General features: G+C 67.7%; 200 protein-coding genes, 1 tRNA gene and 2 pseudogenes (1 of these 203 cut by a window edge). 87 read left to right on the top strand and 116 right to left on the bottom strand.

Features of this window, described 5'->3' with window-relative positions:
* Positions 1-246 precede the first annotated feature (246 nt).
* Positions 247-1,197 (top strand): DMT family transporter, encoded by a 951-nt coding sequence (locus tag BCR55_RS24420; RefSeq protein ID WP_083211898.1) that lies wholly within the window; start codon positions 247-249, stop codon positions 1,195-1,197.
* Between the two features lie 195 nt (positions 1,198-1,392).
* Positions 1,393-1,968 (top strand): permease, encoded by a 576-nt coding sequence (locus BCR55_RS24415; protein ID WP_065496261.1) that lies wholly within the window; start codon positions 1,393-1,395, stop codon positions 1,966-1,968.
* A gap of 93 nt (positions 1,969-2,061) precedes the next feature.
* Here the strand turns inward: BCR55_RS24415 and BCR55_RS24410 are convergent, their stop codons facing one another.
* Positions 2,062-2,196 (bottom strand): entericidin A/B family lipoprotein, encoded by a 135-nt coding sequence (locus BCR55_RS24410; protein WP_006396654.1) that lies wholly within the window; start codon positions 2,194-2,196, stop codon positions 2,062-2,064.
* Positions 2,197-2,428: 232 nt separating this feature from the next.
* Here BCR55_RS24410 and BCR55_RS24405 point away from each other — a divergent pair, with 232 nt between their 5' ends.
* Positions 2,429-3,724: an aspartate carbamoyltransferase gene (locus BCR55_RS24405; protein ID WP_035487510.1), complete on the top strand. Its 1,296-nt coding sequence runs from the start codon at positions 2,429-2,431 to the stop codon at positions 3,722-3,724.
* 96 nt (positions 3,725-3,820) lie between these two features.
* Here the strand turns inward: BCR55_RS24405 and BCR55_RS24400 are convergent, their stop codons facing one another.
* The gene (locus BCR55_RS24400; RefSeq protein ID WP_065496260.1) at positions 3,821-4,276 is read right to left on the bottom strand and encodes a type II toxin-antitoxin system VapC family toxin; all 456 of its coding nucleotides are present in this window, start codon (positions 4,274-4,276) and stop codon (positions 3,821-3,823) included.
* Positions 4,273-4,512 carry an Arc family DNA-binding protein gene (locus tag BCR55_RS24395; protein WP_065496259.1) on the bottom strand — a complete coding sequence of 80 codons (240 nt, stop codon included), beginning with the start codon at positions 4,510-4,512 and terminating at the stop codon, positions 4,273-4,275. Before BCR55_RS24395 ends, BCR55_RS24400 begins: the two co-directional genes overlap by 4 nt.
* A 304-nt stretch (positions 4,513-4,816) precedes the next feature.
* On the opposite strand from BCR55_RS24395, the gene BCR55_RS24390 reads away from it, so the two are divergent.
* Genes BCR55_RS24390 through BCR55_RS24380 form a run of 3 tightly spaced genes read left to right on the top strand, consistent with a single transcriptional unit; the run spans position 4,817 to position 8,502 of the window.
* On the top strand, positions 4,817-7,063 hold the full coding sequence (locus tag BCR55_RS24390) for a TonB-dependent siderophore receptor (protein ID WP_006403070.1): 2,247 nt from the start codon (positions 4,817-4,819) through the stop codon (positions 7,061-7,063).
* Between the two features lie 3 nt (positions 7,064-7,066).
* Entirely contained in the window at positions 7,067-7,822 is a 756-nt protein-coding gene (locus BCR55_RS24385; RefSeq protein ID WP_006403069.1) for a tetratricopeptide repeat protein, read from the top strand.
* Positions 7,819-8,502, top strand: coding sequence for a Fe2+-dependent dioxygenase (locus BCR55_RS24380; protein WP_006409924.1), 684 nt, complete (start codon positions 7,819-7,821; stop codon positions 8,500-8,502). Before BCR55_RS24385 ends, BCR55_RS24380 begins: the two co-directional genes overlap by 4 nt.
* Before the next feature lie 13 nt (positions 8,503-8,515).
* Here the strand turns inward: BCR55_RS24380 and BCR55_RS24375 are convergent, their stop codons facing one another.
* Positions 8,516-8,719, bottom strand: a complete 204-nt coding sequence (locus BCR55_RS24375; RefSeq protein WP_006403067.1) for a hypothetical protein — start codon at positions 8,717-8,719, stop codon at positions 8,516-8,518.
* Between the two features lie 588 nt (positions 8,720-9,307).
* On the opposite strand from BCR55_RS24375, the gene BCR55_RS33180 reads away from it, so the two are divergent.
* The 4 genes from BCR55_RS33180 to BCR55_RS33175 all read left to right on the top strand — a co-directional run bounded on the left by BCR55_RS33180 (position 9,308) and on the right by BCR55_RS33175 (position 12,755).
* The gene (locus BCR55_RS33180; protein WP_006409932.1) at positions 9,308-9,451 is read left to right on the top strand and encodes a hypothetical protein; all 144 of its coding nucleotides are present in this window, start codon (positions 9,308-9,310) and stop codon (positions 9,449-9,451) included.
* A gap of 93 nt (positions 9,452-9,544) precedes the next feature.
* Positions 9,545-11,572, top strand: a complete 2,028-nt coding sequence (locus BCR55_RS24365) for a S9 family peptidase (protein WP_053298360.1) — start codon at positions 9,545-9,547, stop codon at positions 11,570-11,572.
* Positions 11,573-11,812: 240 nt separating this feature from the next.
* Positions 11,813-12,397, top strand: a complete 585-nt coding sequence (locus BCR55_RS24360; protein ID WP_053298359.1) for an NTP transferase domain-containing protein — start codon at positions 11,813-11,815, stop codon at positions 12,395-12,397.
* Positions 12,398-12,608: 211 nt separating this feature from the next.
* Positions 12,609-12,755 (top strand): hypothetical protein, encoded by a 147-nt coding sequence (locus BCR55_RS33175; protein WP_012468001.1) that lies wholly within the window; start codon positions 12,609-12,611, stop codon positions 12,753-12,755.
* A gap of 80 nt (positions 12,756-12,835) precedes the next feature.
* On the opposite strand, the gene BCR55_RS24350 is transcribed toward BCR55_RS33175, so the two are convergent.
* From BCR55_RS24350 to panE, 8 genes are all read right to left on the bottom strand, one after another.
* Positions 12,836-13,582 carry an SDR family oxidoreductase gene (locus tag BCR55_RS24350; protein ID WP_053298358.1) on the bottom strand — a complete coding sequence of 249 codons (747 nt, stop codon included), beginning with the start codon at positions 13,580-13,582 and terminating at the stop codon, positions 12,836-12,838.
* On the bottom strand, positions 13,579-15,126 hold the full coding sequence (locus tag BCR55_RS24345; protein ID WP_053298357.1) for an FGGY-family carbohydrate kinase: 1,548 nt from the start codon (positions 15,124-15,126) through the stop codon (positions 13,579-13,581). The genes BCR55_RS24350 and BCR55_RS24345 overlap by 4 nt, the downstream gene beginning before the upstream one ends.
* Positions 15,127-15,153: 27 nt before the next feature.
* Positions 15,154-16,242, bottom strand: a complete 1,089-nt coding sequence (locus tag BCR55_RS24340) for an erythritol/L-threitol dehydrogenase (protein WP_006403058.1) — start codon at positions 16,240-16,242, stop codon at positions 15,154-15,156.
* A gap of 55 nt (positions 16,243-16,297) precedes the next feature.
* Complete coding sequence (locus BCR55_RS24335) at positions 16,298-17,311, bottom strand: ABC transporter permease (protein ID WP_006408908.1); 1,014 nt, start codon at positions 17,309-17,311, stop codon at positions 16,298-16,300.
* Positions 17,298-18,818: a sugar ABC transporter ATP-binding protein gene (locus tag BCR55_RS24330; protein WP_053298356.1), complete on the bottom strand. Its 1,521-nt coding sequence runs from the start codon at positions 18,816-18,818 to the stop codon at positions 17,298-17,300. The genes BCR55_RS24335 and BCR55_RS24330 overlap by 14 nt, the downstream gene beginning before the upstream one ends.
* Before the next feature lie 50 nt (positions 18,819-18,868).
* On the bottom strand, positions 18,869-19,810 hold the full coding sequence (locus BCR55_RS24325; protein WP_035487502.1) for an ABC transporter substrate-binding protein: 942 nt from the start codon (positions 19,808-19,810) through the stop codon (positions 18,869-18,871).
* 177 nt (positions 19,811-19,987) lie between these two features.
* On the bottom strand, positions 19,988-20,947 hold the full coding sequence (locus BCR55_RS24320; protein WP_006403053.1) for an AraC family transcriptional regulator: 960 nt from the start codon (positions 20,945-20,947) through the stop codon (positions 19,988-19,990).
* A gap of 352 nt (positions 20,948-21,299) precedes the next feature.
* A complete protein-coding gene (panE, locus tag BCR55_RS24315) occupies positions 21,300-22,238 on the bottom strand; it encodes a 2-dehydropantoate 2-reductase (RefSeq protein WP_006408904.1) in 939 nt (312 codons plus the stop codon).
* Positions 22,239-22,482: 244 nt separating this feature from the next.
* On the opposite strand from panE, the gene BCR55_RS24310 reads away from it, so the two are divergent.
* Positions 22,483-24,036, top strand: a complete 1,554-nt coding sequence (locus tag BCR55_RS24310; protein ID WP_053298354.1) for a methyl-accepting chemotaxis protein — start codon at positions 22,483-22,485, stop codon at positions 24,034-24,036.
* 115 nt (positions 24,037-24,151) lie between these two features.
* On the opposite strand, the gene BCR55_RS24305 is transcribed toward BCR55_RS24310, so the two are convergent.
* Positions 24,152-24,847, bottom strand: coding sequence for a response regulator transcription factor (locus BCR55_RS24305; RefSeq protein WP_006403050.1), 696 nt, complete (start codon positions 24,845-24,847; stop codon positions 24,152-24,154).
* 367 nt (positions 24,848-25,214) lie between these two features.
* Between BCR55_RS24305 and BCR55_RS24300 the strand changes: the two genes are divergently transcribed.
* Positions 25,215-25,703 carry a hypothetical protein gene (locus BCR55_RS24300; protein ID WP_045593421.1) on the top strand — a complete coding sequence of 163 codons (489 nt, stop codon included), beginning with the start codon at positions 25,215-25,217 and terminating at the stop codon, positions 25,701-25,703.
* A 103-nt stretch (positions 25,704-25,806) separates the two neighbouring features.
* Here BCR55_RS24300 and BCR55_RS24295 read toward each other — a convergent pair whose 3' ends face one another.
* From BCR55_RS24295 to BCR55_RS33600, 7 genes are all read right to left on the bottom strand, one after another.
* Entirely contained in the window at positions 25,807-27,228 is a 1,422-nt protein-coding gene (locus BCR55_RS24295) for a sigma-54 dependent transcriptional regulator (protein ID WP_065496750.1), read from the bottom strand.
* Positions 27,229-27,330: 102 nt separating this feature from the next.
* Entirely contained in the window at positions 27,331-27,915 is a 585-nt protein-coding gene (locus BCR55_RS24290) for a hypothetical protein (RefSeq protein ID WP_053298352.1), read from the bottom strand.
* Between the two features lie 147 nt (positions 27,916-28,062).
* Complete coding sequence (locus tag BCR55_RS24285; RefSeq protein WP_053298351.1) at positions 28,063-29,553, bottom strand: hypothetical protein; 1,491 nt, start codon at positions 29,551-29,553, stop codon at positions 28,063-28,065.
* Positions 29,554-29,597: 44 nt separating this feature from the next.
* Positions 29,598-29,879, bottom strand: a complete 282-nt coding sequence (locus BCR55_RS24280; protein ID WP_006396624.1) for a hypothetical protein — start codon at positions 29,877-29,879, stop codon at positions 29,598-29,600.
* Between the two features lie 80 nt (positions 29,880-29,959).
* Positions 29,960-30,547: a hypothetical protein gene (locus tag BCR55_RS24275; protein WP_006396623.1), complete on the bottom strand. Its 588-nt coding sequence runs from the start codon at positions 30,545-30,547 to the stop codon at positions 29,960-29,962.
* 110 nt (positions 30,548-30,657) lie between these two features.
* Positions 30,658-30,984, bottom strand: coding sequence for a hypothetical protein (locus BCR55_RS24270; RefSeq protein ID WP_006396622.1), 327 nt, complete (start codon positions 30,982-30,984; stop codon positions 30,658-30,660).
* Between the two features lie 1,325 nt (positions 30,985-32,309).
* Positions 32,310-32,978 carry a hypothetical protein gene (locus tag BCR55_RS33600; RefSeq protein WP_244104660.1) on the bottom strand — a complete coding sequence of 223 codons (669 nt, stop codon included), beginning with the start codon at positions 32,976-32,978 and terminating at the stop codon, positions 32,310-32,312.
* A gap of 136 nt (positions 32,979-33,114) precedes the next feature.
* Between BCR55_RS33600 and BCR55_RS24260 the strand changes: the two genes are divergently transcribed.
* Genes BCR55_RS24260 through BCR55_RS24245 form a run of 4 tightly spaced genes read left to right on the top strand, consistent with a single transcriptional unit; the run spans position 33,115 to position 39,240 of the window.
* Positions 33,115-34,122, top strand: a complete 1,008-nt coding sequence (locus tag BCR55_RS24260) for a UDP-glucuronic acid decarboxylase family protein (RefSeq protein ID WP_065496748.1) — start codon at positions 33,115-33,117, stop codon at positions 34,120-34,122.
* On the top strand, positions 34,119-35,108 hold the full coding sequence (gene galE, locus BCR55_RS24255) for a UDP-glucose 4-epimerase GalE (RefSeq protein ID WP_059785137.1): 990 nt from the start codon (positions 34,119-34,121) through the stop codon (positions 35,106-35,108). The genes BCR55_RS24260 and galE overlap by 4 nt, the downstream gene beginning before the upstream one ends.
* Before the next feature lie 35 nt (positions 35,109-35,143).
* Complete coding sequence (locus BCR55_RS24250) at positions 35,144-36,565, top strand: UDP-glucose/GDP-mannose dehydrogenase family protein (protein ID WP_065496255.1); 1,422 nt, start codon at positions 35,144-35,146, stop codon at positions 36,563-36,565.
* 32 nt (positions 36,566-36,597) lie between these two features.
* Positions 36,598-39,240, top strand: a complete 2,643-nt coding sequence (locus BCR55_RS24245) for a glycosyltransferase (protein ID WP_065496251.1) — start codon at positions 36,598-36,600, stop codon at positions 39,238-39,240.
* A gap of 67 nt (positions 39,241-39,307) precedes the next feature.
* Here BCR55_RS24245 and BCR55_RS24240 read toward each other — a convergent pair whose 3' ends face one another.
* Positions 39,308-40,231 carry an AraC family transcriptional regulator gene (locus BCR55_RS24240; RefSeq protein ID WP_006411469.1) on the bottom strand — a complete coding sequence of 308 codons (924 nt, stop codon included), beginning with the start codon at positions 40,229-40,231 and terminating at the stop codon, positions 39,308-39,310.
* Between the two features lie 181 nt (positions 40,232-40,412).
* On the opposite strand from BCR55_RS24240, the gene BCR55_RS24235 reads away from it, so the two are divergent.
* The 7 genes from BCR55_RS24235 to BCR55_RS24205 all read left to right on the top strand — a co-directional run bounded on the left by BCR55_RS24235 (position 40,413) and on the right by BCR55_RS24205 (position 59,205).
* Positions 40,413-40,874, top strand: coding sequence for a (2Fe-2S)-binding protein (locus tag BCR55_RS24235; protein WP_006396610.1), 462 nt, complete (start codon positions 40,413-40,415; stop codon positions 40,872-40,874).
* Positions 40,875-40,876: 2 nt separating this feature from the next.
* Positions 40,877-43,093, top strand: coding sequence for a xanthine dehydrogenase family protein molybdopterin-binding subunit (locus BCR55_RS24230; protein WP_065496250.1), 2,217 nt, complete (start codon positions 40,877-40,879; stop codon positions 43,091-43,093).
* A 629-nt stretch (positions 43,094-43,722) separates the two neighbouring features.
* Positions 43,723-44,121: a winged helix-turn-helix domain-containing protein gene (locus BCR55_RS24225; RefSeq protein WP_006396607.1), complete on the top strand. Its 399-nt coding sequence runs from the start codon at positions 43,723-43,725 to the stop codon at positions 44,119-44,121.
* A gap of 347 nt (positions 44,122-44,468) precedes the next feature.
* Positions 44,469-45,620 (top strand): type III secretion system cytoplasmic ring protein SctQ, encoded by a 1,152-nt coding sequence (gene sctQ, locus BCR55_RS24220; protein WP_065496247.1) that lies wholly within the window; start codon positions 44,469-44,471, stop codon positions 45,618-45,620.
* Positions 45,621-45,623: 3 nt separating this feature from the next.
* Entirely contained in the window at positions 45,624-46,298 is a 675-nt protein-coding gene (gene sctR, locus BCR55_RS24215) for a type III secretion system export apparatus subunit SctR (protein WP_065496245.1), read from the top strand.
* Positions 46,295-47,098 carry a lytic transglycosylase domain-containing protein gene (locus tag BCR55_RS24210; RefSeq protein WP_065496236.1) on the top strand — a complete coding sequence of 268 codons (804 nt, stop codon included), beginning with the start codon at positions 46,295-46,297 and terminating at the stop codon, positions 47,096-47,098. The genes sctR and BCR55_RS24210 overlap by 4 nt, the downstream gene beginning before the upstream one ends.
* 200 nt (positions 47,099-47,298) lie before the next feature.
* On the top strand, positions 47,299-59,205 hold the full coding sequence (locus tag BCR55_RS24205; RefSeq protein ID WP_065496234.1) for an LWXIA domain-containing protein: 11,907 nt from the start codon (positions 47,299-47,301) through the stop codon (positions 59,203-59,205).
* A gap of 21 nt (positions 59,206-59,226) precedes the next feature.
* Here the strand turns inward: BCR55_RS24205 and asnB are convergent, their stop codons facing one another.
* The 15 genes from asnB to BCR55_RS24130 form a co-directional block, all read right to left on the bottom strand.
* The gene (asnB, locus tag BCR55_RS24200; protein WP_065496230.1) at positions 59,227-61,194 is read right to left on the bottom strand and encodes an asparagine synthase (glutamine-hydrolyzing); all 1,968 of its coding nucleotides are present in this window, start codon (positions 61,192-61,194) and stop codon (positions 59,227-59,229) included.
* A gap of 213 nt (positions 61,195-61,407) precedes the next feature.
* Entirely contained in the window at positions 61,408-62,439 is a 1,032-nt protein-coding gene (locus BCR55_RS24195) for an EscU/YscU/HrcU family type III secretion system export apparatus switch protein (protein ID WP_053298341.1), read from the bottom strand.
* A gap of 25 nt (positions 62,440-62,464) precedes the next feature.
* Positions 62,465-63,277 (bottom strand): type III secretion system export apparatus subunit SctT, encoded by an 813-nt coding sequence (sctT, locus tag BCR55_RS24190; protein ID WP_039217166.1) that lies wholly within the window; start codon positions 63,275-63,277, stop codon positions 62,465-62,467.
* Positions 63,271-63,978, bottom strand: coding sequence for a hypothetical protein (locus BCR55_RS24185; RefSeq protein ID WP_065496228.1), 708 nt, complete (start codon positions 63,976-63,978; stop codon positions 63,271-63,273). Before BCR55_RS24185 ends, sctT begins: the two co-directional genes overlap by 7 nt.
* Positions 63,971-65,350, bottom strand: a complete 1,380-nt coding sequence (gene sctN / locus BCR55_RS24180; protein WP_006408405.1) for a type III secretion system ATPase SctN — start codon at positions 65,348-65,350, stop codon at positions 63,971-63,973. The genes BCR55_RS24185 and sctN overlap by 8 nt, the downstream gene beginning before the upstream one ends.
* Positions 65,347-65,976, bottom strand: coding sequence for a type III secretion system stator protein SctL (gene sctL, locus BCR55_RS24175; RefSeq protein ID WP_006409966.1), 630 nt, complete (start codon positions 65,974-65,976; stop codon positions 65,347-65,349). The genes sctN and sctL overlap by 4 nt, the downstream gene beginning before the upstream one ends.
* The gene (locus BCR55_RS24170; protein ID WP_065496746.1) at positions 65,958-66,689 is read right to left on the bottom strand and encodes a SctK family type III secretion system sorting platform protein; all 732 of its coding nucleotides are present in this window, start codon (positions 66,687-66,689) and stop codon (positions 65,958-65,960) included. Before BCR55_RS24170 ends, sctL begins: the two co-directional genes overlap by 19 nt.
* 10 nt (positions 66,690-66,699) lie before the next feature.
* A complete protein-coding gene (gene sctJ / locus BCR55_RS24165) occupies positions 66,700-67,581 on the bottom strand; it encodes a type III secretion system inner membrane ring lipoprotein SctJ (protein ID WP_053298337.1) in 882 nt (293 codons plus the stop codon).
* Positions 67,582-67,636: 55 nt separating this feature from the next.
* Positions 67,637-68,110 carry a hypothetical protein gene (locus BCR55_RS24160; RefSeq protein WP_065496225.1) on the bottom strand — a complete coding sequence of 158 codons (474 nt, stop codon included), beginning with the start codon at positions 68,108-68,110 and terminating at the stop codon, positions 67,637-67,639.
* 139 nt (positions 68,111-68,249) lie between these two features.
* Positions 68,250-68,462: a hypothetical protein gene (locus tag BCR55_RS24155; protein WP_006396586.1), complete on the bottom strand. Its 213-nt coding sequence runs from the start codon at positions 68,460-68,462 to the stop codon at positions 68,250-68,252.
* A gap of 143 nt (positions 68,463-68,605) precedes the next feature.
* A complete protein-coding gene (gene sctD, locus BCR55_RS24150; protein WP_065496222.1) occupies positions 68,606-69,940 on the bottom strand; it encodes a type III secretion system inner membrane ring subunit SctD in 1,335 nt (444 codons plus the stop codon).
* Positions 69,921-71,957: a type III secretion system outer membrane ring subunit SctC gene (gene sctC / locus BCR55_RS24145; protein ID WP_065496218.1), complete on the bottom strand. Its 2,037-nt coding sequence runs from the start codon at positions 71,955-71,957 to the stop codon at positions 69,921-69,923. Before sctC ends, sctD begins: the two co-directional genes overlap by 20 nt.
* On the bottom strand, positions 71,957-72,235 hold the full coding sequence (gene sctS / locus BCR55_RS24140) for a type III secretion system export apparatus subunit SctS (protein ID WP_006396581.1): 279 nt from the start codon (positions 72,233-72,235) through the stop codon (positions 71,957-71,959). Before sctS ends, sctC begins: the two co-directional genes overlap by 1 nt.
* Complete coding sequence (gene sctV / locus BCR55_RS24135; RefSeq protein WP_065496212.1) at positions 72,232-74,421, bottom strand: type III secretion system export apparatus subunit SctV; 2,190 nt, start codon at positions 74,419-74,421, stop codon at positions 72,232-72,234. Before sctV ends, sctS begins: the two co-directional genes overlap by 4 nt.
* Positions 74,422-74,694: 273 nt before the next feature.
* Positions 74,695-75,528 (bottom strand): autoinducer binding domain-containing protein, encoded by an 834-nt coding sequence (locus BCR55_RS24130; protein ID WP_006406216.1) that lies wholly within the window; start codon positions 75,526-75,528, stop codon positions 74,695-74,697.
* Positions 75,529-75,819: 291 nt separating this feature from the next.
* Between BCR55_RS24130 and BCR55_RS24125 the strand changes: the two genes are divergently transcribed.
* Positions 75,820-76,716, top strand: coding sequence for a LuxR family transcriptional regulator (locus tag BCR55_RS24125; RefSeq protein WP_006406215.1), 897 nt, complete (start codon positions 75,820-75,822; stop codon positions 76,714-76,716).
* A gap of 80 nt (positions 76,717-76,796) precedes the next feature.
* On the opposite strand, the gene BCR55_RS24120 is transcribed toward BCR55_RS24125, so the two are convergent.
* The 3 genes from BCR55_RS24120 to treA form a co-directional block, all read right to left on the bottom strand.
* Entirely contained in the window at positions 76,797-78,443 is a 1,647-nt protein-coding gene (locus BCR55_RS24120) for an NRAMP family divalent metal transporter (protein ID WP_065496208.1), read from the bottom strand.
* Positions 78,444-78,559: 116 nt separating this feature from the next.
* Positions 78,560-78,697 (bottom strand): hypothetical protein, encoded by a 138-nt coding sequence (locus tag BCR55_RS33170; protein WP_006406213.1) that lies wholly within the window; start codon positions 78,695-78,697, stop codon positions 78,560-78,562.
* A gap of 696 nt (positions 78,698-79,393) precedes the next feature.
* Positions 79,394-81,112 carry an alpha,alpha-trehalase TreA gene (gene treA, locus BCR55_RS24115; protein ID WP_059938882.1) on the bottom strand — a complete coding sequence of 573 codons (1,719 nt, stop codon included), beginning with the start codon at positions 81,110-81,112 and terminating at the stop codon, positions 79,394-79,396.
* A 295-nt stretch (positions 81,113-81,407) separates the two neighbouring features.
* On the opposite strand from treA, the gene BCR55_RS24110 reads away from it, so the two are divergent.
* Both BCR55_RS24110 and BCR55_RS24105 read left to right on the top strand, forming a co-directional pair.
* The gene (locus BCR55_RS24110; protein ID WP_044582764.1) at positions 81,408-82,796 is read left to right on the top strand and encodes an MFS transporter; all 1,389 of its coding nucleotides are present in this window, start codon (positions 81,408-81,410) and stop codon (positions 82,794-82,796) included.
* Positions 82,797-83,243: 447 nt separating this feature from the next.
* The gene (locus BCR55_RS24105; protein WP_053298335.1) at positions 83,244-84,455 is read left to right on the top strand and encodes a winged helix-turn-helix domain-containing protein; all 1,212 of its coding nucleotides are present in this window, start codon (positions 83,244-83,246) and stop codon (positions 84,453-84,455) included.
* Positions 84,456-84,479: 24 nt separating this feature from the next.
* Here BCR55_RS24105 and BCR55_RS24100 read toward each other — a convergent pair whose 3' ends face one another.
* Both BCR55_RS24100 and BCR55_RS24095 read right to left on the bottom strand, forming a co-directional pair.
* A complete protein-coding gene (locus tag BCR55_RS24100; protein ID WP_006406207.1) occupies positions 84,480-84,698 on the bottom strand; it encodes a DUF1653 domain-containing protein in 219 nt (72 codons plus the stop codon).
* A gap of 57 nt (positions 84,699-84,755) precedes the next feature.
* Positions 84,756-85,199 (bottom strand): GNAT family N-acetyltransferase, encoded by a 444-nt coding sequence (locus BCR55_RS24095; RefSeq protein WP_006406206.1) that lies wholly within the window; start codon positions 85,197-85,199, stop codon positions 84,756-84,758.
* A 228-nt stretch (positions 85,200-85,427) separates the two neighbouring features.
* Here BCR55_RS24095 and BCR55_RS24090 point away from each other — a divergent pair, with 228 nt between their 5' ends.
* The gene (locus BCR55_RS24090) at positions 85,428-86,051 is read left to right on the top strand and encodes an HAD hydrolase-like protein (protein ID WP_006409312.1); all 624 of its coding nucleotides are present in this window, start codon (positions 85,428-85,430) and stop codon (positions 86,049-86,051) included.
* 370 nt (positions 86,052-86,421) lie between these two features.
* A complete protein-coding gene (locus tag BCR55_RS24085) occupies positions 86,422-86,991 on the top strand; it encodes a DUF4142 domain-containing protein (RefSeq protein ID WP_006396565.1) in 570 nt (189 codons plus the stop codon).
* Positions 86,992-87,051: 60 nt separating this feature from the next.
* Here BCR55_RS24085 and BCR55_RS24080 read toward each other — a convergent pair whose 3' ends face one another.
* Positions 87,052-87,651 carry a GNAT family N-acetyltransferase gene (locus tag BCR55_RS24080; RefSeq protein WP_006406203.1) on the bottom strand — a complete coding sequence of 200 codons (600 nt, stop codon included), beginning with the start codon at positions 87,649-87,651 and terminating at the stop codon, positions 87,052-87,054.
* An 87-nt stretch (positions 87,652-87,738) separates the two neighbouring features.
* The gene (locus tag BCR55_RS24075; protein ID WP_006409318.1) at positions 87,739-88,686 is read right to left on the bottom strand and encodes a LysR family transcriptional regulator; all 948 of its coding nucleotides are present in this window, start codon (positions 88,684-88,686) and stop codon (positions 87,739-87,741) included.
* A gap of 102 nt (positions 88,687-88,788) precedes the next feature.
* Between BCR55_RS24075 and lysA the strand changes: the two genes are divergently transcribed.
* Positions 88,789-90,027 carry a diaminopimelate decarboxylase gene (lysA, locus tag BCR55_RS24070; RefSeq protein WP_065496204.1) on the top strand — a complete coding sequence of 413 codons (1,239 nt, stop codon included), beginning with the start codon at positions 88,789-88,791 and terminating at the stop codon, positions 90,025-90,027.
* A 103-nt stretch (positions 90,028-90,130) separates the two neighbouring features.
* Here the strand turns inward: lysA and BCR55_RS24065 are convergent, their stop codons facing one another.
* Positions 90,131-91,018 carry a DMT family transporter gene (locus tag BCR55_RS24065; RefSeq protein WP_006406200.1) on the bottom strand — a complete coding sequence of 296 codons (888 nt, stop codon included), beginning with the start codon at positions 91,016-91,018 and terminating at the stop codon, positions 90,131-90,133.
* A gap of 126 nt (positions 91,019-91,144) precedes the next feature.
* On the opposite strand from BCR55_RS24065, the gene BCR55_RS24060 reads away from it, so the two are divergent.
* Both BCR55_RS24060 and BCR55_RS24055 read left to right on the top strand, forming a co-directional pair.
* Positions 91,145-92,608 carry a PLP-dependent aminotransferase family protein gene (locus tag BCR55_RS24060; protein ID WP_065496203.1) on the top strand — a complete coding sequence of 488 codons (1,464 nt, stop codon included), beginning with the start codon at positions 91,145-91,147 and terminating at the stop codon, positions 92,606-92,608.
* A 140-nt stretch (positions 92,609-92,748) separates the two neighbouring features.
* Complete coding sequence (locus BCR55_RS24055; RefSeq protein WP_065496199.1) at positions 92,749-93,207, top strand: SRPBCC family protein; 459 nt, start codon at positions 92,749-92,751, stop codon at positions 93,205-93,207.
* Between the two features lie 409 nt (positions 93,208-93,616).
* Here BCR55_RS24055 and BCR55_RS24045 read toward each other — a convergent pair whose 3' ends face one another.
* Positions 93,617-94,108, bottom strand: a complete 492-nt coding sequence (locus BCR55_RS24045) for a MarR family winged helix-turn-helix transcriptional regulator (RefSeq protein WP_223852637.1) — start codon at positions 94,106-94,108, stop codon at positions 93,617-93,619.
* Between the two features lie 180 nt (positions 94,109-94,288).
* On the opposite strand from BCR55_RS24045, the gene BCR55_RS24040 reads away from it, so the two are divergent.
* From BCR55_RS24040 to BCR55_RS24030, 3 genes are all read left to right on the top strand, one after another.
* Positions 94,289-95,725, top strand: coding sequence for an MFS transporter (locus BCR55_RS24040; protein WP_244104659.1), 1,437 nt, complete (start codon positions 94,289-94,291; stop codon positions 95,723-95,725).
* Between the two features lie 41 nt (positions 95,726-95,766).
* Positions 95,767-96,705 (top strand): alpha/beta hydrolase, encoded by a 939-nt coding sequence (locus BCR55_RS24035; RefSeq protein ID WP_065496193.1) that lies wholly within the window; start codon positions 95,767-95,769, stop codon positions 96,703-96,705.
* Between the two features lie 84 nt (positions 96,706-96,789).
* Entirely contained in the window at positions 96,790-97,866 is a 1,077-nt protein-coding gene (locus BCR55_RS24030; protein WP_006409306.1) for a porin, read from the top strand.
* A gap of 29 nt (positions 97,867-97,895) precedes the next feature.
* Here the strand turns inward: BCR55_RS24030 and BCR55_RS24025 are convergent, their stop codons facing one another.
* The 10 genes from BCR55_RS24025 to BCR55_RS23980 form a co-directional block, all read right to left on the bottom strand.
* Positions 97,896-98,828 (bottom strand): amidohydrolase, encoded by a 933-nt coding sequence (locus tag BCR55_RS24025; RefSeq protein WP_065496192.1) that lies wholly within the window; start codon positions 98,826-98,828, stop codon positions 97,896-97,898.
* Positions 98,829-98,830: 2 nt separating this feature from the next.
* A complete protein-coding gene (locus tag BCR55_RS24020; protein WP_065496188.1) occupies positions 98,831-100,153 on the bottom strand; it encodes an MFS transporter in 1,323 nt (440 codons plus the stop codon).
* Between the two features lie 11 nt (positions 100,154-100,164).
* Entirely contained in the window at positions 100,165-101,403 is a 1,239-nt protein-coding gene (locus tag BCR55_RS24015) for an MFS transporter (protein ID WP_035946080.1), read from the bottom strand.
* Entirely contained in the window at positions 101,400-102,680 is a 1,281-nt protein-coding gene (locus tag BCR55_RS24010) for an MFS transporter (RefSeq protein ID WP_065496187.1), read from the bottom strand. The genes BCR55_RS24015 and BCR55_RS24010 overlap by 4 nt, the downstream gene beginning before the upstream one ends.
* Positions 102,677-103,723, bottom strand: a complete 1,047-nt coding sequence (locus BCR55_RS24005) for an amidohydrolase (protein WP_065496186.1) — start codon at positions 103,721-103,723, stop codon at positions 102,677-102,679. The genes BCR55_RS24010 and BCR55_RS24005 overlap by 4 nt, the downstream gene beginning before the upstream one ends.
* 10 nt (positions 103,724-103,733) lie before the next feature.
* The gene (locus BCR55_RS24000) at positions 103,734-104,885 is read right to left on the bottom strand and encodes a porin (protein ID WP_065496185.1); all 1,152 of its coding nucleotides are present in this window, start codon (positions 104,883-104,885) and stop codon (positions 103,734-103,736) included.
* Between the two features lie 43 nt (positions 104,886-104,928).
* A complete protein-coding gene (locus tag BCR55_RS23995; RefSeq protein ID WP_065496183.1) occupies positions 104,929-106,308 on the bottom strand; it encodes an MFS transporter in 1,380 nt (459 codons plus the stop codon).
* A gap of 87 nt (positions 106,309-106,395) precedes the next feature.
* Positions 106,396-107,325 (bottom strand): SMP-30/gluconolactonase/LRE family protein, encoded by a 930-nt coding sequence (locus BCR55_RS23990; protein ID WP_059938855.1) that lies wholly within the window; start codon positions 107,323-107,325, stop codon positions 106,396-106,398.
* A gap of 22 nt (positions 107,326-107,347) precedes the next feature.
* Complete coding sequence (locus BCR55_RS23985; protein ID WP_065496181.1) at positions 107,348-108,295, bottom strand: NAD(P)-dependent oxidoreductase; 948 nt, start codon at positions 108,293-108,295, stop codon at positions 107,348-107,350.
* On the bottom strand, positions 108,295-108,993 hold the full coding sequence (locus BCR55_RS23980; RefSeq protein WP_006406182.1) for a diguanylate cyclase: 699 nt from the start codon (positions 108,991-108,993) through the stop codon (positions 108,295-108,297). The genes BCR55_RS23985 and BCR55_RS23980 overlap by 1 nt, the downstream gene beginning before the upstream one ends.
* A gap of 165 nt (positions 108,994-109,158) precedes the next feature.
* Between BCR55_RS23980 and BCR55_RS23975 the strand changes: the two genes are divergently transcribed.
* Positions 109,159-109,872, top strand: a complete 714-nt coding sequence (locus tag BCR55_RS23975) for an IclR family transcriptional regulator (RefSeq protein ID WP_006406181.1) — start codon at positions 109,159-109,161, stop codon at positions 109,870-109,872.
* Positions 109,873-110,012: 140 nt separating this feature from the next.
* Positions 110,013-110,768 carry a YoaK family protein gene (locus BCR55_RS23970; RefSeq protein WP_006406180.1) on the top strand — a complete coding sequence of 252 codons (756 nt, stop codon included), beginning with the start codon at positions 110,013-110,015 and terminating at the stop codon, positions 110,766-110,768.
* A 65-nt stretch (positions 110,769-110,833) separates the two neighbouring features.
* Here BCR55_RS23970 and BCR55_RS31645 read toward each other — a convergent pair whose 3' ends face one another.
* On the bottom strand, positions 110,834-111,268 hold the full coding sequence (locus tag BCR55_RS31645) for a hypothetical protein (protein ID WP_230938058.1): 435 nt from the start codon (positions 111,266-111,268) through the stop codon (positions 110,834-110,836).
* Between the two features lie 562 nt (positions 111,269-111,830).
* On the opposite strand from BCR55_RS31645, the gene BCR55_RS23960 reads away from it, so the two are divergent.
* Complete coding sequence (locus BCR55_RS23960) at positions 111,831-113,615, top strand: hybrid sensor histidine kinase/response regulator (protein ID WP_065496179.1); 1,785 nt, start codon at positions 111,831-111,833, stop codon at positions 113,613-113,615.
* Positions 113,616-113,944: 329 nt separating this feature from the next.
* Complete coding sequence (locus BCR55_RS23955) at positions 113,945-114,574, top strand: response regulator transcription factor (RefSeq protein ID WP_065496178.1); 630 nt, start codon at positions 113,945-113,947, stop codon at positions 114,572-114,574.
* A gap of 66 nt (positions 114,575-114,640) precedes the next feature.
* Here the strand turns inward: BCR55_RS23955 and BCR55_RS23950 are convergent, their stop codons facing one another.
* Positions 114,641-115,969, bottom strand: coding sequence for a nitrous oxide reductase family maturation protein NosD (locus tag BCR55_RS23950; RefSeq protein WP_065496177.1), 1,329 nt, complete (start codon positions 115,967-115,969; stop codon positions 114,641-114,643).
* On the opposite strand from BCR55_RS23950, the gene BCR55_RS23945 reads away from it, so the two are divergent.
* The 3 genes from BCR55_RS23945 to BCR55_RS23935 all read left to right on the top strand — a co-directional run bounded on the left by BCR55_RS23945 (position 115,968) and on the right by BCR55_RS23935 (position 117,309).
* Positions 115,968-116,366 (top strand): hypothetical protein, encoded by a 399-nt coding sequence (locus tag BCR55_RS23945; protein WP_065496176.1) that lies wholly within the window; start codon positions 115,968-115,970, stop codon positions 116,364-116,366. The two genes, BCR55_RS23950 and BCR55_RS23945, sit on opposite strands and share 2 nt — an antisense overlap.
* Positions 116,367-116,527: 161 nt before the next feature.
* Positions 116,528-116,755, top strand: coding sequence for a DUF2945 domain-containing protein (locus tag BCR55_RS23940; protein WP_006396550.1), 228 nt, complete (start codon positions 116,528-116,530; stop codon positions 116,753-116,755).
* The gene (locus BCR55_RS23935; protein WP_059938845.1) at positions 116,752-117,309 is read left to right on the top strand and encodes a DUF488 family protein; all 558 of its coding nucleotides are present in this window, start codon (positions 116,752-116,754) and stop codon (positions 117,307-117,309) included. The genes BCR55_RS23940 and BCR55_RS23935 overlap by 4 nt, the downstream gene beginning before the upstream one ends.
* Positions 117,310-117,368: 59 nt before the next feature.
* On the opposite strand, the gene BCR55_RS23930 is transcribed toward BCR55_RS23935, so the two are convergent.
* The 4 genes from BCR55_RS23930 to BCR55_RS23915 all read right to left on the bottom strand — a co-directional run bounded on the left by BCR55_RS23930 (position 117,369) and on the right by BCR55_RS23915 (position 129,571).
* Complete coding sequence (locus BCR55_RS23930) at positions 117,369-118,541, bottom strand: HlyD family efflux transporter periplasmic adaptor subunit (RefSeq protein ID WP_065496174.1); 1,173 nt, start codon at positions 118,539-118,541, stop codon at positions 117,369-117,371.
* Positions 118,538-120,766 carry a type I secretion system permease/ATPase gene (locus tag BCR55_RS23925; protein WP_065496172.1) on the bottom strand — a complete coding sequence of 743 codons (2,229 nt, stop codon included), beginning with the start codon at positions 120,764-120,766 and terminating at the stop codon, positions 118,538-118,540. The genes BCR55_RS23930 and BCR55_RS23925 overlap by 4 nt, the downstream gene beginning before the upstream one ends.
* Positions 120,759-122,366, bottom strand: a complete 1,608-nt coding sequence (locus tag BCR55_RS23920; RefSeq protein ID WP_065496170.1) for a TolC family protein — start codon at positions 122,364-122,366, stop codon at positions 120,759-120,761. The genes BCR55_RS23925 and BCR55_RS23920 overlap by 8 nt, the downstream gene beginning before the upstream one ends.
* Before the next feature lie 224 nt (positions 122,367-122,590).
* Positions 122,591-129,571, bottom strand: coding sequence for an Ig-like domain-containing protein (locus tag BCR55_RS23915; RefSeq protein ID WP_065496168.1), 6,981 nt, complete (start codon positions 129,569-129,571; stop codon positions 122,591-122,593).
* On the opposite strand from BCR55_RS23915, the gene BCR55_RS32740 reads away from it, so the two are divergent.
* Positions 129,546-130,061 (top strand): hypothetical protein, encoded by a 516-nt coding sequence (locus BCR55_RS32740; RefSeq protein ID WP_139094081.1) that lies wholly within the window; start codon positions 129,546-129,548, stop codon positions 130,059-130,061. The genes BCR55_RS23915 and BCR55_RS32740 overlap by 26 nt on opposite strands.
* Before the next feature lie 811 nt (positions 130,062-130,872).
* Complete coding sequence (locus tag BCR55_RS23910) at positions 130,873-131,610, top strand: sulfite exporter TauE/SafE family protein (protein ID WP_006410604.1); 738 nt, start codon at positions 130,873-130,875, stop codon at positions 131,608-131,610.
* A gap of 100 nt (positions 131,611-131,710) precedes the next feature.
* Here BCR55_RS23910 and BCR55_RS23905 read toward each other — a convergent pair whose 3' ends face one another.
* The 5 genes and pseudogenes from BCR55_RS23905 to ftrA all read right to left on the bottom strand — a co-directional run bounded on the left by BCR55_RS23905 (position 131,711) and on the right by ftrA (position 136,734).
* Complete coding sequence (locus tag BCR55_RS23905) at positions 131,711-132,289, bottom strand: NnrU family protein (protein ID WP_053298303.1); 579 nt, start codon at positions 132,287-132,289, stop codon at positions 131,711-131,713.
* Positions 132,290-132,569: 280 nt separating this feature from the next.
* Positions 132,570-132,968: pseudogene (locus BCR55_RS23900) on the bottom strand (TfoX/Sxy family protein); the annotation flags it as partial.
* A gap of 13 nt (positions 132,969-132,981) precedes the next feature.
* Positions 132,982-134,091 carry a malate/lactate/ureidoglycolate dehydrogenase gene (locus BCR55_RS23895; RefSeq protein WP_065496166.1) on the bottom strand — a complete coding sequence of 370 codons (1,110 nt, stop codon included), beginning with the start codon at positions 134,089-134,091 and terminating at the stop codon, positions 132,982-132,984.
* Positions 134,092-134,178: 87 nt separating this feature from the next.
* Positions 134,179-135,633: a M20 family metallopeptidase gene (locus BCR55_RS23890; RefSeq protein WP_006406157.1), complete on the bottom strand. Its 1,455-nt coding sequence runs from the start codon at positions 135,631-135,633 to the stop codon at positions 134,179-134,181.
* Positions 135,634-135,759: 126 nt separating this feature from the next.
* On the bottom strand, positions 135,760-136,734 hold the full coding sequence (gene ftrA / locus BCR55_RS23885) for a transcriptional regulator FtrA (RefSeq protein WP_006406156.1): 975 nt from the start codon (positions 136,732-136,734) through the stop codon (positions 135,760-135,762).
* A 110-nt stretch (positions 136,735-136,844) separates the two neighbouring features.
* Between ftrA and BCR55_RS23880 the strand changes: the two genes are divergently transcribed.
* Positions 136,845-137,270, top strand: a complete 426-nt coding sequence (locus BCR55_RS23880; protein WP_006396529.1) for a rhodanese-like domain-containing protein — start codon at positions 136,845-136,847, stop codon at positions 137,268-137,270.
* Positions 137,271-137,354: 84 nt separating this feature from the next.
* Positions 137,355-137,681: a superinfection immunity protein gene (locus BCR55_RS23875; RefSeq protein WP_006396528.1), complete on the top strand. Its 327-nt coding sequence runs from the start codon at positions 137,355-137,357 to the stop codon at positions 137,679-137,681.
* 12 nt (positions 137,682-137,693) lie between these two features.
* On the opposite strand, the gene BCR55_RS23870 is transcribed toward BCR55_RS23875, so the two are convergent.
* Positions 137,694-138,872, bottom strand: coding sequence for a cytochrome P450 (locus BCR55_RS23870; protein ID WP_065496164.1), 1,179 nt, complete (start codon positions 138,870-138,872; stop codon positions 137,694-137,696).
* A 99-nt stretch (positions 138,873-138,971) separates the two neighbouring features.
* Positions 138,972-139,238: a YodC family protein gene (locus tag BCR55_RS23865; protein ID WP_006396526.1), complete on the bottom strand. Its 267-nt coding sequence runs from the start codon at positions 139,236-139,238 to the stop codon at positions 138,972-138,974.
* A gap of 41 nt (positions 139,239-139,279) precedes the next feature.
* Between BCR55_RS23865 and BCR55_RS31625 the strand changes: the two genes are divergently transcribed.
* Positions 139,280-139,519, top strand: coding sequence for a sugar transporter (locus BCR55_RS31625; protein ID WP_083211878.1), 240 nt, complete (start codon positions 139,280-139,282; stop codon positions 139,517-139,519).
* Here the strand turns inward: BCR55_RS31625 and BCR55_RS23860 are convergent.
* The 3 genes from BCR55_RS23860 to BCR55_RS23850 all read right to left on the bottom strand — a co-directional run bounded on the left by BCR55_RS23860 (position 139,516) and on the right by BCR55_RS23850 (position 141,760).
* A complete protein-coding gene (locus tag BCR55_RS23860) occupies positions 139,516-140,376 on the bottom strand; it encodes an oxaloacetate decarboxylase (protein ID WP_065496744.1) in 861 nt (286 codons plus the stop codon). The genes BCR55_RS31625 and BCR55_RS23860 overlap by 4 nt on opposite strands.
* Before the next feature lie 116 nt (positions 140,377-140,492).
* Positions 140,493-141,353 carry a MurR/RpiR family transcriptional regulator gene (locus BCR55_RS23855; protein ID WP_006410616.1) on the bottom strand — a complete coding sequence of 287 codons (861 nt, stop codon included), beginning with the start codon at positions 141,351-141,353 and terminating at the stop codon, positions 140,493-140,495.
* Positions 141,354-141,406: 53 nt separating this feature from the next.
* Complete coding sequence (locus BCR55_RS23850; RefSeq protein WP_006410600.1) at positions 141,407-141,760, bottom strand: NirD/YgiW/YdeI family stress tolerance protein; 354 nt, start codon at positions 141,758-141,760, stop codon at positions 141,407-141,409.
* A gap of 236 nt (positions 141,761-141,996) precedes the next feature.
* Here BCR55_RS23850 and BCR55_RS23845 point away from each other — a divergent pair, with 236 nt between their 5' ends.
* The 3 genes from BCR55_RS23845 (at position 141,997) to BCR55_RS31620 (ending at position 144,545) form a co-directional block, all read left to right on the top strand.
* Positions 141,997-142,659, top strand: coding sequence for a response regulator (locus BCR55_RS23845; RefSeq protein ID WP_006410590.1), 663 nt, complete (start codon positions 141,997-141,999; stop codon positions 142,657-142,659).
* Positions 142,656-144,026, top strand: a complete 1,371-nt coding sequence (locus tag BCR55_RS23840) for an ATP-binding protein (RefSeq protein ID WP_065496162.1) — start codon at positions 142,656-142,658, stop codon at positions 144,024-144,026. Before BCR55_RS23845 ends, BCR55_RS23840 begins: the two co-directional genes overlap by 4 nt.
* A gap of 90 nt (positions 144,027-144,116) precedes the next feature.
* Positions 144,117-144,545, top strand: a complete 429-nt coding sequence (locus BCR55_RS31620) for a hypothetical protein (RefSeq protein ID WP_244104658.1) — start codon at positions 144,117-144,119, stop codon at positions 144,543-144,545.
* Between the two features lie 94 nt (positions 144,546-144,639).
* Here the strand turns inward: BCR55_RS31620 and blaPEN-A are convergent, their stop codons facing one another.
* Positions 144,640-145,548, bottom strand: a complete 909-nt coding sequence (gene blaPEN-A / locus BCR55_RS23835) for a PEN-A family class A beta-lactamase (protein ID WP_065496160.1) — start codon at positions 145,546-145,548, stop codon at positions 144,640-144,642.
* Positions 145,549-145,675: 127 nt separating this feature from the next.
* On the opposite strand from blaPEN-A, the gene penR reads away from it, so the two are divergent.
* On the top strand, positions 145,676-146,578 hold the full coding sequence (penR, locus tag BCR55_RS23830; protein ID WP_065496159.1) for a beta-lactamase transcriptional regulator PenR: 903 nt from the start codon (positions 145,676-145,678) through the stop codon (positions 146,576-146,578).
* Between the two features lie 469 nt (positions 146,579-147,047).
* Here the strand turns inward: penR and BCR55_RS23825 are convergent, their stop codons facing one another.
* The 3 genes from BCR55_RS23825 to BCR55_RS23815 all read right to left on the bottom strand — a co-directional run bounded on the left by BCR55_RS23825 (position 147,048) and on the right by BCR55_RS23815 (position 150,832).
* On the bottom strand, positions 147,048-147,299 hold the full coding sequence (locus tag BCR55_RS23825; RefSeq protein WP_006406141.1) for a hypothetical protein: 252 nt from the start codon (positions 147,297-147,299) through the stop codon (positions 147,048-147,050).
* 95 nt (positions 147,300-147,394) lie between these two features.
* Positions 147,395-149,617 (bottom strand): amylo-alpha-1,6-glucosidase, encoded by a 2,223-nt coding sequence (locus BCR55_RS23820; protein WP_065496158.1) that lies wholly within the window; start codon positions 149,615-149,617, stop codon positions 147,395-147,397.
* Between the two features lie 180 nt (positions 149,618-149,797).
* A complete protein-coding gene (locus BCR55_RS23815; RefSeq protein WP_065496157.1) occupies positions 149,798-150,832 on the bottom strand; it encodes a rod shape-determining protein in 1,035 nt (344 codons plus the stop codon).
* Positions 150,833-151,088: 256 nt separating this feature from the next.
* Here BCR55_RS23815 and BCR55_RS23810 point away from each other — a divergent pair, with 256 nt between their 5' ends.
* Positions 151,089-153,497, top strand: coding sequence for a patatin-like phospholipase family protein (locus tag BCR55_RS23810; RefSeq protein ID WP_045593436.1), 2,409 nt, complete (start codon positions 151,089-151,091; stop codon positions 153,495-153,497).
* A 13-nt stretch (positions 153,498-153,510) separates the two neighbouring features.
* Here the strand turns inward: BCR55_RS23810 and BCR55_RS23805 are convergent, their stop codons facing one another.
* Both BCR55_RS23805 and BCR55_RS23800 read right to left on the bottom strand, forming a co-directional pair.
* Positions 153,511-154,641 (bottom strand): ATP-binding protein, encoded by a 1,131-nt coding sequence (locus BCR55_RS23805; protein ID WP_006406137.1) that lies wholly within the window; start codon positions 154,639-154,641, stop codon positions 153,511-153,513.
* A 70-nt stretch (positions 154,642-154,711) separates the two neighbouring features.
* Entirely contained in the window at positions 154,712-155,419 is a 708-nt protein-coding gene (locus BCR55_RS23800; protein ID WP_006406136.1) for a response regulator, read from the bottom strand.
* On the opposite strand from BCR55_RS23800, the gene BCR55_RS23795 reads away from it, so the two are divergent.
* Complete coding sequence (locus tag BCR55_RS23795) at positions 155,418-155,642, top strand: hypothetical protein (protein WP_035489042.1); 225 nt, start codon at positions 155,418-155,420, stop codon at positions 155,640-155,642. The genes BCR55_RS23800 and BCR55_RS23795 overlap by 2 nt on opposite strands.
* A gap of 4 nt (positions 155,643-155,646) precedes the next feature.
* Positions 155,647-156,561, top strand: coding sequence for a glutaminase (locus BCR55_RS23790; RefSeq protein WP_006406135.1), 915 nt, complete (start codon positions 155,647-155,649; stop codon positions 156,559-156,561).
* 267 nt (positions 156,562-156,828) lie between these two features.
* On the opposite strand, the gene BCR55_RS23785 is transcribed toward BCR55_RS23790, so the two are convergent.
* Positions 156,829-157,785 (bottom strand): LysR family transcriptional regulator, encoded by a 957-nt coding sequence (locus BCR55_RS23785; RefSeq protein WP_006406134.1) that lies wholly within the window; start codon positions 157,783-157,785, stop codon positions 156,829-156,831.
* A gap of 158 nt (positions 157,786-157,943) precedes the next feature.
* On the opposite strand from BCR55_RS23785, the gene BCR55_RS23780 reads away from it, so the two are divergent.
* The 5 genes from BCR55_RS23780 to BCR55_RS23760 all read left to right on the top strand — a co-directional run bounded on the left by BCR55_RS23780 (position 157,944) and on the right by BCR55_RS23760 (position 161,713).
* Positions 157,944-158,504 (top strand): flavodoxin family protein, encoded by a 561-nt coding sequence (locus BCR55_RS23780; protein ID WP_065496155.1) that lies wholly within the window; start codon positions 157,944-157,946, stop codon positions 158,502-158,504.
* Positions 158,501-158,800 (top strand): hypothetical protein, encoded by a 300-nt coding sequence (locus BCR55_RS23775; protein WP_006406132.1) that lies wholly within the window; start codon positions 158,501-158,503, stop codon positions 158,798-158,800. Before BCR55_RS23780 ends, BCR55_RS23775 begins: the two co-directional genes overlap by 4 nt.
* 133 nt (positions 158,801-158,933) lie before the next feature.
* Positions 158,934-159,959 (top strand): aldo/keto reductase, encoded by a 1,026-nt coding sequence (locus tag BCR55_RS23770; protein ID WP_006406131.1) that lies wholly within the window; start codon positions 158,934-158,936, stop codon positions 159,957-159,959.
* 24 nt (positions 159,960-159,983) lie between these two features.
* Positions 159,984-160,502 carry a putative quinol monooxygenase gene (locus BCR55_RS33595; protein ID WP_227747530.1) on the top strand — a complete coding sequence of 173 codons (519 nt, stop codon included), beginning with the start codon at positions 159,984-159,986 and terminating at the stop codon, positions 160,500-160,502.
* A gap of 590 nt (positions 160,503-161,092) precedes the next feature.
* Positions 161,093-161,713, top strand: a complete 621-nt coding sequence (locus BCR55_RS23760) for an isochorismatase family cysteine hydrolase (RefSeq protein ID WP_065496153.1) — start codon at positions 161,093-161,095, stop codon at positions 161,711-161,713.
* A 10-nt stretch (positions 161,714-161,723) separates the two neighbouring features.
* Here the strand turns inward: BCR55_RS23760 and BCR55_RS23755 are convergent, their stop codons facing one another.
* On the bottom strand, positions 161,724-163,127 hold the full coding sequence (locus BCR55_RS23755; protein ID WP_006406128.1) for an HdeD family acid-resistance protein: 1,404 nt from the start codon (positions 163,125-163,127) through the stop codon (positions 161,724-161,726).
* Between the two features lie 512 nt (positions 163,128-163,639).
* Here BCR55_RS23755 and BCR55_RS23750 point away from each other — a divergent pair.
* Positions 163,640-164,197 (top strand): helix-turn-helix transcriptional regulator, encoded by a 558-nt coding sequence (locus tag BCR55_RS23750; protein ID WP_006406126.1) that lies wholly within the window; start codon positions 163,640-163,642, stop codon positions 164,195-164,197.
* Between the two features lie 134 nt (positions 164,198-164,331).
* A complete protein-coding gene (locus tag BCR55_RS23745; RefSeq protein ID WP_065496152.1) occupies positions 164,332-164,910 on the top strand; it encodes an HD domain-containing protein in 579 nt (192 codons plus the stop codon).
* Positions 164,911-165,010: 100 nt separating this feature from the next.
* Here BCR55_RS23745 and BCR55_RS23740 read toward each other — a convergent pair whose 3' ends face one another.
* Positions 165,011-166,549 (bottom strand): MFS transporter, encoded by a 1,539-nt coding sequence (locus BCR55_RS23740; RefSeq protein WP_006410596.1) that lies wholly within the window; start codon positions 166,547-166,549, stop codon positions 165,011-165,013.
* A gap of 178 nt (positions 166,550-166,727) precedes the next feature.
* Here BCR55_RS23740 and BCR55_RS23735 point away from each other — a divergent pair, with 178 nt between their 5' ends.
* A complete protein-coding gene (locus tag BCR55_RS23735) occupies positions 166,728-167,648 on the top strand; it encodes a LysR family transcriptional regulator (protein WP_065496151.1) in 921 nt (306 codons plus the stop codon).
* A gap of 46 nt (positions 167,649-167,694) precedes the next feature.
* On the opposite strand, the gene BCR55_RS23730 is transcribed toward BCR55_RS23735, so the two are convergent.
* The 6 genes from BCR55_RS23730 to BCR55_RS23705 all read right to left on the bottom strand — a co-directional run bounded on the left by BCR55_RS23730 (position 167,695) and on the right by BCR55_RS23705 (position 175,237).
* A complete protein-coding gene (locus BCR55_RS23730; protein WP_065496150.1) occupies positions 167,695-168,834 on the bottom strand; it encodes an enoyl-CoA hydratase/isomerase family protein in 1,140 nt (379 codons plus the stop codon).
* Entirely contained in the window at positions 168,831-169,622 is a 792-nt protein-coding gene (locus BCR55_RS23725) for an enoyl-CoA hydratase (RefSeq protein ID WP_065496148.1), read from the bottom strand. Before BCR55_RS23725 ends, BCR55_RS23730 begins: the two co-directional genes overlap by 4 nt.
* Positions 169,622-170,521 carry a 3-hydroxyisobutyrate dehydrogenase gene (gene mmsB, locus BCR55_RS23720; RefSeq protein WP_065496146.1) on the bottom strand — a complete coding sequence of 300 codons (900 nt, stop codon included), beginning with the start codon at positions 170,519-170,521 and terminating at the stop codon, positions 169,622-169,624. Before mmsB ends, BCR55_RS23725 begins: the two co-directional genes overlap by 1 nt.
* A gap of 73 nt (positions 170,522-170,594) precedes the next feature.
* On the bottom strand, positions 170,595-172,124 hold the full coding sequence (locus BCR55_RS23715) for a CoA-acylating methylmalonate-semialdehyde dehydrogenase (RefSeq protein WP_006406119.1): 1,530 nt from the start codon (positions 172,122-172,124) through the stop codon (positions 170,595-170,597).
* Positions 172,125-172,222: 98 nt separating this feature from the next.
* Positions 172,223-173,929 (bottom strand): AMP-binding protein, encoded by a 1,707-nt coding sequence (locus tag BCR55_RS23710; RefSeq protein WP_065496144.1) that lies wholly within the window; start codon positions 173,927-173,929, stop codon positions 172,223-172,225.
* Between the two features lie 174 nt (positions 173,930-174,103).
* Complete coding sequence (locus BCR55_RS23705; protein ID WP_065496140.1) at positions 174,104-175,237, bottom strand: acyl-CoA dehydrogenase family protein; 1,134 nt, start codon at positions 175,235-175,237, stop codon at positions 174,104-174,106.
* 136 nt (positions 175,238-175,373) lie between these two features.
* Here BCR55_RS23705 and BCR55_RS23700 point away from each other — a divergent pair, with 136 nt between their 5' ends.
* From BCR55_RS23700 to BCR55_RS23690, 3 genes are all read left to right on the top strand, one after another.
* Positions 175,374-176,411: an AraC family transcriptional regulator gene (locus BCR55_RS23700; protein WP_006406116.1), complete on the top strand. Its 1,038-nt coding sequence runs from the start codon at positions 175,374-175,376 to the stop codon at positions 176,409-176,411.
* A gap of 115 nt (positions 176,412-176,526) precedes the next feature.
* Complete coding sequence (locus BCR55_RS23695; RefSeq protein ID WP_059939893.1) at positions 176,527-178,092, top strand: nodulation protein NfeD; 1,566 nt, start codon at positions 176,527-176,529, stop codon at positions 178,090-178,092.
* A complete protein-coding gene (locus BCR55_RS23690; protein ID WP_006406114.1) occupies positions 178,089-178,862 on the top strand; it encodes a slipin family protein in 774 nt (257 codons plus the stop codon). Before BCR55_RS23695 ends, BCR55_RS23690 begins: the two co-directional genes overlap by 4 nt.
* A 230-nt stretch (positions 178,863-179,092) precedes the next feature.
* On the opposite strand, the gene BCR55_RS23685 is transcribed toward BCR55_RS23690, so the two are convergent.
* Positions 179,093-180,127, bottom strand: coding sequence for an IS481 family transposase (locus tag BCR55_RS23685; protein ID WP_059938068.1), 1,035 nt, complete (start codon positions 180,125-180,127; stop codon positions 179,093-179,095).
* 115 nt (positions 180,128-180,242) lie between these two features.
* On the opposite strand from BCR55_RS23685, the gene BCR55_RS23680 reads away from it, so the two are divergent.
* The 4 genes and pseudogenes from BCR55_RS23680 to BCR55_RS23665 all read left to right on the top strand — a co-directional run bounded on the left by BCR55_RS23680 (position 180,243) and on the right by BCR55_RS23665 (position 182,876).
* The gene (locus BCR55_RS23680) at positions 180,243-181,109 is read left to right on the top strand and encodes an Abi family protein (protein WP_244104650.1); all 867 of its coding nucleotides are present in this window, start codon (positions 180,243-180,245) and stop codon (positions 181,107-181,109) included.
* Between the two features lie 250 nt (positions 181,110-181,359).
* Positions 181,360-181,871, top strand: a pseudogene (locus tag BCR55_RS23675) (metal-dependent hydrolase); the annotation flags it as partial.
* 68 nt (positions 181,872-181,939) lie between these two features.
* Positions 181,940-182,227 (top strand): hypothetical protein, encoded by a 288-nt coding sequence (locus BCR55_RS23670; protein ID WP_006396466.1) that lies wholly within the window; start codon positions 181,940-181,942, stop codon positions 182,225-182,227.
* 253 nt (positions 182,228-182,480) lie between these two features.
* The gene (locus tag BCR55_RS23665; RefSeq protein WP_006406110.1) at positions 182,481-182,876 is read left to right on the top strand and encodes a DUF2917 domain-containing protein; all 396 of its coding nucleotides are present in this window, start codon (positions 182,481-182,483) and stop codon (positions 182,874-182,876) included.
* A gap of 163 nt (positions 182,877-183,039) precedes the next feature.
* Here BCR55_RS23665 and BCR55_RS23660 read toward each other — a convergent pair whose 3' ends face one another.
* A complete protein-coding gene (locus tag BCR55_RS23660) occupies positions 183,040-183,321 on the bottom strand; it encodes a hypothetical protein (protein WP_006406109.1) in 282 nt (93 codons plus the stop codon).
* A gap of 454 nt (positions 183,322-183,775) precedes the next feature.
* Between BCR55_RS23660 and BCR55_RS31600 the strand changes: the two genes are divergently transcribed.
* Complete coding sequence (locus BCR55_RS31600; protein WP_244104651.1) at positions 183,776-184,180, top strand: hypothetical protein; 405 nt, start codon at positions 183,776-183,778, stop codon at positions 184,178-184,180.
* Between the two features lie 98 nt (positions 184,181-184,278).
* The gene (locus tag BCR55_RS23655; protein ID WP_006406107.1) at positions 184,279-185,580 is read left to right on the top strand and encodes an NCS2 family permease; all 1,302 of its coding nucleotides are present in this window, start codon (positions 184,279-184,281) and stop codon (positions 185,578-185,580) included.
* Between the two features lie 124 nt (positions 185,581-185,704).
* On the opposite strand, the gene BCR55_RS23650 is transcribed toward BCR55_RS23655, so the two are convergent.
* Entirely contained in the window at positions 185,705-186,013 is a 309-nt protein-coding gene (locus tag BCR55_RS23650) for a DUF1488 domain-containing protein (RefSeq protein ID WP_006396460.1), read from the bottom strand.
* 244 nt (positions 186,014-186,257) lie between these two features.
* Entirely contained in the window at positions 186,258-186,533 is a 276-nt protein-coding gene (locus tag BCR55_RS23645; RefSeq protein WP_006396459.1) for a DUF2964 family protein, read from the bottom strand.
* 325 nt (positions 186,534-186,858) lie between these two features.
* Here BCR55_RS23645 and BCR55_RS23640 point away from each other — a divergent pair, with 325 nt between their 5' ends.
* From BCR55_RS23640 to BCR55_RS23630, 3 genes are all read left to right on the top strand, one after another.
* Positions 186,859-188,778 carry a sigma-54-dependent Fis family transcriptional regulator gene (locus tag BCR55_RS23640; protein WP_065496136.1) on the top strand — a complete coding sequence of 640 codons (1,920 nt, stop codon included), beginning with the start codon at positions 186,859-186,861 and terminating at the stop codon, positions 188,776-188,778.
* Between the two features lie 68 nt (positions 188,779-188,846).
* Positions 188,847-189,149: a 2Fe-2S iron-sulfur cluster-binding protein gene (locus BCR55_RS23635; protein ID WP_006396457.1), complete on the top strand. Its 303-nt coding sequence runs from the start codon at positions 188,847-188,849 to the stop codon at positions 189,147-189,149.
* 92 nt (positions 189,150-189,241) lie between these two features.
* Positions 189,242-189,736: an SRPBCC family protein gene (locus BCR55_RS23630; protein ID WP_053298283.1), complete on the top strand. Its 495-nt coding sequence runs from the start codon at positions 189,242-189,244 to the stop codon at positions 189,734-189,736.
* A 71-nt stretch (positions 189,737-189,807) separates the two neighbouring features.
* On the opposite strand, the gene BCR55_RS23625 is transcribed toward BCR55_RS23630, so the two are convergent.
* Positions 189,808-191,136, bottom strand: coding sequence for a leucine-rich repeat-containing protein kinase family protein (locus BCR55_RS23625; protein WP_065496134.1), 1,329 nt, complete (start codon positions 191,134-191,136; stop codon positions 189,808-189,810).
* Positions 191,137-191,271: 135 nt separating this feature from the next.
* Between BCR55_RS23625 and BCR55_RS23620 the strand changes: the two genes are divergently transcribed.
* A tRNA-Leu gene (locus BCR55_RS23620) sits at positions 191,272-191,356 on the top strand.
* 236 nt (positions 191,357-191,592) lie between these two features.
* Here BCR55_RS23620 and BCR55_RS23615 read toward each other — a convergent pair.
* Genes BCR55_RS23615 through BCR55_RS23605 form a run of 3 tightly spaced genes read right to left on the bottom strand, consistent with a single transcriptional unit; the run spans position 191,593 to position 194,569 of the window.
* Positions 191,593-191,931 (bottom strand): hypothetical protein, encoded by a 339-nt coding sequence (locus BCR55_RS23615; protein WP_053298280.1) that lies wholly within the window; start codon positions 191,929-191,931, stop codon positions 191,593-191,595.
* Entirely contained in the window at positions 191,928-193,133 is a 1,206-nt protein-coding gene (locus BCR55_RS23610) for a hypothetical protein (protein ID WP_065496132.1), read from the bottom strand. Before BCR55_RS23610 ends, BCR55_RS23615 begins: the two co-directional genes overlap by 4 nt.
* On the bottom strand, positions 193,130-194,569 hold the full coding sequence (locus tag BCR55_RS23605) for a UbiA family prenyltransferase (RefSeq protein WP_065496130.1): 1,440 nt from the start codon (positions 194,567-194,569) through the stop codon (positions 193,130-193,132). The genes BCR55_RS23610 and BCR55_RS23605 overlap by 4 nt, the downstream gene beginning before the upstream one ends.
* A gap of 672 nt (positions 194,570-195,241) precedes the next feature.
* On the opposite strand from BCR55_RS23605, the gene BCR55_RS23600 reads away from it, so the two are divergent.
* Together BCR55_RS23600 and BCR55_RS23595 are read left to right on the top strand one after the other, a co-directional pair.
* Positions 195,242-196,099 (top strand): AraC family transcriptional regulator, encoded by an 858-nt coding sequence (locus tag BCR55_RS23600; RefSeq protein ID WP_065496128.1) that lies wholly within the window; start codon positions 195,242-195,244, stop codon positions 196,097-196,099.
* A gap of 44 nt (positions 196,100-196,143) precedes the next feature.
* A complete protein-coding gene (locus BCR55_RS23595) occupies positions 196,144-196,551 on the top strand; it encodes a DUF2000 domain-containing protein (RefSeq protein ID WP_006396447.1) in 408 nt (135 codons plus the stop codon).
* Between the two features lie 39 nt (positions 196,552-196,590).
* On the opposite strand, the gene BCR55_RS23590 is transcribed toward BCR55_RS23595, so the two are convergent.
* The 7 genes from BCR55_RS23590 to BCR55_RS33815 form a co-directional block, all read right to left on the bottom strand.
* Complete coding sequence (locus tag BCR55_RS23590) at positions 196,591-196,941, bottom strand: VOC family protein (RefSeq protein WP_006406098.1); 351 nt, start codon at positions 196,939-196,941, stop codon at positions 196,591-196,593.
* A gap of 195 nt (positions 196,942-197,136) precedes the next feature.
* Positions 197,137-197,838 carry an ABC transporter ATP-binding protein gene (locus BCR55_RS23585; protein ID WP_006396443.1) on the bottom strand — a complete coding sequence of 234 codons (702 nt, stop codon included), beginning with the start codon at positions 197,836-197,838 and terminating at the stop codon, positions 197,137-197,139.
* Positions 197,838-198,611 (bottom strand): high-affinity branched-chain amino acid ABC transporter ATP-binding protein LivG, encoded by a 774-nt coding sequence (gene livG / locus BCR55_RS23580; RefSeq protein ID WP_006406097.1) that lies wholly within the window; start codon positions 198,609-198,611, stop codon positions 197,838-197,840. Before livG ends, BCR55_RS23585 begins: the two co-directional genes overlap by 1 nt.
* Positions 198,608-199,879: a high-affinity branched-chain amino acid ABC transporter permease LivM gene (locus BCR55_RS23575; protein ID WP_006413862.1), complete on the bottom strand. Its 1,272-nt coding sequence runs from the start codon at positions 199,877-199,879 to the stop codon at positions 198,608-198,610. The genes livG and BCR55_RS23575 overlap by 4 nt, the downstream gene beginning before the upstream one ends.
* Positions 199,880-199,890: 11 nt before the next feature.
* Complete coding sequence (gene livH, locus BCR55_RS23570; RefSeq protein WP_006396440.1) at positions 199,891-200,817, bottom strand: high-affinity branched-chain amino acid ABC transporter permease LivH; 927 nt, start codon at positions 200,815-200,817, stop codon at positions 199,891-199,893.
* A 184-nt stretch (positions 200,818-201,001) separates the two neighbouring features.
* Positions 201,002-202,120: a branched-chain amino acid ABC transporter substrate-binding protein gene (locus BCR55_RS23565; RefSeq protein ID WP_006396439.1), complete on the bottom strand. Its 1,119-nt coding sequence runs from the start codon at positions 202,118-202,120 to the stop codon at positions 201,002-201,004.
* Positions 202,121-202,772: 652 nt separating this feature from the next.
* Positions 202,773-202,898, bottom strand: a complete 126-nt coding sequence (locus BCR55_RS33815) for a hypothetical protein (RefSeq protein ID WP_254914523.1) — start codon at positions 202,896-202,898, stop codon at positions 202,773-202,775.
* A 26-nt stretch (positions 202,899-202,924) separates the two neighbouring features.
* Here BCR55_RS33815 and BCR55_RS23560 point away from each other — a divergent pair, with 26 nt between their 5' ends.
* Positions 202,925-203,536 (top strand): hypothetical protein, encoded by a 612-nt coding sequence (locus tag BCR55_RS23560; RefSeq protein ID WP_035948274.1) that lies wholly within the window; start codon positions 202,925-202,927, stop codon positions 203,534-203,536.
* A 152-nt stretch (positions 203,537-203,688) separates the two neighbouring features.
* The gene (locus BCR55_RS23555; protein ID WP_053298275.1) at positions 203,689-204,816 is read left to right on the top strand and encodes an aminotransferase class V-fold PLP-dependent enzyme; all 1,128 of its coding nucleotides are present in this window, start codon (positions 203,689-203,691) and stop codon (positions 204,814-204,816) included.
* Between the two features lie 106 nt (positions 204,817-204,922).
* Here the strand turns inward: BCR55_RS23555 and BCR55_RS23550 are convergent, their stop codons facing one another.
* The 7 genes from BCR55_RS23550 to BCR55_RS23520 form a co-directional block, all read right to left on the bottom strand.
* Positions 204,923-205,207, bottom strand: coding sequence for a PAAR domain-containing protein (locus tag BCR55_RS23550; RefSeq protein WP_035489028.1), 285 nt, complete (start codon positions 205,205-205,207; stop codon positions 204,923-204,925).
* Positions 205,204-206,226, bottom strand: coding sequence for a hypothetical protein (locus BCR55_RS23545; protein WP_310675631.1), 1,023 nt, complete (start codon positions 206,224-206,226; stop codon positions 205,204-205,206). Before BCR55_RS23545 ends, BCR55_RS23550 begins: the two co-directional genes overlap by 4 nt.
* Before the next feature lie 400 nt (positions 206,227-206,626).
* The gene (locus BCR55_RS23540; RefSeq protein ID WP_035489071.1) at positions 206,627-207,139 is read right to left on the bottom strand and encodes an OmpA family protein; all 513 of its coding nucleotides are present in this window, start codon (positions 207,137-207,139) and stop codon (positions 206,627-206,629) included.
* A gap of 44 nt (positions 207,140-207,183) precedes the next feature.
* Positions 207,184-208,452, bottom strand: coding sequence for a diguanylate cyclase domain-containing protein (locus tag BCR55_RS23535; protein ID WP_065496124.1), 1,269 nt, complete (start codon positions 208,450-208,452; stop codon positions 207,184-207,186).
* Positions 208,449-209,159, bottom strand: coding sequence for a YfiR family protein (locus BCR55_RS23530; protein WP_065496122.1), 711 nt, complete (start codon positions 209,157-209,159; stop codon positions 208,449-208,451). The genes BCR55_RS23535 and BCR55_RS23530 overlap by 4 nt, the downstream gene beginning before the upstream one ends.
* 294 nt (positions 209,160-209,453) lie before the next feature.
* The gene (locus BCR55_RS23525) at positions 209,454-211,703 is read right to left on the bottom strand and encodes a xanthine dehydrogenase family protein molybdopterin-binding subunit (protein ID WP_065496119.1); all 2,250 of its coding nucleotides are present in this window, start codon (positions 211,701-211,703) and stop codon (positions 209,454-209,456) included.
* 1 nt (position 211,704) lies between these two features.
* On the bottom strand, positions 211,705-212,199 hold the full coding sequence (locus BCR55_RS23520) for a (2Fe-2S)-binding protein (protein ID WP_065496118.1): 495 nt from the start codon (positions 212,197-212,199) through the stop codon (positions 211,705-211,707).
* A 123-nt stretch (positions 212,200-212,322) separates the two neighbouring features.
* On the opposite strand from BCR55_RS23520, the gene BCR55_RS23515 reads away from it, so the two are divergent.
* Positions 212,323-213,216: a LysR substrate-binding domain-containing protein gene (locus tag BCR55_RS23515; protein WP_006406085.1), complete on the top strand. Its 894-nt coding sequence runs from the start codon at positions 212,323-212,325 to the stop codon at positions 213,214-213,216.
* Between the two features lies 1 nt (position 213,217).
* Here BCR55_RS23515 and BCR55_RS23510 read toward each other — a convergent pair whose 3' ends face one another.
* Positions 213,218-214,108 (bottom strand): LysR substrate-binding domain-containing protein, encoded by an 891-nt coding sequence (locus tag BCR55_RS23510; protein WP_006406084.1) that lies wholly within the window; start codon positions 214,106-214,108, stop codon positions 213,218-213,220.
* Between the two features lie 242 nt (positions 214,109-214,350).
* Between BCR55_RS23510 and BCR55_RS23505 the strand changes: the two genes are divergently transcribed.
* The 8 genes from BCR55_RS23505 (at position 214,351) to BCR55_RS23470 (ending at position 223,832) form a co-directional block, all read left to right on the top strand.
* Positions 214,351-215,253 carry an amidohydrolase family protein gene (locus tag BCR55_RS23505; protein ID WP_006406083.1) on the top strand — a complete coding sequence of 301 codons (903 nt, stop codon included), beginning with the start codon at positions 214,351-214,353 and terminating at the stop codon, positions 215,251-215,253.
* A 34-nt stretch (positions 215,254-215,287) separates the two neighbouring features.
* Positions 215,288-216,193 carry an amidohydrolase family protein gene (locus BCR55_RS23500; RefSeq protein WP_006406082.1) on the top strand — a complete coding sequence of 302 codons (906 nt, stop codon included), beginning with the start codon at positions 215,288-215,290 and terminating at the stop codon, positions 216,191-216,193.
* 77 nt (positions 216,194-216,270) lie between these two features.
* A complete protein-coding gene (locus BCR55_RS23495; RefSeq protein WP_065496117.1) occupies positions 216,271-217,665 on the top strand; it encodes a UbiD family decarboxylase in 1,395 nt (464 codons plus the stop codon).
* Positions 217,662-218,264 carry a UbiX family flavin prenyltransferase gene (locus BCR55_RS23490; RefSeq protein WP_006406080.1) on the top strand — a complete coding sequence of 201 codons (603 nt, stop codon included), beginning with the start codon at positions 217,662-217,664 and terminating at the stop codon, positions 218,262-218,264. Before BCR55_RS23495 ends, BCR55_RS23490 begins: the two co-directional genes overlap by 4 nt.
* The gene (locus BCR55_RS23485; protein WP_065496116.1) at positions 218,261-219,397 is read left to right on the top strand and encodes a GTP-binding protein; all 1,137 of its coding nucleotides are present in this window, start codon (positions 218,261-218,263) and stop codon (positions 219,395-219,397) included. Before BCR55_RS23490 ends, BCR55_RS23485 begins: the two co-directional genes overlap by 4 nt.
* Before the next feature lie 60 nt (positions 219,398-219,457).
* Complete coding sequence (locus BCR55_RS23480) at positions 219,458-220,831, top strand: nucleobase:cation symporter-2 family protein (RefSeq protein WP_053298270.1); 1,374 nt, start codon at positions 219,458-219,460, stop codon at positions 220,829-220,831.
* An 88-nt stretch (positions 220,832-220,919) separates the two neighbouring features.
* Positions 220,920-222,302 (top strand): amidohydrolase family protein, encoded by a 1,383-nt coding sequence (locus BCR55_RS23475; protein WP_065496114.1) that lies wholly within the window; start codon positions 220,920-220,922, stop codon positions 222,300-222,302.
* Positions 222,303-222,590: 288 nt separating this feature from the next.
* Positions 222,591-223,832 carry an FAD-binding oxidoreductase gene (locus tag BCR55_RS23470; RefSeq protein WP_065496112.1) on the top strand — a complete coding sequence of 414 codons (1,242 nt, stop codon included), beginning with the start codon at positions 222,591-222,593 and terminating at the stop codon, positions 223,830-223,832.
* Positions 223,833-223,858: 26 nt separating this feature from the next.
* On the opposite strand, the gene BCR55_RS23465 is transcribed toward BCR55_RS23470, so the two are convergent.
* The 7 genes from BCR55_RS23465 to BCR55_RS23435 form a co-directional block, all read right to left on the bottom strand.
* Entirely contained in the window at positions 223,859-224,620 is a 762-nt protein-coding gene (locus tag BCR55_RS23465; protein ID WP_065496110.1) for a FadR/GntR family transcriptional regulator, read from the bottom strand.
* A 68-nt stretch (positions 224,621-224,688) separates the two neighbouring features.
* Positions 224,689-225,579: an amidohydrolase gene (locus tag BCR55_RS23460; protein WP_065496109.1), complete on the bottom strand. Its 891-nt coding sequence runs from the start codon at positions 225,577-225,579 to the stop codon at positions 224,689-224,691.
* 73 nt (positions 225,580-225,652) lie between these two features.
* Positions 225,653-226,594, bottom strand: a complete 942-nt coding sequence (locus tag BCR55_RS23455) for an ABC transporter substrate-binding protein (RefSeq protein ID WP_006406073.1) — start codon at positions 226,592-226,594, stop codon at positions 225,653-225,655.
* Between the two features lie 68 nt (positions 226,595-226,662).
* Positions 226,663-227,700, bottom strand: a complete 1,038-nt coding sequence (locus tag BCR55_RS23450) for an ABC transporter permease (protein WP_006406072.1) — start codon at positions 227,698-227,700, stop codon at positions 226,663-226,665.
* Between the two features lie 21 nt (positions 227,701-227,721).
* Positions 227,722-229,260, bottom strand: a complete 1,539-nt coding sequence (locus BCR55_RS23445; protein WP_065496107.1) for a sugar ABC transporter ATP-binding protein — start codon at positions 229,258-229,260, stop codon at positions 227,722-227,724.
* 18 nt (positions 229,261-229,278) lie between these two features.
* Complete coding sequence (locus BCR55_RS23440; RefSeq protein WP_065496105.1) at positions 229,279-230,055, bottom strand: SDR family oxidoreductase; 777 nt, start codon at positions 230,053-230,055, stop codon at positions 229,279-229,281.
* A gap of 58 nt (positions 230,056-230,113) precedes the next feature.
* On the bottom strand, positions 230,114-230,686 hold the final stretch of the coding sequence (locus BCR55_RS23435; protein WP_006406069.1) for an L-fuconate dehydratase. The gene runs 705 nt beyond the window's last position; 573 of the gene's 1,278 nt are visible here — the last part of the coding sequence; its start codon lies beyond the right edge, outside the window; it ends in the stop codon at positions 230,114-230,116.

Raw genomic sequence — 230,686 nt, 5'->3', positions numbered from 1 at the left:
CCGCTGGCCCTTTGCTTGGCCTTTGCTTGGCCTTTGCTTGGCTCTTGCTTGGCTCTTGCTTGGCCTTGCTTGGCCTTGCTTGGCCTTGCTTGGCCGCTGCATCGCCGCTTCATCGCCTCTGCGTCCCCTCCGCATCGCCTCCGCATAGCCGCCCCATCGCCACCGCATCGCGCCCACATCACCGCTCCTTCACCGCTGCAATTTCGTTCAAGACGCCGCACCGCGCCACACGCGACGATGCGGCCCATGAAGACACGACTGATCGGCTATCTCTATCTCGCCGCCGCAATGGCAGGCGTCGGCAGCACCGTCATCGCGAGCCGCGTGGCGGCCGGCGGCCTTCCGCCGTTCGCGGCGACCGCGCTGCGTTTCCTGATCGCGACGCCGTTGCTGATCGCGCTGATGCGCATGCGGCGGCTTCGCTGGACGCGGCCGTCCACGCGCGATGCCGTGCTGCTCGTGATCCAGGCGGCCGCCGGCGGCGTCGGCTATACGGTGCTGCTGATCTGCGGCACGAAGCTCGCGTCGCCGATCGACGCAGGCGTGATGTTGGGCACGCTGCCCGCGATGTCGACGCTGATCGCGGCCGTCGTACTGCGCGAGCGGCAGACGCGGCGCGACTGGGTCGCCGCGGCGCTCGCCACGTCGGGCGTGCTGTTCGTCACGTTCGCACCCGGCCATGCGATGCCGTCGCTGCGCGCGCTCGTCGGCGATGCGCTCGTGCTCGCCGCGGTCGCGTGCGAAGCGGTGTTCATTCTGCTGAACCGGCGGCTGACCGCACCGCTGCCGCCGCTGACGCTGTCCGCCGCGATGTCGGCGCTCGGCTTCGTGCTCGCGCTGATACCGGCCGCGTTCGAATGGCGGGCCGTCGTGTCGGGCTGGACGTTTGGCGCAGTGTCGGCGATCGCCTATTACGCACTCGTGCCGACCGTACTCGGCTACGTATGCTGGTATGCGGGCTCGGCGCGCACGAGCGGCACCGAGGCCGCGCTGTTCACGGCGATCGCGCCGGTGTCGGCCGTGCTGTTCGCGGTCGTGCTGTTCGGCGACGCATTGACCGCGACGCGCGTCGCCGGCATCGCGCTCGTCGTGGCGGGCGTGCTGGTCGGCGCGACGCGGCGGCGCGATTCGTCGACGAACGCGGACGCGCAGTGCCATGCCGACCCCGCGCCGCCAGCGCGCGCCGCCGCGGAATGACGCGCCGTCGCCCTGCACGAAGCACGCGACGCTGCGGTGCTCGCGCGTCGCGCGATGCGCCGATGCGCCGATGCGCGTTCACCACGACTGTAGGAATGTTTCCGCGCGCCGCAAAACCGTTGCGTCGCCTCGCGCGAGGTGCAATATTCGCGTGGCCGGGCCTTTTGACCACTGTCGACAACCATCCGTCACGCAATGAACAAGAAGGAAGCGAAAGCAAAAATCGCGGCGCTGCTCGCCGGGGGAACGAGGAAAGCCGAGGTGCTCGCGAACCTGTCCGGGCACGGTCTCAAGGATCGCGTGCTCGCCCGGCTGATTGCATCACGGCCCGATCCGGAACGATGCCGACGCAACAAGGTGCACGTCCGGATCCTGATCGGCATCGCGGTCGTGCAGTTGCTGATCAGTCTCGATATCGCCTATTCCCTGTTCGAACTCGCCGGCCGCCTCGGCTCGTCGCGCGGGAGCGGCCAGAGCGTCACGCTGCTCTTTGTCGCGCTGACCGTGCCGCTGGCGCTGCTGTTTATCTGGGGATTCGCGACACACCGCGTCGGCGCGTATCACGCGTTCATCGCGCTATCGCTGCTGCAGCTGCCGAAGACCATCGCGGACCTGACGCACGATCCGTCGACCGCGCTGCCGACCCTCGCGGTCACGGCCGTGCTGATCGGCTACGTATGGTTCGTCCGCAACCGGATGTTCCCCGACTACGGCTGGTTCACGCCGCGCAAGGTCGACGGCCGCTATGCGTTCGTCGATCGCGCGTCGTAACGGCGCCGCGCATTTCGTACGCACAAACAAAAGCGCCGTGCCGCCCGCGATCGCGGGACGGCACGGCGCTTTTGCGTTCGACCGGCAGCCGGCTTACTTCGCCTTTTCGGCCGTGTTGCTGATTGCCTGACCGCCCTTCGAAATGTCCTCGCCCACGCCGGCGACCGTGTTGCAGCCGGCCAGTGCGGCAGTCATCACCAGCAGCATCGCAGCAATCGTACGCGTCATTCTCGTTCTCCTTGTAATCAGTGCACCCGAGCGGGCAAACGGTTTGCGGCATGGCGCCCTGCACGATGCAGGACACGGGGCCTGACCTGATTATACGGAGACGTCCGCCGCACGCCAGTACGAACGCGCACCGTATCGCGCGCGCGACACGGTCCGGCGCGAGATTTTCCTTGACTTCGGCTCATGCGCGACTAATATACGCACCGCGTATATTTTTCATCAGGTGCCGCCGATGCCCGTTCCTCAGCAAGCCTTCCTCCGCGACGCGATGCGCCGCCTCAACATGACGCGCGAAGCGTTCGCGAACCGCATCGGCGTGAGCCGCCGTGCGCTCGATACGTGGCTGCTGCCCGACGATTCGCAGGAATCGCGCGGGATGCCGGAGATCGTCGAGCGGTTCGTGTCGGAGATCGTCGAGCGCGCGGCGCCGGAAGGCGAAATCTATACGCAACGCGTAGATAACCAGGGGCTCGCGAAGCAGTTCCTGTTCGAAGGCAAGCCCCAACTACTATCGGTCGACCAGTTCTCGCGCGAGTCGGTCGAGGCGCTGTTCCGCGTCGCCGACGTCATGCAGCCTATCGCGCGCCGCCACAAGATTTCGCGCGTGCTCGAAGGCGCGGTGCTCGGCAACCTGTTCTTCGAAGCCAGCACGCGCACGCGCGTGTCGTTCGGCGCGGCGTTCTGCCGGCTCGGCGGTTCCGTCTGCGATACGACCGGGTTCACGTTCTCGTCGATGGCGAAAGGCGAGTCGATCTACGACACGAGCCGCGTGATGGCCGGCTACGTCGACGCGCTCGTGATCCGCCATCCGGAGAAAGGCTCGGTCGCCGAATTCGCGCGCGCGACCAATCTGCCGGTGATCAACGGCGGCGACGGCCCGGGCGAGCATCCGAGCCAGGCGCTGCTCGATCTCTATACGATCCAGCGCGAGTTCTCGCGGCTCGGCAAGATCGTCGACGGCGCGCACATCGCGCTCGTCGGCGACCTCAAATACGGCCGCACCGTGCATTCGCTCGTCAAGCTGCTCGCGCTCTACCGCGGGCTCAAGTTCACGCTGGTGTCGCCGCCGACGCTCGAAATGCCCGCCTACATCATCGATCAGATCGCGACGAACGGGCACGTGATCGAGCAGACGAACGACCTCGCGGCGGGGCTGCGCGGCGCCGACGTCGTCTATGCGACGCGAATCCAGAAGGAGCGCTTCACCGACGAGTCGTTCGAAGGCTATACGCCCGATTTCCAGATCAATCAGGCGCTCGTCGACACGGTCTGCAAACCCGACACGCTGATCATGCATCCGCTGCCGCGCGACAGCCGGCCCGGCGCCAACGATCTGTCGACGGACCTGAACCGCGATCCGCGTCTCGCGATCTTCCGGCAGACCGACAACGGCATTCCGGTGCGCATGGCGATCTTCGCGGTGCTGCTCGGCGTCGAAAACCTCGTGCAGCATTCGATGCGCGACGCGACGTGGCGACCGCCGGCATACCTGGGGCCGGAGGATGCCGTGTTTCACGGGATCGACTGATATCGGGCGATTCGCCCGGCCGGCGCGCGATTGCGTCGGGCCGGCGTGCCGCGCACCGCATCATGAACAGCGCGCCGGACAACCGGCGCGCTGTTTTCATTTCGACGCGATGCCCTGGCGCACCGGCGCGCCCTGCGACGCCCACGGATCGATCACGCGCAGGCCCGCGGCCTCGAACGGCGCGACGTCGCGCGTCGCGACGATCAGGCCGTTCGCCTCGGCCGTCGCGGCAATGTAGCCATCGGCGGGCGCGATCGCGTTGCCGCCGGCACGGGCGTGCGCGCGAATGCGCGCATAGGCCTTGCTCGCGGCATCGTCGAACGGCAGGATCCGGCCGCGAAACACCGGCACGACACGATGCTCGATGCTTTGCGCCAGCCAGTCCCGCCGGCGCCCTTCCGGCAGCGCCGCGACACCGAAGCGCATTTCGGCGAGGCTGATCGCGGCCAGGAACAGCGTCTCGACGTTCTGTGCGTCGAGCCATTCGATCACGGCCGCGCTCGGCTCGCGCCGCAGCGGTTCGGAAATGACGTTCGTATCAACAAGGATCATTCGAAGCTCATCGGATCGGTTGGCGTCTTGTCACGCTGAATGTCGAAATCGACACCGCCTGCCTCCCGTCCGATTTCCGCCAGCAAGGTTCCCAGCTTCACACGCCCTTCCGACAACACGGCCTGCTCGAGGATGTCGCGCACCTCTGCCTCGGTACTGCGCCCGTGCAGCGCCGCGCGGACCCGAAGGGCGCGATGCACTTCATCCGGCAAGTTTCGAACGGTAATCACAGGCATAATGCACTCCATCGATATGCTTTCAATGCAGTCATCTTATCACTTTGCTGTCGCGATGGACGACATCACGTTGCGGATACTCTAGCCCGCACCGCCGCACCATCCCAGTCGGCCGTTTGGCCGCCGCGCGTCGCCCGCGTTTGTTGCAACGCATGCTTTCCTTACAAACGATAACAAGAACGCTTCTCATTTAATAGAAAATTACATAGAATGCGCGCTGAAAAGAATTCGTAATAATTCCCGGCGGCATGCAGGATCCTGCAGCACTTCGCCTCCGGGGCACACAGCGAGGTCGAAGCGCATCATGAAGTCCCGTTCCGACGAGTCGAAGCTCGGAAAATTCACCACCCTGTGCAGCGTGCTCGCCGCCAGTCCCGCGTTTGCCGCCGACGGCGCACCGCCGCCCGCGCCCGCGGACGCCGAAGGCCATCTCGCGCCGATCGAGATCAAGGGCCGCGCCGAGCACAGCTACAAGGCCGATTTTTCCGCGTCGGCCAAATTCACCGCGCCGCTCGTCGACACGCCGAAATCGGTCACCGTGATTCCGCAGGAGTTGATTCAGACCAGCGGCGCGTCGACGCTGACCGAAGCACTGCGCACCGTGCCCGGCATCACGTTCGGCGCCGGCGAAGGCGGCAACCCGCTCGGCGACCGCCCGTTCATCCGCGGCTACGACACGCAGGGCAGCATGTTCGTCGACGGCATGCGCGACACCGGCGCGACCACGCGCGAAATCTTCAACACCGAACGCGTCGAGATCACGAAAGGCTCGGACGGCGCGTACGGCGGGCGCGGCGGCGCGGGCGGCAGCATCAACCTGATCACGAAGGCGCCGCACCTCGGCACGACGGCCGCCGCGAGCGCCGGGCTCGGCACCGATCGCTACCGTCGCTTCACCGCCGACGGCAACTGGCAGTTCGCCGATCACGCGGCGTTCCGGCTGAACCTGATGAGCCACAACAACGACGTGGCGGGCCGCGACGCCGTGAACAACGAACGCTGGGGCGTCGCACCGTCGATCGCGTTCGGCCTCGGCACGCCGACGCGCGTGACCGCGAGCTACTACCATCTGTCGACGGACGACCTGCCCGACAGCGGCATTCCGTACTTCTACACGACGACGAACAAGCCCGCAAACGTCGACACGATCTATCCGGCGCCGGTCGACCGCCACAACTTCTACGGCCTGATCGACCGCGACTTCCGCAAGACGACGTCGGACATCAGCACGCTGCGCATCGAGCACGACATCACGCCGGCGCTGACCGTGCGCAACACGACGCGCTACACCGAATCGACGCAGGACTACATCTGGACGCAGCCCGACGACAGCCAGGGCAACGTGATCAACGGCAAGGTCTGGCGCCGCAACAACAACCGCAACAGTTCGATCAACAGCATCGCGAACCAGACCGAGCTGTTCGGCGAGTTTCGCACCGGCCCGTTCAAGCACAGCTTCACGACCGGCATCGAGCTGTCGCGCGAATGGGGCAAGCGCGACACGTACAAGGTCGCGACCGGCACCGGCGCGATCTGCAACAACGGCATCGGCGCACCGTCCGGCTACAACTGCACGAGCCTGTGGTCGCCGAACCCGGCCGATCCGTGGGCCGGTTCGATCTCGCGCAACAACGACTATGCGCATGCGCGCACCACGACGAAGTCGATCTACGGCTTCGACACGATCGAGCTGACGCCACGCTGGCAGCTCAATGCCGGCGTGCGCGTCGACGATTATTCGACGCGCTTCACCGATACGAAGGCGAACGGCGGCAAGACCTACACGCGCGACGACACGCTGTTCAACTGGCAGCTCGGCGCGGTGTTCAAGCCCGCGCAGAACGGCAGCATCTATGCGTCGTACGCGACGTCGTCGACGCCGGCCGGGATGCTGCTCGGCGAAGGCAGCGAGACGCAATCGCTCACGCCGGGCCGCGGCGGCGTCGGTTCGAACGCCGATCAGCTGTCGCCCGAGAAGAACCGCAGCATCGAGGTCGGCACGAAGTGGAACGTGCTGAACGACAAGCTGTCGCTGACGGCCGCGCTGTTCCAGATCGACACGACGAACGCGCGCGTGACGCTGCCGAACAACCAGTACGCGATGGTGGGCAACAAGCGCGTGCAGGGCCTCGAGCTCGGCGTCGCGGGCCAGCTCACGAAACAGTGGCAGGTGTTCGGCGGCTACACGTACATGAAGAGCGAACTGCGCGACAACGGCAAGGACACCGCGAACAACGGCCATCGCTTCCCGAATACGCCGAAGCACAGCTTCACGATGTGGACGAACTACGACGTCACGCCGAAGTTCACGGTCGGCGGCGGCGCGTTCTACATGTCGGAAGTGTTCGGCGATCCGGCTAACCTGCGCGCGGTGCCGTCGTACTGGCGCTTCGATGCGATGGCGCAGTACCGCATCAACAAGAAGCTCGACCTGCAGCTGAACGTGAACAACCTGTTCAACCGCACGTACTTCGATCAGGCGTATCCGGCGCACTACGCGTCGATCGCGCCGGGCCGCTCCGCGTTCGTCACGCTGAACGCACGCTACTGATCGATGGAAGCCGTATCGCTGAAGGCGCTCGCATCGGTCTCGCCGCGCGAGTTCGCCGCGATTCTGGCCGGGCCGCCCGAGCGCGCGGCCGCGTGGGTCGCGGCGGCCGCCGACAACGGCATCGTCGAGGCGCAGGCCGTCTACGGGCAGTACCTGCTCGACGGCCGCGGCGTGCCGCGCGATCCGGCCGCCGCGTTCCGCTGGTTTGCGCACGCGGCGCGGGCCGGTCATCCGATGGCGATGAACATGCTCGGGCGCTGCTACGAATTCGGCTGGGGCACGGCCGCGTGCGCGCCCGTTGCCGTGTACTGGTATCGCCTCGCCGCGCAAGCGGGGCTCGACTGGGGCATGTACAACTACGCGACCGCGCTCGCGCTCGGCAACGGCATCGACGAGAACCGCGCGGAAGCGCTCGACTGGTTCCGGCGCGCGGCCGCGCTCGGACACGCGAAATCGATCAATCTGATCGGCGGCTTCTATGAAGACGGCTGGGTCGTCGACGTCGACCGCGACGCCGCGTTCGACCACTATCGCCGCGCCGCCGAAGCAGGCGATTTTCGCGGGCAATTCAACTATGCGCGGCTGCTCGGCGAGCGCGGGCGCATCGACGAAGCGCTCGCGTGGCTCGCGCGCGTGCCCGCCACCGCCACGCCCGCGTTCGTCGCGAAGATGCGCGCCTATCTCGCGTCGTCGCCGCTCGACGCATTTCGCGCGGCAGCCATGCAGCTGTCGTCGCACGACATGGAGTCCGCCACATGATGCTGCACGTTCCGGGCGTGCTGACCCAAGCGCAGGTTGCACGCTGTCGAGAGATGCTCGATGCGGCCGAATGGATCGACGGCAATGCGACGTCGGGTGCGCAGTCCGCGCTCGCGAAGCGCAACCGGCAGCTGCCCGAAGGCTCGCCGGTCGCGCGCGCGGTCGGCGATGCGATTCAGGACGCGCTCGCGCGCCATCCGCTGTTCTTTTCCGCTGCGCTGCCGCTTAAGGTGTTTCCGCCGCTGTTCAATCGCTATGCGGGCGGCGAGGCGTTCGGCACGCACGTCGACAATGCGATCCGGCTGTTGCGCGGCACCGATTTCCGCGTGCGCAGCGATCTGTCGGCCACACTATTTCTCGCCGAGCCCGACACGTACGACGGCGGCGAGCTCTGCGTGGAAGACACGTACGGCGTGCATCGTGCGAAGCTGCCGGCCGGCGATCTCGTGCTGTATCCGGCGTCGAGCCTGCATCACGTGACACCCGTGACGCGCGGCGAGCGCGTCGCGTCGTTCTTCTGGATTCAGAGCATGGTGCGCGACGACGGCGACCGCACGCTGCTGTTCCAGCTCGACACGCAGATTCAGACGCTGTCCGCCGAAAAAGGCGCGAAGGATCCGACGGTGATCGCACTGACCGGCATCTATCACAATCTGTTGCGCAAGTGGGCCGACGCCTAGCGCGGCGCAGCGCTCACTCGCCCGGTTTGCGGCCCGCCGTATTACCCTGCCTCCACTGCGCCTTGCCGGCTTCCGACAGTTCTCCGCTGCTATGTGTCGCGTCGGGCATCGTGCCCGGCACGGCCATGTCGCCGCCCGGCTGCTCCTGCGCGGCGACGGGCTTGCCCTTGCGCGCCGCGACGCGTTCGTCCTGAGACTTCCCGGCGTAATCTTCCATTCGCTCTCTCCATGAAGGGTCCGGTCGTCACGCAACGGCCGCGGCGTTCAATAACGCGATCCGGTTGCGTCGACGATGCTGACAACGCACGCAGCAGCGATGCCGTGTGCCGACAATGATTCGTGCCGAGAGCGTACGGCGGGCATCCGCGGCAAGCGGCGTGTGTCCCTTTCGCGATGCGCGCCGGCACGTCGCGCACGCGGATCGCGCCCTTTCGAGAACACGAACTCGAACACAAACACGCGTACGCTCGCGCGCACACCTGCACGTTTCCGATCACGGCCTACGGTGTCGAGCATCGCCCATACCCACAGTGCCGCGATGCCGGCGTGGTCGGACGGTCACCCGATTCCCGCGCAAAAGGCGTATCGGAACGCCAACCGATGCAAATTCTGCAATACGAAATGTAATGCGGGCGGCACGCGATCATGGGTTTCCCTTGTTCCGCTTCACTTGGATTCACGTACACGGTCGATTCACGTCGCGCATGCAGATTCGCCCGTCGGCTTCGACATCGCCGCTCGGCGGCACGCGCGATGCTCTATCCGTTCCGCGTCCATCGACGCGCTCAACCACTGGAGAAGGATCATGGCGAATCAGGAACACCAGCACAGCGAGCGGAAAGAACGCAGCGAGCATCACGAAAAGGAGCGCAACGAGAAACAGGAGAATCGTAACGAGAAGCGCAGCGAAAACCGTCAGGAAGAACAGCGTCGCAACGAAAAGAAGTGACGTTATGCGGTCGCCGCTAGAACAGCAACAAGCCCCCCGCGCGCTGCGGGGGGCGACTCGCCTGTCGGGCCCACTTCGCCGGAGATCACGACCATGCCGCAACCATTCGAGCCCGACGATCTCTATCTCTACCGCGACATCGTCGATTTGCAGTGCCGCTTCGAGGGCGATCTGGCCGTCTGCGAACTGTCGACGCCCGATCGCGATGCCGACGACTACCGCAGCGCGCTATGGCTCGTTGATATCGACGGCGGCCGGCCGCCTCGACAACTCACGTTCGGCAACGCCGATTCGCATCCGCGCTGGTGTCCCGGCGAACAGGCGCTGGCATTCCTGTCGGACCGCGGCAGCGGCCGCCAGATCCACGCGATCCGGACCGACGGCGGCGAAGCGCGACGCGTAACCGATCTGCCGTCGGGCGTGATGTCGTTCGAATGGTCGCCGGACGGCAAGCAGCTGCTCGCGTTGTGCACGATCGCGGCGGACCCCGAGCAACGCGGCAACACGCACGGCGATAGCGACGAAGCCGCCGACCGCCCGGCCGACGCGCCGCGCGTCGTATGGCGGCTGCCTTACAAGCTGGACGGCGTCGGCTACACGCTCGACACCGAGATCCACCTCCATACGATCGACGCGCAAACCGGCGCATCGCGCCGGCTGACGCGAGGATCGTTCGAAGTGAGCGAGGCCGACTGGTCTCCCGACGGCCAACGCATCGCGTTCACGCGCACGCGCGACGGACGCTTCGCGCATCGCACGGACGTGTGGGTCGTCGACGCGGACGGCGGCAATGCGCGGCAGCTGACGTCGACGATCGCATCGGCCGCCTTTCCGCGCTGGTCCCCCGACGGCCGCTTCATCGCGCTGATCGGCAGCGAACACGACGGCGACGCGCAGATGCGTCTGTGGCTGCACGACGTGCGCACAGGCGACACGCGCGCGCTCGGCGACGACGACATCGAGATCGTATCGGGCCGCACGGTCTTCTGGTCGCACGATTCCACGCGCCTGTACTTCGTGCTCGCGCACCACGGACGACAGGAAGTCGCGACGATCGCCGTGGCCGACGGCACACTTCGGCGCGTCATAACCGGCGACCGCCAGGTCGGCCACTTCGCACTCGGCGCGAACGGTCTGCTCTACACGTCCGACGACGCGCGCACGCCGGCCGACATCTGGACCGCCGCGCTCGACGGCAGCGGCGAGCGACGCCTGACCGACTTCAATCCATGGTGGCGCGACAGGACGATGCCGGACGTCACGATGCGCCGGTTCGACGTGCCTGATGAACGCGGCGGCACCGAGCGTGTCGACGGATGGTGGCTGACCGCGCCCGGCGCGAAAGGTGCGCGGCCGGTTCTCGTCGACGTGCACGGCGGCCCCGCGAGCTACGCGTTGCTGAGCTTCAACTGGCATGTCTACTGGCCGATCCTGATTTCGCGCGGATGGGCGGTGCTCGCGTTGAATCCGGTCGGCTCGAGCAGCTACGGACGCGACTTCAGTTCGCGCGCGCGCAAGAAGTGGGGCAAGTGCGACCTCGATCAGCAGCTCGCGGCCGTCGACGCGCTGCGCAACGAAGGCTGCGCCGACGAACGCGTCGCGATCGCCGGTAAATCGTACGGCGGCTTCCTCGGCGCATGGGCAGTCGGCAATACGACGGCATTTCGCGCGGCGGTCGTCTGCGCGCCGGTCGCCGACATCGAGTCGCACTTCGCGGTATCGGACAGCGGCTACTACTCCGACTGCTACTCGATGTACGGCGAGCTGAGCGTCAAACGCGACGCGATGCGCGACCTGTCGCCGCTCAGCTACGTCGAGCACGTGCGCACGCCGACGCTGATCCTGCAGGGCGAGCGCGACGAACGCTGCCCGGTGTCGCAGGCCGAGGAGCTGTTTACCGGCATCATGAGTGCGACCGCCACGCCGGTCGAACTCGTCACCTATCCGGGCGGCAGCCATCACTTCTTCGAGTCCGGGCGGCCGTCGCATCGCAAGGACATGCTCGAGCGCCTGATCGGCTGGCTCGAAAAATGGATCGACCGGCCGCTGCATCCCGACGGCGAACACGGCAGTGCCGCGCAGGCGGAAGCGTCCGGTCGAACGACGTCGCGCGCGTCGTAGCGGAAACGCCGATCGCGGAAATCCGCGTTTTCATGCGACGAAACCGTCACGCACGATTGCGCAACCGTGCGACACATTGCGACGGACGCGTGAGCGCGCATCGGCTATCGACCGCGCACCGCCGATCGAAACGCGCGCCGACATTCTTTCCGCCGGTCACACCCGATCGGTAACATCGGCACTTGCCGATCGCGGCCCGCTCCCGCACAATCGGGCCACCTTCTCCCGCCCCCTCCCGCGATGTCCTATGCGTCACTCGCCACCGGCGTGCTGCTCGCCGGCGGTCTCGGCCAACGTTTCGATCCGAGCGGTCTGCAGAGCAAGCTGCTCGCGCCGCTGCCCGACGGCACGCCGGTCGCGGTGGCCGCCGCGCGGCGCCTTGCGGCGGCGACGGCCGACGTCGTCGCGGTCGTGCGTCCCGGCGCGGAACAACTCGCGATGCTGCTGAACGATGCCGGCTGCCAGGTCGTCTATGCGCCCGACGCGCTGCGCGGCATGGGCGCAAGCCTCGCGGCCGGCGTCCGCGCGTGCGCGGACGCGCCCGGCTGGCTCGTCGCGCTCGGCGACATGCCGTGGATCGCGGCATCGACCTACGAAGCACTGACGCGCGCGCTCGACGCCGACGACGCCTCGATCGTCGCGCCGTCCCATCGCGGCGTGCGCGGCCATCCGGTCGGCTTTGCCGCTCACCATTACGATGCACTCGCGGCGCTCGACGGCGATACGGGCGCCCGCGCGCTGTTCAAGACGGCGCCGGTCAGACTTCTGGACGTCGACGATCCGGGCGTCCTGCGCGACGTCGATACGCCCGCCGACCTGCGCTGAGCGCGCGCCGCGGCCCGCCGGGCCGTGCGACGCGCATGCCGGCCTGCAGCGGACACCGGCGGCACGACGGCACGACACCGTCCGCCGCACGCGACTCGCGCCAACCGTTCGACGAATCGCACTGCAAACGCGCGCGCGATTGCCTATAACGAAGAACGAAGACGAGGCGCGGCCGCCGCGCCGCCGCCGTTACGAATCGCACGAGCGCGCCATGACCGACCACACCACTCCAATGCCCGAGCCCCCGGCGGACCCGAACCGGGATCCGGAAGACGATCCGCTGTCGCCGCCGTCTCCGGGCCATCATCACGACAATCCGCAGCAGCCGGACGGGCCGCCGAGCAAGGATCCCGTTTAGCCGCGCGCGGGTCCAAGCGGTTTTGCGGGCATGGGCGATGCACCGATGTCGCGGCGCCGCACGATCGCGCGCGAGCGCCGCTACCGCGCCGTATAGCCGCCGTCGATCGCGAGCGACACGCCGCTGATCATCGACGCCGCGCCGCTCAACAGAAACATCACCGGCGCGACGACTTCATCGGGCTGCGCAAACCGCCCGAGCGGAATTGCGGCGAGCATCGGCGCGCTTTTCGCCGGATCGCTCCACGCGAACTGCGCCATCGGCGTCAGCGTCACGGTCGGATTCACGCTGTTCACGCGGATCCCGTGCGGGCCGAGCTCGATGCAGAGCACCCGTGTGATCGCATCCATCGCGGCCTTCGACGCGCAGTAGCTCAGATGCGCGGGCAGCCCGACGAGCGCGGCCTGACTCGACACGTTGACGATGCTGCCGCCGCGCGCGGAGCCCTGCTCGATCATCCGGCGCGCGACCGCGCGGGCGACGAGCGCGGCGCCGCGCGCATTGACGGCCATCACGCGATCGAAGCTGGCCGCGCCGACGTCGAGCGCCGATTCGAGCGAGGCGACGCCCGCGCAGTTCACGAGCCCGTCGAACGCCGCGAACCGCGCGAGCGCGGCATCGATCGCCTGCTCGTCGCGGCCGACGTCGAGGCGTACCGTGTCGCAGCCCGTTTCGCCGGCGAGCGCCTCGAGCGCCGCCATGTCGCGCGCGGCCGCGACGACGTGCGCGCCCGCCTGGGCGAGCGCCACCGCACAGGCGCGGCCGATCCCGCTCGATGCGCCGGTGACGAGCACGCGCGCACCGCTGAAGTCGAATTGCGTGTTCATGATGCGGATTGCAGCGCGTGCATGATTGGCTTGAGCGCCGGGTACAGCGCCGTGTAGAGCGCGAAGCGCGCCGCATATGCGGCCGCGCGCGCGGGATCGGGACGCGCACGCTCGACGAGCGAGACCCAGCCGCCCTGCGCGTCGTCGTGCGACACGATGCCGACGCCGAACGCGGCGAGCAGCGCCGCGCCCATCGCGGCTTCGACGTCCTGCTCGATGGTCCAGACCGGAAAGCCGGTGACGTCCGCGACGATCTGCATCCACAGGGCCGAATGCGCGGCGCCGCCGACGACGATCAGCTTGTCGTCGAGCGTCGCGGCCCCGCGGCGACCGGCATCGATGTTGTGCCGCAGCGCGAACGCGACGCCTTCGAGCACCGCGCGATACAGGTGCGCGCGCGTATGCGCGAGACTGAGCCCGACGAACGCGCCGCTCGCCTTCGCGTCCCATACCGGGCTGCGCTCGCCCATCAGGTATGGCAGGAACAGCACGCCGTCGGCGCCGGCCGGCACGCGCGCGGCCGCTTCCTCGAGCAGCACGTGCGGATCGCCGTGCGGCAACGCGCGCGCGGCCTCGCACTCCGCGTGGCAGAACTGGTCGCGAAACCACGCAACCGACGCACCGGCCGTGATCGCTCCGCCGAACACGTACAGATCGCGCTGTCCGTCGAACACATGCGGCATGCTGACCAGCCCGTGCCGCGCATCCGCGTGCTGCGTCACGTAACCCCAGCACATGCTGGTGCCGATCATCGCGACATGCTGGCCCGCACGCGTCGCGCCGGCCGCGAACGTCGCGACGGCCGCATCGACGCCGCCCGCGACGAGCGGCGTGCCCGCGCGCAGCCCGAGCCGCTCGGTCCATTGCGACAGCAGCCCGCCGACGATCTCCGTCGACTCGACGAGCCGCTCCGGCATCATCGTCGCCGGAATGCCGAGCATGTCGAGCGCTTCGTCCGACCATTCGCGGCGCGCGATGTCGTACACGCCGCCGATGTTGCCGGCCGAACTGTGGTCGACCGCGATTTCGCCCGTCAGCAGATAGATCACGTACGCGTTCGGCGGCAGGAAGTAGCGCACGTTCGCCCAGACCTCCGGCCGCTGTTCGCGCAGCCACAGCATTTTCGTGAACCCGTAATAGCTGTCGATGCCGTTGCCCGTGATCGCGCGCAGCCGCTCGACGTCGACGTCGGCGTTCACGCGCTCGACTTCCGCGGTCGCGCGCCGGTCCATCCAGATCAGGCAGGGATGAATCGGCCGCATGTCGCGGTCGACCGGAATGCCGGAGCCGCCGTAGAGGCTGCTCACACATACCGCGCGGATCGCATCGGCCCGCACGCCGCGCGTGCGCGCCTCGTCGACGCAGCCCGCGATGCAGTCGAGCACCGCGTCGAACCAGACCTGCGGCCACTGCTCGGCCCACAGCGGCTTCGGCGTATCGGGCCGATAGCCTGCCGCGCGCTGCGCGACGATCGTACCGTGCCGGTCGACGAGCAGCGCCTTGGTGCTCTGCGTGCCGATGTCGACGCCAATCACGTATTCCATGATGCCTCCCGTCATGCGCGCGATCGCTCAGCGCGCGGGCTTCAACAGCACCTTGATCGATTCCGGCGATTTCGCGATGCGGATCGCCTCGTCCCAGTCCTCGAGCGCGAAGCCGTGCGTGACGATGCCCTTCGACGTGACGAGCCCGCGCGCGAGCAGATCGATCGCGATCGGATAGCAGTATGGGCCGAGATGCGCGCCGCGCACGTCGAGTTCCTTGCGATCGCCGATGATCGACCAGTCGACCGTCGCATCCTCGCCGAACACGCTGAACTCGACGAAGCGCCCGAGCTTGCGGATCAGCTCGAGCCCCTGATTCACGCCGACCGGCGCGCCGGTCGTTTCGATATAGACGTCGCAGCCGTAGCCGTCGGTCAGCGCCCGCACGATCTCGCGCACATCGTCGCGCCGCGGGTTGATCGTCACGTCCGCGCCGTACTGCCGCGCAAGCTCGAGCCGCTCGTCGATCAGGTCGATCACGACGAGCTTCTTCGGCGTCTTCAGATGCGCGACCTGCGTCATCATCAGCCCGAGCGGGCCCGCGCCGGCGATCACGACGACGTCGTCGAGCTGGATATCGCCGCGATTCACGGTATGGATCGCGCACGACAGCGGCTCGATGATCGCCGCGTCCTCGAGCGACACGCCGAGCGGAATCCGGTGCACGATCGCGGTCGGCGGAATGCGCATGTACTCAGCCATTCCGCCGTCGGCCACCTCGCGCTGGAAGCCGAAGATGTTGTGCACCTCGCACATCCAGTACTGGCCCGACTTGCAGTAGCGGCACTTGCCGCACGGCACGATCTGCTCGGCGATCACGCGATCGCCGAGCGCGACGCCGAAGTGCTCGGCCGCGCCGTCGCCGAGCGCTTCGACGTAGCCGAAGAATTCGTGGCCGGGAATCACGGGCGCCTTCACCCACGGGTTCGGGCCGCCCCAGAACATCTTCGCGCCCGTATAGCATTTGCAGTCGCTCGCGCAGATGCCGCAGGCGGCGATCCGGATCACGAGTTCGTTCGCGCCCGCGCGCGGCTTTGCGACTTGTTCGACGCGATAGTCCTCGGGGCCGTGGCAGACGACCGCGGTCATCCGCGGCTGGGCTTCGGGTGTCGTCATGAGTTGTCTCGTTTCGGTCAAGGAGAAAGGTTGGAGGGCCGACGAAGCGCCCGCGTCACCGCGAACGTTCGCGGCTGATGTAGATCGCGAGCAGGATGATTCCGCCCTTGATCACGTTCTGCACGTAAGGGTTCACGCCGATCATGTTGAGCCCGTTGTTCAGCACGCCGAGCAGCAGCGCGCCCACCAGCGTGCCGAGGATCGCGCCGCGTCCGCCGGAGATCGACGTGCCGCCCATCACGACCGCGGCGATCGCATCGAGCTCGAAGCCGACGCCTGCGTTCGGTTGTCCGCTCATCAGCCGCCCGGTCAGCACGATCGCCGCGAGCGCGGACGTGACGCCGGCCAGCGTGTAGACGATCAGCTTCACGCGCGCGACGCGCACGCCGGTGAGCCGCGTCGCCTGCTCGTTGCCGCCGATCGCGTACACGTAGCGGCCGAACGGCATGCGCTCGAGCAGCAGCCACGCGATCGCATAGACGACCAGCATGATCAGCACGGGCGCCTGGATGCCGAACACCTTGCCGCTGCCGAAGAACGCGACCCAGTCGGGCAGCCCGTCGATCGGATAGCCGCCCGTATAGATCAGCGCGAGGCCGCGCGCGATGCCCATCGTCGCGAGCGTGACGATGATCGGCGGCATCCCCGCGAACGCGACGAACACGCCGTTCAAAAAGCCGAAACCGAAGCCGACCGCGATCCCGATCGCGAGCGCGGCGACCGCGTTCAACCCCGCGACCATCAGCCCGGCCGCGAGCGTGCCCGACAGCGCCATGACCGAGCCGACCGACAGATCGATCCCGCCCGTCAGGATCACGCAGGTCATCCCGACCGCGATGATCGCGTTGATCGACACCTGGCGCAGCACGTTCTCGAGGTTCGCCGCGGACAGGAAGCTCGGGCTCGCGATCATCATCGCGATGCAGACGACGATCAGCCCGACGAGCGGATAGAACAGCGTCGAGCGCCGCAGCTGCGCCCACTTCGCGCGCGGCGGCGGCAGGGCGTCGGCCGCCGTGCCGGCGAGCGTCGTCGAAGGCGTGGAAGAAGAGGAATCAGGCAGGTTCATGGGTCGCTCCTCGCGTGCCGGCCGTGGCATAGGTCATGACCGTGTCGGGATCGATCTCGTCGCCTTCGAGCGTCGCCTCGATGCGGCCCTGCCGGAACACGGCGACGCGATCGCACATGCCGACGATCTCCGGCAGCTCGGACGAGATCATGATGATGGCGTAGCCGCGCGCGGTCAGTTCGCGCATCAGCCCGTAGATTTCCGCTTTCGCGCCGACGTCGATGCCGCGCGTCGGCTCGTCGAAGATCAGCACCGTCGCGTGATGGTTCAACCAGCGCGCGATCACGACCTTCTGCTGGTTGCCGCCGGACAGCGTCGCGACTTCCGCGTGGATCGACGGCGCCTTCACGCCGACGCGGCGCATCACGTCCTCGGTCGTGCGCGCCTCGCCGCGCCGGTCGATCAGCCAGCGCAGCGACCGGTACTTGCCGAGGTTGTTGAGCGAGATGTTGTCGCGAATCGAGAACGACGTGACGAGCCCTTCCGTCTTGCGGCTTTCCGGCAGGATGCCGATGCCGGCACGCAGCGCATCGGCCGGATCGACCAGCTTCGCGGGCGCGCCGTGCACGCGCACCGTCTTGCGGTAGGCGCGCGTCGCGCCGATCACCGCGAGTGCGGTTTCGGTGCGGCCCGAGCCGACGAGCCCCGCGAACCCGAGGATCTCGCCCGCGTGCAGCGCGAAGCGGTTCACGGGGCCGCCGCGCTCGAGCTGCAGCGCGTCGACCTCGAGCACCGCCGGCGCGTCGGCGCGTCGCGCGGGCTTCGGCGGAAAGCTGCTCTCGATCCGCCGTCCGACCATCATCCGCACGAGCTGCTCGACGTCGGTGTGCGCAACCTCCGTCGTCGCGACGTACTGGCCGTCGCGCAGCACGGTGATGCGATCGCACACCGCGAAGATCTCGTCGAGGTGATGCGAGATGAAGATCATCGCGACGCCCTGGCGCTTCAGCTCGCGCATGATCGCGAACAGATGCTCGGCCTCGGCCGGCGTCAGCGTCGCGGTCGGCTCGTCGAGAATCAGGATCCGCGCGTCGAGCGACAGCGCCTTGCCGATCTCGACGAACTGTTGCTGCGCGACCGAGAGCGTACGGATCGGCGCATCGAGATCGATCGACACGCCGAGCCGCGCGAAAATGCCGGCCGCCGTACGACGCATCCGCGCGCGGTCGCGCACGCCCCAGCGGCCGCGCAGCTCGCGGCCCAGAAACAGGTTGTCGACCGCATCGAGATGCGGGATCAGGCTGAATTCCTGGAACACGATCCCGACGCCGGCGGCGACCGCGTCGTGATAGTTCGCGAAATGGCGCTCGACGCCGTCGATTTCGATCGTGCCCGCGTCGGGCTGATGGATCCCGCACAGGATCTTCATCAGCGTCGACTTGCCGGCGCCGTTCTCGCCGAGCAGCGCATGAATCTCGCCGCGCGCGATCTGCAGATCGATGCCGGACAGCGCCTTGACGCCCGGAAAGCTTTTCGTGATCTGGCTGAGCCTCAGTATCGTATCCATCGGCTTCTCCGCGCGAAGGGCGCACGCGCCCCTCGCATCGCGTCGCACGTTCACCAGCTGAAGCCCTTCGCGTTGCCGCGGTCGACGACCTTCACGTCGACCGGAATCGCCTTCGGCACCGTCGCGCCCCACTTGCGCGCGATCGCGATGCCGAGCGCGATGCGCACCTGGTCGGCCGGGAACTGCGCGGTCGTCTCGATGAACTTCGAGTTCGGCTTCTGGATCGCGGCGATGGCCTCCGGTGCACCGTCGACGCTCGTCAGCTTGATGTCCTTGCCGGAACTCTCGATCGCGGCAAGCGCGCCCATCGAACCGCCGTCGTTCACGCTGAAGATGCCCTTCAGCTTCGGATGCGCGGAGATCATGTTCTCGGTCACCGATAGCGCGGTGGCGCGCTCCTGCTTGCCGTTCTGCGTGTCGACGAGCTTCACGTTCGGATATTTCGCGAGCCCGGCCTTGCAGCCGCGCACGCGCTCGAGGATCGGCACGACCGGAATCCCGTCGAGGATTGCAACCTCGCCGCTGCCGCCGATCGCTTTCGCGAGGTAGTCGCACGACATCACGCCGGCGTCGTAGTTCTTCGAGCCGACGAACGAATCGACGGGGCCGTTCGCATTCGCGTCGACGGCCACGACGACCGCACCGGCCTTCTTCGCCTGCGTGATCGCGGACTGGATGCCGGTCGAATCGGTCGGATTGACGAGCAGGATGTCGATCTTCTTCTGCAGCATGTCCTCGACGTCGCTGACCTGCTTGGTCACGTCGTGGTGCGCGTCCGTGACGACGACCTGCGCGCCGATCGACGCCGCCGCCTCGTTCAGCGCCTTTTGCATCGTCACGAAGTACGGGTTGTTCAACTCCTGGAAGGTCATGCCGATCCGCAGCGGCGCCGCATGCGCGGCGGCGGGCAGCACGGCCGCGACGGCGAGCGCCGCGACAGCCGCGACGCGAACGGTGCGGCCGAACGGTGAAGCAAACGAGGGTTGCATCATGACGGTGTCTCCTGGGTCTTCGATATCGGCCGGAATCGGCGCGGGCGCGCGTGCTCCGGTCTCGTGCAAAACCGCGACGTCGATTGTTCGCGGACAAGCGAACCCCGCGCGTCGATCGTCGACGCGAACGGTTCGGTAAAACGGCGGAAAAGCGTCAGGCGGGCGCCGGCGCGGCGATCACCCGGGGTGCGCGGCGAAACCGGGCGCGCCCGGAGTGACGACGCGCGGCGGCATCGGATTGCCGGTCGGCGCCGCATGCAGCGCGAGTTCGCGGCTGCGCGCGTTCAGCCGCTGCAGCGCGCGGAATTCGGACGGCGCCATCCCCTTCACCGCGCGGAACTGGCGGTTGAAGTTCGACACGTTGTTGAAGCCGGCCTGGAAGCAGATGTCGGTGATGTTCGCGCGCTCGTCGAGCAGCATCTGGCACGCGGCCTCGATCCGCAGCCGGTTCACGTACTGGACGAACGGCATGCCGGTGTGGCGATGGAACGCGCGCGAGAACGCGCTGACGCTCTGCCCGGTCAGCTGGGCGAGATCGGATTCGCGCAGGTCCGACGCGAGGTTCTTGCCGATATACGACAGCGCGTGGCTCAGGCGCGTCGGCGTCACGTGCGTCTGGTCGTAGGCGGGGCTCGCGAGCAGCGTGCGCTCGGCCGCCGCGCAGAGCCGCTCGAGGATCGTCATGAACAGCGCGATGCGGCGCATTCCGCGCGCGCCCAGCAGTTCGTCGAACAGCGGCGCGATCGCGGCGCTCGTCGCCTCGTCGAAGCCGACGCCGCGCCGCGCTTCGTCGAGCAGCGTCTGCGCGTCGCGGCATTCGGGAAACGCGTTCATGCAGCGGTCCACGAACGACTGGTCGAACTGGATCACCAGATTGCGGCGCTCGACGGTTTCGCCTTCGGCCATGTCGCTGACCCAGTTGTGCGGCAGGTTCGGGCCGAGCAGCACGAGATGACCGGGCTCGAAGGAGCCGATGTGATCGCCGACGAAATACTTGCCGCGCGTCGCGACGATCAGGTGCAGTTCGAATTCGGGATGGAAATGCCAGCGGATCGTGCGATACGGATAACCGTGCGACCACACCTTGAACGACTCGTCGCGTCGCACGTCGACCACTTCCAGATCGGGGTGCATCATCTTGGCGTCTCCATTCCCATGTCTCGTCGACCGGCCTGCCGGCAGCGCGTTCGTCTGCCGTCCGTCTCGCGCGGCGCGCCGACCGGTCGCATGGGAAGCAATGTAGGTCGATCGCGCACGCGGCTCCACCAACTTTACGCCCGATTTTCGATACTTTTTTGCGCTTTCGGACCGTAAACGGCGCCATTGCGCAAATTTGTGCAGCGCGGAACGGCGTGCGCGGGCCGGCGCGCACGGCTCAGCGTGAGTGGGCCTGCGCGAAGGCCAAGCCGGAGACAGCGCGACTCGGGCCGGACGCGCCGACACGGTCCGCGCAGGGCGCCGCCGCCGAGCCCGCGCCCGGCCGCCGCCGTTACGCGGCTGCCCGCTCGCGCGCGACGCGCGCCTCGTAGGTCTTCAGATGGTTGTATGCGATCCGCAGCAGCGACAGCGCATCGCCCGCGTCCGGATCGCGGCGCGCGAGCAGATCGCCGATCACGTGGTCGGCCTCGACGCGCGCGCGGTTCTCGATGTCGCGCAGCATCGATGCGGTGAGCGGCGACGGCGTCAGCACCATCTGCTGCATCCGCGCGATCGCGGCCGGCTCCGGCCGATAGCCGTTGTGCGCCGCGATCGCACTGCATTCGTCGAGCATCGTTTCGAGCAGACGGCGGCCGTCGGGCGCCGAGAGGATGTCGCCGACCGAGCCGCGGAACAGCGACGTGCTCGCGGCCAGCGTCGCGAGGAACACCCACTTGTCCCACATCCGCGCGACGATGTCGTCGCTGAGCGTCGCGTCGAAGCCGGCGTTGCCGAGCACGTCGGCCAGCGCCCGCATGCGCGGCGAATCGCCGCCGCCCGGCTCGCCGAACGACAGCCCGTGCGTATCGTTCAGATGCACGATGTGCTGCTCGCGATCGAGCGTCGCCGCGATCACGCACAGCCCGCCGAGCACGCGCGCCGCGCCGAACCGCTCGCGCAGCACGTCGAGATGACGCATCCCGTTGAGCATCGGCAGGATCAGCGTCGACGGTCCGACGAACGGCGCGAACGACGCGATCGCATCGTCGAGGCTGTACGCCTTGCAGCTGAGCAGCACCAGATCGAACGGCGCGGCGCTGTCGCCTGCGCGCACGGTCTGCACGTCGCGCAGCGTCAGGTCGCCGCGCGGGCTGCGGATCACGAGCCCGTCGCGCGCGAGCGCGGCCGCGCGGCCGTCGCGCACGAGAAACGTCACGTCGCGCCCCGCCGCCGCGAGCCGGCCGCCGAAATATCCGCCGACCGCGCCGGCCCCTACCACCAGAATTCGCATCGCTGCCTCCTTTCGGCTTCATTCGGCGCCGCGCCGCCGCCCGCCCGGGCCGCCCGCACGACGCCATCGCCCGACAGTATAGCGACGCACCTTATGTATATGCATAGATGCCCGCACCGCCGGTGCCGGCTTCCGTCGCTCTAAGGGATTTCCCGCCTACGCCGGCCGCCGCCGCGCGCCGTCAAAAGACTCATCCCGTCACGCCGTTGCGGCACGCCCCGTTCGACCGACCGACTCAACCACCATGCGCACTCTCACCCTCAATCAGAAACTGGCTTCGATGATCGTCATTCTGTGGCTCGGCCTGCTCGTCATCGCCGGGATCGGCGCGTGGCAGACGCGCGCCTCGATGATCGACGACCGCCGCGACCAGCTCGCGTCGCTCGTCGCGCAGGCGACGAGCGTTGCCGATCACTACTACAAGCTGTCGCAGCAGAACGCGATGCCGGAAGCCGATGCGAAGCAGAAGGCGCTCGAAGCGATCGCCGCGATGCGCTACGGCAGCGACGGCTACATTTCGATCAACGATTCGAAGCCGGTGATCGTCATGCATCCGATCAAGACCGAGCTGAACGGCAAGGACGTGTCGAACTTCGCCGATCCGAACGGCAAGCACCTGTTCGTCGAGATCGTGAAGGTCGGCAATGCGGCCGGCGGCAAAGGCTTCGTCGAATACCTGTGGCCGAAACCGGGCGCCGACAAGCCGCAGGACAAGACGAGCGCCGTCCAGCGTTTCGCGCCGTGGGACTGGTATCTCGTGACCGGCATGTACATGGACGACGTGCGCTCGGCCGTGCTCGCGAGTATCGGGCGCTGGTTCGGGATGACGGCCGTGCTCGGCGCGATCGCGACCACGGTGATGGTGCTCGTGCTGCGCAGCGTGCGCGCGAACCTCGGCGGCGAGCTCGAAGTGGCGGTCGACACCGCACGCCGCATCGCGCAGGGCGATCTGACCGCGCACGTCGACGTGAAGCGCGACGATCGCGGCAGCCTGCTGCACGCGCTGCATACGATGCAAAGCGGGCTGATCGACATGGTGTCGCGCGTGCGCGCCGGCACCGAGAACATCAACGTCGGCGCGAGCGAAATCGCGTCGGGCAACACGGACCTGTCGCAGCGCACCGAGGAACAGGCGGCCGCGCTCGTGCAGACCGCGTCGAGCATGGACCAGATGACGGCCAACGTGAAGCAGAACGCGGAAAGCGCCGCGCAGGCCGCGTCGCTCGCGGATCAAGCCGCGCAGGTTGCGACGCGCGGCAGTGCAGTGGTCGACGACGTCGTGCGCACGATGAACGAAATCACCGACCGCTCGCACAAGATCGGCGACATCATCGGCGTGATCGACGGCATCGCGTTCCAGACCAACATCCTCGCGCTGAACGCGGCGGTCGAAGCCGCGCGTGCCGGCGAACAGGGACGCGGGTTCGCGGTGGTCGCCGCCGAAGTGCGCTCGCTCGCGCAGCGCTCGGCGACGGCCGCGAAGGAAATCAAGTCGCTGATCGTGTCGTCGAACGAGACGGTCGAGCAAGGCGCGACGCTCGTCACGCACGCGGGCGAGACGATGGCCGAGATCGTGCAGTCGGTGCGCCGCGTGAACGAGATTCTCGACGAGATCAGCCACGCGTCGCGCGAACAGAGCGCGGGCATCGAGCAGGTCAATCGCGCGGTCGGCGAAATGGACCAGGTCACGCAACAGAACGCGGCGCTCGTCGAACAGGCGGCGGCCGCCGCGCACTCGCTGCGCGATCAGGCCGAAGCGCTGCGCGACGCCGTCACGCGTTTTGCGCTGCCGGCCTGATCGGGGAGCAGCGCCGCGGGCGCGCGATCGTCACGGCGAGCTCGACGACCGCGTGCCGGCCGATTCCGCGCGTCGCGCATCGTGCGAACCGCCGTGTACGCGCCCGCGCCCGGCGTCAATCGTCGGCGCGCGCCGCGCCGCGCACGCGCGGCACGGTGGCGTCGAACGTCGTGCCGCCGAGCCCGAGCCCAGCCGCATAGCGGATCAGCTCGACGTCGTTATGCGCGCCGAGCTTCTTCATCGCGCTGATCTTCTGCGCGCTGACCGTCTGCTTGCCCTTGTTCAGCCGCTGCGCGATCGCCTTGATCGGAATGCCGCTCAGATAGAGCCGGATCACCTCGACCTCGCGCGACGACAGCTTCGCCGGCGCGGGCTCGCTGCCGCTCGCGTCGAGCGCGCGCCGCACGAGCGGCGACAGATAGCGCCCGCCGCTGTAGGCGGAATGGACCGCGGTGACGATGTGCCCGACGTCGTCGCCCTTGCTGACGACGCTCGTCGCGCCGTGCGCGAGAATCGAACGCAGGATCACCGGACTCTCGTTGCGCACGAGCGCGACGATCCCGACCTCGGGCCGCACGCGCGTCAGCCGTTCGAGCAGCGCGAGCCCTTCGATGCGCCCGTCGCCGCGCAGCGAATAGTCGACGAGCAGCACATGACAGTCGACGGTGTCGAACGCCGCGACGAGTTCGGCCGCCGTCGGATAGGCGGCGACCAGGTCGATCGCGCAGCCGGCGGCCACTACATGCTCCATCCCGACGAGCGCCAGTGGCCAGTCGTATGCGAAAACGGTGCGAACGCTGAATTTCCTCATGCCCTTTCCATCTGGTTCGCCGGCCGGACGGATCGACCGCGCGGCCGGCCGGATTGCCGGTGAATGTCGGTTCAGGCGATATTTAGCCTGAAGACATTCTATGAAGCGGTATCCGCATCCGGAATCGGACAGTCACTCGAACGGCGCGCCGAAACGTAATACGAGTTTGAAATCCGCGACGAAACGCTCGGACTGCGATCGCGCGCATTGGCCGGACGGCCGACGTCGCGCGCTTCGCCGGGCGAGCCGGCGGATCGGCGGGTAAAATTGCGGCCTTTGCATACGCTCTGCGATTCCGGGCAGCGGCGGCACGCGACGGCGCATGCGCCGCTCGCCCGCCGCACCGCCCGTTCATGCCGCCCGACCCATGACCGATTCCGATTTCCCCACCGACGACACCCGCATCCACGAAGACGGCCTCTGGCGCGACAACGGCTGGACGGCCCGCATCATCAAGAACGAAGACGACGACGGCTGGGCCGTCGAAATGATCAAGGACGGCGAGGCCGAGCCTGCGCTCGTCGGCCCGTGGACGATGGGCCGCGACAAGAAGAATCCGAAGCCGATGGACGCGGCCGCGTTCCGCACGCTCGTGAAGACGGCGACCGAAGTGCTGATGCGGCACGAACAGCAGCGGCGCGCGATGCTGCACAAGCAGGTGACGGTCTGGGCCGGCGACAGCGAGGTGTCGGTCACGCTCGACATCGTGCCGGACGAGCTCGAGCCGTATGCGGAACTGAAGGCGTTCGATCCGTACGGCGAACTGCTCGCCGACGCGAAGGTGTCGGCCGCGTTCCAGCTGAACAAGGCAAGCGCGACGCGCTGGGTCGAATCGGGATACGCGCGGCCGGCGTGACGCGCGGCACGGCGGCCGCGCGCCGGGCGCGCCGGGCGCGTTGGGCGCGTTGGGCGCGTTGGGCGCGTTGGACACGGCGCGCGCCGCCCTGCGCAAGCGCGCGTTACGCGTGCAGCCCGTGCGCGGTCATCAGCCGGTACAACGTCGCACGCGACACGCCGAGCGCCGCGGCGACGTCCGCATGCTGGTGGCGATGGCGCATCAGCGTCTCCTCGATCGCGCGCCGCTCGGCCTGCCGGCGCGCTTCGGCCAGCGTCGGCGGCCGTTGCGACGTATAGGCGCCGAGCTCGAGATCGGCTGCCGTGATCGTCGAGCCGTTCGTCATCACGATCGCGAAGCGGATCCGGTTGATCAGCTCGCGCACGTTGCCGGGCCACCCATAGTTGTAGATTGCCTCCACCGCGCACGGCGCGAAGCCGCGGATCCGGTGCGCGCAGTCGCCGCGAAACCGCTGCAGCATGCGCTCGGCGAGCAGCATGATGTCGCGGCCGCGCGCGCGCAGCGGCGGCTCGTCGATCCGCATCACGCACAGCCGGTAGTAGAGGTCCGCGCGGAACCGCCCGTCCTGCATCGCCGCTTCGAGATCGACGTGCGTCGCCGACACGATCCGCACGTCGACCGGAATCGACGCATGGCCGCCGAGACGTTCGATCGTCCCCTGCTGCAGAAAGCGCAGCAGGCTCGCCTGGCTCTCGAACGGCATGTCGCCGATCTCGTCGAGAAACAGCGTGCCGCCGTGCGCGGCCTCGATGCGGCCGATCTTGCGCTGATGCGCGCCCGTAAACGCGCCGCGCTCGTAGCCGAACAGTTCGGCCTGCAGCAGCGTCGGCGGAATCGCCGCGCAGTTGACGGGCACGAACGGCCCGTGCGCGCGCGCCGACTGCTGGTGGATCGCGGCGGCCGTCAGCTCCTTGCCGGTGCCCGACTCGCCGGCGACGAACACCGCCGCATCGGTGTTCGCGACCTTGCGGATCGTCGCGAACAGCCGGCGCATCGCGTCGCATGCGCCGATCATCGTGCCGCCCGGCGCGTCGGTCTGCCGGTCCGGAGCGGCTTCCGCGAGCTTCAGCATGCCGTACGCATGGCCGACGAGATAGCCGATCGTCGTATACGCGCTCGCGTTGCGCACGTAGTCGAAGCAGCACTGGCGAATCAGCCGGCACAGCGCGACGTCCTTCAGCCGCTCGTCGCCGGCCAGCGCGACCCAGCCCACGCGCGGATCGCGCAGCACCGCCTCGAACGCGGCGACGTCGAGCGCGGCGAATCCGTCGAAATCGACGATGCCCGCATACAGCCGATTTCCGCGCAGGTAATTGAGTGCGTCCGCAACGGTCTTCGCGTGCCACACGTCCCATCCGTTCGACGCGAGACAGTCGACGAGCGCGGCGTCGGGGCGCGGCGACAAATAGACGAGCGGCCGCGCCGGCACCACGCGGTTGCGCCGGAGCGCCGCGAACGACGGCGGGCACACGAGCGGCTCGCTGTGCTGCGAGGCGGAGAAACTGATCGGGCAACGGTTGTTCACGGTGGCCTCGCCGCAAGGCGGAATCGGCTGCGCCGGTGCGGTACGGCGCGCTGTCGCGCCGCCGCGTCGCGCAATACCGGCGTGCGCCGGGATCAAGGGGCGTTATCGGCAGAAGATCACGCGCTGCGTGTAAATCTGCGGCTCGACGACGGGCGGTGCGGTACGGTTCAGATCGTCGCGGTACGCGCGATAGGTCTTGCCGTTGACGATCACCTCCGACGCGCGCGCGGTTTCGATCCTGTTCAGCTTGCTGCTCTGCCATTCGCTGACCGTGCTCGACGCGGTCACGCTCGCGTCGCCGGCGATCTTCTGCGTGATCGCACTGCTGTCCTCCCACGGCTGCGTCTGCATGTCCTGCGCATGCTGCATCGCGCCGACCGTCTTGCCCGTCGGTACCGGCCCGCGCTGCGCGTCGAACGGCACGCCGCGCTCGTACGACGGCGATTGCCACGACGGCGCATGACCGGCCTCGGGCACCATGTACACCACCTGCGGATCGCCGACCATCATCATCGGCACGCAGGCCGTGTTGTCGGGCCGGCCGAGCGTCGTCAGCGCCTGCTGCACGCTGGCCGCATTCGCGAGCGTCTGTTCGCTGAGAATCACGAAGACCGCGGGGTTCTGAAATACCGCCTGTGCGGCGGCCTGCACGCTGTACAGCAGCAGAGCGACCAAAAAGATCCTCATGATTGAGGCCTCCTTGCATCCTCGTCAGGCAAAAAGAGGTGTTGACCTCGGGGATGGGACCAACACCCGTCAAACCGCAGCGATCGTCGTGTCGCGCGCCCGGTCCCGCGCGGCCGGCGTACCGGTCGCACGGGGCCGGGCCGCCGTTCACGACGACGTGCTAGTCGACACCACCGTCGGCATCGGCGCGGCCGGCGCCGCCGGAGCGGCCTGGTCGATCGCGGCCGGCACGGCGTCCTTCGCCGGCTCGGCGAGCGCCGGGACATCGGCGGCGTGCGGCGCCGGTACGGCAGCCGGTTCGGTGGCCGGTTCGGCGGCGACCGGCGTATCGGCGGCCGCAGGCTGCTGCGCGGCTTCCGGCATCGGTTCCGCCGGTGCGGCAGCGGTCGCCTGCGGGGCGGCGGCCGGCTCGGCTGCCGGCTGCGCCGCGGCATCGGCCTTCGCATCGACCGCCGGTGCGGCGGCTTGCGCGGCCGGTGCGGCAACGACTGCGGCGGCCGGCGTCGTGTCGGCTGCAGCCTGCGCGGCTTCCGGCGCCTTCGTGTCGACGGCCGGCGCGGCCGCCGCTTGCGCGGCCTTGTCGGTCGCGGCCGGCACGGGCTCGGGCGCCTTCGTCTCGGCAACCGGCGCAGCCTTCTCGACAACGGCCGGTGCGGCGACGACCGCGGCCGCCGGCACTGCGCTCGCCGCCGATTGCGCAGCGGACGGCACCGCGGCCGCAGCCGGTGCGACGGCAGCCGGGATCGCCGCCGCGGCCTGCGCCGCCTTCGCGACGGCGGGTGCCGGCGCGGGCATCGACAGCGGCGCACTCTGCACGGCGCTCGTCGCGATCGGGCGCGTCGCCGCCGCTGCCGGCACGGCCGCGTCGAGCGGCGGCAGGCCGAGGCGGCTGCGCACGAGCGGATCGCGGTACTTGATGTCGTCGGCGACGGTCGCTTCCGCCGACGGCGCGACGTTCGAGCGCGCGAGCGGTGCGGTCGTGCCCGGGCACAGATGGCCGGTGGCTTCGACCGCGCGCCGGTTCGCATCGCTCTGGCAGAGCAGCGCGAGTGCGACGTCGGTCAGGCCCATCGCACGGAATTCGCGCGCATCGAGACGACGCACGCAGGCCTGGTCGACGAGCGTCGTGCCGCCCGTCGCGCCGAATCCCGGGAACGACACGCCGACGCTCACCGAACCCATGCAGGTGTCGGACAGCGTGGTCGTGAGGCCCGGTGCCTGGATCGCCGGGTTGGTCTTGATCGTCTGCGTGCCGGAATAATTGACGTTTTCGGTCGTCTGCGTGTTGTACGGACTCGTGCCCGGTGCGCCGGCCGACGCGAGCGTATTGACGCCCTGCGGCTGATTCAGGCCGCCGCTCGCCGCGGACGGCATCGTCACGTTCACCTGCACGTTCGAATTGCCGCTGCCCCGAACCCCGCTCGTGCTGGTGGCATTGCCGCCGCGCGAAGTCGACGTGGTCGTGTTGTTGTTCGTGTTGTTGTTCGTGCTGATGCTCGAGCCGCCACCCAGGCTGACTGCCGTTGCCGTGCTCGACGACTGCGAACCCGAGTTCGAGTCGGCCGTTTGCGCGTGGGTACCGATCGTGGTCATCGCGAACAACGCCGCACATGCCACCTTGATCTTGTTGCTGTTCATTTCACTCTCCGGACGAGGATTGACCTCCCACCCAGGCAACCGTGCTAATTCCCCTGAATGACTTCAGCTTTTCCCGCTTCCCCGAACTGTTTCCAGCCGCTGCCGAGCTGGGACCACGAGCCGTCCGCCATCCCCTGCCACTGCTGGGGATTCGGTCCGCCGATGGCACCGCCCGCCGAAAGCGTTTGTTGTTCTGACGGTTTGGTTGTCTGGGCAAGGTCGTTTGACGTCTGCATATTCGATTGCACGTCCTCGGCAGCACGGTCAGCGCCATACGCCGTCAAAGACGCGAGCATCAGAGCGGCGGCAATCAGTTTGTGCTTCATGCCAACTCCTTACCTAACGTGACAACAATGCGGGAAAAGAGACCAGCGTCACTGCGAAACTGGTCCCCCCACATCTCCTGCTAATGACTGCCTGCGTTCGCGCCTGAACCTGCCTGACTGCCGCCCGAGGCGGACGGCGAGCCGGCCGGGCCGGTACTCCACACGGTCGACGAGTTGAAGTGATTCGAGCCCGCGATCGTGCCCGAGCCGCCGGGACCGGAAACGGCCCCCGCCCACCCGTTCGCGTTGCCCTGATCGTTCGCCCCCGTTGCCGTGTAGTGGTTTGCGCCGAGAACGATCGTGGCGGTCACCCCTCCCGACAATGCATTCGCGTTCACATTCGTGCTGCTGTTTCCGCCGTACGAGCCTGCGGCACCGATACCGCCGCCTGCCGCAAACGCGCCCCCGTTCGTGCCCGAACCGCTGGCCGTCGAGGTCGAGTTGTGAAAGGCGGATGCCGTGCCGGCGGAACCGGCGGGTGTCACGGTGCTTCCTGCGTTCGCGCCCGCTACCGAATTCGAGTTGCTCGTATAGCTGCCGGAGCCGACCAGTACCGATCCGGACACGCCCGCCGCGACAGACTGTGTCTGATTGGTCGTCGAACCGGCCGCCCATACGACCGATGAAATGGCGGTGAGCGCTGTCGCTAAAATGACGTTGGCTTTCATAGCAATTCCTTGCTGTGAGGAAGTTTGGCGGTAGCGGGCCGGCCCCGCCCGCATCGGGCGAAACCGGCACTCGCTGCCACCAGCCAATGACGAACGCTACGCGCCGCGACTTAGTGGTGGAACGTCGTCCAGCCGATCGAGCCAGCATTCGCGCCGCTTTGGCCGCCGGCCTGTGCGCCGCCGAAGCCGTAGCCGCCGACCGTCGACGTATTCGTATGGTTCGTGTACGAGATCGAGCTGCTGCCGCCATAGCCGGCGGTTGCGCCGGCTGCGCCGAGCGCCGAGCCCGAATCGGTCGCGGTGAAGTGGCCGAACCCGACGACGCCGGCCGACGTGCCGCCGACGCTCGACGAGCTGCTGCTCGAAACCGTGCCGCCACCTGCGAACGCTGCACCCGAAACCGCCAGAACTGCTGCTGCAATCAGAAGCTTCTTCATGGTCGACTCCATAACGGCGTGGACGGAACAGGCAGGGAAGGTCGCACGCCGACAACCGTCCCTGCTTCAAGCAATCCCTTCGAACAGGATTACTTTTTAATTAACCGTATTCACATTCCTTTAAATCGATTTGCTTATCTATTTTTGGTCAGCCGAAGTGTAGTTTCACGTTGTTCAGTTGTCCAAATATTGTTGTTAGGTGTTTTCGATTAGTTTGCTGAACATTAAAACCAATTCGAAAACACCTTGATTCATACCGCCTTTAATCGCGCGCACTGCCCCATTCCGCCTTTTTCGAATATCGTCCGGGCGACTGCCTGAATACGACAGTGCGATACGAATCGAAAACGGGCGAAACAGAATCGGTACGATGAAATCCGGCCGTGCCGGAACGCGCTGTTCAGCCGGGCGCGCGCGGTCCTCCATTGCGATCAGGCGGCATGGTTTCTCCCTGAGCGATCGACGGAACGGGTTCCGGAAAAGCGTGCGACGGTACGCGGCCTAGTCGGGCCGACGCCGGCATGCGGGCGGCGCGCTTGGTATCGCGCGGCACGGTCGAACACGGAACGGTATCGGGCCGTTCGGAATGAACGGGCCGGCGCTGCGGAGCGAGCGGAATGGAGCGCGACACCGGATGCGCTCGAGCGCCGCCGCGAACGGCAAGCCCTCCAGGAGCCGGAGCACGCGGATGCCGTCGAATCGGCGAGCAGAGACCCGCGAAGCTGGCACCGCGTCGCGAGCAATACCCCGATTCTTTCGACTTCCCCACTGTTGCGCGTGAATCGCGCGGATCAAGCTACTGCTGTTGGTCTTCATCGCCGTTTCCCCGACTGGCTTATTGACGAGTTGGTCGCCCCACATCTTTGTCGCGTCGCGTCGACCGCTCGCCGGTGCGTCCCATACCGCAAACCGCGTGCCATGCGTTGTGCCATCGGACGCTGCGCGCGGCCTCTCGCCGCAACGCGCGGGCGCGCCGTCGGGAATGGCGCTTTTTGTTTCAGGAATGTATCGCAATAACGGCCGCGCGCCGCCGGCGATCGTCAAGCGCGGCGAAGCAATGGCGGGAAAAGGCTGAGAAATCGGCTGGCGCGACGCGCGCACGCCGTCGTCGGAACAAGTGTTTCAAACTTGAGATGCGCACGCCTGCGTCGCTCGCGCGGTACGCCGCGCGCGGCAAGCCAATCGGTCGCCGCGCGCGCACGACGTCGCGCTTGCGTGCACACGAATGAAAGCCGGAGGCGGACGGCCGGACCGAAAACCGCCGCGTCGCCGGCCTCGGCGTGCGAACGACGCACGCACATCGCGCCACGCCGCGCGCATTTGATTCATTCGTGAAAACACGGCGCGGTCGAATCGAGAAAATCGATCGAAACAAATCGGCGCAAAACCGAAATTCGCACATCGATCAGCGCGCTTTCCCACATAACGGCGACTCCAATGAATTGACGTAGATCAATTCGGATCGAATCGTCGCGTGGGCGACTTTCCGTATCGATCGATGATGCATCGTCGATCTCGAATCGCAGATCCCGCGTTGCATCCAATGAACACTTTCCGTGCTCCAGCGCGGTTCGAATCTCAACTTTGAAACATCCGCATTCGGCACGCGTGGCGTCGCATGTCGTGCTGCGCGCCTTGGCGCGGCGCATGCCGAATGGTGCCGGTTCGCCCGAATGCGCGCATCGCGCCGCACGCCCATCCTGTCCCCACGATACACGCATGAAACAAGCGCGCGTGCCGCGCCGCCCGCTGCGCGCGCAACGACACGTCGGCGCAGGCACGGCGACGGCCGGACCGCAGCCGCATCGCGGTTGGCATGCGGCTTGCCTCATGTCCGGTTCAGGCAGGCGGCCTGCACGACCTGAAAAACGGGCGGCAGCCGCCCGCTCATAAGCCACGTCGGGGAAGCGGCAATGAAGACCATCAGCGAACGGGCGACGCGTGCGTCGGCCCAGCATCAACGGGGAAGTCTGCGCAATCGAAGCGCCGTTCATGGCGCTTCGTCGACATCAGCGGAGCAGCAACGGCACGTGCCGGCACGGCGTCCCTGCGGCGACGCAGGCATCGTGCGCGCGTGCGCCGCAGCGCTCGCTGTCCGGCTCCCGGCGATGTGCGACGAAGGAGAAGACCATGAATGACCGGGTAGCGATCGAGACGCGCGTCGGCCAGCGCGTGCTCGTGACGGGCGGCGCCGGATTTCTCGGCAGCTATGTATGCGAGCGCCTCGTCGTCGAGGGCGCGCACGTCGTCTGCGTCGACAGTCTGCTGACGGGACGCAAGCTGAACGTCGCCGACCTGAAGGCGTCGGGTCGTTTCGAGTTCCTCAAAGCCGACGTCACGCTCGGCCTGCCGCAGCTGCAGGTCGACGAGATCTGGAATCTCGCCTGCGCGGCATCGCCGCCGACATATCAGCACGATCCGGTCCACACGATGATGACGAACGTGCTCGGGATGAACCACTGTCTCGCGCTCGCCCGCAAGACCGGCGCGCGCGTATTCCAGGCCTCGACGAGCGAGATCTACGGCGACCCGAGCGTGCATCCGCAGATGGAAACGTATCGCGGCAACGTCAACACGATCGGCCCGCGCGCGTGCTACGACGAAGGCAAGCGCGCCGCCGAGGCGCTCTGCTACGACTACTACCGCACGTACGGCGTGGACGTGCGCGTCGCACGCATCTTCAATACGTACGGGCCGCGAATGTCGCCGCGCGACGGCCGCGTCGTGTCGAACTTCATCGTCGGCGCATTGAACGGCGAGCCGCTCGAGATCTACGGCGACGGCCTGCAGACGCGCTCGTTCTGTTTCGTCAGCGATCTGATCGACGGCTTCTTCTGCCTGATGGGCGCCGAGCGCAACGTCGGGATGCCGGTCAACATCGGCAATCCGGTCGAATTCACGATGATCGAGCTCGCGCAGAAGGTCCTCGCGCTGACCGGCTCGCCATCCGAGATCGTGTTCCGCCCGCTGCCGATCGACGACCCGCATCAGCGTCGCCCCGACATCTCGGTCGCCGCGACCGAGCTCGGCTGGCGGCCGTGCGTCGATCTCGACGAAGGGTTGCGCCGCACCGTCGACTACTTCGCCCGCGAACTGTGGATCGCGCCGATGCTGCAGATGACCGGAGCGACCGCATGAAAGTGTTCGTCACAGGCGGCGCCGGCTATATCGGCAGCCATACGTGCAAGGCGCTCGCGGAGGCCGGGCATACGCCGGTCGCGTACGACGATCTGTCGACGGGCCATCGCGACGCGGTGCGCTGGGGGCCGCTCGTCGTCGGCGACATCCTCGACCGCGACGCACTCGGCCGCGCGCTCGCCGCGCATCGGCCCGACATCGTGATTCATTTCGCGGCGCTCGCGTACGTCGGCGAGTCGGTGCTCGCGCCCGATCGCTACTACGCGACGAACGTAACGGGCACCTGCACGCTGCTGAACGCGATGCGGGCGGCCGGCGTCGGCCGGATCGTGCTGTCGTCGTCGTGCGCGACCTACGGGATTCCCGATGCGCTGCCGATCTGCGAACACACGCCGCAGCATCCGATCAACCCGTACGGCTTCACGAAGTACGCGATGGAGCGGATGGCGGCCGACTTCGAGCGCGCCTACGGCATGAAGTGGGTCGCGCTGCGCTACTTCAATGCAGCCGGCGCGGACCCGGACGGCCTGCTCGGCGAAAACCACGAACCCGAAACGCATGCGCTGCCGCTCGCGATCCGTGCGGCGCTCGGCACCGGCCGCCCGTTCACGGTGATGGGCACCGACTATCCGACACCCGACGGCTCGGCCGTGCGCGACTACGTACACGTGAGCGATCTCGCCGATGCGCACGTCAAGGCCACCGCGTATCTGTGCCGCGGTGGCAACAGCGTCGCGCTGAATCTCGGTACGGGCACGGGCACGTCGGTGCTCGAGCTCGTACGCGCAGTCGAAACGGTGACCGGATCGCGCGTGCCGACCGTCATGGCCGCGCGCCGCCCCGGCGATCCGCCGGCCCTGTATGCGGACGCAACGAAAGCCGCGCTCGTGCTCGGCTGGCGCCCGCGCTTCGCCGGGATCGAGCCGATGGTCGAGCATGCGGCGCGGTGGTTCCGTCAGGACCTGCCGCTCGTGTCGAACAAGTAACACCAGGCGTCGTTCAACCAACCACGGGGATAACCATGAATGTGCGGATCGCCATCGTCGGCACCGGCTATGTCGGGCTCGTCAGCGGCGCGTGTCTGGCGGAGCTCGGACACGACGTCGTCTGCATCGACAACAATCGCGGCAAGATCGACGCGCTGAATCAAGGCTGCATGCCGATCTACGAGCCGGGCCTCGACGCCTTCGTCGCGCGCAACGTCGGACGCGGGACGCTGCGTTTCAGCAGCGATCTCGCCGCGAGCGTGCGCGACCGCGACGCGGTGTTCATCGCGGTCGGCACGCCTACGCTGCCGGGCACCGATCGCGCGGACCTGCAGTACGTCGAAGCCGCCGCGCGCGACATCGCATCGAACCTGAACGGCTTCACGGTCGTCGTCACGAAGTCGACGGTGCCGGTCGGCACGAACCGGCGCGTGCAGGACATCGTCGAGCGTCATGCGCCGCCCGGGATCGACACCGCGATTGCGTCGAACCCCGAGTTCCTGCGCGAAGGGTCGGCGATCGACGACTTCATGCATCCGGATCGCGTCGTGTTCGGCGCCGAGCATCCGCGCGCGATCGAGATCATGAACGCGATCTATGCCCCGCTCGCCGCGGCCGGCCATCTCGTGCTCGCGACCGAGATCGAGACGGCCGAACTCGTCAAGTACGCGGCCAATGCGTTTCTCGCGGTGAAGATCAGCTACATCAACGAGATTTCGGACCTCTGCGAAGCGGTCGGCGCCGACGTCGAGCTCGTCGCGAACGGAATGGGCCTCGACCGGCGGATCGGCGCGGCATTCCTGAAGGCGGGGCCCGGTTGGGGCGGCTCGTGCTTTCCGAAGGACACGCGCGCGCTGAAGGCGACCGCATCCGAACACGCGGTGCCGCTGCGCATCGTCAGCGCGGCGATCGAATCGAACGCGCTGCGCAAGGCGCAGATCCTCCAGCGGATCGAAAACGCGTGCGGCGGCTCGATCAAGGGCAAGCGCATCGCGGTGCTCGGCCTCACGTTCAAGGGGCAGACGGACGACGTGCGCGAAAGCCCGAGCATCGACGTGATCCAGCTGCTCGTCGGCGCGGGCGCGCATATCCGCGCCTACGATCCCGCGCGGCCGCACGAGGCGTCGCGGCTGCTGCCGCAGGTGTTCATGGAAAGCTCGGCGGTCGACGCGGTGCGCAGCGCCGACGCCGTCGTCGTGATGACCGAGTGGAAAGCCTTCGAGACGCTCGATCTCGCGGATCTCGCCGACCACATGTCGGACCCGGTGATGCTCGACATGCGCAACCTGTTCGACGAACGGCGCGCGGTCGACTGCGGCTTTCGCCGCTACGAGCGCGTCGGCCGCTCGTGCAGCGCACGCACGCCGGCCGACGCCGCGCGCGGCCGCGTGCCGGTCGCCGACGATACGACGGCTGCGCCGCAGCCTGCTTCAAAGCTGATGATCGACTCGAACTAACTCGCGTACGCGAGACCGTTGGGGGGAACACCATGGAGAAGCTCGTTGCGTCGCTCGCCGGCGGCGCGGCGTCGGAGGCGTCCGACGCCGAAGCCGGCCGCACCGAAAGCGCCGAAACCGATGTGCCGCTCGTGGTGCCGCTGATGGACAGCGGCACGCGCACGATCTTTCATCTGCTCGCACTGTGCTGGGTCGCCGCGCTCGCGATCTTCTGGCGCTGGTGGCTGCGCGACGAGCATTACGTCGATGCGTTCCGCTTCGGCGTCAACTGCTTCATCCTGTTCTGGACCACCTTCATTCCCGGCTACTTCATCTTCATCATCCGCTCCGCGGTCGTGCCGAACCCGGCGCTCGACGTGCCGCGCGGCTGGCGCGTCGCGATGGTCGTCACGAAGGCGCCGTCCGAGCCGTTCGAGGTCGTGCGCACGACGCTGCTCGCGATGCTCGATCAGACCTACCCGCACGACACCTGGCTCGCCGACGAGGATCCGACTCCGGCCACGCTCGAATGGTGTCGCCTGCGCGGCGTGCGCGTGTCGACGCGGCGCGGCGTCGCCGACTATCACCGCGCGAGCTGGCCGCGCCGCACGAAATGCAAGGAAGGCAACCTCGCGTACTTCTACGACACGTACGGCTACGACAACTACGATTTCGTGTCGCAGCTCGACGCCGATCATGTGCCGACGCGCACGTATCTCGAGGAGATGCTGCGTCCGTTCGTCGATCCGGCGGTCGGCTACGTGTCCGCGCCGAGCATCTGCGACAGCAATGCCGCGCTGAGCTGGAGCGCGCGCGGGCGCGTGAACGTCGAGGGCCCGCTGCACGGCACGATGCAGGCCGGCTATGCGGGCGGTCTCGCGCCGCTCTGCATCGGCTCGCACTACGCGGTGCGCTGCCGCGCGCTGCGCGAGATCGGCGGCCTCGGCCCCGAACTCGCCGAAGATCATTCGACGACGATGATCTTCAACGCGCACGGCTGGCGCGGCATGCACGCACTGAACGCGATCGCGAACGGCGAAGGGCCGCGTACGTTCGCCGATCTCGCCACGCAGGAATTCCAGTGGTCGAAGAGCGTGATGATCATCATGCTGCGCTACACGCGCCGCTATTTCGGCGGGCTGCCGCTGAAACTGAAGGCGCAGTTCCTGTTCTGCCAGCTGTGGTACCCGCTGTGTGCGCTCGCGATGGCGGGCGGCGTCGCGATCCCGGTCGCCGCGCTGCTCACGGGGCGCGTGTGGGCGCACGTCGACTACATCACGTATCTCGCCTATGCGGTGCCGCTCAGCGTGCTGATCCTCTGCGTCGTCACCTGGTCCACGCATGCGACGCAGTCGTGTCGGCCTCTGAACACGAAGCTGCTGTCGTGGGAAGGCCTGTCGTTCGTGTTCGCGCGCTGGCCGTGGGTCGTGCTCGGCTGCCTGTCGGCGATCGTCGACTGCATCCGCGGCAAGGAATTCGCCTTCAAGGTCACGCCGAAGGGCGGCGCGATCGAGCAGGACGCGCCGCTGCGCGTCGTCGCGCCGTATCTGCTGATCTCGCTGTTCTGCAGTGCGCCCGTCGTCGCGATCGAGAATCCGCACAACGCCGGCGGCTTCTATCTGTTTTCGACGCTGACGAGCATCCTGTACTTCGTGATCGCGGCCGTGGTCGCCGTCAATCACGGCAAGGAACAGGGGCGCGCCGCGTCGGCGCCCGCGCAGATGTTCTTCAGCCGCCTGCCGGTGCGCAACGCGCTGTTCGTGTTCGCGCTCGCGATGCTGGTCGCCGGCATCGCGCTGCGCGCGCCGAAGGGCTGGCAGGCCGTCACGTGGCGCTCGGGCCTGCCCGCCGTGCTCGCGCCGGCGCCGGGGCAGCCGGTCAAGCAGCCCGCACTCGGCGTCTACGACCCGGACCGCGTGTTCGCGTCCGACGCGAACCTCGCATTCGATCATGTGTTCGTGTCGTGGAACGCGCCCGACCTCGACACGCAGATCGACGACGCGTATCGCACCGCGCACGCGCGCCACCGCGCGCTGATGGTGACCGTCGAACCGTGGGCGCTGCCCGGCAGCCGCACGGGCGCGCTGCTCGACGACATCGCGCACGGCCGTTACGACGCGCGCATCGCGGCGACCTGCTCGGCACTCGCCGCGCTGCACGCGCCGGTGTTCGTGCGCTGGGGCCACGAGATGGAAACCGACACCGGCCGCTATCCGTGGGCGAGCGGCGACGCGTCCGGCTATATCGACGCGTACCGGCGCGTCGTCGATGCGTGCCGCGCGATGACCGACCGGCTGCGCTTCGTGTGGTCGCCGGCCGGCAACCGCAACCTCGACGACTATTTCCCCGGCCCCGGCTACGCCGATGCGGTCGGCCTGTCGGTGTTCGACTGTCCGCGTTGCGCGGTGTGGCCGGCGGGCGGCCGCGCGTCGGCCGAAAACATCCTGCGGACCAAGTACGCGCGCGTCGCCGACTACGGGCTGCCGGTGATGGTCACCGAACTCGGTGTCGACGGCTCGGACGCGCGCAAGCGCGACGCGCTCGACGAATTCCAGCGCTCGCTGTGGCGCTATCCGCTGCTGAAGGCCGTGGTGTATTTCAATGCGGTCGACACGCCGGGTGCCTGGCCCGCCCGCTACGTGCCGGACTGGCGGATCGCGCCGTCGTTCCTGCAGGCGGAAGTCGTCGCGAAGTAGGTGCGAGGTGCGGCCGGCAAGGTGCGGCCGGCGAGGTGCGGCCGGCGAGGTGCGGCCGCCCGTTTCCTCAGCCAAGCAGCTCGCGCCGCCGCAAGTGCGCAACGTCGCGCATCGGCGGCGCGCCGAACAGCCGGCTGTACTCGCGGCTGAACTGCGACGCGCTCTCGTAGCCGACGCTCGCGGCGACCGAGCCGACGTCGCCGCCCTGCTGCAGCAGCAGCCGGCGCGCCTCGTGCAGCCGCAGCTGCTTCTGGTACTGCAGCGGGCTCAGCGTCGTCACGTGCTTGAAATGATGATGCAGCGACGACACGCTCATGTTGACCGCGTTCGCGAGCGTCTCGACGCGCATCGGCTCCGCGAAGTGCGCACGGATCCATTCGATCGCGCGCGCGATCCGGTGCGTCTGGCTGCCGGCGACGGCCATGTGCCGCAGCCGCGTGCCCTGCGCGCTCGTCAGCAGCCGGTACAGCATCTCCTTCTCGATCAGCGGCGCGAGCACCGGGATGTCGGCCGGCGTGTCGAGCAGCCGCACGAGGCGCAGCGCGGCATCGAGCAGCGGCGGCGTCAGCTCGGCGAGCGCGATGCCCTCGCCCTCCGGGCCGGACTCCGGCTCCGGTAGCCGCATCTCGGCCGCGAGCTCGACGATCCGCTGCGGATCGAGCGTCAGCGACAGGCAGAGGTATGGCGCGTCGGCCGACGCGCGCGTCACGCGCGACAGGATCGGCAAGTCGATCGACGTAATCAGGCAGTTTTGTGCATCGTATTCGTACGCGTGGCCGCCCACGATCACGCGCTTCGCGCCCTGCGCGGCAATCACGAGCGCCGCGCGCGACACGGCGCAGCCGAGATCGACGGGCCGCACGTGCTTGTGCAGCATCAGGCCCGGCACCGCGGTCGCGTGCGAGCCGTCCACCGGCGCGAAGCGGCCGATCAGCGACGCCAGTTCGCGCTGCCCGGCCGCGCGCGACGCGGCGATGTCGGTCATGTCCATCACGAGATCCTCGAATCGGTTTCCCTGTCGCGCGAGCATAGCGAAAGGTCCGCCGCCGCGCGCGGGATTTGCAGGATTGTTCAAGAAATTTGCAGGATTGGGTAGACGAAAACGGCGGAGGCTCCCGCACACTGCCGGCTATCCCGGCCCGGCGCCGGGTTTTCCCCACGGAGACACCCCCATGGCCACTACGTTTGTCCTGAACGGCAAGAGCGTGACGCTCGATGCCGATCCGTCGATGCCCGTCCTCTGGGCGATCCGCGAGCACGCGGGGCTGACCGGCACGAAATTCGGCTGCGGGATGGCGCAGTGCGGCGCGTGCACGATCCACCTCGAAGGCCAGCCCGTGCGCTCGTGCGTGCTGCCGCTCGCCGGCATCGCCGGCAAGCACGTGACGACGATCGAAGGCCTGCAGAGCAAGCCCGCGCAGGCCGTGCAGGCCGCCTGGGTGAAGCTGCAGGTGCCGCAATGCGGCTACTGTCAGTCCGGGCAGATCATGTCCGCCACCGCGCTGCTCGAGCAGAACCCGAAACCGACCGACGCCGACATCGATGCGGCGATGAACGGCAACCTGTGCCGCTGTGCGACCTATGCGCGGATCCGCGCGGCGATCCACGACGCGGCCGCGACGCTGGGAGCGTGACCATGACGATCGAACTCGATACGCGCGATTCGGTGCGCCCGTCGCGCCGCACGTTCCTGAAAGCCGCGGGCGCCGCGGCCGCGGTCAGCCTGACGATCGGCTTCGAATGGGCCGGCCTCGGCCGCCGCGCGCTCGCCGCGACGACCGCGCCCGATGCCGGCGCATTCGCGCCGAACGCGTTCCTGCGGATCACGCCCGACGGTGCGGTGACGGTGATCGCGAAGCACGTCGAACTCGGCCAGGGCGCCTATACGGGCATCGCGACGATCGTCGCCGAGGAGCTCGACGCCGACTGGTCGAGCGTGCGCGTCGAAAGCGCGCCGGCCGACGCGAAGCACTATGCGAACCTCGCCTTCGGCACGATGCAGGGCACGGGCGGCAGCTCGGCGATGTCGAACTCGTGGCAGCAGCTGCGCGAAGCCGGCGGCAAGGCGCGCGCGATGCTCGTGTCGGCGGCCGCCGCGCGCTGGAACGTGCCGGCAAGCGAACTGACGACCGCCAACGGCGTCGTCACGCACGCGAAAAGCGGCAAGACGGCCGCCTACGGCACGCTCGTCGCCGACGCATCGAAGCTGCCGGTACCGGACAAGGTCGTGCTGAAGCAGCCGGCCGACTTCAAGCTGATCGGCCATCGCATTCCGCGCGTCGACGCATCGGCGAAATCGAACGGCACCGCGCAGTTCACGCTCGACACGACGTTCCCCGGCATGCGCGTCGCGCTGCTGCAGCGTCCGCCGCGCTTCGGCGCGACCGTGAAGTCGTTCGACGCGACGGCCGCGAAGGCCGTGCCGGGCGTGGTGTCGGTCGTGCAGGTGCCGGCCGGCATCGCGGTCGTCGGAACCGGCTTCTGGGCCGCGAAACAAGGCCGCGACGCGCTGAAGGTCGAATGGGACGAAACGCACGCCGAAAAGCGCGGCTCGGACGAGATCATGCGCGAATACCGGCAGCTGGCCGCCAAGCCGGGCGCATCGGCGCGCAAGGACGGCGATGCCGACGCGGCGATCGCGGGCGCCGCGCGCAAGATCAGCGCGAGCTACGAGTTTCCGTACCTCGCGCATGCGCCGATGGAGCCGCTCGACGCGGTCGTCAAGCTGACCAGGGACAGCTGCGAGATCTGGGCCGGCGACCAGTTCCAGACGGTCGACCAGGGCAATGCGGCCAAGGTCGCGGGCCTCAAGCCCGAGCAGGTGCAGATCCATACGCTCTACGCGGGCGGCAGTTTCGGCCGGCGCGCGAATGCGTGGTCGGACTACGTCGTCGAGGCCGTGTCGATCGCGAAGGCGCTCGGCGCGGACGGCAAGCCGGTCAAGCTGCAGTGGACGCGCGAGGACGACATCCAGGGCGGCTTCTATCGTCCGATGTACTTCCACAAGCTCGACGCGGGCCTGACCGCCGACGGCCGGCTGGTGGGATGGCGTCACCGGATCGTCGGCCAGTCGATCCTCGCCGGCACGCCGTTCGAGGCCTTCATGGTCAAGAACGGCATCGACGCGACGTCGGTCGAGGGCGCGGCGAACCTGCCGTACGCGGTGCCGAACGTGTCGGTCGAACTGACGACCACCAAGGTCGGCCTGCCCGTGCTCTGGTGGCGCGTGGTCGGCAGCTCGCACACCGCCTACGCGGTCGAGGCGTTCATCGACGAAGCCGCGCACGCGGCCGGCAAGGATCCGTACCTGTTCCGCCGCGACCTGCTGGCCAAGGAACCGCGCATGCGGGCGGTGCTCGAACTGGCCGCGCAGAAGGCCGGCTGGGATCCGGCGAAGCCGCTGCCGAAAGGTCGCGGACGCGGGATCGCGGTGGCCGAGGCGTTCAAGAGCTATGTCGCGCAGGTCGCCGAGGTATCGGTCGATGCGGACGGCAAGGTGAAGGTCGAGCGCGTGGTCTGCGCCGTCGATTGCGGGATCGCGATCAATCCCGACATCGTCGCCGCGCAGATGGAAGGCGGTATCGGCTTCGGGCTCGGCGCGGCGATGCACAGCGCGATCACGCTGAAGGACGGGCGCGTCGAGCAGCGCAACTTCGACGGCTATCAGGTGCTGCGGATGGCCGAGATGCCGAAGGTCGAGGTGCATATCGTGCCGTCCGCCGAAGCGCCGACCGGCGTCGGCGAGCCGGGCGTCGCGCCGATCGGGCCGGCGGTCGCGAATGCGATCTTCGCGGCCACCGGCAAGCGACACTACGTGCTGCCGTTCGATTCGGGCACGAACGCGAGCGCTTGATCGCTTGATCGCTTGCGCCGGTCGGCCGCGCACACTGCGCGGCGGCCGGCGCGGCGGCTGGCCTCGTCGCATTCGCTGCCTTCGCTGCCTTTCCGCCTGTCCGCCTTTCCGCCTTTCCGCCGTCTCGGCGTCTCGGCGCCCCGCTGTCACGCTGGCGCAACTGGCCTCGGCCCGTTGCGCCCCGCCGCCTGCCGCTGTCCCCATCCGCCTCCCGCTGCTCATCGCCTCACGCTGCCCCATCGCCTCCCGCTGCCGCGCCGTTCGTTGCCCTCCGTAGCCATCCGCTGCGATACACGATGAACATGAACGCCCGATCACGCCAACTGGCGCCTCGCGACCCATCGCACCCGCAGCAACGCTCGCCCGGCGCCCGCTCCGCTCCCCCTTCCGCGCCCGCTACGTTACGTGCGCCGTAACGTGCGTAACGTTTGCGCGCCCGCGCTACGTAACAATCCTTCAAGATTGCCGCCGCCCGCGTACCGCCTCGCGCCTGCAAAGTACCGAAAGTGCGTTTGAATTCAACGCCCGCGCGCGATTCGCTCATGAGCCCACGTCACCGTCGATCCGTCTGGCCCGGAAGTTGCAGTAAACAGCTTGCCAACAATCCTTTACGGACAGCGAGGGCCATCATGGATTGCAAATACCTGTACATCGACAACATAAAAATCAACTTTGTGCGGCGCACCATCGAGATCGACGAGAAACCCGTCGACGTCACGCCGCGCGAATTCGACGTCGTCGAATTCCTGCTCGACAACATGAACAAGATCGTGCCGCGGCAGGCGATCCAGGAGGCCGTGTGGGGCCGCGAACTCGCGGTGTCGTCGCGCACGCTCGACACGCACATCTCGCGGATCCGCTCGAAGCTGCAGCTCGATCACGACAAGAACCTGCGGATCATCCCGATCTACGCGGTCGGCTATCGCCTCGTGCTGTTCGGCGCGGCGATGACGCACGTGGAGCGCCACGACGCGGCGCCGCTCGTGCGCACCGCGCCGCAAGCGGCAATCTCGGCCGACTATCTGTAACGATCGGCCGGCGCGCCGCGCGATGCGGCGTGCCGGCCGCCGCTCCCCGCAGCGACACGACGCGATGCAACGCGCATCGCACGGCTCGCCTGCCCTGCGATAGGTTCCCGTCGCGACACGGTCGCCGCCTTAAGGCGGCGATCGCCTTCCAACCGTCGCGCAAAGCGCCGGTCATGGCGCCTCGTAAATCCGCACCCGCCGCGCGACGACACGATGCGCACGACTACGGATTCCGGCGCCGCACGCACACGGCCGCCTCCCTACAATCGACGCAGCAGCCGCGCGCGACCTGCGCCACCGGCCACAACAACCCGTCGAACTCACGCCGAATTCGCTCCGATCCCGCCGTGCCTGCGCTGTTCCTGACGAATGCCGACGACGCCGCGGACCGCGCCGCGCCGTCCGCTGCCACGACGCGCGCGACGCCGCCCGCCGCGGTGCTGGCGCTCGACGCGTCGCCCGCGCTGCCGCGCGTGTCGGCCGCGACCGCACGCGGGCTGTCGCATGCCTACGGCGCGACGGCCGCCGTGCCGATCGCGCTCGGCGAACACGCGTACGCGGTGCGCTGGCGCGTCGACGCGGAGCCGGCGGCCGACGCGCACGCCTACCGGTTCGTCGTCGGCCCCGCCACCGGCACGTTGTGGCTCGACCCGCTCGCCGAAACCGAATGGCTCGGCGACGCCGCCGATCCGGCCGTCCCGGCCGTGATCCGCGCGGCGCTGCTTGCCGATCTCGGCGCGCCGCTCGCGGCGACGCTGCAGGCCGCCACGCGCCAGCGCGTCGAACTGCTGCCGCCCGCCGAGCCGGCGCCTGCGTGGGCCGCGTCGCCGGCCGCGCTGCGCTTCGAGCTGCGTCGCGCGGACGGCGCGTGGCGCTGCCACGGCGCCCTGCTGTTCGACGCGCCGGACGCGCTCGCCGTGTTCTTCGCGTCCGCGCCGGCCGCGCGGCCCGATGCGGCGGCCCTCTACGCGAACCTGCCGGTCCCGCTCGCGTTCGAGCTCGGCCGCACCGCGCTGACGGCGGCCGAACTGGCCGACGTCGTCGCCGGCGACATCATCGCGATCGAACACTGGCGCGCGCACGAGCAGGACCTGCTGTGCGTCGCGTACGTGCGGGCCGCGCCCGCGTGGGAAATCACCGGACGACCGGCCGGCAACCGGCTGACCGTCCAGCGAATCAGGGAGATGCCATTGGAACCGCCCCGCACCGACTCCGCGTCCGCCGCCGCGCCCGACGCACCGCCCGCCGATGCGCCGCGCTCGCTCGACGGCCTCGCGGTCGACCTGCGCTTCGAGCTGCCGCCGACGTCGATGCCGCTCGGCGAGCTGAGCGCGCTGCAACCCGGCGCCGTGATCGAGCTGCAGCAAGGGATCAACCAGAGCGTGATCCATCTCGTCGCCAACGGGATGCTGATCGGCACCGGCCATCTGATCGCGGTCGGCCAGAAGCTCGGCGTGCGCGTCGTCACGCTGACGCAACCCGCGCCGCGCGAGCGCTGACCGATGGGCAACCTGCCGAATCCGGTCGCGCTGATCGCGGTGATCGCCGCGCTCGGCATCGCGCCGTTCGCCGCGCTGATGGTGACGAGCTACACGAAGCTCGTGGTCGTGCTCGGGCTGCTACGCTCGGCGCTCGGCGTCCAGCAAGTGCCGCCGAATCTCGTGCTGAACGGGATCGCGCTGATTCTGTCGCTGTTCATCATGGCGCCCGTCGGGATGTCGATCCGCGACGCGCTGCAGGCACGCCACTTCGATACGTCGGGGCAATTGTCGACGGCGGACGTCGGCGTGCTCACGGACGCCGCGCTGCCGCCGATCAAGGATTTCCTCGTGTCGCACACGCGGCAGCGCGACCGCGACTTTTTCGTGCGCACCGCGACGTCGGTCTGGCCGAAGAACCGCGCGGACGACATCAAGGACGACGATCTGCTCGTGCTCGTGCCGAGTTTCACGCTCGCCGAACTGACGAAGGCGTTCCAGATCGGCTTCGTGATCTACATCGTGTTCATCGTCGTCGATCTGCTGGTCGCCAACATCCTGCTCGCGCTCGGGATGCAGATGATCTCGCCGACCACGATCTCGGTGCCGTTCAAGCTGCTGCTGTTCGTCGCGCTCGACGGCTGGTCGCTGCTCGTGCACGGGCTCGTGCTGTCGTACCGCGTCGCGGGGGCGGGATGAACGCGCGCCGCCTGCACAGCGCAGCCGCCGCGCTATGCGCGACGGTCGCGCTCGTCGCGCTGGCGTTCGCCTGCGTGCCGCCGCGCGTCGCGCATGCGCGCGCGTCGTCGGGCAGCGGCGGTTTCGCGCAACTCGCGCGCGCCTGCGCACCGAACGTCGATCCGGACACGCTCGCCGCGCTGGTGCGCACCGAATCGGGCTTCAATCCGTATGCGATCGGCGTCGTCGGCGCTCATCTGACGCGCCAGCCGACGTCGCTCGACGAGGCGCGCGCGACCGTGCGCGCGCTGGCCGCGCGCGGCTTCAGCTACAGCGTCGGCCTCGCGCAGGTGAACGAGCGCAATTTCGCGAAATACGGCCTCGACGACGCGACGATGTTCGAGCCGTGCCGCAATCTGCGCGCGGGCGGCGCGATCCTCACCGACTGCTTCGCACGCTCGGCCGGCACGGGCCGCGCGCCGCAGGCCGCGTTGCGCGCGGCGCTGTCGTGCTACTACAGCGGCAATTTCACGACCGGTTTTTCGAGCGGCTACGTGAGCCGCGTCGTCGCGAGCGCACAGCGCAACGCGCGCGAAGGCGGCGTCGCGCCGATTCCGGTCGTGCCCGACGTGCCACCGCCCGCGCGCCAGCGGCGGATGGACGCGGCCGCCGCCACGCCGCCCGAGCGCGCGCGCCGCCTGCCGTCGCCGGCCGCCTCCGCCGACGCGCCGTCGTGCCACGCACGCCCCGTCATGATGATGTGCCGCGGGCTGCCGCCGAGCCAGGCGAAGCGGCTGTGCGTGCGCTGTCTCGACCAGTGAGCGGGCGGCGCAAGCGCGGCAGCCGGATGCGCGCGCGTCGTTCGTAGCGTCGGCGCGGCCGCCGCCGCGTAGCGGCGATGCGCTACGAAACGCCTCGCACGCACGCCGCACGCGCCCTTTTAGACTCTTCGTCTAGGCTGAAGGCGCCCGCTGCCGGGCAGCGGCGCGCCCCTCTGCCCGGCATCCGACCGGAGGGCTTCATGCTGGACATCGACGGCGTTGGAATGGGCGTCAACTGGATGATGTTTCTCGAGCGCACGCTCGAGGCGGAGCGCGCGAAAGCGGCGAGCCAGGCCGCGCAGCAGTCGAGCGATCCGGTCAAGCAGCGCGTCGACACGCCGCCGCCGGCCGTCACCGTGCAGGTCACGCCCGATACCGATCCGTCGAACCCGACCAATGCCGAGATCGCGTCCGCGACCTCGTTGATCCGCAGCTTGGCCGAACAGTATCGGCCGAAGCCGCCCGACATCACCGTCGACGATCCGCTGACGAAGGCCGCGCAAACGGCGATCCAGGGCGCGCAGACGAAGTACGACAACGCGCTGAAGGACGAAGCGCAGAAGCAGACGGCGCTCACGAATGCGCAGAACGATCCGTCGTCGACGAAGGATGCGATCGCCCGCGCGCAGACCGACTACGACCACGCGCATGCGGCGACGGCGAACGCCGAAAAAGAGCTGAACGTGACGACCGACGCGGGCTACATGATCGCGTACGCGCAGCAGGCCGATCACGACAAGCAGGCGCTCGATCCGCACCGCGCCGGCTCCGCGCAGTCGGACGCGAATGCGGCGCTCGCGCAGTTGAAGGCGGCCGTGCCGGGGCTCGGCGACGATCCGACGCAGGCGTCGCAGGCGCACTGGACGCCGCAGCAGAAGCAGGCGTACGACGCCTGGCAGCGCGCGGACGCGAAGCTGTCCGCCGCGAAGGCGCGGCACAACGCGGACATCGCGAACTCGAATCTCGCCTATGCGCAGCTGCAGTCGTACGCGTCGGACGGCGAGCTCGCCGATGCGATGAACGCCGGCATCGCGCGCGTCAACGACGCACTCGCGCCGCTCGGCCGCGTGATCGACGTGCCCGAACGGCTGAAGCCCGACGAAGCGCGCGCGAATCTCGCGAGCGCCGTCGACGACGCGAACTACGCGAATGCGTGCGTGAATGCCGCGAGCGACGCGGCCGACGTCGCCGATATCCAGATCACGTACAACGCGGTATCGGGCAAGTACGGGCCGACCGTGATGTCGACGACGGTCGGCGCGCAGCAAGACCGCCTCAACCATGCACAGGCGAGCGCGCGCATGAGCGCCGGCTATCTGCAGATGCTGTATGCGAACCGGCAGGTGAAGGAACTGCAGGGCCGCTACGATGCCGCGCGGCAGGATGCGACGCAGTTGCGCCCGGACGGCACGCGCGTGCCGGTGCGCGACCCGGACGCTGCGCGCGGCGTCAGCGATGCGTACGCGGCGCTGACGAAAGGAAAAGAGGCAGCGAGCATCGCGCACGACGGCTTCGTCTCCGCGTACGGCAATGCGCTCGCGATCCATTACGACGACGTGGCCGCGGGCGTGCAGGACCGCTACGATCATCGGACGATGTGCGTTGCGAACGATCCGACGCCGCTCGAGATCAAGGGCTTGAAGACGATCGCCTCGTCGCTGCACGGCGCGACCGACCGGATGACGGCCGTCGTCAACGAGCGCGCGATCAAGCAGACGCTCGCCGACGCGCAGGCGAAGCAGGCCGGCCTGAAGGCGAAGGTCGACGATTTGCAGCAGCAGTACGACGCATGGAACCGCGATCACGGCGCGGGCCCGACGCCTTCGCTGCTCGCGGTCGCGAAGCCGCAGGACGGCGTGCCGAAGAACATTCCGCTGACGGCGCCCGTGCCGTTCGTCGTGAACCCGTATGCGCAGCAGCTGTCCGACGCGCGTGCGGCGCTCGACCAGGCGAACAAGGATGTCGACCGCACGCGGCTGATCGGCGAAACGCTGCACCAGCAGGTGCTGTTCAACGAATTCGACGCGCACCTCGACGAACGGCTGCGCGCGCGCAAGACCGAGGGCGACCAGAAGGATTACGCGAAAGCGCTGTCCGAGTTCTTCGGCGCGCACCGCAGCGAACTGTCGCAGTCGCTGCTCGACAAGGCCGGCGAAGCGACGCAGCACGGCGGCACGATCGACTTCGGCAAGCTCGACGCCACGCAGCAGCGCAACCTCGTCGGCGTCGCGATCGGCCTGTCGCCCGACGCCTCGAGCGATGCGCCGCACGCCGCGCAGTTCACCGACGGCCAGAAGCTCGCGTCGATCGACAAGGTGCGCGACGAATTGCTGAAGCTCGGCGGCGGCGACGGCACGCGCGTGAACGTAATGCCGATCGTCTACGCGTCGAAGGACGCCGGCCTCGTGACGAGCGCGATCTTCAAGGTGACGAACGCGAGCGGCGACACGCACTACGTCGACGATCAGGGCTCGAAGTATTCGAGCATCGACAACTTCATCGACGACAACGAGCTCTCGTCGGACGGCACGCTCGACATCGCGACCGGCTACGGCGCGAACGGCGTCGCGCAGATCGATCATCGCAACAGCGCGCACGACGACAGCTGGTGGGAAAGCGTGATGCACACGTTCGGCTCCGGCGACGTCAATCTCGGGATGCTGCTCGGCGGCCTCGCGCTCGAAGTCGGCGGCGGCCTGCTCGATGCGACCGTGTTCGGCGCACCGCTCGGCATCGCGCTCAATGCGGTCGGCACCGGGATGATGTACACGTCGGCCGCCGCGGCCGTCGCGAACTCGGGCTACGACCTCGTGAACCGCATGCAGCACGACCGGACGATCAATCCGCTCGACGCGGGCGCGCGCGCCGACTATCTGAACCTCGTGCCGCTCGGCGTCGGCGGCGTCGGCAAGGTGCTGGCATTCGGCAGCAAGACGGCGACGGTCGCCAAGCTCGTCGAACGCGCCGGCGGCGACGCGCAGACGTTCGCATCGCGCGTCGCGACCGGCACGTCGTTCGCGACGAAGGCCTCCGCGTACGGCGGCGCCGCGGACGCCGCGGCCCAGTTCGGCTACGACGCGGCGACGGGCCACACCGACCGGCTGGCCGACGACGCGACGTCGTTCCTGCTGAACGCCGGGCTGGCCGCGGGCCCGCAGCGGATCAAGGCGCTGTCGACCGGCATCGTGCGCCGCACCGGCAGCTTCGGCGCGCGCGATCTCGGCAATCAGGCGGTGCGGATCGGCGACGAGCGCGTGACGGTCGGCCAGGACAAGTATGCGGCAGAGAGCACGCTGCGGATCGGACGCCAGCAGGCGACGCTGGACGGCAAGACCGTGACCGTCGCGGCCGACGGCACGCTGCGTGCCGGCAACCGGATCCTGACGTACAAGGGCGTGCCGATCCGCGTGCTGAACCGCGGCAACGCGGTCAATACCGGCGCGCGCAGCCGGACGGAATCGACGGCGTTTCTCGATCAGGACGGAACCATCACGCTCGGCGAGCGCGTGAAAGGGCTCGCGCTGACGCGTTTCGATCGCTACGCGACGGATGCGCGCATCACGGCCGACGAGCACGGCGGGCTCAGCGTGTCCGACGGCATCGAGCTGAAGTACGCGCACGAAATCGCGCCGCCGCGCACGGCGACGACGCCCGACGAGACCGTCCCGCACGACGACGCGCCGCCGCCCGACTCGCGCCCGGCCGCGGCCGAGCCCGCGCAGCCGGGCGACGCGGCGCCGACGCGCACGACCGCCGCCACGTCGGCCGACGAACCGGCCGCGACGGCCGCACGCGATACGTCGCAGATCCGGCGCGCATCGGCGAGCGTGCGCGAACGCTCGGCCGAGAACGATCACGACAACCGGCTCGTCTCGCACGCGGACCGGCAAAGCGCCGACACGCGCGCGATCCGCTACCGGCGCGTCGTCGAACCGGAGGGCGGCGGCACGTCGAAGCCGCTGACGTTTCGCCAGCGCGTCGCATGGACGCTGCTGAACGCCGTCGATGCGTCGCCGCTGTCGGGCGGCTTCGTCGCACGCGAGGCCGACGTCACGCTGACGTCGCGCCGGCCGCTCGTCGAGCAGCACCAATACGGCGGCCGCACGCTGTACGTGGTGCGCAACGACGCGAACAACGGCGCGTTCGCGACGAAGGCCGGCACCCCGCTGAGCGGGCACGAACTCGCGCTCGATGCGCGCTACGCGTTTCGCGCACCGGCCGACATGCCGGAACCGATCGTGCTGATCGCCGAGCACGCCGATGCGCAACTGGCGCCCGAACTCGCGAACGTGTGGAACCGGTCGGTGTTCGTCGCGCCGCGCGGCGCACTCGCGGCGGACGGCACGCTGCGCGCGACGAGCGGCTACCTGCGCTACGATCCGGCGCCGCATCCGGAGGTCGAGCTCGGCGCGCTGCATGCGGACGGCACGACGGTATTCCACGCCGACACCGGCAAGCCCGTCGACCTCGACGAGCATCTCGGCGCGCTGATCGCGTTCGGCAACGAGAAAGGCGGCTTCGCGCTCGGCCGCGGCGCGGTGGTCGGACTATACGAGGACCTGACGAGCACGCGCGCCGCGCAGCACGACGCGGCGATCGGCGAGAAGGCGGCGCTCGCGTTGCTGAACAAGCGCTTCGCGCTGCCGACGGTATCGATGGACGGCCCGTTCTCGCATGCGAATCGCGTCGCGGTGCTGTATCAGCCGCGCGGCGCACTGCATACGCACGACGTCGAGCGCGGCGTGCTGCCGCGCACGCTGAAAGCCGACACGCTCGACCAGCTGCGCGCGCTCAAGACGCTGATCGCGGAGAAGCAGCTCTACTTCGACGTGCAAGGCGTCTATCACGACGGCCGCCTGCTGATGACCGATCCGGGCCGGATCGAAACCGGCAGCGACGGCTACCGCGGCACGCACGACCGCGTCGACGATCAGCTGCAGCTACTCGAGCGCGGTGTCGAACGCGGCGACGTGACGCTCGCCCATCCCGAGATCGCCGAGACCGGCCAGGACGCCGCCAAGCCCGGCCTCCTCGCGCGCGTGCAGATGCGCTTCGGCGGTGCGCCGTTGCCGAGCGAGGTCAGCGCGCTTGCGCAGCAGTCCGGCACGCTCGCGCAGCAGCTGCGCATGCTCGACGACAACGGCTGGCGCGTGCGCGTCGGCAAGCGCGGCGGCGGCAGCCGGATCGATACGCGCAAGAAGCAGGTCACGCTCGACGGCGCGCTGTCGCATCCCGAATCGATGACCTACACGCTCGCGCATGAGGCGAAGCACGCGGTCGAGGCGATCGACGGGTCGCTCGGCCTCGACTACGGCGGCCGCCGCCGCTTCACGCGCAAGGCGCTCGAAGCCGAAGCGCGCGCACAGATCAATGCATTCGAAGCGCGCTACGAGATCAAAATGTCGAGCGGCGTCGATATCGGCGCGCACGTCAGGCTGCCCGACGCGATCCAGCGCATCGCGGACAGCTGGCAGCCGTCGCACGATTACGCAGGCACGGTCGCGTCGCTCGCCGACGCGTTCGCGCGCGCACCGGTGTCGGGCGGCCGCGGCCGCGATTACGAAGCGTTCTACAGCGACGCGTTCGATCGCGGCGCCGCGCGCGCCGGCCGTGCGATGCCGGCGCCTGAAACCGCACCCGCGCCGCGCGACGAGCCGCGCTCGATGCGCGACATCCAGGCGCAGCGCGTCGCCTGGACGCAGGCGCACGTCCAGCGCAACGCGGCGCCGTTCGGTGCGGCCGAACCGTCCTCGCCCGCGACGATGGCGTTCGTGCGCGACGGCAACGTGCTGATCGACCGGCACGAGCGTGTCGCCATCGTGCCGGCCGAGTCGCGACGCGACGGCACGCTGCTCGGCCCCGACGGGCGTCCGGTCGATCCGCATACGTTCACGCTGCTCAACCCGCCGCCGCCCGATCCGGGCTACACGACGATCCTGTCTGCCCGCCATGCGAACGAAGGCGCGGCCGCGCAGCTCGCGAATCTGTGGCAGCGGCCGGTCTATGCCGCGCATCCCGATGCAGTCGGCCACGCCGGCGCGCTGTCGGACCTGTCGGGATTGAACCGCTACGTGCCCGCCGCGTACCGGCAGCCTTCGCTCGGCGAACTGGCCGTCGATACGCGGCACGATCGCCTGCATGTCGCGGGCGATCCGGCGCGCACCGTCGATCCGGCCGACTTCCTCGGTCCGGTGCTCGGGGCGGGCGTGGAGAAGACGGTATTCGACGCCGGCGCCGGTCAGGCGATCGGCATTTACCGCGACGGCTCGCGCGACGGGATGCTCGATGCATACGAGGCGGTGGAACTCGACCGGCGCGGGCTCCACACGCTGAGTGAAACGTACGGGTTGCCGACCAGTACGACCGACGGCCCGTTCACCGTGCTCAATCGTATCGGCGTGGTGCTGAAGCCGTCCGCGCAGCTTAGCAGCGACGACATCCAGCTCGGCGCGAAACTGCCGGACATCGTCTCGCGCGCCGGCCTCGCCGATCTCGCGAAGATTCGCCGCGTCACGCAGATGCACCGGCTGCTGTATGACTTTCAAGTCCTGTTCGGCCGCAACGGCGACGTCATGCTGCACGATCCCGGCGAAGTCCGGCCGGGGCTCGATCGAGACGGCATCGTCGTCTCGCAGATCGACAATGTCGCCGCGAAACTCCACGATGGCCTCGACAACGGACGCATCCGCCTCGCCCATCCGGCGATGACCGAGCAAGGCGTATACGCCCCGCGCGGCGGCACGATCGAGCGCGTCGTCATGCGGTTCCGCGGCGCCGTACTGCGCATGCGTGCCCATGCGCTCGCGTCGCGCTCGCCGACGCTCGCCGCGCAGCTGCGGCTCGCGAAAAGCGACGGCTGGAAGATCAGGCTCGGCGCGCGCGGCGAAGGTCATTACGTGGACGCCGAGCGGCGCACGATCGTGCTCGACGGCAACACGCGTCATGCGGGCACGCTCGTGTTCGCGCTCGCGCACGAGGTGCAGCACGGTGTCGACGTGACGACCGATGCGCTCGGCCTCGATCACGGCAGTCCCGAAGCCTACGTCCGGAGCCTGCTGCTGGCCGAAGCGCGTGCGCAGGTGAACGCGTATCGCGTACGCGACGAGATCCTCGCGGCCGGCGGCCGCGACATCGCGGCTCACGTGCAGTTGCCGGACGCGCTCGCGCGCGCCGCGCGCCATGCGTACGAGAGCGGCGACGCCGCGGCGCTGCAGGCGCTCGCGGACCGCTTCGGCGACACGCGCACGTCGCTGCCCGGCAATCCGACCTATCGCGTGCTGTACGCCGACTACGCGCGTGCGCTGACCGGCGACGCGCGGCTGCCGAGGCTCGCCGCGCCCGGTACGGGCAACCGGCCGGCCGGTGCGAACGGCGGCAACGCGCGCGAAAGCGCACGCATGAATCGGGCGCGCGCCTGGTTCGACGAGCGCGGCCTGCGTACGCTGACGCGTATCGAAGGCGCCCATCTGCCGGCGCTGCGCGATCTCGCGCGCGAGACCGGACGCAGCGCGCATTTGCTGATCGCGCGCGCCGATCCGGCGCCGAGCGCGGACGCGCCGCCGCATTTCATCGCCGAGGCCGAAGTCGACGTACACGGCGCGATCACGATCACGCGATACGATCGATCGCTGGCGCGCGACGAGCGGCGCGCGCTCGACGACGCAGTGTCACGCGCGCGCGATGCGAATGCACGCGACCGGGCGGCCGCCGCGCGCCGCGACTTCGATTTCTATCGATCGCCGGTCACGGCCGCGGAGCTGGACGCGATGGGCGGCCCGTCGAAGATCGAGCCCGCGCACGGCGGCGACCCGGTTCGGCTGTCGCGCGTCGGGCGCGTCGACGACGCGCTGGCCGCCGCGATCGACGCGCTCGGCTCGGTCAAGCACTACTCCAACGCGAACAAGGCGATCGCCGGCGCGCGCAACGCGGACACGATCTACGCGGTCGATCGGAAAACCGGCGACATCGTCGGCCATGCGACGCGCCATCCTGACAGCGGCGTCTGGTACTACGACGAAAATTCGCCGGTCGACGGCGCACATGTGCAGACGCGCACGCTCGACGACGCGTTCCAGCGGCGCATCGATGCGCGTGTGCGGCGACGCGGCGCGCGTCACCGGATTCCGCTGTCGCGTGCGCGCCGGCGCGGCATTGCGTTCGTCGTGACCGAGATCGGCCCCGACATGATGGCGCGCATCGGCCGCTTCGATCCGATCCGCGCGCCGAAGAAGGACACGACGTACCGGTTGCCGTCGCGCGTGCGGCCGCGCTATCTGAGCCACGCGTCGCTCGCGTGGACGATGGATGCCGGCCATCGCGTCGCGCTGCTGACGCGTGCGCGCGCGGCTGCGCTGCTGCGGCGGTCGTCGGCGGCCGGCGCCTTGCCGCCGGGCACGGCCGCCACGCGCGCGCCGGACCCGGCCGCGGCTGCGTCGGCTTCGTCCGCATCGACCACCTCGACCACCTCGACCACCTCGACCACCTCGACCACTGCGAGCGCTTCGCTGCCTGCGACTGCGCGCGGCACACGCGCGGCATTGCACGACGCACTCGTCGCCGCCCACCTGCTGCCCGCCGATGCCGGCCACGCGCTCGACTTCAGCGGCCACAACGCGGTGCATCTGCTCTCGCTCGCCGAACGCGGCGCGCTGTCGCCCGACACGCATCGCGTCTACGTGTACCGCACGAGCGATCCGATCGCGCACCGCCTCGCGAAACCCGACGGCGTGCTGGTGCCCGACGCGCACGGCAACCTGCTGTGGCACGAGAACTGGCGCGACACGAGCGGCACGGGCGTGCCGCTCGACGCGTCGCCGCTCGGCCGCGGCCCGTACGGCGCCGACGTGCATCTACTGCTGACCGAACTACCGCCCGACGGCATCGACACCTACGCACCGGGCACGCGTCTGCATGCGCTGAACAAGCGCGTCGAACGTCTCGAACGGCTGCAGCATGCGTCGGACCGCACCTGGGCGAACAAACTCCGCGACTGGGCGCGCAACGAGAAAGCGACCGCGATCCGCGAGCGCGACGCGACACAGCGGCAGATCGACCGCGCAGAGGCAGCCGCCCGCACGCAGAATGCGCCGCCGCCCGCGCATCCGGTGCTCGAGATCAAGCCGTACCAGCCGGCGCTCGTCAGCTCGACACAGATCGAATGGAAGCAGCGCTACGGCGACGGCGGCATGCCCGATCCGCTCGCGTACGTGACGCGTCTGAAGACGTTCATCGCGCGCGAAGGCAAGACGCGCGCGGGCCCGCTCGAGCTGCAGGACCGGCCCGGCGACGCGCCGCCGCCGGTCGTGATGGCCGACGCGCAGGGATGGCGCTGGCTCGGCAAATGGCTGCACGTCGCGCGCGACTACGCGGCGGGCGGCGCACGCTATGCACCCGTGCCGCGCTGGAAGGATTGGCAGCGCAAGCTGAGCGCGGCCGCGACGGTCGATCGGCAGATCATCAAGTCGTTCTTCAAGTCGAGCCGCGACGTGCAGTATCGCGTCGCGCCGATGAGCCGCGCGTATCGGCTGACCGACGATCCGCAACTGTTCCTCGAGCAGATTCGCCGCAACGGCGCGGCCGGCGCGGCCGTCACGATCGTCCTCGATCCGCATACGCTCGCGGCCGCGCAGGGCAAGAAGCACGAGCAGGAATTCGTCAACGACGTGAAGCGGCTCGGCGACCAGACGCGCGCGAAGATGAACTACGCCAACGCGACGATCACCGGCGAGAACGGCCATGTAGTCCACCTCGACGAACTGACCGAACAGCGCCTGCATGCCTGGCTCGACGCGGCCGCGGAAGGCGGCTTCCTGCTGCGGCTCGAAACCGCATCCGGACGCGCGCTGGTGTCGCGCGTCGACGAGCGCTTTCAGGCCGGCACGAACGATCAGTATCACGACTACGTGCGGCTCGCGTCGCTGCTCGAGAAATGGGCGGCGAAGCACCCGCGCGAGCGCGCGCCGCACGTGATGATCACGTTCCACGGTTGGGATGCAGTGCCGGAATCGGTGCCCGGCGCCGGCCACGTCGAGCTCGTGAACCAGCTGCTCGACCGGCCGACGCTGCAGTGGGTGCACGTCGGGCTGTCGTACGCGACGCACGGCTCCGACTTCATCGCGAACCAGGAACTGACGACGGCGCTCGCCAAGATGCTCGTCGCGCGCGCACGTGCGCGCGGCACGTCGACGTTCGAGCGCATCCACGGCGCCGATGCGCTGACGCGCGTGTTCGAACGGCTCGAGCCCGACGCGCTCGTCGAACAGCACCGCATGCTGCTTGCCGAAATCGACCGCATCGGCCGCGACAACAAGATGACGCCCGCCGAAATCGACGCGCTCGTCGAGCGCCTGTACGAAGGCAACACGACCAAGCTGCTGAACCGCGCGCGCCATGCGGTCGCCGCGTATGCGACGCGCGCATGGGAAGCGGACCCTGCGCGCGCACCGGCGCCCGATTCCGAGGCGCGGCGCTTCACCGAAGACTGGCAGCGCGACATCGGCAGCAAGCTCGACCGCCCGGAACAGCTGAAACTGCCCGCGCGACGCCGCTTCTCGGCTGCCGGACCGAAGTGGACCGACATCGTGCAGAAGCCGGAGCTGATCGTCGACGATGCGAAGCCGCTCAGCGACAGCCGTCTCGTCAGCGCGCAATCGAGCCGCGAGCAGGAGATCGGCCCGCAAGAGCCGATCACGCCCGAACAGGCCGCGCACGCGGAGCTGAACGCATTGCGGCTGCAGCAGGCAGGCCGCCTGCGCACGTGGTTCAACCGGGAAAACCTGCTGTCGATGGCGGTCGGCCTCGGCGTCGGCTTCGGCGCGCACCATTTCGGGCTGACTTCGCCGGCATTCAAGGAGACGAGCAACGCGCTGTTCGTCGGCGCGCGCACCGGCCGCCTCGTGCAGGCGCTGCATCAGGATTCGGTGCGCGCGCTGCAGGGCGGCGATCCGCGCCTGTTCCGGCGCGTGCTCGACCGCTTCGTGCGCGGGCTCGAGAGCCAGCTCGACGCGCACGAGATGGACAAGCCGATGCGCGGCGCGTCGCTGCAGCTGCTGGCCAACGAGGCGCGCGTGAAGGTCGACGGCCTGCTCGCGCTGCACGCGAGCCAGAAGATTTCGGCCGAGGACGCGGTCGCATACACGAAGCTGATCGCGAACGACATGATCGCGCAGATGCAGGGCGTGCTCGGCGGCACCTCGATCCAGCAAATGCACCACGGCAACCCGCGGCGCTTGTTCGGCAAGCTCGGCCGCTCGGCCGCGCTCGCCGGCTATGTCGGGCTCGGCGAGATCGCCGTGCACAACTTCATGGCGAACCACGGCGTCGCGCCGCTGCTCGGCGGCATCGGCGCGGTGGTCGGGCTCGGCTACACGGCGGCGATCCATCTCGGCGCGACGCGCAACCTGTCGCTCGACCGGCGCAGCCGCGTCGTCCGCGCCATCGACGCAACGTCGGACATCGTGACGATCGCGGCCGGCTATGCGACCGTGGCGAGCGGCGTCGCCTGGCCGCTCGCGGTATCGGGCAGCATATCGGCGACGCTCCTGGCGCTCGCGCGCGTCGACACGCACTTCCCGAATCTGACGAAGGCCGTCACCGGCCGGATTCCGACCGCGATCGTGCTCGCGCCGATCGCGATCTACGTCGGCAACTGGCTCTATACGTATTTCGACGACGACAAGAAGAAGCCCGCGCAGCCGTCGAACCTCGTGCCGCCGACCGGCGGTGCATCGCAATCGCCATCGCCGTCGCCGTCGGCCACGAGCCCGTCGCCGAGCGCCGCGCCGCCGTCGGCCGGTCCATCCGCCGTGCCGTCGCCCGCACCGTCGACGAGTGCGACGCCCTCCGCGCCGGCGTCCGGTCAGCCGGGCAGCACGCCGACGGCGCCGCCCGCACCCTACTTCGTCGTCGACGGCGATTCGCTATGGGTCATCGCCCAGCGGCACCGCGATACGCTGCTCGACGCCGCGCACGTGCCGGCCGCCGATCGCCGCACGATGCCGGAAGGCGAGCAGGCGCTCGCCGCGTTCCGCGAGATTCTGCAGCTCAATCCGTCGGCCGCGCGCGATCCCGCGCATTTGCCGATCGGCAAGCCGCTGAACGTCGGCTGAGCAGCGGCGCACACCGCCTCGTCAGGCGGTGCGCTGCGCGTCGAGCCACGCCTGGAACATCAGCACCGTCCACAGCTGATGCTGCCAGTTCATGCGCCCAGCCTGATGCTGGCGCCACAGCCGCTCGACGGCGGCCGCGTCGAAGAAACCCTCGTCGCGCAGCCGCGACGGCTGCAGCAACGCATCGGCCCAGTCGCGCAGCGCGCCGCGCAGCCAGTGATCGATCGGCGCGCAGAAACCCTGCTTCGGCCGGTCGATCAGCTCGGTCGGCACGTAGCGGTCGAGCAGCCGGCGCAGCAGCGCCTTCGACTGCCCTTCGGGCAAGCGCAGCGATGCGGGCAGCCGCCACGCGAATTCGACGACGTGATGATCGAGGAACGGCATCCGCGTTTCGAGGCTGACCGCCATCGCGGCGCGGTCGACCTTCGTCAGGATGTCGGTCGGCAGGTAGGTGAGCGTGTCGATCGCCATCGCCTGCTCGGCAAAGCTCAGATGCGCGGGCCACGCGGATGCCGTATCGAGCGGCGTCGGCGGCTCGTGCCCGGCGAGCGCGATGCGCTCCGGATGATGGACCGACGACATCAGCAGCCGGTACAGCCCGATCCGGCTGTCGGCCGTCATCACGTGGCCGAGCTTGTGCAGCCGGTCGCCGATGCGCGTCGGCGATTCGCGCAGCTCGCCGGCGCCCCAGGCGCCCTGCGCGACGGCCGCGAGCTGGTCCGCATGATCGGGGCGCAGCGCGTGCAGCGCGCCGGCGATCCGCGTGCGCACGGCCGCCGGCACGCGATGCAGCTTGCGCCAGAGGCGCGGCGTCAGGAAGTAGCGCGTATAGCCGCCGAACAGCTCGTCGCCGCCGTCGCCGGACAGGCTGACCTTCACGTGCCGGCGCGTCAGTTCCGCGACGAGGAAGGTCGGAATCTGCGACGCATCGGAGAACGGCTCGTCGTAGATCGCCGGGAGCTTCGGCACGACCTCGAGCGCATGATCGGCCGTCACGTACAGCTCGGTATGGCGCGTGCCGAGATGGCGGGCGACGGCCTTCGCGTAGCCGGCCTCGTCGTAGCCCGCTTCGTGAAAACCGATCGTGAACGTGTCGACGGGCGCGGCCGACTGCGCCTGCATCAGCGCGACGATCGCCGACGAATCGACGCCGCCCGACAGGAACGCGCCGAGCGGCACGTCGGCCTCCATCTGCCGCGCGACGGCCTGCCGCAGCACCGTGTCGAGCCGGTCGACGGCTTCGGCCGCGGTGCCGGCGAACGGCTCGTCATGGCCGGCATCGATGGCGTGCTCGAGCGCCCAGTACGTGCGGATTCGCGGCGTGTCCTGCGCATGCTCGAACTGGATCCAGGTGCCGGGCGGCAGCTTGCGGATGCCGCGATAGATCGTATGCGGCGTGGGCACCGCGGAATGTCGCAGATACAGGCACAGCGCGTCGCGATCGATCTCGCCGTCGAAGCCCGGATAGGCGCGCAGCGCCTTCAGCTCCGACGCGAATACGAGCGCGTCGCCGATCCGCCCGTAATACAGCGGTTTCTCGCCGATGCGGTCGCGCGCGAGCGTCAGCACGCGCGATTCGCGGTTCCACAGCGCGAGCGCGAACATCCCGGTCGCGCGCCGCAGCGTCGCGTCGACGCCCCACGCGGCGAACGCCGCGAGCAGCACTTCGGTGTCGGAATGGCCGCGCCACGCGGGCGCGCGTCCGACGCGCTCGAGTTGCGCGCGCAGTTCGCGGTGGTTGTAGATCTCGCCGTTGAAGACCATCACGTAGCGGCCGCACGCAGACGCCATCGGCTGCCGGCCGTGCACCGACAGGTCGACGATCGCGAGCCGCCGGTGACCGAGCGCGATCCCGGCCGCCGGATCGACCCACAAGCCCTGTGCGTCCGGTCCGCGATGCGCGAGGCTCGCCGTCATCCGCGCGAGCGTGCCGCGCGCTGTCTCCTCATCGAAGGCGACGCTATTCAGAAAGCCGTCGATTCCGCACATGTATCCTGTCCGCCCCTGTTGACTACCCGCCCTGCGCGACGCGACCCTGCGGCCCGCCGTTCGGCATGACGGTCGCGCCATCTTACGAAGAAATAATTCAGCAATAATTCCGCGGTAAACGGCACGCAAGGCCGGAAAAAAACCGGCGTCAAGCGCCGTCGTGCACGGTAGTGCAAGGGGACATATCGAGGCGGCTGCGCCCGCCGCCGGGCATCACGGCGCGCCGGTCGCCCATTTCAGCAGCTGCGCAACCTCGCGGAAATGCTGCGGCTGGATCGTGCCGTTCTCCGGCGTCGTGTCGTACAGCGCCTGCGCGAGGCCGACGTTCGCGAGCGTCGGACGCAGCGCGTCGCGCGCGAGCCGCACGATCCGCTCGGCCGCATCGCCCTCGCCGCGCGCGAGCACCCACGGCAGCGTGCCGATCCCGCCGTAATAGAGCGCGACCGCGACGCGCGGCGAATAGACGACCACCGATGCGAATCCGATGCGATCGGGCAGCGACGCGAACTGCACTTCGCGCGCGAGCTGCCGGCGCTTCGCCGCGATGTGGGGATCGCCTTCGTCTTCCTTGTGCTCGCGCCGCACTTCGTCGATCGACATCTTCATCTTGCGGTTGAACTCGTGGCGCTGATGGACGATGTCGATCAGCGCCATCACGACGTAGATCAGCGCGGCCCAGCCGAACAGCAGCATCAGCAGCTTCACGATCAGCGCGAGGATCGACATCGGCCGCGTGAAGCCGGACTGCACGGAAGGATCGAGCGATTCGACGATCAGCCAGCCGAGCGTCGCGACGAGCAGTGCCGTCTTCAGCAGCATCTTCGCGAGATTGACGAGGTTGCGCAGCGACCAGAGGTTCTTCAGGCCTTCGGCCGGATTGAGGCGCGACAGCTGCGGCACGAGGCGGCTCCACGCCATCACGCCGCCGACCTGCACGAAGCCCGCGAGCACGCCGAGCAGCAGCCCGGCCGCGACGATCTGCGCGGACAGCGTCGCCCAGTCGCGCGCGGCCGCGTCGATCAGCGCCGCGATCCGCGCGGACGGATCGGCCGCGCCCGCCGCGTCGAACACGAGCCGGAACAGCGCCTGCAACCGCGCGAACAGCGTGCCGACGCCGACCGCGAGCGCGACGCAGACGCCGACGAAGAACGCGGACGAGATCGTCTCCGCGCTCTTCGGCACGTCGCCTTTTTCGCGCGCCTCGCGCAGGCGTTTCGCGGTCGGCTGCTGGTTCTTTTCGCTCATCGGCGCCCCGCTTCGCGCTGCGCGCTCACGCGCCGCCGCCGTGCGCGGCGAACAACGCGCGCAGCAGCGCGACGAGGCCGCTGTCGGGACTCAGCAACGCGTGCAGCGACGCATAGACGACCGGCAGGAACAGCACCATCATCAGCACCGCGAGCGCACTCTTGAGCGGCTGCGAGAACACGAACACGTTGAGCTGCGGCACCGCGCGGCCGACGAGCCCGATGCCGAGTTCGACGAGCACCAGCACGATGATCACCGGCGCGGCGAGCTTCACCATCCATTCGAAGATCGTGTCGGTCTGCCGCACGACGAAGGTCTGCAGCATCGACGAGAAGTCGGGGCCGAGCGAGCCGATCGGCCACCACGCGTACGACTGCGCGAACAGCTGCACGAGCACCTGCAGCCCGCCCGCCGTGACGAACAGCGCGATCGCGACGAAGTTCAGGAATCCAGACGTCGGGCCGCCTTCGTGGCCGCCCATCGGATCGAAGAACGCGGCACTGCCGCTGCCGGTCTGGAAGTCGATCAGGTAGCCGACGCCCTGAATCGCGAACAGCACCGCGCTGAACGCACCGGCGAGCAGCATCCCGACCACCGCCTCCTTCGCGACCAGCACGCACCACGTGACGAACGGCAGCGATGCGACCTGCGCGGCATCGATCGCGGGCGCGACGAACGCGGCGATCACGACCGCGAGGCCGTTGCGCACGAGCCCCGTGACGATCTGCTCGTTGAACACCGGCACGACGAACATGATCGGCAGCAGGCGCGGCATCACGTACAGCAGCGGCCGCAGCGTGCCGGCGAGGTCGTTGAAGCCCGACGCGTGATCTAGCATCGGCGCTCCGCGGCGGCGGCAGCGGCGGCGGGCTGCGCGGCGGCATCGGTCGTGCCGGCCTGCGCCGCGTCCCACGGTTTCGCGGCGGCGTCCAGCGTGCCGGCCTGTGCGTCCGCCGGTTTCTGCGCGGTCATGGCGGCATCGAACGCGGCGGCGTCCGCGTGTGTGTCGCGGCTCGCGTCCGGTTGTCGGCCGGCGTCCGCCGCCCACACACCGGGCGCCGCGAAACGGCGCACCGCGTACGCATCGGCGACTTCGTCGGCATCGCGCTCGACGCGCGCCGCGAGCGCATGCCGCGCTTTCTCGCCGGCGCGCTCGAGCTTGTCCTCGGCCGCCTTCGCCTTGCGCGCCGCGCGCTGCAGCTCGGCAAGCGTCGCCTCGTGGCCGCGATGCACGTGCGCCGCCTGGTTGACCGACGCACTCGCCGCGCCGATATGCCGGTCGAACGTGCGCGTATCGGCAGCGGCGTTCTGCAGCGTGCGTGCGTCGCGCGCGTCGTCGGCAAGCCGCGTCTGGATCGCCGCTTTCGCGGCCAGCTGCCGCGCGAGCTGCGCGTGCGCGGCATCGAGCGCGTGCCGGCTCTGCGCGGCGATGCGCTGCTGCCGCGCGGCCGCGACGCGCGCGATCTGGCTGCGCATCTCGCGCACGCGCTTCAGGCGCGCGAGCGTCGCGAGCACGCGGCGGTCGTCGGCTTCAGACATGATCGTTCGCCAGTTTCGTCAGTTTCGCGAGCAGCGCGTCGAAGCGCACGTCCTCGTGCTGCGCCTGCGCGCAGAACGCGCCGATCGCCTCGCGCGCACGCAGCGCGAGATCGCCGAGCCGGTCGCTGCCTTCGCGATACTCGCCGATCTGCACGAGCAGCTCGATCTCCTGATACTTCGCGATCAGCTCGCGCACGCGCGCGGCCGCCTGCTGATGTGCGCGGCTCGCGACGAGCGGCATCACGCGCGACAGGCTCGCGAGCACGTCGATCGCCGGATAGCGGTTCGCAAGCGCGATCTTGCGCGACAGCACGATATGGCCGTCGAGAATCGAGCGCACCTCCTCCGCGATCGGGTCGGATTCCTCGTCGCCTTCGACGAGCACCGTGTAGAGCGCCGTGATCGAGCCGGCCGCGCCTTGCCCCGCGCGTTCGAGCAGGCGCGGCAGCACCGCGAACGTCGACGGCGGAAAGCTGCGGCGTGTCGGCGGCTCGCCGCTCGCGAGGCCGACCTCGCGCTGCGCCCGCGCGAAGCGCGTCAGCGAATCGACGAGCAGCAGCACGCGCTTGCCCGCATCGCGGAAATGCTCGGCGATCGCGGTCGCGACGAGCGCGGACTTCACGCGCTCCATCGCGGGCCGGTCGGACGTCGATACGACGACGATCGAGCGTGCACGCACCTCCGGCGACAGCGCATGTTCGATGAATTCGCGCACCTCGCGCCCGCGTTCGCCGACGAGCGCGATCACGTTCACGTCGGCCTGCGCGCCGCGCGCGATCATCCCGAGCAGCGTGCTCTTGCCGACGCCCGACGGCGCGAAGATCCCGACGCGCTGCCCGACGCCGAGCGTCATCAGCCCGTCGATCACGCGCACGCCGGTCGGGAACGGCGTGTCGATCATCCGGCGCGCGAGCGGGTTCGGCGGGTCCTGCTGCGTCGACACCCAGGTCGCGCCGGTCACCGGCCCGCGATCGTCGAGCGGCCGGCCGAGGCCGTCGAGCACGCGGCCGAACAGCGCCTCGCCGACCGGAAACACATGCTCGCGGCCGGACGGCACGACGGTCGTCTCCGGCGACAGGCCGGCCACGTCGCCGAGCGGCGTGAGCAGCGTCGTCTGCCGCGAGAAGCCGACCACTTCGGCGAGCAGCGTCGGCTGATTCGGCGTGCGCAGCTCGCAGATCTCGCCGAGCCTCGCGCGGATGCCGGTCGCGTTCAGGATCTGCCCGACCGCGTGATTGACGCGGCCCTGCACCGACACCGGCGAGAAAAACGCGAGCGCCGCATCGAGATCGCCGACGAGCCGGCCGCGGTCGAACGGCGCGTCGGCCGCATCGTCGCCGGGCGGCGGCGTTTCGTCGTGCGGCGCGTTCATCGTGCGGCTCCGAACGACGCGTCGCGGCGAATCGCCTGGCGCAGCGCGTCGATCTGCAGATCGAGGCTCGCGTCGATGCGCCCGGACGGCGTTTCGACCGCGCAGGCGTCGCGCGCGAGTTGCGCATCCTCGACGATGCGGATCTTCTGCCGGTTCGTCTGCGCGGCGAACGCGCGCTCGAGCGCGTCGCGCATTTCGTCGCTGCGGCCCGGCGCGACGCGCACGGTCACGAACGCCTCGTCGCGCACGAGCGGCGCGATGCGCGCGAGCGCGGCCTCGTACAGCTTCTGCGTGCTCATCTCGCCGACGATCGCGCGCACGGCCTTCACGACGATCTCGGCCATCGCGTCCTTCATCGACTCCATCGTGCGCGCGGCCGCGAGCGCCTGCGCGTAGGTCTGCGCCGCCTGTTCGCGCTGCGCGCGGCGCATCCCTTCCTCGTAGCCGGCCGCGTGGCGCCGCTCGAACTCGCGCTGCGCATCGGCGACGATCCGCTGCGCTTCGTCGCGCGCGGTCGCGATCACCGCGGACGCGTCGAGCAGCGCCGCGTATTCGCGCTCCTTCAGCACCTTGCGCTCGGACAGCAGCTGCAGGTTGTCGCTCGTGATCAGAAAAGCCAGTCCCATGACGCAAGCCTCTCGGGAATCAGAAACAGGAACAGCAGTTCGCCGAACTGGTCGCGCTGCGCGCGATTGAGCCAGTACGGCGCTTCGTCGTCGATCGCGCGGTTGAACTTCAGCCGCACGCGGCGCGCGACCGCGTCGCCGGCCGCGCCGATGAAGTCGGCCAGCAGCCGCCCGCCGCGCGCGCGAATCACGGCGGGCAGCATGGCCGGCTCCGCGCGCCACGGTTCGAGCGTATCGGCGAGCGCGCCGAATTCGGGCGCGCGTTCGAGCGCGAGCGTCAGCGCATCGCCGCCGAGTTTCGCAGCGACTTCCGCGCGGATGCGCCGCACGGTCAGCGCGTCGCGCAGCCAGCCGCGATGCAGCAGCAGCCCCGCATACGCGGCGAGCTGCTCGAGCGCCGCGCCCGGCAGCAGCGCCACGCGCGCGCACGCGTTCGCGACGTCGAAGTCGTGATGGCCCGCCACGCCATGCACGGCCAGCAGATGGCGCGCGAGCAGCTTGCGGCCGGCCGCGCCGAACGCGTCGGGCGAGCGGTAGCGCGCGGGCCAGTCGTCCGGCACGCGCGTCACGTGCAGATAGCGGTCCGGCCGCAGGTTGAACTCGCAGACGAGCGCGTGAAACGCGGCGCGCCGCGCGGCCGGCGGCGGCGCGAGCGGCTGCAGCCACGGCAGCGGATCGGCCGCGTCGGGCGGCGGCACGCGTGCGTCGTTCATGTGCCGTCGTTCATGCGCCGTCGCGGGCGCCGTCCGGCGTGCGCAGCGCGCCAGCGTCCGGCGGCGCGTTCGACGCGCCGTTGCCGCCGCGCGGCGCACCGAGCAGCGCCGCGAGCCGCGCGCCGAACATCCCGCGCCGTGCCGCCGACAGCGCGATCACCGCGCAGGTCAGCAGGATCAGCGCGAACACGAGCCAACCGAGCGGCGAGCGCAACCGCACGATGTCGGACACCGCACTGCCGATCCCGTCGACGCGCGGGGCGCGCACGGCGGCCGGCTGCAGGAACAGCGACACGTTGTCGTACTGCAGCCCTTCGATGCTGTGCGCGACGAGATCCTTGACCATCGGCGCCATCGCGCGCAGATCGACGCCCGGCCGATAGCGGATGTACACGGCCGCGGACGACGGCTTGATCTTGTCCGCGAGCGGATCGTTCTCCGGGATCACGACCTGCACGCGCGCGACGATCACGCCTTCGATGTCCTGCAGCGTGCGCGACAGATCCTGCGACACGCCGTACAGATAGCGCACGCGCTCCTCGGCCGGCGTCGACACGAGCCCCTGTTTCTGGAACAGCTCGCCGAGGCTCGCGTAGCTCGGCTTCGGCAGCCCGTTCGCCTGCAGCACGGTCAGCGCCGACTGCATGTCGCCGTCCGCGACGCTGACCTGCCACGCGTTGCGGTCCGACGCATCGCGCGCGTCGTTGTCCTTCGACGCGCTGATGCCCGCGTCGCCGAGCACCGCGATCATCTGGTTCGCGTCGTGCTCGGACAAGCCCGAATACAGCTCCTTCTGGCAGCCGGCCAGCAGCGCGAGCGCGCCCGCGAGCAGCGCACGCGCCGCCCGGCTGCGCCACGCGCCTGCGCGCGGCGTCGAATCGATCGTCGTCATCGTTGGTCCGCTTCGTCGCGCGCGCGGCCCGTGCCGGCCCGCACGCGCGCGTTCGTCACTCCTGCGTCTTCAGCACCGTATGCGTGAAGCCGTTCGCCGCCTGCGCGACCGACAGGCTCAACTGGTATTCGGAAATCGTCGTGGTCGCCGTCCACTGGAAGTCCATCGCCTGCACCATCGTCATCAGCGGATCGCTGCGGTTGTCCGCCATCGACGTCAGCATCTCGGTGCGATGCTTGTCGATGTTCGCGTAGCGCGCATCGAGATCGTTGCCGTACGCACGCAGCCGCTCGACGAGCGACGACGCATTCGCCTGCGCGGGCGTCATCTGCACCGCGGGCGCGGCGTCGCGGGTCGCCGCCGACATCGCCGCAGCCGGCGGCGCCGCATCGGCCGACGCGGCGCGCGGCTGCATCAGCGCATCGAATTCGCGCACCTGCGCCGGATCGGCCGCCGCCCCCGGCTGCTGCGCGGCGCCCGCCAGCGCGACCGCACCGGGCGGTGCCGCGCCTACGCCTGTCACTGACATGATCGCTGCCCTCCTTCGCTCGCAAGTTGCCGATCGGCCTGCGCGACGCGGGCCGGCCGCCGCTCACGCGCGCCGCGCCGCGCGCCGCACGCGGGCGGCCCGGATGCGCGACAGCGTGCGCCGCGGCCGGCGGCCCGCATCATGCGCGGCCGGCCGAACTCAGGTGTTGCGCGACCTGCGCGTTCGCCGTCCCCTCCTGCGCGGTCACCGCGTTGCTGGTTTCGAACGTCGCCGTCGATTGCTGCACTTGGAAGTTGATCTTCGTCAGTTCGAGCTGCGTCTTGGTCAGATCGTCCGCCTGCTTCTGGACGTCGCTCGTGTTCGTCACACCACCTGCTGCCGAGGCACCCATGCTTCGCTCCTTTACGTGAAGTTCACCTTCGTCCGGCGGCGGCCCCATGCCGCCCCGGCTCACACGGCCTGCCGCACCGTTGCGGCGTGCCGCGTCATGCCCGCGCCGCGCTCGCCGCGCGGCGCGCATGATCTGCCGCGACGCTAATGCGCCGCGTCGTTCGTCACGGCCGACGCCGGCCGCGCCTGCGGCAGCAGCGTCGGGCCCGGTATCGGCTGCGCGATGCCGGCCGCCGCGCCGCTTGCCAGCGGCGGCACGGGCGGCGCCGGCACGCGGGCCGGGGCACCGGCCGACGTGCCGCCGAGCGGCATCGTGATGCGCTGGCCGTTGCGCTCGAACACGACTTCGTCCGGCCCGATCGACACGACCGTCGGCCCTTCCTTCAGCCGCGCGCCCTCGAAATAGCGGCTGCCGTCGACCGTCTCGATATAGCGCTGGTCGCCGTCGCCGGCGAACACCGTCGTGATCTCCGGGATGCCGGCCGAGCCGCCGAGCGTCGTCGTCGTGCGCGGTGCGTCGGCTTGCGCGTCGCGCACGTGGTCGACGACTTCGAGCGCCGGCCGCGCGTCCTTCATGTAGTTGCGGATGCGCGGCTCGAGCTGCGCGCGCGGCGCCGTGCCGGTCAGCTCGATGCGGCCGCGCCCGAGATACGCGACGGTGAGCGCCGTGTCGCTGAAATAGGTCTGCGCGGTCGCGACGAGATCGCTGACCACGTAGACGGTGCCGAGCGCCGCGTTGTCGACGCCCGACACGATCTGCGCGACGCGTTCGCGCGCGGCCGGATCGGCGACGTAGCCCGATACGATCACGCCGTCGTCGCGCGGCGCGACCGCGAGTTCCGGATAGGCGTGCAGCAGCCGCTGCAACCGGTGCGTGCGCGCGAGCACCGACTCGTGCTGCCACGGCAGGCGCCCCGACCAGGCGGCGAAACCGTAGCCGAGCGCGCCGAGCAGCACGCCGACCCAGAGCGCGACGAGCGCGATGACGAGCCGGCGGCTGCCCAGCCGGCGCAGCCCGCCCGTCAGCCAGCCGAGCCACGGTGCGGCGGGCGCGACGTCGGGCGCGCCGGTGTCGTCGGGCACCGCGACGCTCGCCTGCGCGTGCCGCGCGATGCCGAAACGGATCGAGCCGACCGTCACGACGTCCTGCGGCGTCAGCGACCGACGGCCGCTGCCGAGCGGTTCGTCGTTGAGCAGCACCGGCGCGCCCGTGTCGCCGCCGTGGTTCTGCACGGTGACCGCGAGCGCGCCGACCTGCAGGCACACCTGCTTCGCGCCGATCTCGCGATCGGGCAGGATCACTTCGCAGTCGGCCGCGGTGCCGACCCAGTTCGCGCCGCGTGCGAGCGACATCGTGCGGCCGTACATCGGGCCGCTCAGAAAGCACAGATTCCACGGCGACGCGGGCGCGGCCGCGCCGCTGCCGGCGCCGCCGGGCAATGCGCCGTCGCTGTGCGGTTCAATGATGCTCGTCGACATGGACGGACGCTCCTGCGGTCGTCGCCACCGGCTGCGACGCCGCGTCCTGGGCGGGCGGCGGCAACGCGGGCGGCCCGAACTTCGTGCCGGGCAGCGGGCGCGGCGTCAGCGGCACCGCGATGTCGTTGTCGGGCGGCCGGTACATCGACACGCCGTTCGGGTCGGCCGGCGCATCGACGCCCGGATTCACCGGCGAGCCGTCCGGCGCGTACATCGACGCGCTCGACACCACGCGCGGCGTCAGCAGATAGAAGCGCTCCATGTGGTTGCCGGACTTGTCGGTGTACTTGAACAGGTTGCCGATCAGCGGAATGTCGGACAGCCAGGGCACGCCGCTCTTGTTCAGGCGCACCTCGTCGTCGTTGAAGCCCGCGATCAGCAGGCTCTTGCCTTCGTCGATCATCGTCTTCGTGACGATGTTGCGCTGCTGGATCACCGGCACGTTCGACACCGCCTGCCCCGGCACGATGTTGCCGTCCTGGATGTCGATCGACATCATCACGCTTTCCGGACGGCCCGACACGGCGGCCGCATTGCGGATCGCATCGTCGACGATCATCGGCGTCACCTTGATGCTCGTGCCGGTCGTCACGCTGTACAGCGACGAATCCTGATAGCCCTGCACCTGCACGTAGAACTGCGTGAGGTTCTCGAGAATCGCCTCGGTGTTGTCGAGCGCGAGCACCTTCGGCTTCGAATGCAGCTGCGCCTGCCCTTTCTGCGCGAGCGCATTTACGCGCGTGAGCAGGTAGTTGCGCAGCGATCCGCCGATCGATGCGGCGAGCGCGATGCCGGTCGGCATGAAGGTGCCCGTCTGCCCGGACTCGCTCGCGCCGATCCCGAACGTCAGCGGCGGATTGCCGGCGCCGTTGTACTGCGTATTGCCGTTCAGCGGGTTCGCGCCGTTGCCGATCTGCACGTCGCCGTGCGTCGTGTGCAGCCGCCAGTCGATCCCGAGGCTGTCGAGCGAATCCTCGTTGATGTCGATGATCGTCACGTTGATCTCGACGATCCGCGGCCGCTCGTCGAGCTGCGCGATCAGCGACTGGTAGCGGTACATGTTCTCCGGCAGGTCGCGCACGATCACCGCGTTGATCGCCGGATCGGCCTCGATCTGCGGCAGCGTGTCGCCGCCGCTCGCGAACGGCGAGAACGTACTGCCCGCGGCCGATTCGCCGCCGTAGCCGCCGCTGCGCAGGCCGCCCGACAGATCGGGGAATTCGAGGCGCGGCACCGCGATCGTCAGCCCCGAGCCGAGCTTGACCTGCCGCGCGGCCTGGCCGAGCGGCGCGCTCGTCGGCATCGGGCCCGTACCGCCGCCCTTGCCGAACAGCCGGCGCAGGATCGTCGCGACGCCCGGCACCGTCACTTCCTTGCCCGAGCGATTGATCGTGAAGTCGGACGCCCACGCGTACTTGAGCCGGAACGCGCGGATGTCCGCGTGCTGGCCGTTCGCCGACGGATCGCCGACGCTGCCGATCGCCTGCCGCACGAGCTCGACGTAGCGGCGCGGGCCGGCCACGTACACGCTGTTCGCGCGATCGTTGATCACGAGCGTGTAGCGCTTGTCGGGAATCTGCATCGCCTGCAGCGCGCGGCCGATCTCGCCGCCCGCGTTCGGCGGAATCGGGATCATCTGCGTCTGCGACTGGTCGGCCGGATCGACGTAGAGGAACGAGCCGTCGTAGTACCACGTGAGTCCGTACGTCGAGCAGATCGTGTCGAGCGTCTGCTGCGGCGTGCCCGAGAAGCGCCCGCTGATCACGCCGTCGACCTTCGGATCGACGACGGCCGTCACACCCTGCGACGACGCGAGCTCGCGAATGAAGTCGCCGATCTTCTTGCCGTTCGCGACGATCGTGAACGGCTTGTTGCGCCAGCGCAGGTCGGCCGCGCGCGCGGGCTGCGCGATCGTCATGCAGAGCGACGCCGCAAGCAGCGCGCTCGCGCACATCGCGAGCGCCGCGCGCGGCAGGCTGCGCGGCTGAAACCGGATCGGGACGACGCGTCGACGCATCAAAACACTCCTGTGGAAGAAACGAACATCCGTTCGAGCGCCTGCTGCGCAAAGCGCAGCACCTCGCTGCCGAGCCAGCCGGACAGCAGCACCAGCGCGACCATCACCGCGATCAGCCGCACCGCGATCCCGATGTTGGCGTCCTGCACCTGCGTGACCGCCTGCAGGATCGCGACGACGAGGCCCGTGACCGTCGCGATCAGCACGATCGGCAGCGACAGCAGCAGCACGAGCATCAGCGCCTGCCGCGTGAGATCGAGGATCGTCGAGCTCGTCATTGCGCGACGCCCGGTGTACGCACGTCGGCGCCGGCGCCGACCGTGCCGTCGTCCGGCGGGTTCTTCACCCAGCCGACCGTATGCAGCTGCACGTCCTCCTCGATCTCCTGATACGACAGCACCGGAAGATCGGGCAGCATCGGCTGCAGGATCGTCTTCACGTAGCGCCGCGCGCCGAGCGCGACCATCACGGCGAGCCGCGCGGCGCCGTGCGCGCCGCTCGCGTGCGCCGATTGCACGATCGCGCGCACCTGCTCGCCGATGTCCTGCTTCACGGCACTCGACAGCGCAAGGAAATTGCCCTGCTTCGTACGCATCACCGCGTTCTCGATGCGCTCCTGCAGGTTCTGCTCGAACAGCACGACGCGCAGCTGGCGCGCGGCGCCCGCGTGGCGGTCGGTGATCATCCGGCGCAGGTCGACGCGGACGAGTTCGACGAGCGCGATCACGTCGTCGGGCTCGTTCGGCGCCCACGTGATCAGGCTTTCGAAGATCACGCGCAGATTGCGGATCGGCACCTGCTCGGCCAGCAGCCGGCGCAGCACCTCGGTCACGCGCTGCAGCGGCACGAGCCGCGTCAGCTCGCCGACAAGCTCCGGGTGATCGCGCCGCACCAGATGCACGAGCGCCTGCGTCTCCTGGATGCCGAGCAGTTCGTCAGCGTGCCCGCGCACGATCTGCTCGACGTGCGCGGCGAGCGCCGCCTCGCTCGTCAGCCACTTGCCGTCCGGCGGCGCGCCGTCCGGCTTGACCCACAGTGCCGTCGCGAACGGGCCGAACGCTTCGGCCGGCTGACGCTCCGCGCGCTCGGGCAGCGGCGCGACGCCGTCCCACAGCAGCCAGCCCGGCTTCAATGCACCGTGCGCCGCGAGCACGTCCTGCAGATAGATGCGGTACGTGCCGTTCGGCGCGCGCTCGTCGTCGTTCAGCGTGATGCGCGGGAACACCGTGCCGATGTCCGCGTCGACGCGCGCCTTCGCGTTCGACAGCGCGGCCTGCAGCTGCGCGAGGTTCAGCGTGCTGCGCAGATCGTCGGCCAGCGACACCGCGATCAGCGACGTGACGCCCGCCGCGTGCGACACCTTCGCCGGCTGCCCGTCGTCGGCCGCGCCGACGCGTCCGGCCACGTGGATCAGGTTGAAGCTCGGCGCGGTCGTCCTGCGCTTGAGCTGCGTCAGCGCGAACGCGCCGAGCGCCACCGCGATCAGTGCGAACGACCATTTCGGGAAACCGGGCACGACGAGGAAGCCGGCCAGCACGAGCGCCGCGATCAGCAGTGCGCGCGGATGCGCGCCGAGCTGTTCGCCCAGCTGCTCGCCGAGCTGGCGCTGCCGCGCGTCGCGCGTCGCGACGCGCGTGGTCACGATACCGGCCGCGATCGACACGAGCAGCGACGGAATCTGCGACGCCATGCCGTCGCCGACCGTCAGGATCGCGTAGCGCTGCAGCGCGGTGCCGATGTCCATGCCGTGCATCAGCGTGCCGACCGCGATGCCCGCGACGATGTTGATGAACGCGATCACGAGGCCGGCGATCGCGTCGCCCTTCACGAACTTCATCGCGCCGTCCATCGCACCGTGCATCTGCGATTCCTGCTCGAGCTTCTCGCGACGCTCGCGCGCTTCGTCCGCGCTGATGATGCCCGCGCGCAGATCCGCGTCGATGCTCATCTGCTTGCCCGGCATCGCATCGAGCGAAAAGCGCGCGCCGACCTCGGCCACGCGCTCCGAGCCTTTCGCGATCACGATGAACTGCACGACGGCGATCACGAGAAACACGACACCGCCGACGACGACGTTGTTGCCGACCACGAGCCGCCCGAACGCGTCGATCACGTGACCGGCGTTCGCGTGCAGCAGGATCAGCTTGCACGACGCGATGTTCAGCGCGAGCCGGAACAGCGTCGTAAACAGCAGCAGCGCGGGAAACGACGAGAAGCTGACCGCCGACGGCACGTAGGTCGACACCGTCAGCAGTACGACGCTTGCGGCCAGGTTCAGCGAGATCATCCCGTCGAGCGCGGCCTGCGGCAACGGCAGGATGAACAGCGCGACGACCGCGACGATGAAGGCGGCCAGAAACAGATCGGCGCGCGGCGAGGCGCCGATCCGGCGATGTCCGGACACGCCGCGGCCGACGGAAAACATCCGCTGCCAGTCGCGGGGAAGCGCCTTCGGTTCTGCCATCGTGCCGTCGTCCTGTCGTTATGGGCGGCAGGCGCGGGCAATCGCAGCCCCCGCCTGCGCGGTGCATCGAATGCGACGAGTGTAGCGACGGGAAAAGGGGGAAAAACGGGCGCACCTCGTAGCGCGCGGGCGGCAGGCCGAATCGTCTGAAGGTACGACTACGAAACGCCGCGGCGCGAAGTCGGACGGCGCCGCGGAACCGCTTCCATCGCGCCGCGCGGCGCGGCGGGCCGCGGCGGCCCGGTGCGCGAGGCGCGGCGCGTCAGCGCCGGCTCACGAAGACAGCCGGCGCGCCGCGAGGTACGCGAGCTGCGCGCGATTTTGCACGTTGAACAGTTTTTCGAGCGAGCGGATGTGATGGCCGACCTTGTGCAGCGACGTGCGCAGCGCGCTCGCGATCTCCTGGTCGGACAATCCGTGCACGAGCCGTTCGAGCACCTGCTGCTGCTCGTCGCCGAGCGCGAAGCCGCGCATGCGCGCGACGCGCGCTTCGAGAAACGGCAGCGCGACGCGATGCACGGCGAGACTCACCGCCAGCGCGCCGCCGATCACGCGATCGTCGATCCAGTCGGTGCCGTGCGTCTCGGACGTCAGGTTCACGGCGACGCGCAGATCGAGCCGCGGCGCCGACAGGCTGAAGATCACGCCGCTGTTCATTGCGTGCGCACGCAAGTGACCGGCGAGTGCGAGCACCTTGCGATCGCCGCCGCGCTGCGCGGCCGCCTCGATCTCGTCGAGCCGCCACGCGACCGGAAAGCCGCTTTGCCGCACCTGCGCGAAACGCGGATCGCTTTCGTACAGCGCGCCTTCGATATACGGCTGCATGAACGACGGCGGCGCGAGATCGCGCAGCAGATGCGCGCAGAGAATGCGCCGGCCGATCATTTCATACGCGCCATAACCGAGCGTACTGAAACCGATTTGCCGCAGGCGCGCATGGTATGGCGAAAAATCGATTGCGCTCAGGTCGCTTTTACCGGATCCGAATTGAATGCCGGTAAAAACGTCGCGTTCGATCGCGGGAATCCCATTCGAATAAGCGGCGGCTGCCGCAATATCGGCGTGCGTGAACCATTCGACGCGTGGCGCGCCGTCAGCATGTGTCATGAGGAGCCCACCCTTTCCCAATATGTGAATCAAGCCCCGTCACGTCATGGTCTTTTTGTCGTGATTTTTCGGTCTTGGGAACGGGCGTGCGTTTATCGAATCGGCACACCGCAACCTTTCGCCGAAATTAGTATTACGGCATATTACGCGCACACCGGCATTTTTGTACAATGCCCCGCGTTTCGTCAGGATCACGATTCGCCTATCAATACGATGCTTCGATCGCACCGCCGCCCGCCGTGCACGACACGGCCGTCCTGCGCGCTGCGCGTCGATTCCGAGGGATGGCTCATGTCCGATATTGCGTTGCACGAAGAAGCAGTCGCCTCAACCCTTGCCGGCCGGCCGCATGCACGCGTGTCCGCCCGGCGCGAGCGCCCGGTGCAGGTCGTGTGGTGCGACGATGTGCGACGCGGCGACGTCGCGCAGCCGAACGCGCCGAAGCTCGGCGTCGCCGACACGCTCGCCCACGCGCAAAGCACGGCCGAGCGCAACCGGATCGTCACGAGCCTGCTGCATCTGACCGGTTTCTCGACGTTTGCCTATTTCGCGCTCGAGTTTGCGCACGAGCGCGTCGAGAGTCTGTATCTGCATGAAGCGTTCACACCGTCGACGTATCGCGGCGATTACGTGCGGCACAACCATCACGACGTCGATCCGCGCACGCTCGGTGCGCGCGTCTGCAACATGCCGATCGTATGGGACCTGCAGCAGCTGCGCCGCGATCATCAGCCGCGCGACGACGATGCGTCCGACGCACCGGCCGCGCTCGACGGCTTCCTGCAGACGATGCAGGACGACGGAATGTGCAGCGGCATCATGTATTCGATGGCGGTGCCCGGCACGCGGCTGCACGCGTTCATGAGCTTCACCGCGCCGCGCCGCACGCGCGAGTGGATCACGCCCGCCACCGTCGAGCAGGCGCTATCGATCGGGCTGTCGGTGCACAAGTTCGCGTCGCCGCAGCTGATCGCGACGTCGCGCGAGCGCGCCGTCAACGGGCTCACGCCGTTCGAGCAGGAACTGCTGATCGGCATCGCGGAAGGCGCATCGGACAAGGAAATCGGCCGGCGGCTCGACACCAGCGCGCACAACGTCGACTACCACCTGAGAAAACTGCGCAAGCGCTTCGGCGTCGCGAACCGGATTCAGCTCACGTACCTGACGTCGAAGCTCGAGCTGATCTGATACGCGCGCGTTGTGCGTGCGCGCAGCGCAACGACGATGCCGGCCGCGCGGGCCGGCATGCGCCGCTGTGTCGGCCCGCGCTACTTGAGCAGCGTCATCTGCACGACCTTGACGATCACGAGCCCGACCGCGACCACGAGATAGCCGCGCAGCACGCCCATCCAGATTCGCGTCGCGAGCGTCATGTGCTGCGGCTCGAGCGTATCGAGCGGCGGCATGCGCCAGGTCGCGCACGCCGCGCGGTCGATGCCGGGCTCGACGACGCGACGATTGCGGCGGAACAGCACCGTCGCGAGATAGCCCGCAATCGCGAGCACCGTGCCGCCCACCAGCACGTCGACGATCGCTTCGCCGCTGATGTCGGGATACATCACCGACGCGGTCAGGATGATCGACAGCAGCACCAGCACCCAGACGACCGCGCCGGTGAACACGTTCAGCTTCGTCGAGTTGACCCACGGGCCGAGCACCTGACGGTCGTTGCAGAGCACGAGCAGAAACACGGTCGCGCTCGGCAGCAGCACGCCCGCGAGCGTCTGCACCGCTTCGGTCAGCAGCCCGAGCGGGCTGCCGGGAATCAGCACGAGCGTGGCGGCCGCCGCGACGATCGCGAAGTACACGAGATAGAAGCCCTTCGCGTCCGACACGCCGCGATGCAGCGAATGACGGATCTTGAAGACGTCGCCGATCGCATAGGCCGTCGACAGCGACACGGCCGCCGCGCCGATGATGCACGCATCGAGCAGTGCGATCGCGAACAGCGTGGCGCTCGTGCGCCCCGCATATTTTTCGAGGCCCGCGATCACGCCGCCCGCGTCGGTGAACCCGCCCGCTTCCGGATGGCCGTGGAACAGCGCGGCGCTGAAGCCGATCATCGCGACCGCGCCGATCAGCACGAACGCAATGCCGATCCACAGATCGACCTTCTCGTACTTCATGAAGCGCGGCGTGATCCGCTTGTCGATCACGTAGCTCTGCTGGAAGAACAGCTGCCACGGCGCGACCGTCGTGCCGACGATGCCGATCACGAGCAGCATCACGTCGGACAGCTTTGCGTGCGCGGGCCAGTTCGGCACGAAGAAATCGCGCGTCATCTGCGACATGGGCGGATGGATCGACACAAGCACCGGCACGAGCAGCAGGCTCAGCACGCAGAGGCCGACCGCGAAACGCTCGAAGCGCCGGAAGTCGCCGGTACTCACCGCGGCCATCGTCAGCGCGGCGGCCACGCAGACGCCGGCCACCTTCGGCAGCCCGAAGAACGCGAGCACGAAGGTGATGCCGATGAACTCGGTGACGATCGTCAGCGCGTTCAGCAAAAACAGGTCGATCACGCTGAACGCGCCCCAGAACTTGCCGAAGCGCTCGAAGATCAGCCGCGCGTGGCCGACGCCCGTCACGGCGCCGAGACGCAGCACCATCTCCTGGTTCACGTACAGCACGGGGACGAGCAGCAGCAGCGTCCACAACAGCGTCGTGCCGTAGTTTTGCCCGGCCTGCGTATAGGTACCGAACGCGCCGGCGTCGTTGTCGCCGACCATCACGATCAGCCCGGGCCCGATGATCGCGAGCAGCGTGCGCAGGCGCGCCCACCACGTGCCGCGCGCGCCCGTGTCGTGATGCGCGATCGTGCCGAGCGCGCCGCGAATGTCGCCGAGATGGGCTTCGTCGAGCACCGCGCTGCGCTCGGCGGCAATCGGCGAAGAAACGTTGGAGGGTGTGGACATGATGACTTCCGTACGGCTAAGGGTTATCCGGTGAGCGTGTGACCTTGGCATGCGCGCGGGACGGCGGCTTGGCGGCGGCGTCCGTGCGCATGCCGAGGCATGCTCGGCGCGGTCGGTCAGCGGATCAGCGACGCCAGGCGATTGAGCAGGCGCGCAAGCGGACGCGGGCGCGCATCGAGCGCGAGCATCGCGTCGTAGTGGGCGCGCGATTCTTCGACGCGCGGAAAGGTCGACAGCAGAAGGCCGAAGTTCATGGTCTGGCTCCGTGCGGCGTCGGCATGCGTGCCGGCCGCGTCGTGGGGTGCGGGCGCCAGTCCAGGGCCTGAACGAGCAGTCAGGCTAGCGGGCCGGCGTGTCCCTGCGACCCCGATTCAAAAGGGTCTGTGCTTGCAACGGGCATAAGGGACAACTGTCGCTGTCGTTCATGGCGGCTCCTGTACGGTGTTCGGACGAACACGGTTGACCGCCGTCCGGCGCGCGGGCCGCGCGCGCGATGCAAAAACGACGCATGCGCGAACGCGGCCGCGTGCCGGGCGGCGTTGAAACCGGACGGCGCATGCGCGAACGCATCACGCCGGCCGGCGCGAATCAGGGTGCACGAAGGGAGTTGCTGCGAAATACTGCTGCGCGCACCGTTTGCCCGAGAGACAAACGGCGGCTTCGATGAGGCGCGGACGTCGGTCGCTCAGGCGGAAATTTCGTTCGAAGATCGACTACTGCAGGCGTCCAAGGCGGCGGCCCCAAGAGTGAAGATGCTGGATTCTATGGACCGGCGGAAAGTGAAGTCAACCCCGCGCGGACGGGTTTCACGAAATAATTTTCCATGCGCGCCGCACTGAAAGATTCGACCGCGAAAATGCGCGCCGAAACCTTTCATCGGGTGTCGGCGGCGCGCTGCGCGCGATGCGCGAAAGCAACGGCACGGCCGCCGCGCGGCGGCCGTGCGCGTGTCACTCGCCATACAGTTCGAGCAGCTTCAGCGTGACGCCGTTGGTCCAGCCGAAGCCGTCCTGCAGCGGATATTCGCCGCCGCCCCCGCCGCCCTGCCCGGCCCCTTCGACGACGTATTTCTCGACGAGCTTGCCCTCGGTCGCGTAGACGTGCTTCACGTCGGCCAGGAAGCGCGTGCCGATGTCCTTCGCGAGCGCCGGCTCGCCGTAGCGGCGCAACCCCTCGATCGCGATCCACTGCAGCGGCGCCCAGCCGTTCGGCGCATCCCATTGCTGGCCGGTCGTCTCGGTCGTCGTCGCGAGACCGCCGGGCTGCAGCAGCGTCTTGCGCACTTCGCGCGCCGTCGCCTTCGCGCGCTCGGGCCACGCCACGCCCGCGAACAGCGGGTACAGCGCGGCCGCCGTCACGCCGTCGCGCGGCTTGCGCAGCTGCCAGTCGTAGTCGCCGTAGTAGCCGCCGCGATTCCACAGCCAGCGATTGATCGCGAGCGCGCGCCGCGCCGCGCGGCCCGAGAAGTCGATCACGCATCCGACGTCGTGCGTGACCGTGCAGCCCTTCACGATCGTCCGTTCGAGATGGAACATCAGGCTGTTCAGGTCGACCGGCACGATCGACGTCGTGCGGATCGTCGCGAGCGTCTTGCCGTCGCCGAGCCAGCGCGAGCTGTAATCCCAGCCGCTCTCCGCGCCGGCCCGCAGGTCGCGGTACACGTCGTTCGCGGCACGGCCCGACGCCGCCTTCGCCGTCGTCACGTCCTCCAGATACGACTCGTCGCGCGGCGTGTCGCTCGCGTCCCAGTAGCGATTCAGCACCGCACCGTCCGGCATCGCGACCACGTGGCGTGCGGCCTGCCCGCGCGGCGTCGTCGATTCGCCCTGCATCCAGTACGCATATTCCTTGCGCAGCGCCGGCAGATATTTCTGATAGACCTTGTCGCCCTCGGCCTGCGCGGCGAGCGTCACCATGTACGCGAAGAACGGCGGCTGCGAGCGGCTCGCGTAGTACGTGCGATTGCCGTTCGGGATGTGCCCGACCGTATCGATCAGATGCGCGAAGTTGTCGAGCATGTCGTCGACGAGATCCTCGCGGCCCGACACCTGCAGCCCGAGCATCGTGAAATAGGTGTCCCAGTAATAGCCTTCGCGGAAACGGCCGCCCGGCACCACGTACGGTTTCGGCATCGGGATCAGCGAGCTGTACGGTGGCGCCGTCGTCGTCGTGCGCGTGAGCTGCGGCCACAGCCAGTCGATATGCTCGCGCAGCGTCTGGTTCGGCGGCGGCGTCACGCCGCCTTGCGCCGGCGGCGTAAAGTGCTGCTCGACGAATGCCTTCAGCGAGAAACCCGCCTGCGATTTCTGTTGCTGATACAACTGCATGATCGTCGCGGGATCGGTGTCCGGCGTCGCATCGACGAAGGTTTTCTGGTCCGGATAGACCGAGGCCGTCTGCACCGCGACGAACAGGTCGCCGTACAGCTGGCTCGGCGGCGGCAGCAGCGTGGCCGCCGTCGCGTTCGGCACCGTCGCCGCGGGCGACGCGGCCAACTGGGTTGCGGCGTGGTTGGCGCTGTCCGCCTGCGCGGCGCAGCCGGCAACGGCCAGATAGGCGACCGCCAGCGCGGCGGCCCAGCGAACGCGCGGCGCGGCGGGCGCGGCCGGCGCGCAATGCGATGCAGTCGATGCGGCGGATACGATCGATTCGGCACGACGTGACGTCATGGCGTGTCCCCTCCTTTCGATGGTGAGTGGATCGGCATGGTCTCGTCGCGTGCGCGCCCGTCTCGATGGCCGTCGAGCGATGCGCGTCGTGATGTTGAAGCAGAGTGGATCGACTGTCGCATGAAACGTCCGAGGCGTGCAAGCTCCGAGCGCGGCGGCGCAGGTTGCGCGCGCAGTCGTCCTTTTCCGCGCGCGGCGCAGGAACGACTATTGCAACATGCGGAACAAGCGTTGTCGTACGTGACGCGGCGACAACAATATGGGCATAATGGCGCCTTTACCGCGCGCCCAGCCCATGTCGCCCGTCTTCCTAGCACCGCTCATCGTTGCCTGTGCGTTGTTCATGGAAAGCGTCGACGCGAACATCATCGTCACCGCGCTGCCCGCGATGGCGAGGGACTTCGGGCACAACCCCGTCACGCTGAACATCGCGATCACGGCCTACGTGGTCGGCCTCGGCGTGTTCATCCCGATCTGCGGCTGGCTCGCCGACCGCTTCAGCGCACGCGCGGTGTTCCGCACCGCCATCGGCATCTTCGTCGCCGGCTCGCTGCTCTGCGCCGCCTCCAATTCTCTCGGCCTGCTCACGTTCGCGCGCTTCGTGCAGGGCGTCGGCGGCGCGATGATGGTGCCGGTCGGCCGGATCATCATCTTCCGCGCGGTGCCGCGCTCCGATCTCGTGCGCGCGATGAACTACCTCGCGATTCCCGCGCTGTTCGGGCCGACCGTCGGGCCGCTCGTCGGCGGCTTCATCACGACATATCTGCACTGGCGGATGATCTTCTTCATCAACGTGCCGATCGGTCTGTACGGGATCTACCTCGCGACGCGGCACATCGCGAACACGCACGAGCCCGATCCGGGGCCGCTCGACTGGTTCGGCTTCCTGCTCTCGGCAAGCGGCGCCGCGCTGCTGCTGATGGGGCTCACGCTGATCGACGGTGCGCTGACGACGCGCACGAACGCGCTCGCGATGTGCGCGACCGGCGCGGTGCTGCTCGCGCTCTACGTGCCGTACGCGCGGCGCAAGGAACGGCCGGTGCTCGATCTGAGCTTCCTGAAGATTCCGACGTACCACGCGAGCGTCGTCGGCGGGTCGCTGTTCCGCATCGGGCTCGGCGCGGTGCCGTTCCTGCTGCCGCTCGCGCTGCAGGAAGGACTCGGCATGAGCGCGTTCCATTCGGGGCTGATCACCTGCGCGTCGGCGCTCGGCGGCGCCGTGAGCCGCTCGACGGCCACGCATACGCTGCGCCGCTTCGGCTTTCGTACCGTGCTCATCTACAACGCCGCATTCGCGGGCCTCGCGATCGCCGCGTACGGCGTGTTCCATCCGGGCATGCCGACGTGGGCGATCTGGGTCATCGTGCTGGTCGGCGGGATTTTCCCGGCGCTGCAGTTCACGAGCCTGAACTCGATGATCTACGCGGACATCTCGCCGCGCGACGCGGGTCGCGCGACGAGCCTCGGCAGCGTCGTGCAGCAGATGTCGCTCGGGCTCGGCGTGACGGTCGCCGGTCTCGTGCTGCATCTGTCGCACTGGCTGCAGGGCCATCAGGCGATGGTGTGGTCGGATTTCTGGCCGGCGTTCGTCGTGGTCGGGCTGTGCTCGTTCGCATCGATTCCGATCACGCGCCGGCTGCCGCCCGGTGCCGGCGACGAAGTCGCGCGCGGCAAGCGGCAGTAGACGCCCGCGCGGGCGAGCGGCCGAACGCCGAACGCTCGAACGCGCTCGCTGCAGAAACGGAATCGGAAAAAATCAGCGGACATCCACATGGGGCCGGTGCACAGCCGTGTGGATATCCGCTCAGGGCTCCGGGCTTCTCGTTGGGGGTTGAGACACCCGGATTCGCTTCCTGCGTGCCATGGACATATGTGCGTCGGAAGCGGAATCGTTGCGCGTTTGTCGTCGCGCCATGTCCTGCACTATAGGGAATGTTTGCGGATGCATCTGTCAAGCATTGTCAGATGCGTGTCGGCTACGCCGTGCGCGGTGCGACGCGATTGAAGTGGTGCACGATCGGGCGTGGCGGCTGTCGCATCCGTCGCTTGCCGCCGAATCACCGGCCATACCACGCGCAGGCAAACTCCGCTTACGATGTACGCGTTGCCGACTCCGCTCCCGATCGCTTCGATGCCCACCCTTTCGCTTGCCGCCGCCCGCGCGCTGCATCTCGCCGCGCAGGGCCTGCTCACGCCGCCGCGCCGCAAGGCGACCAAGGCCGACGTGCTCGACACGATCCGCCGCATGGCGCAGTTGCAGATCGATACGATTCACGTCGTCGCACGCAGCCCCTATCTCGTGCTGTTCAGCCGCCTCGGCGCGTTCCGGCCGCAATGGCTCGACGAACATCTGGCCGAAGCGCGGCTGTTCGAATACTGGTCGCACGAAGCGTGCTTCCTGCCCGTCGAGCAATTCGGGCTGATGCGTTACAAGATGCTCGATCCGTCCGGAATGGGATGGAAATACGCGGCCGACTGGCATGCGCAGCACCGCGACGAGATCGCGCGGCTGCTCGACAGGATTCGCTCGGAAGGCCCGGTGCGCTCAGCCGATTTCGTGCGCGCGGACGGCATGAAAGGCAACGGATGGTGGGACCGCAAGCCGGAGAAGCGGCATCTCGAAGTGCTGTTTACGACCGGCGATCTGATGGTCGCCGAGCGCCGCAATTTCCAGCGCATCTACGACGTGCGCGAACGCGTGCTGCCCGACTGGGACGACGCGCGCGACCTGCCGCCGCGCGAAGCCGTGCTGCCGACGCTGCTCGATTACACGTGCCGCGCGCTCGGCATCGTCCGCGCGGACTGGGTCGCCGATTACTACCGGCTGCCGCGCCGCTCGTATCGCGCGGAACTCGAACGGCTCGCGCAGGCCGGCGAGCTGATTCCGGTGCAGGTTGCAGACTGGAAGGAACCGGCCTACGTGCATCGTTCGCTCGAGGCGCTGCTGCCCGCGGCGGCCGCCGACACGCTGCGCTCGACCGTCACGACGCTGCTGTCGCCGTTCGATCCGGTCGTATGGGATCGTCGCCGCGCGGCGACGCTGTTCGACTTCGACTATACGATCGAGTGCTATACGCCCGCGCACAAGCGGCGTTACGGCTATTTCTGCCTGCCCGTGCTGCATCGCGGCCGCCTGATCGGCCGCGTCGACGCGAAAGCGCATCGCGCGCTCGGCACGTTCGAGCTGAAGTCCGTGCATATCGAGCCTGGCGTGCGCGTCGGCAGCGGGCTCGCGGCCGATGTCGCGAAAGCCGTCAGAAAACTCGCGGCCTGGCACGGCACGCCGCAGATCACCGTCGCGCACGCGCCGCCCGAACTGGCGCATGCGCTGCGCGACGCGTGACGGCGAGTCGAACGCCGCGGCAATTCAGTCGCGCAGCTTGCGAAAACGCGGCGTGCCGTCCGGCAGCGTCTCGTTGAACATCGTTTCCGGCCGCACCCACAGACCGCGCGCATGCGGCCACAGGTGCTCGTAGACGACGAGCGATTCCTCGGTTTCGGAGTGACGGGCGACACCGATCACGCGATACAGTCCACCCTTGTAATGGCGGTGCGTCGCGAGCTGTTCGGCTTCCTGTTCGGTCATGGCGGGCGCTCCCTTCGGCAAATCGGAAAGCGCGTATTGTATGCGCGGCGCCGCGCGTCAGCGTTTCGTGTAGATGTCGGGGCGGCGGATCTCCATCACGCGCTCCGGATGCGCGATGGCCTCGAAACCGACCGGGCGATACAACGCGTGCGCGTCGGACGTCACGAGCATGATCCGGCGCAGCTGCGCAAGCATCGGCTGCGCGAACACGTGATCGATCAGTGCGCGGCCATAGCCGCGGCCACGCTCGGCCGGCAGCACGAACACGTCGCAGAGATACGCGAACGTCGCATGGTCGGTGACGAGCCGCGCGAATCCGACGAAGCGATCGCCGACGTACGCACCGAAACAGAGCGACCCCTCGATCGCGCGCTCGACGACGTCGCGCGGAATGCCTTTCGACCAGTACGCGTCGCGATGCAGGAAATCGAAGATCGCGTCGACGTCGAGTTCGCGCTTGTCGGTCGAAAATCTGAGCGTGGCATCGGCAGCAGCAGGCACGGCGGTTCTCCGGCATCACGGAACGAAGCGTCGACGATACCGCGCCGCGCCGTGCGCGACAAGCGCGCGTCGCCGACCGTCGCGATCGGCTACCATGGCGGCGCGGCACGCCGTGCCGCCGCAGATCGACACCGACCCGGCACACATGCACCGACACCCCGTCCCTTCCGCCGTGCCAGCGCACGCACTTCCCATGCACGCAACCCGCCCACCGACCGCCTACACGCGATGACGTACCGGCTCGTCGCGTTCGACTTCGACGGCACGCTTGCCGATTCGCTCGACTGCTTTCTCGCGGCGCTGTCCGATGCGTCGCGCCTGCACGGGTTTCGCGATGCGGATCCCGCGATGCGCGCGACGCTGCGCACGATGTCCGCGCGCGACATCGTGCGTGCGCTCGACGTACCGGTGTGGAAGGTGCCGCGCGTGACGATCGACATGCGTCGACTGATGCGCGCACGTATCGCACACGTCGCGCTGTTTCCCGGTGTCGAGACGACGTTCGATGCGCTCGCTGCGCGCGGCATCCGCATCGCGATCGCGACGTCGAATGCCGAAGACGTCGTGCGCGACCGGCTCGGCCCGCACGCCGCTGCGCGTGTCGATCATTTCGCATGCGGGATTCCGTTGTTCGGCAAGGCGCGTCGGCTGCGTGCGCTCGCGGGCGAAGCCGGCGTGCGCGCGGACCAGATGCTGTACGTCGGCGACGAGATCCGCGATGCCGACGCCGCGCGTCGCGCGCGCATCGCGTTCCAGGGCGTCGCGTGGGGCTACACGGCGCCGCACGCATTGCAGCCGCACTGCGCGACGCCGCTGCTGCCGCATCTCGACGCGCTGCTCGATCGCGTGTGATCGCTCGCGCGCAATGCGCGCGCAAGCACACGCGTTCAGCGGATCGCCGCATGCTGCGCGCCATGTTGCACGCGCAATCTTGGCCGCGCATCGCGCACGAAAAAATTTCCGTTGCGCGACGCGCGGCGGTACACGCTACCGACATATCGCCGACACGCATCGCGCGGTCTTACCATCCGTTACAGAAGCCACAGCACCGTTGCACCTGCGACACGCACGGCCTCCTAGAATCGGTCGGGCCGGTGATCGCTTCGACCGGCGCCGCGGCAGAGCGGCGGCCGAAGCCGGCCCGGGCGCATGCCCGGTCTCTCGCACAGCATCGGATCACGCGATCCGTCGTTCAACCAGAGCCCCGATGAAAGGAGGTCCCATGAACCGCTTCTCCCCCGTTTCGCGCCTCGCCCTGTCTGCCGTTGGCCTGCTTCTCGTCGCCGCGACGGCGACCGCCCAGACCGCTCAGCCGGCCGCGTCCGCACCCGCAGCCGCGACGACGCGCATCCACGAAGCCGACCAGGCGTTCATTACGGACGGCACGAAGACGGTTTCGACGCAGCACGACGCGGCACGCATCGCCGACGCGCGCACGTCGGACAGCCAGGTGAAGGCATTCGCGCAGCGCGTGTCGACCGACGACGAGAAGATCATTCAGGCGATGCGCGCCGCGAGCCCGCGCGGCGTCGACGTGCCGGCCAACGACCCGGACACGACCGTGCTGAACAGCATCAAGAGCCTGCGCGGCGCCGAGTTCGACAAGGCATACATCGAGCAGGTCGCGCTCGCGGGGCAGCAGAAGACGATCTCCGCCTTCCAGGCCGAGATCGCATCGGGCCGCGATGCGAAGCTGAAGGAAGTCGCACGTCAGGCGCTGCCGATCCTGCAGGCCCATTACGCGGACGCGCAGAAGCTCGCGCAACGCCACCATCTCGCATCGGCGCAGTAACGCGATGCCCCGCGCCGCCGCGTCGTGCCCGCGGCGCGGCGCGCGCGTTTACGTCCCGAGTTACGTCCCGAGCTTCGCGCGCAGTCGCGCATCCACTTCAGGCCACTCGTCGTCGATGATGCTGAAGCGCACCGAATTGCGCTTGCGGCCGTCCGGCATGATGCGCTCGTGACGCACGATGCCTTCCTGCTTCGCGCCGAGCCGCAAGATCGCGGCGCGCGACCGTTCGTTCAGTTCGTCGGTCGTGAACTGCACGCGCACGCAGCGCAGCGTGTCGAACGCATACGCCAGCAGCAGCCACTTCGCTTCGGTATTCACGTGCGTGCGCTGCATCGACGCACTCAGCCACGTATGACCGATCTCCAGCTTGCGATTGCGGCGGTCGATCTTCCAGAAGCGCGTGCTGCCGACCACACGGCCCGAGCCGCGATCGACGATCGTATAAGGCATCACGGTGCCCGCCGCGCGTCCGTCCAGCGCGGTCGCGAGATAGGCGTCGATCGTCTGCGCGTCGGGCACGACCGTCACCTTCAGATTCCATAGCGCGCCGTCCGCGGCGGCGTCCAGCAGCGCATCGCGATCGGCCGTCGCGAGCGGACGCAGTTCGACGCGCGGGCCGGTCAGTGTCGGTTGTTCGAGCAGCGGCGAGGCATCGGTCATGACGGATTCCGTTGAAGTAACGACAGGGTCGGCAGGGACGGCACATCCGCGATCATACGAGCGTCGCGTGACGGCCGCATCGCGGCCTTACACACGTGGCGCATGCGCGGCACGTGCGCCGAGATGCGCGGCAAGCCGCTCGCGAATCGCCGTCGCTTCGCCGCGTAGCGCGTCGGCAAACGCATCGACGAGCAGGCTTTTCGGTCGGTGCTCGGGAACGATCACGCTGACGCGATACGGAAACGAACGCGTGAGCGGCCGCACGTGCAGGTCGCGGCCGACGAAATCGAGCGCGGTCAGCGGATTGACGATCGCCGCGCCGAGCCCTTGCCGCACGAACGCGCAGACCGACACGGCGGACGGCGTCTCGACGACCGAACGCGGCGCGACGCCGAGCTGCGCGAACGCATCGTCGATCATGACGCGGTACGGATCGTTCAGCGACAGGCTGACGAACGGGCGATCGGCGAGATCGGCGAGATCGATCGCCTTGCGCGCGAGCAGCGGATGGCCGTCCGGCAGCACGCAGACCTCGTCCACCTCCAGGAGCGGCGTCAGCAACGTGCCGGGCGGCGCGACGTCGTGTTCGGTCAGTCCGACATCGTAACGCTGCGCGGTCAACCACTCCTCGAGCACCGGCGACTCCTGCGTCGCGACCGATACGCTGACGCCCGCATGCGCATCGCGAAAGCGCCGGCACGCGCCCGGCAGGATCGCATGCGCGAACGCGGGCAGTGCAATCACCGACAGCTGGCCGTCGCGAAACTCGCGCAGCCGCGCGGCCGTCGCCGCGACGCGTTCGAGCCCCACATACGCGAGCCGCACGTCGTCGAACAGCGTGAGCGCGGCCATCGTCGGCCGCAGCCGCCCGTGCGTGCGCTCGAACAGCGCGAAGCCGACGATCTGCTCCATCCGCGCAAGCTCGCGGCTGATCGTCGGCTGCGACGTATAGAGCATCTCGGCCGCGCGCGTCGTGCTGCCGCTCAGCATCAGCGCGCGAAACACCTCGATATGACGATGCGTGAGCGAAGCCATCTATATCCCGAATGAATTGAATGTCGATAAATCGGCATTTTACTGCATAGAAGATTGCGCGCATCATCGCGACTGTCCGTTCATTCGACCGATCCATCCGTCATGTCCCTCGATTCCCGCCAGCTCGCTGCGCTCGCGCAGCAATACGGCACCCCGCTGTGGGTGTACGACGCCGACATCATTCGCGACCGCATCGCGCAACTGCGCCAGTTCGACGTGATCCGCTATGCGCAGAAAGCGAACTCGAACCTCCATATCCTGAAGCTGATGCGCGACGAAGGCGCGTGCGTCGACGCCGTGTCGCTCGGCGAAATCGAGCGCAGCCTCGCGGCCGGCTTCAGCCCGGCGGGCGAGCCCGAAGGCGTCGTGTTCACCGCCGATCTCGTCGATCGTCCGACGCTCTCGGCCGTACTGAAGCACGGCGTGACCGTCAACGCGGGCTCGCTCGACATGCTCGAGCGCGTCGGCCAGCATGCGCCGGGCCACCGCGTGTGGCTACGTGTAAATCCGGGCTTCGGTCACGGGCACAGCAACAAGACCAATACCGGCGGTCCGCAGAGCAAGCACGGGATCTGGATCGACGACGTGCCGCGCGCGATCGCGCTCGTGCGTCAGTACGGGCTGAAGCTCGTCGGGATCCACATGCACATCGGCTCGGGCGTGGACTACGGTCATCTGTCGCAGGTGTGCGACGCGATGGTCGACCTCGTCACCTCGCTCGGCCACGACATCGACGCGATCTCCGCGGGCGGCGGGCTGTCGATTCCGTATCGCGACGGCGAGCCGCGCGTCGATGTCGATCACTATTTCCGTCAATGGGACGCCGCGCGCAAGCGCATCGAACGCCATCTCGGCCACGCGGTGCGCATCGAGATCGAGCCGGGCCGCTTCCTGGTGGCCGAAGCCGGCACGCTCGTCACCGAAGTGCAGGCCGTCAACCGCCGGCCGAAGCACGACTTCGTGCTGATCGATGCCGGCTTCAACGACCTGATGCGTCCGGCGATGTACGGCAGCTATCACGCGGTGTCCGTGCATGCGCACGACGGTGCGCTGCCCGCAGGGCGGCCGCAGGTCGACATCGCGATCGCGGGGCCGCTGTGCGAATCGGGCGACGTGTTTACGCAGGACGCGGGCGGCGTGGTCACGCACCGCAAGCTCCCGCAGCCGCAGATCGGCGACCTGCTGTTCCTGCACGATGCGGGCGCGTACGGCGCATCGATGTCGTCGAACTACAATAGCCGGCCGCTCGCGCCGGAAGTGCTCGTCGATCGCGGCACGCCGCGGCTGATTCGCCGCCGGCAGACGATCGGCGAATTGCTCGCGCTCGAAACGTTCGAATAAGGCGCGCGCGACGACGTACGGCCACACTCGCTGATGCGGGCGAGTGTGGCTGTTTTGCTTTTCGGCGGGCGGGCCGCACCCTGCCCGTACGCGTGCCGCGCCATCACCCCGCGCGCTGCACCGGCACCGCCTTCGAAAAATACTTCGCGCCCGCGACGCAACCGACGACGATCGCGGTCACGGCCACCATCGACGGCGGCACCGTCTCGTGCAGCACGCAGGCCGCGAGCACGAACCCGAAGAACGGCTGCAGCAGCTGCAACTGGCCGACGCCCGCGATCCCGCCGAGCGCGAGCCCGCGATACCAGAACACGAAGCCGATCAGCATGCTGAACAGCGACACGTAAGCGAGCCCCCACAACGCAGCCGTATCGATGCCGTCGAACGTCGCGGGCCGCGTGATCCATGCGAGCGGCAGCATCAGCGGCAGCGACAGCACGAGCGCCCACGAGATCACCTGCCAGCCGCCGAGATCGCGCGACAGCCGCGCGCCTTCCGCATAGCCGAGCCCGCACGCGACGATCGCGGCGAGCATCAGCGCATCGCCGAGCGCCGACGCCTGCCCGCCGTTGCGCAACGCGAACGCGGCGACCGCGCCGCTGCCGAGCAGCGAGAACGCCCAGAACGGCGCGCGCGGCCGTTCGCCGCCGCGCCATACGCCGAACAGCGCGGTCGCGAGCGGCAGCAGCCCGACGAACACGATCGCATGCGCGGACGTCACATGCCGCAGCGCGAGCGCGGTCAGCAGCGGAAAGCCGATCACGACGCCAAGCGCCACGACCAGCAACGACGCCGCTTCGCCGCGCGTCGGCCGCTTCTGCTTCAGCGCGCCCAGCAGCAACAGCCCGAGCGCGCCCGCGATCGTCGCGCGCGCGAACGTCAGGAACAGCGGGTCGAGCCCCTGCACGGCGACACGCGTCGCGGGCAGCGAGCCGCTGAATATGATCACGCCCAGCAGCCCGCTGAGCCATCCGTCGGTCGTTTTTTGCACGGCACATCCTGAACGGGAAAAGTGGATGACCGATGATCCGCCACGCGTGAAATGCGCGTAAGCTACACCGCAATACAATTCCGACAAACTGTACTGGACAACCGGCCGTACAGTTCACCGCCGACCATGATCCGTTCCGCCCCGAACCCGGCTCCGCCCGCCGCGTCGCGCACGCGCGTCGAAACCGTGATGGATACGCTGCGCGCACGCATCTCGAGCCGCACGTTGATGCCGGGCGCGCGCGTGCCGTCGATCCGCATGATGGCCGACGCGCTGCACGTGTCGAAGTCGACCGTCGTCGACGCATACGAGCGGCTCGCGAGCGAAGGCGTGCTCATCGCACGCCGCGGCTCGGGCTTCTACGTGTCGGGGCACGCGCCGCCGCTCGCCCTGGCGGATCTCGGCCCGCGGCTCGACCGCGAGCTCGATCCCTTATGGCTGACGCGTCAGTCGCTCGAATCGCTGCCGAGCGCGATGAAGCCCGGCTGCGGATGGCTGCCGTCGTCGTGGCTGCCCGACGAAAGCCTGCGCCGTGCACTGCGCGCCGCGTCGCGCGACGAGTCCGACGCACTGACCGATTACGCGACGCCCGCCGGCCTGCCCGCGCTGCGTCAGCAGCTCGCGTGGCGTCTCGCGCAGCACGGTGTCCACGCGCAGCCCGCGCAGATCATGCTCGCCGACAGCGGCACGCAGGCGCTCGATTTCGTCTGCCGGCTGCTGCTCGAACCGGGCGACACGGTCGTGCTCGACGATCCCTGCTATTTCAATTTCCAGGCGCTGCTGCGCGCGCATCGCGCGCGGATCGTCAGCGTGCCGTACACGCCGAACGGCCCCGATCTCGCGCGCTTCGAGCAGACGCTCGTCGAGCACCGCCCGCGCCTCTACATCACGAACGCCGCGCTGCACAATCCGACCGGCGCGACACTGTCGCCGCCCGTCGCGCACCGGCTGCTGACGCTCGCGGCCGATCACGGGCTGCTGATCGTCGAGGACGACATCTTCGCGGATTTCGAAAGCACGCCCGCGCCGCGGCTCGCCGCATTCGACGGGCTGCAGCGCGTCGTATCGATCGGCAGCTTCTCGAAGACGCTGTCGGCTGCGATCCGCTGCGGCTACGTCGCCGCGCGGCCCGAGTGGATCGACGCGCTCGTCGACCTCAAGCTCGCGACATCGTTCGGCCATGCGCAGATCGGCGCGAACGTCGTGCACCGGCTGCTCGTCGACGGCACCTATCGGCGCCATCTGGACGGTCTGCGTGCGCGTCTGGCGGATGCGATGGGCGAAACGATCCGCCGGCTCGCACGCGCGGGGCTCGCGGTCTGGACCGAGCCGCGCGGCGGCCTGTTCGTCTGGGCGCAGTTGCCGGACGGGCTCGATGCCGCGCGCGTCGCGCGGCATGCGCTCGACGACGATGTCGTGCTCGCGCCCGGCAACGTGTTCAGCGCGTCGCATGGCGCGACGTCGTATCTGCGCTTCAACGTGTCGCGCTGCAAGGAGCCGGCAGTGTTCGACGCGCTCGCGCGTGCGATGGATGCGGCGCGCGCGTCGACGGCCGGAGCGCGCACGGCCGAGCGGCACGATACCGCGTAGTCGCGCAGTCGACGGCGCGCGGGGCTGTATCGATGAAACCCGCGCTCGACTTGACGAAATCTGAAGAGCGGCGCGATTTTGGCGCGCTACACTCGGCTTCGTCCCCATCCCTTCCCGTCCATCCGGTTTCGGTCGCCGTCATGAGAATCTCTGTCAGTCGCGTCGTCGGCGTCGATCGCAGACGCCTCTTCACGTGGTCGCAGGACTACGGGCGGCGACTCGTATGGGACAGCTTCCTCGCCGACGCGTACCTGCTCGACGAGCCGACCGTCGAGGTCGGCGTCGACGCGTTCTGCCGCAGCCAGTCGGGCGCGACGATGGTGTCGCGCTACGTGGCGTACCGGCCGCCGCAGGTCGCGGCCATCGAAATGGTCGATGGCCCGAAAGTGCTCGAACGCTTCAGCGGCATCTGGAACTTCACCGAACGCACGGCAGGCTCGACCGAGGTGAAATTCACCTACAGCTTCCGCGCGCAGCCGACCTGGCTGCGCTGGCTGCTCGAGCCGCTGATCGCGGCGTTCTATCTGGTGCACACGCGCCGGCGTCTCGATTCGTTCAAGCGCTGGGCGGAGGCTGAAGCGCTGCCGTCGCGGCCGTAGCACCGGCGCGCGCCGCACGCTGCCGTACCGCCGTTGCGCGGCGCGCGGCGCCCGCCATAATCGCGCCACATTCCGACTGCATCCGCAGGCCGACAGCCCCAGCGCTCGCCCTACGCGCCTGCGTGGCCGGTGCGCGAGGCAAAGGAAAATCGCATCGACGCTGCGATGCGGCTGATGCCGAAGGGATGCCGCCCCGCCGCTTCCGGAACGCTTGCGATCGCGCGACTGCGCGCGCGTTGGAAGAGGCAGGCGTGCCGACCGTGATTGTCGATGCGGACATGGTGGACGCGCGCCACCGGGATCGCGAATCTTCGCCGGCTCAAATCGACGCGTTCTTACGCGCTCGAGTTTGCCTGCAGGTCATCGGACAAACGTTGCCGCATCGGACAACAGCAGCGCCCGCCGGCTGTCAAAGCATCTCGTCCACGCGTCTGAAGTGATCGATCAGCTTGCGCGCGAGCGCCGTAAATTCGCTCATCTCCTGGTCGGTGAGCACCGACGAGAGCGCTTCGAGCTGCCGATGTTTCGCGTCGAGCTGCGATTCATACGCAGCCTGTCCCGCAGCGGTCAGACGCAGCTCGATACGCCGGCCATCGGTCGGATGAGGCGCCGATTCGACGAAACCGCGCGTCTTCAGCGTGCGCAATGCACGGCTCACGGCGACCTTGTCATAGACCCAATACTGCGCAAACTCGGCCGCGGTAATGCCGGGCGCGCCGCCGATCGCCTCCAGCAGTCGCCATTCGAGCAGCGGCAAATCGTGCAGCGGCAGCATCTGTTTCGAATAGATGCGCCCGAGCAACGTCGAAAGAATCTGCACCTGCGAGAGTTCGTAACGATAGGTGTCGGGCGGAAACGCGCTGACGGCCGGGCGCTGCCCGTCCGCCACCAGCCGTTTCATCAGTGTCTCCGCTTTATGCGTTTCCTCGCTGTGCACGCGCGTCTTCAAAGCTTGCTCCTGTTTTGCCCGCATCGGTCGGTTTGACGACAGTATAGCGGCGCCTCGGTGCGCTCCATGCCGCGCCCCAACGCGCGCGACACGCGTAAACCACTAGCCGGGCGCCATTGCATTTAGTTTCACGTGACACGATACTCGTTACATACGAAACTAAATGGCGGCGCCTGGAACGACGTCGCCGCAACAGGAGACGTCATGCCTGCTCCATCCCACTCTCCGCGCAAACCTGCGCTCGCCGATCCTTGCTTCGACGCGCCCGCGCCGGAGCGCGCGTCCGCCGGGCTGCGCCGCTGGATCGTGGTCGCGCTGTTTTCGGCGGCATTCGCGCTCGCCTATCTCGACCGCCAGATTCTCACGCTGTTGATCGACCCGGTACGTCAGAGTCTCGGCCTGTCGGACACCCAGGTGGGGCTGCTGCAAGGCCTGGCGTTCGCGCTCTGCTTTGCGATCGGCGGCATACCGCTTGGCTGGCTTGTCGACCACTGCAACCGCGTACGGGTCGCTGCCGGCTGTATTGCGCTATGGAGCGTCGCGACCGCGTCGTCCGGACTTGCGGGAAGTTATGTGCAGCTGCTCGCCGTGCGCTCGGTCACTGCGCTCTCCGAAGCCGGCTGCTCGCCTGCGGCGTTGTCGATCTTTGCGGACCAGTTTCCGCCGCGCCAGTTGCCGCGTGCGACGGCGATTTACACGGCCGCGCCGTACATCGGCGGCAGCGCATCCTTGATGGCCGGTGGCGTCCTGCTTGGGTACTTCAGCCGCACGGGCGGGCTCGACCTGCCGTGGCTCGGTCATCTGCAGCCGTGGCAGGCGGTATTCACCGTCGTCGGCGTGCCAGGGCTGATACTCGCGCTACTGATACTGGCGGGAGTGCGCGAGCCGAGCCGCGTCAACGATATGCGGCTGCCCGAAGCGCGCGTCAGCCTCGGCGACGTGTCGCGGTTCGTGGCCCAAGATGCGCCGCATCTGCGCGGCTATTTCTGCGCGTATGCGTGCATTCTCGCTGCGTTCTTCTCGGTGCTGACCTGGTATCCGACCTTCGCTGTCCGCAACGGCTTCGGCCCCGGTGCGTCGCTCGGTCCGATGCTCGGCACGATGTTCCTCGTCTGCGGACTGGCGGGATCGCTGTCGGGCCAGTGCTTCGTCGGGCGAGTCGCCGACAGCCAGATCGTTGCTCGCGTCATGCGCGTCACAAGCGGCGTCACCGCATTGCTGATTCCGGCGGCGATCGTACTCGCACTGGTTCCGCGGTTCGCCGTTTCGCTCGCCGGTTACGGTGCGATGGTGTTCCTGATCAGCATGACGACGTCGTTGATGCCGATCCCGCTGCAAGTGGGCGTGCCGAACCGGATGCGCGGGCGCGTAATCGGCTGCTTCATCTTTGGCGTCAACGTGGTCGGCACGGGAGTCGGGCCGCTCGCTGTCGGCGCAATCAGCGACCACATTGCAGGCGGCCGCATGGACGGGCATGCGCTCGCCGTGGCGCTTGCGATCGTCGTCGTCGTCAGCGCATCCGGTGCCTTCATCGCAATGCGACGAGCGCTTGCCCGACAGATTCGATAAGCGCATCTCCCACGCCATTCCACGCCTTCAGGACGATTCAGATGATGACCATACGATACTTCGCCGCGGGCGACGACGACCGCCGTTTCGTCGACACGCTGCTCGGCGATCGCGATTTCTCGACCGTGTACGCCGGGCCCCGATCGGCCGACGCCATGCGCGCAGCGACGTCGTCGATCCTCGCGACGCATGCCTATTCGATCGACGCGCCCGGCCTGGACATCGCACCGTGCGACATCGCAGGCGTACCGTGCGAACGCATCGCGGCCGGAGCGGCGGATCGCGAGTCATCCGAACTCATCGTGTTTCTGCATGGCGGCGGCTTCGTCCGAGGCAGTCTCGCACTTGGCCGCCGCAGCGCAATCGAGCTCGCGGTACTGACGCGGCGGCCGGTACTGGCGATCGGCTATCGACAGGCGCCCGAGCATCGCTTTCCCGCAGCAGGCAACGACATGCTCGCCGTCTATCGCAGCCTGGTCGATCAGGGCTACGACGCGCAATCGCTCGTCGTCGTCGGCGAATCGTCGGGCGGCTGTCTCGCATTGACGCTGCCGGAATGGCTTCGGCGCAACAGGTGCCCGGCGCCGGCCGGCATCGTGGGCATTTGTCCGATGGCGGATCTGCGCATGGACAGCGTGTCGTGGTATGTCAACGCGGCGCGCGACATCGCCACGCGCGAGATGGGGGCCCGCATGATCGAGCTGTATATCGACGCCGGCTCGACCGCCGATCCGCTCGCGGCACCGCTGTTCACGCCGTACGACGCAACGGCAAACGTATTGCTGTGTGTCGGCGCCAACGAGGTGATGTTGAGCGACGTCGAGCGCTTCGCCGATCATGCCGCGCGTGCCGGTGCGACCGTCGCCTTGAATCTTTACGAAGCGATGCCGCATGGCTTCACGAAGTTCGATACGCCGCTCGCGCGCAGTGCGATGCAGCACGTGGCGGCGTGGTGCGTCACGCGGCTTACCCGGCGTTAAGCCAGACGCACATCTCATCTCACGCCCATATCGGCAGCAGCCGCGCATCGCGTAGAACCACAACCCTGACTGGTTGGAGACACCATGAAAAGAACGCTGGCGAGCGTCGCGCTCGCAACGGCATCGGTTTCGCTCGTCCATGCGCAAAGCACGTTGACGCTGTACGGCATCGTCGATGCCGGTATCACGTGGGTCAGCAATCAGCGCGGTCATTCGGCAATACTGGAAGACACCGGTATCGCACAGGCGAATCGCTGGGGATTGCAGGGCGCGGAGGATCTGGGCGGCGGAACGAAGGCGGTCTTCACGCTGGAGAACGGCTTCACCCTCGGGAACGGCGCATTGGGCCAGGGTGGCGCGATGTTCGGCCGTACCGCCATGGTCGGCCTGGCCGGCCGCTTCGGCACGCTGACGCTGGGCCGCCAGTATGACTTCATGGTCGACAACCTCGTGTTCAATACGGCGATCGCGCGCTTCGGCGGCGTCTACGCCGCACATGGGCTCGACGTCGACCGGCTTGCGGGCGAACAGGTGAACAACGCCGTCAAATATGCTTCGCCAAAATTCCGGGGTGCCAGCGTCGGGGCGATGTACGGCTTCAGCAACGTCGCCGGCTCGTTCGGCGGCACGACGGGCGCACCGCGTTTCAGCAGCTTCGGTTTCGCGTACGACAACGACGGCCCTTTCGCGATCGGGTTGGCGTACACAAACGCAAACGGTACGGGCGCGTCGGTCGCCGAAGCGGCGCTGCTCGGTACAGCGGTGCGCAACGTGGGGATCGGCGCACGCTATCGCGTCGGTCCCGTCACGGTCTTCGGCAACTACACGAACAACCGGATTCAGCGCGGAAGCGGCGCACCGTCGATTGTGGCAAGCGTCGTCGAGGCGGGCATCGATACGTCGTTCGCCGTCGATACGTTCGCCGGCATCAGCTACATCTACAACCACTATCCGGACGGGCAGGTCAGTCAGCTCAGCACGGCGATTCACTACTTCCTGTCGAAGCGCACCGATCTCTATGCCAGCGTGAACGTCGCCCATAGCAATTCGCCCCAACAGCCTGCCGGGATTTTCCTGATCGTCAATCCCGCGACCAACGTCGGCTATTCGACGAGCCGAAACCAAATCGCGCTGCGCGTGGGATTGCGGTCGAAGTTCTGAGTCGCTCCTCTGTCGACGTCCTGCCCGCGCTACGCAAATCCGTACAACGCCGCAGGGTTGGTGACGAATATCCGTTGCTGCCAGTCCGGACGCCCGATCCAGCCCGCGATCACGTCCAGCATGCTCGCGTCGTCAGGCTTGTCCGTCTTCTGCGTCGGATGCGGCCAGTCGGTGCCCCAAAGCATGCGCTCCGGCGCCATGTCGATCAGCGCCTTCGCGACCGGGGCGACGTCGTCGTACGCAGGTGCGCCCGTCTTGCTGTCCACGTAGGGCCCTGACAACGTGATCCACGTATTGCCCTTATCCACCAGTCGTTGCGCGGTACGGAACGCGGCCGACGCCAGCCCGCCCGGCTGCGGCACATGCGCGATATGGTCGATCACGAGCGGACAAGGCAGCACCGCGAGATGCCGCTCCAGCTCCGGCAGCCGCGCGCCCTGAACCACCAGCTCGATATGCCATCCGAGGTTCCCGATACGCGCGGCGAGCGGCGCGAGCATGTCGAGCGTCGTCGCGCCCGGATAGCTCAGGTTGAACCGGATCGCACGGATGCCGCCGCGATCGAGCGTCCGCAATGCATCGTCGGTCACGGTGCTGTCGACGACGGCGACACCGCGCGCGTCGGCGCCGAACTGCGCGATCGCCGCCAGCGTGCAGCGATTGTCCGTTCCGTACGTCGACGGCGTCACGACCACGTTGCGCTTCACACCGATACGCGTCTGCAGGCGCCGGTATTGCGCGACGGTCGCATTCGGCGGCCGCAGCGTCGTGCCCGGCGCGACCGGGAATTGATCGTCGTAGACGTGCATATGACAATCGGCCGCCCCTTCGGGCAACCGGAACGCCGGCCGCTCGATGCCGCCCGACCCTGTTTCGTCGGCAGCGGCGCGCCTCGGCAATGCAGCCGAAGCCAGCGTCGCGCCAGCGATCCGCAGGAAACCGCGCCTCGCTATCCGCGCCATGATCAGAGGGTCTCCGTCGTGGCGAGCAGCTTTCCGCCCGTATGATTGCGCGTGAGCAGCAGCAGCGTCGCGACGCTCACGAGCGTGAGGATCGCAAGCGGCATCAACGCGAGCGCGTAGCTGCCCGTCGCGGCCTTCACCCACCCGTACACGTTCACCATCAGCCCGCCGCCGAGCAGGTTCGCGATCGCGTTGACCGTCGCGAGCCCCGCCGCCACGGTGCTGTTGGACAGCATGTCGGTCGCGAGCGCCCAGAACGGACCCTTGAACGAATACGCGCCGACCAGCACCGCGCAGAGCATGCAGATCGTCGGCAGCAGCGATCCGCTCAGCGACGTCGCGAACAGGCCTACGCCGATCAGCAACATCGGTACGACCGTGTGCCAGCGCCGTTCGCCGACGCGGTCCGAGTGCCGGCCCCAGTAGACCATCAGGACCGACGCCAGCGCGTACGGCACCGAATTCAGCAAGCCGGTCTCCATCACGGTCAGGCCGAACGACTTCAGCAGCTGCGGCTGCCATACGGACAGCGTGCTGCCTGCCGCGGACGCGCACGTATCGACGAGCGCGAGGCACAGCACGTAGCGGTTGCGGAACAGTTGCGTGAGCGGCAGCGACGGCACCTTCTTATGCGTTTTGTGGCCGGCGGCAAGTGCGCTCGATAGCCACGCGCGCTCGTCGACGGCGAGCCACTTCGCATCGTCCGGCTTGTTCGTCAGCATGGAGAGGCACGCGATGCCGAGCAGCACGGTCGGAATGCCTTCGAGGATGAATAGCCAGTGCCATCCACGCAGGCCCCACACGCCGTCCATCTGCAACAGCAGCGCGGAGATCGGCGAGCCGATGAAGCTCGCGGCCGGAATCGCGACCATGAACGTCGCGACGATCCGTGCACGATACTGCGATGGAATCCAGTACGACAAATAAAGCAGCACGCCGGGGAAGAAGCCGGCCTCGGCCGCGCCCAGCAGGAAGCGCAGCACGTAGAACGTCGTCGCGTTATGCACGAGCGCGGTCGCCGCCGACACGATGCCCCACGTGATCATGATCCGCGCAATCCAGATCCGCGCGCCGTACTTCTGCAGCGCGAGATTGCTCGGTACTTCGAAAAAGAAGTACGAAATGAAGAACAGGCTGCTGCCGAAGCCGAACACCGTCGCCGACATCCCGAGGTCGTGGTTCATCTGCAGCGACGCCATCCCCGCGTTGCCCCGGTCGATGAAGGCAAGCAGGTAGCAGATCATCAAAAAGGGAATGAGTCGCCAGACGACCTTTCGCATGGTCCGACGCTCGATCGCGGACGCTTCCATGAAACCCGTTTGCATGTTGTCTCCGTTTATTGTGCGCCTGAGCGCGTTCCTGTGAACCGTTGCCATGCGATGACCGCAATGACGCCGCACGCGAGCACCGCGGCCATGGCCGCGAAGGTGTGTCGCACGCCGAGCGCCTCGGACGCGCTTCCGACCAGCAGATAGCCGAACGGCATCGTGCCGTTGTAGGCCATCCCGTACATCCCGACGAGTCCGCCTCGGACGTGGTCCGGACACTGGCGCTGAATCGTCGCGTTCGTCGACGTGGCCGCGAACGTGAGGCTGAAGCCGAGCGCATAGAAAGCGGGGATCGAGCTCGCCGCATCGGTCGTCGCGGCCAGCACGGCCAGCGCGCCGACTGCCGTCCACGGCGCATACGCGATGAACCGGTACGACGCGCGCGGCCCGAACGCCGACGACAGCAGCACCGCCGCGCTCAGGGAGCCGGCGCCCGCGCACGCGAAGAACACGCCGGTAAAGCGCGCCGCGTCGTGAAAACCCTGGTCCGCGAGCAGCGGCACGAGCGTCTGGTAGCTGCCGGCGAACAGGCCGATGCACGCGAGAATCGGCAGATAGCGGGCCGAGAACGGATCGGACAGCACGTAGCCGACCGCGTCGCGCAGGCCGCTCTCCGCGCGCGTCGGGCGGCCCGCCGATGCGGTGCGGATCGACCGCACGCATGTCGCCATGAAGCACAGCGCGAGCGCATAGATCGCAAACGACGTCCTGGGCCCCAGCGTCGGATAGACGAATCCGGCAATGGTCGGGCCCACCATGCGGCCGACGTTGTAGACCATCGTGTTCATCGCGACCGCGTTGGACGTGTGTGTCGCATCCTGCAGGCTCGTCAGCAGCAGCACCTGCCGCGCGGGCGTTTCCACCGCACTCGACACGCCGATCGCGAGCGCATGCGCGAGGATCAGCTTCACGCCGAGCAGGCCGAGCAGCGACAACGTGAACAGGCTGCCCGTCAGCAGCAGCGACGTCATCAGCACGCATAGCGTCACGCGGCGCGCATTGCCCGAGCCGATCCGCGAACCCGCCACTGGCGCGACGATCAGCTGCGGCCCGTACAGCAGAAAGTTGAGCAGCGCGAGAATCGCCGCCGAGCCGGACAGGTGATAGATCAGCAGATTGAGCGTCACGTTCTGCGTCCAGCTGCCGAGCACCGACGCGACCTGCCCGCTCAGGTAGCGCCGCAGCGATGCCTCCGACAGCGCCGGAAACAGCCTGTTCACCCACCCTGCTTGCGTTGCCACGTTCATGACAGCGCCTTGCCGCGCGTTTCGGGCGCGAACAGCACGACCGCGGCCGCGGCGATGAACGCGACGATCGTCGTCGCGAGCCCGAGCGCGAAACCGCCCGACGTCGACGCCAGCGCACCGATGATCAACGGCGCGACGAAGCCGCCGAGCCGCCCGCCGTTGTACGCGAGGCCCATGAAGAACCCGCGCGATGCCGTGTTGCCGATGATCTCCGCGAGGAACGGACCGGCGCCTGCGAAGATGCCGTTCACGCTGAAGCCGGTCAGAAAGATCGCGGTCATCAGCAGCAACGGATTCGCCGACACGATGTACACGCCGACGGCCAGCGCACCGACCAGCAGGTAGGCCAGGAACATCGGCCGCCGGCCGAGCCGGTCGACCCATGCCGAGAACAGCAGGAACCCGGCGATTGCGCCGAACTGCAGCGCCAGCACGAACGTCAGGCTATGCACGAAGTCGAGATGCTTCACCGTGACGAGGAACGTCGGCGTCCACGTGAATACGCCCCAGTAGAGGTACTGCAGAAAGAAGATGAAGCAGAACGCGGTGAGCAGGCCGCGCACGTTCAGCTTCTCGCGACTTGCCGCGTCGAGCGGGCGAGCCTGCGACTTCGCGTGCCTGCGTTCGAGCCAGATCGGCGATTCCGGCGTCTTGCGCGCGACCCAGAACAGAATGAAGAACGGCGATGCGCCGATCAGGAACAGCACACGCCAGCTGTCGCCGGCCAGTCCGCCATGCGCGGCACCGACGATGCCAGAGATCGCGATCGCGAGGATCGCGCCGATCGGCAGGCCCATCTGCATCAGCGCGCCGCCCTTGCCGCGCCGGCTCGGATGCCAGGTCTCCGCGATCAGCGCGGCGCCGGCGGTCCAGGTGCCGCCCATGCCGAGCGCGCCGAAAAAGCGCAGCGCGGCAAACCAGTGCGCGTCGGGCGCACACGCGATCAGGCCGGAGAACAGCGAGTAGATGCCGACGCAGAGCAGCGCGGTGCGCACGCGCCCGATCCGGTCCGATACGAAGCCGAACAGAATGCCTCCGGCAATTTGTCCGGCCGCCGTCACGCTCGTGAACATCCCCAGCTGCGCCTTGCTCAGCCCGAACTGCAGCGCGAGCGTCGGCAGCAGCAGCGACAGCAGGAACGAGTCGTAGCTCTCGAATGTCCAGCCGAGCCCCGCGAGCGACAGCGAACGCCATTCGATACCGGTCACGCGCGTCAATCTTTGTTCGGCGGCTGCGGACTCGGTGTCCTGCGTCGCCACGGTGGCATTCGTCTTCATCGGTTGTCTCCGGGAATCGCGATGCGATACGTCGATGCGGCCGTCCGGCTGAACAGCGCAGCCTTTTCGTCGGCCGACATCGCGGACGCGAGTCGTTTGAAGGCGTTCCACAGCACGCGATAGCTGAACATCCCCTTGTCGACGGGGAAGTTGCTTTCGAACATGCAGCGGTCGACGCCGAAGCATTCGACGCAGGTGTCGAAATACGGCTGCCACGCCGACGCGAGTTCCTGCGACGACGGCGGCAGATCGCGCGCGGCGAAGTCGAAACCGAACACGGTCATGCCCGCGCCGCCGAGCTTCATGCGCGTGTTCGGCAGCGTGGCCAGACGCGCGAGTTGCCGTTTCCACAGCGCATGAACTTCCGCGTGCCGCCCGGCGTGCGGGCCCACGCCGAGCGGCCCGCCGAAATGGTCGATGACGACGACGACGTCCTCGCATGCACGCGCGAGTTCGTACAGTTCGTCGAGCTGCGTGTGATAGACCCACGCGTCCAGCGACAAGCGGTAGCGAGCAAGCGTCCTCACGCCTTGCCGGAAAGCCGGATCCGACATCCGGTCGCGCGGCGGCGTCACCGGGCTCGATCGCACGTCCGGGCTCGCATGCCAGGCGAGCGGATTGCGGATCCCGCGCAGCCGCCCGCCGGACACCTCCAGCATCGTGTCGAGCACCGCCCCGAGTTCCGCGCCGAGCGACAGATCGGCGCCGCCGACGATGGCGTCGCAGCATCGCGTCGGGCCGTATGCGCCGCTGTCGAACATCGCGGCGATGCCGCTCGCGAACTGCACTTCGCCAACCGGCTTGAACGCATCCGGCCCGCTTTCACGCAACATCGAGCGGCACTGCACGTAGACCGTCGACACGATCCGGTGCCCGCTGCGCACGTCGGCACCGAACTCGTCCGCGAGATAGCGTCCGGTCTGGCGGTCCCACAGGTGATGATGGGCGTCGACGATGGCAAGCGCGGGTTCGAGCACCGGCTCGTCGCGCAATGCGAGCCACTCGGGCCTGACGGGAAGATGGGGCGCGTGAACAATCTGCATCGCACTCGCCTCAGAACTTCTGGCGCATGCCGATCACCACGCCCGTCTGGTTGCGATCGGGCGCGACCGTGCCGTAGCCGTTCACGCCCAGCGCGGAGCCGCCCTTGTTGCGCGCGAAACCGGCCGTCGCGTAGATATCGGTGCGCTTCGACAGCAGATAGTCCGCACAGAGCACGGCGAGCCACGGATCGGCGCTCGTCGAATGCACGTCCTGGTAATAGGCCGTTGCCGTGACCACGAACGCCGGCGACACCGTGTATTGCGCGCCGGCCCAGTACAGGTTCGCCGCGCTGGCCTCGACGCCGTTCGCGACGCGAATCGGGTTCGCCGGCAGGAACGCGTTCGATGCACGCAGATATCGATAGCCAACGAAGCCTTTCACCGGCCCGATCGCATACGACGCCGCAGCCGTTGCGCGACGTTCGGTGCCCGTGTTCGTCGCGACGGTATTGCTGTTGCGCTGCTCGTACGACAGGCTGGCGGCGAACGGTCCTTGTGCGAATGTCAATGCGCCGCTGAAGAAGCGGCCGGTGAGCTGTGCGCCCGGCACCTCCGAGCCGTACCCGGTGTCGTAGCGCGTGCTGTACATCGCCTGCGCAGTCAACGGCCCGAACACGCCCGTGTACTTCGCCGAGTTGTCGATACGCGCGGCCGCTGCGTAGTCGAGCGACAGCACGGAGTATCGCGACGACGCGCCCATCGGATCGAACGCCACGGCCTGCTCGTAGAAGAGCGAGTTCTGGCGGCCGAACGTCAGCTGCTGACCTCGGTACGACAGTCCGACCCATGCCTGCCGGCCGAAAAGCCGCGACGTCGTGGCGGCGTTCGGACCGAGGCCTTTCGTCGACTGCGCGGTCGTGCCGTCATTGACGTTGAAGCCGTCTTCCAACTGGAAAATCGCCTTCATGCCGCCGCCGAGATCTTCGACGCCCTTCAATCCCCAGCGCGAGCCCGACAGATTGCCCGACGCTTCGCGCGTCTGCGCGCCGCCCGTACTCGTATTGTTGATGTGCTCGATCCCGACGTCGACGATACCGTACAGCGTGACGCTGCTTTGCGCATGCGCGGCGCCGCACCACAAGGTCGCGCTCGCGACGGTGACGGCGCCCAGCACGAAGCGGGATGACGGGCGGGCATTCTGGCTGGCCTGATTCGACAACATGGAGTCTCCAAACTTTTTTGTGGGTAGGTCTGAGAAACAAGATTCACGTCTTGCGGGCTGCGGGCGCTTCGCCGGCACCCGAGCCCGGATCGCCGAGCCATGCAATCGTCAGTGCGCCGAGCAACAGCACACCCGACACGGCGAAGAGCGGCACGGTGAAGCCGCCGGAGAATTGCTTGAGCGCGCCGATCATCGACGGCCCGACGAAGCCGCCGAGGTTGCCGACCGACACGATCAGCGCAAGCCCGCCCGCGGCGGCACGGCCGGTGAGGAATCCCGACGGGATTGCCCAGTACGTCGCCTGGAACGCGAGGATCCCGCTCACCGTGACGCACAGTGCGAACAGCTTGAACACCGGTGCATGAATGAACGCGCTAGCGCACAACGCCACGGCAGCGACGGCCAGCGCGCCGGCGACATACGGAACGCGACTGGCCGCGCGATTGGCGATGCGCGCCCACCAGAGCATCACGACGGCACCGATTGCATACGGAATGGCCGTCAGCCAGCCGACCACCGTGTGATCGACGCCGAACTGCTTGATGATCTGCGGCATCCACAGGCCGACGCCGAGCGAGCCGACGATCCCGCAGAAGTTGATGAACGCGAGTACGAACACGCGCCAGTTCGTCATCGCGTCGCGCAGTTTGCTGCCGTGCTTCGCGCCGATGTCACGCTGCTCGAGAGCGAGGCGCTTCGCGAGCGATGCCTTCTCTTCGTCGCTGAGCCACGCAGCTTTCTCGGGACGGTCGGCCAGCACGAACAGGCACGCGATGCCGAGCATCACCGCAGGCACACCTTCGATCAGCAGCAGCCACTGCCAGCTGCGCAGTCCGTGCAGGCCGCCGAGTTCGAGCAGCGCGCCGGAAATCGGCGAGCCGATCATGTTCGCGACGGGAATGCCGACGAGGAATGCGGCTGTCACCTTCGCGCGCCACTTGCCGGGGAACCAGTGCGTGAAATACAGATAGATGCCCGGCGTGAAGCCCGCCTCGGCGAGCCCGAGCAGAAAGCGCGCAGCCGCAAAGCTCTTCGGTCCGACGACGAACGCCGTCGCCATCGAGAACAGGCCCCACGTGATCATGATTCTCGCAATCCACACGCGTGCACCGACCCTCTGCATGATCAGGTTGCTCGGAATCTCGAACAGGAAATAGCCGATGAAGAACAGGCCGGCACCGACACCGAACTGCTCGGCCGTCAGACCGAGATCCTTGTTCATCGTCAGCGCGGCAAAACCGACGTTGGTTCTGTCGAGATAACTGATCACGTAGCAGACGAAGATGAAAGGCAGAATGCGCCGGAACGCCTTCGCGAGCGTGCGCTCGCTGGCCGCGTAATCGTCGTCGGCCAGGTGCTGCGCGGATCGCGCGTCGGCGCGCGGTGCGTCGTCGCCGGCACGCAGCGCATGCGAAATCGTCATGCTTGTCTCCTTCTTCGCGCGGCTGGCGGCGCGATTTTTCCGTATAGGGGCCGGAAGGCCGACGAGCGGCTTCCCGGCTCGTGCGCTTCAGTCCTTCTTCGCTGCCTGTTTCGGCAGCGGGCCGGCAATGCTCATGTCCGCCTTCAGGATGGAACCGGACGTCGATTCGGTGATGAAAAGCGTCTTCATGTCCGGCCCGCCAAAGCACACGCTCGTGAGCGACGCCCCTTTCGGTCCGGTCAGGATCTCGACGGGCTCCGCGCAATGGTTGAGTACCCATACGCGGCCGAGCCCCGGATTCGCGACGAACAGGCGGCCTTCGAGATCGACGGTGAGGCCGTCGGGGCCGCTCGGTCCATAGGACGTGAAAAACTGGCTGACCTTGGTGACCGAGCCGTCGGCCTGCAGCGGCATGCGCCACACGGCATTGCCGCGCGTCATCGCGACGAACAGCACTTTCTCGTCGCGCGACAGGACGAGCCCGTTCGGGCTCGGGCAGGTGCCGAGCAGCATGTCGAGCTTGCCGTCGGGCGACAGCCGATACACGCGGCCCGTCGGATCGTGCAGGCCCGTCTGCCCCTGATCGGTGAAATAGAGGTTGCCGGCCGAGTCGAACGTCAGGTCGTTCACGCCCTTGAAGCGCTCGGTGTTGCGGCGCTCGAGGTACGGATGCACTTCACCGCGCTCGATATCGACCAGCATCAGGCCGTTCCGGTAGTCGGTGACGATCAGGTGCGAGGCGTCGAAGCGCTTCATCCCATTGGGCTCGCCGTCGTATTCGACGACGAGATCCCAGTCGCCCGACGGCGAAATGCGGAAGATGCGCCCGTGCGGAATGTCGGTGACGAACAGATAGCCGTCCGGATCCCAGACCGGCCCTTCGAGAAAGGAATCCGTGACCATGCCGCCGCGGTTCGCGCGCGCCCATTCGGTGCGGACGTCCGGCTTGCGAAACTTCTCGGGCATGCGCGTGAATACTTCAGCTGCGCGCACGTCGGGACTCGTCAGATAAAACATGCGTACCTCGATGTCCAGGAGTTCAAGCCGCGCTGTGCGCGCGTTCGTTCAGCACCGCGAGCACGTTGGCGGCCGCGCCCTTCCCCATGTTCACGTACGCGGCGTCGCTCACGCCGCCGACATGCGGAGACAGAATCACGTTCGGGATCTGCTGGAACGGGTGCGGCGACGTCATCGGCTCGACGTCGAAGCTGTCGAGCCCGGCCGCGCGCAAGTGGCCGCTCGCGAGCGCGTCGGCAAGCGCGGCTTCGTCGATCAAGCCGCCACGGGCGGTATTGACGAGAATCGCGCCACGCTTGAAACGCGCGAGCGCGTCGCGGTTGAGCATCCGGCGGTTGTCGGCCGTCAGCGGACAATGCAGCGACACGACGTCCGACTCCGCGTACAGCGTGTCGAGCGGCACGAGCTTCACACCGGCGGGCGCCTCCTTCGCGAACGGATCGAATGCGAGAACCTTCATGCCGAACGCCGCGCCGATCGCGGCGACGCGGCGGCCGATCGCGCCAAGTCCGACGAGGCCGAGCGTGCGTCCGTCGAGCTCGACGGACTTGTGCGTCGCCTTGTCCCAATGGCCTGCGCGCATGCGGCTGTCGAGCTGCGGAACCGACTTCGCGCACGCGAGCATCAGCGCCCACGCGTGCTCGGCGACGGCGGCCGCATTCGCGCCGACCGCGGCGCGCACCGCAATGCCGCGTGCGGCGGCAGCGTCCTGATCGATCACGTCGATGCCGCTGCCGTGCTTCGAAATCACCTGCAGGTTTTCGGCGGCGTCCATGATGCGCGCGTTGATCTTCCCGTACCGGACAATGATCGCGACCGGCTTGTGCCGGGTGCACAGCGCCACGATGTCGCTTTCGGTCGGTTGCTTGCCGGCGAACACGACGCCGAACGGCGCAAGCATCTCGAGCGCTTGCGGCGCAAGGTCGGCGGCGGTCACGAGGACCACGGGCTTATGCGAAGCGGTCTGCATCACAGTGCCTCGCCTTCGGCCAGCATGCCGGCTGCGCGCAGCTCTTTCTCGATCCATCCGGGACGAACGTCGCCCTTGTGGATCGCCGCGATACGCGCGGTTTCGACGTCGAGCTTTTTCTGCGCGAGATCGACGATGCGCGCGACGTCGGCGCGCGCAATCACGACGACGCCGTCGGCATCGCCGACCACCAGGTCGCCCGGATTGACGGGCGTGCCGCCCAGCGAGATCGGCGCATTCACGCGTCCTGCGACGCTTTTGGTCGGCCCGCACGGATTGAGGCCGGCCGCGAAGATCGGATAGTCGCCATTGGCCAGTTCGTGCGCGTCGCGCACCGCGCCGTCGATGACGATGCCGGCGATGCCGGTCGCCTTCGCCTGCGTCGCCATGATTTCGCCGAGCAGCGCGCACGAGATGTCGCCCTTGCCGTCGACCACGACGACGTCGCCCGGCTTCGCGACGGCGAGCGCCGCATGGATCGCCAGGTTGTCGCCCACACGGACTTCCACCGTGATCGCGGGGCCAGCGACCTTCATCTTCGGCGACAACGGCCGCACGCGACCATGCACCGTGCCGCGTCGGCCCGCGACGTCGGCCAGGATCGCAGCTTGATAGCGCGCGGCAGCCTGAACGAGTTCGGGCGGGACGCGTTCGATGTCGCGATTGATCGGAGAACTGCTGACGAATGGCTTGCTCATGATTCGACCTCGAGTTGTGCGTTGTACTGTGTACAACGTTGGTGTACTTGGTGAAATCACTATAACCATCTGGCGCCGACCACGGCACTGGCGTTTACCCTTTTACGTGGTAAATCAGCGTTTTACTCTGTACAATGCCGGCTGAATGTCGACGGGAGAAAGGGAATGGGAAATGACGGGGTGGTGGCTGTGGAAAAGGCGCTTTCGCTGCTGGACTGCTTCAAGCCCGGCGCCGAATCGCAGTCGCTCGCGATGCTGTCGCAGGCGTCCGGCATGCACAAGACGACGGTCTATCGCTTGATGAATTCGCTGGAGCGAATGGGCTATGTCGTGCGCGCGCAATCCGGCAACTATTCGCTCGGACATCGCGTGCTGTACCTTGGGAAGCTGTACGAGCAGTCCTTCCATCTGTCCACGGTCGTTGAACCGGCGCTGCATGCGCTGGCCGCGCTGACGAAAGAAAGCGCATCGTACTACGTGCACGACAACGGGCAGCGGCTTTGCCTGTTTCGCGTCGAGCCGTCCGAAGGCCTGCGTGAAACGCGGCTCGCGGGGACGGCGCTGCCGCTCGACGATACGGCGATCAGCCACGTGATTCGTTTCTGGGGACTCGGCGAACCGATCTACGACAAGCCGCCTGCACTGCCCCTCTTTACCGCGGGCGCGCGCGATGTGCACACGGCAGCGTTCGCGGTGCCGATCTTCGGCGCCGGCGACAAGTTCATGGCGGCGCTGACGCTTTCCGGTCCTGCATCTCGGCTCAGCGTCGCGCACGAGTCGGGCGAACTGGATCGACCGCAGCTGGAGGCGGCCGCCGATCTGTCACGGAAGCTGGGCGCGAGTGCCGCGTTCTGCGAGAACATCTACGGAAAGCGTTGAATGGCGGACGGCAGCAGACTCTGATCATCGCTCGCACAGATCCGCCAGGTCAGACTCCCGCAGTCGCAGAGACGTGCATGCTACGATCAGCCGGTCGGCGTCGACCTCTGACCGCTCACTCCCCGACTTTGAGGGTAACCGTGCCCATCGATTATCTCCGCGCATTCACTATCCCCGAACGCAGCGACGCCGCGAATCGCCGTCTCGGCCGATCGCTGGCGTTCGTCGCGGGCGCGGCCAACGCCGGTGGATTCTTCGCTGTCGGGCAGTACACGTCCCACATGTCCGGCATCGTGTCGTCGATGGCCGACAACCTCGCGCTTGGCGACATCGGCGTCGTCGTGGCCGGCTTCAGTTCGTTGCTGTCGTTCCTCGTCGGGGCCGCCACGTCGGCGATCCTGATCAATTGGGGCCGCCGCCGGCATCTGAGCAGCCAGTACGCAATGCCGTTGATTCTCGAGGCGACGCTGCTTCTGCTCTTCGGCCTTCTAGGATCGGGGCTCGAGACGCACCAGGTGCTGTTCGTACCGGCAACCGTCTGCCTGCTTTGTTACGTGATGGGCCTGCAAAACGCGATGATCACGAAAATCTCGAAGGCGGAGATACGTACGACGCATGTCACCGGCCTGGTAACGGATATCGGAATCGAACTCGGCAAGCTCCTTTATTGGAACCTTGGAACAACGCACCGGGATCTCGTCCGCGCAGACCGGCAGAAACTCCTTCTGCTTGGATCGCTGCTGCTGTCGTTCCTCGTCGGCGGGCTCGCAGGCGCGGTCGGCTTCCGCCACGTCGGCTTCATGTCCAGCGTTCCGCTGGCCATTGTCCTCGTCACCCTCGCTGTCGTTCCGATCTTCGACGATATGCTGGCCCGACGCCGTTGGCCGAAACGGTAGCCGTCGCCGGCCGGCATGGTCGCAGCGGTCCACACGATCGGTCACCGCTTTTCCCACCGATGTACTCAACGTCGCTGCGTAACCGGACCCTCGGCGTCGACAGCCCCAGCCGCGTGGAGCGAGCCGCCAACGGCGATCGGGCCACGCACTTCCAGATCGCCGTATACGGTCAGCGGCCCATGCACCGTAAGCGGGCCATGGAATGTATTGTTTCCACCGCGTTTGCGTATGGCGTGACCGTCGGCGGGATTCCGTTCGATCGAGGCTGCCGTGATCGGGCCGCGAGCGGAGATGTCGCCGGCCACCGTCAGCGAACCGTCGACCGTCACCGGCCCGAGGACGACGAGCGATCCATCGACGTTCAGCGGCCCCGTGACGACCGGCTCCGCGTGGGCTGACGCGACAGCGATAAAGGACGCCAGCACGACAACGCTCGCTATGGCGCTCGCTGCCGGCCTGCATGCCATGCGCCTTCCTGGCGCCGGATTGAAGCGTTTCACGTGTCCTCCTGGTCGTTGCAACCTACACGGGCGCTAGCGGTTCGCTGGCCCGCGACAGTGGCCGGCCATTGGAGCAGCTTCGGTTCCTGCATGGTCGTCATGCGTAGCGACGTGACGTCGGCAGGGCTGCCGCAGCGGCTTGAGCGAATCAAACGGAGTCCGCTCCGCATCCCGTTGTCTGGAAAATTTTCCGACGCTCGTATCGTTGGCGCAACATGTTCGGCGGCCTGGAGTCGTGGACGCACGCCGGCTCGAGGAACTGAAATCGGAGAGCGATCGGCGTCCGGGCAAACGGGCTGATTGCATCCGCGCAGACAAACGTCGCCTATCCGTGCCGCTATTTTCAATGCGTGGATGTGAATCGGCGCCGTCGACCACCGATTGCGTATCGATGCTTCATTCATCGTTCCGGACTCCGTATGGTGCGCAACAATCCCGCGTGAAGGTTCACCGCATTTCATACGAATCGGCTCGGCGGCGACTATTCTGTCTAAAGGATCGACTGTCCGCGCACATCGTTCGCCGCCCGCCTCGCCCGCGCGCGACGAACGCGCGCAGCCCCATGCGCCCGCACCGCCTCTTTTCCATCGACTCGACCGACGTCGCGCACGACGCGGCCACGGCGAGTGTCGTCGCCACCGCGCTGCTGGCCGTCGCGCTCGCGAGCGCGCTGCATCGGCTCGGCAGTCTCGACGCGACCGTCGGCGCCGTGTGGGCGTCTTACGTCGCGGGCAGCGCGGCCGGTCTCGCGATCGTCGCGCACCGTGATCGGCGCTCGGCCATGCGCGCCGGCGATCGCACCGTTTCGATCGCGTGGAGCGTCGCCTTCGGCGTCGCGGCCGGCATCGGCTGGGGATCGGCCGGCCTTCACGCGGCCGCCGTCGCCGATGCGCACGCGCAGGTCGCCGTCGCGATGGCGACGCTCGCGGTCGTCACGGCCGCCGCACCGCACTTCAGCCCGTCGACTCCCGCGCTGCTCGCCTTCGTGCTGCCGGCGACCGTACCGGGCGTCGTCGCCGCCGCGCTATCTACACACGCCGCACAACGCGCGCTCGCGCCGACGCTGCTCGCGATCGCCGCGCTCGCCGGCATCGTCGCGCTGCTCGCGCACCGCGCGATCGCGCGCCACGGCCGGCTGCGGTCGGACGCCGAACGGCGCGCCGCCGAGCTGCAGCGCGATCGCGACGCCGCGGTGCAGCGCGCGGTCGAGCTGCGTCGACAGAAGCTGCGCGCGGAAGCCGCGAATCTCGCGAAGTCGCGGCTGCTTGCCGCCGCGAGCCACGATCTTCGCCAGCCGTCGCACGCGCTCGGCGTGCTGGTCGGCGCGCTGCGCGGCGTACCGATGCCGGCCGACGGTCAACGGCTGCTGCAGCAGATCGAGCTGTCGACGCGCGCGCTCGACACACTGTTCGGTGCACTGCTCGACGTGTCGCGTCTCGATGCCGGCGTCGTCGACGTGCATCGGCGACCGTTCGCGATCGACACCGTGCTCGGTCGCGTATGCAACGAATATCTGCTCGATGCGGCCGCAAAAGGCCTGCGTCTGTCGCGCGTGCCGTGCCGCGCGATCGTCGACTCCGATCCGGTGCTGATCGAGCGCGTCGTGCGCAATCTCGTCGGCAATGCGGTGCGCTATACCGACGCGGGGCGCATCGTCGTCGGCTGCCGCTACCGCGGCGCGCGCATCGCGATCGAGATCCACGATACGGGCCGCGGCATCCCGCGCGATCAGCTCGAACTCGTCTTTCGCGAGTATTACCGCGTCGACGGCGCCGCGTCGGACCACGACGGCGGATTCGGGCTCGGGCTCGCGATCGTGCGCCGCCTCGTCGCGCTGCTCGGATGCCGGTTGTCGGTGTGGTCGGAACCGGGGCGCGGATCGTGTTTCGTCGTGTCGGTGCCGCGCGCGCGGACCGCGGGCGGCGTGCGCCGGCACGCGGCGCCGGCCGCCGCGTTCGTGGTCGTCGTCGACGACACACGCGCCGTACGCGACGCGATCGCACGACGGCTCGTGCGATGGGGTTACGACACGCTGTCGGCACGCTCGGCCGACGAAGCGATCGAACGGCTGTCGCGGTGCACGACACGCCCGAGCGTGTTCGTCAGCGCGTTGCATCTGCAGGGTACGGAGACCGGCATCGACGTGATCGACCGTCTGCGCGCCGAATACAATCTGGCGATTCCGGCGCTGCTGATCGGCGACGCATCCGATACGGCGCCGCTCGCCGATGCAAACGGCTGCCTGCTGCTGCACCGCCCAATCGAGAACGGGCAGTTGCGCGCGGCCATCGCGCAACTCGTCGCGGCCGGTGCACCGGTCGAAGCGGTCGAAGCGGTCGATGGCTGACGCGCGGGCGCGCACAGAGGTGCCGCAACCCGCCCGTTTATGTCATCGAGAAATATATCGGCGCCGACGCGGGAAGCGCGCGCGCCCGCTTCCCGCAAACGCGCGGCAGCATCGATCTCCGGCCGACGACAAGCGAACAGCCTTGAGCATCGGAGGCACTGCACCTGCATTACGCACCGCGACGACCGAGTTCGCACGATTTCCGGTCGAATCGCAACGCGGCGTTGAACGCGCGAACATTTCGATCGGCCGACGCATCCAACATCGGGACACCTGCCGGTAAGATCGGTCGATCCGCTCAACCGGTTCTTGCCGCGAACCCAGACGCCATGAAAATTCTGATCGTCGACGATCATCCGGTGCTGCGCGACGGCGTCGAGGCGCTGCTGCGTCGCAACGATGCGGCGCTCGCGGTCCTCCAGGCCGCCAGCGCCGACGACGCGATGCAGATGCTCGACCAGCACGCGGACATCGACGCGATCGTGCTCGACCTCAAGATGCGCGGCACGAGCGGCGTCGACGCGATTGCCGCGCTCGCGCGTGCGCGCCCGGCGCTGCAGATCATCGTGCTGTCGTCGTCCGAGGATCCGCGCGACGTGCGCGCGGCGTTCGCGCACGGTGCGCTCGGCTACGTGCCGAAGTCGGCGAGCGCGCATACGCTGCTGTCCGCCATCGTGATGGTGCTGAACGGCGAGCGCTACGTGCCGCCGCTGCTGCTCGACGACGGCGCGGCCTACACGATCGAGCCGCCACGCCAGGCGGCCGGCGCGCCGCTGACGCCGCGTCAGATCGAGGTGCTTCGCTATCTCGCGGAAGGCGTGCCGAACAAGGTGATCGCGGATCGGCTCGGCTTGTCGGAAAAAACCGTGAAGGCGCATATCACCGCGATCTTCCGGACGCTGCACGTGCTGAACCGCACGCAGGCGGCCGCTGCCGGCAGGAAGGCCGGGCTGATCTGACGCGGTGCGTGCATGACCTGCCTTGCATGCCCCGCGCGCATCGCTGCCGGCAGCGGGCCGCGGCCGTCAGCGGTGCTTCGGCATCCGCGTGCCGCTCGTCTGCATCAGCTCGGTACGCACGGTCGGCAGGCTGGTCGTCACGGCGCCGCCGGCCGGAATCGTGCCGGACGTCGAGGCGCCGATCGAGGGCGGCAGTGCGACGCCGCTCAAGGTATTGCCGTACACGACGATCGCGCTCGCCGGGCAGGCGTTCGTCAGCAGCGACACCGGCGCATCGGCGATCGACGTGAACGCGTTGTCGATCACCGCGAACTGGCAGACGTTCCCGTACGCACGAAAGCCCGCAAAACCGGACCGCGACACGCGATTGCCCTTGACGACGCCATACGACACGGAGCCCGACCACGTATCGAGCTCGATCGCGGCCTGGTGCGTCGGCGGCAATCCGTTGTTCGCGTTCGTGCCGTCCTGAATCGCATCGACGACGTTGTTCTCGATCCTCACGTCCGTCACGCCGTACGTGTGCCAGCTGTCCTCCTGCGCGACCAGAATCCCGGCCGCCTTCTGCACGCCGACCACCGTATTGTTCGAGATCGTCACCGAGCGGCCGCCGACGACCGAGATGCCGCGTCCCCACGGATTGCCCGATACCGAATTGCCGTCGATCAGCACGTTGCCGCTGAGGCGGCCGTCGGCTTGATAGCTGACGACCGCGATCAGATCGTCGCCGGTGCCCGTCACCGTGTTGCGCTGCACGCGCACGTCGGTCGAGCCGTTCGTCACGTGGATGCCGTCGGCGAGCGTCGCGCTTACCGCATTGCCGACGATCGCGACCTGACGACCGCCGTACACGAAGATCCCCGCACTCGCGCCGCCGCGTATCGTCACGCCGAGCACCTGCACGCCGCTGCCGGTCACCTGCACCTTCGTCGACTCGCGCGTCGCGAGCCGCGTCGTGCCGGTGCCGATCAGCGTGATGCCGACGAGCGTCGATCCGCTGCCGCTCATCGTCAGCGTCTGATCGCCCGCCGTCGTCGCGATGAGCGTCGCGCCGTAACCGGAGATCACGACGTCCGCTTTCGAGACCGTCAGCGAGCGTCCGACCTCGTAGCGCCCGGGCGCGAGCACGAGACGCTGGCCCGGCTGCAGCGCGTCGAACGCGGCCTGCAGCGCATCGGCCTGATCGCCGCCGTTCGCGCTCGGCTGAATGGTCGCGACCGGCAACGCACCGGCGGCACGCGACGCGCGCGCATACCGGTCCGACACGCGCGTATGCCAGGCGTCAAACCGCGTCGGCCAGCCGGACGCGGGCGATTCGGCAACGGCCGGCCATGCGGCCCAGCAGCCGGCGCAAAGGAGCACCGCGGCCGGCGCGGGGCCGCGGGCGTGCAACATGTTTTTCATCGCATGTCTCTTTCGCGCGGCCGCCGGCGACGGCCGGCAGACGGCCGCGAGTGGTCCGCGCATCGAAACGGCCGATCGGCGCATGGCACATGCGCGGAACGACCGGACTTCAAGCCTTGCTTGCTCCGCCGAGATGGCGGCGCAACGGCAATGGCGCATCGCCGCGCGCGGCGGCCGATACGCGATCGCACGTTCGCCCGCCGGCGCACGTTGCGTGGTCCCCCGTAAAGACGGCTCGATCGCGGCGGCGCCGGCACTGCGTGCCGCGATCGAACCGATCAATTGGCCCTGCGTTCCCGAGCGTGGCTGGATGATCGGCTTGCCCCCAAAACTCGCCGATTCGTTCCGTCGCTCATCAATCAGTCTATTTCGCGTGCATCGCGCGTAAATGCGACATAAGGCGCGCGACGTCGTAAGACCGCGGCACGGCAATTGCGCACGTGCATAAGCGTGCGCGCGCCTGTATCTTTTCCGGCACGCGGCGCAAGCCGATAATGACGGCCTCTCGCGTGCCGCGCGAGCGCGTATCGATGCAAGGAGGACGCTGTCATGACGACACGATTCCGGATCGGCGATCACGTCCGGTGGAATTCCGAAGCCGGCTATGTGACGGGCACGATCGTCGCGATCCATACGGAAGACTTCGACTACAAGGGTCATCGCCACCGCGCGTCGCCCGACGATCCGCAGTACGAGATCAGAAGCGACCGAACCGACCATATCGCCGCGCATCGCGGCCGCGTGCTCGAACGCATTTCCGGCAAAGGCGACACGTGAGACTGCCCTACTACACGATCGGTCATTCGAACCGTCCGCTCGACGAATTCATCGCGATGCTCGCCGACGCGGAGGTCGCGCTGCTCGTCGACGTCCGCAAGATGACGCGCTCGCGCGCGAACCCGCAATTCAACGAAGCCACGCTGCCGGACGCACTCGCCGATGCCGGCATCGCGTATGCGCACATCGCCGCGCTCGGTGGGCTGCGCGGCAAATCGCACGACGTGCCGGGCGACGTCAACGGCTTCTGGACCAACGCCAGCTTTCATCGTTATGCGGATTACGCGCTGTCCGACACGTTCCGCACGGGCCTCGACGAACTGATCGCGCTCGGCCAGCGGCAACGCTGCGCGATCATGTGCTCCGAAGCCGTGTGGTGGCGCTGCCACCGGCGCATCGTGTCCGACTATCTGATCGCGCACGGCGAGACGGTGCTGCACATCATGGCGCGCGGCCGCATCGAGCCGGCGCGGCTCACGGCCGGCGCCGACGTGCAGCCGGACGGCACGGTCGTCTACCCGCGCACCGAAGGCGCCGCGTCGTCGCAGGCGTAACGCCGTGGCGTAGCCGCGCATGCCGCGAACGGCGGGCTTCACGGCCCGCACGCCCGCACTCATCGCTCGCGCAGCGCCTCGGCCGCACGATTCAGCGGCTTGACCAGATACTCGAACACCGTCCGGCGCCCGGTGCGGATTTCCGCGGTCGCGACCATCCCTGGCAGGATCGGATGCCGCTTGCCGTCGCGCGTTTCCAGATACGCGTGCTGCGTGAGCACGTAGACGCGGTAGTAGTACACGCGGCGATCGACCTGGTCCTCGATCGTATCGGGCGAGATCCGTTCGACCTTCGCCGGCAGCGAGCCGTAGATCGACGGCTCGAACGCCGTGATCTTCACGGTCGCTTCCTGGCCCGGATGAATGAAGGCAATGTCGCGCGGGCTCAGCCGCGCCTCGATCAGCAACTGATCGTCGAGCGGCACGACCTCCATCAGCACGCCGCCCGGCTGCACGACGCCGCCGACCGTCGACACGCGAATGTCCTTCACGATGCCGCGCGCCGGCGAGCGGATCACCGTGCGCCGCAATTGGTCGGCCCGCCCTTCACGCACCTTCAGCAGCGGCTCGAGATCGGCCATCGTCTTCGAATAGTCGGCTTTCAGCGCGACGTAGTACTCGCTCTGCGTCGCCGCGAGCTTCGTCGAGAACTCGGCCGCCTTCTGCCGCAGCCGCAGCACCTCGACCTCGTTCGTCGCGCCGGTCTTCAGCAGCGGCAGCGCGATGCGCAGCTCCTCCTCCGCGAGACGCAGCTGCTCGCGCAGGTTCGCGACGTTTTCGCGAAACGCGCGCCGGTTCGCGACGAACAGCTGCCGTTCGCGCTCGGTCACGGCCTTCTCGTTCGCCAGTTCGGCCGGAAACGCGACGCTCGGCAAATCGTTCATCTCCGCATGCAGCCGCGCGGCGCGACCCTGCAACGCGGTGATGCGCTCGAGCGTCTCCTCCATCGACGAACGCGCGAGCACCGGATCGAGCGTCGCGAGCGTCTGCCCCGCGTCGACGACGTCGCCCTCGCGCACGGCCAGTTCCGACAGAATGCCGCCTTCGAGGCTCTGGATGATCTGCCCTTTCGATGCGGGCGTCACCTTCCCTTCGCCGACCGCGACTTCGTCGAGCCCCGCAAACACCGACCAGACAAGAAACACGAATAGCGCCGCGACGATCAGCCACAGCACCGGGCGCGCATGCGCCGCTTCGCGCGCACCGCGCGCCGACCACGTGAAATCGCTCATCGTGCCTCCTCCGCGATAGCAGGCGGCAGTGAACCGCCGTCGCCGGCCGCCGCGCGCGCAGCGGCCGCGCTCGATTGCGCCGCCGTCGCCGCATGGCCGCGCAGCGCCTGCAGCACTTCGTCCTTGGGGCCGTCGCGCACGATGCGGCCGCCGTCGATCACGATGATGCGGTCGACGATCGACAGCACCGGATAGCGGTGCGTCGCGACGATCAGCGTCCGGTTGCCGATCCACTGCCGCAGCCGCTCGACGATCGCGCGCTCCGTTGCATCGTCGAGCGACGCGGTCGGCTCGTCGAGCAGCAGCACGTTCGGCGCGCGCAGGATCACGCGCGCGAGCATCAGCGCCTGCTTCTGGCCGCCCGACAGCCCGAGGCCGCTTTCGCGCAGCTTCAGGTCGAGGCCGTGCGGCTGCCGCAGCAGCAACTGATCCGCGCACGCGACCTTCATCGCGGCCAGGATTGCGTCGTCGGTCGCGAGCGGATTCGCGATCAGCAGGTTTTCGCGCAGCGTCCCGTAGAACAGGCTCGACTCCTGCAGCAGCATGCCGACGTCGCGCCGCACGTCGGCGACGTCGATCAGCGGCAGCGGCGTGTCGTTGAACAGGATGCGGCCCTGCACCGGCGTCGCGAGGCCGCCGAGCAGCCGCAGCAGCGTCGATTTGCCGGCGCCGACGCGGCCGAGGATCGCGATCCGCTCGCCCGGCTCGATCGACAGCTTCGGCACGTTGAGCACGGTTTTTTCCTGCGGATCGAAACTGTACGCGACGTCCTCGAACCGATAGCGGCCGACGAGCGACGGCCGGTGATACGCATCGGCGGCCGGATCGTGATCGACCGGCAGCGCGAGCAAATTGTCGAGACCCTTCTTGCCGGCGCGCACGTTCTGGATTCGCGACAGCACGGCCGGAATCTGTCCGAGCGGCGCGATCGTGCGGCTCGTGAGAATCGAGCACGCGAGCACCGCACCGAACGACAGGCTCGAATCGAGAATGCCGTACACGCCCGCGATCAGCACGCCGACGTACGCGAGCTGCTGCACTGTCTGCGCCAGATTGACGAGCAGCCCGGCGATGCGGCGCTGTCGCAGGCCGACGTCCGCATTGACGCGGTTCGTGTGGTCCCAGAGCTGCCGGAAGCGCGGTTCGGCCTGCAATGCCTTGATGTCTTCCGCGCGATAGATGGACTCCATCAGGATGGCGTTGCGCATCGCCGATTCGGCAAGGCCCTGGTTCGACAGCTTCGCGAGCGGGATCTGCGCGAACACGCCCGGCAGGATCAGCAGCGGAATCGCCGCGAGCGGCACGAACGCGAGCGGGCCGCCGAGCATCCAGATGATGAACAGGAAGGTGACGACGAACGGGATGTCGATCAGCACGCCCATCGTGCTCGACGTCAGCAGCTCGCGCAGCTGTTCGAGATCGCGCAGCTGCGCGACGAGCGTGCCGGGCGAGCGTGGCCGCGCGTCGTTACGGATGTCGAGCACGCGCGCGAAGAACATCGCCGACAGCTTCAGGTCCGCCTGCTTGCCGAAGTGATCGGCGATCGACACGCGGGCGGTGCGCAGCACCAGCTCGAGGACGAGCGCGAGCGCGACGCCGGATGCCAGCACCCATAGCGTGTGCGTCGCGCGCGCCGGCACGACGCGGTCCCATACCTGCATCGCGAACAGCGACGTCGCGATCGCGAGCAGATTGCCGAACAGCGAACCGGCGCCGAGATCGAGCAACACTTTCCATTGGGCGGCGAACAGGTCGTGCAGCCACGTATCGGGCTTCGCGGACAGGTAGTCGTCGACACGCGCGTCGCGCATCGGAACGGACCGCTGCACGAGCAGCACGCGCGCGGCCCACGTCGGCGCCGGCGCGTTCACGTCGATCGCGCGCTCGACCGGTTGCCCGTCGATCGCGAACTGCACGATCGCGCGCCCGGCCGCGATCGACACGATCACGCCGACGTGCACTTCGTCGATCATGGCGAGCGCCGGCAGCATCGTCGACGTCAGCTTCGCGACCGGCAGCTCGACGAACTGCGCGGCCAGTCCGGCGGCTGCCGCGATGTCGACGATCGCGGTATCGGGCCCCGAACCGGCCGCCCACGCGGCCGTGCCGCGAACCTGTTCCGGCGATACGGTCAGCCCGAGATGACGGGCCGCAAACAACAGCGGGTCGACCCAGCGCGCAAGGTCCGCGCAGCTGTCGCGCGCGGGGCGAAACGCATCATTCATGACGGCTCCCTTCTTGTTCACGCAGCAGTTCGACGAACTTGCCGACCGCGACGTATGCCTTCACGCGCGCGATCGAGCCGTCGGCAAGCGCATTGATCCACTCGACCTCCGATTCGAAGATGTCGCGTTCCGGATTCACGACGTCGGTCAGCGTGCGCTTGTTCAGGATGTATTCCTGCCAGTACAGGTCGCGCGAGGCGCGCGACAGCGCGATCACCTTCTCGTAGCTCGCGCGGCGCGCAGCCGCGCCCGACACTTCGATCTGCGCGGCCTTCAGCGCGCTGCGTGTGACGAGCCGCTGGTTCTCGAGGCTTTCGCGATTCGCGCGCAGCTCCGCTTCGGCTGCCGCGATCTGATGCTTCGCAAGGCCGCCGAGCGAGTAGTTGCCGCTCACCGCGAGCCCGATCCACGTGTCGTTGCTCGCGTTCGGGCGGCCGCTCGAAATCGCGCGGCTCGCGCCGATGCCGATCGACGGAAAGCGCTCGGCCTCCGCAAGCCGCACGCGCGCGTCGGCCGCGTCGACCGCCGCTTCGGCCGCGAGCACCGACGGCGTGTGCTCGACGTTGCCGCCGATGCTGCCGAGACCGCCGACGAAACTCGCGGTCCCGCCAAGACCGGCGACGCGGCGCGGGCGCGCACCGATCAGTTCGGTCAGCTTCGCGGCCGCGACGTCGAAGCGCGTGTGCGCCTTCAGCACCTCCGCCTGCGCATGCAGGATCGCGAGTTCGACGAGATTGCGGTCCGACGACACCGACAGGCCCGCGCGCACGCGATCGAGAATCTTCGCGCGCGTTTCGGTCAGCGCGGCGACCTGACGCTGCGCGGCCACGATGACGTCCTGGCTCGCGGCGAGCTCGATGAACGTCGACGCCGTCTGATACGCGACCGTCTCGATCGTGTCCGCGAGCTGGAAGCGGCGCTGGCTCAGTGTCGAATCGGCTGCGGAGATCCGGCTCGACGTGCGACCGAAGTCGTACAGCAGCTGCGATACGCCGATCGACGCGCGCGTGCCGGTGCGATTGCCGTTGCTGCCGAAGCTGCCGCCGTAGCCCGGACGCACGCCGTAGTCGATCTTCGGATACCACGCGGCCTTCGCGACTTCGACTTCGGAGGTACTCTGCACGACTTCGGCGTTCGCACGGCCGATATCCGGATGGCGCGCGATCGCAATGCCGACCGCATCGCGCAGCGACAGATCGTCGAGCGCGATGTGCAGCGTGTCGTCCGACGCGCCGGCGGCGTCCGCGACGGGCGGCGCGTCGAGCGGCGCATCGAGGGCGCCGTCGATCGGATCCGGATCGGGCGTGATCGTCGTCACGCCGTCGCGCGACGGTCGTACGGGCGGCAGTTCGTCGGACGACGCAAACGCACGCGACAGGTTCGACAGCACGATGCGCCGCATCGGGTCGGCCGGCATCGCGCGCGGCAACGGCGGCGCATCGAAACGGTGCGGTGCGGCAGGCGGCAATGCGCTCGGCAGCGGCACGACCGACGCATTCAATCGTGCGGCAGTGGTAGCCGGGACGGAAACTCCGCCGGCGGGCAGCGGCGGCGCGGCCGATACGGCGGGCGCGATGCCGAGCCAGGCAGCGGCGAACAACAGGTGGCCTGAAAGAGAAACGGTGTGGGCCGCGCGCTCGGCGCGGCACCGGACGAATCTGAAACGAGCGGTTGTCTTGTGCATCATCAGGACGCCGACGGCGTACCATTCGGCGAATCAGGTTCCCGCGTCATGCCGGGCGATCGATTGCCGGGCGCACGCGCTTCGACGGCGAGCGCGCGCGTCCGGTCGGGGAGGCAGGCCGGCCTCCCCGGGCGTGACGGTCAGACGATGATCTGATGGTTCGCGAGCAGGGTCTCCAGGTTGGTCGTCACGTTGTTCAGCGTGACGAGCGTTTCGGAACCAAACGCGGTGCCGGCACCGTCGCGGTCGATGCTGATCACCGTATCCGAGCCGACGTTGGTCACGTTCAGGTACTGGCCGATCGTGTCGCCCGAGTCGATCGTCGGGACGCCGTCGACATCGTGCGCGGGGCCGTCGGCATCCGCGGTGTAGCCGACGAGCAGCTTCGACAGGTCGATCTTGTCGCCGCCGGTGTCGGACGGGCCGCTCGCGAGCTGGAAGTCGGTGATCACGTCGTGACCGTTCCCGCCCGTGTTGTCTGCCGGCGTGACGACCTCCCACAGGAACACGTCGGTGCCGGCACCGCCCGTCAGCGTGTCGTCGCCGGCGCCGCCGATCAGGATGTCGTTGCCGTTTCCGCCGTTCAGCGTGTCGTTGCCCGCGCCGCCGCGCAGCAGATCGTTGCCGTCGCCGCCGTTCAGCACGTCGTCTCCGTTGTAGCCGTACAGACGATCGTTGCCCGACGTGCCGTTGACCGTGTCGCCGTTCTGCGTGCCTTCGACGATCGACGTCGACTGCGACGAGCCGAGCAGGTTCGCGTTCAGCAACTGGCCCGCGGTCGCCGAGGCGGACAGTCCCGTCTTGTCGGTCGCGGAGATCGTCACGCTGTCGAGCGCGCTGATGCTGATCGCGCCGCCCGTCAACGTGATCGAGCCGAGAAACTCGTTGAGCTTCAGGTTGTCGATCGCGCCGCCGTCCGCCGCGGTGATCGTCATGTCCGACGACGGTCCGATCACGCCGAGGATCCCGTTGTTGTTCACGACGTTGAAGCTCAGCCCGAGCTCGTTCGCGAGTGCCTGGTTCGCGCCGAAATGCAGCGCGCCGAGCCCGAGCAGCCCGCCGTAGTGCAGCGTGACGTGATCGATGTTGTTGTTGTAGTCGGATGCGCCGAACGCCTGCTGCGTACCCAGGTCGATCAGGTCCAGCAGGTTCGCGCCGACGATCCCGAGCAGGTTGCCGGATGCTTGCGCAGAGACGACCGGCGCGACGTTCGGATCGATCGTGAACGTCTGCTGCGACGAGCCGCCGATATTGCCGGCCGCGTCGACGACACGCACCGTCGCCGTATAGTCCGCCGCCGCAAGGACGCCGTCCGTGTACCACGTCCAGTTCGTGCCGTTGACGGTCGCCGCGCTCCAGTGTGCGCCGCCGTCGAGACTGACCTGCACGACTTCGCCCGCACCGAGCGCGCCGCTCAGCGTGCCGCCGAGAATCGGCGTCGTATCGCCCGTGACCCAGTCGTTCGGTGCGCCGGTGTTGTCGGTGAGCGTCGTGAGCGTTGCCGTCGCGGTCGGCGCGACCGTGTCGACGTTGATCGAGAACGCCGCGCTCGGCGTGCTGACGTTGCCGGACGCGTCGGTCGCGGTGACGGTCAGCGCGTGCGCGCCGTCCGAAAGACCGGTGGTCGGCGTGAAGGTCCAGTTGCCCGATGCGTCGGCCGTCGTCGTGCCGAGCAGCGTCGTACCGTCGTAGACGTTGATCGTGCTGCCGCCTTCGGCCGTGCCCGTGAGCGTCGGCTTCGTATCGTCGGTCGATGCGCCGTTTGTCAGTGCGCCGACGATCGAACCGACGTCGTCGGTCACGCTCGCGATAACGGGTGCCGCAGGGGCCGTGGCATCGCCGGTCACGGTCACAGTTGCGGACGGGCTCGTGTTGCCGGCTGGGTCGCTCGCCGTTACGCCGATCTGCGTGCCGATGGGCAGCGGTGTCGTGGGCGTGTAGGTCCATGCGCCGCTCGGGTCGGCGGTGACCGTTGCGTCCGGCGTGCCGTCGTCGTTCGTGTCGATCTGGATCGTCGCGCCGGCTTCGGCCGTGCCGGACAGAGAGGTGCCGTCCGTCGGGTTCACGGTCGGGGTCGACGGAGCGGTCGTGTCGACCGTCAGATCGAATGCTGCGCTCGGCACACTCACGTTGCCCGATGCGTCGGTCGCCGTCACCGTAATCGCGTGTGCGCCTTCACCGAGACCCGCCGCCGGCGTGAACGTCCAGTTCCCCGACGCATCGGCCGTCGTCGTGCCGAGCAGCGTCGTACCGTCGTAGACGTTGATCGTGCTGCCCGCTTCGGCCGTACCGCTCAACGTCGGCGTCGTGTCATCCGTGCTACCACCGGAAACGATTGCGCCAAGAACCGAACCAACGTCGTCGGTCACGCTAGCAATGATCGGCGCCACCGGCGCAGTGACATCACCGGTCACCGTCACCGATGCAGACGGGCTCGTGTTGCCCGCGGCATCGCTTGCCGTTACGCCGATTTGCGTGCCGACAGGCAGCGGTGCCGAGGGCGTGTACGTCCATGCGCCGGTCGGATCAGCCGTCACCGTCGCATCCGGTGTGCCGTCGCCATTCGTGTCGATCTGGATTGTTGCGCCTGCTTCGGCGGTGCCCGACAGAGACGTGCCGTCCGTCGGGTTCACTGTCGGAGCCGAAGGCGCAGTCGTATCAACCGTCAGATCGAATGCCGCGCTCGGCGTGCTCACGTTGCCCGACGAATCCGTTGCCGTGACCGTCAGGCTGTGTGCGCCTTCGCCCAATGCAGTCGCCGGCGTAAAGGTCCAGTTGCCGGATGCGTCTGCCGTGGTCGTGCCGAGCAACGCCGTACCGTCGTAGACGTTGATCGTGCTGCCCGCTTCGGCCGTACCGCTCAACGTCGGCGTCGTGTCATCCGTACTACCACCGGAAACGATTGCGCCCAGGACCGAACCAACGTCGTCAGTCACGCCGGCAATGACGGGCGCCGCAGGCGCCGTCACATCGCCCGTCACCGTCACCGATGCAGACGGGCTCGTATTGCCCGCCGCATCGCTTGCCGTTACGCCGATTTGCGTGCCGACAGGCAGCGGTGCCGAGGGCGTGTACGTCCATGCGCCGGTCGGATCAGCCGTCACCGTTGCATCCGGCGTGCCGTCGCCATTCGTGTCGATCTGGATCGTCGCGCCTGCTTCGGCCGTGCCCGACAGAGAGGTCCCGTCCGTCGGGTTCACTGTCGGAGCCGAAGGCGCAGTCGTATCCACTGTCAGATCGAATGCCGCGCTCGGCACACTGACGTTCCCCGACGAATCCGTTGCCGTGACTGTCAGGCTATGTGCACCTTCGCCCAATGCGCTCGCCGGCGTGAAGCTCCAGTTGCCCGATGCATCGGCCGTCGTCGTGCCCAGCAACGTCGTGCCGTCGTAAACGCTGATCGTGCTACCCGCCTCTGCGGTACCCGTGAGCGTCGGCGTCGTATCGTCGGTGCTGCCACCGGAAACGATTGCGCCGAGGACCGAACCAACGTCGTCTGTCACACCAGTAATAACCGGCGCAGCAGGCGCCGTAACATCGCCGGTCACCGTCACAGTTGCAGACGGGCTCGTGTTGCCGGCTGCGTCAGTGGCCGTCACCCCGATTTGCGTGCCGACAGGCAACGGCGTCGAAGGCGTGTACGTCCATGCACCGCTCGGGTCGGCCGTCACCGTTGCGTCCGGCGTGCCGTCACCATTCGTGTCGATCTGGATCGTCGCGCCTGCTTCCGCCGTACCAGACAGAGAAGTGCCATCCGTCGGGTTCACCGTCGGCACAGCCGGCGCGGTCGTATCGACCGTCAGATCGAACGCCGCACTCGGCGTGCTCACGTTGCCCGACGAATCCGTTGCCGTGACCGTCAAGCTGTGTGCGCCTTCGCCCAATGCACTCGCCGGCGTGAAGCTCCAGTTGCCCGATGCATCGGCCGTTGTCGTACCGATCAGCGTCGTACCGTCATAGACGTTGATCGTGCTGCCCGCTTCAGCCGTACCGCTCAACGTCGGCGTCGTATCGTCGGTGCTGCTGCCGGAAACGATTGCGCCAAGGACCGAACCAACGTCGTCCGTCACGCCCGCAACAACTGGCGCTGCCGGTGCCGTGACATCGCCGGTCACCGTCACAGTTGCAGACGGGCTCGTGTTGCCGGCTGGGTCGCTTGCCGTCACGCCGATTTGCGTGCCAATGGGCAGCGGTGTCGCGGGCGTGTAGGTCCATGCGCCGGTCGGATCGGCCGTTACCGTTGCATCCGCTGTGCCGTCGCCGTTCGTGTCGATCTGGATCGTCGCGCCGGCTTCAGCCGTGCCCGACAGAGAGGTCCCGTCCGTCGGGTTCACTGTCGGAGCCGAAGGCGCAGTCGTATCCACTGTCAGATCGAATGCCGCGCTCGGCACACTGACGTTCCCCGACGAATCCGTTGCCGTGACTGTCAGGCTATGTGCACCTTCGCCCAATGCGCTCGCCGGCGTGAAGCTCCAGTTGCCCGATGCGTCGGCCGTCGTCGAGCCGAGCAGCGTCGTACCGTCGTAGACGTTGATCGTGCTCCCCGCTTCGACCGTACCGCTCAAGGTCGGCGTCGTGTCATCCGTGCTACCACCCGAAACGATTGCGCCCGTGACTGAGCCAACGTCGTCGGTTACACCCGCAATAACCGGCGCTGCCGGCGCCGTGACATCGCCAGTCACTGTCACCGATGTAGGCAGACTCGTGTTGCCGGCAGCATCGCTGGCGGTCACGGTGATTTGCGTACCAACCGGCAACGGCGTCGAAGGCGTATACGTCCACGTGCCACTCGCATCGGCCGTGACGGTCGCATCCGGCGTGCCGTCGCCATTCGTGTCGATCTGGATCGTTGCGCCGGCTTCGGCCGCACCGGACAGCGACGTCCCATCCGTCGCGTTCACCGCTGGCGCAGCCGGTGCCGTCGTATCCACCATCAGATCAAACGCGGTACTCGGCGTGCTCACGTTGCCCGATGAATCCGTTGCCGTGACCGTCAGGCTATGTGCACCTTCGCCCAAGGCAGTCGCAGGTGTGAAGCTCCAGTTGCCCGATGCGTCCGCCGTCGTCGTGCCCAGCAACGTCGTGCCGTCGTAAATATTGATCGTGCTGCCCGCCTCCGCGGTACCCGTGAGCGTCGGCGTCGTATCGTCGGTACTGCCCCCGGAAACGATTGCGCCAAGGACCGAACCAACGTCGTCGGTCACGCCCGCAATAACTGGCGCTGCCGGTGCCGTGACATCGCCGGTCACCGTCACAGTCGCAGACGGGCTTGTGTTGCCGGCTGGGTCGCTGGCAGTCACGCCGATTTGCGTGCCGACAGGCAGCGGTGTCGACGGCGTGTACGTCCACGCGCCACTCGGGTCAGCCGTCACCGTCGCGTCCGGCACGCCATCCCCATTCGTGTCGATCTGGATCGTCGCGCCCGCTTCCGCCGTGCCCGACAGAGAAGTACCATCCGTCGGATTCAGCGTCGGAGCCGAAGGCGCAGTCGTATCCACCGTCAGACCGAACGCCGCACTCGGCACACTGACGTTCCCCGACGAATCCGTTGCCGTGACAGTCAAGCTATGCGTGCCTTCACCGAGGCCCGTCGTAGGTGTAAAACTCCAGCTCCCTGATGCATCTGCCGTCGTCGTGCCCAACAACGTCGTGCCGTCGTAAACATTGATCGTGCTGCCCGCCTCCGCAGTACCCGTGAGCGTCGGCGTCGTGTCGTCGGTACTGCCTGCGGAAACGATTGCGCCGAGGACCGAACCAACGTCGTCTGTCACACCAGTAATAACCGGCGCAGCAGGCGCCGTGACATCGCCGGTCACAGTCACCGATGCGGCAGGACTCGTATTACCCGCCGCGTCGCTTGCCGTCACACCGATCTGCGTGCCGAGAGGCAATGGCGTGGAAGGCGTATACGTCCACGTGCCACTCGGGTCCGCCGTCACGGTCGCATCCGCCACGCCATCCCCATTCGTATCGATCTGGATCGTCGCGCCCGCTTCCGCCGTGCCCGACAGAGACGTGCCATCCGTCGGATTCACCGTCGGCGCAACCGGCGCCGTCGTATCGATCGTCAGACCGAACGCCGCACTCGGCGCACTGACGTTGCCGGCGATGTCGGTCGCCGTGACCGTAATCGCGTGCACGCCCTCACCGAGCGCCGCGGCGGGCGTCAAGGTCCAGTGCCCCGACGCATCGGCCGTCGTCGTACCGATCAGCGTCGTACCGTCGTAGACGTTGATCGTGCTGCCGGCTTCGGCCGTCCCGCTCAGCGTCGGCGTCGTATCGTTCGTCGCGCCGCCGCTGACGATCGGATGCTGCGCATCGTCGCTGACGGCCGTGATCGCCGGCGCGCCCGGCACCACCGTGTCGACAACCACGCCGACTGCAGCCGGCGCGCTGCTAGTGCCGTTGGCGTCGGTCTGCGTGACCGAGATCTGATGGCTGCCGTCGGGCAGCGTGCCGGGTGTGTACGACCAGCGGCCGCCGGCATCGGCGGTCACCGTTCCGACCGGCTGTCCATCGATGAAAATCGTCACCTTCGCGTTCGGCTGCGCGCCCGAGCCCGTGATCGTCGGCGTGCCGTGACGCGTCACGACGCTCGCGTTTCCGCCGATCGACTGCTCTGCAACCGACTCGATCGTGAGCCGTCCGGGCGCCGAGCCGCCGCCCAACCCGCCCACGCCACCGGAGCCGCCGCCGTCGCCGCCCCCGCCGCTGGCCGCAGCCGCCGCAATCCCGCCGGCCGCCGCAACGCCTCCGAGTATCCCGAGCAGCGCGCCGGTCGACAGCCCGTCGCCGATCGGCGCATATGCGACAGCCGACTCGACGATGCCGTCGCCGCTCGCCTGCAGCGCGGAGCCGAAGTGGACGAGAAAACGCCCGTCGTCCTGCACGAACACGAGATTGTGATAATCGGCGCCGTTTTCGAAGAACGCCTGCACGCGCAGCGTCCGGCCATCCTTGAATTCGACGATCAGGTCGTTCCCGGACCGCGCGTAATTGGCGACGTCCTCTTTATGAGCCGATAGCAGGAAATTGGCGGGACCGCCGGGCGACGATGCGCTTTGCGCGCCGGCAGCGACCGGGACATCGACGTGATTGCTCAAGACGGACGAGGAAACCATTGCCGAACTCCTTCTAATGGTGTGGCAAAACGCCGGCCCGCATCGTGCGGGCGATCATGCGGACACACGGTCGCGGCCGGCGCGGCCGCAACGCGACTCGCCTTGCGCAAGACGGACGGCCGCGCCGTACGGACGTGACGAGTCCGCCGCTCGCGCGAAGCGGCATACGACTGAATCGAGAAGAAAGAAAAGGGAGAGTGGGCTACGGACTCAGGAAACCGTCCGGGCCGCAATCGATACCGTTGGCCTTTCGAATCAGCACGGCGTTGAAGCCGCGATTCGAATCACCGGCATACCGCGGTTCGCCGGCCCCGATGCAGCGGATATTCGCCGCACGACGAATGCTGGTTTGATATTGAATGTGCATCTCTACGCCCTCGCCACATTTTTGTATCGACTGTTATCGCGAATCACCAACAATGCGCTTTTAAGAAGCGACTTGTTGCGGCGCACAAGCTTCCTTATCGTGCCCGCCTCGTGCCTGTATTGAGATTACACCGGTCTTTCATAAACATGATTGCACTTCGGCGACGTTTTTACAAATATTTTCATTCCTTCTTTCCGGCCGCTTCCGTGAAAAGCAAAAAGATAAACAATTTGCAAGATTGAGTCGGCTGTCGGCTTGTCGACGCAAGCATTTCGCCCCCTGTAAATCGCAAAATGTGAATACGTTTATCACCAGATTTAACGCCGCGATCGGCGCCGGCCGGGGCTGCGCGAGCGTAGGGGGCGCGATGCGTACTTGGCGTTGCCACCTTTTAAAACCCTAAAACCGTAAGGCAAAAGGAACATATCGGTAAGCTTTTACTGAATAACAGTTTGTCGGCCGTGGCTCGGCAAAAAATACCGAATCGATCGACAATCTCGTTACTTTCTTTCAGCCGGAGACACCAGGCAATGAAAAACCTGTCAACAATCACTTAGATACTTCATATAAAGGCAACCGAGATAATTTCCGAATCGAAAATGAAAACCACCCAACCCCTTTGGATTTTTGTTCAATGCCGTGCAGAAACGCCCCCTCACCGCTTCTCCATTAATTCAAGCGAAGCAGCGAATAACAAAATCTCCGTCTGGATTAATTCATCGAAGTAACGAATCCCCGGCGATAACGCCAGTCGGAGCGCACTCCAAAACTTCACGCGACGCGCAGGTGCCTCGCCACTCCGGCATTCGCACAAAAACCCGCCATCCGCTCACGCCCGAAGTGCATGCGCCGCTGTCCTGAATTACCATCGCTCATCCCCGCGCGGCACGCAGCACCGTCAAGCGGCCACTCTCGGCATTCGGGTTCATCCATCGTGCTTGCGCTCGTCATCCTCGCCGGTCTGTGGGCCGGTCTGCAAAACGCCCTGGCGGGCGGCGGCTCGTTCGTCACGCTGCCGGCGCTGATCGTGTTCGGCATGTCGCCGCTCGCCGCGAATATCACGTCGACAGTCGCGCTGTTCCCGGCGCAGGTCGCTACCGGCTGGGCGAGCCGCCGTATGGTGCGCGGGGCCGGCAAGCTGCCGTTTCGTGCGCTGTTCGCGATCAGCGTCGTCGGCGGCGCACTCGGCGGCCTGCTGCTGTTGAAAACACCGTCGTCGATCTTCTCGCGGCTCGTGCCGTGGCTCGTCCTGTTCGCGACGGTGCTGTTCGCGTGGGGCAGCTTCTTTCGCCGGCCGGCCGGCGAAGCCGCGCATATCGGCCCTGTCGCGGCCGCGATCTCGCAGTTTTTGATTGCAATCTACGGCGGCTATTTCGGCGGCGGCATCGGTTTCCTGATGATGGCCGCATTGACGATGGCGGGCCTGTCGCCACGTCACGCGACGTCGACGAAGAATGCGCTCGCGGGCGTGATGAATGCGTCGGCCGTCGTGCTGTTCGTGACGTCGCCGCAGCTGCATTGGGGCGCAGCACTCGCGCTCGGCGGCGGCGCCGTGGTCGGCGGCCTGCTCGGCACGTGGGCACTGCATCGCGTCAACGAACGCATGCTGCGCATTGCGATCGTCTGTATCGGCGCGGCGCTGACCGTCGCGCTGTTCGTCAAGCCGATCTGAGACGGCGCGGCGGCACGGCGGCGATGGTCGCCTGCCGGCGCGCCGCCAGGCGACGCGGATGAGCCCTTCCGCGCAAGCGCGCGAACGCGCCAGAGGCCGCTCAACCGAACGGCCGCACGCCGATCAGCCAGCCGTGCAGGAACGACGCGAAGACCGCCCACGCGACCAGCCCGGCGACGACCGTGCCGACGTCGCCGGCGAGACCGCCCGCCGGATACCGGACGCCATCGCGCCGATCGCGCGCGCGCAACACGACGAAGTCGGCGAGCGACCACACGAAGAACGCGCCGAACAGAACGACCGCATGCAACGTACCGTTCGCGAGCAGATGCGCGATCGCCCAGACCATCACGCCGGCGGCCATCGGATGCCCGACCAGCGTCTTGATGCGATTGCGCGGCACATACGCGGCGGCGAGCAGCACGAACGCGATCGCGGTCAGCATGCCGGTCAGATGACGCACACCGACCGGCGACACCCACAGCAGCGCCGCGTTCTCGCGCGCGAGGCCGTAGCCGCGGACGATCAGCACGAAGCCGACGATCGACACGATGGAGAAACGGGCCCGCCAGCCGTTGGCGCCGAATCGCGCGATCATCGCGGCGCGCCAGCCTTCGGCGACGATCCGGATCGAGTGCACACCGAGGAAGATCGCTAAACCGGCAATCAGGACCAGCATCGGCTGTCTCCGTCTGGAAGGGTCAGTGGGGGAAAGACGTCCGCGCGGCGTTCGATGCGCCGTTCGCGGGCCGGCTGCGCGGCCGGCATGGGCGCGCCGCTGCGTCGGGAGCGGCCCGCGCCGATCATAAACGGCGCGGCGGTCATTGTGAAGCGCGGCCCATCACCGCTCGATCGCCGATGCGGGCCGCGTTGGCCGAGCGACCTCGCAAGCGCGGGCTCGCGCGCACTTCAGCGAGTTTCAGCGAAAGCGACGAAAACCGCAGACGCGACGACGATCACGCGCGCTTGCGCGCCGTCACGCGCTTCGCTTTCGGTGCCGCGCGCGTGCGCCCCTTCGGCGGCCCGGCGAGCAGCGCTGCGCGATACGCGCTGCGGCACCAGTCGAACAGCGCGCCGGCATCCTCGAGCACGTCGGCCGGCGTTTCGTAATAGCCGTCGAGCGCGACGGTCCGCGTACGCCCCGCATACGAAAACGGCCCCATGCCGGCCGCGACGAACGCGGGGCGATTCACGTCGTCGACACGCAGAAACAGCGACCCGCGCGCGACGAAGCCGAACATCACGCCGTCGAGTCGCAGGGCCGCGCCGCCGAACAATCGCGTGACCGTCACCGCGCCGAGACCCGACAACTGATACGCGATCTCGTCGCCACGCGCCTTCTCCGCCTGCCAGCTCATCGCGTGTGCGCGCTCAGGCGCCGACGCAGCAGCGCTGCGTCCACGCATCGAGCTCCGCTTCGTCGAAGCCGACCGCGGCTGCGCTGTCGCGGATCTGCCGCCACGTCGCGCGGTCGACCGGAATGCCGGCTGCCGTGCGCGCGGCGCGGCTCGCTTCCTCGGGTTCGCCCGGCACGCGCACGGGCTCGTCGCCCGCCCGCGGCGACGCCTTCGCCCAGTCGACGAACGCGTCGGCTTCGCGCGCGGCATCGGCCGCATCGAATGCATTGGGGTCGATCAGCACCGACAGCATCCCGTTGACGATCGCGCTCGTCTTCTGCACGGTTTCGGCATACGTCGTATGCCCGCCCACCAGCGCACCGCCGAAGACTTCGCACATCGCCGCGAGCGCATAGCCCTTGTGCAGCCCGAACGGCAGCAGCGCGCCGAACGGCGGCACGTGCATCACGGCCGGGTCGTCGGTCGGCTGTCCGCGATGGTCGATCAGCGAACCGGCCGGCACGTGCCAGCCCTGGTTGTAGGCAACGCGCGTCTTGCCGTACGCGATCGCGCTCGTCGCGAAGTCGAGCAGCAGCGGCGGCTTGCCGGCGCGCGGATACGCGGCGCAGAACGGATTCGTGCCGAAACGCGCATCGGTGCCGTGCAGCGGCGCGACGAGCAGGTCGCCCGGCACGTTGACGAAGTGAAACGATACGAGGCCCGCACGCGCGCACTGCTCGGCCCAGTGGCCGATCCGGCCGAGATGATGGACCTCGCGCAGGCCGATCGCGCAGATGCCGATGCGCCGCGCGCGCTCGATGCCTTCGACCATCGCCTCGAACGCGACGACCTGGCCGAAGCCGCGCCCGCCGTCGATCGTCAGCACGGCGCCGCCGTCGCGCACGATCGAGGCATGGCCGTTCAGGCGCAGCCCTCCTTCGCGCCACGCCGCCACGTAGTTCGGGATCATGCCGATCCCGTGCGAATCGTGGCCCGCGAGATTCGCGCCGACCAGATGATCGGCGACGAGCCGCGCTTCGCGTGCGTGACTGCCGGCCCGCTCCCACAGCGCGGCGACGAACGCATGCAGCGGATCGGCGCCCATGCGCAGCAGGTCGGTGTCGGCAGTCGGCGGCACGGTCATCGGCGTCTCCGTCGGGACGAGGGGAGTGAATGAAACGAATCGAACGGCAAACGGCGGCGGCCCGACGCCCGGGCCGCCGCGAGCGCATCAGCGCGCGGACGCGATCACGTCCGCCACTGCCGCCGTGAGCTTCTTCGCATACGGCACGTGCAGGAACTCGTTCGGCCCGTGCGCGTTCGACTTCGGCCCGAGCACGCCGCACACCATGAACTGCGCGGACGGGAAGCCTTCCTGCAGCACGTTCATCAGCGGGATCGTGCCCCCGAGGCCCATATACGCGCAGTCCGCGCCGAAGTGGCGACGCGACGCGGCGTCGAGCGACGACGCGAGCCAGGGCGCGAGATCGGGTGCGCTCCAGCCGGTGGCCGCGCCGGCATCGGGCTTGAACGTGACCTTCGCGTTGTACGGCGGATCGACTTCGAGCAGTTCCTTCAGCTGCTGCACGGCCTGGGCGGCGTCGACGAGCGGCGGCAGGCGCAGCGACAGCTTGAACGCGGTGCGCGGCCGCAGCACGTTGCCCGCATCGGCCAGCGCCGGCAGGCCCGCCGCGCCGGTCACCGACAACGACGGCCGCCACGTCGAATTCAGCAGCGCCTCGCGCGGATCGGTCGTGGTCGGCAGCACCGGCTTGCCGTCCGCGCCGCATGCCCACGGCAATCCCTTCCACACCGCGTCGCCGAGAATCGCGGCGGCCGCGTCGGCCTCGCGCAGGCGGCTGGCCGGAATCTCGCAATGGAAGACGCGCGGCAGCAGGTTGCCGTTCTTCGCGTCCTCGAGACGTTCGAACAGCTGACGCATGACGCGGAAGCTCGACGGCGCGATGCCGCCGTACACGCCCGAATGAATCCCTTCCTCGAGCACCTCGACCTGCAGGTCGCCGGACACGAGCCCGCGCAGCGACGTGGTCAGCCACATCTGGTCGTAGTTCCCGGCGCCGGAATCGAGGCAGACGACGAGCGATACCTGGCCGAGCCGGTCGCGCAGCGCGTCGACGTACGGCAGCAGGTCGTAGCTGCCCGATTCCTCGCAGGTTTCGATCAGGCCGACGCAGCGCGGCCGTTCGACGCCCTGCTCGTCGAGCGCGCCGAGCGCCGCGAGGCTCGCATAGATCGCGTAGCCGTCGTCCGCGCCGCCGCGGCCGTACAGCTTGCCGTTCTCGAACTTCGGCGTCCACGGGCCGAGATCGGCGCGCCAGCCGTCGAATTCGGGCTGCTTGTCGAGGTGGCCGTACAGCAGGATCGTGTCGGTGCTGCCCGAACGCGTCGCGGGCGTCTCGAAGAAGATCACGGGCGTGCGGCCCGGTAGACGGACGATCTCGAGCTTCAGCCCTTTCACCGGCTGGCGTTCGGCCCACTGCGCGGCGTCGGTGACGACACGCTCGAGATAGCCGCGCTTCGCCCAGTCGGGATCGAATGCGGGGCTCTTCGCGGGAATCGCGATGTAGTCGGTCAGCGCGTGGAGGATTTCATCGTTCCACTTGCGCTCGATGAAGGTGACGAGCTTGTCATGGTCGAGGACGGGGGTAGTGTCGACGGAGGTCATGGTGGGTGCCTGGATCGGGCTGACGAAAATCCAGATGATACGCCGATGCTCCGCCTGCGGCGGCCGTTTGCGGGTGCTTGGCGGCGCGCTGCGCGGGCGGTCGGCGCGCGCGGCGCCGCGCGGTCGTCAGGCGTCCCAGCGTCGCGCGCCGCGATCCATGCCGCGCCGATAAGCGGCCGGACTCGTCGCCGCGATGCGCCGGAAATGCCGGCGCAGCGATTCTTCCGAACCGAAGCCTGCCCGCGCGGCGACCTGCGCGAGCGACAGCGCCGGATGCGTTTCGAGCAGATCCTTCGCGACGTTCACGCGCTCGCGAATCAGCCACGCGAGCGGCGACATCCCTGTCGCATCCGCGAACTGCCGCTGCAGCGTGCGCGGGCTCATCGCGGCCTGCGCGGCGAGCGATGCCAGCGTATGCGGCTCGGCCGCGTGCGCGCGCATCCAGTCGATCAGTTTCGCGAGCCGGTCGGTGCCGCCTGGCGCAACGGGGCGCGGCACGAACTGCGCCTGTCCGCCGTCGCGATGCGGCGGCAGCACGAGACGCTGCGCGACGCGGTTCGCGATCGCACCGCCGTGATCGCGTCGCACCAGATGCAGCAGCATGTCGAGGCCGGCCGCCGATCCGGCGGACGTGATGATCTGCCCTTCGTCGACGTAAAGCGCGTCGGGATTCACGCGCAGCGCCGGATAGCGCGCCTGCAGCTTCTCCGCGTAGCGCCAGTGCGTCGTCACGGTGAGGCCGTCGAGCACGCCGGCCGCCGCCAGCACGAACACGCCCGAGCAGATCGAACAGAGCCGCGCGCCGCGACGATGCGCGGCGCGCAGCTTCTTCAGCAGCGGTTCCGGCGGCAGTTCGTCCGCATCGCGCCAGCCGGGGATCACGATCGTGTCTGCGCGATCGAGCATCGCGAGCCGGTACGGCGCGGCGACCGTGATGCCGCCTGCCGCGCGCACCGGCCCCGGCTCGCTCGCGCACACCGCGAAGCGGTACCAGTCGACGCCGAGTTCCGGACGGTCGAGCGCGAACAGTTCGACCGTGCAGCCGAATTCGAAGGTGCAGAGCCGGTCGTAGGCCAGCGCGACGACGCGATGATTTTTCATGACGCGATGTTACCGGAACTTGTCGATCGCGCCACTGCCGCGCGGCGCGCGAAACCGCGATACTGGCCTCCGATCGCGCACATCGCGCCCTTTTCGAGGAGAACCTGCCCATGTCTTTCGTGACCGACGTTCCTGCCGCCGACAGCGCCGCCGCGCTCGCCCACTTCGACGCGTCGCTGCGCTTCGAGACCGACTGCTGGGACGTCCACGACGCGCTCGCGTCCGGCGCGCCGGACTTCGTGCTGCTCGACGTCCGCAGCCCCGAGCTGTTCGCGGCCGGCCATGTGCCCGGCGCGCTGAACCTGCCGCACCGGAAGATCGTGGAGGGCAAGCTGGCCGGGTATCCGCGCGACACGCTGTTCGTCGTCTACTGCGCGGGGCCGCACTGCAACGGCGCCGCACGCGCCGCGAGCCGCCTCGCGCGGCTCGGCCGGCCGGTCAAGCTGATGATCGGCGGCATCACGGGCTGGCGCGACGAAGGTTTCGCGCTGAGCAACGATACGCGATCCGAAACGGCCGATTCGCCGCGACCGTGATCGAAAACGCAACAATCAATTGCCGGCACGTGAACGGAAAAAGCGCGACAATCGGCCTCATTGCAGTTCGGACGGAGCAGCACCATGCAGAACGAAGTCCTGATTCAAGTCGCCGGGTCGGTGGTCGCGATCGCGCTCTATTTCCTGCCCGCGATCGTCGCCGATCGACGCGGCCGGCACGACAAGCTGATCGTCGCCGTGTTCAACGCGCTGTTCGGCTGGACCGGCATCGGCTGGCTGATCACGCTGTACTGGGCCTGCCAGCCGAATCCGCAGGTCGACGTCGCGCAGACGATCCTCGCGAAACGCCGCGGCATCAGCATGCGCACGTTTTCGACGGGCCTCGTCGAACGCGTGCAGCGCCGCGTCGCCGCCCAGGAACGATGGGCGGAAAAACAGGGGTGCCGCTGAACCGGCTTCCCGTCATCGCGCCGCGTCGAACTTCGGCATCCTGATATTGGCCGACGCGCGGTAGCTCCACTTCAGCGCTTCGCGCGGCGGCCAGCCGCCCGCGCGCAACAGCGCCCCGAACGCTCCCACCGTCACAGCCCGCGCGATCCGCGCGCCCGGACATTGATGCGGCCCCGTGCCGAAGCCGAAGTCCGGGCCCGGCGTGCGCGCCGGCACAAAGCGATGCGGATCGCGATGCACGGCCGGATCGCGGTTCGCCGCGGCGAGCACGACGAGAATCGCCGCGCCCGCGTCGAGCGTCACGCCTTCGAGCGTCGTGCGCGCGGCGACGAAGCGTCGCGTGTTCTGCACCGGTGTCTCGAAACGCGCGACTTCCGCGACGAACGCGTCGAGCGTCGCATCGTCCGGCACGTCGCCTGACGACACCGATTCCGCAGACCGGCGATGCCACGCGACGATCGCGTTCGCCAGCCATGCGGCCGTCGCTTCGCAGGTCTGCGACAGCAGCCCGACGAGGTTCGCGACGAGCGCACCGCTCGCGTGCCACCCCGCTTCCGCAGCCGCGTCCTTGACGGCAGACACCAGCGTGCCGTCCCGAGCATGCGACTGCGCGACGCGCACCGTCATCCGGTCGAGCAACTGTCGCGCGGCGTCGCTCGCGCGCGCAAGCGATGCGGCGTCGGACAGCGGCGACAGCGCGGCGACGAAATCGACGACCGATGCGGCGATGTCGTCAAGCTGCGATTCGTCGAAACCGAGCAGGTCGGCCACCGCCCGAACGGGCGTGGCGATACACCATGCATTCAGCGCACCGGGATCGTCGAGCGCGGGCAACTGCGCGGCGGCAAGCGTCGCCGTGCGCCCGCGCGATGCCTGCACGTCGATCTGCGCAAGCGCCGCGTGCAGCGCCTGCTTCGGCACCTGATGCCGCAGCGCGCCGTCATTCATGCGCACGAGTTCGCCGAACAGCGCGCCGGCGGACGTACCGCGCAGCGCGGGCGGCACCGGCAGATCGAGCGGACGCACGCGGCACGCCGGATGGCCGAGCACGGCCCTGACGCTCGCCGCGCGCGTCGCGACCCACAGGCCGAGCGACGCGTCGTACGCGAGCGGCGGCCCGTCGAGGAGCGCGGCGTAATACGGATAGGGATCGCGGTGCATGACCGCGGCAATCGGATCGGTCGGGTTCATGTCCGCAGTATCGGACCGCTCGGCCGCCGCTTGTTTCGGGCTCGCCTGAAATGTCGCCGTACGGCGGCGCGCACGCGCTGCGGTCCGCAGGCGAACCGGCTACGCCGCCGACCGGCAGCGGCTCGCGTGCATCCGCATGCGCGCGCGGCCGGCCGAGATGGCGCGCGGCTCGGCCACGACGGTTTCGTGATGGAACATTTCCTGCCGGAAATGCCCGGCTTCGTCGAACCACTGGCAGATCAGCCAGTCGGCGTCGTCGAACACGACCGGCCCCGCATACGTGACTGTCATGCGCGGACCGCCGGTTTTCAGCGTGACGACGTCGCCGATACGAAATCGGCTGCGGTGATTTTCTCGGATCGTCATGGCTCTCTCAGGACTTTTTTATATATTGATTTTCCGGCCGCTTGCCGACCGGTTATTTCTCTGTCGCGCAGATTACCAATCCGGAAAATAACCGGCAACTCCCGTGTTTCAAACCGGACACGCCCGTGGAGCGCGCACCGGCGGCCGGCACGCATGGAGCAGCGTGCGACAGCACAGAAAAACGCGCTGCCGCGCCGATTCGCATCGTTTCAATATCGCGCGATGTGCGCCGATTATCGGCAATGAAGTTTTTGCTGAAAACGATTTTTCGGGCCGATTAAGGTTCGAATTCGACCGGCGGATTGCCGGACGCCGCAAACCAGCGATCGAGATCGCGCGACGGCACCGCGTGCGCGGCGAATTCGAACGTGCCGGCATGCGTGATCTCGCCGATCGCGCGTACGAACGCACCGAGTGCGGCACGCGCAAGCGCGCTGCCGACGCTGATGCGCTTCACGCCGAGCGCCGCCAGCGCATCGACGCTCAGCGCCGCGCCCTGCAATCCCATCACGACATTGACGGGCGCCTGCACGGCCCGCGTCACGGCCTCGATGTCGGCCGGATCGGTCAAGCCCGGCGCATAGAGCACGTCGGCGCCCGCGTCGCGATACGCGACGAGGCGCGCGATCGTGTCCGCGAGATCGCGCCTGCCGTTCAGATAGTTTTCGCAGCGGGCGGTCAGCGTAAACGGAAACGGCAGCGCGCGTGCCGCCGCGGCAGCGGCCGCGATCCGTTCGACCGCCGCGTCGCGCGGATAGATCGGCGCGTCGGCACGGCCGGTCGCGTCCTCGATCGACCCGCCGACGGCGCCCGCTTCCGCCGCGAGCCGGATCGTCTCGGCGACGATCTCGGGCGCGTCGCCAAAACCGTTTTCGAGGTCGGCGCTGACCGGCAGCCCGCCGGCGGCGGCGATCACGGCAATGTGCTCGAGCATCGCGTCGCGGCCGATCGCGTTGTCGGGCAATCCGCGCGAATACGCATAGCCGGCGCTCGTCGTCGCGAGCGCGGGGAAGCCGGCCATCGCGAGCAGCCGCGCGGTGCCGGCGTCCCACGGATTCGGAATCACGAATGCGCCGGCGCGCGCGTGCAGCGCGCGGAACGTTTCGGCGTGACGGGTCTGGTGAGCAGCATGCGGCATCGTCGTCTCCTCGGAATCGGAGACGTCAGCATACGCGCGCACGATGCGACGACGTTTCGCTGTGCGCTGAAGCGTCGCGGAAACAAGCACGGCGTGCGCAGCGGCCGCCGCCGAAGTCAAACGACGTAAGCGCCCTTCGCGTGCAGTTCGGCTTCGGCGCGCTCGAGTTCGGCGATGGCACCGCCGCCCTCGAGCGCGAGCAGTTGCGCGACGAGCGCCTCGGCCACCGCATGCGCGGCGACGAGCGACGGAAAGAACGACGGGCTGTCGTGCGTGAAGATCAGTTGCGCGTCGGCATGCAGCGCGATCGGCGATACCGCGCTGTCGGTGATCGCGACGACGCGGCTGCCCTGCGCCTTCGCGGCCTGCGCGACGCGCGTCGCTTCGGCCGAATACGGCGCGAAGCTGACGATGACGGTCGCACTGTGCTTGCCGATCGCGCGCAACTCCATTTCGAGCGACCCGGCGACACCGTTGAGCAGCGACACCGACGGGCGGAACAGCCGATAGCCGTACACGAACCCGAACGCGACCGGATAGCACGAACGGAACCCGGCGACATGAACGTGCGATGCCTTGCGGATCAGCTTCGCGGCATCGGCGAGCGCGTGCTCGTTGTGCGCGGCGGTGGCGACGAGATTCTGCTGCTGCGCGGCGAGCAGATCGTGCGCGAGCGACGCCTGTGCATCGGGCCGTACGAGCGAGCGCGCGCGCTGCGTGAGCGGCTCGGGCCGCGTGCGCACGCGCGCGACGCACAGATCGCGCAGCTCGTTCCAGCCGGGAAAGCCGAACTGCTGCGCGAGCCGCACGAGCGACGCAGGCTGCACCTGCGCACGCTGCGCGACCTTGCGCATCGAGGACATGGCCACTTCTTCGGGATGATCGAGCAGAAACGCCGCGCCCGCCTGGAATTGCGGGCTCAGCTCGGAAAATTGCGCCCGGATTCGGGACGCCAGTTCGTCGAAATTGTCGGCCATCGTGATGAAAGCGGGAACCGGTCGCTCATGGTATCACCGGCCCCGCGCGGCGATCAGCGCAGCACTTCGACGCGATCTGCATCGACCTTCACGCGGCCCGACCATTTGCGCTCGAATTCGCCGATGACTTTGACCTCGCTCTTGTCGCCGACGGGCGGGTTGCCGATCCAGAGCTTGTCGTCGATCTCGACGACGATCGAACCGGTCGCATCGGCGAACTCGTAGTCCTCGCCGCCGAGGTGCTTGACGATGCGCCCTTGCAGCTGCACGTGCTGATCGTCGCGGCCGTTCGCGAGCAGCTGCTTCACCGTCGTCGGCGCGAGCGCGGACGGCCCCGTATATTGCGCATGACCGACGGCAGGCAGCGCAGCGAGCGCGACGGTCAGAATTGCGGCCAGATGTTTCATGATTGCTTTCCTCTTCTTCGATGTAACGCCGCGCTCGACACGAACGCGGCCCGCCAAGATTACGGACCGTAAGATTAAGCAAACCTGAATGCGCTGCCGAAGCGACAAGGCGCCGCATAGGACAGGTCCTAAACGACTGGCGCGCAGTAGGACCGCGCGCATTAAGCTGCACCTAAGATGCGCGCGCTTATCATGGAGGTCCGGGCGCACGGCGCCCTCCAGGACCTACATCGAACATGCGCGTACTGCTCGTCGAGGACGATCCGCTGATCGGCAGCGGGCTCGAACAGGGGCTGAAACAGGAAGGCTTCGCGGTCGACTGGGTAAAGGACGGCGACGCCGCGTCGCTTGCCCTGCGCTCCACCGGCTACGGCCTGCTGCTGCTCGATCTCGGGCTGCCGAACCGCGACGGCCTCGCGGTGCTCGCGTCGCTGCGCCGCCGCGACGAGACGCTGCCCACGATCATCATCACCGCACGCGACGGCGTGCGGGACCGCATCGCCGGGCTCGACAGCGGTGCCGACGACTATCTGGTCAAACCGTTCGAGCTGGAGGAACTGCTCGCGCGCATCCGCGCGGTGAACCGGCGCCATGCCGGCCGCGCGCAGACGACGCTCGCGATCGGCGCGCTGCGCCTCGATCCGGTCAAGCATCAGGTGTGGCTGCACGACGACGAGGTGCCGCTATCGCCGAAGGAATTCGTGCTGCTGCACGAGCTGATGCGCGAGCCCGGCGCCGTGATTTCACGCGAGCAGTTCGAGGAACGGCTGTACAGCTGGGGCGAGGAAATCGAGAGCAACGCCGTGCAGGTGCACATCCACAACCTGCGCAAGAAACTCGGCCACGACATGATCCGCACGGTGCGCGGCGTCGGCTATCGGATCGGTGACGGCACATGACGCGCCTGCAACGCGCGATCGCGCGCTGGCGCGGCGTGTCGCTGCGGCGCCGCCTGCTGGTGTGGCTGCTGCCGGCGGCATGCGTGATCGGGCTCGCGGCGAGCGCCGGCACGTACTGGGGCGCGCTGCGCGAGCTCGACGATCTGCTCGACGACCAGATGCGCAGCATCTCGAAACAGATCGTCGTCGGGCCGAACGGCGAACTGTCGTTCCGAGACCGCGCCGACGACAAGCACGCGTTCAAGGTCGACGACCCCGACGCCGTGCTGCTGCAGGTCTGGCGCAACGGCACGCTCGTCTATACGACCGATCGCGAGGTCGCATTGCCGCCGCCCGCGCATGCGGGGACCGCGAGCGTCGACGTCGACGGCCAGCCGTGGCGCACGTACGTGACGCAGCGCGGCGGCACGACCATTCGGCTCGCGCAGGCTCGCCACGCGCGCTGGGAGGCGATCGCCGGCATTGCCGTGCATCTGCTGTGGCCGGTGTTCTCGATGCTGCCGGTACTCGCGATCGGGCTGTGGTTCGGCATCGGCGCCGGACTGCGGCCGCTGCGCACGATCGCGGCCGGCCTCCGGCGCCGAAATGCCGGCAACCTCGAACCGGTCGACGTGGCGGCGATGCCGAACGAGGTTCGCCCGCTTGCCGAAGCGATCAACGACCTGCTCGCGCGGCTCGACCGATCGTTCACGCTGCAGCGGCACTTCATCGCCGATGCCGCGCACGAGCTGCGCACGCCGATCATGGGCCTGTCGATCCAGTCGCAGCTGCTGCGGCGTGCGGCCACGGCCGAGGAGCGCGAGCGGATCCTCGCGCAGATCCATGCGGGGACGACGCGTCTCGGCCATCTCGCCGAGCAGTTGCTGACACTCGCGCGCCTCGAACCCGACGCGCAGGCGGCCGCCTTCGCACCGGTCGATCTCGCGGCGCTGTGCCGGTCGGTGGTCGCCGATCGCGCGCGCGTCGCCGATGCGCACCGCATCAATCTCGGCGCGATCGTGTCGTCGCCCGTGATCGTCGCCGGCCATGCCGACACACTGCGCGTGCTGCTGAACAACCTCGTCGACAACGCGATCCGCTATGCGGGCGACGGCGCACGCGTCGACGTGTGCGCGCGCAACGACGGCACGACGCCCGTGCTCGAAGTCGCCGACGACGGCCCCGGCATCCCGGAAGCCGAACGCGCGCACGTATGGGAGCGCTTCTATCGCGGCGAAGGCGCGCAGACCGCGACGTCGTCGGGCAGCGGGCTCGGCCTGTCGATCGTGAAGCGGATCGCGGAGCAGCATCGCGCGACGGTCGCGCTCGGCACGACGCACGGCGGACGCGGGCTCACGGTATCGGTACGTTTTCCCGAGCCGGCGTGACGGCTTGTCCACAGATTTTGTTGGCAAGCTTGTGGATATCCTGCGCATCGCGTCGCTAAGCCGTTGATCCGACGGACATTGGCACGCGTGATGCAGACGACGCACGCGCGCACGCCAGGATCCGCATCGACGCGCCGCATCGCGCATCGCGATGCCGCAACGCGGCCCGGCACGTCGCGCGGTTACCCACAGATTTTGTTGGCAAGCTTGTGGATAGGCTGCGCATACGACGCGCAAGCATTTGATCGGAAACGCTTTGTTCGCGTCGCTGAAAATGCGTCACGCGGGTCGTACGTGACGCCGCCCGGCGGCGACCGTCGCGGCCGCGCGCCGCGCGCTTGTCCACAGATTTTGTTGGCAAGCGTGTGGATAGCCTGCGCATACCGCGCTCAAGCGCTTGATCCGAAACGCCTTATTCGAATCGCCGCGAACGCGGCAACGCATCGCTTGGCCGGTGCGCGCGATGCATCGTCATGCGCTTTTCCACATTTTTTGTTGGCAAGGATGTGGATAGGCTGAGCATACGCGCGCCAAGTCGTTGATTGCACAACGTTTCGATGCGCAGATCACGACTGCGGCACCGCGCGCGCATGCTTCATTCACGAGCGGCCGCTCAGCCGAGCGTCGCGATCGCGATCCGCGTCGCGGCCGCGATCACGTCGTCCTTCGCCTTCGCATCGGCACGCGTCTGCGTGTAGTAGACGGCAAGCACGATCGGCGCGCGCGACGGCGGCCACAGCACGCCGGCATCGTTCGTCGTCCCGTAGTCGCCGGTGCCCGTCTTGTCGCCGACGCGCCAGCCGGCCGGCACGCCCGCGCGGATACGCTTGTCGCCGACCTTGTTGCCGCGCAGCCATTCGATCAGCTGCGCGCGCTGTGCGGCCGGCAACGCATCGCCGAGCACGAGCACGCGCAGGCTCGCGGCCATCGCCGCGGGCGTCGTCGTGTCGCGAAGATCGCCCGGCAGCGCGGTATTCAGCTCGGTCTCCCAGCGATCGAGCCGGAACGTGTCGTCGCCGATCGAGCGCGCATAGGCCGTGACCGCCGCCGGGCCGCCGATCAGCTTCATCAGCTCGTTCGCGGCCGTGTTGTCGCTGTACTGGATCGTCGCCGCGCAGAGCTCGGCGACCGTCATGCCGGTGTCGACGTGTCGCTCGGTCACCGGCGAGTAGCTGACGAGATCGGACCGGCCGTACGTCACGCGCTGCTGCAGCAGGCCGGGATGCGCGACGCTTTGCGCGAGCACCGCCGCGCCGAGCATCGCCTTGAAGGTGCTGCAGAAAGGGAAGCGCTCGTCCGCGCGATGCAACGTGCGCCGCCCGGTCGCGGTATCGATCGCGCAGACGCCGAGCCGGCCGCCGGCCGCGCGTTCGAGCGCGGCGAACGATGCCGGCGCCGCGCCGACAGGCGACGCTGCGTCGGACACCGCCGCATCGCGCGCCGCGCATGCGCCGACGGACAACGCGAGCGGCGCCGCCGCGGCAGCCAGCAACAGGATTCGACGTTGAGATGAATGAGTCATGGCGAAGGTCTCGTGATGAAAGGGAACGCGAAACGAATGGGGAATGCCGGCCGGCGAGACAGCACTATCGTCACTTTACGGTTACCCGACAAGCAACGATAATTGAGCGCTGCCCAAAGAAAACCTTATGGCCAAGCTCCGCCCTCACCTTCCGCTCAATGCCCTGCGCGCGTTCGAATCGTCGGCGCGCCATCTCAACTTCACGCGCGCGGGCCTCGAGCTGAGCGTCACGCAGGCGGCGGTCAGCCAGCAGGTACGCGCGCTCGAAGAACGGCTCGGCTGCGCACTGTTCACGCGTTTGCCGCGCGGGCTCGATCTGACGGACGAAGGCCGCGCGCTGCTGCCCGTGCTCAGCGATGCGTTCAGCCGCATCGAGACGGTGCTCCAGCAGTTCGACGGCGGGCGGCTGCGGCAGGTGCTGACGCTCGGCGTCGTCGGCACGTTTGCCCTAGGTTGGCTAATGCCGAGACTGAAGCGCTTCCGCGATACGCATCCGTTCGTGGAGCTGCGGCTGCGCACGCACAACAACGTCGTCGACCTCGCCGCCGAAGGGCTCGACTTCGCGATCCGCTTCGGCCAGGGCAACTGGCCGGCCACGCGCAACGAGCGGCTGTTCGACGCACCGCTCACCGCGCTGTGCGCACCCGACATCGCGCGCCGCCTCACGCAGCCGGCCGATCTCGCGCACGAAACGCTGCTGCGTTCGTATCGCACGGACGAATGGCTCGGCTGGTTCGACGCCGCGCGGCTCGAACCGTGGACCGTCAACGGGCCGGTGTTCGATTCGTCGCGGCTGATGGTCGAAGCGGCGATGCAGGGCGTGGGCATTGCGCTCGCGCCGGCCTGCATGTTCGAACGCGAACTGCAGCTCGGCCTGCTCGCGCGGCCGCTCGACATCGACGTGCACGCGGGCGGCTACTGGCTCACGTCGCTGAAGTCGAAACCGCTGACGCCCGCGATGACGCTGTTTCGCGACTGGATTACGGCCGAGGCATCCGCGGCCGCCTCGGCAGCTGCGGATTCCGACTGAGCGACGCGTCGCTTGTCCACAGATTTTGTTGGCAAGGATGTGGATATCCTGGGTATCCGGGCGCTAAACCCTTGATCGCGCACGATTTACGGCGCCGACTCGGCCATCGGGCAGCGCGCGCGGCAACGGCCGAGCGCGATGTCGCGACGCGCCGGATTCCACGCTGAAGCGACATAATCGGCCGGCGCTTGTCCACAGATTTTGTTGGCAAGCCTGTGGATATCCCGTCGATGCGGGCTGTAACGTCTTGATACAAAGGGGGAATTTGCGGCGATGCCGCGGCGCGTCAACGCGGCGGCAGCGGGTGGCGGTTCGCGTGCGATGCGCGGCGCGGGCGCGCCGCGCGATGCCGGTTCTCCACAGTTTGTGTTGGCAAGCTTGTGGATATCCTGCGCATCGCGCACGTAAGGCATTGAGCGGACGGCGTTTTGCGATGTTTTCGCGGAAACGGGCAGCGGAGCCGCGCGGCTCAATGGCGCTCGAGGCCGCCGCGCAGTTCGTTCGCCTTGTCGCGCAGCGCTTCGTAGCCCGAGCGCGCATGCTCGGGCAGGTCCGGGTCGCCGATCAGCGCGCCGAGCGTTTCGATCAGGCTGAACAGAATGCCCTTCGCGGCACCGACCGCGATGCTCTGCGATTCGATCGACCTGTGCAGGTGGTCGACTGCCGCCTCGAGATTTTCGAGCTTGTGCTCGCCGTCGTCCGGCCGGTTGTCGGTCGCCATCGTGTTCCTCCGCGTGGGTTCAACGGTCATGTGTCGATTCTATGCCGCGCTGCGCGAACGTGGCGCGACATCGCGCCACGCCCGCGCGGGCGCCGTTACAGCACGGCGACGACGTTCACGCGCCCCGGCTCCGACGCAGCCGCGACGACCTGCCCGTCGACGCGGCGGAACGTCAGCGACACGGTCTCCTCGCCCACGCGCAGATCGTCGATGCGCAGCCACGAAACACCTTCGGGCAGCGCCGGGCGTTCGACGCGCACTTCCAGGCGCGCCGCATCGATGCTGACGCCGAGACACGCCTGCAGCATCATGAACGGCGCACCCGCCGCCCACGCCTGCGGCAGGCACGCGACCGGATACGCGGTCGGCGGCTCGCCGCGCCGGCGCGGAAAACCGCAGAACAGTTCCGGCAGCCGCATCTCGAAGCTCACGGCCGCTTCGAACAGCGCACCGAGCAGGTTCACCGCGGCCGTCTTGTCGCCATAGCGCGCGAGCCCGCGCGCGATCAGCGCATTGTCGTGCGGCCACACGGACCCGTTGTGATACGCCATCGGATTGAAGCGCGGCTGGCCGGCCGCGAGCGTGCGCACGCCCCAGCCCGTCTGGAACAGCGTCGAGCCGAGCACGCCGGCGACCGCCGCGCCGCGCGCGTGCTCGGGCAAGCCGAACGCGAGCAGGTGCCCGGCGTTCGATGCGAGCACGCGGCACAGGTCGCCGTGCCCGTCGAGCGCGATGCCGTAGAAGCCCGACTCCGGCATCCAGAACAACGCTTCGACCTGCTCGCGCAGCGTCTTCGCACGCAATGCGTAGCGCGTCGCATCGGCCGAGTGGCCGCGCCGCCGCGAGCACGCGGCCATCGCGTCGAGCGCCGCGCACGCATACGCCTGCACCTCGACGAGCGCGATCGGGCCGTCCGGGAAACGGCCGTCCGCGTGGAACACCGAATCGTGGCTGTCCTTCCAGCCCTGATTGGCGAGGCCGCGCTCCGACGTGCGCTGATAGTCGAGCAGCCCGTACGGATTGCGGTCGCACTTGTCGATCACCCAGCGCGCGGCGCTCTCGAGCGCCGGCCACAGCTCGTCGATCAGCGTGTCGTCGCCCGTACGTTCGGCGTATGCGCCGGCGAGGACAATGAACAGCGGCGTGGTATCGACGCCGCCGTAGTAGAGCGCGAACGGCACTTCGCCGGTTGCCGCCATCTCGCTGCGGCGGAACTCGTGCATGATCTTGCCCGGCTCCGCATCGCGGAACGCGGACGTCTCGTGCGCCTGATGCGTGGCCAGAAAGCGCAGCACGCCGCGCGCGAGCGACGGCTGCAGCCACAGCATCTGCAGCGACGTGATGATCGCGTCGCGGCCGAACGGCGTCGAAAACCACGGAATGCCCGCATACGGGTACGGTCCCGTGTCGAGCTGCGTCGTCAGCAGCCCGAGATCGGCGAGCGAACGGTCGAGCCAGGCGTCGAACAGCGGGTTGCCGGTCCGCACGCGCGCCATCGTCTCGCGCCGCGCGCGCATCGCGCGATGCACGCCGACCAGCGCGCTGCGCAGCGCGACGCGGCCGCAGCCCGGCGCTTCTCCCGGCCGCTCGCCGACCGTGGCCGCGACGGTCAGATAGATCGACACGCAAGCCTGCGCGGCAATCGTCAGCGTGTAGTCGGCGCGGTCGACCGACAGCGCGTCCGGTGCCGGCGAGAAGTGCACGGTGACGTTGCGCTCGACGCCGTCGAGACCGTCGTAGCGCAACCGCACCGCGCCTTCGGCGACGCACGGCTCCGCAATCGTGCCGCGCTTCGGACGCGGCGTGCCGCGCACCTCGAACATGTCCTTGAAATCGGCCGCGAACGATAGCGACAGCGGCACTTCGGCTTCGGTCGCGCCGTAGTTGGTCAGCGTCAACGCCTCGTAGAGCACGTCGCCCTCGAGCACGCGCATCCGCTCGATATGGATCACGCCCTCGGGCGTCTCGCGGCCGCCGAGCGGCGGCAGCGGGCGGTTCGTCAGGTGCGCGGTGAACGACGCGTTGTCCGCGCTCGTCGCGCCGGACAGCAGCGACGGCGCACGGCCGCCGAACGTCAGCCGCCATGTCGACAGCACGCGCATGTCGTCGACGAACAGGCCGTCGTCGCGGCCGCCGATGTCGCCGAGCGCGTCGCTGACCACGAACGCGTCACCCGATTTCAAGACGTACTGGTTGTTGCGCGCCGGCGCCTGTGCATCGGCTTCGGGCGCAATGAACACGGGGCCCGACGCTTGCGCCGGGGGAACAGGCGCGACTTGCGGCGCCTGGGTCGTCGTTGCTTCGTCGTGATTCGCCATCGATGCTCCTGTGTCGAAGCGCGACGCGCGGCGCACGTCGCGTGTTTCGCACAGGATAGGTCAGATCGATGCGTGCGCGCAGTGCGCGTGGCCGTCTCGCGACGCACACGCGTGCGCCGTTGGCCGCTTGAAAGACACTCGATGGCGGCCGCTGCCGGCGCCGCGCGGCGCGTGCGGCCGTCAGCCGAGCGCGCGCACCGCGAGCCGCCCTCTCGCCTCGCCCGCGCCGCGCACCGCGCAGGTAGCGGGATCCTCGGCGATGCGCGCGTCCAGCCCCGTCTCGTCGCGCAGCAACCGCTCGAGATCGGCCAGCAGCGCGCCGCCGCCCGTCAGCACGATGCCGCGATGCGCGATGTCGGTCACGAGTTCGGCCGGCGCGTTCTCGAGCACCGACTTCACCGTGCCGATCACCTGCTTGAGCGGCGCCGCGAGTGCGTCCGCGACGTCGTGGTTCGACAGCTCGATCGCGCGCGGCAGGCCGTCCTCGACGCCGCGGCCGACCGCCGGCGCGGTCCGGCGCGGCACCGCGTGCGTCGCGGAGCCGATGGTCTTCTTCACGTGTTCGGCCGTCTGCTCGCCGAGCAGCACGCCGTGCAGACTGCGCACGTGGTTGACGATCGCTTCGTCGAACTGGTCGCCGCCGACGCGGATCGCCTCCCGATAGACGATCCCGCCGAGCGAGATCACCGCGACTTCGGTCGTGCCGCCGCCGATGTCGACGACCATCGAGCCGACCGGCTCGGTGACCGGCAGCCCCGCGCCGAGCGCCGCCGCGAGCGCCTCGTCGATCAGCGCGACTTCCGACACGCCGGCCGCGAACGCCGCCTCGCGCAGCGCGCGGCGCTCGACCGCCGTCGCATCGGACGGCACGCAGAGCGTCACCTCGATGCGGCGGCCGAACCGCGAGCGCGTGTCCGACATGTCGATGAACCGGCGAATCATCTGCCCGGCCGCGTGCGCATCGGCGATCACGCCGTGCTGCATCGGCCGCACGGCCTCGATATGCGCCGGTTCGCGGCCGAGCAGCGCCTTCGCGAGCTCGCCGACCGCCGCGAGCGTCGAGCGCGACGCGGCGCCGCCCGCCTTGCGGAAGCAGACGACCGACGGCTGATTCAGCACGACGCCGCGATCGTGCGTATAGATTCGCGTGCTCGCCGTTCCCGGATCGATCGCAACGGGTTGCGCAAACAACTTTCCGAACAGCGGTGTCGACATATCGAGCCTTTGTAGACGAAGGGAGCGCGCGGCCGGCCCGCACGCGGCCGCTTCCCGGCATTAGCGGCAATTCGTTCCGATACTTTAGGCAATTCTGATGATTTTTTCGCGACGAAATGACCGGAAACGCGCGGCCGAGCGCGTGCGACACCCGGCCGCCCCTCGCGCCGGGCGCGCAAAACACGTTAATCTCTCGGTCTTGCCTGCTCCCGGCAGGCCTCCGACGCCCGTTCCCGTCAGGTATTTCACAATGACAATGACAGCGACCGCCTCTTTCCGCCGGCCGGGGGTGCGCCACCTCTGCACGATGCTCGTCGCACTCTGGTGCGCTACGGCCGCCGCGCAGCCGCTGCCCGCCGCGGGCACCGCCGCGACCGTTTCGGTTTCCGGTTCCGCGCCCGCTTCCACTTCGGCCACTTCGGCCACTTCCACCGCTTCCACCGCTTCCGGGCCGACCGACGGCGCAGCGTCGCACGTCTGCGTCGCCGACGGCGGCCCGAGCGGCCGCCCGTCGATCGGCCTCGCGCTATCCGGCGGCGGCGCGCGCGGCTATGCCCATCTCGGGGTCCTGAAGGTGCTCGAGGACAACCGGATTCCAATCGACTGCATCGCCGGCACGAGCATGGGGGCGGTCGTCGGCGGGCTGTATGCGAGCGGGATGCCGGCGGAGGACATGCAGAAACGGCTGTCGCAGATCGATCTCGCGGACATCGCGTTCGACGTGACCGAGCGTGCGGACCTGCCGCAAAGCCGGCGCGAGGACGAACGCTATTACATCAACGGGCTCACGCTCGGCTTCGGCGCCAAAGGCGTGAAGGCGCCGGCCGGCCTCGTGCAGGGCAACCGGTTGCAGGCGCTGCTCGCGGACTGGACCGCCTCGGTGCCGACCAACCAGCCGTTCGACCGGCTGCCGATCCCGTATCGTGCGGTCGCGACCGACCTGCAGACCGGCCAGATGGTCGTGCTCGACCACGGTTCGCTGCCGCTCGCGATCCGCGCGAGCATGGCGATGCCGGGCCTGTTCGCGCCGGCCGAGATCAACGGGCGCGCGCTCGTCGACGGCGGGCTCGTCAGCAACCTGCCCGTCGACACCGCGCGGCGCATGGGCGCGGACGTCGTGATCGCCGTCGACATCGGCTCGCCGCTGCGTCCGCTCGATGCGCTCGCCTCGCCTGCGGACGTGATGCAGCAGATGGTCGGTATCCTGATCCGGCAGAACGTGACGTCGCAGCGCAAGCAACTGCACGCGGAGGACGTGCTGCTCACGCCCGATCTCGGCACGATCGCATTCACCGATTTCCAGAGCGCGAACCAGGCGATCGCCGCCGGGGCGGCCGCCGCCACCGCCGCGCTGCCGCGCCTGAAGCGATTCGCGCTGACGCCCGAGCAGTACGCGGCGTACAAGACCGCGCACGCGCAGCCGCTGCCGCCGCCGATCCGGATCACGAGCATCGACATCCGCACGAACGGCGGCGTGCCGAAACGCGTCGTCAACGATGCGCTGCACGTGCGGCCCGGCGATCTCTACGATCCGCAGGCCGTCAGCAAGGATCTGCTCGCGCTGACGACGAGCGGCAACTTCGAAAGCGTCACGCAGCAGGTGATCAGCGAAGGCGACGAGAACCGGCTCGTGATCGATGCGCGGGAGAAGTACTGGGGGCCGAACTTCCTGCTGTTCGGGCTCGGGATGTCGAGCAGTTCGACCGACGAGGGCGGATTCCGGCTGCACCTCGGCTATCGGCGGCCTTGGCTGACCGAATCGGGCCTCGAATTCCGCGCCGACACGACGCTCGGCAGCGATCGCCAGTCGGCGCGCGTCGAACTGCGCCAGCCGCTGTCCGCGAGCACCGGCCTGTACGTCGCGCCGTACGCCGAGTACCAGCGCCGCTTCGCAAACGTGTATCTCGACGACATCAAGCTCACGCAGTATCGGCTGCAGACCGAGCGTGCGGGCATCGACTTCGGGATACCGATCCGCCGGCTCGGCGATTTCCGGATCGGCCTCGCGTACGCGCACGGCCATGCGTCGCCGGACTACAACGTGCCCGCGGACTTCGGCCCGAACGGCGAACCGACCGCGTTCCTGTTCGACGGCACGAACGGCCGCCAGCTCAGCGCGCGGGCGCGGCTGCTGATCGATCAGCTCGACGATCCGCAATTCCCGCGCAAAGGCTATTTCGGCGAACTGCGCGTCGAGCGCTCGTTCGTGTCGAGCGAAGCGCAGCAGTACACGGAAGTGTTCGGCAAGGCGATGGTCGCGCAGCAGTTCGGGCGGCACAGCGTGAACGCGAGCATCGAAGCGGGCAAGAGCTTCGGCGGCGTCAGCCCGGTCAACCTGCTCGACTTCACGCTCGGCGGCTTCCAGCATCTCGCCGCGTATGCGGCCGATCAGCTGAACGGCAACGCGCTCGTGTACGGGCAGGTCACGTACATGAACCAGCTGATGACGTTCAACGCGTCGCCGGTCAAGGCGCTGTTCGTCGGCGCGAGCGCGGAACTCGGCAACGTGTGGTCGCTCGACAGCCCGGTCAGTGCGGGGCCGCTGAAGCAGAGCTATTCGTTCTTCACGAGCCTGACGACGTCGTTCGGGCCGCTCTACGTCGGTGTCGCGCTTGCGCCGGGCGGCCGCCACAACCTGTACTTCCAGCTCGGCCGAACCTACTGACGACGGCGCGCGCCTAGATCGGCCAGCTGATCTCGAACCGCGCGCCGCCGAGCTCGAGCGGATCGACGACGGCGATCCGCCCGTTGTGCGCGTGCAGCACCTGCCGCGAGATGGCGAGCCCGAGCCCGTAGCCGCCCGTACGGCGGTCGAGCCGCACGAACGCGTCGAAGATCCGCTCGCGTTCGTGCTCCGGCACGCCGGGGCCGTCGTCCTCGACGAACACGACGATATTGCCGTGATGGAGCGCGATCCCGACGACGATCCGCGACGCCGCGTACTTGCTCGCATTGCGCAGCAGATTGCGCATCGCGTACGACATCAGCCGCCGGTCCATCTTCACGCGCAGATCGGACGCGATCGCGATCCGCGATTCGATCGTCCGCTCCGGATACAGCAGCTGCGCATCGCTCACCTGATGCTCGAACCACGCGACCAGCGCCGTCATCTCGAGATTCGACTGCAGCGAACTGTATTCGAGGCGCGCATACGTGAGGCTCATGTCGATCAGCTCGTCGAGCTCGGTCACGTCCTGCGCAATGCTGTCGAGTGCGCTGCGGTATTCGGCTTCCGAGCCCGGCTCGCGCAGCATCTCGAGCGCGAAGCGCACGCGCGCGAGCGGCGTGCGCAGTTCGTGCGAGATGCCGTTCGTCAGATCGCGCTGCGCGGCGATCAGGCGCTCCATCCGCATCGCGAGCGCATTCAGCGTGCGTGCGAGCGGACCGATGATCACGCTGCGCGATTCGCGCGCGCGCGTATTGAAACGGCCGCCGGTAAAGTCGATCGCGCGCTCGCGCACCATCACGAGATCCGACCAGACCGGCCGCATCCATCGGTACGCGGCGAGCGCCGGCGCGACGAAGACGAACGCGAGCACGATCCAGATGTCGCCCGGCAGCGCATCGAACGAATGCCACACGACTTCCGGCGACAGCACGATGCACAACGCGAGCGCCGGCACGAGCGCGGTCAGCAGCACGAGGCCGAGCAGATGCAGATAGGTCCGCAGGTAGAGGCGCGACCAGCTCGGGATGCGGTCCGAGCGCGTGTCGGTCCACGCGCGGCGGAAATGCAGCCAGCGCCATTTGACGTAGCGCAGCGGCGACAGCCGCGGCGCGTTCGGGTGCGAGCGAGGCGTACGGATCATCGAGGCGCCCCGCTGCCGCTACCGCGTGCGACGGCCGCGCGCCGATGCGGTTTGACGAGCGCGCGCAAGCTCATTCCCATGCGTGCTTGCTGAACTGGTAGCCCTTGCTGCGGATCGTCTTGATCCGCTGCGGGTTGCTCGCGTCGTCGCGCAGCTTGCGACGCAGCTTCGAGATGCGGCCGTCGATCGTCCGGTCGAGCCCGTCGAATTCGACGCCGCGCAGCTGCAGCATCAGGTCGTCGCGGCTCACCACTTCGCCCGCATGGCAGACGAGCACCCACAGCAGGTCGAATTCCGCCGAGGTCAGATCGGGCGTGCTGCCGTCGGGCAGCACGACGCTGCGGTCGGTGCGGTCGATCGAGAACTTGCCGAACGTGTAGCGCTCCGGCTGCGGCGCGCCTTCCGCGACGCGCGCGGGCGCGCGGCGCAATTGCGCCTTGATCCGCGCGAGCAGGATGCGCGGCTCGACCGGCTTGTGCACGTAATCGTCGGCGCCGATCTCGAGGCCGAGCAGCTCGTCGAACGGCTCGTCGCGCGCCGTCACCATGATGATGACGCCGTCGTAGTGCTGCCGCGCGTCGCGGCAGATCTCGAAGCCGTCCTTGCCGGGCAGGTTCACGTCGAGAATGACGAGATCCGGACGCGTGGACAGGATCGCCGGCACCGCGGCATCGCCGTGCAGCACAGTGTCGACTTCATAGTCGTTCTTGCGCAGATAGCCGGCGATCAGCGTGGACAGGCGGACGTCGTCTTCGACGAGCAGGATGCGGAAAGACATGGCTAACGGTGAATTCGTACGGGGAAACCGCGGCGGTGCGGACGGCGCCCGCTGCCGGCCCGCGGCCGAAACGTACCGCATGATACTGCGCTTGCGGACCGCCGGTGACGCGATCGGCAAAATCGGGGACAGGCGGCGCGACGCGGGCCTGCTTGACGAATCGACGCCGAAACGGTTCCATACGGGCTCGCCGGAATCCGGGCGGCGCGCCGCCCTTGCCTGATCTGATGAACTACCAACCGATTCTCGAACGCATCCATACCGAACTCGCCCCCTGGATCGGCCAGGGCCGCGTGGCCGACTACATTCCGGAACTCGCGAAAGTGCCCGCCGACAAGTTCGGGATGGCGGTCGTCACGCTCGACGGCAACGTCTGCACGGTCGGCGACGCGCAGGAGCGCTTCTCGATCCAGAGCATCTCGAAGCTGTTCGCGTGCACGCTCGCGTTCCAGCTGCTCGGCGACGCGCTGTGGGAACGCGTCGGCCGCGAACCGTCCGGCACCGCGTTCAACTCGCTCGTGCAGCTCGAAAGCGAGCGTGGGAAGCCGCGCAATCCGTTCATCAACGCGGGCGCGCTGGTGGTCACCGACGTGCTGTGCCGCCGCTTCGTGAAGGCGGAGACGGCGCTCGTCGAATTCGTGCGGCGGCTGATCGGCGCGAACGATATCGACTACGATTCGCGCGTCGCGCTGTCGGAATTGCAGCACGCGGAGCGCAATCGTGCGATGGCGCATTTCATGGCGAGCTTCGGCAACATGCAGATGCCGCCCGAAACGGTCGTCGAAGCGTACTGCCGTCAATGTGCGATCGCGATGAACTGCGTCGAGCTCGCGCGCGCCGCGTTGTTTCTGGCGAATGGCGGTGTCGCGCCTGCGACCGGCGAGCGGATCGTCGATCCGAGTTCGGCGAAACGGCTGTCGGCGCTGATGCTCACGTGCGGCACGTACGATGCGGCCGGCGATTTCGTCTATCGCGTCGGGCTGCCGGCGAAGAGCGGCGTCGGCGGCGGGATCGTCGCGGTGCTGCCCGGCGAGATGGCGGTCTGCGTGTGGGCGCCGGGGCTCGATGCGAACGGGAATTCGTTGGCGGGGACGTTGGCGTTGGAGTGGTTGACGACGTATTCGGGGCGGTCGATCTTTTGAAGCATCGAAGTCAAGCACGCCTCGTGTGGCGCGACGGCGGCAGATTCCTGTCGGCGCGCGCCAGAGCGCTCAATGGGGAATTCTGCCATCGGCAGCAATCGGCCCAGAGCCGCCCTTCACCGCATCGGACGTGCCCCGTCGGTTTGTAGATCTTCAGCGGTCGCTCGATGAATACTTCCGGTCGTCGCGATGCTGCACACGCAGTTTCCACGCGGAACCACACGTTTAATAATGCAAGCCGAGGTCACACTGAACGATGGCTGGCTGCTACACGCTATAGATATCCAAGGCATCCGTAGGCACATGCAATTTGCTATCCGCCGTTAGCGCTTCCAGCAGATGTTTCACGGTGACTTGCACTCGTGGCGCGACAAGCGCCCGGTGTGGATACTGCATCACCATCTCATAGCTTCCGGGATGGTGAAACCTGTGGAGAATGACCTTCAGCGCACCGGAACGCAACCGATCCCACGCAAGATGCACCCCGACCTCCGCGATGCCAACGCTATCGCACGCCGCCTGCACCAGCGATTCCGGTGCGGATAGTGTCAGCATTGCCTTGCCGGAGGGGTCGATCGTCGTGATGCTTTTGTCGTCGCCCGTGAAGTTCCATGGCGCGACCTGGCCGCTCAGGAATCGCCGTGCAATGAGCCGGTGCGCGTGCAATGCATCCGGCGTTTCGGGCACGCCATGGTTCGCCAGATAGTCGGGAGACGCTACCAGTACCGTATTCAAGCGACAAATGGGGCGAGTCACGAGCGCGGAATCCGGGATGTTGCCGCCTCTCACCGCAATGTCGTAGCCGTCCCGGACAATATCGATGACCCGATCGTCGAAATCGACCTCGACCGACAGCGCCGGGTAGCGAGCGAGCAGCGCGGGCAGCGCCGGAAGCACGTGGTTATGCCCGAAGGCGGCACTCGTCGAAATCCGCACGCGCCCGGCCGGCTCGGCCCGCCGGGCGGAAACCGTATCGATCGCGGCATCCAGTGTTTCAAGTGCGATGCGCGCGTGGCGCAAAAAAGCCTCGCCTTCCTCGGTGAGTTTGAGTGTGCGGGTCGTCCGGTTCATCAGCCGCACACCCAATGCTTTTTCGAGGCCCGCCACGTTCTTGCTCACGGCAGCCGACGTCACGCCCAATTGTCGGGCCGCTGCCGCAAAACTTCCCGCATCCACAGCCTGGACGAGAGAAATGATGGCTCGAACACGCTGCGAAGAATCCACATTTCCTCCATGACCGACATCGCGCCGATCTGTCGTCGCGCAGCCGGATTCTAAACTTGCAGTTGAGGGTGGTTCAACCCTGCCAGAACTTCTCGTAATGAATAACGCTGGTGACAATGGTGGACATCGCCCCTCCTTCCGAAGCTTGCGAGTCTTCAATGCTCATCACGATCCTCTATGACAGTGGCTATGGCCACACCGCGAAACAGGCCCAAGCCGTTGCAGACGGCGTTCGTCGCGTGCCGGGTGCCGAAGCGCAGTTGATCGCCGTTGCAGATGGCGATACGCCCTGGGAAAAACTCGCCGCGAGCGACGCGATCATCTTCGGTTCGCCGACCTACAACGGCACCGTCAGCGCGAGGCTCAAAAAGGTGATGGAGGACTCGACGCGGCCCGCGTGGATTACCCAGTCGTGGCGGAACAAGATTGCCGCAGGCTTCACGAATTCGGGCGCCATGCACGGCGACAAGCTGAATTCCCTCGTCACGATGGCGCTGTTTGCCGCCCAGCACGGGATGATCTGGGTCGGCCTCGATATCTTCCCGGGCAAGTCGCCGCAGGAGAAGAATCGTGTCGGCGGATGGCTAGGCGCGATGGCGCAATCGGACGATGCATCACCGGACATCACCCCCATCGAGAGCGATATCGATACCGCTGCGCATCTGGGCGAGCGCGTCGCTCACGTGACCAGCCAGTTCAAGCCAGGAGCCGCACGATGAAATTGCTTTGTCTCGACGTCCCGCTGCCGGGGGCCAGCCCGGACGCCTATCAGCCCCATCTTCTCGAAGAAGTGCGCCATGCGTGGCATCTGTATAAAACGGGCTTCGTGCGGGAAATCTCGTTCCGTCAGGACCGCCCGGGCGTCGCCATCATTGCCGAAAGCGATTCGATCGATGCCGCGAGACAGGCGCTCGCCGAGTTTCCGCTGGCCAAGGTCGGCCTGATCGACTGGGAGATCATTCCGCTCGGCCCGTTTGTCGGCTGGGAGTCCCTTTTCGCGTCGCGCGACGCTTGACTGCTTCGGCAGCGTCTATCGCGGTGTCGGTCCGTGGTTGTCGTGTAGCGGTGACACCGGACAGATCGTCAACCACGGGCCTGCCGCAGGCTGCCTATCGACGTGATGTGATCATAGATCTTCGAAGGTGAACATGGAATATGTCAATCTGGGCCGAACGGGCCTGAAAGTATCTCGTCTTTGCCTGGGATGCATGAGCTACGGGGAGCCCGCCCGCCTGCCCCAGCCTTGGTCCCTCGATGAAGCGGCCTCCCGCCCGTTTTTTCGGCAAGCGCTCGAGGCGGGCATCAACTTCTTCGACACTGCCAATATCTATTCGGGCGGAAGCTCCGAGGAGATCACGGGACGAGCGCTCAACGACATGGCCCGGCGCGAAGAGGTCGTTGTCGCCACCAAGGCGTTCTTTCCGTGGCGCAATTCACCCAATACCGGGTTTCTCTCGCGGAAAGCGCTGCTTCAGTCGATCGACGACAGTCTGACCCGCCTCGGCATGGACTACGTCGACCTCTACCAGATCCACCGTTTCGACCACGGCACGCCTGTGGAGGAAACGATGGAGGCGCTGCACGACATAGTGAAGTCAGGCAAAGCCCGCTACATCGGCGCATCGTCGATGGAGGCATGGCGCTTCGCGAAAATGCAGCACGTCGCGGAACGCAACGGCTGGACACGCTTCATCTCCATGCAACCGCAGTACAACCTGCTCTATCGGGAAGAGGAACGCGAAATGTTGCCTCTTTGCGCCGACCAGGGCGTCGGGGTCATTCCGTGGAGCCCGATGGCGCGCGGCAGGCTGACGCGCGACTGGAGCGAAACCACGCGCCGCACGCAGAACGATGCCTTTGCGCTGCAAATGTATCGGAACGCTGAAATCCAGGACCGGAAGGTGGTTGACGTCGTCGCGCGTATCGCCGAGGCGCACCATGTGCCGCGCGCGCACGTCGCACTGGCGTGGCTGTTGACGAAGCCGGCGATCACCGCGCCGATCATCGGGGCAACGAAGCCCGAGCATCTGGCAACCGCCATCGCCGCGCTCGACTTCTCGCTGACGCAGGACGAAATCGCCGCGCTCGAAGCGCCGTATGTCCCCCATCCGGTGGATGGCATCGTGCCACCGCTTCCGGAACATCCGCCGACGATTTCAGTGCCGCGGAACTGAATGTCGCGAGCGGCGGTACGTTCGATGGCGGTAGCTTGCGAACTCGCCGCCGCCGTTGAACGTACCGCCGCTGGACGAATATCGAATGCGAAAATAGATATGAAGGACCCGTTCATCGAGCGCCGACGCCTTATCCTCTTCGCGCTCGTTGTGATGTGTTGGGTACTGCCGTTGGGGCAACACGGTAACGTCCATGCGCAGGAGCCAAAAATGTTAGTCCGTATCTCCGAAATCGAGATATTCAATCAGCATCTCGAAGCATATCGGCGCATCTTGAACGAGGAGGCTGAGGCGTCGATGCGCGTCGAGCCGGGGGTAGTGTGCATTTTTCCGATGGCTCAAAAGGATAGCCCGACGCACATCAAGATTGTGGAAATTTATGCGAGCCACGATGCGTACGACGCACATATCCAGTCGCCGCATTTCAAGAAGTACAAGCGTTCGACGCTGGACATGGTGAAGTCCCTGCGACTGGTTGACATGGACGGACTGGATGCTGACGCAATGCCGCTCATCTTCAGGAAATTGAGGGGTCGGTCGTAACAAACACCGGCCAGATGGGAAGAATGGATCGCCATGAAAACGTGCGTGTCCGTTGTCGGAACTCGACCTGCCTACCGGATGGCTTGTTGCTGTTGTTGGTCCACGACCGCTTTTGGCCGAACTCGGTCGCCGAAGGCAGCACGGCACTCGCCCGTCCGTCGGTACCGATGGAATCACATTGCGAGTTGATATATTCGTAGCGCAGGGACGTTGGCGTTGGAATGGTTGACGACGTATCCGGGGCGGTCGATTTTTTGATGCGGTGGGCGGGTGCCCGTCAGCGCGAAGACGAGTCCCCGGACAACCGGATTCTTTCTCATCACGGCGTTTACGGTCGCTTCCGATTGTTTCTTTAACAGCACGCGGAAAAATGAGTGCGTAGACCGAATCGCGCTGCAAAGCCCACCACGGCGGCCGGCAACGCCCCCCCCCTGATCGAGGATGAGGGAATCAGCACGTGTCGAGTACCCGACGCGACGCTGGACGATTTATATTCCCGTAGTCCGCCGCCGCGCACGCTCGGCCGACTGCGCGCGTTTTCGAAGCGCTCCATCTCCCGACACGCCTGAACGACGACCGGACCATCGCATATGACCCTGCACCGCGCACCCGCCGCCCGATCCGCCGCTCCTTCCGACGACAGCACGCCCGCCGCCCTCACCCCCGCACGCACCGCGCTGCTCGTCATGCATTACCAGACCGACATCCTCGGGCTGTTCCCGTCCGTCGCGCCCATGCTGCTCGCGAATACGCGCGCGCTCTGCGACGCCGCGCGTGCGAAAGGCGTCCGCGTCTATTTCGCGAATCTGGACTTCAGCCCCGGCTATCCGGAAGTCAGTCCGCTGAACAAGAACGGTCAGGGCATCAAGCGACTCGGGTTGTTCGTCGGCGACCGCACGTCGCCCGAACTCGCGCCGCGCGACGACGAACCGGTGATCGGCGCGCAGCGCGCGAGCGTCTTTTTCGGCACCGATCTCGAAGCACGACTTGTCGCGCGAAACATCGACACGCTGATCATGGTCGGCATTGCGTCGACCGGCGTCGTGCTGTCCTCGGTCGCGTATGCGAGCGACGCGGACTTCCGGCTGTACACGGTCAAGGACTGCTGCTACGACCCGGACCCCGTCGTCCACGAACATCTGTTCGCGACCGCATTCGAATCGCGCACGAACGTGCTGTCGTTGCGGGATGCATTGACGCTGCTCGCATAGCCGCGGCTGCTCACTTCACCGAAGCCGTACGCGACCCGCCACCCGCGAGCGCCTCGTTGTCCTGCTCGCGCCACCCGCGGCGCAGCGCGATGATCGCCGTCACGGCCGAGCGCGCGACCTTCCACCACGCGAACGGCCGCGGATCGGCGAGCACGCTGAGCGCACGCGCGTAGTCGAGCGTGAGGCCCGGCGTCCACGCCATCGTCACCGCGCGTTTGCGGATTTGTGCGGCGACCCACAGCTCGGGCGTCAGCAGCAAGCGCACGAATGCGCCCCAGCCGGCGCGCGCGCCCTTCAGCCGCCACACCGCGCCGTCGAGCGCCGCTTCGAGCGCGTTCGACACGCTGCTCGAGCAGTTCCGGTGCGTCAGGTTGTACGTCGTGTTCTGCCGATACGTCGACCAGAACGCCGCGAGTTTTGCCGGATCGTAGTTGCGGATGCGCACGCGCACGGTCGACGGACACCACGCTTTCGACTCGGTCGCATAGTCGGGCTGGAACAGCCCCGGCACGTCGTTCTCGCGCGTGGCGCGCAGGATGCGCGTGAACTCGTCCGGCGAGCGGTCGATTTCGACTGCGGGATACAGGCTGATGTAGATGCCCTCCGGCGATTCGAGCGCGGCGTGGCCGGTCGAGATCACGCCGTTGACGTCGACCGCCGCGATGTAGCGGTCGATCACCGGATAGCGATGCGCCTCCGCCTTCGACGAACCGGTCGGCGTCCACACATGCACGGTCAGCGCGCGCTCGTCGTCGGCAGGCGGGCCGTCCCATTCGGTCTGCGTGAACGACGGCACCGCGCGCGTGTCGTCGAGATCGGGGGCGACCGACGGCGCGGGCGACGTCGCGAACGCCGGATTGCGCGTCAGCCGCCGCACGCGCGCGGCGAGGCTCAGCAGGTGCATGCCGCCGAACATCAGCAGCAGCCCGAGACAGTACGGAACGGTACCGACGTAGTGCGTCGGGTACGGCTGATAGAAGAAGACAGCGAGCAGGATCTCGACGGCCCCCCATGCGAACGCGACATGCCAGCGCCGGTAGCGCACCATCCACGCGGCCGTGCATTGCAGCAGCCCGTCGACGAGAAACAGCGTGCCGAAGATCATCGACAGCAGGAAGTGCCCATGGTGATGCCCGGCGAACACGAGCGTCGCGGCCGTCACGGCCGCAATGCCCTTCACGTAGCGCAGGATGCGCTGTCCGCCGACGCCGCTGCCCGCAACGGCGAGCGTCGCGAGTCCTTCGATCAGGAACAGCCACGCGAAGAATTCGATCGGAAAGTGCAATGCGCCATCGAGCGCGTCGACGAAGATGCCGACGCCGGCGACGACCCATAGCCAGCCCAGCGCCCTCAGTCCGCGCCAGCGCGTACGCAGATATTCAATGCCCAGCAGTAGCAAGACCAGTCGTACCATCGTGCCCTCGAATGTCCTTTTTTGAGAAACGCGGCCATCATGCGTTTCGTGTTGTGTGTCTAGCACGCACTGCGCTGCGCGTGCCGCAGCGCCGCAAGCGGTGGCGGCCTGTCGCGCGGCAGCGGCGCGTGTCGTTCTCGGCATGCATCGCACCGCGTCGAATAATAAGATATGACGCGGCGGGTTGAAAGGCGTGCCGAAATGGTCGGCCCACGTGCGGCGCTTCGCACAAAGGTGCGGTCGTATTCGACGGTTCGAATGCGATCGCCCGAGAATGACGGCTCCGCGTGCATGTGACGTCCACCGGCCGCCGCACCGCGCGCACCGATAACGGCAGCCGCCCTCGATCGCACGCCAATGCGCGACGCCCGCCCTGTCGCCCTCGGCGGCAACGTGCTGGCGCCGTTTGTCCGAATCGCGATGAAATCGAAAAGCACGTCCCGTGATCTAACGCGACGCCAACGCGCACCGCGCCGCGTTGAACGCAACGACTGTACCGACGGAGCACCGACATGCCCGATTCGCCGCTTCATACGCCGCCGCTGGGCCCGCAGCTGAAACGCTGGCGCCTGCTGCATCGCGTCAAGCAAAGCCATGCCGCCGAGCTGTTCGGCGTCGCGCAATCGACGATCTCGCGCTGGGAAGCCGGCGTCCAGCAGATGTCGCCCGACGAGCGCGCGACGGCCGAACGCCTGCTCGCCGCGCACCTCGACTCCGCGGGCGACCATGCGCTCGCGCGGCTGGTCGCAGGGAGCGCGGGCCGCATGCATCTCGTCTGCGATCTGACGCACCGGCTGCTCGCATGCTCGCCGTCTCGCGCAGCCGAGTTCTCGCAGCCGCTGTCGATGCTGCTCGGCACGTCGCTGTGGCGCTATGCGACAGAAGAGATCGTCCGGATGGAAACCGCACTGGACACACTCGGCTGGCACGATTGCGCAGGACCGCCGAGCGTCGAATTCGACACCGGCACGAACGCGTCGCGCGTCGTGCCGATCCACCGCAGCCGATGCCGCTGGACGCGGATCATGCTGTCGGACGGATCGGCGGCACGGCTCGTCGAAACGCTGTAGCAGCCGCCGGCGGCTTGCTTGCCGGTCAAAGCGACAACCGCGTCCACCGCATCCGATGTTCACGCATATTTCATGCGTGGACATCCCGCGCGCGCGCAACGTACGCTGGACGCCCCTGCACACCAACCAGAACCATGAACCCCGACACGATCCGCGCACGGCTCGATTTCCTGCGCGAAGCCGAACGCCTGAAGGACGTGCTGCGCAGCGGCCGCACGTCGTCCGGTCGCCGCGAAAGCACCGCCGAGCACAGCTGGCGGCTGTGCCTGATGGCGCTCGTGTTCGCCGACGCACTGCCCGGCATCGACACGCTGAAGCTGCTCAAGCTGTGCGTCGTCCACGATCTCGGCGAGGCGCTGCACGGCGACATACCGGCGACCGAGCAAGCCGCGCATCCGGACAAGAACATGCACGAACGCGACGACCTGCTCACGTTGACGGCCGCACTCGATCCCGTGCTGCGTAACGAGCTCGTCGCACTGTGGGACGAATACGACGCGGCCGCGTCGCCCGAAGCGCGCGCCGCGAAGGCGCTCGACAAGCTCGAGACGATTCTGCAGCACACGCAGGGCGCCAACCCGCCCGACTTCGACTACGCGTTCAATCTCGACTACGGCCGGCGCTATACGGATGCGGCACCGCTGTTCAGCGCGATCCGCGCGATCGTCGATGCGGACACGCAGCGCAGGATCGACGCGCAAGCACACACGTAATCGCAAACGCAAACACAAACGCGCACGCGCCGCGCATAACCAGCATCGAAGGCCGCACACAACGCGGGCCACGCGGCAGCACATCCCACCGCTCGCGCGCTCACTCGCACACCGCCGCGCTGCGCCGCGCCGGCGCGAACGCGATGGCACTCGCGGTCGCCAGCACGGCCACGCCCACCGTGCCGTACACCATCACCCAGCCGAACCCGTGCACGAGCGCCGCATGCAGCGCCGCGCCGGTCGGGTCGGCCTGCGCGAGTGCCGGCGCAATCGCATGCAAATCTTCCGTGCGCCCCGCGGCGATTTCCTGCGCGAGCGCACGCAGCGGCGCATCGCCAATGGTGGCCGCAACACCGCCCTTCAGGCTCGCGACGATTCCCGCCACGAGCACGAAGCCCATCATCGCGATGTTCAACGCGAGCGAAATCATCCGCGCGCTCATGTCGATACCCGACGCCATCCCGGCCCGTGCGCTCGGCACCGCACCGGTCGTCGTGTTCGTGACCGGCGTGTTGGCGAGCCCGAGCCCGATGCCGGCGATCACGCAGCCGGGCAGCATCGTGAGCCAGCTTGCGTGTTCGGCCGCGCTGCCGATCCGCATCAGCGCAAACCCGGCCGCGATCGTGAAGAGGCCGCCCGGAATCACGACGCCCGGCCCGTAGCGCAACGCGAGCCGCTCGCCGAACGGCGGCGCGACGAGCGTCGGCAGCGTATAGGCGAGCAGCGCGAGGCCGGCCGTCACGCTGTCGTAACCGAGCGCGACCTGAAACCAGATCGGCAGATAGATCATGAACGGCCAGAAGCTGAAGTTCATCCCCATCGAGCCGAAGATCGCGCCGGTGAACGCACGAATGCGGAATACCGAGAAGTCGAACATCGGCCGCGCACTTCTGCGCTCCGCGACGACGAACGCGCCGGCTGCGAGCACGGTCGCACCGAGCACGCCGAGGCCGGCCGCGCTCGCGAGCCCGAGCGCCGCGCTCTGCGTGATATAGAACGCGAGGCCGAGCACCGCGAGCGACAGCGTGACGATGCCCGCGACGTCGAGCGTGCCCGCATGCGGGTCGCGCGACTCCTGCACGGTTCCGCCGATCAGCGCGAGTGCGACGGCGGCAAGCGGCGCATGCACGAGAAACACCCACGGCCAGCTCGCGACCGCGACGATCGCGCCGCCGACGATCGGCCCGAAGCCGAGGCCGATTCCGAACACGATCCCCCAGATGCCGAATGCGCGGCCGCGCTCGTGTCCTTCGCGAAACTGGTGCGACAGCACGGCAATCTGGCAGATCAGCATCGCGCCGCCGCTCGCGCCCTGCAGCAGCCGGCCTGAGACGAGCACCGGCACGTTCGGCGCAAGTCCGCACAGCAGCGACGTCGCGCCGAACAGCGCGGTGCCGATCACGTACACGCGCTTGCGGCCGAAGCGGTCAGCGAGCGTACCGGCGGCCATCAGCACGGTCGTACACGCGATCGTGTACGCGTTCATGATCCACTGCATGCCGTTGAAGTCGCCATGCAGCACATGTTCGAGCGTCGGCAGGATCACCGGCACGCTCGAGATTTCGAGGCCGAACATCAGCGATGTGAGACAGACGGCCGCCAGCGCGACCGCATTCCTGCGGGATTCGGATAGCGTCATGCGTATTGCGCGCGGCCCGTCGCCGAGCCGCGCGCCTCCAGGTCAGAAGGATTCGCCGCGTGCGCGCCGGCGCCGCACGCTGGACGGGAATCCGTACTATAGTGAGAATTTCGATCCCCATTGACGCGTCCATTTCCCCGAACTGCGGAACACCAGGACGCAATCCCGCACAAATCCCATGACGGACAAACTCGACGGCGTGACGACCTTCGTGCAGGTCGTAGAATCGGGCAGCTTCGCGCTTGCCGCGGAGCGGCTCGGCATGACGCGCTCGGCGGTCGGCAAGGCGATCGCGCGGCTCGAGAAGCGGCTCGGCGCGCGGCTACTGCAGCGCACGACGCGCAGCCAGAGCCTGACCGACGACGGCCAGGCGTACTACGACCGCTGCGTGCGCGCGCTGGCCGAACTGGAGGCGGCGGAAGCCGATCTCGACTGTGGCCGCAACGAGCCGCGCGGCAAACTGCGGCTCAGCGTGCCGCTCGCGTTCGGCCATCATTGCGTGACGCCGATCGTGCTGGATCTCGCGCGCACCTATCCGCATCTGCGGATCGACGTGTCGATCACCGATCGTTTCGTCGACCTGATCGAGGAAGGGATCGATCTCGCAGTGCGGATCGGCCCGCTCGAGGACAGCACGAGCCTCGCGGTGCGGCGGCTCGGCACGCAATACGGCAGCCTCGGCGCGGCGCCGTCGTATCTCGCGCGCTACGGGATGCCGCAGTCGCTCGACGATCTGAAAAACCATCGGACGGTCGCGTATTCGCGCTCGGGCGTCGTTCAGCCCTGGTACCTGCGTGCGCCGGACGGCTCCACGGTATACATCGACATGCCGCACCAGCTCAGCTTCGACGACGTGCAGGCGATCGCCGCGGCCGGCGCATCGGGCTTCGGGATCGCATGGCTGCCGAGCTGGCTGCTCGATCAATACGTGAAGCGCGGCGAGATGGTGGTGGTGCTCGACCGCTGCTTCGTCTGCGAAGGCGACATTCACGCGATCTGGCCGAAAACGCGCTACCTGCCGCGCAAGACGCGCTGCGTGATCGATGCGCTGGTGGAAGCCGTGCCGCCGATGATCGAGCGCACGCCGGCGAACGCATGACGAAGAAGAGGCCCGACGCGCGACGCGGCACGTCGGGCGCGCGCGATCACGCGGCCCCGAGATCGGCGAGCGGATGCGCGAACAGCTTCCACGGCGATGTCAGGAAATGCCGCACGCGTTCGGCACGCAGCTCGACGAGCGTCGCGGGCGCCCAGCGCGGCTTGCGATCCTTGTCGAGCAGATGCGCTCGCACGCCTTCGCAGAAGTCGCCTTCCTCGATCGCGCGCGCGACGATGCCGAGCTCCATCCGGAACGACTCCGCGAGCGTCATCTGCCGGCCGCGCAGCAGCGCTTCGCGCGTGACGGCAAGCATCGTCGGCGAATGGCCCGTCAGCGCGTCGAGCGTCGACTGCAGCCACTGACGCTGTTCGCGCGACAGCTCGTCGCGCGCGAGGTCCTGCTTCAGCGTCGCGACGATCCGCTCGACCGGCGAACGCTTGTCGAAGTGCCGGACGATCCACGGCAGTTGCGTGTCGAGCGCCGCGTGCGGGACGACGTTGCACGGCGGCTCGAACACCTTGCGCAGCGCGGGCAGCGCATCGCCGTCCCAGTTGACGCGCTCGATGCGCGTCTCGAACGTGTCGAGCCACGACGACGGCACGCAGAGGTCGGCGAGCTTCGCGCTCAGCGCATCGGCGCCCGACAGCGTCGCACCGGTGAGGCCGACGTACAGCTCGAGTTCGACGGGCATCCGCGCGAGAAAATGCGTCGCGCCGACATCCGGCACGAGGCCGATGCGCGTTTCCGGCATCGCGATCTTGCTGCGCTCGGTCGCGACGCGCAGCGCGGCGCCCTGCGCGAGCCCCATGCCGCCGCCCATCGTCACGCCGTCCATCAGCGCGACGACCGGCTTCGGAAACGTATGGATCGCATGGTCGAGCCGGTATTCGTCGACGAAGAACGGCAGCCACGTTTCACGCTGCGCGACCATGCGGTGCAGTTGCCGCACGTCGCCGCCCGCGCAGAAACCCTTGTCGCCGGCACCGCGCAGCACGACCGCGACGATCCGGTCGTCGTTACGGCAGCGTTCGAATGACGCGGCAAGCGCGCGCACCATCTCGTACGACAGCGCGTTCAGCGCGGAGGGACGATTCAGCGTGATCAACGCGACGCGGTTCACCACGCGAAACAGCACGTCCTGCGCGGGATCGGTGAAGGCATCCTGGTTCGTGGCCGGCGTGCTCATCGTGACTGCTCTCCTTCGGGTTGCCATTGCGGCGCGCGCTTGCCGAGAAACGCGGCCACGCCTTCGCGCGGATCGTTCGTGTCGAACAGATCGACGAAGCGCTCGCGTTCGACCGCGAGCGCCGCGCTGCGCGGCACGCCGCGACGCGCGAGGCCGATCAGCTCCTTGCTCGACGCGACCGCATGCGGGCTCTGCCGCGCGACGTTGCGTGCGAGCGCGAGCGCCGCGTCGCGCGACGTGCCCGTATCGACCACGTCCTCGACGAGGCCGATGCGCAGCGCGGTCGGTGCATCGACGCGCGTGCCGGCCAGGATGATCTTCTTCGCCCAGCCTTCGCCGACGAGCCAGGGCAGCGTCTGCGTGCCGAGCCCGCACGGCAGCAGCCCGACCGACGGTTCCGGCAGCGCCATCTGCGCGTGCGTCTCGGCGATCCGCAGGTCGCACGCGAGCGCGCATTCCAGCCCGCCGCCCATCGCATAGCCGTTGATCGCCGCGATCGTCACGAAGCGCGCATCGTGCAGCGCCTCGAACGCCGCGCCGAAGCGCGCGGCCATTTCGCGCGCGACCGCGCGATCGCCGTCGGCGAACGTGTTGAGATCGGCGCCGGCGCTGAAGAATTTCGGGCCGTCTCCGGTGACGACGAGTGCGCGCACGCGTGCATTCGCGTTCAGCTCGGCGACGTACGCCTGCAATTGCCGCAGCCCGTCGGCGGTAAACGCGTTCGCGGGCGGACGCTTCAGCGTCGCGCACGCGATCGCGCCGTCGTCGACATAGTCCAGTTCGATCATCACGCGTCCTTCTTCGTTGCCGGTTGATACAGGCGGATCACCGCCGAGAAATCGAGCTGGCCGTCGCCGCGGCTGCTCATCGTCTGGTACAGCTGCTGCGCGAGCGCGCCGAGATAGACGGGCTGACGCGCCTGCTTCGCGGCATCGTTCGCGAGGCCCAGATCCTTCAGCATCAGGTCCGTGCCGAAGCCGCCCGTATAGCCGCGCGACGACGGCGCGGTCTCGATCACGCCCGGATACGGGTTGTACGTGTCGGAACTCCAGCAGCGGCCGGTCGACGTGTTGATGATGCCGGCCAGCACCTTCGGATCGATGCCGAGCGCGACGCCGAGCGCCATCGCCTCCGACACGGCTGCCATCGAGATGCCGAGCACGAGGTTGTTGCAGACTTTCGCGACCTGCCCCATGCCGGTCGCGCCGCAATGCACGATGTTCTTGCCCATGCCCGCAAGCACGGGCTTCACGCGCTCGAAATCGGCGTCGCTGCCGCCGACCATGAACGTCAGCGTGCCGGCCGCCGCGCCGCCCGTGCCACCCGACACCGGCGCATCGACGAACGCGCCGCCGTGCTCGCGCACCAGCGCGCCGAACGCCTGCGCACTCGCCGGATCGATCGTGCTCGAATCGATCACGGTCGCGCCGGACTCGAGGCCTGCGAGCACGCCGTGCTCGCCGGTCAGCACCGAACGGACGTGCGGCGCGGCGGGCAGCATCGTGATCACGAATGCGGCGCCGCCGGCCGCGTCGCGCGGCGACGTCGCCACTTGCGCGCCGGCGTCCTGCAGCGCGCGCAGCGCATCGGCGCTCAGGTCGAACGCGCGCACGCCGTGGCCGGCCTTCAGCAGGTTCAGCGCCATCGGCGCGCCCATGTGGCCGAGGCCGATAAAACCGATCTTCATCGTTTGTCTCCCATCGTCGGGCGCCGCCGCTCGCGCCACGGCGCCCGTCCATCGTTTCGTCGCGTGTGCGCGCTCAATGCAGCCGGATCGTCGTGTTGACGGGGCCCGCCGTCGTGTCGTCGTCGAACCAGCGTGCGGTGACGGTCTTCGTCTGCGTGTAGAACTGCACGACCTGTTTGCCGTACGGGCCGAGATCGCCGAGCTTCGAGCCGCGCGAACCCGTGAAGCTGAAGAACGGCACCGGCACGGGAATCGGGATGTTGATGCCGACCTGCCCGATGTCGATCTCGCTCTGGAACTTGCGTGCGGCCGCGCCGCTCTGCGTAAACAGCCCGACGCCGTTGCCGAACGGGTTCGCGTTGACGAGCGCGATCGCGTCGTCGAGCGTGTCGGCCTCCATCACGACAAGCACGGGCCCGAAGATTTCGTGCGTATAGATCGACATGTCGGTCGTCACGCCCGAGAAGATCGTCGGGCCGATGAAGTTGCCGTTCTCGTAGCCGGGCACCTTCACGTCGCGGCCGTCGAGCACGAGTTTCGCGCCTTCCTTCACGCCCGCCTCGATCAGCGACAGGATGCGCGCCTTTGCGCCGCGCGAGACGACCGGGCCGACGTCCGTGCCGGGCTCGTGTCCTGCGTTGACCTTCAGCGCCTTCGCCTTCTCGACGATGTCGGGCAGCCAGTCGCGCGCCGCGCCGACGAGCACCGCGACCGACGTCGCCATGCAGCGCTGCCCGGCTGCGCCGAATGCGGCGCCGACGAGCGCGTTGATCGCCTGCTCGCGGTTCGCGTCGGGCAGCACGACCGCGTGGTTCTTCGCGCCCATCATCGATTGCACACGCTTGCCGTGCTGGCTGCCGAGGTGGTAGACGTGCGTGCCGACCGCGGTCGAGCCGACGAACGAGATCGCCTTCACGAGCGGATGCGAGCAGATCGCGTCGACGACCTCCTTGCCGCCATGCACGACGTTCAGCACGCCCTTCGGAATGCCGGCCTCGAGGGCGAGCTCGACGAGTTCCATCGTCGTCATCGGATCCTGTTCGGACGGCTTCAGCACGAACGTATTGCCGCAGACGATCGCCATCGGGAACATCCAGAGCGGAATCATCGCGGGGAAGTTGAACGGCGTGATGCCTGCGCAGACGCCGAGCGGCTGGCGCAGCGTGTACGTATCGACGCCGCCGGCGACGTTCTCCGCGAACTCGCCGAGCTGCAGCGTGCCGATCGAGCACGCGTGCTCGACGACTTCGAGCCCGCGGAAGATATCGCCTTCCGCATCGGGCAGCGTCTTGCCCTGCTCGGCGGTCAGCGTCTTCGCGATGCGCTGCTGATTCGCGCGCACGAGGTCCTGGAACTTCAGCATGATGCGCATGCGCGCGGCGATCGGCGTGTTCTTCCACGTCGCATAGGCAGCGTGCGCGGCCTGCACGGCCGCGTCGACTTCGGCGACGGTCGCGAACGGCACGCGCGCGAGCACCTGCTGCGTGGCCGGGTTGACGATGTCGCGCCACTCGTTCGTGGCGGACTCGACGAAGGCGCCGTCGATCAGCAGCTTGACCGTCGGCACGTCTTGCCCCGTACGGGGCGTCGGATTCGCGTTCATCGATCCTCTCTCCTTCAGCGCGCCGCCGCGCGACGTGCGCGGACGGCAGGTTCAGGCCGGCCGCGCTGCGCGCACGCGGCGCACAGCGCGCGGCACGGTCATTTCAGTTCCGCGGAAAAGTCTTCTTCCCAGTATTCGCCGGGCATGCGCGCGGTTGCGTCGTCGCCGCGCTCGATCTCGCGGCGGCGCAGCTCGACACGGCGAATCTTCCCGGAGATCGTCTTCGGCAGCTCGGCGAACTGCAGCCGGCGAATGCGCTTGTACGGCGCGAGCTTGTCGCGCGAGAACCGGAAGATCTCGAGCGCGAGCGCCGCGCTTTCCTCGTAGCCCTGCCGCAGCGTGATGTACGTCTTCGGCACCGACAGCCGCACCGGGTCGGGGCTCGGCACGACTGCCGCTTCGGCGATCGCCGGATGCTCGATCAGCACGCTTTCGAGCTCGAACGGGCTCAGCCGGTAGTCGGACGACTTGAACACGTCGTCCGCGCGGCCGATATAGACGTAGTAGCCGTCGTCGCGACGCATCGCGATGTCCGACGTCCGGTAGTGACCGTCGCGCATCGCGTGCCCGGTCGCGTCGCGATTGTTCGCATAGCCCGTCATCAGCCCGACCGGGCGCGCGCCGTCCGCGTCGAGCGGCAGCGCGACCTCGCCCTCGCTCACCGATACGCCGTCGGGATCGAGCAGCGCGATCCGATAGCCGGGCAGCGGCCGGCCCATCGATCCGGCGACGACCGGCTGGCCCGGCGAGTTGCCGATCAGGCAGGTCGTCTCGGTCTGGCCGTAGCCGTCGCGGATCGTGATGCCCCACGCCTTCTTCACGCGCTCGATGATTTCCGGATTCAGCGGCTCGCCCGCGCCGACGATCTCGCGCAGCGCCACGTCGAACGACGCGAGCGGCTGCTGCACGAGCATCCGCCATACCGTCGGCGGCGCACACAGCGTCGTCACGCGGTACTTGACGAGCGCGTCGAGCACGGCCTTCGCCTCGAAGCGCGCATAGTTGAACGCGAACACGCAGGCCTGCGCGTTCCACGGCGCGTAGAAGCAGCTCCACGCGTGCTTGGCCCAACCCGGCGAGCTGATGTTCCAGTGGATGTCGCCCGGCTGCAGCCCGATCCAGTACATCGTCGACAGATGGCCGACCGGATAGGTGCGGTGCGTATGCTCGACGAGCTTCGGCTTCGACGTCGTGCCCGACGTGAAATACAGCAGCATCGGATCGTTCGCGTGCGTGACGGCGTCGGGCTCGAAGGCGGCGCTCGCCGCGTAGCCGTCGTTCATCGCGAGCCAGCCGTCGCGCGGCGCGCCCGCGACGATCCTCTGCGCGAGGCCGAGCCCCGGCTGCTCGAACTTCGCGGTTTCGTTCTCGTCGACGATCGCGTATGTCGCGCCGCCGATCTGCACGCGGTCGCGCACGTCGTCGGCCGACAGCTGCGTCGTCGCGGGCAGCACGATCGCGCCGAGCTTCATCGCGGCGAGCATCGCGTCCCAGAGCTCGACGCGGTTCGGCAGCATCAGCAGGATCCGGTCGCCGCGCCCGACGCCGATGCCGCGCAGCCAGTTCGCGATCCGCGACGAGCGCTCGGACATCTGCGCGAACGAATACGGCTCGCCGGTGCCGGTCGCGCCGTCGACGATCCAGAGCGCCGGTCGGTCGTTGCCGCGCGCCATCGGATCGAAGTAGTCGAGCGCCCAGTTGAACGTGTCGAGCACCGGCCATGCGAAATCGCGATACGCGGTTTCGTAGTCGGTGCGGTGGCGCAGCAGAAAATCGCGTGCGTCCAGGAATGCCTGTACCGTCATCGTGTCGCCTCCTGTCCCATGCCGGGCATGTCTCCATGCATCGCGCGACCGTCCGGCGCACGGCTGCGCACCGGACGGTTGCTTGTCGGGCGGCGCACGGTCACGTCGTTGCGTGCCGCGTTCACCGCGCTTCCCTCGTGCTCTTCAGGCCATCGTGACGGCGAGCGGCGCGGCTCAAAGCTGCCGCGCGATCACCATCCGCTGCACTTCGCTGGTGCCTTCGTAAATCTGCGTGATGCGCGCGTCGCGATAGTGACGCTCGACTTCGTAATCGACGAGATAACCGTAGCCGCCGTGGATCTGGATCGCATCCGAGCACACGCGCTCGGCCATTTCCGACGCGTAGAGCTTCGCCTGCGACGCTTCGGACAGGCACGGCAGCCCGGCCGTGCGCAGCTTCGCGGCGTGGTGCACGAGCAAGCGCGCGGCATTGATCTGCACGGCCATGTCGGCGAGCTTCTGCTGGATCGCCTGATGCTCGGCGAGCGGCTTGCCGAACTGCACGCGCTCGCCCGCATAGCGGCGCGCCTTGTCGAACGCTGCGCGCGCGATGCCGAGCGCCTGCGCCGCGATGCCGATCCGCCCGCCTTCGAGGTTCGACAGCGCGATCTTCAGCCCTTCGCCGCGGTTGCCGAGCAGGTTTTCTTCGGGAATCGCGCAGTTCTCGAGCGTGATCGGACACGTGTCCGACGCACGGATCCCCATCTTCTTTTCCGGCTTGCCGACGATGAAGCCCGGCGTATCCGTCGGCACCAGGAAGGCGGAAATGCCGCGCTTGCCGGCGTCGGGATCGGTCATGGCAAAAACGATCGCGACGCCCGCGCGCTGGCCGTTCGTCACGAACTGCTTCGCGCCGTTCAGCACCCATTTGCCGTCGCGCAGCTCGGCGCGCGTGCGCAGGTTGTGCGCCTCGGAGCCGGCCTGCGGCTCCGTCAGGCAGAATGCGCCGATCACGCGCCCGGCGGCCATGTCGGCGAGCCAGCGCGCCTTCTGCTCGGGCGTGCCGAAGCCGAGGATCGGCCCGCAGCCGACCGAGTTGTGCACGCTCATCATCGTCGCGCAGGCTGCGTCGCCGGCCGCGATTTCCTCCATTGCGAGCGCATAGGCGACGTAATCGGTGTACGAGCCGCCGAGTTCCTGCGGCACGATCATCCCGAGCAGTCCGAGTTCGCCGAGCTGCGCGACGACCGCGTCGGGCAATTGCGCGTCGCGGTCCCACTGCGCGGCGTTCGGCGCCAGCACCTCGGTGGCAAAAGCGCGCGCGGCATCGCGAATCATCCGCTGGTCTTCGGTATAAAGCGCATCCATGGTGCGGCTGTCTCCTGCGGCCGCATGGTGCGGCCGTCGTTCTGTTTCGATGCAATCAGTGTAGGCAAGCGTGCGCATCTGTTCGATGCTCGCGCCGCTCATTTACACTGAGCGTTTTTGCCATACCGGCACCGGGATGAAGCAGGAAGACAAGGGAACCGTCGCGATCGGTCTCGTCGCGTACAGCATCGCGCTGGCTGTGCGCCGCGGCGTGGCGGCCGCGCCGCTGCTCGCGCAGGCCGGCATCGCGCCCGCGCTGCTCGACCAGCCGCGCGCGCGCGTGTCCGCGCAGCAGTACGGCGCGCTGTGGAACGCGATCGCGCGCGCGCTCGACGACGAATTCTTCGGGCAGGACAGCCACCCGATGCGCAGCGGCAGCTTCGTCGCGATGAGCCAGGCCGCGCTGTCGGCGGCCGACGGGCTGCACGCAATGGCGCGCGCGGTGAACTTCATGCACTGCGTGCTCGACGATCTGCACGCGGAACTCGACGCGAACCCGCAGCGCGTGCGGCTGCGTTTCGTGCATCGCAACAGCGGCGCGACGCCCGCGATGTTCACGTACGCGACCTATTTCATCATCGTGTACGGGCTGACCTGCTGGCTGATCGGCCGGCGCATCCCGCTGCTGCACGCGAGCTTCCGCTGCGATACGCCGCCGGCCGATCACGAGTATCCGTCGATGTTCTGCGACGACATGCGCTTCAACCAGCCCGATTCGTATGTGGATTTCGATCCCGAATTCGCGACGCTGCCTGTCGTGCAGAACGCGAAAACGCTGAAGACGTTCCTGCGCAACGCGCCGGCCAGTTTCATCGTCAAGTACCGCAATCCGAACGCGCTGGCGCCGCGCGTGCGCGCCGTGCTGCGCGGGATGCCGCCCGCCGCGTGGCCCGGCGCGGCCGGGATGGCCGCGCGGCTGTACGTCGCCGAAGCGACGCTGAGGCGCAAGCTGCATCAGGAAGGTCACGCGTATCAGTCGATCAAGGACACGCTGCGGCGCGATCTCGCGTTCGAGGCGCTCGCCGATCCGACGCGCACGATCGCGGACGTCGCGGCGGCCGCGGGCTTCGCGGAGCCGAGCGCGTTCTATCGCGCCTTCCGCAAGTGGAGCGGGCGCAGTCCGGCCGAATACCGCGACGAAGTGCTCGCGCGGGCGGGCAACGCGCGGCCCTGAGTCGCGCGGCGGCCGTCTTCCCGCTCTGCGCCGAAACCGCCTAATCTTTAAGCGTCGGGCCCAGCCCATTCCGCGAACCGGACGGCATGCGGCCGCGCGCCGCCCGGACGTCCCGATGCACGCTCCACGTCACGGACCGCCGCACGCCGCGCGCGGCGGCCGCCCTCGTCACCCGCTGTCCGCGCGGGTCGCGCGCGCCGCGCTGTTCGCGGTGCTGCTCGTCGTATGCGCGGCCGTCGCCGCGCCGCCGCCCGCACCTGCGGGCCCGGCGCCCGTGATCGTGATGCCGCTCAACGGCGCGATCGGGCCGGCCAGCGCCGACTTCGTCGTCCGTTCGCTCCAGCGCGCGGCGCGCGAGCATGCGCCGCTCGCGATCCTGCAGCTCGATACGCCCGGCGGCCTCGACACGTCGATGCGGCAGATCATCAAGGCGATCCTCGGCTCGCCGGTACCGGTCGCGGCCTTCGTCGCGCCGGGCGGCGCGCGTGCCGCGAGCGCGGGCACCTACATCGTCTATGCGAGCCATATCGCGGCGATGGCGCCCGGTACCAATCTCGGCGCGGCGTCGCCGGTGCAGCTCGGCGTCGGCGGCGGCACGCCGGCCGCGCCGCCGCAGGCGCCAGCGTCGCACGGCGCGAGCCCGTCTTCGGCATCGGGCGCGCCGGCCGCGCTGCCGGCCGACACGCAATCGACCGAGATCCGCAAGGCGACGCAGGACGCGGCCGCCTATCTGCGCGGCCTCGCGCAACTGCGCGAACGCAACGCCGAATGGGCGGAGCGCGCGGTGCGCGAGGCGGTCAGCCTGTCGGCGAACGAAGCGCGCGCGCAGCACGTCGTCGACCTGATCGCGCAGGACCCGGCCGATCTCGCGCGGCAGCTCGACGGCCGCAGCGTGACGACGGCCGCCGGCACGCTGCGGCTCGCGACCGCGCACGCGCCGCTCGTCGTCGTCGAGCCCGACTGGCGCAGCCGCTTCCTGTCGATCGTCGCCGATCCGAACGTCGCGCTGATCCTGCTGACGATCGGCATCTACGGGCTGTTCTTCGAGTTCGCGAACCCCGGCTTCGTGCTGCCGGGCGTCGCCGGGACGATCTGCCTGCTGGTCGGGCTGTTCGCGATGCAGTTGCTGCCCGTCAGCTATGCGGGCCTCGCGCTCGTGCTGCTCGGCCTCGGCTGCCTCGTCGCCGAAGCGTTTCTGCCGACCTTCGGCGTGCTCGGCTTCGGCGGCATCGTCGCGTTCGTGATCGGCGCGCTGATGCTGATCGACACCGACGTGCCCGGCTACGGCATTCCGTGGCCCGTCATCGCGAGCCTCGCGCTCGGCGGCGCGCTGCTCGTCGCCGGCGTGTCGAGCGTTGCGCTGCGCGCGCGGCGGCGGCCGGTCGTCACGGGCGGCGAGGCGATCGTCGGCAGCATCGGCGAAGTGCTCGACGACGGCCTGCACGCCGACCAGCCGCACGGGCCGAACGGCGCGGCGCCGCCGTCGGCGGCCGGATGGGCGCGCGTACACGGCGAGCGCTGGCGCGTCGCGTGCAGCGCGCCGCTCGCGGCCGGCTGCCGCGTGCGCGTGACCGGACGGCAGGGGCTGACGCTCACCGTCGCGCCGCTGTACGACGCGACGCCCGCGCCGCCCGCGCCGCGCGCGCCGCTTGCATCGCCACCACAGGGAGACGCTCGATGATCGGTTATACGTTCGGCTTCGGCAGCGTTTTGATCGTATTCGTCGCGATACTGATCGCGTCGTCGATCCGCATCTTCCGCGAGTACGAGCGCGGCGTCGTGTTCATGCTCGGCCGGTTCTGGAAGGTCAAGGGACCGGGGCTCGTGCTGATCATTCCGATCGTCCAGCAGGTCGTGCGGATCGATCTGCGCACGGTCGTGTTCGACGTGCCGGCGCAGGACGTGATCACGCGCGACAACGTGTCGGTGAAGGTGAACGCGGTCGTGTATTTTCGCGTCGTCGATCCGGAAAAGGCCGTGATCCAGGTCGCGCGCTTTTTCGAGGCGACGAGCCAGCTCGCGCAGACGACGCTGCGCGCGGTGCTCGGCAAGCACGAACTCGATGCGCTGCTGGCGGAGCGCGAACAGCTGAACGCCGACATCCAGAAGACGCTCGACGCGCAGACCGATGCGTGGGGGATCAAGGTATCGACGGTCGAAATCAAGCACGTCGACCTGAACGAGACGATGGTGCGCGCGATCGCGCGGCAGGCCGAGGCCGAGCGCGAACGGCGCGCGAAGGTGATTCATGCGGAAGGCGAACTGCAGGCGTCCGAAAAGCTGCTGCAGGCCGCGCAACGGCTCGCGCAGCAGCCGCAGGCGATGCAGCTGCGCTATCTGCAGACGCTGACGACGATCGCGGCGGACAAGAATTCGACGATCGTGTTTCCGCTGCCGGTCGATCTGCTGGGGGTGTTGCTGGAGCGGTGGGGAGGGAGGCGGGAGGAGTAACGCGGGTTCGGAGCGTGACCGTAAGTATTGGCCAACGCGGGCGGCCGTGCCGCATCAGCCGAACGGTATGAAAGGTGCCGCTGGCAGCGAGTTGGACGTATACATCGAGATCCATGCATGGCGGTACGGATCGACGATGGGCAAGAATCGAATCAGGAAGACAGCACCGGCGACGCCAACCAGAACGTACGGCAAAGTGGCGCTCAGCTGTGCGATTCACGGACATCGTTTCACTTCTTGGTGCGCCTTTTTCGTTCCGTGGTGGAGCTCGAGGCTCCGTTAGGAGACGCGAGCTCCACCACGCGCCGGTGATGTTCGGCGAGGGTCTTGTCGACGCGCCATTCACGGTGGCGAATTCGTTCTTTCGTTTCGTCGTAGGCACTTTCCACCTCCTCCGCGAGAGGCGTAATTTCGCTTAACTCCGCGATACGATCGATGGGCGTTTTGCCACCAAGTGAGCCGTGCGGGCGCCGCCAGTTATAGTCGAACTGCCACTCCTCAATTCGTTGGTCGATCGCATCCCCGGTCGGTGGATGATCCGACCAGAATTCGTTGAGGTCGGTGAGCTGCGAACGCTCGACCTTGCCGTTGAGGTGTGGCGAACGGGGCGGAATCGGTCGGAATTTGATGCACTCGCTCATCAAGCGCCGCTGCACTGACTCGGCGAAGAACTCACCGCCTCGGTCGGTCTGGATACGCTGAATCGGGAACGGCATCTCCTCAATGACGCGATTAAGAAAAAGCAGCGTATTTCGGGCATTTCTGCGTGGGTAGATCGCCAGTACCCGGAATCGCGAACAGTCGTCGATCGCCGTGTACTGGTACGCACCTCGAGCGATTTTCATCGTGTCCATCTGGACGCGGTCTCCAGGCACCGGCCGGCTATAGCGTTTCGGCTGCGTCGGTCGCCTGGATCGAACCAACGGTTTTACACCCGCCTCGCTCAAGATCTTGTGAATGGTCGCGAGGGATAGCTCTCGTTGCTCGTGCAGTCGCAGTTCATTCTGGATCCGCCGTGCGCCTTTGCGCTCAGCGCGCAATCGGAGGACCGTCGCCCGATCAGCCTCGGAGACCTTCCGGTTTGGGCTGCGCAGTGGACGACGGCTTTGAGACTGGAGACCTGCTTCGCCAGCTTCCTGATAGCGACGCAGCCATTTGCGAAGTGTCGGCCGAGATATGCCGCACCGTGCGCACACGAGGCCGGCATTGCCGGTCTCGTGATACATGCGTACCCAACGTAATCGCGCGGCGATCTCTCGGTCCATCGCTTCATTCTAGTTGAAACGATGTCTATGAATCACACAGCTCAGCGCCGAGGAAACACTGCATCGCCTGTGGCAACGCGGCCTGCGCATCGACGATCGCCCCACGAACTTGCGCGTGCTCCGGTCGATCGGCCATTTCCGGCTGCAGGTCTACATGCGTCGGTTTCAGAACCCCGCTACGAAGCGGTTCTGGCCCAGAATGCGCTTCTCCGACATCGCTGAGCTGTACGCATTCGATCGGCGCCTGCGCTCGATCACAATGGACGCGGTCGAACGCATCGAGGTTGCGCTGCGTGCCGCCCTCAGCAATCCTCTCGCGATCGACTACGGCAGCCACTGGTATATCGAGAGGGAACGCTTCGTCGATCTGCGCCAGTATGCGCGCGTACTGGACCAGATTGCGAGCGAATGCGAAACCCGGAAAGCAGCGGCGCTCGCTCATTACTACCGGACCTACGCCAGACCCGACTTGCCGCCGATCTGGCTAGTCTGCGAGCGGCTCAGCCTGGGCGCCTTGTCGCGGCTCTTCAATGCGCTGTCGATACGTGACCGCAAGACCGCCGGGCGCCACATGTGGCCCGACATCCCGGACACGGTGCTCACCAGCTGGCTGCAATCGCTCACGGATCTGCGCAACGCATGTGCGCATCACGCCCGGCTGTGGGGAATGAAACTGACGGTATCGCCTCCGGCGAAGCCGGCCGCGCGCAATCTCGCCCGGTATGCAGCGGAAATGACACGGCCGGAGACGTTTTACGCGCGCGCGACGATGGTCAAGGCCTTGCTCGACCCGCTCGGCCACGGAGACGAATGGCGCGAAACGTTGCGAACTGTTTTGGCGGGTTGCGAGCACGTGGCCCCATCGACGCATCTCGGTTTCACGACCGACTGGCATTTGACGCCGGCATGGCAACAGGCTCCGGCCCGACCCGATGGGGAATGCAATACGATGCACTTTGACATCCCGACGAAAGTTCGTTAGCATCTTCGACGACAACGCTGGGGACGCCTCTCGACGATGCGCAACACCTCAGACGGCAAAAGGACGCGCAAGCGTCCTTTTTTATTGCTGGCCGTTTTGTCCGCGTCCGTGTCCGTCTCGCAGCGCTACCTCCCTGACGCCACGATGGAGTCGATCAATTCGACTCCGCCTTCAATGTCCTCGTTACCCTCGAATCGGGACACCTCCATGTGTCCGTCGTCGAACACGTCGATCTCGACACGTTGCCCGACGACCGTCACGGAAGGTGATCGCATCGCTCGAGCATTTCTTCGGCTATCTCGGCAACGGGGTGCTCAACGCGCACGGCCTCGACGCGGGCAAGGCCGACCCGACGATGGTCGATCTGCTGCGCTGGCACGGCGCGGTGGAAGTCGAGCACCGCACCGTGGCGTTCGACATCTACCGGCACATGGGCGGCTCGTATCCGGAGCGCTGCGTGCACATGGCGTTCGTGATCGTGCTGCTGCTCTACTACATCACGACGGGCGCGAAGTTCATGTATCGACGCGATCCGGACGCGGGCCGCTATCCGCGCTTCGTGCTGTCGTGGTGGCAAGGTTCGCGGCGCGGGCATCTACCGTCGTTCTGGAAGGTGATCGGCGCGGCGCTGCGCTATTCCGGCCAGGCTATACGCCGCACGCCGGAGGCTCGACCGAACAGGCGCTCGAGTATCTGGCGCGCTCGCCTGCCGCGCAGGCGGCCGCGTACGGCGGCAACTGGCAAGCGCCCACGCGCGGCTGAGACGGCGCGCCGCGGCGGCCCCCGCCGAAATGCGTACAATCGCGGCTTCATTTCCCGGAGGTGCCGCGATGGCCATGAAGAAAACCGATCTCGAAAAGAACAAGGCGCTGAAGCTCACGCATGCGATGAAGCAGTCGAGCTCCGCGCGCTTCGGCAAGGGCGCCGAGGAAGCGGCCAAGCTCGATCGCCGCGCGCAGCGCAAGCTCGACCAGGAACTCGGCCTCGTGCCGTTCGCCTGCAAGCTGAACGCCGAGCTCGTCGAACAGCTGAAGGCACGCGCCGCGACGCATCCGAACGGGATGACGGGCCTGCTGTCCGAACTGCTCGTGAACGCGCTCGCGCAACGCGACGCATAATGCGCAATGCGCGCCACGTCATCTCAAAATAGTCGTTGACAACGCCGCGCGAGCGCGACACACTCGTTCGCATGCCTACGTTCAAGCTCATCGCCATCGCGATTAATTGCCCGGTGAACGCACACCATATCGGTGCGTCACGGGAGGCGCTTGCGCGTTAGCATTCAGGCAGTAACCGCATGTCACGCAAGGCCTCGCCGGAAACGGATGAGGCCTTTTTGTTGTGGTGCACGTCATCCGTCCGGCTCAACGAATGGAGAAGACGATGGACCAGGCAAGCTCGCTGTTTGTTCGTCCCGATCGCCGTCGCCCGGACGCGATCGCATTACCGACGGTCGTGATTCGTTTCGCCGTGGCGCCGCGCACGACGCTGAGCTGGCGCGCGCCGCGCGATGCGGAGGTGCGCGCGCACGGTGCACCACTGTGGATCACACGGCCACCGAGCGTCGACGATTACTGGGTGCAGCCCGGCGACGTGCTGCGCGTGGCGCGCGGCGAGCGCATCTGGCTCAGCGCCGACGACGATCGTCCGGCCGAAGCGTCGATCACGACCGCGTACGTGCCGGGCGGCGATCGGCTTCGGCGTGCGCTAGCGCTGGCGCGGCGCCTGCTCGTCGGCCGATGGCGAACGCGTGAAGCGCGGGAATGAACGTGATTGCGGGAGGCGCGCGCTCACGCGCGCGAGACGCGGCCAGGCCGCGCAGAACAATGCGCGCACCTGCGGCGTGTCGCGTCGCAGGTGCGTGTCGAAGGACGCGGCACGCCGGTGCGTGTCGCGCGCGATTGCACGCGGGGTGCGGCCAGCACGCACATCAGGTGCTGGCGGCGAGACGCGGGCCCGTGCTTCGGGGAGTCGAATCGAGCTCGGGCTTTTGCATCGCCGACTGCGAGGTGACCCAGGGATCGATGCCCTGCTTTTGTACTTCCTCGAGAAAGGACACACGCGTGCGCCAGTAGTCCGCCTGCAGCTTCGCGTCGATCACGCGCTGTTCGGCTGCGAACAGTTCCATGCGCGCCGTCACGAGCATCGACGCAGCGGTTTTTTCCGGCGTGGGGGCGTGTCGCATAGCCCAACGGCTGATCCAGTTCAACATGCTGACCTCCGTGATAACGGACGAACCCGCATCGGGCAATCGCAACCGGCCGTGTCTGCCCGAACGCACAACGGCCGCCACCGCGCTTCACCGCCTTCGCCCATACATACTGCAGCTCCCCCGCGCCGACAGCAACCGGCTCGGCGTATGTGCGCGGTGTATCTATCCTAGAAAGAGTTGCCGGTTTACGCGATGGCCTCTTGCATTCTTTTACATAGAAAACCACAGTCGCGTCTGCGCGTCAGATGACAGTTGCGAACGCGACGGCTTCGGCGCACGATAACCCGATGCCTGCCGCGGCCTGGACTGACGAATGGGCGCATGCACGCCGATGCGCGCGCATCGGGTACGGCAGCGTGCGGGCGCGCGGCGTCGCGCCGCTCGCCTTCGTCGAGCATGCGGCGAGGGCGTTTCAGTCGCATGTCACGCGCGGAATCCGGAAGGCGGCCGTTGCATGCGCATCGGCCTGCAAAGCCTCGCAGGCTCGTCGGCGCGCATCGAGCGGCTTCGCGGTTTTCTCGCGCATTTCAGCCGATCGCCGTGCTTCTCGCTCACTTCTCGCCCGCTTCTTCCGCGCTTCTCGCCCTCTTCTCGCCCTCTTCTCGTCCTCTTCTCGTCCGCCTCTTCCGCGCCTCTCCGCCGCTGCTCGCCTGTTTCGCGCTCCGTTCAGCCGCGATTCGTCGCCGTTCGTGTGCGCTTCGTCGCGGTGCCGGCGCCCGTTGTCGCCGAACCGGTAAAATGCGCGCCTTCTTCGCGCGGCATCGGGCGACCAGGCCGCCAGGTCGCTGTCGCGAAGATGCCGATCGTGCCCCGCGACTATATCGTCGGAGCTATCCGCGCTATTACAATCCGCCGATAGCCGAACAATAGTGGCTGGTTACAGTTAGCCGCCGCACGCAGCCTTACAACAATTCGGCACGACAAGCAATACGACAACCCGACCGGAGAAACGCCTTCATGGAATCCATCAAGCGGTATTTCGGCTTCGCTGAAGCCGGCACCGACTTCCGCACCGAAATACTCGCGGGCGTCACCACGTTCCTGACGATGGCCTACATCATCTTCGTCAACCCCGCGATCCTCGGCGACGCCGGCATGCCGAAGGAATCCGTATTCGTCGCGACCTGCCTCGTCGCGGCGCTCGCATCGCTGATCATGGGGCTGTACGCGAACTATCCGATCGCGTGCGCACCGGGCATGGGGCTGAACGCGTACTTCGCGTATACGGTCGTCAAGGGGCTCGGGTTCTCGTGGCAAGCCGCGCTCGGCGCGGTGTTCATCTCGGGCTGCCTGTTCCTGCTCGTCACGCTGTTCCGCGTGCGCGAGGCGATCGTCAACGGCATTCCGAAATCGCTGCGCATCTCGATCACGGCCGGCATCGGGCTGTTCCTCGGGATCATCTCGCTGAAGACGTCCGGCGTGATCGTGGGCAATCCGGCCACGCTGGTGACGCTCGGCGATCTGCACAAGCACGACACGATCCTCGCGATCATCGGCTTCTTCACGATCGTCACGCTCGATCATCTGCGCGTGCGCGGCGCGATCCTGATCGGCATTCTCGGCGTGACCGTGCTGTCGTTCTTCTTCGGCGACAACCAGTTCCACGGCGTGTTTTCCGCGCCGCCGTCGATCGACGCGACGCTGTTCAAGCTCGACATCGGCGCTGCGCTGTCGACGGGCATCATCAACGTGATCCTCGTGTTCTTCCTCGTCGAACTGTTCGATGCGACCGGCACGCTGATGGGCGTCGCGAACCGCGCGGGGCTGCTCGTCGAAGGCAAGATGCACCGTCTCAACAAGGCGCTGCTCGCGGACAGCACCGCGATCGTCGCGGGCTCGGTGCTCGGCACGTCGTCGACCACCGCCTATATCGAAAGCGCATCGGGCGTGCAGGCCGGCGGCCGCACCGGCGTCACCGCAATCACGGTCGCGGTGCTGTTCCTCGCGTGCCTGTTCATCGCGCCGCTCGCCGGCGTCGTGCCCGCCTATGCGACCGCACCCGCATTGCTGTACGTGTCGTGCCTGATGCTGCGCGAAATGGTCGACGTGCCGTGGGACGATGCGACCGAAGCCGTGCCGGCCGCGCTGACCGCGCTGCTGATGCCGTTCACCTATTCGATCGCGAACGGCGTGGCGTTCGGCTTCATTGCGTACGGCGGCCTCAAGCTGCTGACCGGCCAGGCACGCACGGTCAAGCCGATCGTGTGGATCATCGCAGCCGTGTTCCTGTTCCGCTTCTTCTATCTCGGCAGCGAGTAACGGACGCGGGCCGGCACGCGCCGGAGAAGGAAAACGAAACGCCACCCCTCGGGTGGCGTTGTCGCTTTGGCGTGCGGAAGGATGCGCATCGGCTACGGGCGCCGGCATACGGCGCCCGCTGCGCTCACTGCCCGGCCGGCCGGTTCAGCGCGCCGTTCGCCTCGTAAAAACGCACGTAGCCGCTGCGCAGCGTCACGCATTGCGCGCGCGTTTCCGACAGCAGGCGTCGCGCCGCCGCCTCGATGCGCTCGCGATGCTGGTCGAACGCGCCGACCATGTCCTCGAAGCGCGGCGACGCCGCCCCGAAGTGATCCTCCATCGCCTCGGCCGTGATCTGACATTGGACTCGCTCGCCATTGACCAGCGCCGTAAACGCAAGCATCAGGTCGCGCCCCGAGTATTCGGGCGCCTCGTTCGTGAAATGGATCTGCATGGGAGCCGCCTCAGTCGTCCGGTAGAAAACGAATGACCGCGTCCGTCGTCCGCCACCGGTCGGACGAAATGGACACGGGCTCTCCGGCAGCGGCACTGCCCGCGGGGGTATGGCGCGGACAACGCATGCCGGTTGCATTCCACTTTAGACGGTTTCGCGCAGGAGGCAAAATTTACGGTGCGCGTCGCTTCGACGCGGATGTCGGGCGACCCGCGCGGGATCCGGCACCGTTTCGTTGCGCGCGTCAGTGGGGGTCGGTCGGCCACACGTTGAGCGCGATCGCGGCGGTCGTGACGCCGATCGTAATCGCGGCGGCGCCGTATCGTACGGCGTCCGCGACATCGAACAGCAACCCGTGGATCGCGACGGCAATGCCGCCCAACATGATGAAAGTGGCGATGGCCGCCAGCACGACTCTCAGTTCCGTCCGAACCATGATGGCTCTCCCGAACGGATGCATGTCGCGTCGCATGCATGTTGCAATGCGGAACACGGCGCGTGCGTGTTCCATTTCCATCATTGCAGGTAGACGCTTAAAAGCAAGGGGAATTTGTACGCGGTCGCATGTCGCGCGGGGCGCTTGTATGATGGCGAATACCCGTGCGCGTGCGTCGATGTGTCAGGTGCGCCACGCGCGGGAAATCATGAAGCGCCGGTATGGGTGAAAGCGCTGGGTGGTGGACGCGTCGTGCGTGGGGCGTTGGTAAGCGGTGAAGTGCGAACTGGTGCCGACTCGCGGTGCGTGGGGCCCCGGTAAGCGCTAAAGCGTGAACCGGGGCCGACTCGCGGTGCGTGGGGCCCCGGTAAGCGCTAAAGCGCTAACCGGGGCCGACAGGAGACAAGCGATGCCTCAATCTTCCATGCTGCCCGCCGCCGCGGGCCGCGTCGACCTGCTCGCGCAGGCGCACGCCCGATCGGCCGCGGTCGGCTTGCGCGCGCACGAGCGCCCCGATTTCTCGCCGCTGTCGCAGATCGCGCTGCGCGAACTGCTCGACACGAATCACGCGCTGTTCGCCCATGCACGGCCCGTGATGGAAAACCTCCACGCACAGATCGCCGATACGCAAAGCCTCGTGCTCCTCACCGACGCCGCCGGCGTCATCCTGCACAGCATCGGCGACGACGACTTCATCGAAAAAGCCAACCGCGTCGCGCTATGCACCGGCGTTTCATGGGCCGAACGCGCGCGCGGCACCAATGCGATCGGCACCGCCCTCGCGTCGGGACAGGCGATCGCCGTGCACGGCGCCGAGCATTTCCTGCGCGCGAACCACATCCTGACGTGCTCCTGCGCGCCGATCGTCGATCCGTTCGGCCGCACGCTCGGCGCACTCGACGTGAGCGGCGATCCGCGCGGCTTCAGCCCGCATACACTCGCGCTCGTGCGCATGTCCGCGCAGTTGATCGAGAACCATCTGTTCGCGAACCAATGCGCGGAAGCGCTGCGCGTACGCTTTCATGCACACGAGGATTGCGTCGACTCGCTGTTCGCCGGACTCGTCGCGTTCGGCGCCGACGGCGGCCTGATTGCCGCGAACCGCAGCGCACAGTTTCAGCTCGGCGCACCGTTCGATGCGCTGCAGCATCAGGGTTGCGACGCGCTGTTCGGCATGCGGTTCGGCGAGCTTGCGCAACAGGCCGCGCGCGCGCCCGGCGCGATGCTGCGGCTCACGCTGTCGAGCGGCGTGCGCGTGCTTGCGCGCTGCGAATTCGCCGACGCGCAAAAAACCGCCGTGGCCGTCACGCCGCCGGCACCCGCCACACACGTGCGCGCGCCGGACCCGGAGGCGATCACGTTCGCGACGCTCGATACCGGCGACGCGCGGATGGCCGCCGTGCTCGAACGTGTCACCAAGATTCGCGGCCGCGACCTGCCGCTGCTGATCCTCGGCCAGACCGGCACCGGCAAGGAGTGGCTCGCCCGCGCGCTGCACCACGCGTCGCCGCGCGCGGACGGCCCGTTCGTCGCGGTCAACTGCGCAGCGCTGCCCGATACGCTGATCGAGGCCGAATTGTTCGGCTACGAAGACGGCGCATTCACCGGCGCGCGCAAACGCGGCAGTCCCGGCAAGATCGTGCAGGCCGACGGCGGCACGCTGTTTCTCGACGAAATCGGCGACATGCCGCTCGCGCAGCAGGTGCGGCTCATGCGCGTCCTGCAGGAACGCGCGGTGATGCCGCTCGGCGGCGCGCGCGCAGTGCCGGTCGACGTGCGCATCGTCTGCGCGACGCACCGCGACCTGCGCGCGATGATCGCGGCCGGCACGTTCCGCGAGGACCTGTTCTACCGCATCAACGGCCTCGCCGTCACGCTGCCGCCGCTCGCCGCGCGCACCGACCTGCCGGCGCTCGTCGAGCGCATCCTCGCGCGGCTCGCGCGCAGCGAACCCATGCCGCATCGCATCGCGCCGGACGTGCTCGATGCGTTCACGCGCCATCGCTGGCCCGGCAATCTGCGTCAGCTGACGAACGTGCTGCGCACGGCCGGCATGCTCGCCGAGGACGAAGACGAAATCGCACTCGCGCACCTGCCCGACGATTTCTGGCTCGACTGCGACGGCGCGCCGGCCGCCGCATCGGCTGCATCGATGGCATCGGCTCCGTCGACCATACCGCCCGCCCCGCGCGGCACGACGACGCTACAGGATCATCAGGCCGCCGTGATCGATACGGCCGTTGCGCGGCACGGCGGCAACGTGTCGGCGGCCGCGCGCGAACTGGGGCTCGCCCGCAACACGGTGTACCGCTACCTGCGCCGCCGTTGACGGCGCTGGCGGCACACGGCTTCGGGTATGCTTGGCGCGTTTCCGCCCAACCGATGCCCGCTTTACCGATGACCGATTCCGATCGCCCTCCGCTCGTGCGTATCGAGCCGCTTGGCGCAAGCTTCGATGCGCCCGATTCGCTGACGCTGCTCGAAGCCGCGGCGTTCGCGCACGTGTCGCTGCCGCGCTCGTGCCGCAACGGCACGTGCCGCAGCTGTCTTTGCCGAATCGTCAGCGGGAGCGTACGCTACACCATCGAATGGCCCGGACTGAGCCGCGAGGAAAAGGCCGACGGCTATACGCTGCCGTGTGTCGCCGTCGCGACGTCCGACCTCGTGCTCGACGTACCCGACGCCGCCCTCATCGGCTGACGCCGATTCGTTCGCGCCACGGTCCCGGCTCGCAGCGCAGCGCCGTGACGCGCGGCATGCCGTCGACGATGGATACCCGGAGGGAGAAAGCGATGCCCCAGTCACCCGATCGCATCGAAAAACAGGTCCAGCTCGCCGCGCCGCTCGAGCGCGTGTGGGAAGCCGTCAGCAACGCCGGCGAATTCGGCACGTGGTTCGGCGTCGCGTTCGACGGGCCGTTCGTCGCGGGCGAGACGCTGTTCGGCCGCATCTCGCCGACGCGCGTCGACGACGACGTTGCAAAAGCGCAGGAGCCTTATGCGGGGTCGGTGTTCGAATTCGTCGTCGACCGCATCGAGCCGAAGCGGCTGTTCTCATTCCGCTGGCATCCGTTCGCGGTCGATCCGGCATTCGACTATGCGTCGGAGCCGATGACGCTCGTCACGTTCACGCTTGCCGAACAAGCGGGCGGCACGCTGCTGACGGTCGTCGAATCCGGGTTCGACGCGATCGCCGCGGCGCGCCGGGAAAAGGCATACGAAATGAACGACGAAGGCTGGACCATGCAGATGAAGCTGATCGAGAAGTATCTGGCGCGATCGGCCTAGCGCGGCGACCGGGACGGCAACACGCAGTACGCAGTACGCAGCACGCACGCGCGATCGCGCGATCGCGGCCGCTACCGCTGCGCGACGTACACCGTCAGCGCGTCGACAATCTCGGCGAAGGACGGCCGCGCGTCGACATCCTCGTTCAAGCACGCGGCCGCCAGCGCTTCGAGCGCCGGCGCGCCCGCCCCCCCGCGCGGCTCGCACCGTTCGAGCAACTCGCCGAGCAGGTAGCCGAACGCGCGCACTTCCAGCCGCTCGAACAGCGCCGTACACCGCGCATCGCGCACGTCGTAGAGCGACGCCGCGCCGAAATCGCCGAGCAATGCAGGTTGGTCGTCGCCGTGCAGGATGTTGTGCGCATACAGATCGCCGTGCATGATTCCGCGCGCATGCAGGTGGCGCGCCACCGACGCGATGCCGCGCGCGATCCGCAGCGCGGCCGCGGGCTCGAAGCGCACATCGTCCGCATAAACGTCGCGCGTGCAGGTGGCGAAGTTCGGCGGCCCCGCGAGATTCGTCAGCGCAGGATCGACGAGCTCCATCACGAGGCCGTGCACGCCGTCCGGATGGCCGCGCACGCGGCCGATCACCGGAATCATGTTCGGGTGGCGTCCCGCGTGCAGGCAAGCGGCCATCTCGCAATCCGGCAGGCCATCGCTCGTCACCGCGCCCTTGAACAGCTTCACCGCGACCGGGCGCTCGCCCATGTCCGCCCGCCACCGCGCGCGGTAGATGACGCCCGACGCGCCCTCGCCGAGCTTCTGCTCGCGGGCGAGCGACGTCCAGTCGATGTCCGTCACGCCTGCATCGGCCGATGCAGCTGCTTCCGACGCGGCACCCAGCGGGTTGCCCGCGACGGCCAGCCAAGCGAGGCGCGGCAAACGCAGCAGCCAGTCCGGCAGCGCATCGAGACGGTTCGCGGCCAGACGCACGAGCTCGAGCGCCCGGCATGCGGCCATCTCGTCGGGTAGCGATTGCAGCCGGTTTCCGGCGAGCATCAGCTTCTGCAGCCGCGAACAGTCGCCGATTTCGGGCGGCAGCGCGTCGATGGCGTTGTCGGTCAGGATCAGCCAGCGCAGCACACGCGGCAGCGCGGCGCCGGGCACGGTGCGGATCCGGTTCGCCTTGAAGCCGATCATCTCCAGTTGCGGGCATGCGCCGAGCGCGTCGGGCAACGCGGTGAAGCGGTTGTCGGACGCGAACAGGATGCGCAGCCGATGCAGCCGCGACAGATCGTCGGGCAGCGACGACAGCGCATTGCCGGACAGATCGAGCACCTCGAGCGTATCGGCAAGCTCGAAGATCTCGCGCGGGAATTCGGTCAGCCCGCATGCGAGCTTCAGTTGCCGGGCGCCCGCGAGGCGGCCGGCGCGCAGTTGTTCGAGGGTGGCGATCACGATGAAAAACGCTAGGCGGTTGCGAGGCTCGGACGAGCGAACGCGTGCATTCTACCGGCACCGCTTTCGCATCGACGCCGCGACTGTCACGCCCTCTTCACAAATGCGCGACGGGGCGCTAGAATGGCGCCCCTTGCCCAGGTGGCGGAATTGGTAGACGCACTATCTTGAGGGGGTAGCGCCGAGAGGCGTTCGGGTTCGAGTCCCGACCTGGGCACCAGATACCGCGCCGCGTGTTCCGAACACGCGGAAAAAACCCGCGCCAGCATCATGCTGCGCGGGTTTTTTGTTGGTGCGCGGCGCGGTGTGGTCAACCGTCGACGTACCGGCGACCTGGCGTCGCAACAGGCACGCTCACCAGCGACGCGCCCTTCATGCCGTTTTCCGTGCCGGCGCACGGCAAACACAAGCCCAAGAAACCGAGGCCGCGGCAGCGGATGCGGCTGCCGCTCCGCCTCACGCGTGTCGCGTGACCATCCAGACGCCGACCAGAATGACGACGGCCCCCATCGCCTGCATCGGCCGCAACACCTGTTCGTGCAGCGCCGTGAACGACAGCACCACGATCATCGACATCGCGACCATCGCCGGATAAGCGACCGCGAGCGTCGTCTTGCGCAACGCGAGCGCGTAGAGCACGAAGCCGATGCCGTACGCGGCGACGGCCGACGCGCGTGCGATCCACGGCAACAGGCTCGACTCGCCCAGCGCGGCACCCTTCAGCGCCGCGACGCGCAGCAACACGCCGGCAGCGCCGCCGAACACGCCGCTGGCCACCACGATCAGCCCGTTCACAGCACGGCCTCGGCGGCCCGTTCGACCTCGGCACGACGCGGCGCATGCCCCGCGCCTTCCGCCGCGCCCGCGCGCTTGCCGAAGATCGCATCGAAGCGCGTCGCACCGTGCAACGCAATCAACACGACGGCCGGAAACACGACCGAGAAATTGCGAGCTTCATCGCGGCAGCCAAACAGCATGAACAGTGGCAGCACCGGAAGGAACGCCGCAAGGAAGTATCGGCGATAGTTCGCGGGCGTATTGCGCCATGCGGCGCGGAAGAACACGGCGAGCGGCACCAGCATCAGCGGGTTTTCGAGGCTCGGCGTAAAAATGCCCTTGCCGATCAGGTTGTAGAACGACAGATACGATGCCGGATTGACCCAGAACTTCAGGTTGCCCCAGAGCTGGAACGCGACGAAGTCGCCCGCATTGTGCGCATAGCCGCTCATGATGAAGTGACGCGTCGCGCCGCAGATCGCGAGCTGCACGGCAAGCCAGCCGACCCGTTTCGACAGCGGTACGTCGCGATCGTGCAGGAAGAACAGCGCGAGCGGGACAAGGAAAAACGTCTCCTTGTTCAGCGAGAAGATCGCGATCGTCGCCGTACACGCGATCATGCGTTGCCGCAGCAGGAAATAGCACGCACCGAGCGCACCGAGAATTTCAAAGAAATCGTAGTAGTACGCGCCCTGCTGGAACGTCAGCGGATAGAGAAAGCTGAATCCCGCCAGAAAGCCCACCGATTGCCCGAAACTCAGTCCGTGCACGCGCGCGAGCTTGTACACGAGCAACAGCGCGAACAGCGCAGACAGCACGATCGCGACGTAGGTCAGGTGATAGGTAATCGCGACGACCGGCGTCCAGTACTGTTTCGGCAAGTCGGAAAAATAGGCGTTGCGTAGCGAATCGTGACGCGTGATCGAGCGATAGAGCTTCTGTTGCGTATCGGGCTCGATGCGCTCCGCCAGCCATTTCGCCGCTTTCGGAAACGACGAGCGATAAACGAAAGGCTTCGGTGCGCCGCCGTCCATCATGCCGATCAGGCTGAACGTATTGCGCAGATCGTCTGCCTGCGCATCACGGAATCCCCACTTCAGCAGCACGCTGTTGGTGATGTTGCCCGCGCAGACGAACAGCAGCACGTACACGATCGAGAAGCGGCAAAACGCCAGCACGCGATTTCGGTTCTTTTCCGTCATGGTGAAGATGCCGCTCACAGGGCGGGCAGAAAGTGAGCGGCCAGCACGGTCGCCACCATGGCGCACAACATGCCGAAACTGCCGCGATTTTCGAGAAGATGGACGATCGGATCGTCGTGCATCGCGCCGCGCACCGTCGCGATCCAGAGACGGCCGAACAGGTAGATCAGGCCGATCTGGACCAGCCAGAGCAGCTGCGGCATCGCGTAGCGCTGCGCCGTTTCGGGCGCGTTGATGAACAGGCCGAACACGACGACCGCGGCGAGCGAAGAACCGATCCCGAAAGGCCAGAGCACTTCGAGATCGCCGACGCGATAATCGCGCCCGGCGGCCGCACGCTTGTCGCTCTGACGCAAGGACACGAGCTCCGAGCAACGCTTCACGAGCGCAAGGCTCAGAAACGCGAAGACGGAAAACGCGAGCAGCCAGCTGCTCACGACGATCTCGGCCGCTACCGCGCCGGCGACGATGCGGTACGTGTAGAGCAGCGACAGGATCACCACGTCGAGCAACACGATCGATTTCAGACGCCAGCTATATGCCGTCGTCAGTACGAGATAAAGCGCGAACATGCCGGCGAATCCCGGGGACACGGCGAATGCGAGCGCAAATGCGGCCGTCAGCAACAGCGCCGCGCAACCGAGGCCTTCCGTAATCGACAACGCACCGCTCGCGAACGGACGGTTGCGCTTGCGCGGATGCCGCCGATCGTTGTCCAGATCCCAGAGATCGTTGCCGATGTAGGTCGCCGATGCACCGAGCGACATCGACACGAAGGCGAGCGCAAGTGTCGCGACCTTGTCGATGTCGAAGAATGCAAACGCCGTCAGCAGCGGAACGAACAGCAGCAGGTTCTTCAACCATTGATGAACGCGCAGCGCGCCGAACCATGTCGCGAGGCTCGCGCGCGCATCCGCGAATTCGCGCTCGACCGGAACGCTGCCGCGCACGTTCGCGGCGACGTCGCGCGACGCGCCGGCGAGGACTGCCCCTTTTGCACCGGCCCAGACGGACAAATCGGCCTTGCTGTCGCCGGCGTAGACGAAGTCGTCGCCGATCTGCTCGCGAATGCGGTCCAGCTTGGCTGCGCCTTTCAGATTCGTTCCGTCGCAGGTCGCGATCACGCGGTCGAACAGGCCGAGATGCGCGCTGACACGGTCGGCGATCGAAGCATGGGCGGCCGTGGCCAACACGATCGTGCGGCCGCCCTGGCGTTCGTGACGCAGGTAGTCGACGAGCGGCTGCCGATACGGCAGCGTCTCTGCCCGAAAATCGGCCTGCTCGGCGATGCGCGCCTTGAATGCGGCGCGGCCTTCGGCAAGCCAGAACGGCAAGCGCAGAACGCACGCAGGCTTTTTCCGTACGACCGCGATGACGGATTCCATCAAGGTATCCGACACCGTCAGCGTGCCGTCGAGATCGACGACGAGCGGAAGCGTTTTGGTCTCTCGCATGTGCTTCGAATTATTTTTTAATGAATTTCAACACCGATACTTTCTATTGCTTCGGAAATGCCCCGTTTGCATTTCCGTTATCCCCGTGTATCGCCTGTTTTCCTACGCGACACTGCATTCCTGAAATCGCTCTATGTATCGGCAAGCGATCGAAGCGTCGCGGATTGCACGACATTGCTCTACCGACATTCGGGGCACGGCACGATGCACGCGACGCCGGCCGTCCGCATCCTCATACGGAATGCCGATTCATTCTTGTCCGATTTGGTCCGAAACAGCCTTTGGCGCTGTCTCAATCTTGACGATTCCGGGAACGCGAGCCGACCACCTTTCGATTGGCCGCGCGGATCGTAACAGAAACGACTGCAATGCGCACCACAATAAGTGGCTCGAATCGTGATTTGATCGCTCGATTCCCGCGATCAAGACAATAAACGCCCCAATGCAGGACGAGAACCTGTTTCACGAAGGTTTTCGAATTGCAACATCGCGCCTGTGTGCTTGCGACGGATTCGGCATCGCGCGACCTCGCCGCACGCCACGACGTCGATGCCGGCACCGCCCGTGGGCGGCCCGTTCCGGACCGCGCCGCCGCGGCAACGCGCGCTCGAGCAGCACGACGCGCGCATGCGTACACTATCGGGCAGGCAACGACACGTAGCGACACGAGCGATGACGACCACGGCGCACGACATCGGCAGCTCCGATCACTGGATGGACGCACGGCGCGATCCCGAAACGGGGATCGAGAGCCTGCGTGCGCACTTCAGCGGTCATGCCTACGATCCGCACGATCATGACGACATGCTGATCGGCTATACGGAGCAAGGCGTCCAGCGTTTCCAGTGCCATCGGTCGCTACACACGAGCGTGCCGGGCCGCGCGATCCTGATCGAGCCCGGCGCATTGCACGACGGCCATGCGCCCGAACCCGGCGGCTTCACGTACGCGATGCTCTATCTGCCGCAATCGTGGGTCGAGCGCGCGGCGCGCCGGCTCGAGTTGCCGGGCCTGGCCGGCGTCGAAGCGGCGTTCGGGCATACGCTCGTCGACGACCGCGGCCTCGTCGACGCGATCCGGCACGCGTTCGCCGCGCTGCACGGCAACGAGGGCAAGCTCGCGCGCGACCAGACGCTCGATCGCCTGCTGATGCGCCTGCGCGGGCAGCTGCGCGAGCCGCTCGTGCACGCAGCCGGCGCGGTGCCGCCCGCGATCGCGCGCGTGCGCGATCTGCTGCACGCGCGAATGGACGCGAACCTCGGCCTAGACGAACTCGCCGAACTCGCCGGCATCGACCGCTTTCGGCTGACGCGTCTGTTTCAGCGCGCGTTCGGCACGTCGCCGCATGCGTACCTCGTGCGCGTGCGGCTGCGCGCCGCGCGTCGTCTGCTCGCGGCCGGCCGCACGCCGGCCGAAGCGGCGGCGGATGTCGGCTTCGCCGATCAGAGCCATCTCGGCCGCTGGTTTCGCCGCGCGTACCGGATCACGCCGGCCGCGTATCGGCGCATGTGCACAAACGTTCCAGACTGAGCGCGCGCGCCGCCCGATCATGAACGGCTCAACAAGGAGCCGTTATGTTCGATACCAAAGTGGCGCTGATCGTGCGCGATGATCTCGCGGCGTGGCAGAAACTCAACGTGGTCGCATTTCTGGCGACGGGCGTCGCCGCAGAAGCGCCCGAAGCGCTCGGCGAGCCTTACGAGGATGCGGCCGGGCGCCGCTATGCGCGCATGCTCGGTCAGCCGATATTGGTGTTCGCGGCCGATCTGAACGGGTTACAGGCCGCTCATCGGCAGGCGCTGTCGCGCGAATTGACGATCGTGCCCTACGTGCATGCGATGTTTTCGACGGGCCACGACGCGGCCAACCGAGAAGTGTTTCGCGCGGAGGATGCGGAGAATCTCGATCTCGTCGGCCTCGCGCTGCACGGGCCGAAGAAGGCCGTGGACAAGGCGGTGAAAGGGCTCGCGCTGCACGCCTGAGCGCTCGGCCCACGCGCGCATGATGCGCACGCTCGGGCGTCAGCGATGTGCGAGCACGTTGACGAGCTTGCCGAACGGATCGCGCACATAAAACCGACGCACGCCCCACGGCTCGTCGGCCGGGCCGTATTCGACGGCGATGCCGGCCGCGCGGATACGTGCAAGCGCTTCATCGAGATCGTCGACCTCTATCGACAGATCGGGCGTCGGCGTGCCCGATCCGCCCTGCGACGCGACACTGATCTGCACGGTCATCTGTTCGGCATTGCCGTAAGTCGCGATCCAGCCGTGATCCATCAGCACGTCGAGGCCGAACACGTCGTGGTAAAAGCGCTTTGCGTCGTCGATCGACCGCGTATCGATATTGGCGACGATTCGGTTGACTTTCATCGGTTGCCTCCGCAACGCATCTGCAAGCTTCGACTCGATGGTGTAGCCGATTCGACTACATTCGAAGCCAAAACAGCTACATCGATTGGACTGACAAAGCGGGCACCGCACACGCGTGCCGGTCGAGCGATCCGGCACGTGCCCCGCGCCGTCTCCGTCATCGACCCGGCCTAGCCGGATCGATGACGTTCCCGATCACCCGCCCAGATAAGCCTGCTTGATCCGGTCGTTCGCGAGCAAATTCGCGCCCGTATCGGCAAGCACCACGCGCCCCGTCTCGAGCACGTAGCCGCGGTCGGCGACCTGCAGCGCCTTGTTCGCGTTCTGCTCGACCAGGAACACCGTGACGCCTTCGTCGCGAATCGTCCGGATGATGTCGAAGATCTGTGCGATCACGAGCGGCGCGAGGCCGAGCGTCGGCTCGTCGAGCAGCAACAGACGCGGCTTGCTCATCAGCGCGCGGCCGATCGCGAGCATCTGCTGCTCGCCGCCCGACATCGTGCCGGCCCGCTGCGTCGCACGCTCCTTCAGGCGCGGAAACAGCTTGAACACGTGCTCGATGCCGTCGTCGATCTCGTGACGGCTCGCGAAGAAGCCGCCCATCTTGAGGTTCTCGAGCACGGTCAAGCTCGGGAACACGCGCCGCCCTTCCGGCGAAATCGCGAGCCCCTGCCGCATGATCTGGTGCGTCGACATCGCGGTGATGTCCTTGCCCTCGAACAGCACGCGGCCCGACGATGCGCGCGGCGTGCCGCACACCGTCATCATCAGCGTCGTCTTGCCGGCGCCGTTGCTGCCGATCAGCGTGACGATCTCGCCCTTGTTCACCTCGATCGACACGCCCGCGAGCGCTTCGACCGCGCCGTAATGCGTGTGAACCTGTTCCAGCTTCAGCATCACTCTTCCCCCAGATACGCCTTGATCACGCGCGGGTCGTTACGGACCGCTTCCGGCGTGCCGATCACGATCGGCCGGCCGTGCTCCATCACGAGGATGCGGTCCGACACGCCCATCACGAGGCTCATGTCGTGCTCGATCAGCAGCACCGACACGCCGAACTCGCGGCGCAGCTTGTCGATCAGATGCTGAAGCTCGATCTTCTCCTGCGGGTTCAGGCCGGCCGCCGGCTCGTCGAGCATCAGCAGACGCGGCTCGGTGATCATGCAGCGCGCGATTTCCAGACGCCGCTGGTGCCCGTACGACAACGTGCCCGCCGGCCGGTTCGCGACCGAGGTCAGCCCCATCCGGTCGAGCCACACGGCCGCGCGCTCGAGCGCCTCCTGCTCCGCGCGGCGATACGCGGGCGTCGCAAACAGCCCATGCAGCAGGCCCGACTTCACCTTGCGATGCTGTGCGACGAGCAGGTTCTCGACCACCGTCAGCGACTTGAACAGCCGGATGTTCTGGAACGTGCGCACGAGGCCCTTCAGCGCGATCTTGTGGCTCGGCAGCCCCGCGATCCGGTGACCGTCGAGCACGACCTCGCCCGCCGTCGGCCGATAGAAGCCGCCGACGCAGTTGAACACCGTCGTCTTGCCGGCGCCGTTCGGCCCGATGATCGCGAACACCTCGTCACGACGCACGTCGAAGTCGATGCCGTCGACCGCAAGCAACCCGCCGAAGCGCATCTGCAATCCGGCGACCTTCAACAGTTCTGCATTCGCGCTCATTGCGGCAACTCCACGTGGGGACGGCTCGCGGGCAGCAGGCCCTGCGGACGCCACATCATCATCAACACCATCACGAGACCGAAGATCAGCATCCGGTACTCGGCAAAGCCGCGCGCGACTTCCGGCAGCACGGTCAGCAGGATCGCCGCGAGGATCACGCCGAGCTGCGAACCCATCCCGCCGAGCACGACGATCGCGAGAATCAGCGCCGATTCGATGAACGTGAACGACTCCGGATTCACGAGGCCCTGACGCGCAGCGAAGAACGCGCCGCCGATACCGGCGAACGCGGCGCCGAGCGTGAACGCCGACAGCTTGATGCGCGTCGGATTCAGGCCGAGCGAACGGCATGCGATCTCGTCGTCGCGCAGCGCTTCCCATGCGCGGCCCATCGGCATGCGAATCAGGCGGCTCGTCACGAACAGCGTGAAGCCGACCAGCAGCAGCGCGAGCAGATACAGGAAGATCACCATGTGCTCGCCGCTGTATTCGAGGCCGATCAGTTCATGGAAGGTCTTCGCGCCTTCGACGCTTGCCGAACGCGCCATCTCGAAGCCGAACACGGTCGGCTTCGGAATGCCGGAGATGCCGTCCGGGCCGCCGGTGAGGCTCGTCAGGTTGTTGGCGAGCAGGCGGATGATTTCGCCGAAGCCCAGCGTGACGATCGCGAGATAGTCGCCGCGCAGACGCAGCACCGGGAAGCCGAGCAGGAAGCCGAACGTCGCCGACGCGATCGCCGCGATCGGCAGGCACTCCCAGAACGTCAGCCCGAAATACTGGTTCAGCATCGCGTACGTATAGCCGCCGACCGCGTAGAACCCGACATAGCCGAGATCGAGCAGCCCCGCGAAGCCGACGACGATGTTCAGCCCGAGACCGAGAATCACGTAGATCAGCGCGAGCGTCGCGACGTCGACTGCGCCGCGCGAGCCGACGAACGGCCACACGAGCCCGACCGCGAGCAGCACCCAGATGATCGCGCGCTGCTGGCGCGCGCCCATCGCGGGCACCGCGGGCAGCTTCACTGCGGATTTCGCGCGCAGCAGCCACGGCTTGAACAGCTGGAACAGGAACACGGCCGCGACCGCGATCCATACCGGGCGCCAATGGCGTTCGAGCACGACCTGATAACCGTCGAGCTTCAGTTGCAGCCCGAGCACCGGCACCGTGAGGATCGCCGTCAGGATCGCGGCGGCCACGGCATTCTTCAGCGCCTGGCCGAACGAAGCGTCGGCGGCCGGGCGGCGTACGGAAATGACTTGACTCATCTGCGTGTCCCTCAGACCTTTTCGATGTCCGACTTGCCGAGCAGGCCGGTCGGGCGGAAGAGCAGGATCAGCACAAGCAGGCCGAACGCGACGACGTCCTTGTATTCGGCCGGCATGTAGCCCGCCGCGAAGGTTTCGGCCAGGCCGAGCAGCACGCCGCCGAGCATCGCGCCCGGAATGCTGCCGATGCCGCCGAGCACCGCGGCCGTGAACGCCTTGATGCCGGCGACGAAACCGATGTACGGGTTCAGCTTGCCGATCGTCAGGCCGATCAGCACGCCGCCGACGGCAGCCAGCATCGCGCCGAGCACGAACGTAAACGAGATCACGCGGTTCGTATCGATGCCGAGCAGGTTCGCCATCTTCATGTCTTCGGCGCATGCGCGGCACGCGCGCCCCATGCGCGAATGCGAGATGAACAGCGTGAGCGCGATCATCAGCACGATCGTCACGCCGACGATCAGCAGGCGCGCATACGGCACCGTCACGTCGAAGTCGCCGCCGAGATGGATGTCGAAGGCGCCGGAGATCAGCACCGGCACGGACACGTCGCGCGCGCCCTGGCCGATCTGCACGTAGTTCTGCAGGAAGATCGACATGCCGATCGCGGAGATCAGCGGCACGAGCCGCGGGCCGCCGCGCAGCGGGCGGTACGCGACGCGTTCGACCGCGAAGCCGTACGCGCCCGTGACGATCACCGATACGATCAGCGCCGCGCCGAGCACGAGCGGCAGCGGATAGCCGGCGGACACGCCGATCGCGGTAAGGGTGACTAGACCCACGTACGCGCCGATCATGTAGATCTCGCCGTGGGCGAAGTTGATCATGCCGATGATCCCGTAGACCATCGAATAGCCGATGGCGATCAGCGCATAGATCGCGCCCAGCGTCAGGCCGTTGACCAGTTGCTGGGCAAATTGCGGAAAGAAGTCAGTCATGTGCGGGAAGCTCCCGTTGGCGTCGCGCCGCCGGCCGCAGCCGGATCACGGCGCGGCCGTGCGCAACGCACGGTATCGTCTCGGTTCGCCCGCGGTCGCGCGATGCACGAATGCGCGGCGACCAATACGCACCCGCCCCGTCCGGATCTCGGACGGGGCGGGTGCGCGGGCGGGTAGTCCGTTGTTACTTGGCGGCGGTCTTCGTCGCGTCCTTGTGCCACGTGTAGACGACGAACTTGAACGCCTTCAGGTCGCCCTGCGCGTCATACGACACCTTGCCGATCGGCGTGTCGAACGTCGTCTTGTGCATGTACGCGGCGACCTTCGTCGGGTCGGTCGTCTTCGCTCCGGCGATCGAGTCGGCGATGATCTTCACCGCGGCGTACGCCGGCATCTGGAACGGGCCGTTCGGATCGCGCTTCTTGTCGGCGAACGCCTTCACGAGCGCCGCGTTGGCCGGGTCGGCCGAGAAGTCGGCCGGCAGCGTGACGAGCATGCCTTCCGATGCCGGGCCCGCGATGGCCGTCACGTCCTTGTTGCCGACACCCTCAGGCCCCATGAACGTCGCCTTCACGCCCTGCTCGCGCGCCTGGCGCAGCAGCAGGCCCATTTCCGGGTGATAGCCGCCGAAGTAGACGAAGTCGACGCCTTGCGACTTCAGCTTCGTGATGATCGCCGAGTAATCCGAGTCGCCGGCGTTGATGCCTTCGAACAGTACGACCGGAATCTTCGCCGCTTCGAGATCCTTCTTCACCGACGATGCGATGCCCTGGCCGTACGACTGCTTGTCGTGCAGCACGGCGACCTTCTTCGGCTTCACGTGATTGATGATGTACTGCGCAGCGGCCGGACCCTGCTGGTCGTCACGGCCGATCGTGCGGAAGATGAAGTGACGCTTCTTGCCTTCGGTCAACTGCGGCGCGGTGGCCGACGGCGTGACCATCACGATGCCTTCGTTCTCGTAGATGTCGGATGCCGGAATCGTCGAGCCCGAGCACACATGGCCGATCACGTACTTGATCTTCTGGCTGACGATCTTGTTGGCCACGGCGACCGCCTGCTTCGGTTCGCAGGCGTCGTCCATCATCACCACTTCGAACTTGTTGCCGCCCGCACCGCCTGCCGCGTTGATCTGCTCGATCGCGGTCAGCGCGCCGGCCTTCACCATGTCGCCATACTGGGCGACCGAGCCGCTCATCGGGCCGGCGATGGCGATCTTCACGGTTTCCGCTTGCGCGGCAGCGGCGCCGGCGGCGAACAGCACGGCGGCGACGGAAATGGACGTAAGACGGGACAGCGTCATCAGGAGCTCCTCGATGTTGTTTAGTCATACGGGCAAAGGCGGCATGACTTGCGCAATCGAACAGCACCCGGGGCGAGAACATGGGACACGCCCGAGACGCGGAGACGGACCTGCGGTGGAGAAATGCTTGCGGGGCCCGGCTCGTGAAGTCCCCGAAGGGGACGTCTGGTTCGGAAAGACAACGTGATGCGTCTTGCATTGCGCAAGCGTTTCGCCTGCCCCGCTTGCCGAACCGCTTCGTCGGAGGGATGGTCCGACAGCCGTTGGCAAGGCAGTCGAAATTATATGGGCGTTTCCCATTCCTCTGTCAAAAATGACCGCGGACCAAGGGAAAACACGGAGAACCTTCGCATGCTCGCGGTAGCGCTCGTGGCGCAACCGCGAAGGCGCGACAACGTTTGCGCGAGGCGCCATCCGGTTGCGCTCGGCGGTGTCGAGATGCGTGAACGCGTTGCGTGGCGCGGGTTTGCGGGAAGGTCTGCTGCTTGCGGTGCGGCCACGCTGTCGCTCTGCGCCGAATCGCCGCCGGCAATCGACTGAGGATTGTCGAGCGACCGAAGCACACGTCGGAAACCGGCTTCCTTTCGTTTTCCGACGTTTTCATCGCACCAGAAAGCTTATCGTTATTTTAGTGAAATAATGCGAACCCGTTTCAGCAATCCAGCCAGCCTTCCCGCGATTCGCGTCTGTCGCGCGCCGGAGCCGCTTTGTCGTCGTTCCGCCTGCGCTTCTGCCGTGCAGCCGCCAGCCAGTGATCTGCCGTTTCTTGTTTCTTCATTGCACATCACCTGGATCCGATCGCCGATGACTCTTGCGTTCCGCCTTTCGTTGTCCGCCGCAACCGTCTGCGCACTGGCGCTTGCCGCGTCCGCAGCCGCGTCGCCCGCGAGCGATGCGCTCGCCGACCGCTCTGCCGTCACCAACGTATTCCGCGTCGAGCGCCGTGCCGCTCGCGACAGCGATGCCGCACGCGACAGCACGCGCTACGCGCGGCCGGCCGCACGCAGCCCGTTCGAGACGGAAGACACGCGGCCGCTGCAGATCGACGGCGACCGGCTGACGCCGCAACCCTCGAACGCACGACCGGCCGACTCCGCGTGGGCCGACACGCGCGTCGCGCCCGGCCGCGACACCGCGGGACGTTTGCTGCCCGAAGCCGCACGCCGCAGCGCAGACTGGGACGCGTATCTGCGCGCGAACGGTTCGCTGTCCGCCGACGGTTTGTCGCCGGCGCGGCCCTATGCGCCGATGCGGCCGTTCGATGCCGTGCGCGGCGTGCCGGGCGCGCCGAACCCGTTCGATCCGTCGATTCCGCATCCGGAGACGCGCACGTTCTATGACGACGGCGCAGGCTCGCGCTGTACAGCGACCGGCGGCGCGGGCACGTCGCGCTCGTCGTGCAGGCTCGATTGGTGAGCGTTGCGCGCATCGCATTGCGCGTGCACGGGCGGCTTTCGTTAGAATCGGTCGTCGTCGCAGCAAACCGCAGATTTGCACGAGGCGGCTGGATTCGCTCGCGAACGCCGCGCGCGCTCATGACAGACTCATTCTTTCCCCCGGAGGCGAACGTGCCAGGATTACTTCCCGATGTCGACCGCGACGGACTGCTCGAATACTCGGTCGTCTACACGGACCGCTCGATCAATCACATGTCGCAGCGCTTTCAGCACGTGATGTGCGACATCTCCGACCTGTTGAAAAAGGTCTATCACGCGAAGTCGGTCGCGATCGTCCCCGGCAGCGGCACGTTCGGCATGGAAGCCGTCGCGCGCCAGTTCGCGACGAACAGGAAGTGCCTCGTCATCCGCAACGGCTGGTTCAGCTACCGCTGGTCGCAGATCTTCGAGATGGGCAGCATTCCGTCCGAGTCGATCGTGCTGAAGGCACGCCCCGTCGAATCGGGACGACAGGCCGCGTATGCGCCTGCGCCGATCGACGAAGTCGTCGCGGCGATCCGCGAGCACAAGCCCGATCTCGTGTTCGCGCCGCATGTCGAAACCGCATCGGGGATGCTGCTGCCGGACGCTTACCTGCGCGCGGTGGCGGACGCGGTGCATGAGGTCGGCGGCATGTTCGTGCTCGACTGCATCGCGTCCGGCACGATCTGGGTCGACATGGAGGCAAGCGGCGTGGACGTGCTGGTCAGCGCGCCGCAGAAGGGATGGAGCGCATCGCCGGGCTGCGCGCTCGTGATGCTGAGCCCGCTGGCGCGCGAGCGGATCGACGGCACGACGAGCACGAGCTTCGCGTGCGATCTTCGCAAGTGGCTGCAGATCATGGAAGCGTACGAGGGCGGCGGATTCGCGTATCACGCGACGATGCCGACCGACAGCCTCGCGACGCTGCGCGACGTGATCAAGGAGACCGACGCGTACGGCTTCGACAAGGTGCGCGACGAACAGCTCGAACTCGGCACGCGCATTCGCGCGCTGCTCGCCGAAAAGGGTTTCCGGAGCGTGGCGGCGGAGGGGTTTCAGGCGCCCGGCGTGGTGGTCTGCTACACCGACGACGACGACATCCGCTCGGGCAAGAAGTTTGCCGACGTCGGCGTGCAGATCGCGGCCGGCGTGCCGCTGCAATGCGACGAGCCCGCGGACTTCAAGACGTTCCGGATCGGGCTGTTCGGCCTCGACAAGCTGCATGATGTCGATGGCGCAGTGGCGCGGTTTGCCGATGCGTTGGAGCGGGTTTTGTAGGGTGGTTTTTCGCGGTTTCGGCGCGGCAGCGGGGGTGTCGCGCCGGGAGCGGCGGGATTGTCGAGGGCTATGAGTGGCGGTGACGTGGGGGGGATCGATCGAGCTGTCATATCGTTATGGACCCCAAAGTCTGCGACGCAATCAGCTTCGGTAACGGGTCGCATCGGCACTGGCACAAATCATCCTCCAATGCGACCTGCTTACCCATCATTGTCATCAGCCTCGGCGTGCCGTCGCTGATGATGACGCCCGTCGTGCCGCAAGCCGGGCACTGGACAGCGGCACCCAGATAAGCGACCGGTTGACCCTGAAAGGAGGTGTTGGCGATACCGTCGACCACCACACCGTTGCGGTCGGTCTTATCGCCTCGGAGAATGAAGCGGCGGTTCATGCTGTGAGACCATTGGACGGTGCCGCTGCACTGCACGCTTGCTCGATATCGTCAGGCCACACCGGTTGACGGCAAGTCAATTGCGCGAACCATTGCATCAGCGAAAAGATGAAGGAAGGAAGTACGCCAATCGCAATTACGAGCCACACCATCGGATTCCGTGAATTGACCATGTCAGACCAGCCTGCAAAATTCACCTTGAGCGCATTGCGTAGGGAGGCGCCCCTAGGCAGGTACTCGGTCACGGGGGGCAACGAAGCAGGGCCCTCCTCCATAAATCGCCGGTAGAACTCGAAGTCCTGGTAAAGGATCTTCATCACTTCCCGTCCGCCCACACTGCTCTCATCGAATGCCAAAACGACTCGTGTTCCTACCGAAAACGTGTCCTTCACCAGCCCCTTGTCGTCAAGGACAAGGCAACGCACCATCCGCGGCGCAGTCCTCGCGAGGCCCTGTCTAGGTTTGCGCTCAATGTACAGGAACGCGCTATCCCATGGGACCGATATAACTCCTCCCGGCCCATTGTGCTTGAACGCGTGAATCATCCTGTTGCGTCGATCGAAGCGGACAGGTTTACTGATGTAGTTAAAACAATCGCGCGTCAATGCCCAAATGCCAAGCCCCGAGAAGCAGAGCCCGATAAACAGGAAAAAACTGAGCGCACCGTACATGAGCCCCTGTTGTCCGCGCTGCTCATAGATCGGCGGCAGATGGGTCATCAGCCAAAGAACAAATGCGACAGCCGCCAACGAGCCGATCCCTGGCAGCATAAAAGCAAGGAGCCCCCAGCCCTTCTCCGAATAGGTACCATTGCGGACCTCGAGGCAATTCTCAGTCATGGAGAAAACAGACCGGTCATCCTTCGGTGTGTCAGATGCAGGCTCTCCGATTGCAAGGCGAGAAGCGTGCTCGTCCTCACTGACCGGCCGGTTCATGCGATACCAGGAGAGCCCATCGAATGCCATCGCTTTTCTCCATCGCGAAAATATTGCTGCACGCGCTTTTTGGTCTTCGGCCATCGCGCGAAATCGTTCTTTCGCCTATTTCGATCCAAAAAAGCACCGTCCCCATCGCTCATCCAATTTCTTTCCCGTGAAACTGAATGCGCCTTTTTCGAAGGCACCAATTGTAGATCAATACTGCTCGTGAGTCCGCCGACGGAATTGGAACCTAAGACCGGCTTTCGTTTGATTGAACCGATTCGTTTTCTTTAACGTCAGCCAAACAAAAACGAAAATTGACAGCGCTGAATATCGCACCGATACAGATGTACCAGGATTCCCCTACGCGCCGATCTCGCTCGGAACAGACGTCCGGCCGACAAGCCCCCTTTCCCCCGCCGCCCGAATAGAAGCGCTAAAACAGTCAATCACGTGCGGCGCTGAAAGGAACCCTTCACCGTCGCACGCCCCGACAACCCTACCTCGGCGAAACCACAATCGCCGCCCGTCGATTCTGCGCCCTGCCCACCGGCATCCGGTTATCGCCCACCGGATCGTGCTTCCCTCTCCCCACGATCGCGATGCGTCGCGCATCGAGCCCGACGTCGACCAGTTCGATCGCGACCACCTCCGCACGCCGACGCGACAGCTCCATATCGTACGCATCGGTGCCCTCATCATCCGTATATCCGTACACCCGCACGCCATCGATCCCCGCCGAGTGCAGCGTGCGCCCGATCCGCTCGACGATCCGCCGCACGTCGGGCTTCAGGTTGTAGCGATCGAAATCGAACAGAATCGGGCCGGCCGCGCCAAATTCGAAGCCCTGCTCGGTCTCCTTGAAACCGGCCGACTTGAGCGTCGTCACCTGCGTCTCGGTCAGACCGCGATGCGGCGGCGCCGTATGACAGCCCGAGCTCAGCAGCACCCCCAGCAGCGTCGCGCCGACGACCCACATGCGCCCCCGGCGCACAGGCAACGAGTGTCCCATCATCGCCCCCTTTCCACACGAATATGCGCGCGACGCCATCGGCATCACGCCGATCCCGCCGCCCCGCCCGCCGACTGCCACGATCCCGGCCGCGTGCGCTTCGCGCGATACATCGCGGCGTCCGCCGCGCGCAGCAAACCGGTCGCATCCGACGCATGATCGGGATACAGCGCGATCCCGACGCTCATCATCGTCGCGACCATGCGCCCGTCGGACAGCTCGATCGACGGCACCATGCCGGACAGGATCGCATCCGCGATCCGGCCGACGCTGCCCGCCTCGCGCACGGCCTCGAGCATCACCGCGAATTCGTCGCCGCCGAGCCGCGCGATCAGATCGGCGTCACGCAACTGTGCGCGCAGCCGCGCCGCGATCCCGATCAGCACCGCATCGCCGGCCTCATGACCGAAGCAGTCGTTGATCTCCTTGAAGCCGTCGCAGTCGAGATAGAGAATCGCGACGCGCTGCCCGGTCGCGCCGGCCTCGCCGAGCGCACGCGCGAGCCGCGACTCGAACTGCACGCGATTCGGCAGCCCGGTGAGCGCATCGTGCATCGCCTTGTGTGCGAGCGATGCGTTCTCGTGACGCAGCGTGTCCTGCCACTGTTCAAATTCGTCGAGCAACGCATTGAAGTCCGCGCCGAGCTGATTGAGCTCGTCGATCGCGACCGGCTCGACCCGTCGCCCGAACGCACGCTCGCGTCGCACGGCATGCGCGACGTCGGCCAGCGCGCGCAGCGGCGCGACGATGTTACGCATCAGCCGCTTCGAACTGACGTAAGCGCCGAGCACGCTGACGATCAGGCAGCCCAGAATGCCGCCGACGCCACCGAGCAGGAAACCGAAGAACTGTTGTCCGCGCCCGCGCACGACGACATGTCCGACGACGATGCCGTCGTGCAGCACCGCTACGCTCGCAGGCCCCGGCAGCGCGAAGTCCGCAACCGCGCGTTCGACGCGCGCGAGCCGGCTGGGCGCACGCAACTGCCACGTTGCGAACGGGCGCCCGTCCGCATCGGTGACGATCACCTGCGCGACGTCCTCGTCCGCAGCAATCAGCGCGATCGCCTCTGCCGCCGCAACGCGGTCGCGAAACACGAGCGCCGCCTCGACCGTATACGCCAGCGAGCGCGCGAGCAGGTTCAGGTTGTTGCCGGCATACGCGCGCAATGCGATCACGGCGACGACGATCAGCGACACGGCAGCCATCGCGACGGCGACGAACGCGAGCCGCAGGTGCGCGCGTCGCAACACGCTTTGCAGCGTCGGGCGCGGCACGCGCGAAGACGAAACGGGCGGCGCGGATCGGGTCATGGCGTCACCGGCCGCCGCGCAAGATTGAGCACGTTCGGATGCACGCGCACACCGCTGCGCGCCACCGCGTCGAGATTGATGTCGAACGTGACGGGCTCGCCGTCGACGTTCAGACAAAACATGCCACCCGCGATGCACGACGGATCGTGTTCCGCGATCGTCAGCACCGGATGCCCGGCGACCGCGCGCCTGACCTGCGCGCGCTCGTCGTCGCTCAGCATGCCGAGATAGACGACGTCGCACGCGCTGCCGAGCGCGCGTTCGTCGAAGCGGATGCGCTGCACGTCGAGCGGTGTCGTGCCGGCCTGCAGCGTGTCGATCAGTCCGCCCGCATAGTCAGGCCGGCCCACGATGCAGAGACGCAGCCGGGCCGGCTGCGTCGGCCAGCGCGTGAAGCTGACGATGCCGAGCACGACGCGCCGCACGGCGGCATCGTGCGGCGTCAGGGCCGCCTCGGCCTCGGCGGCGCTCGCGGGCGGCGCGGCGGCGATGCGCGCCGCTTCGTCGGGCGCGCCCGCGTATGCGGCAAAGCCGGCGAGCGCGGCCGGCACGGCGCCGAGCGCGCACGCGACAGCGAGCAGCACATGGCGCAACGACGCGGCCCGGCCGCAGCGGCCGAACGTCGTCCGCGCGGCCGTCGCTGCCGCGCCCGCCGGCGCCGGTGCAGTCGGGCGATCTGCAGCCGGCGCGCACACTGTCGCAACCATGATCGAAACATCCGCTGGCGTCCTTCCCGGCGCAGCCGCCTGCACGTCGCCATGCGCGTGCAGCGGCACCGTATCGCGCGCACGGTTGCTTCCATCTTAGGTAGAAACGCGTGCGGCCAGCAGTGGGAAACACCCGCGAAAAATCGAAAGTGTGCGACAGCCGTCACGTGCAAGACGATGCACGCGCAATTGTTCAGCGGATTGAGCGCAGGCGTGCATCAAACTTCATACGTTCATCGGCGTCGCCCGCATGCGCGATGCGCGACGCTCGACACACGGCGATCGTTTCGCGCGCTACGAAACCGCCGACAAATCTAACGGTGTCTCGCGCAACCGTTTGCCGGCCAATCGGAACACCGCGTTCGCGATCGCGGGCGTAACGGCAGGACTCGACAGTTCGCCGACACCGCCCGGCTTCGCGCGGTCGCCCTGCACGATGTGAATGTCGGTTTCCGGCATGTCGTTCATGCGCATCACGCGATACGTGTCGAAGTTCGACTGCTGCACGCGGCCGTTGCGGATGTCGATCCGGTCGGACGTCGCGTGGCCGAGCCCCCACATCAGCCCGCCGTACAGTTGCTCCTCGACGCCGGCCGGCGACACCGCGATCCCGCAGTCGGCGACGCACGTGAGCTTGGCGACGCGCACCGCGCCGTCCGCATCGCGCGCGACACGCGCCACCACCGCGACGTAGCTGTCGTAGGCCTGATTCGTCGCGACGCCGAGCGCGACGCCGTCCGGCAGCGGCTGCCCCCAGCCGGCGCGCGCCGCGGCCTCGCTCAGCACGGCCGCGTGCCGCGGGCGGCCTTGCATGTGCGCGAGCCGGAATTCGACCGGGTCGCGCGCGGCCGCGTGCGCGGCCTCGTCCATCAGCGACTCGACCGCGAATACGTTCGGGATATAGCTGACCGCGCGATACCAGCCGGTCGGCACGCCGGTCTCCAGACGAATCCAGCCGATGTCGCGATGCGGCGCCGCATACGCGAACTCCCATTTGGTGAGCGCTTCGGTCGTGCTGAAGTCCATCCGGTCCGCGCGCTCGAGATAGCCGGGCTCCCATTGCTGCGGCGAGGCGGGCATCACGGCGCGCAGCCACAGCGACGCGAGATTGCCGCGCGCGTCGAGCACCGCGCGTGCACGATGGCAGCTTGCCGCGTGATAGAACAGCGCGCGCATCTCGTCCTCGCGGCTGTTCATCAGCTTCACCGGCTTGCCGGTCTTCACCGCGAGCCAGGTCGCCTCGAACAGCCAGTACTTCGATTCGCGCGCACCGAAGCTGCCGCCCGATACGCGTTCATGCAGCGTCACGCGGTGCGCGGGAATGCCGCCGATCACCTGAGCGGCTTCCATAGCAGTGGACGGCACTTGCAGCCCACCCCAGTATTCCATTCCGCCGTCGCGCGCCCATACGGTCACGTTGATCGGCTCGAGCGGATTCGCGGCCTTGTACGGCATCGCATAGGTCGCGTCGACGGTGCGCGCGCCCGCGAGCGATGCATTGGTGGGATCGCCGTCGCGGATCGTCGGCACGACGCGCGCGGCCGGATCGTCGACCCACGCGGCCTGCCGCGCGGCCAACGTGCTGCTGTCGAAGGTCTCGAACAGGCTGTCCTCCCATTCGATCTTCAGCGCGGCCTGCGCACGATGCGCGGACCAGTAGTCGTCGGCCAGCACCGCGACGCCGGCCTGATTGCCGCCGAGCACGTCGGGGCGCGGCGGGATCTGCAGCACGTCGCGCACGCCGGGCATCGCGAGTGCGGCCTTCGCGTCGACGCTGCGCACGCGTGCGTCGATCACCGGCGCGCGCGTGACGACGGCGACCAGCATCCCCGGCAGCGATACGTCGATGCCGTACGGAAACGATCCGTCGGCCTTTTGCGCGGCGCCGCGCTTGCGCCGCAGCTTGCCGATATAGCGGAATTGCGCGGGGTCCTTCAGCGCGACACGCTGCGGCGCCGGCAACCGTGCGGCAGCCGACGCGAGCGATCCGTACGTCGCGCGGCGTCCGCTCGCCGCATGCTGCACGGCGCCGTCGGCCGTTGTACACGTCGACGCCCGCACGTTCCATTGCCGCGCGGCCGCTTCGACGAGCATCGCGCGCGCAGTCGCACCCGCCTCGCGCAGCCGGTCGTACTCCATCGCGACGCTCGTGCTGCCGCCGGTCGAGAACACCTTCCACAACGGATGGATGTAGTCGGCAAAGAACGGATCCTCGGGCGTGATCACCTCGACCCTGAACGGATCGACGTCCAATTCCTCCGCGACGAGTGCCGCGAGTGCGGTGCGCGTGCCGGTGCCCGAATCGTGCTTGTGCACGACGAGCTTGATCGTGTCGTCAGGGAGCACGCGCACCCATGCGTTCGGCTCGAATTCGCCGGCGGCCGGATGCGGGTCGCCGCTCGCGCGTGGGCCGGCCGCCGTTGCATCGGCCAGCCGAAAACCGACGGCGACGCCGGCCGTGAGCAGCGCAGCGCTCCGCTTCAGAAAGCGGCGCCGCGGGGTGTCGTCGATGGGCGGCATCGGTGCGGTTCGATCGTGTCGCATCTCATGCCTCCTTGGCGTGGCCGGCCACCGCGTCGAGCGCGGGATCGCCCGACGCCGCTTGTTTGATCGCGCGATGAATGCGCGCATACGTGCCGCACCGGCACACATTGCCGGACATCGCAGACACGATCGCCGCGTCGTCGACGGGCCGGCCGCCATTCAGCAGCGCGGCCGCCTGCATCAGCTGGCCCGGCTGGCAATAGCCGCATTGCGCCACGTCTTCGGCGACCCATGCGAGCTGCAACGGATGCCGTCCGTCCGGCGACAATCCCTCGATCGTCGTCACGTGGCGGCCCTGCACCGCGACGGCCGGCATCACGCACGACCGCACGGCCTGCCCGTCCACATGCACCGTGCATGCGCCGCACAAGCCCTTGCCGCAGCCGAACTTCGTACCGGTGAGCTTGAGCCGGTCACGCAGCACCCAGAGCAACGGCATATCGTCCGGTACCTGGTCGAGCGAATGGCGTGTATCGTTCACGACGATGTCGATCATGCGCAGTCTCCTGAGTCGGGTCGTGGGGCCGCGCATCGCCGTGCGCGGTATCGCATTATCGAAACGCGGCACGCGGGCGCGCCATCGATCATTTCGTCGATTCCCTGTCAGTCGGACTAACAGATGCTCAAGCGATACCCTTCCATCCAGTCGATGCAGGCATTTCTGCAGGCCGCGCGGGTCGGCAGCTTCTCCAGCGCCGCACGGCAGCTCGCGCTGACGCACAGCGCGATCAGTCAGCAGATCCGCTCGCTCGAGGAATTCATCGGCCAGCCGCTGTTCGTGCGCACGGGCGGCCGCGTGAGCCTCACCGATGCTGGCACGCTGCTCGCCCACCAGTTGTCGGACGGCCTCGAGCAGATCGATCGCGCGTTATCGTCCGTGAAGGGCCGCGCGAGCGCGCCGTCGCTGCGGCTCGACGTCGATCCCGAACTGATGCAGGGCTGGCTGCCGGCGCGCATGCCGGCACTGATGCGCGCGCTCGGCGGCACGACGCTGACGGTGCTGTCGGCGCCGCGCCACGATCGCGATGCGTTCGATCGCGTCGATGTCGCACTGCGCTACGGCTACGGCGAATGGGAAGGCGTCGACAGCGCGCTGGTCTGCCCGGACCGGCTGACCGCGATGGCCTCGCCGGCGCTGCTCGAACGCTACGGGTTGCGCGCGCCGCTCGCGCCGGCCAGCGTGCTGACGCTGCCGCTGCTCGGCTATACGAAACGCTCGTGGATTCCGTGGCTCGAAGCAGCCGGGCTCGCGCCGGTCGAACCCGACACGATCGCCGTGTTCGACAACGCGGCCGGGCTCGTCGCCGCGCTCGCCTCAGGGCTCGGCGCAGGCCTCGCACGCGGGCTGCTCGCCGCCGACGCTCGCCGCGACGGCCGCCTCGTCGAGCTGTGCACGATCGCGATTCCGACGCACTACAACCTCCATGCGATCTGGCCGCGCGAGCGGCACGCGCGCGTGAAGCCGCTGCTCGACGCGATCGGCGCGCTGGTCGCGCAAACGCTCGCGCGTTGAGTCACGCGCGGTATTCGGCCGCGACTTCGCGCACCGTATCGAGAAACGCGCCGAGCACGGCGGACGTGTCGTCCGCGCGGTAGCGCGCCTGCAGCGACACTTCGAGCTCGGGCGCGAGCAGCGGCACGAACGACACGCCGCCCGTCGAGATCTGTCGCGCCGACGCGGGCAGCAATGCGACGCCGAGCCCCTCGCGCACGAGCGACAGCAGCGTGTGCACCTCGACGACCTCATGCTCGATCCGCGGCGTGAAGCGCGCGTCCACACAACACTGTTGCAGGAAGCGCGCGAGCTGCGAATGGCGCAGCCCGAACGACACGAAGCGCTCGTTCGCAAGCTCGCCGAGCGCGATCGCTTCGCGCGACGCGAGCCGATGATCGAGCGGCAGCGCGGCCACCGCCGTTTCGCGCACGACGACCTCGCTGCGGATCGCCGGATCGTCCTGGAACAGCCGAAAAAAACAGACGTCGAGCCGCTTCTCCTTGAGCGCATCGATCTGCGCGGCCGGCGTCATCTCGTGCAGCGACCACTGCACGTGCGGATGCCGCTCGGCGAACACGCGCAGCGCGCGCGGAATCGGCGCGACCATCGCGGAGCTGATGATGCCGACCGCGACGCGGCCTTTTTCGCCGCGCCCTGCGCAGCGCGTCAGGTCGATCGCGCGATCGAACTGCGCGACGATCAGCGGCACCTGCTCCTTCAGTGTTTTCCCTGCCTCGGTCAGCTCGACGCGATGCTGCGAGCGCACGAACAACGCGGTGCCGAGCTGTTCCTCGAGCAGCCGGATCTGCTGGCTCAGCGGCGGCTGCGAGATATGGAGCCGCGCGGCAGCGCGCCCGAAATGCAGCTCGTCCGCAAGCACCGCAAAGTAACGCAACACACGCATGTCCATATCGGAAACGTATCAAGAGCGTCAGTAAAAAATATTGTACAGAGCGCATTTGGCTTGTGACACTCGGTCCCAAGCAGCAGTGCACGTCGCAGTGTGTCACTCGATGCCGGCGAGGGGAAGGCGCCAAAAAAGGACGCCTTGAAAAGGGCCGCGTGAATCCGACCGGAACGGTCGCTTCATCGACGTGCCTGCCCGCGACCCGGCAACCGGCCCTTCCGGTTCCTCTCAAGGAGATCGAGTAGATGATCATCGACACAAGCTGTTATCCGACGAACCTCGTCGACCTCGCCTGGCGCCACGACGGCGAGCCGTTCACCGGCGAGCGCCTGATCGACACGATGAACGGCCCGTTCCTCATCAACGGCAAGCCGCGCCGCATCGACAAGGCGTTCATCCAGCCGCCGCAGGGCAACACGATCTACACGTACACCGACGGCGAAAAGTCCGGCACCGAATCGATCGACGCGTACATGGCCTACACCGTCGAGATGGTGCGCAAGTATCCGGACCGCTTCATCGGCTGCTTCGTCTACAACCCGCGGTGCGGCGTCGAGAACGGCGTAAACGCGATCGACCACTACGTGCGCAAGCTCGGCTTCAAGATGGTCCAGTTCCAGGCGAACATGCACGCGTACCGGCCCGACCGCGCGCTCGACTGGCTGCGGCCCGCGCTCAGGAAATGCGCGGAGCTCGGCGTGCTCGTGAAGCTGCATACGGGCGACGGCCCGTACAGCATCCCGACCGAATGGGTGCCGATGATCAAGGAATTCCCGACCGTCAATTTCATCATGGCGCACTTCGGCGTGCAGACGGGCGGCGTCTACTGCTTCGAGCCGTTCCAGCTCGCGATGGATTTGCCGAACGTGTACTGCGAATCCGGCTGGTGCCTGCAGTCGCGCATCGTCGAATTCGCGAAGGTGCTGCCGACGCACAAGATCCTGTTCGGCTCCGACACGCCGCCGAACGAACCGGGCATGTGGCTGCGCCTGCTCGAAGTGCTGTGCTTCGATCCGCCGCAAGGCATGAATCTCGACGAGGACACGCTCGAGGACTACCTCGGCAACAACACCGCGCGGATGATCGGCCTCGAACCGACGCCCGCGCCGCGCACCGTCGACGAAGCGAAAGCGCTGCTGGCCGCCTGACGCCGCATTCCCTGTCCCGATTCCGGAGCATTGCATGATCATCGATACGCACCTGCACCCGACCAACCTCGTCGACGAAGCGTGGCGCCACACCGGCGAGCCGTTTACCGGCGAACGCCTGCTGAAGATGATGGACGGCCCGTACATCATCAACGGCAAGCCGCGCCGCATCGACATGGGCTTCATCCAGCCGCCGCCCGGCAACACCGGCTATCGCGACGGCAACCGCCGCGGCCGCGAAGGCATTCGCGACTACATGGCCTATATCGCCGAACTGACGCAGAAGTACCCGGACCGCTTCATCGGCAACTTTACGTACAACCCGCGCTGGGGCCCGGAGAACGGTGCGGCGGAACTCGAGTTTCACATCAGGGAGTACGGCTTCAAGATGGTGAAGCTGCACGCGAACATGCACGGCTATCGGCCCGATCGCGCACTCGACTGGCTGCGGCCCGCGATGAAGGTCTGCGCGAAGTACAACACCGTCGTGCTGATTCACACCGGCGACGGCCCGTACACGATCCCGACGCAGTTCTACCCGATCATCCGCGAATTCCCGATGGTGAACTTCATCATCGGTCACTTCGGAATCCAGACGGGCGGCAACTATTCGTTCGAGGCGTTCTGGATGGCGATGGACACGCCGAACGTCTATTGCGAATCGGGCTGGTGCTACCAGTCGCGGATCGTCGAATTCGCGCGCCAGCTGCCGCGCCACAAGATCGTGTTCGGCACCGATTCGCCGCCGAACGAGCCGGGCATGTGGCTGCGCGAGCTCGAGATGCTGTGCGGGCCGGCCCCGCAAGGCATGGATCTCGACGAAGACGGACTCGAAGACTACATGGGCAACAACATCGCACGGCTCGTCGGTATCGAGCCGACGAAACCGCCGAAGGACCTCGCCGAAGCCGAGAAGCGCCTGAAGGCGACGTACGTGTAAGCGCGCGCGGCCGGACCGCGTCGCGCATATGCGCGTGCGGTCCGGCCATTTCTGTTCCGTATCCGACGGAGTGCATCATGGCGTCGAGCCTTTTCGCCGAGCAGCAGGACTTTCATCACTTCGCCAACGCGTATCGCGCGCATTACCCCGACGACGTGCTCGCGATCGCGCAGCCGCTGTCGGCGGACCAGGACGTGACGGCCCTCGTCGCGTCGCTCGCGGCGCGCGGGCGGCACGACATGCTCGTCTGCGAGCGCGTCGACGGTCTCGCGGTGCCGGTCGTCACGAACGTGTTCGCGTCGCGCACGCGCATCGCGCGGCTGTTCGGCGTCGACGCGCAGGGCCTGTTCGACGCATGGCAGCGGCACGCAAGCGAGCCGATCGCGCCGGTCGTCGTATCGCACGGGCCCGTGCTCGATCACGTGGTCGAAGGCGACGCGGTCGATCTCGCGCAGTTGCCGATGATCCGCCACTTCGAAACCGATCGCGGGCCGTACGTGACGAACGCGGTGATCGTCGCGGAAGATCCCGAAACCGGCATCGCGAACCTCAGCTATCACCGTTCGATGCGCGCTGCGCGCGACGCGCTCGCGACGAGCCTGCATTCGCGCGGCCATCTGTGGCGGATGCTGCACGCGGCGAAGTCGCGCGGCGATACGCTGAAGGTCGCGATGGTGATCGGCGCGCATCCGCTGTTCATGCTGGCCGCCGCCGCGCGCGTGCCGTTCGGCGTCGACGAGCGCGCGATCGCGGGCGGGCTGTTCGGCGCGCCGCTGCAGCTCGTGCGCACGCCGCGTTACGGCATCGGTGTGCCGGCCGCGGCGGAGTTCGTGCTCGAAGGCACGATCGATCCCGACGCACACGCGCAGGAAGGGCCGTTCGGCGAATTCACCGGCTATTCGTCGGACCGATCGACGAACAACGTGCTGCGCGTCGACACGATGATGCGGCGCCGCGATGCGTGGCTCGTCGACGTGGTCGGCGGCCCCTATGCGGAGCACCTGACGCTCGCGCGGCTGCCGCGCGAAGCCGAGATGAGCGAGAAGCTGAAGGCGCGCTTTCCGGCCGTCACCGCGATCCACTATCCGAATTCGGGCACGCACTTTCACTGCTACGTCGCGCTGAAGCAGACGCGCGACGGCGAAGCGCGGCAGATCATGCTCGCGCTGCTCGGTTGGGATCCGTATCTGAAGAACGTCGTCGCGGTCGACAGCGACGTCGACATCACCGACGACGCGCAGGTGCTGTGGGCCATCGCCACGCACTTCCAGCCGCATCGCGACCTGTTCGTCGTCGACGGTCTGCCGGGCAGCCCGCTCGATCCGTCGTCGTCGGCCGACGGCACGACGTCGCGAATGGGCCTCGACGCGACGCGCGGTGCGCGCTTCGACGGTGTGCGCGCACGCGTCGGCGACGCCGCCATGAAGCGCGTGGCGCAGCTGGTCGCGCAACTCGACGGAGCCGCGCGATGAGCGCGCGCCGCCTCGTGGTCGGCATCAGCGGCGCGTCGGGCTTCGTGTACGGAATGCGGCTGCTCGCGCTGCTGCGCGCGCTCGACATCGAAACGCACGTGGTCGTATCGCGCGCGGCCGCGCTGACGATGGCGCACGAGACCGACTGCAAGCTCGCGGACGTCGCCGCGCTGGCCGGCGTGCTGTACCGCAGCGACGACATCGCGGCGCCGATCGCGAGCGGCTCGTTCCGCACGCTGGGCATGATCGTCGCGCCGTGCTCGATGAAGACGCTCGCGGAGATCGCGTGCGGTTTGACGTCCGGCTTGATCTCGCGCGCGGCCGACGTCGCGCTGAAGGAGCGCCGCCGGCTCGTGCTGCTCGCGCGCGAGACGCCGTACACGCTCACGCACCTGCGCAACATGGCGGCCGTCACCGAAATGGGCGCGATCGTCGCACCGCCCGTGCCCGCGTTCTACGCGCGCCCGGCATCGCTCGACCAGATGATCGATCACACGCTCGGCCGCGTGCTCGATCTGTTCGACATCGATTCCCGTACCGTCCATCGCTGGAAGGACAACGATTCGCAGCCCCACCGACTCAACGGAGACGCATCATGACGCATATCCACACCACGCACAGCGACGTCGAGAAGATCCCGGTCACCGTGCTCACCGGCTTTCTCGGCGCGGGCAAGACCACGCTGCTCAACTACATCCTGCGCGAAAAGCACGGCCGCAAGATCGCGGTGATCGAGAACGAGTTCGGCGAGATCGGCATCGACGGCGGCCTCGTGTTGGAATCGACCGAGGAAATCTACGAGATGACGAACGGCTGCGTGTGCTGCGTCGGCGCCGTGCGCGAGGATCTGGTGCGCATCGTGCGGATGCTCGTCGCGCGGCCCGACCGGCTCGATCACATCATCGTCGAGACGAGCGGCCTCGCCGATCCATATCCGGTCGCGCAGACGTTCTTTCTCGACGATCCGATCGCGAAGGAGGTCGCGCTCGATGCGGTCGTCACGATGGTCGATGCGAAACACATTCGCGCGCATCTCGACGATCTCGTGCTCGACGGCCGCGACAACCAGGCGGTCGACCAGATCGTCTGCGCGGATCGCATCGTGATCAACAAGGTCGATCTCGTCGACGCGGCCGACGTCGAATCGCTGAGCGCGCGGCTGCGCGAACTGAACGCGACGGCCGAGATCGTCACGTCGAGCTACGCGCAGGTCGATCTCGATCGCATTCTCGGCGTCGGCGCGAACGAATTCGCGCAGATTCTCGTCGAGAGCGACGGGCTGCACGCCGACACGGACGCGCATGCCGACGGACATGCCGAGGAACACGCGGCGCACGACGCGCACGACGGCCACGATACGCACGCGCATCGCGACCACCCCGGCCACGACCGCCACGACGATCACGACGACCACGAACACGACGCGAGCGTGTCGTCGGTCGGGATCGAAGTCGACGCCGACGTCGATCTCGACGCGCTCGAAGCGTGGCTCGCGGAGCTGCGCGACGCCGACACCGCGAACCTGTTCCGGATGAAAGGGATTCTCGCGGTGCACGGCCGCGCGCAGCGCTACGTGCTGCAGGGCGTACACGGCGTGATCGAGCTGCGCGCCGCGCAGGCGTGGGGCACCGAGCCGCGTGCGTCGCGCATCGTCTTCATCGGCCGCGATCTCGATCGCGCCGCGCTGACCGACCGTTTCCATGCCTGTCTCGCCGCGCCGGTCGCGGCCTGACGGGGCGCCGGGCGCGCGCATGCCGCGCGCGCCGGATCACGAACATCAGGAGACACGCCCATGCACTCTGCCTCACATCCCGTCGACCGCATACTGCCGCGCCGTCAGATGCTGACGCTCGGCCTGCAGCACATGCTCGTCGCGTATATCGGCGCGATCGCCGTGCCGCTGATCGTCGCATCCGCACTGAAGATGTCGCCCGCCGATACGACCGTGCTGATCAGCACCGCGCTGTTCTGCTCGGGGATCTCGACGATCCTGCAGACGGTCGGCATCTGGAAGCTCGGCGTGCGCCTGCCGATCCTGCAGGGCGTCGCATTCAGCAGCGTCGGCCCCGTGATCGCGATCGGCCTCACGCCGGGCGTCGGCTTCGCGGGCGTGTGCGGCGCAGTGATCGGCGCCGGCATCGTCACGACGCTCGCCGCGCCGCTGATCGGCCGGCTGCGGCGGCTGTTCCCGCCGGTCGTCACCGGCTGCATCGTGACCGTGATCGGCCTGCAACTGTTTCCGGTCGCCTATCAGTGGGCGGGCGGCGGCGACGCGGCGAAGCTGCAGTTCGGCGAGCTGTCGTTTCTCGCGGTCGCGCTCGTCGTCGCGGTCTCGATCCTCGCGATCAACCGCTTTGCGAACGCGTTCCTGCGCAACCTGTCGGTGCTGATCGGGCTCGTCGCCGGCAGCCTGCTCGCCTATGCGCTCGGGATGGGCAATTTCACGAACGTCGCCGCGGCGCCGTGGTTTACCGTGCCGATTCCGTTCCACTTCGGCGCGCCGGTGTTCGCCATCGTGCCGGTGCTCACGATGGTCGTCGTGATGATCGTGCAGATGGTCGAGTCGATGGGGCTGTTCGTCGCAATCGGCGACATCGTCGAGAAGCACGTCAGCGAGGACGACGTCGTGCGCGGCTTGCGCGCAAACGGCGTGGCAAGCGCGATCGCCGGCACCTTCGCCGCGTTTCCGTTCATCGCGTTCATGGAGAACGTCGGCCTCGTGATCCTGACCGGCGTGCGCAGTCGCTGGATCGTCGCGGTCAGCGGCGTGCTGATGTGTGTGGTCGCGCTGGTGCCGAAAATCGGCGCGGTCGTCGCCTCGACACCGTCCGCCGCGCTCGGCGGCGCCGGCATCGCGATGTTCGGCGTGGTCGTCGCGGCCGGCGTGCAAACGCTTGCGAAGGTCGACTTCGAAAACAACCGCTACAACGTGCTGATCGTCGGCTTCACGATCGCGACCGCGCTGATCCCCGTGATGGCGCCGAAAGTGTTCGCGCACATGCCGGACTGGACGCAGCCGTTCCTGCACAGCGGCGTCGTCATCGCGTGCATCGTGTCGGTCGTGCTGAACGCGCTGCTGAACGGCGTGCAGGCGGCCGACCCCGCACCGGCGCACGTCGCCGCCGACGCGGCGCACGGCGGCCCGTTGGCGCGCGAATGCGACTGACCATGCGACTGAATTGCAGCGCGCGGCGCGCGGGCGCGGGCTCGCGGGCGGCGTGCGACTGCCCCTATCTTTACGAGGAAACCGAATCGTGAGTCTTCCGTCTGCTTCCCTGCTGATTCGCCGCCCGCTCGCGATCATGAGCGGCCGCACGGGCGCCGCCGCGCGGCTCGCCCGCGCCGACCTGCGCGTCCGCGACGGCCGGATCGAAGCGATCGCGCCCGATCTCGCGCCGCAGCCCGGCGAGCGTGTGATCGACGCGCGCGACTGCGTCGTCTATCCGGGCTGGGTCAACACGCATCACCATCTGTTCCAGAACCTGCTGAAAGCGGTGCCGGCCGGCATCAACGCCGATCTGCAGGCATGGCTCGCGGCGGTGCCCTATCCGCGCGTCGCGCGCTTCACGCCGACGCTCGCGCGCATCGCCGCCCGGCTCGGCTTCGCCGAGCTGCTGCTGTCGGGCGTCACGACCTGCGCCGATCATCACTACCTGTATCACGCGGGCGGCACCACCGAGACCGGCGACCTGCTGTTCGACGAAGCGGCCGGCTTCGGCATGCGCTTCGTGCTGTGCCGCGGCGGTGCGCTGCAGGCGGCGGGCGATCATCCGGGATTTGCGGGCACCGCACTGCAGCCCGAGACGCTCGACCAGATGCTCGCGGACATCGAGCGGCTGAAGGCGCGCTATCACGATGCGGGCGATGCATCGATGCGCCGCGTCGTCGTCGCGCCGACGACGCCGACCTTCTCGCTGCCGCCCGACCTGCTGCCGGAAGTCGCGCGTGCGGCGCGCGGAATGGGACTGCGGTTGCACTCGCATCTGTCCGAGACGACGGGCTACGTCGATTTCTGCCGCGAGCGCTACGGGCAGCTGCCCGTCGAGTTCGTCGCCGAGCGCGAATGGCTCGGCCCCGACGTCTGGTTCGCGCATCTGGTCCATCTCGAGCCGACCGAGATCGCACTGCTCGCGGATACGGGCACCGGCTGCGCGCACTGCCCCGTCAGCAATGCGCGGCTCGGTAGCGGCATCGCGCCCGCGCCGCGGATGGCGGCCGCCGGCGTGCCGATGTCGCTCGGCGTCGACGGCGTCGCGTCGAACGAATCGGGCAGCATGACGCACGAAGCGAACTTCGCGTGGCTCGTGCATCGTGCGGCACACGGCGCGTCGGCGACGACCGTCGAACAGGTATTGCACTGGGGCACGCGGGGCGGCGCACGCGTGCTCGGGCTCGACGCGGTCGGCACGCTTGACGTCGGACAGGCCGCGGATCTCGTGCTGTACGACGTCAGCGGGCCGCGCTTCGCCGGCTTTCACGACCCGGCTGTCGCGCCCGTCACGGCCGGCGAGCCGGCGCCGGTCAAATACAGCATCGTGAACGGGCGCGTCGTCGTCGACGACGGCGAGATTCCCGGCCTCGATCTGCACGCGCTGCGCCGCGATGCGATCGATGCGGTGCGGCAACTGATCGATTGACCGTCGATCGCCGGTACGCGCAGTTCGGGATCGTCCGCGTCGCGTAACGGCAACTCGGGCTGCGCGAGAACGCGCCATGCGCGGCGATGCGCGACCGACGTGTCGCCTACGCCGTCCATCACACCCTTCGCCCGCCCCGCTTCGCAAACGACCTGCCCACCCGCGCCTCTTGGTGCCGCACCCGCTCGCGAGTATGCTTGCAGTTCAAACGAATTCCGGCACAGGGCCACGCAACGGCGCTCACGTGCTGGCCGGCCAACCGCCTCTTCCGTCTATTACCACGCGTTCATGGATTTCGACGTCATCGTTCTCGGCGCGGGCATCGTCGGCGTGTCCGTCGCGCTGCATCTGCAGGACCGTGGCCGCAAGGTCGCATTGGTCGATCGTTCGGCCCCCGGCGAAGGGACGAGCTTCGGCAACGCGGGCCTGATCGAGCGCTCGTCGGTCGAACCGTATCCGTTCCCGCGCAGCCCGTTCACGCTGATGCGCTATGCGCTGAACCGATCGACCGACCTGTACTGGCACAGTGCATCGCTGCCCGCCTTCGCGCCGTGGCTCGCGCGCTTCTGGTGGGAGTCGGCGCCGCAGCGTCACGCAGCTGCCGCACGCGACATGCTGCCGCTGATCGAGCGCTGCATCGTCGAACACGACGCGCTGATCGCCCGCTCCGGCGCGGGCGAGCTCGTGCGCGCGAGCGGCTGGATGGAAGCGTTCCGCACGCCGGCCGCATTCGAGCGCGGCGCGGCCGAGGCGCAGCTCACCGCGCGCCGCCACGGGCTCGGCGTCACGCCGCTCGACGCGGCGGCACTGCTCGCGCAGGAGCCGAGCCTCGCGCCGGGCTTCTGCGGTGCGCTGCACTGGCGCGACCCGAAAAGCGTCGTCGATCCGTCCGCCCTGGTCAAAGCGTATGCGCGACTGTTCGAGCAAGGCGGCGGCACGCTACTGTCGGGCGACGCCGCAAGCCTCTCCGCACGCTCGCCGGGCTGGGCGGTCGCGACGGAACACGGCACGGTCGCCGCGCCGGCCGTCGTCGTCGCGCTCGGCCCGTGGTCCGACACGGTGTTCGCGAAGTTTGGCTACCGCATTCCGCTGCGCGAGAAGCGCGGCTATCACATGCACTACGCGCCGTCCGCGCGCGGCGTGCCGTCGGCGCCGATCGTCGATCGCGAATACGGTTACGTGATCGCGCCGATGCGGCGCGGGCTGCGGCTGACGACCGGCGTCGAGATCGCCCGCCGCCGCGTGCCGCCGACCGGCGTGCAGCTCGAACGCGCGGAGCGCATCGCGCGGCCGGTGTTCGGCTTCGGCGAACGGCTCGATCCGCAGCCGTGGCTCGGCTTCCGGCCCTGCACGCCCGACATGCGGCCCGTGATCGGCCCGGCGCCCGCGCATCGCGGCATGTGGTTCGCATTCGGCCACAACCACCACGGGCTGACGCTCGGCCCCGTCACGGGCCGGCTGCTCGCGGAAATGATGACGGGCGACACGCCGTTCACCGATCCGGCGCCGTATCGCGCCGATCGCTTCTGACGCGGCGCACGCACGCGCACCGCGCGTCAGTCGAGCGCGCGCCCGAAGATCCGGATCACCTCGTTCAGATGCTCGGCCATCGCGCGGCGCGCGGCCTCGGGGTCGCGCGCGCGGATCGCGTCGAGGATCGCGCGATGTTCGAGTTCCGACCGATGCGGCATGTCGTGCGGCATGTACAGCGACTGCAATCGCTGAAACATCGGATCGTATTTATGCGCGAGCAGCTGCTTGACCATCAGCGCGTAGGCTGCGTTGTCGCTCGCCTCGGCGATGCGGATATGAAACAGCCGGTCGCCCGGATGCGTGACCGAGCCGCTGCGATTGTCCGCCTGATTGCGCTCGAACGCGGCGCCGATCGCCTCGATCTGCGCGTCCGAGGCATGCTTCGCGGCGAGCGACGCGGCTTCGGGCTCGATCAGGCGGCGTGCCTGCAGCAGCGCGAACGGCGGGATTTCGGTATCGAGATCGAGCGCGATCCCCAGTTCGGGATCGATCTCGACGACCGCAAGCGGCGCGGTCTTCGCGGCGGCGGCAGGCGGCGGTGCCGTCGCGGCCTCCGGATGGCGCACCTTCACGCCGTCGCCGACGCGCACGCTGACGCGCCCACCCACTTCGAGCGCGATCAGCGCCTCGCGCACCGACGTGCGCGACACGCCGAACTGCTCGGCCAGCTCGCGCTCCGGCGGCAGATAGCTGCCCGGCGGAAAATCGCCGGACTCGATCATCGCGGTGAGCCGGTCGGCGATCTGCTGGTAAAGGCGGCGGTTCTGAATCGGCTGGATGGACATACGTCGATGCGGAAAATCGGTTGCGTGACGAACGGGCCGGCGAAGCGGGCGAATCGTGCGCGCGTATTTTATAGGCGCGCGCCGGACGGTTCCGGCAGCGCATAGCAGCGCGCGGCCGTCCCGCCCCACAGCGCGCTGCGCTCGGCCGCCGACAGCCGCGACTCGGCCCATCGCTCGACGAGCGACGCGACTTCGTCGTACGACGCGGCCAGCAGGCACACGGGCCAGTCCGATCCGAACATCAGCCGCTGCGGGCCGAACGCGTCGAGCGCCGCATCGAGACACTGCTCGATGTGCCGGATGTCCGACGCGCGCAGTCCGCGCCGCCAGTCGGCCTCGGTCACGAGGCCCGACAGCTTGCACACGACGTGCGGCAGCGCGGCCAGTTCGCGCAACGCGGCACGCCAGCGCGCGAGCGCCGTATCGTCGCGGTCGAATTCGGCGAGTGCCGGCTTGCCCGCGTGGTCGAGCACGAGCCAGTGTGCGTCGTGCCGCGCGCAGAACGCCTGCATGTCCGGCAGCTGGCGTTCGAACACGAGCACGTCGTACACGTAGCCGTTCGCCTGCAGCCACGCGACGCCGCGCGCGAAATCGGCATCGTCGACGAACGCGCGCACGTCGGCTTCGTCCTGCAGCTGATGGCGAAACCCGCGCAACTTCGTGCCGCGCCACTCGGCGACGCGCTCGGCCAGTTGCGGCGCGCGCAAGTCCTCCCAGCCGACCACCGCCGCGATACGCGCCTCGTCGCGCGCGAGGTCGAGCAGGAACGCGGTTTCGTCGCGGCCCGCGCGCGCCTGCACGGCGATCGACGCGCCGAGCGCCTGCGCATGCATCAGCGGGTGCAGCGCGTCCGGCAGATAGTCGCGCGCGAGCACGCCCATCCCGGCACCGATCCACGGATAGTCGGCGGCCCGATAGCGCCAGAAGTGCTGATGGGAATCGATACGCAATGCGCCCATGATGTCCTCGTATGCCGTCGTTCGGCGCGGCCGCACGCGTGCGCGACCGCGCGTGCGACGTCGCCCGCAACGTTCAGTCGTACAGTACCGCCTTGATCTTCGGGTCGTCGATGTTGGTCTTGTCGTACCAGTAGAAGCCGGTATCGATGACCTTCGGCAGCTTCTCGCCCTTGATCGCCTTCACGGCCGCCTCGACGGTCTTGTAGCCGATGCCGATCGGGTTCTGCGTGATCGCGCCGGCCATCAGCCCGCTGCGGATCGCGTCCTTCTGCTGCTTGCCCGAATCGTAGCCGACGATCACGACCTTGCGCTTCATCTCGCGCACGCCGTTGACGACGCCGATCGCCGAGCCTTCGTTGGTGCCGAACAGCCCCTTGAGCTTCGGATAGGCCTGCAGGATCGACTTCGTCACCTCGGTCGATTTCAATTGATCGCCTTCGCCGTACTGCACGGTGACGACCTGCACCTTCGGATGCGCAGCCTTCATCCGGTCGAGAAAACCGTCGCGTCGATCGATGCCGGTGCGGCTCGTCTGATCGTGCGCGACCACGGCGACCTGGCCTTCGTCGCCGATCAGCGCGGCGAGCTTGTCGGCGGCGAGCGCGGCGGCCGCCTTGTTGTTGGTCGTCGCGGTGGTCACGGGGATGTCGCTGTCGACGCCCGAGTCGAATGCGATCACCGGAATCTTCTCCGCCTGCGCCTTCTTCAGCAGCGGCAGCGCGGCCTTGCTGTCGAGCGCGGCAAAGCCGACCGCGGCCGGTTTCTTCGCGATCGCGGCGGACAGCATGTCGATCTGCTTGTCGACCATTGCCTCCGTTTCGGGGCCTTCGAACGTCACCCTCACGTGGTAGTCGTTCGCGGCCTGCATCGCGCCCGACTTCACGGCCTGCCAGAACTGATGCTGGAAGCCTTTCGAGATCAGCGGGATGTAGCTTTCCTGCGCGTGCGCGCCGGTCGCGATGCCCGCGGCGAACGTCAGTCCGACGATCGCGTTCAACACCTTGCTCCTGATCACTTCGCGTCTCCTTGGTTATATCCGCTGGAATGCCGGCCCGGCCGGCGGTGATGCGCAGCCTGCGTGCGTCAGCGGCGTCGCCGGCGCAGGATGTCGACGTAGACGGCGAGAATGATGATCACGCCCGTCACGACGGTCTGCCATTCCTGCGCGACCGACATGATGCGCAGCCCGTTGGTCAGCACGCTCATGATGAACGCGCCGATGATCGTGCCGGCGATACTGCCCGCGCCGCCGGACAGCGACGTGCCGCCGATCACGACCGCCGCGATCGCGTCGAGCTCGTAGCCCTGCCCGAGCGCCGGCTGCGCGGAGTTCAGGCGCGACGCGATCAGCAGGCCCGCGATCCCGCATACCGCGCCACTGAACGTATAGACGGCGATCTTCCACGCGTCGACGTTCACGCCGGACAGCCGCAGCGCCTCCTCGTTGCTGCCGAGTGCGAACGTATAGCGGCCGAAGATCGTGCGATTCAGCACGATCGACGCGCCGACCGCGACGACGAACAGGATCAGCACCGCGTTCGGAATCGGCAGTGCCGGAACGAGATGGCCGATCAGCGAATCCTGCGCGATCGCGGTGAAGCCGGGCGTGTCGTTGAAATAGATCGGCCGCGTGCCGGAGATCACGAGCGACAGCCCCTTGAGCAGCATCATCATGCCGAGCGTCGCGATGAACGGCGGCACCTTCATCTTCGCGATGACGAAACCGGACACGCAGCCCGACAGCGCGCCGAAGCCGAGCGCGGCCGCGATCCCGAGCGGCAGCGGCATCCCCCAGTTCGTCAGCACGACGCCGGCCATCACCGCGCAGAACGTCATCAGCGTGCCGACCGACAGATCGATGCCCGACGTGATGATCACGTACGTGCAGGCGACCGCCAGCACGCCGTTCACCGCGGTGGCCTGCAGGATCGCGACGAGGTTGTCGACTTCGAGGAAGTTCGGCGATGCGGCGCCGAAGAACACGATCAGCAGCACGAGGCTCGCGAATGCGAGCAGGCGCTGCCGCGTCGCCGGATTGAACAGGCGCGCGCGAAGGCCCGACGCGGCGGCCGGCGCGTCGCCGGAAGCAAGGGGCGGAACGGGATGCGTATCGTTGGACATGACGGACCCTGAACGGCTGACTCACGACAAAACGGTCGACTCGCGCTGCGTCGCGAGCTGCATGATCTTTTCCTGCGTCGCCTCGGCGGCGCTCAGCTCGCCGGTCACGCGCCCTTCGCACATCACGAGGATCCGGTGGCTCATGCGCAGCACCTCGGGCAGTTCGGACGAGATCATCACGATGGCCTTGCCGTCCGCGGCGAGCGCGTCGAGCAATTTGTAGATCTCGCTTTTCGCGCCGACGTCGATGCCGCGCGTTGGCTCGTCGAAGAACAGGATGTCGCAGTCGCGCAGCAGCCACTTCGCGATCACGATCTTCTGCTGGTTGCCGCCGGACAGCAGCCTCACCGGCTGCGCGACCGACGGCGTGCGGATCGCGAGCTGGCGCACGTATGCGTGCGCGGTGTCGCGCAGCGCGCGCGCATCGACGAACAGGCCGCGGCGCACGAAGCGGCGCAGGCTCGACAGCGCGATGTTGTTCTGCACGTCCATCCCGAGCGCGAGCCCGAAGTGCTTGCGGTCCTCGGACAGATAGCCGATGCCGTGCGCGACGGCGTCTGCCGGCGTGCGGATCGTCACGCGCTTGCCGTGCACGCGGATCTCGCCCGCGTCGACCGGATCGGCGCCGAACACGGCGCGCGCGACCTCCGTGCGGCCCGCCCCCATCAGCCCCGCGAAGCCGAGAATCTCGCCGCGCCGAACGGTAAAGCCGACGTCGCGAATCGCACGGCCGCGCGTGAGGCCGCGCACGTCGAGCGCGACCGCGTTCGACGACGTATCGGGCGGCGTGCGAAACGCGCTGTCGAGCTGGCGGCCGACCATCATCGCGATGATCGCGTCCGTCGAGGTCTGCGCCATCGACACCGTCGCGACGTATTTGCCGTCGCGCATGACCGTCACGCGATCGGCGATCTGACGCAGCTCGTCCATCTTGTGCGAGATGTAGACGATGCCGACGCCGTGCGCGCGCAGCTCGCGGATGATGCGGAACAACTCGGCGATCTCGGCGTCGTTCAGCGCGGCGGTCGGCTCGTCCATGATCAGCACGCGCGAATCGAACGACAGCGCCTTCGCGATCTCGACCATCTGCTGCTTCGCGACCGTCAGCCGGCCGACCCGCGTGCGCGGGTCGAGATCGAGGCGCATGCGCGCGAAGATCGCGGCCGCGTCGCGATTCAGCTTGTCCTCGTCGACGAACACGCGCAGGCGCCCGCGCGGCTCGCGGCCGATGAAGATGTTCTGCGCAACGCTCAGATGATTCATCAGGTTCAGTTCCTGATGGATGATCGCGATGCCGTGCGCCTGCGCGGCACGCGGATCGGCGATGTCGACTTCGCGGCCCTCCATCAGGATCTCGCCGGCATCCTTCGGGTAGACGCCCGCGAGGATCTTCATCAGCGTCGACTTGCCGGCGCCGTTCTCGCCCATCAGCGCGTGCACTTCACCGGCGTACAGCTCGAAGCGGCAATCGTCGAGCGCCTGCACGCCGGGAAAGCGCTTGCAGATGCCGCGCAGCGCGATCAGCGGCGCGGCGGCTTCGGCGTTCGGATCGGGTTGCATGAGGCCTATCCGTCGCGTTCAGACGAGCGCACGATCGAGATGCGTATAGCCGCCGTCGACGAACAGCCATTCGCCCGTCGTGTGCGACGCGCGCGGCGACAGCAGGAACACGGCCGTATCGGCGATCTCGTCGGGTGTCGTGAAGCGCTTGCCGAGCGGCACCTTCGCCGCGATCTCGGCGAGCTTCGCCTCGGGATCCTCGAACGTCGCGATCCAGTTCCGATAGAGCGGCGTCATGACCTCGGCCGGAATCACGGCGTTCACGCGCACGCCGTGCTCGCGCAGCGCGACCGCCCATTCGCGCGTCAGCGCGAGCTGCGCGCCCTTCGACGCGCAATAGCCGCTCGTATTGCCCTGCCCGGTCACGGCCGTCTTCGACGAGATGTTGACGATCGCGCCGCGCGTCGCCTTCAGATGCGGCACGCAGTAATGCGCCATCGCGTAGTAGTGGATCAGGTTGCGCTCGAGCGATGCGACGAACGCGTCGCGCCCTGCGTCGAGCCCGATGCCGTCGTTGACGCCCGCGTTGTTCACGAGCCCGTCGAGGCGTCCGAACGTCGCGATCGTCTGCGCGACCGCGTCGCGGCATTGCGCATCGTCCTGCAGTTCGACCGGCAGATACGTCGCGCGCGGCTGCCGTTGCGCGAGCGCGTCGAGGAACGCGCCGTCGGGCGCGTGGCGCGCGAACACGACCGGAATCGCGCGTTCTTCGGCGAGCCGCATCGAGATCGCGCCGCCGATGCCCGACCCGCCGCCCGTCACGATCACGACCTTGTCCTGCAGATTCAGATCCACTTCGCGTCTCCGTCGTTCATGTCGCGGCCGTGCAGGCCGTCTGTCGGCCGCATTTGCGTCAGCCGCGGAACCGGTATTGCTCGAGCGAGGCGGGCTTCATCTCGATCGAGAAGCCCGGCGCGCTCGGCGGCAGGTACGCCGCGTCGCGCACGACGCACGGCTCGACGAAATGCTCGTGCAGATGATCGACGTACTCGGTCACGCGCCCCTCCTTCGTGCCCGCGATGCATACGTAGTCGATCATCGAGAGGTGCTGCACGTACTCGCAGAGCCCGACGCCCCCCGCATGCGGGCACACGGGCAGCCCGTACTTCGCGGCCATCAGCATCACCGCGAGAATCTCGTTCACGCCGCCGAGCCGGCACGCGTCGATCTGCACGACGTCGATCGCGCGACGCTCGATGAACTGCTTGAACAGCACGCGGTTCTGGCACATTTCGCCGGTCGCGACCTGCACCGGCGCGATCGCCTCGCGGATCTTGCGATGCCCTTCGACGTCGTCGGGGCTCGTCGGCTCCTCGATGAACCACGGCCGCGCGAACGCGAGCGCACGCACCCAGTCGATCGCTTCGCCGACTTCCCACACCTGGTTCGCGTCGATCATCAGCTTGCGGTCCGGGCCGATCACGTC

The sequence above is a fragment of the Burkholderia sp. CCA53 genome, assembly GCF_001685525.1.
In the GTDB taxonomy this organism is placed as follows: Bacteria; Pseudomonadota; Gammaproteobacteria; order Burkholderiales; family Burkholderiaceae; genus Burkholderia; species Burkholderia multivorans.
The sequence above is the reverse complement of the archived record's forward strand: the minus strand, read 5'-3'. Positions and strand labels throughout refer to the sequence as shown.

Coding starts and splice junctions, on each gene's coding strand:
- BCR55_RS24420 (WP_083211898.1), top strand. CDS start 247: ATGAAGACACGACTGATCGGCTATCTCTATCTCGCCGCCGCAATGGCA.
- BCR55_RS24415 (WP_065496261.1), top strand. CDS start 1,393: ATGAACAAGAAGGAAGCGAAAGCAAAAATCGCGGCGCTGCTCGCCGGG.
- BCR55_RS24410 (WP_006396654.1), bottom strand. CDS start 2,196: ATGACGCGTACGATTGCTGCGATGCTGCTGGTGATGACTGCCGCACTG.
- BCR55_RS24405 (WP_035487510.1), top strand. CDS start 2,429: ATGCCCGTTCCTCAGCAAGCCTTCCTCCGCGACGCGATGCGCCGCCTC.
- BCR55_RS24400 (WP_065496260.1), bottom strand. CDS start 4,276: ATGATCCTTGTTGATACGAACGTCATTTCCGAACCGCTGCGGCGCGAG.
- BCR55_RS24395 (WP_065496259.1), bottom strand. CDS start 4,512: ATGCCTGTGATTACCGTTCGAAACTTGCCGGATGAAGTGCATCGCGCC.
- BCR55_RS24390 (WP_006403070.1), top strand. CDS start 4,817: ATGAAGTCCCGTTCCGACGAGTCGAAGCTCGGAAAATTCACCACCCTG.
- BCR55_RS24385 (WP_006403069.1), top strand. CDS start 7,067: ATGGAAGCCGTATCGCTGAAGGCGCTCGCATCGGTCTCGCCGCGCGAG.
- BCR55_RS24380 (WP_006409924.1), top strand. CDS start 7,819: ATGATGCTGCACGTTCCGGGCGTGCTGACCCAAGCGCAGGTTGCACGC.
- BCR55_RS24375 (WP_006403067.1), bottom strand. CDS start 8,719: ATGGAAGATTACGCCGGGAAGTCTCAGGACGAACGCGTCGCGGCGCGC.
- BCR55_RS33180 (WP_006409932.1), top strand. CDS start 9,308: ATGGCGAATCAGGAACACCAGCACAGCGAGCGGAAAGAACGCAGCGAG.
- BCR55_RS24365 (WP_053298360.1), top strand. CDS start 9,545: ATGCCGCAACCATTCGAGCCCGACGATCTCTATCTCTACCGCGACATC.
- BCR55_RS24360 (WP_053298359.1), top strand. CDS start 11,813: ATGTCCTATGCGTCACTCGCCACCGGCGTGCTGCTCGCCGGCGGTCTC.
- BCR55_RS33175 (WP_012468001.1), top strand. CDS start 12,609: ATGACCGACCACACCACTCCAATGCCCGAGCCCCCGGCGGACCCGAAC.
- BCR55_RS24350 (WP_053298358.1), bottom strand. CDS start 13,582: ATGAACACGCAATTCGACTTCAGCGGTGCGCGCGTGCTCGTCACCGGC.
- BCR55_RS24345 (WP_053298357.1), bottom strand. CDS start 15,126: ATGGAATACGTGATTGGCGTCGACATCGGCACGCAGAGCACCAAGGCG.
- BCR55_RS24340 (WP_006403058.1), bottom strand. CDS start 16,242: ATGACGACACCCGAAGCCCAGCCGCGGATGACCGCGGTCGTCTGCCAC.
- BCR55_RS24335 (WP_006408908.1), bottom strand. CDS start 17,311: ATGAACCTGCCTGATTCCTCTTCTTCCACGCCTTCGACGACGCTCGCC.
- BCR55_RS24330 (WP_053298356.1), bottom strand. CDS start 18,818: ATGGATACGATACTGAGGCTCAGCCAGATCACGAAAAGCTTTCCGGGC.
- BCR55_RS24325 (WP_035487502.1), bottom strand. CDS start 19,810: ATGATGCAACCCTCGTTTGCTTCACCGTTCGGCCGCACCGTTCGCGTC.
- BCR55_RS24320 (WP_006403053.1), bottom strand. CDS start 20,947: ATGATGCACCCCGATCTGGAAGTGGTCGACGTGCGACGCGACGAGTCG.
- panE (WP_006408904.1), bottom strand. CDS start 22,238: ATGCGAATTCTGGTGGTAGGGGCCGGCGCGGTCGGCGGATATTTCGGC.
- BCR55_RS24310 (WP_053298354.1), top strand. CDS start 22,483: ATGCGCACTCTCACCCTCAATCAGAAACTGGCTTCGATGATCGTCATT.
- BCR55_RS24305 (WP_006403050.1), bottom strand. CDS start 24,847: ATGAGGAAATTCAGCGTTCGCACCGTTTTCGCATACGACTGGCCACTG.
- BCR55_RS24300 (WP_045593421.1), top strand. CDS start 25,215: ATGACCGATTCCGATTTCCCCACCGACGACACCCGCATCCACGAAGAC.
- BCR55_RS24290 (WP_053298352.1), bottom strand. CDS start 27,915: ATGAGGATCTTTTTGGTCGCTCTGCTGCTGTACAGCGTGCAGGCCGCC.
- BCR55_RS24285 (WP_053298351.1), bottom strand. CDS start 29,553: ATGAACAGCAACAAGATCAAGGTGGCATGTGCGGCGTTGTTCGCGATG.
- BCR55_RS24280 (WP_006396624.1), bottom strand. CDS start 29,879: ATGAAGCACAAACTGATTGCCGCCGCTCTGATGCTCGCGTCTTTGACG.
- BCR55_RS24275 (WP_006396623.1), bottom strand. CDS start 30,547: ATGAAAGCCAACGTCATTTTAGCGACAGCGCTCACCGCCATTTCATCG.
- BCR55_RS24270 (WP_006396622.1), bottom strand. CDS start 30,984: ATGAAGAAGCTTCTGATTGCAGCAGCAGTTCTGGCGGTTTCGGGTGCA.
- BCR55_RS33600 (WP_244104660.1), bottom strand. CDS start 32,978: ATGAACGGCGCTTCGATTGCGCAGACTTCCCCGTTGATGCTGGGCCGA.
- BCR55_RS24260 (WP_065496748.1), top strand. CDS start 33,115: ATGAATGACCGGGTAGCGATCGAGACGCGCGTCGGCCAGCGCGTGCTC.
- galE (WP_059785137.1), top strand. CDS start 34,119: ATGAAAGTGTTCGTCACAGGCGGCGCCGGCTATATCGGCAGCCATACG.
- BCR55_RS24250 (WP_065496255.1), top strand. CDS start 35,144: ATGAATGTGCGGATCGCCATCGTCGGCACCGGCTATGTCGGGCTCGTC.
- BCR55_RS24245 (WP_065496251.1), top strand. CDS start 36,598: ATGGAGAAGCTCGTTGCGTCGCTCGCCGGCGGCGCGGCGTCGGAGGCG.
- BCR55_RS24240 (WP_006411469.1), bottom strand. CDS start 40,231: ATGGACATGACCGACATCGCCGCGTCGCGCGCGGCCGGGCAGCGCGAA.
- BCR55_RS24235 (WP_006396610.1), top strand. CDS start 40,413: ATGGCCACTACGTTTGTCCTGAACGGCAAGAGCGTGACGCTCGATGCC.
- BCR55_RS24230 (WP_065496250.1), top strand. CDS start 40,877: ATGACGATCGAACTCGATACGCGCGATTCGGTGCGCCCGTCGCGCCGC.
- BCR55_RS24225 (WP_006396607.1), top strand. CDS start 43,723: ATGGATTGCAAATACCTGTACATCGACAACATAAAAATCAACTTTGTG.
- sctR (WP_065496245.1), top strand. CDS start 45,624: ATGGGCAACCTGCCGAATCCGGTCGCGCTGATCGCGGTGATCGCCGCG.
- BCR55_RS24210 (WP_065496236.1), top strand. CDS start 46,295: ATGAACGCGCGCCGCCTGCACAGCGCAGCCGCCGCGCTATGCGCGACG.
- BCR55_RS24205 (WP_065496234.1), top strand. CDS start 47,299: ATGCTGGACATCGACGGCGTTGGAATGGGCGTCAACTGGATGATGTTT.
- asnB (WP_065496230.1), bottom strand. CDS start 61,194: ATGTGCGGAATCGACGGCTTTCTGAATAGCGTCGCCTTCGATGAGGAG.
- BCR55_RS24195 (WP_053298341.1), bottom strand. CDS start 62,439: ATGAGCGAAAAGAACCAGCAGCCGACCGCGAAACGCCTGCGCGAGGCG.
- sctT (WP_039217166.1), bottom strand. CDS start 63,277: ATGCTAGATCACGCGTCGGGCTTCAACGACCTCGCCGGCACGCTGCGG.
- BCR55_RS24185 (WP_065496228.1), bottom strand. CDS start 63,978: ATGTCTGAAGCCGACGACCGCCGCGTGCTCGCGACGCTCGCGCGCCTG.
- sctN (WP_006408405.1), bottom strand. CDS start 65,350: ATGAACGCGCCGCACGACGAAACGCCGCCGCCCGGCGACGATGCGGCC.
- sctL (WP_006409966.1), bottom strand. CDS start 65,976: ATGGGACTGGCTTTTCTGATCACGAGCGACAACCTGCAGCTGCTGTCC.
- BCR55_RS24170 (WP_065496746.1), bottom strand. CDS start 66,689: ATGAACGACGCACGCGTGCCGCCGCCCGACGCGGCCGATCCGCTGCCG.
- sctJ (WP_053298337.1), bottom strand. CDS start 67,581: ATGACGACGATCGATTCGACGCCGCGCGCAGGCGCGTGGCGCAGCCGG.
- BCR55_RS24160 (WP_065496225.1), bottom strand. CDS start 68,110: ATGTCAGTGACAGGCGTAGGCGCGGCACCGCCCGGTGCGGTCGCGCTG.
- BCR55_RS24155 (WP_006396586.1), bottom strand. CDS start 68,462: ATGGGTGCCTCGGCAGCAGGTGGTGTGACGAACACGAGCGACGTCCAG.
- sctD (WP_065496222.1), bottom strand. CDS start 69,940: ATGTCGACGAGCATCATTGAACCGCACAGCGACGGCGCATTGCCCGGC.
- sctC (WP_065496218.1), bottom strand. CDS start 71,957: ATGCGTCGACGCGTCGTCCCGATCCGGTTTCAGCCGCGCAGCCTGCCG.
- sctS (WP_006396581.1), bottom strand. CDS start 72,235: ATGACGAGCTCGACGATCCTCGATCTCACGCGGCAGGCGCTGATGCTC.
- sctV (WP_065496212.1), bottom strand. CDS start 74,421: ATGGCAGAACCGAAGGCGCTTCCCCGCGACTGGCAGCGGATGTTTTCC.
- BCR55_RS24130 (WP_006406216.1), bottom strand. CDS start 75,528: ATGACACATGCTGACGGCGCGCCACGCGTCGAATGGTTCACGCACGCC.
- BCR55_RS24125 (WP_006406215.1), top strand. CDS start 75,820: ATGTCCGATATTGCGTTGCACGAAGAAGCAGTCGCCTCAACCCTTGCC.
- BCR55_RS24120 (WP_065496208.1), bottom strand. CDS start 78,443: ATGTCCACACCCTCCAACGTTTCTTCGCCGATTGCCGCCGAGCGCAGC.
- BCR55_RS33170 (WP_006406213.1), bottom strand. CDS start 78,697: ATGAACTTCGGCCTTCTGCTGTCGACCTTTCCGCGCGTCGAAGAATCG.
- treA (WP_059938882.1), bottom strand. CDS start 81,112: ATGACGTCACGTCGTGCCGAATCGATCGTATCCGCCGCATCGACTGCA.
- BCR55_RS24110 (WP_044582764.1), top strand. CDS start 81,408: ATGTCGCCCGTCTTCCTAGCACCGCTCATCGTTGCCTGTGCGTTGTTC.
- BCR55_RS24105 (WP_053298335.1), top strand. CDS start 83,244: ATGCCCACCCTTTCGCTTGCCGCCGCCCGCGCGCTGCATCTCGCCGCG.
- BCR55_RS24100 (WP_006406207.1), bottom strand. CDS start 84,698: ATGACCGAACAGGAAGCCGAACAGCTCGCGACGCACCGCCATTACAAG.
- BCR55_RS24090 (WP_006409312.1), top strand. CDS start 85,428: ATGACGTACCGGCTCGTCGCGTTCGACTTCGACGGCACGCTTGCCGAT.
- BCR55_RS24085 (WP_006396565.1), top strand. CDS start 86,422: ATGAACCGCTTCTCCCCCGTTTCGCGCCTCGCCCTGTCTGCCGTTGGC.
- BCR55_RS24080 (WP_006406203.1), bottom strand. CDS start 87,651: ATGACCGATGCCTCGCCGCTGCTCGAACAACCGACACTGACCGGCCCG.
- BCR55_RS24075 (WP_006409318.1), bottom strand. CDS start 88,686: ATGGCTTCGCTCACGCATCGTCATATCGAGGTGTTTCGCGCGCTGATG.
- lysA (WP_065496204.1), top strand. CDS start 88,789: ATGTCCCTCGATTCCCGCCAGCTCGCTGCGCTCGCGCAGCAATACGGC.
- BCR55_RS24060 (WP_065496203.1), top strand. CDS start 91,145: ATGATCCGTTCCGCCCCGAACCCGGCTCCGCCCGCCGCGTCGCGCACG.
- BCR55_RS24055 (WP_065496199.1), top strand. CDS start 92,749: ATGAGAATCTCTGTCAGTCGCGTCGTCGGCGTCGATCGCAGACGCCTC.
- BCR55_RS24045 (WP_223852637.1), bottom strand. CDS start 94,108: ATGAAACGGCTGGTGGCGGACGGGCAGCGCCCGGCCGTCAGCGCGTTT.
- BCR55_RS24035 (WP_065496193.1), top strand. CDS start 95,767: ATGATGACCATACGATACTTCGCCGCGGGCGACGACGACCGCCGTTTC.
- BCR55_RS24030 (WP_006409306.1), top strand. CDS start 96,790: ATGAAAAGAACGCTGGCGAGCGTCGCGCTCGCAACGGCATCGGTTTCG.
- BCR55_RS24025 (WP_065496192.1), bottom strand. CDS start 98,828: ATGGCGCGGATAGCGAGGCGCGGTTTCCTGCGGATCGCTGGCGCGACG.
- BCR55_RS24020 (WP_065496188.1), bottom strand. CDS start 100,153: ATGCAAACGGGTTTCATGGAAGCGTCCGCGATCGAGCGTCGGACCATG.
- BCR55_RS24015 (WP_035946080.1), bottom strand. CDS start 101,403: ATGAACGTGGCAACGCAAGCAGGGTGGGTGAACAGGCTGTTTCCGGCG.
- BCR55_RS24010 (WP_065496187.1), bottom strand. CDS start 102,680: ATGAAGACGAATGCCACCGTGGCGACGCAGGACACCGAGTCCGCAGCC.
- BCR55_RS24005 (WP_065496186.1), bottom strand. CDS start 103,723: ATGCAGATTGTTCACGCGCCCCATCTTCCCGTCAGGCCCGAGTGGCTC.
- BCR55_RS24000 (WP_065496185.1), bottom strand. CDS start 104,885: ATGTTGTCGAATCAGGCCAGCCAGAATGCCCGCCCGTCATCCCGCTTC.
- BCR55_RS23995 (WP_065496183.1), bottom strand. CDS start 106,308: ATGACGATTTCGCATGCGCTGCGTGCCGGCGACGACGCACCGCGCGCC.
- BCR55_RS23990 (WP_059938855.1), bottom strand. CDS start 107,325: ATGTTTTATCTGACGAGTCCCGACGTGCGCGCAGCTGAAGTATTCACG.
- BCR55_RS23985 (WP_065496181.1), bottom strand. CDS start 108,295: ATGCAGACCGCTTCGCATAAGCCCGTGGTCCTCGTGACCGCCGCCGAC.
- BCR55_RS23980 (WP_006406182.1), bottom strand. CDS start 108,993: ATGAGCAAGCCATTCGTCAGCAGTTCTCCGATCAATCGCGACATCGAA.
- BCR55_RS23975 (WP_006406181.1), top strand. CDS start 109,159: ATGGGAAATGACGGGGTGGTGGCTGTGGAAAAGGCGCTTTCGCTGCTG.
- BCR55_RS23960 (WP_065496179.1), top strand. CDS start 111,831: ATGCGCCCGCACCGCCTCTTTTCCATCGACTCGACCGACGTCGCGCAC.
- BCR55_RS23955 (WP_065496178.1), top strand. CDS start 113,945: ATGAAAATTCTGATCGTCGACGATCATCCGGTGCTGCGCGACGGCGTC.
- BCR55_RS23945 (WP_065496176.1), top strand. CDS start 115,968: ATGTTTTTCATCGCATGTCTCTTTCGCGCGGCCGCCGGCGACGGCCGG.
- BCR55_RS23950 (WP_065496177.1), bottom strand. CDS start 115,969: ATGTTGCACGCCCGCGGCCCCGCGCCGGCCGCGGTGCTCCTTTGCGCC.
- BCR55_RS23940 (WP_006396550.1), top strand. CDS start 116,528: ATGACGACACGATTCCGGATCGGCGATCACGTCCGGTGGAATTCCGAA.
- BCR55_RS23930 (WP_065496174.1), bottom strand. CDS start 118,541: ATGAGCGATTTCACGTGGTCGGCGCGCGGTGCGCGCGAAGCGGCGCAT.
- BCR55_RS23925 (WP_065496172.1), bottom strand. CDS start 120,766: ATGAATGATGCGTTTCGCCCCGCGCGCGACAGCTGCGCGGACCTTGCG.
- BCR55_RS23915 (WP_065496168.1), bottom strand. CDS start 129,571: ATGGTTTCCTCGTCCGTCTTGAGCAATCACGTCGATGTCCCGGTCGCT.
- BCR55_RS23905 (WP_053298303.1), bottom strand. CDS start 132,289: ATGCTGGTCCTGATTGCCGGTTTAGCGATCTTCCTCGGTGTGCACTCG.
- BCR55_RS23895 (WP_065496166.1), bottom strand. CDS start 134,091: ATGACCGTGCCGCCGACTGCCGACACCGACCTGCTGCGCATGGGCGCC.
- BCR55_RS23890 (WP_006406157.1), bottom strand. CDS start 135,633: ATGACCTCCGTCGACACTACCCCCGTCCTCGACCATGACAAGCTCGTC.
- ftrA (WP_006406156.1), bottom strand. CDS start 136,734: ATGAAAAATCATCGCGTCGTCGCGCTGGCCTACGACCGGCTCTGCACC.
- BCR55_RS23880 (WP_006396529.1), top strand. CDS start 136,845: ATGTCTTTCGTGACCGACGTTCCTGCCGCCGACAGCGCCGCCGCGCTC.
- BCR55_RS23875 (WP_006396528.1), top strand. CDS start 137,355: ATGCAGAACGAAGTCCTGATTCAAGTCGCCGGGTCGGTGGTCGCGATC.
- BCR55_RS23870 (WP_065496164.1), bottom strand. CDS start 138,872: ATGAACCCGACCGATCCGATTGCCGCGGTCATGCACCGCGATCCCTAT.
- BCR55_RS23865 (WP_006396526.1), bottom strand. CDS start 139,238: ATGACGATCCGAGAAAATCACCGCAGCCGATTTCGTATCGGCGACGTC.
- BCR55_RS23860 (WP_065496744.1), bottom strand. CDS start 140,376: ATGCCGCATGCTGCTCACCAGACCCGTCACGCCGAAACGTTCCGCGCG.
- BCR55_RS23855 (WP_006410616.1), bottom strand. CDS start 141,353: ATGGCCGACAATTTCGACGAACTGGCGTCCCGAATCCGGGCGCAATTT.
- BCR55_RS23850 (WP_006410600.1), bottom strand. CDS start 141,760: ATGAAACATCTGGCCGCAATTCTGACCGTCGCGCTCGCTGCGCTGCCT.
- BCR55_RS23845 (WP_006410590.1), top strand. CDS start 141,997: ATGCGCGTACTGCTCGTCGAGGACGATCCGCTGATCGGCAGCGGGCTC.
- BCR55_RS23840 (WP_065496162.1), top strand. CDS start 142,656: ATGACGCGCCTGCAACGCGCGATCGCGCGCTGGCGCGGCGTGTCGCTG.
- BCR55_RS31620 (WP_244104658.1), top strand. CDS start 144,117: ATGCAGACGACGCACGCGCGCACGCCAGGATCCGCATCGACGCGCCGC.
- blaPEN-A (WP_065496160.1), bottom strand. CDS start 145,548: ATGACTCATTCATCTCAACGTCGAATCCTGTTGCTGGCTGCCGCGGCG.
- penR (WP_065496159.1), top strand. CDS start 145,676: ATGGCCAAGCTCCGCCCTCACCTTCCGCTCAATGCCCTGCGCGCGTTC.
- BCR55_RS23825 (WP_006406141.1), bottom strand. CDS start 147,299: ATGGCGACCGACAACCGGCCGGACGACGGCGAGCACAAGCTCGAAAAT.
- BCR55_RS23820 (WP_065496158.1), bottom strand. CDS start 149,617: ATGGCGAATCACGACGAAGCAACGACGACCCAGGCGCCGCAAGTCGCG.
- BCR55_RS23815 (WP_065496157.1), bottom strand. CDS start 150,832: ATGTCGACACCGCTGTTCGGAAAGTTGTTTGCGCAACCCGTTGCGATC.
- BCR55_RS23810 (WP_045593436.1), top strand. CDS start 151,089: ATGACAGCGACCGCCTCTTTCCGCCGGCCGGGGGTGCGCCACCTCTGC.
- BCR55_RS23805 (WP_006406137.1), bottom strand. CDS start 154,641: ATGATCCGTACGCCTCGCTCGCACCCGAACGCGCCGCGGCTGTCGCCG.
- BCR55_RS23795 (WP_035489042.1), top strand. CDS start 155,418: ATGGCTAACGGTGAATTCGTACGGGGAAACCGCGGCGGTGCGGACGGC.
- BCR55_RS23800 (WP_006406136.1), bottom strand. CDS start 155,419: ATGTCTTTCCGCATCCTGCTCGTCGAAGACGACGTCCGCCTGTCCACG.
- BCR55_RS23790 (WP_006406135.1), top strand. CDS start 155,647: ATGAACTACCAACCGATTCTCGAACGCATCCATACCGAACTCGCCCCC.
- BCR55_RS23780 (WP_065496155.1), top strand. CDS start 157,944: ATGCTCATCACGATCCTCTATGACAGTGGCTATGGCCACACCGCGAAA.
- BCR55_RS23775 (WP_006406132.1), top strand. CDS start 158,501: ATGAAATTGCTTTGTCTCGACGTCCCGCTGCCGGGGGCCAGCCCGGAC.
- BCR55_RS23770 (WP_006406131.1), top strand. CDS start 158,934: ATGGAATATGTCAATCTGGGCCGAACGGGCCTGAAAGTATCTCGTCTT.
- BCR55_RS33595 (WP_227747530.1), top strand. CDS start 159,984: ATGGCGGTAGCTTGCGAACTCGCCGCCGCCGTTGAACGTACCGCCGCT.
- BCR55_RS23760 (WP_065496153.1), top strand. CDS start 161,093: ATGACCCTGCACCGCGCACCCGCCGCCCGATCCGCCGCTCCTTCCGAC.
- BCR55_RS23755 (WP_006406128.1), bottom strand. CDS start 163,127: ATGGTACGACTGGTCTTGCTACTGCTGGGCATTGAATATCTGCGTACG.
- BCR55_RS23750 (WP_006406126.1), top strand. CDS start 163,640: ATGCCCGATTCGCCGCTTCATACGCCGCCGCTGGGCCCGCAGCTGAAA.
- BCR55_RS23745 (WP_065496152.1), top strand. CDS start 164,332: ATGAACCCCGACACGATCCGCGCACGGCTCGATTTCCTGCGCGAAGCC.
- BCR55_RS23740 (WP_006410596.1), bottom strand. CDS start 166,549: ATGACGCTATCCGAATCCCGCAGGAATGCGGTCGCGCTGGCGGCCGTC.
- BCR55_RS23735 (WP_065496151.1), top strand. CDS start 166,728: ATGACGGACAAACTCGACGGCGTGACGACCTTCGTGCAGGTCGTAGAA.
- BCR55_RS23730 (WP_065496150.1), bottom strand. CDS start 168,834: ATGAGCACGCCGGCCACGAACCAGGATGCCTTCACCGATCCCGCGCAG.
- BCR55_RS23725 (WP_065496148.1), bottom strand. CDS start 169,622: ATGATCGAACTGGACTATGTCGACGACGGCGCGATCGCGTGCGCGACG.
- mmsB (WP_065496146.1), bottom strand. CDS start 170,521: ATGAAGATCGGTTTTATCGGCCTCGGCCACATGGGCGCGCCGATGGCG.
- BCR55_RS23715 (WP_006406119.1), bottom strand. CDS start 172,124: ATGAACGCGAATCCGACGCCCCGTACGGGGCAAGACGTGCCGACGGTC.
- BCR55_RS23710 (WP_065496144.1), bottom strand. CDS start 173,929: ATGACGGTACAGGCATTCCTGGACGCACGCGATTTTCTGCTGCGCCAC.
- BCR55_RS23705 (WP_065496140.1), bottom strand. CDS start 175,237: ATGGATGCGCTTTATACCGAAGACCAGCGGATGATTCGCGATGCCGCG.
- BCR55_RS23700 (WP_006406116.1), top strand. CDS start 175,374: ATGAAGCAGGAAGACAAGGGAACCGTCGCGATCGGTCTCGTCGCGTAC.
- BCR55_RS23695 (WP_059939893.1), top strand. CDS start 176,527: ATGCACGCTCCACGTCACGGACCGCCGCACGCCGCGCGCGGCGGCCGC.
- BCR55_RS23690 (WP_006406114.1), top strand. CDS start 178,089: ATGATCGGTTATACGTTCGGCTTCGGCAGCGTTTTGATCGTATTCGTC.
- BCR55_RS23685 (WP_059938068.1), bottom strand. CDS start 180,127: ATGGACCGAGAGATCGCCGCGCGATTACGTTGGGTACGCATGTATCAC.
- BCR55_RS23670 (WP_006396466.1), top strand. CDS start 181,940: ATGGCCATGAAGAAAACCGATCTCGAAAAGAACAAGGCGCTGAAGCTC.
- BCR55_RS23665 (WP_006406110.1), top strand. CDS start 182,481: ATGGAGAAGACGATGGACCAGGCAAGCTCGCTGTTTGTTCGTCCCGAT.
- BCR55_RS23660 (WP_006406109.1), bottom strand. CDS start 183,321: ATGTTGAACTGGATCAGCCGTTGGGCTATGCGACACGCCCCCACGCCG.
- BCR55_RS31600 (WP_244104651.1), top strand. CDS start 183,776: ATGCGCATCGGCCTGCAAAGCCTCGCAGGCTCGTCGGCGCGCATCGAG.
- BCR55_RS23655 (WP_006406107.1), top strand. CDS start 184,279: ATGGAATCCATCAAGCGGTATTTCGGCTTCGCTGAAGCCGGCACCGAC.
- BCR55_RS23650 (WP_006396460.1), bottom strand. CDS start 186,013: ATGCAGATCCATTTCACGAACGAGGCGCCCGAATACTCGGGGCGCGAC.
- BCR55_RS23645 (WP_006396459.1), bottom strand. CDS start 186,533: ATGATGGAAATGGAACACGCACGCGCCGTGTTCCGCATTGCAACATGC.
- BCR55_RS23640 (WP_065496136.1), top strand. CDS start 186,859: ATGCCTCAATCTTCCATGCTGCCCGCCGCCGCGGGCCGCGTCGACCTG.
- BCR55_RS23635 (WP_006396457.1), top strand. CDS start 188,847: ATGACCGATTCCGATCGCCCTCCGCTCGTGCGTATCGAGCCGCTTGGC.
- BCR55_RS23630 (WP_053298283.1), top strand. CDS start 189,242: ATGCCCCAGTCACCCGATCGCATCGAAAAACAGGTCCAGCTCGCCGCG.
- BCR55_RS23605 (WP_065496130.1), bottom strand. CDS start 194,569: ATGCGAGAGACCAAAACGCTTCCGCTCGTCGTCGATCTCGACGGCACG.
- BCR55_RS23600 (WP_065496128.1), top strand. CDS start 195,242: ATGACGACCACGGCGCACGACATCGGCAGCTCCGATCACTGGATGGAC.
- BCR55_RS23595 (WP_006396447.1), top strand. CDS start 196,144: ATGTTCGATACCAAAGTGGCGCTGATCGTGCGCGATGATCTCGCGGCG.
- BCR55_RS23590 (WP_006406098.1), bottom strand. CDS start 196,941: ATGAAAGTCAACCGAATCGTCGCCAATATCGATACGCGGTCGATCGAC.
- BCR55_RS23585 (WP_006396443.1), bottom strand. CDS start 197,838: ATGCTGAAGCTGGAACAGGTTCACACGCATTACGGCGCGGTCGAAGCG.
- livG (WP_006406097.1), bottom strand. CDS start 198,611: ATGAGCGCGAATGCAGAACTGTTGAAGGTCGCCGGATTGCAGATGCGC.
- BCR55_RS23575 (WP_006413862.1), bottom strand. CDS start 199,879: ATGAGTCAAGTCATTTCCGTACGCCGCCCGGCCGCCGACGCTTCGTTC.
- livH (WP_006396440.1), bottom strand. CDS start 200,817: ATGACTGACTTCTTTCCGCAATTTGCCCAGCAACTGGTCAACGGCCTG.
- BCR55_RS23565 (WP_006396439.1), bottom strand. CDS start 202,120: ATGACGCTGTCCCGTCTTACGTCCATTTCCGTCGCCGCCGTGCTGTTC.
- BCR55_RS33815 (WP_254914523.1), bottom strand. CDS start 202,898: ATGAAGAAACAAGAAACGGCAGATCACTGGCTGGCGGCTGCACGGCAG.
- BCR55_RS23560 (WP_035948274.1), top strand. CDS start 202,925: ATGACTCTTGCGTTCCGCCTTTCGTTGTCCGCCGCAACCGTCTGCGCA.
- BCR55_RS23550 (WP_035489028.1), bottom strand. CDS start 205,207: ATGAACCGCCGCTTCATTCTCCGAGGCGATAAGACCGACCGCAACGGT.
- BCR55_RS23545 (WP_310675631.1), bottom strand. CDS start 206,226: ATGGCCGAAGACCAAAAAGCGCGTGCAGCAATATTTTCGCGATGGAGA.
- BCR55_RS23540 (WP_035489071.1), bottom strand. CDS start 207,139: ATGGGACACTCGTTGCCTGTGCGCCGGGGGCGCATGTGGGTCGTCGGC.
- BCR55_RS23535 (WP_065496124.1), bottom strand. CDS start 208,452: ATGACCCGATCCGCGCCGCCCGTTTCGTCTTCGCGCGTGCCGCGCCCG.
- BCR55_RS23530 (WP_065496122.1), bottom strand. CDS start 209,159: ATGGTTGCGACAGTGTGCGCGCCGGCTGCAGATCGCCCGACTGCACCG.
- BCR55_RS23525 (WP_065496119.1), bottom strand. CDS start 211,703: ATGCGACACGATCGAACCGCACCGATGCCGCCCATCGACGACACCCCG.
- BCR55_RS23520 (WP_065496118.1), bottom strand. CDS start 212,199: ATGATCGACATCGTCGTGAACGATACACGCCATTCGCTCGACCAGGTA.
- BCR55_RS23515 (WP_006406085.1), top strand. CDS start 212,323: ATGCTCAAGCGATACCCTTCCATCCAGTCGATGCAGGCATTTCTGCAG.
- BCR55_RS23510 (WP_006406084.1), bottom strand. CDS start 214,108: ATGGACATGCGTGTGTTGCGTTACTTTGCGGTGCTTGCGGACGAGCTG.
- BCR55_RS23505 (WP_006406083.1), top strand. CDS start 214,351: ATGATCATCGACACAAGCTGTTATCCGACGAACCTCGTCGACCTCGCC.
- BCR55_RS23500 (WP_006406082.1), top strand. CDS start 215,288: ATGATCATCGATACGCACCTGCACCCGACCAACCTCGTCGACGAAGCG.
- BCR55_RS23495 (WP_065496117.1), top strand. CDS start 216,271: ATGGCGTCGAGCCTTTTCGCCGAGCAGCAGGACTTTCATCACTTCGCC.
- BCR55_RS23490 (WP_006406080.1), top strand. CDS start 217,662: ATGAGCGCGCGCCGCCTCGTGGTCGGCATCAGCGGCGCGTCGGGCTTC.
- BCR55_RS23485 (WP_065496116.1), top strand. CDS start 218,261: ATGACGCATATCCACACCACGCACAGCGACGTCGAGAAGATCCCGGTC.
- BCR55_RS23480 (WP_053298270.1), top strand. CDS start 219,458: ATGCACTCTGCCTCACATCCCGTCGACCGCATACTGCCGCGCCGTCAG.
- BCR55_RS23470 (WP_065496112.1), top strand. CDS start 222,591: ATGGATTTCGACGTCATCGTTCTCGGCGCGGGCATCGTCGGCGTGTCC.
- BCR55_RS23465 (WP_065496110.1), bottom strand. CDS start 224,620: ATGTCCATCCAGCCGATTCAGAACCGCCGCCTTTACCAGCAGATCGCC.
- BCR55_RS23460 (WP_065496109.1), bottom strand. CDS start 225,579: ATGGGCGCATTGCGTATCGATTCCCATCAGCACTTCTGGCGCTATCGG.
- BCR55_RS23450 (WP_006406072.1), bottom strand. CDS start 227,700: ATGTCCAACGATACGCATCCCGTTCCGCCCCTTGCTTCCGGCGACGCG.
- BCR55_RS23445 (WP_065496107.1), bottom strand. CDS start 229,260: ATGCAACCCGATCCGAACGCCGAAGCCGCCGCGCCGCTGATCGCGCTG.